This is a genomic window from Neorhizobium sp. S3-V5DH (assembly GCF_004343065.1).
GTDB classification, from domain to species: domain Bacteria; phylum Pseudomonadota; class Alphaproteobacteria; order Rhizobiales; family Rhizobiaceae; genus Neorhizobium; species Neorhizobium huautlense.
This window is the reverse complement of the sequence record NZ_SMCL01000004.1, coordinates 173015-380178: the sequence shown is the minus strand read 5'-3', so window position 1 is coordinate 380178 and position 207164 is coordinate 173015. Positions and strand designations below refer to the sequence as shown.

226 protein-coding genes and 2 tRNA genes (1 of these 228 cut by a window edge) are annotated in these 207164 nt (G+C 61.0%); 94 read left to right on the top strand and 134 right to left on the bottom strand.

Annotated elements, in window-relative coordinates; genetic code table 11:
- Window positions 1-182: 182 nt before the first annotated feature.
- The 6 genes from EDE09_RS09890 to EDE09_RS09865 form a co-directional block, all read right to left on the bottom strand.
- Window positions 183-449 carry a DUF680 domain-containing protein gene (locus EDE09_RS09890; protein WP_105371613.1) on the bottom strand — a complete coding sequence of 89 codons (267 nt, stop codon included), beginning with the start codon at window positions 447-449 and terminating at the stop codon, window positions 183-185.
- 84 nt (window positions 450-533) lie between these two features.
- Window positions 534-794, bottom strand: a complete 261-nt coding sequence (locus EDE09_RS09885) for a hypothetical protein (protein WP_105371612.1) — start codon at window positions 792-794, stop codon at window positions 534-536.
- Between the two features lie 83 nt (window positions 795-877).
- A complete protein-coding gene (locus tag EDE09_RS09880; protein ID WP_105371611.1) occupies window positions 878-1117 on the bottom strand; it encodes a hypothetical protein in 240 nt (79 codons plus the stop codon).
- 81 nt (window positions 1118-1198) lie between these two features.
- Window positions 1199-1423, bottom strand: coding sequence for a hypothetical protein (locus EDE09_RS09875; RefSeq protein WP_105371610.1), 225 nt, complete (start codon window positions 1421-1423; stop codon window positions 1199-1201).
- Window positions 1424-1507: 84 nt separating this feature from the next.
- Window positions 1508-1732 carry a hypothetical protein gene (locus EDE09_RS09870; RefSeq protein ID WP_132410089.1) on the bottom strand — a complete coding sequence of 75 codons (225 nt, stop codon included), beginning with the start codon at window positions 1730-1732 and terminating at the stop codon, window positions 1508-1510.
- Window positions 1733-2277: 545 nt separating this feature from the next.
- Window positions 2278-2619, bottom strand: a complete 342-nt coding sequence (locus EDE09_RS09865; RefSeq protein ID WP_105371608.1) for a DUF2147 domain-containing protein — start codon at window positions 2617-2619, stop codon at window positions 2278-2280.
- A gap of 488 nt (window positions 2620-3107) precedes the next feature.
- Between EDE09_RS09865 and EDE09_RS09860 the strand changes: the two genes are divergently transcribed.
- Window positions 3108-3374, top strand: coding sequence for a sel1 repeat family protein (locus tag EDE09_RS09860; protein ID WP_112803583.1), 267 nt, complete (start codon window positions 3108-3110; stop codon window positions 3372-3374).
- A 216-nt stretch (window positions 3375-3590) separates the two neighbouring features.
- Here the strand turns inward: EDE09_RS09860 and EDE09_RS09855 are convergent, their stop codons facing one another.
- The 3 genes from EDE09_RS09855 to EDE09_RS09840 all read right to left on the bottom strand — a co-directional run bounded on the left by EDE09_RS09855 (window position 3591) and on the right by EDE09_RS09840 (window position 6317).
- Window positions 3591-4700 (bottom strand): pyridoxal phosphate-dependent aminotransferase, encoded by a 1110-nt coding sequence (locus EDE09_RS09855; protein WP_132410087.1) that lies wholly within the window; start codon window positions 4698-4700, stop codon window positions 3591-3593.
- A gap of 78 nt (window positions 4701-4778) precedes the next feature.
- On the bottom strand, window positions 4779-5639 hold the full coding sequence (locus EDE09_RS09850) for a LysR family transcriptional regulator (RefSeq protein WP_132410085.1): 861 nt from the start codon (window positions 5637-5639) through the stop codon (window positions 4779-4781).
- A gap of 324 nt (window positions 5640-5963) precedes the next feature.
- The gene (locus EDE09_RS09840; RefSeq protein WP_105371839.1) at window positions 5964-6317 is read right to left on the bottom strand and encodes a hypothetical protein; all 354 of its coding nucleotides are present in this window, start codon (window positions 6315-6317) and stop codon (window positions 5964-5966) included.
- A 281-nt stretch (window positions 6318-6598) separates the two neighbouring features.
- Here EDE09_RS09840 and EDE09_RS09835 point away from each other — a divergent pair, with 281 nt between their 5' ends.
- The 5 genes from EDE09_RS09835 (at window position 6599) to EDE09_RS09815 (ending at window position 11573) form a co-directional block, all read left to right on the top strand.
- Window positions 6599-7816, top strand: a complete 1218-nt coding sequence (locus EDE09_RS09835; protein ID WP_132410081.1) for an FAD-dependent oxidoreductase — start codon at window positions 6599-6601, stop codon at window positions 7814-7816.
- Between the two features lie 11 nt (window positions 7817-7827).
- Window positions 7828-8628, top strand: a complete 801-nt coding sequence (locus EDE09_RS09830) for an HpcH/HpaI aldolase/citrate lyase family protein (RefSeq protein ID WP_132410079.1) — start codon at window positions 7828-7830, stop codon at window positions 8626-8628.
- Window positions 8629-8798: 170 nt separating this feature from the next.
- Window positions 8799-8889 (top strand) — tRNA-Ser (locus tag EDE09_RS09825).
- 406 nt (window positions 8890-9295) lie between these two features.
- On the top strand, window positions 9296-10372 hold the full coding sequence (locus tag EDE09_RS09820; RefSeq protein WP_132410077.1) for a porin: 1077 nt from the start codon (window positions 9296-9298) through the stop codon (window positions 10370-10372).
- Between the two features lie 175 nt (window positions 10373-10547).
- Window positions 10548-11573 (top strand): porin, encoded by a 1026-nt coding sequence (locus EDE09_RS09815; RefSeq protein WP_132410075.1) that lies wholly within the window; start codon window positions 10548-10550, stop codon window positions 11571-11573.
- A gap of 288 nt (window positions 11574-11861) precedes the next feature.
- Here the strand turns inward: EDE09_RS09815 and EDE09_RS09810 are convergent, their stop codons facing one another.
- Entirely contained in the window at window positions 11862-13901 is a 2040-nt protein-coding gene (locus tag EDE09_RS09810) for a lytic transglycosylase domain-containing protein (protein ID WP_245505107.1), read from the bottom strand.
- A gap of 282 nt (window positions 13902-14183) precedes the next feature.
- Between EDE09_RS09810 and dapA the strand changes: the two genes are divergently transcribed.
- The 5 genes from dapA (at window position 14184) to arr (ending at window position 17564) form a co-directional block, all read left to right on the top strand.
- Window positions 14184-15068, top strand: coding sequence for a 4-hydroxy-tetrahydrodipicolinate synthase (gene dapA, locus EDE09_RS09805; protein WP_132410071.1), 885 nt, complete (start codon window positions 14184-14186; stop codon window positions 15066-15068).
- Window positions 15069-15189: 121 nt separating this feature from the next.
- Window positions 15190-15666, top strand: coding sequence for an SsrA-binding protein SmpB (gene smpB, locus EDE09_RS09800; RefSeq protein WP_105373755.1), 477 nt, complete (start codon window positions 15190-15192; stop codon window positions 15664-15666).
- 73 nt (window positions 15667-15739) lie between these two features.
- Window positions 15740-16012, top strand: a complete 273-nt coding sequence (locus EDE09_RS09795) for a hypothetical protein (RefSeq protein WP_132410069.1) — start codon at window positions 15740-15742, stop codon at window positions 16010-16012.
- 63 nt (window positions 16013-16075) lie between these two features.
- Window positions 16076-17041: a YbhN family protein gene (locus EDE09_RS09790; protein ID WP_132410067.1), complete on the top strand. Its 966-nt coding sequence runs from the start codon at window positions 16076-16078 to the stop codon at window positions 17039-17041.
- Between the two features lie 109 nt (window positions 17042-17150).
- The gene (gene arr / locus EDE09_RS09785) at window positions 17151-17564 is read left to right on the top strand and encodes an NAD(+)--rifampin ADP-ribosyltransferase (protein ID WP_132410065.1); all 414 of its coding nucleotides are present in this window, start codon (window positions 17151-17153) and stop codon (window positions 17562-17564) included.
- A 45-nt stretch (window positions 17565-17609) separates the two neighbouring features.
- Here the strand turns inward: arr and EDE09_RS09780 are convergent, their stop codons facing one another.
- Both EDE09_RS09780 and EDE09_RS09775 read right to left on the bottom strand, forming a co-directional pair.
- Window positions 17610-18677, bottom strand: a complete 1068-nt coding sequence (locus EDE09_RS09780; RefSeq protein ID WP_132410063.1) for a trifunctional transcriptional activator/DNA repair protein Ada/methylated-DNA--[protein]-cysteine S-methyltransferase — start codon at window positions 18675-18677, stop codon at window positions 17610-17612.
- 71 nt (window positions 18678-18748) lie between these two features.
- Window positions 18749-19324, bottom strand: coding sequence for an NYN domain-containing protein (locus EDE09_RS09775; RefSeq protein WP_105373751.1), 576 nt, complete (start codon window positions 19322-19324; stop codon window positions 18749-18751).
- Window positions 19325-19611: 287 nt separating this feature from the next.
- Between EDE09_RS09775 and rpoZ the strand changes: the two genes are divergently transcribed.
- Window positions 19612-20019 carry a DNA-directed RNA polymerase subunit omega gene (gene rpoZ, locus EDE09_RS09770; protein WP_105373750.1) on the top strand — a complete coding sequence of 136 codons (408 nt, stop codon included), beginning with the start codon at window positions 19612-19614 and terminating at the stop codon, window positions 20017-20019.
- A gap of 150 nt (window positions 20020-20169) precedes the next feature.
- Window positions 20170-22383 (top strand): bifunctional (p)ppGpp synthetase/guanosine-3',5'-bis(diphosphate) 3'-pyrophosphohydrolase, encoded by a 2214-nt coding sequence (locus tag EDE09_RS09765; protein WP_105373749.1) that lies wholly within the window; start codon window positions 20170-20172, stop codon window positions 22381-22383.
- Window positions 22384-22405: 22 nt separating this feature from the next.
- On the opposite strand, the gene EDE09_RS09760 is transcribed toward EDE09_RS09765, so the two are convergent.
- Complete coding sequence (locus tag EDE09_RS09760) at window positions 22406-22642, bottom strand: hypothetical protein (protein ID WP_132410061.1); 237 nt, start codon at window positions 22640-22642, stop codon at window positions 22406-22408.
- 255 nt (window positions 22643-22897) lie between these two features.
- Between EDE09_RS09760 and EDE09_RS09755 the strand changes: the two genes are divergently transcribed.
- The 7 genes from EDE09_RS09755 (at window position 22898) to EDE09_RS09725 (ending at window position 27378) form a co-directional block, all read left to right on the top strand.
- Complete coding sequence (locus EDE09_RS09755) at window positions 22898-23053, top strand: DUF3563 family protein (protein ID WP_105373747.1); 156 nt, start codon at window positions 22898-22900, stop codon at window positions 23051-23053.
- Window positions 23054-23272: 219 nt separating this feature from the next.
- The gene (locus tag EDE09_RS09750) at window positions 23273-23833 is read left to right on the top strand and encodes a DUF2062 domain-containing protein (protein ID WP_132410059.1); all 561 of its coding nucleotides are present in this window, start codon (window positions 23273-23275) and stop codon (window positions 23831-23833) included.
- A 30-nt stretch (window positions 23834-23863) separates the two neighbouring features.
- Window positions 23864-24268: a holo-ACP synthase gene (gene acpS / locus EDE09_RS09745; protein WP_105373745.1), complete on the top strand. Its 405-nt coding sequence runs from the start codon at window positions 23864-23866 to the stop codon at window positions 24266-24268.
- A gap of 90 nt (window positions 24269-24358) precedes the next feature.
- On the top strand, window positions 24359-25108 hold the full coding sequence (gene lepB / locus EDE09_RS09740) for a signal peptidase I (RefSeq protein ID WP_105373769.1): 750 nt from the start codon (window positions 24359-24361) through the stop codon (window positions 25106-25108).
- A complete protein-coding gene (gene rnc / locus EDE09_RS09735; protein ID WP_207914828.1) occupies window positions 25108-25821 on the top strand; it encodes a ribonuclease III in 714 nt (237 codons plus the stop codon). The genes lepB and rnc overlap by 1 nt, the downstream gene beginning before the upstream one ends.
- Before the next feature lie 9 nt (window positions 25822-25830).
- Complete coding sequence (gene era, locus EDE09_RS09730; protein ID WP_132410113.1) at window positions 25831-26769, top strand: GTPase Era; 939 nt, start codon at window positions 25831-25833, stop codon at window positions 26767-26769.
- A 96-nt stretch (window positions 26770-26865) separates the two neighbouring features.
- Complete coding sequence (locus tag EDE09_RS09725; RefSeq protein ID WP_132410055.1) at window positions 26866-27378, top strand: PAS domain-containing protein; 513 nt, start codon at window positions 26866-26868, stop codon at window positions 27376-27378.
- A gap of 6 nt (window positions 27379-27384) precedes the next feature.
- On the opposite strand, the gene EDE09_RS09720 is transcribed toward EDE09_RS09725, so the two are convergent.
- The gene (locus EDE09_RS09720; RefSeq protein WP_105373742.1) at window positions 27385-27777 is read right to left on the bottom strand and encodes a hypothetical protein; all 393 of its coding nucleotides are present in this window, start codon (window positions 27775-27777) and stop codon (window positions 27385-27387) included.
- A 187-nt stretch (window positions 27778-27964) separates the two neighbouring features.
- Between EDE09_RS09720 and recO the strand changes: the two genes are divergently transcribed.
- Complete coding sequence (recO, locus tag EDE09_RS09715) at window positions 27965-28717, top strand: DNA repair protein RecO (RefSeq protein ID WP_132410053.1); 753 nt, start codon at window positions 27965-27967, stop codon at window positions 28715-28717.
- Window positions 28718-28723: 6 nt separating this feature from the next.
- On the opposite strand, the gene EDE09_RS09710 is transcribed toward recO, so the two are convergent.
- The 3 genes from EDE09_RS09710 to EDE09_RS09700 form a co-directional block, all read right to left on the bottom strand.
- Complete coding sequence (locus EDE09_RS09710) at window positions 28724-29965, bottom strand: MFS transporter (protein WP_132410051.1); 1242 nt, start codon at window positions 29963-29965, stop codon at window positions 28724-28726.
- A 96-nt stretch (window positions 29966-30061) separates the two neighbouring features.
- A complete protein-coding gene (locus tag EDE09_RS09705; RefSeq protein WP_132410049.1) occupies window positions 30062-30961 on the bottom strand; it encodes a DMT family transporter in 900 nt (299 codons plus the stop codon).
- A gap of 185 nt (window positions 30962-31146) precedes the next feature.
- Window positions 31147-32010: a DMT family transporter gene (locus EDE09_RS09700; protein ID WP_132410047.1), complete on the bottom strand. Its 864-nt coding sequence runs from the start codon at window positions 32008-32010 to the stop codon at window positions 31147-31149.
- An 85-nt stretch (window positions 32011-32095) separates the two neighbouring features.
- Here EDE09_RS09700 and EDE09_RS09695 point away from each other — a divergent pair, with 85 nt between their 5' ends.
- A complete protein-coding gene (locus EDE09_RS09695) occupies window positions 32096-33532 on the top strand; it encodes a PLP-dependent aminotransferase family protein (protein ID WP_132410045.1) in 1437 nt (478 codons plus the stop codon).
- Here the strand turns inward: EDE09_RS09695 and EDE09_RS09690 are convergent.
- Window positions 33529-34131 (bottom strand): TetR/AcrR family transcriptional regulator, encoded by a 603-nt coding sequence (locus EDE09_RS09690; protein WP_132410043.1) that lies wholly within the window; start codon window positions 34129-34131, stop codon window positions 33529-33531. The two genes, EDE09_RS09695 and EDE09_RS09690, sit on opposite strands and share 4 nt — an antisense overlap.
- Before the next feature lie 124 nt (window positions 34132-34255).
- Between EDE09_RS09690 and EDE09_RS09685 the strand changes: the two genes are divergently transcribed.
- Entirely contained in the window at window positions 34256-35479 is a 1224-nt protein-coding gene (locus tag EDE09_RS09685) for an MFS transporter (protein WP_132410041.1), read from the top strand.
- 156 nt (window positions 35480-35635) lie between these two features.
- The gene (locus EDE09_RS09680) at window positions 35636-36082 is read left to right on the top strand and encodes a nuclear transport factor 2 family protein (protein WP_132410039.1); all 447 of its coding nucleotides are present in this window, start codon (window positions 35636-35638) and stop codon (window positions 36080-36082) included.
- A 20-nt stretch (window positions 36083-36102) separates the two neighbouring features.
- Here EDE09_RS09680 and EDE09_RS09675 read toward each other — a convergent pair whose 3' ends face one another.
- Genes EDE09_RS09675 through EDE09_RS09665 form a run of 3 tightly spaced genes read right to left on the bottom strand, consistent with a single transcriptional unit; the run spans window position 36103 to window position 40404 of the window.
- On the bottom strand, window positions 36103-36951 hold the full coding sequence (locus EDE09_RS09675; RefSeq protein ID WP_132410037.1) for an MOSC domain-containing protein: 849 nt from the start codon (window positions 36949-36951) through the stop codon (window positions 36103-36105).
- 10 nt (window positions 36952-36961) lie between these two features.
- Window positions 36962-37615 carry an HD domain-containing protein gene (locus EDE09_RS09670; protein ID WP_165924150.1) on the bottom strand — a complete coding sequence of 218 codons (654 nt, stop codon included), beginning with the start codon at window positions 37613-37615 and terminating at the stop codon, window positions 36962-36964.
- Window positions 37609-40404, bottom strand: a complete 2796-nt coding sequence (locus tag EDE09_RS09665) for a DUF2339 domain-containing protein (protein ID WP_132410033.1) — start codon at window positions 40402-40404, stop codon at window positions 37609-37611. Before EDE09_RS09665 ends, EDE09_RS09670 begins: the two co-directional genes overlap by 7 nt.
- Before the next feature lie 338 nt (window positions 40405-40742).
- On the opposite strand from EDE09_RS09665, the gene EDE09_RS09660 reads away from it, so the two are divergent.
- The 5 genes from EDE09_RS09660 (at window position 40743) to EDE09_RS09640 (ending at window position 44679) form a co-directional block, all read left to right on the top strand.
- The gene (locus tag EDE09_RS09660; protein ID WP_105373767.1) at window positions 40743-41783 is read left to right on the top strand and encodes an ABC transporter substrate-binding protein; all 1041 of its coding nucleotides are present in this window, start codon (window positions 40743-40745) and stop codon (window positions 41781-41783) included.
- A 119-nt stretch (window positions 41784-41902) separates the two neighbouring features.
- Window positions 41903-42658 carry an ABC transporter ATP-binding protein gene (locus EDE09_RS09655; RefSeq protein ID WP_105373766.1) on the top strand — a complete coding sequence of 252 codons (756 nt, stop codon included), beginning with the start codon at window positions 41903-41905 and terminating at the stop codon, window positions 42656-42658.
- Between the two features lie 10 nt (window positions 42659-42668).
- Window positions 42669-43487, top strand: coding sequence for an ABC transporter permease (locus EDE09_RS09650; RefSeq protein ID WP_105373730.1), 819 nt, complete (start codon window positions 42669-42671; stop codon window positions 43485-43487).
- A gap of 113 nt (window positions 43488-43600) precedes the next feature.
- The gene (locus EDE09_RS09645; RefSeq protein WP_207914827.1) at window positions 43601-43990 is read left to right on the top strand and encodes an MbcA/ParS/Xre antitoxin family protein; all 390 of its coding nucleotides are present in this window, start codon (window positions 43601-43603) and stop codon (window positions 43988-43990) included.
- Window positions 43987-44679: an RES family NAD+ phosphorylase gene (locus EDE09_RS09640; protein WP_132410031.1), complete on the top strand. Its 693-nt coding sequence runs from the start codon at window positions 43987-43989 to the stop codon at window positions 44677-44679. The genes EDE09_RS09645 and EDE09_RS09640 overlap by 4 nt, the downstream gene beginning before the upstream one ends.
- 92 nt (window positions 44680-44771) lie before the next feature.
- On the opposite strand, the gene EDE09_RS09635 is transcribed toward EDE09_RS09640, so the two are convergent.
- The 10 genes from EDE09_RS09635 to EDE09_RS09590 all read right to left on the bottom strand — a co-directional run bounded on the left by EDE09_RS09635 (window position 44772) and on the right by EDE09_RS09590 (window position 50535).
- Entirely contained in the window at window positions 44772-45665 is an 894-nt protein-coding gene (locus EDE09_RS09635; RefSeq protein WP_132410029.1) for a mechanosensitive ion channel domain-containing protein, read from the bottom strand.
- Window positions 45666-45773: 108 nt separating this feature from the next.
- Window positions 45774-46310 carry a tyrosine phosphatase family protein gene (locus EDE09_RS09630; RefSeq protein ID WP_132410027.1) on the bottom strand — a complete coding sequence of 179 codons (537 nt, stop codon included), beginning with the start codon at window positions 46308-46310 and terminating at the stop codon, window positions 45774-45776.
- A complete protein-coding gene (locus tag EDE09_RS09625) occupies window positions 46307-46912 on the bottom strand; it encodes an HD family hydrolase (RefSeq protein ID WP_245505106.1) in 606 nt (201 codons plus the stop codon). Before EDE09_RS09625 ends, EDE09_RS09630 begins: the two co-directional genes overlap by 4 nt.
- Window positions 46913-46968: 56 nt before the next feature.
- Window positions 46969-47811 carry a folate-binding protein YgfZ gene (locus tag EDE09_RS09620; RefSeq protein ID WP_132410023.1) on the bottom strand — a complete coding sequence of 281 codons (843 nt, stop codon included), beginning with the start codon at window positions 47809-47811 and terminating at the stop codon, window positions 46969-46971.
- A 73-nt stretch (window positions 47812-47884) separates the two neighbouring features.
- Window positions 47885-48658: a hypothetical protein gene (locus tag EDE09_RS09615; RefSeq protein ID WP_132410021.1), complete on the bottom strand. Its 774-nt coding sequence runs from the start codon at window positions 48656-48658 to the stop codon at window positions 47885-47887.
- A 15-nt stretch (window positions 48659-48673) separates the two neighbouring features.
- On the bottom strand, window positions 48674-48931 hold the full coding sequence (locus EDE09_RS09610; RefSeq protein WP_105373724.1) for a hypothetical protein: 258 nt from the start codon (window positions 48929-48931) through the stop codon (window positions 48674-48676).
- Window positions 48932-49032: 101 nt separating this feature from the next.
- Window positions 49033-49476, bottom strand: coding sequence for a TIGR02301 family protein (locus EDE09_RS09605; RefSeq protein WP_105373763.1), 444 nt, complete (start codon window positions 49474-49476; stop codon window positions 49033-49035).
- Window positions 49477-49506: 30 nt separating this feature from the next.
- Window positions 49507-49926, bottom strand: a complete 420-nt coding sequence (locus EDE09_RS09600; RefSeq protein WP_132410019.1) for an NUDIX hydrolase — start codon at window positions 49924-49926, stop codon at window positions 49507-49509.
- 10 nt (window positions 49927-49936) lie between these two features.
- Window positions 49937-50236 carry an addiction module antidote protein gene (locus EDE09_RS09595; protein ID WP_132410017.1) on the bottom strand — a complete coding sequence of 100 codons (300 nt, stop codon included), beginning with the start codon at window positions 50234-50236 and terminating at the stop codon, window positions 49937-49939.
- Window positions 50237-50238: 2 nt separating this feature from the next.
- Window positions 50239-50535, bottom strand: coding sequence for a type II toxin-antitoxin system RelE/ParE family toxin (locus EDE09_RS09590; RefSeq protein ID WP_132410015.1), 297 nt, complete (start codon window positions 50533-50535; stop codon window positions 50239-50241).
- A 47-nt stretch (window positions 50536-50582) separates the two neighbouring features.
- Between EDE09_RS09590 and EDE09_RS09585 the strand changes: the two genes are divergently transcribed.
- From EDE09_RS09585 to EDE09_RS09575, 3 genes are read left to right on the top strand one after another with little or no spacing between them, the layout of a single operon-like run.
- A complete protein-coding gene (locus tag EDE09_RS09585) occupies window positions 50583-50909 on the top strand; it encodes a YnfA family protein (protein ID WP_105373720.1) in 327 nt (108 codons plus the stop codon).
- A 47-nt stretch (window positions 50910-50956) separates the two neighbouring features.
- Window positions 50957-51724 (top strand): SOS response-associated peptidase, encoded by a 768-nt coding sequence (locus EDE09_RS09580; protein WP_105373719.1) that lies wholly within the window; start codon window positions 50957-50959, stop codon window positions 51722-51724.
- 31 nt (window positions 51725-51755) lie between these two features.
- Entirely contained in the window at window positions 51756-52379 is a 624-nt protein-coding gene (locus tag EDE09_RS09575; protein ID WP_112802309.1) for a LysE/ArgO family amino acid transporter, read from the top strand.
- A 4-nt stretch (window positions 52380-52383) separates the two neighbouring features.
- Here EDE09_RS09575 and EDE09_RS28125 read toward each other — a convergent pair whose 3' ends face one another.
- The 3 genes from EDE09_RS28125 to EDE09_RS09565 all read right to left on the bottom strand — a co-directional run bounded on the left by EDE09_RS28125 (window position 52384) and on the right by EDE09_RS09565 (window position 54252).
- On the bottom strand, window positions 52384-52521 hold the full coding sequence (locus EDE09_RS28125) for a hypothetical protein (RefSeq protein WP_165924147.1): 138 nt from the start codon (window positions 52519-52521) through the stop codon (window positions 52384-52386).
- A gap of 176 nt (window positions 52522-52697) precedes the next feature.
- On the bottom strand, window positions 52698-53534 hold the full coding sequence (pssA, locus tag EDE09_RS09570) for a CDP-diacylglycerol--serine O-phosphatidyltransferase (RefSeq protein ID WP_132410013.1): 837 nt from the start codon (window positions 53532-53534) through the stop codon (window positions 52698-52700).
- Between the two features lie 19 nt (window positions 53535-53553).
- On the bottom strand, window positions 53554-54252 hold the full coding sequence (locus EDE09_RS09565; protein WP_105373762.1) for a phosphatidylserine decarboxylase: 699 nt from the start codon (window positions 54250-54252) through the stop codon (window positions 53554-53556).
- 507 nt (window positions 54253-54759) lie between these two features.
- On the opposite strand from EDE09_RS09565, the gene EDE09_RS09560 reads away from it, so the two are divergent.
- Window positions 54760-54957 (top strand): hypothetical protein, encoded by a 198-nt coding sequence (locus EDE09_RS09560; RefSeq protein WP_105373716.1) that lies wholly within the window; start codon window positions 54760-54762, stop codon window positions 54955-54957.
- A 215-nt stretch (window positions 54958-55172) separates the two neighbouring features.
- On the opposite strand, the gene EDE09_RS09555 is transcribed toward EDE09_RS09560, so the two are convergent.
- Window positions 55173-57062, bottom strand: coding sequence for an ABC transporter ATP-binding protein/permease (locus EDE09_RS09555; RefSeq protein WP_105373715.1), 1890 nt, complete (start codon window positions 57060-57062; stop codon window positions 55173-55175).
- A 183-nt stretch (window positions 57063-57245) separates the two neighbouring features.
- Window positions 57246-57614, bottom strand: a complete 369-nt coding sequence (locus EDE09_RS09550) for a response regulator (RefSeq protein WP_105373714.1) — start codon at window positions 57612-57614, stop codon at window positions 57246-57248.
- Between the two features lie 469 nt (window positions 57615-58083).
- On the opposite strand from EDE09_RS09550, the gene EDE09_RS28935 reads away from it, so the two are divergent.
- Window positions 58084-58521: a helix-turn-helix domain-containing protein gene (locus EDE09_RS28935; RefSeq protein WP_348631311.1), complete on the top strand. Its 438-nt coding sequence runs from the start codon at window positions 58084-58086 to the stop codon at window positions 58519-58521.
- Between the two features lie 115 nt (window positions 58522-58636).
- Here the strand turns inward: EDE09_RS28935 and EDE09_RS09540 are convergent, their stop codons facing one another.
- From EDE09_RS09540 to EDE09_RS09530, 3 genes are all read right to left on the bottom strand, one after another.
- Window positions 58637-59221, bottom strand: a complete 585-nt coding sequence (locus EDE09_RS09540) for a hypothetical protein (protein WP_132410009.1) — start codon at window positions 59219-59221, stop codon at window positions 58637-58639.
- Window positions 59222-59370: 149 nt separating this feature from the next.
- Window positions 59371-59775 (bottom strand): VOC family protein, encoded by a 405-nt coding sequence (locus tag EDE09_RS09535; RefSeq protein WP_105373711.1) that lies wholly within the window; start codon window positions 59773-59775, stop codon window positions 59371-59373.
- Between the two features lie 539 nt (window positions 59776-60314).
- Window positions 60315-62093, bottom strand: a complete 1779-nt coding sequence (locus EDE09_RS09530) for a LysM peptidoglycan-binding domain-containing protein (protein WP_132410007.1) — start codon at window positions 62091-62093, stop codon at window positions 60315-60317.
- Between the two features lie 212 nt (window positions 62094-62305).
- Between EDE09_RS09530 and EDE09_RS09525 the strand changes: the two genes are divergently transcribed.
- Entirely contained in the window at window positions 62306-62911 is a 606-nt protein-coding gene (locus EDE09_RS09525) for a TIGR00730 family Rossman fold protein (RefSeq protein WP_132410005.1), read from the top strand.
- Between the two features lie 31 nt (window positions 62912-62942).
- Here EDE09_RS09525 and EDE09_RS09520 read toward each other — a convergent pair whose 3' ends face one another.
- Together EDE09_RS09520 and rarD are read right to left on the bottom strand one after the other, a co-directional pair.
- Entirely contained in the window at window positions 62943-63272 is a 330-nt protein-coding gene (locus EDE09_RS09520) for a DHCW motif cupin fold protein (RefSeq protein ID WP_132410003.1), read from the bottom strand.
- 17 nt (window positions 63273-63289) lie between these two features.
- On the bottom strand, window positions 63290-64207 hold the full coding sequence (gene rarD / locus EDE09_RS09515; protein WP_112801729.1) for an EamA family transporter RarD: 918 nt from the start codon (window positions 64205-64207) through the stop codon (window positions 63290-63292).
- Between the two features lie 151 nt (window positions 64208-64358).
- On the opposite strand from rarD, the gene EDE09_RS09510 reads away from it, so the two are divergent.
- From EDE09_RS09510 to EDE09_RS09495, 4 genes are all read left to right on the top strand, one after another.
- Window positions 64359-65234 (top strand): methyltransferase domain-containing protein, encoded by an 876-nt coding sequence (locus EDE09_RS09510; protein ID WP_132410001.1) that lies wholly within the window; start codon window positions 64359-64361, stop codon window positions 65232-65234.
- A gap of 202 nt (window positions 65235-65436) precedes the next feature.
- Window positions 65437-65916 carry a hypothetical protein gene (locus tag EDE09_RS09505; protein WP_132409999.1) on the top strand — a complete coding sequence of 160 codons (480 nt, stop codon included), beginning with the start codon at window positions 65437-65439 and terminating at the stop codon, window positions 65914-65916.
- Entirely contained in the window at window positions 65913-66548 is a 636-nt protein-coding gene (locus EDE09_RS09500; protein WP_132409997.1) for an OmpA family protein, read from the top strand. The genes EDE09_RS09505 and EDE09_RS09500 overlap by 4 nt, the downstream gene beginning before the upstream one ends.
- Window position 66549: 1 nt before the next feature.
- Entirely contained in the window at window positions 66550-66783 is a 234-nt protein-coding gene (locus tag EDE09_RS09495) for a hypothetical protein (protein ID WP_132409995.1), read from the top strand.
- A gap of 48 nt (window positions 66784-66831) precedes the next feature.
- Here the strand turns inward: EDE09_RS09495 and EDE09_RS09490 are convergent, their stop codons facing one another.
- The 21 genes from EDE09_RS09490 to EDE09_RS09390 all read right to left on the bottom strand — a co-directional run bounded on the left by EDE09_RS09490 (window position 66832) and on the right by EDE09_RS09390 (window position 85884).
- Window positions 66832-67053 (bottom strand): DUF4287 domain-containing protein, encoded by a 222-nt coding sequence (locus EDE09_RS09490; RefSeq protein ID WP_132409993.1) that lies wholly within the window; start codon window positions 67051-67053, stop codon window positions 66832-66834.
- Window positions 67050-67535 carry a VOC family protein gene (locus EDE09_RS09485; protein WP_132409991.1) on the bottom strand — a complete coding sequence of 162 codons (486 nt, stop codon included), beginning with the start codon at window positions 67533-67535 and terminating at the stop codon, window positions 67050-67052. Before EDE09_RS09485 ends, EDE09_RS09490 begins: the two co-directional genes overlap by 4 nt.
- Window positions 67536-67692: 157 nt before the next feature.
- Window positions 67693-68313 carry a YdeI/OmpD-associated family protein gene (locus EDE09_RS09480; protein ID WP_132410109.1) on the bottom strand — a complete coding sequence of 207 codons (621 nt, stop codon included), beginning with the start codon at window positions 68311-68313 and terminating at the stop codon, window positions 67693-67695.
- A 21-nt stretch (window positions 68314-68334) separates the two neighbouring features.
- The gene (cimA, locus tag EDE09_RS09475; RefSeq protein ID WP_132409989.1) at window positions 68335-69951 is read right to left on the bottom strand and encodes a citramalate synthase; all 1617 of its coding nucleotides are present in this window, start codon (window positions 69949-69951) and stop codon (window positions 68335-68337) included.
- Window positions 69952-70143: 192 nt separating this feature from the next.
- Entirely contained in the window at window positions 70144-71103 is a 960-nt protein-coding gene (gene pip, locus EDE09_RS09470; RefSeq protein WP_132409987.1) for a prolyl aminopeptidase, read from the bottom strand.
- Window positions 71104-71265: 162 nt separating this feature from the next.
- Window positions 71266-71736 (bottom strand): GFA family protein, encoded by a 471-nt coding sequence (locus tag EDE09_RS09465; RefSeq protein ID WP_132409985.1) that lies wholly within the window; start codon window positions 71734-71736, stop codon window positions 71266-71268.
- Entirely contained in the window at window positions 71733-72227 is a 495-nt protein-coding gene (locus EDE09_RS09460) for a GFA family protein (RefSeq protein ID WP_132409983.1), read from the bottom strand. The genes EDE09_RS09465 and EDE09_RS09460 overlap by 4 nt, the downstream gene beginning before the upstream one ends.
- Window positions 72224-72709 (bottom strand): GFA family protein, encoded by a 486-nt coding sequence (locus tag EDE09_RS09455; RefSeq protein ID WP_132409981.1) that lies wholly within the window; start codon window positions 72707-72709, stop codon window positions 72224-72226. Before EDE09_RS09455 ends, EDE09_RS09460 begins: the two co-directional genes overlap by 4 nt.
- Window positions 72706-73104 carry a VOC family protein gene (locus EDE09_RS09450; RefSeq protein WP_132409979.1) on the bottom strand — a complete coding sequence of 133 codons (399 nt, stop codon included), beginning with the start codon at window positions 73102-73104 and terminating at the stop codon, window positions 72706-72708. The genes EDE09_RS09455 and EDE09_RS09450 overlap by 4 nt, the downstream gene beginning before the upstream one ends.
- Window positions 73105-73137: 33 nt before the next feature.
- Window positions 73138-74523, bottom strand: a complete 1386-nt coding sequence (gene cysS, locus EDE09_RS09445; protein WP_132409977.1) for a cysteine--tRNA ligase — start codon at window positions 74521-74523, stop codon at window positions 73138-73140.
- A gap of 211 nt (window positions 74524-74734) precedes the next feature.
- Window positions 74735-75115, bottom strand: coding sequence for a hypothetical protein (locus EDE09_RS09440; protein WP_132409975.1), 381 nt, complete (start codon window positions 75113-75115; stop codon window positions 74735-74737).
- Between the two features lie 143 nt (window positions 75116-75258).
- Window positions 75259-75999 carry an SDR family NAD(P)-dependent oxidoreductase gene (locus EDE09_RS09435; RefSeq protein WP_132409973.1) on the bottom strand — a complete coding sequence of 247 codons (741 nt, stop codon included), beginning with the start codon at window positions 75997-75999 and terminating at the stop codon, window positions 75259-75261.
- A gap of 95 nt (window positions 76000-76094) precedes the next feature.
- Complete coding sequence (gene purF, locus EDE09_RS09430; RefSeq protein ID WP_132409971.1) at window positions 76095-77597, bottom strand: amidophosphoribosyltransferase; 1503 nt, start codon at window positions 77595-77597, stop codon at window positions 76095-76097.
- Window positions 77598-77745: 148 nt separating this feature from the next.
- Entirely contained in the window at window positions 77746-78333 is a 588-nt protein-coding gene (locus EDE09_RS09425) for a CvpA family protein (RefSeq protein ID WP_105373690.1), read from the bottom strand.
- An 86-nt stretch (window positions 78334-78419) separates the two neighbouring features.
- On the bottom strand, window positions 78420-79823 hold the full coding sequence (radA, locus tag EDE09_RS09420) for a DNA repair protein RadA (protein WP_112802239.1): 1404 nt from the start codon (window positions 79821-79823) through the stop codon (window positions 78420-78422).
- A 101-nt stretch (window positions 79824-79924) separates the two neighbouring features.
- Complete coding sequence (gene alr, locus EDE09_RS09415; protein ID WP_132409969.1) at window positions 79925-81088, bottom strand: alanine racemase; 1164 nt, start codon at window positions 81086-81088, stop codon at window positions 79925-79927.
- Window positions 81089-81249: 161 nt separating this feature from the next.
- Window positions 81250-81909 (bottom strand): amino acid ABC transporter permease, encoded by a 660-nt coding sequence (locus EDE09_RS09410; RefSeq protein WP_132409967.1) that lies wholly within the window; start codon window positions 81907-81909, stop codon window positions 81250-81252.
- On the bottom strand, window positions 81906-82577 hold the full coding sequence (locus EDE09_RS09405) for an amino acid ABC transporter permease (RefSeq protein WP_132409965.1): 672 nt from the start codon (window positions 82575-82577) through the stop codon (window positions 81906-81908). Before EDE09_RS09405 ends, EDE09_RS09410 begins: the two co-directional genes overlap by 4 nt.
- Window positions 82578-82647: 70 nt before the next feature.
- Window positions 82648-83445, bottom strand: coding sequence for a transporter substrate-binding domain-containing protein (locus EDE09_RS09400; protein WP_132409963.1), 798 nt, complete (start codon window positions 83443-83445; stop codon window positions 82648-82650).
- Between the two features lie 153 nt (window positions 83446-83598).
- Window positions 83599-85101, bottom strand: a complete 1503-nt coding sequence (locus EDE09_RS09395; RefSeq protein ID WP_105373685.1) for a replicative DNA helicase — start codon at window positions 85099-85101, stop codon at window positions 83599-83601.
- 228 nt (window positions 85102-85329) lie between these two features.
- Complete coding sequence (locus EDE09_RS09390; protein WP_165924146.1) at window positions 85330-85884, bottom strand: class I SAM-dependent methyltransferase; 555 nt, start codon at window positions 85882-85884, stop codon at window positions 85330-85332.
- 402 nt (window positions 85885-86286) lie between these two features.
- Between EDE09_RS09390 and EDE09_RS09385 the strand changes: the two genes are divergently transcribed.
- Window positions 86287-87867, top strand: a complete 1581-nt coding sequence (locus tag EDE09_RS09385; RefSeq protein ID WP_132409959.1) for an alpha/beta hydrolase — start codon at window positions 86287-86289, stop codon at window positions 87865-87867.
- Window positions 87868-87943: 76 nt separating this feature from the next.
- On the opposite strand, the gene EDE09_RS09380 is transcribed toward EDE09_RS09385, so the two are convergent.
- The 8 genes from EDE09_RS09380 to EDE09_RS09345 all read right to left on the bottom strand — a co-directional run bounded on the left by EDE09_RS09380 (window position 87944) and on the right by EDE09_RS09345 (window position 95462).
- Complete coding sequence (locus tag EDE09_RS09380) at window positions 87944-89995, bottom strand: TRAP transporter permease (protein ID WP_132409957.1); 2052 nt, start codon at window positions 89993-89995, stop codon at window positions 87944-87946.
- A gap of 103 nt (window positions 89996-90098) precedes the next feature.
- Window positions 90099-91082 carry a TAXI family TRAP transporter solute-binding subunit gene (locus EDE09_RS09375; protein ID WP_132409955.1) on the bottom strand — a complete coding sequence of 328 codons (984 nt, stop codon included), beginning with the start codon at window positions 91080-91082 and terminating at the stop codon, window positions 90099-90101.
- A gap of 175 nt (window positions 91083-91257) precedes the next feature.
- The gene (gene rplI / locus EDE09_RS09370; RefSeq protein WP_105373680.1) at window positions 91258-91833 is read right to left on the bottom strand and encodes a 50S ribosomal protein L9; all 576 of its coding nucleotides are present in this window, start codon (window positions 91831-91833) and stop codon (window positions 91258-91260) included.
- A gap of 21 nt (window positions 91834-91854) precedes the next feature.
- Complete coding sequence (locus EDE09_RS09365; RefSeq protein ID WP_132409953.1) at window positions 91855-92829, bottom strand: DUF2232 domain-containing protein; 975 nt, start codon at window positions 92827-92829, stop codon at window positions 91855-91857.
- Between the two features lie 162 nt (window positions 92830-92991).
- Window positions 92992-93240, bottom strand: a complete 249-nt coding sequence (rpsR, locus tag EDE09_RS09360) for a 30S ribosomal protein S18 (RefSeq protein ID WP_105373679.1) — start codon at window positions 93238-93240, stop codon at window positions 92992-92994.
- 22 nt (window positions 93241-93262) lie between these two features.
- Window positions 93263-93739 (bottom strand): 30S ribosomal protein S6, encoded by a 477-nt coding sequence (gene rpsF / locus EDE09_RS09355; protein ID WP_105373678.1) that lies wholly within the window; start codon window positions 93737-93739, stop codon window positions 93263-93265.
- A gap of 298 nt (window positions 93740-94037) precedes the next feature.
- Complete coding sequence (locus EDE09_RS28615) at window positions 94038-94181, bottom strand: hypothetical protein (protein WP_245505101.1); 144 nt, start codon at window positions 94179-94181, stop codon at window positions 94038-94040.
- Window positions 94182-94418: 237 nt separating this feature from the next.
- On the bottom strand, window positions 94419-95462 hold the full coding sequence (locus EDE09_RS09345) for an aldo/keto reductase (protein WP_132409949.1): 1044 nt from the start codon (window positions 95460-95462) through the stop codon (window positions 94419-94421).
- Window positions 95463-95623: 161 nt separating this feature from the next.
- Between EDE09_RS09345 and fabD the strand changes: the two genes are divergently transcribed.
- The 8 genes from fabD to EDE09_RS09305 all read left to right on the top strand — a co-directional run bounded on the left by fabD (window position 95624) and on the right by EDE09_RS09305 (window position 102902).
- A complete protein-coding gene (gene fabD / locus EDE09_RS09340) occupies window positions 95624-96568 on the top strand; it encodes an ACP S-malonyltransferase (protein ID WP_132409947.1) in 945 nt (314 codons plus the stop codon).
- 26 nt (window positions 96569-96594) lie between these two features.
- Window positions 96595-97335: a 3-oxoacyl-[acyl-carrier-protein] reductase gene (fabG, locus tag EDE09_RS09335; RefSeq protein ID WP_132409945.1), complete on the top strand. Its 741-nt coding sequence runs from the start codon at window positions 96595-96597 to the stop codon at window positions 97333-97335.
- A gap of 285 nt (window positions 97336-97620) precedes the next feature.
- Complete coding sequence (locus EDE09_RS09330; RefSeq protein WP_003502080.1) at window positions 97621-97857, top strand: acyl carrier protein; 237 nt, start codon at window positions 97621-97623, stop codon at window positions 97855-97857.
- Window positions 97858-97967: 110 nt separating this feature from the next.
- On the top strand, window positions 97968-99230 hold the full coding sequence (gene fabF / locus EDE09_RS09325; protein ID WP_105373673.1) for a beta-ketoacyl-ACP synthase II: 1263 nt from the start codon (window positions 97968-97970) through the stop codon (window positions 99228-99230).
- Window positions 99231-99350: 120 nt separating this feature from the next.
- On the top strand, window positions 99351-100550 hold the full coding sequence (gene mltG, locus EDE09_RS09320) for an endolytic transglycosylase MltG (RefSeq protein ID WP_112801789.1): 1200 nt from the start codon (window positions 99351-99353) through the stop codon (window positions 100548-100550).
- Window positions 100551-100584: 34 nt separating this feature from the next.
- A complete protein-coding gene (locus tag EDE09_RS09315) occupies window positions 100585-101472 on the top strand; it encodes a YicC/YloC family endoribonuclease (protein WP_132409943.1) in 888 nt (295 codons plus the stop codon).
- A 3-nt stretch (window positions 101473-101475) separates the two neighbouring features.
- Window positions 101476-102156, top strand: a complete 681-nt coding sequence (gene gmk, locus EDE09_RS09310; RefSeq protein WP_132409941.1) for a guanylate kinase — start codon at window positions 101476-101478, stop codon at window positions 102154-102156.
- Between the two features lie 110 nt (window positions 102157-102266).
- The gene (locus tag EDE09_RS09305) at window positions 102267-102902 is read left to right on the top strand and encodes a YcxB family protein (RefSeq protein WP_132409939.1); all 636 of its coding nucleotides are present in this window, start codon (window positions 102267-102269) and stop codon (window positions 102900-102902) included.
- 90 nt (window positions 102903-102992) lie between these two features.
- On the opposite strand, the gene EDE09_RS09300 is transcribed toward EDE09_RS09305, so the two are convergent.
- Window positions 102993-103436 (bottom strand): SRPBCC family protein, encoded by a 444-nt coding sequence (locus EDE09_RS09300; protein ID WP_132409937.1) that lies wholly within the window; start codon window positions 103434-103436, stop codon window positions 102993-102995.
- Between the two features lie 293 nt (window positions 103437-103729).
- On the opposite strand from EDE09_RS09300, the gene EDE09_RS09295 reads away from it, so the two are divergent.
- Window positions 103730-104368, top strand: coding sequence for a glutathione S-transferase family protein (locus EDE09_RS09295; protein ID WP_132409935.1), 639 nt, complete (start codon window positions 103730-103732; stop codon window positions 104366-104368).
- 29 nt (window positions 104369-104397) lie between these two features.
- On the opposite strand, the gene rsmA is transcribed toward EDE09_RS09295, so the two are convergent.
- The 7 genes from rsmA to EDE09_RS09260 form a co-directional block, all read right to left on the bottom strand.
- Complete coding sequence (gene rsmA / locus EDE09_RS09290) at window positions 104398-105231, bottom strand: 16S rRNA (adenine(1518)-N(6)/adenine(1519)-N(6))-dimethyltransferase RsmA (protein ID WP_132409933.1); 834 nt, start codon at window positions 105229-105231, stop codon at window positions 104398-104400.
- Window positions 105231-106244 carry a 4-hydroxythreonine-4-phosphate dehydrogenase PdxA gene (pdxA, locus tag EDE09_RS09285; protein ID WP_132409931.1) on the bottom strand — a complete coding sequence of 338 codons (1014 nt, stop codon included), beginning with the start codon at window positions 106242-106244 and terminating at the stop codon, window positions 105231-105233. Before pdxA ends, rsmA begins: the two co-directional genes overlap by 1 nt.
- Before the next feature lie 25 nt (window positions 106245-106269).
- Complete coding sequence (locus EDE09_RS09280) at window positions 106270-107211, bottom strand: SurA N-terminal domain-containing protein (RefSeq protein WP_132409929.1); 942 nt, start codon at window positions 107209-107211, stop codon at window positions 106270-106272.
- 130 nt (window positions 107212-107341) lie between these two features.
- Complete coding sequence (locus tag EDE09_RS09275; protein WP_112801803.1) at window positions 107342-109666, bottom strand: LPS-assembly protein LptD; 2325 nt, start codon at window positions 109664-109666, stop codon at window positions 107342-107344.
- Window positions 109666-110754 carry an LPS export ABC transporter permease LptG gene (lptG, locus tag EDE09_RS09270; RefSeq protein ID WP_112802247.1) on the bottom strand — a complete coding sequence of 363 codons (1089 nt, stop codon included), beginning with the start codon at window positions 110752-110754 and terminating at the stop codon, window positions 109666-109668. The genes EDE09_RS09275 and lptG overlap by 1 nt, the downstream gene beginning before the upstream one ends.
- Window positions 110754-111926 (bottom strand): LPS export ABC transporter permease LptF, encoded by a 1173-nt coding sequence (gene lptF / locus EDE09_RS09265; protein ID WP_132409927.1) that lies wholly within the window; start codon window positions 111924-111926, stop codon window positions 110754-110756. The genes lptG and lptF overlap by 1 nt, the downstream gene beginning before the upstream one ends.
- A 90-nt stretch (window positions 111927-112016) precedes the next feature.
- Window positions 112017-112808 carry a phosphatase PAP2 family protein gene (locus EDE09_RS09260; RefSeq protein ID WP_132409925.1) on the bottom strand — a complete coding sequence of 264 codons (792 nt, stop codon included), beginning with the start codon at window positions 112806-112808 and terminating at the stop codon, window positions 112017-112019.
- A gap of 250 nt (window positions 112809-113058) precedes the next feature.
- On the opposite strand from EDE09_RS09260, the gene EDE09_RS09255 reads away from it, so the two are divergent.
- Together EDE09_RS09255 and EDE09_RS09250 are read left to right on the top strand one after the other, a co-directional pair.
- Window positions 113059-114552, top strand: coding sequence for a leucyl aminopeptidase (locus EDE09_RS09255; RefSeq protein WP_112801808.1), 1494 nt, complete (start codon window positions 113059-113061; stop codon window positions 114550-114552).
- 45 nt (window positions 114553-114597) lie between these two features.
- Entirely contained in the window at window positions 114598-115047 is a 450-nt protein-coding gene (locus EDE09_RS09250) for a DNA polymerase III subunit chi (protein ID WP_132409923.1), read from the top strand.
- A gap of 25 nt (window positions 115048-115072) precedes the next feature.
- Here EDE09_RS09250 and EDE09_RS09245 read toward each other — a convergent pair whose 3' ends face one another.
- The 8 genes from EDE09_RS09245 to EDE09_RS09210 form a co-directional block, all read right to left on the bottom strand.
- Window positions 115073-115663, bottom strand: a complete 591-nt coding sequence (locus EDE09_RS09245) for a TadE/TadG family type IV pilus assembly protein (protein ID WP_165924145.1) — start codon at window positions 115661-115663, stop codon at window positions 115073-115075.
- A gap of 10 nt (window positions 115664-115673) precedes the next feature.
- On the bottom strand, window positions 115674-116183 hold the full coding sequence (locus tag EDE09_RS09240; RefSeq protein WP_132409919.1) for a TadE/TadG family type IV pilus assembly protein: 510 nt from the start codon (window positions 116181-116183) through the stop codon (window positions 115674-115676).
- A 5-nt stretch (window positions 116184-116188) separates the two neighbouring features.
- Entirely contained in the window at window positions 116189-117547 is a 1359-nt protein-coding gene (locus EDE09_RS09235; RefSeq protein ID WP_245505100.1) for a TadE/TadG family type IV pilus assembly protein, read from the bottom strand.
- Between the two features lie 165 nt (window positions 117548-117712).
- Complete coding sequence (locus EDE09_RS09230) at window positions 117713-119770, bottom strand: prolyl oligopeptidase family serine peptidase (protein WP_132409915.1); 2058 nt, start codon at window positions 119768-119770, stop codon at window positions 117713-117715.
- 48 nt (window positions 119771-119818) lie between these two features.
- On the bottom strand, window positions 119819-120211 hold the full coding sequence (locus EDE09_RS09225) for a type II toxin-antitoxin system VapC family toxin (RefSeq protein WP_132409913.1): 393 nt from the start codon (window positions 120209-120211) through the stop codon (window positions 119819-119821).
- Window positions 120211-120468, bottom strand: a complete 258-nt coding sequence (locus EDE09_RS09220; RefSeq protein ID WP_132409911.1) for a type II toxin-antitoxin system VapB family antitoxin — start codon at window positions 120466-120468, stop codon at window positions 120211-120213. Before EDE09_RS09220 ends, EDE09_RS09225 begins: the two co-directional genes overlap by 1 nt.
- A gap of 58 nt (window positions 120469-120526) precedes the next feature.
- Complete coding sequence (locus EDE09_RS09215; RefSeq protein ID WP_105373652.1) at window positions 120527-122410, bottom strand: ABC-F family ATP-binding cassette domain-containing protein; 1884 nt, start codon at window positions 122408-122410, stop codon at window positions 120527-120529.
- Window positions 122411-122488: 78 nt separating this feature from the next.
- Window positions 122489-123517, bottom strand: coding sequence for a GGDEF domain-containing protein (locus tag EDE09_RS09210; protein WP_165924144.1), 1029 nt, complete (start codon window positions 123515-123517; stop codon window positions 122489-122491).
- A 225-nt stretch (window positions 123518-123742) separates the two neighbouring features.
- Between EDE09_RS09210 and EDE09_RS09205 the strand changes: the two genes are divergently transcribed.
- Together EDE09_RS09205 and ndk are read left to right on the top strand one after the other, a co-directional pair.
- Window positions 123743-124432 carry a glutathione S-transferase family protein gene (locus tag EDE09_RS09205; protein ID WP_105375078.1) on the top strand — a complete coding sequence of 230 codons (690 nt, stop codon included), beginning with the start codon at window positions 123743-123745 and terminating at the stop codon, window positions 124430-124432.
- A gap of 80 nt (window positions 124433-124512) precedes the next feature.
- Window positions 124513-124935: a nucleoside-diphosphate kinase gene (gene ndk, locus EDE09_RS09200; RefSeq protein WP_105375079.1), complete on the top strand. Its 423-nt coding sequence runs from the start codon at window positions 124513-124515 to the stop codon at window positions 124933-124935.
- 75 nt (window positions 124936-125010) lie between these two features.
- Here the strand turns inward: ndk and EDE09_RS09195 are convergent, their stop codons facing one another.
- Window positions 125011-125511, bottom strand: a complete 501-nt coding sequence (locus tag EDE09_RS09195) for a hypothetical protein (protein ID WP_105375087.1) — start codon at window positions 125509-125511, stop codon at window positions 125011-125013.
- Window positions 125511-126059, bottom strand: coding sequence for a CGNR zinc finger domain-containing protein (locus EDE09_RS09190; RefSeq protein ID WP_132409907.1), 549 nt, complete (start codon window positions 126057-126059; stop codon window positions 125511-125513). Before EDE09_RS09190 ends, EDE09_RS09195 begins: the two co-directional genes overlap by 1 nt.
- A 65-nt stretch (window positions 126060-126124) precedes the next feature.
- Here EDE09_RS09190 and EDE09_RS09185 point away from each other — a divergent pair, with 65 nt between their 5' ends.
- Together EDE09_RS09185 and EDE09_RS09180 are read left to right on the top strand one after the other, a co-directional pair.
- Window positions 126125-127021, top strand: a complete 897-nt coding sequence (locus EDE09_RS09185) for a branched-chain amino acid ABC transporter permease (RefSeq protein WP_132409905.1) — start codon at window positions 126125-126127, stop codon at window positions 127019-127021.
- A gap of 129 nt (window positions 127022-127150) precedes the next feature.
- Complete coding sequence (locus tag EDE09_RS09180) at window positions 127151-127639, top strand: RICIN domain-containing protein (RefSeq protein ID WP_165924143.1); 489 nt, start codon at window positions 127151-127153, stop codon at window positions 127637-127639.
- 30 nt (window positions 127640-127669) lie between these two features.
- Here EDE09_RS09180 and EDE09_RS09175 read toward each other — a convergent pair whose 3' ends face one another.
- The 4 genes from EDE09_RS09175 to uvrC all read right to left on the bottom strand — a co-directional run bounded on the left by EDE09_RS09175 (window position 127670) and on the right by uvrC (window position 131113).
- Window positions 127670-128131 (bottom strand): molybdenum cofactor biosynthesis protein MoaE, encoded by a 462-nt coding sequence (locus tag EDE09_RS09175; RefSeq protein ID WP_132409901.1) that lies wholly within the window; start codon window positions 128129-128131, stop codon window positions 127670-127672.
- Window positions 128132-128135: 4 nt separating this feature from the next.
- Complete coding sequence (gene moaD / locus EDE09_RS09170; protein WP_105375083.1) at window positions 128136-128393, bottom strand: molybdopterin converting factor subunit 1; 258 nt, start codon at window positions 128391-128393, stop codon at window positions 128136-128138.
- Window positions 128390-128977, bottom strand: a complete 588-nt coding sequence (gene pgsA, locus EDE09_RS09165; protein WP_112801837.1) for a CDP-diacylglycerol--glycerol-3-phosphate 3-phosphatidyltransferase — start codon at window positions 128975-128977, stop codon at window positions 128390-128392. The genes moaD and pgsA overlap by 4 nt, the downstream gene beginning before the upstream one ends.
- A gap of 99 nt (window positions 128978-129076) precedes the next feature.
- A complete protein-coding gene (uvrC, locus tag EDE09_RS09160; RefSeq protein WP_132409899.1) occupies window positions 129077-131113 on the bottom strand; it encodes an excinuclease ABC subunit UvrC in 2037 nt (678 codons plus the stop codon).
- Between the two features lie 669 nt (window positions 131114-131782).
- On the opposite strand from uvrC, the gene EDE09_RS09155 reads away from it, so the two are divergent.
- Entirely contained in the window at window positions 131783-132421 is a 639-nt protein-coding gene (locus EDE09_RS09155) for an outer membrane protein (RefSeq protein ID WP_105375086.1), read from the top strand.
- Between the two features lie 60 nt (window positions 132422-132481).
- Here EDE09_RS09155 and EDE09_RS09150 read toward each other — a convergent pair whose 3' ends face one another.
- A complete protein-coding gene (locus tag EDE09_RS09150; protein ID WP_132410107.1) occupies window positions 132482-133078 on the bottom strand; it encodes a glutathione S-transferase in 597 nt (198 codons plus the stop codon).
- Between the two features lie 19 nt (window positions 133079-133097).
- Window positions 133098-133691: a ribonuclease gene (locus tag EDE09_RS09145; RefSeq protein ID WP_245505105.1), complete on the bottom strand. Its 594-nt coding sequence runs from the start codon at window positions 133689-133691 to the stop codon at window positions 133098-133100.
- A 147-nt stretch (window positions 133692-133838) separates the two neighbouring features.
- Here EDE09_RS09145 and EDE09_RS09140 point away from each other — a divergent pair, with 147 nt between their 5' ends.
- On the top strand, window positions 133839-134804 hold the full coding sequence (locus EDE09_RS09140; RefSeq protein WP_132409895.1) for a lysylphosphatidylglycerol synthase domain-containing protein: 966 nt from the start codon (window positions 133839-133841) through the stop codon (window positions 134802-134804).
- A gap of 6 nt (window positions 134805-134810) precedes the next feature.
- Here the strand turns inward: EDE09_RS09140 and EDE09_RS09135 are convergent, their stop codons facing one another.
- The gene (locus tag EDE09_RS09135; RefSeq protein WP_132409893.1) at window positions 134811-135659 is read right to left on the bottom strand and encodes a 23S rRNA (adenine(2030)-N(6))-methyltransferase RlmJ; all 849 of its coding nucleotides are present in this window, start codon (window positions 135657-135659) and stop codon (window positions 134811-134813) included.
- Between the two features lie 83 nt (window positions 135660-135742).
- On the opposite strand from EDE09_RS09135, the gene EDE09_RS09130 reads away from it, so the two are divergent.
- Both EDE09_RS09130 and EDE09_RS09125 read left to right on the top strand, forming a co-directional pair.
- Window positions 135743-137881, top strand: a complete 2139-nt coding sequence (locus EDE09_RS09130; RefSeq protein ID WP_132409891.1) for a molybdopterin oxidoreductase family protein — start codon at window positions 135743-135745, stop codon at window positions 137879-137881.
- A complete protein-coding gene (locus EDE09_RS09125; RefSeq protein WP_132409889.1) occupies window positions 137878-138471 on the top strand; it encodes an NUDIX domain-containing protein in 594 nt (197 codons plus the stop codon). The genes EDE09_RS09130 and EDE09_RS09125 overlap by 4 nt, the downstream gene beginning before the upstream one ends.
- A 26-nt stretch (window positions 138472-138497) precedes the next feature.
- Here EDE09_RS09125 and purN read toward each other — a convergent pair whose 3' ends face one another.
- Together purN and purM are read right to left on the bottom strand one after the other, a co-directional pair.
- Window positions 138498-139160, bottom strand: coding sequence for a phosphoribosylglycinamide formyltransferase (gene purN, locus EDE09_RS09120; protein ID WP_132409887.1), 663 nt, complete (start codon window positions 139158-139160; stop codon window positions 138498-138500).
- On the bottom strand, window positions 139157-140230 hold the full coding sequence (gene purM / locus EDE09_RS09115; RefSeq protein WP_132409885.1) for a phosphoribosylformylglycinamidine cyclo-ligase: 1074 nt from the start codon (window positions 140228-140230) through the stop codon (window positions 139157-139159). Before purM ends, purN begins: the two co-directional genes overlap by 4 nt.
- A gap of 183 nt (window positions 140231-140413) precedes the next feature.
- Here purM and EDE09_RS09110 point away from each other — a divergent pair, with 183 nt between their 5' ends.
- From EDE09_RS09110 to ppx, 4 genes are all read left to right on the top strand, one after another.
- Entirely contained in the window at window positions 140414-141583 is a 1170-nt protein-coding gene (locus tag EDE09_RS09110; RefSeq protein WP_132409883.1) for an AI-2E family transporter, read from the top strand.
- The gene (hdaA, locus tag EDE09_RS09105) at window positions 141580-142287 is read left to right on the top strand and encodes a DnaA regulatory inactivator HdaA (RefSeq protein ID WP_105372048.1); all 708 of its coding nucleotides are present in this window, start codon (window positions 141580-141582) and stop codon (window positions 142285-142287) included. The genes EDE09_RS09110 and hdaA overlap by 4 nt, the downstream gene beginning before the upstream one ends.
- Window positions 142288-142355: 68 nt before the next feature.
- On the top strand, window positions 142356-144539 hold the full coding sequence (locus EDE09_RS09100) for an RNA degradosome polyphosphate kinase (protein ID WP_245422837.1): 2184 nt from the start codon (window positions 142356-142358) through the stop codon (window positions 144537-144539).
- Between the two features lie 5 nt (window positions 144540-144544).
- Window positions 144545-146065 (top strand): exopolyphosphatase, encoded by a 1521-nt coding sequence (ppx, locus tag EDE09_RS09095; protein WP_132409881.1) that lies wholly within the window; start codon window positions 144545-144547, stop codon window positions 146063-146065.
- A 25-nt stretch (window positions 146066-146090) separates the two neighbouring features.
- Here the strand turns inward: ppx and EDE09_RS09090 are convergent, their stop codons facing one another.
- From EDE09_RS09090 to EDE09_RS09080, 3 genes are all read right to left on the bottom strand, one after another.
- Window positions 146091-146441, bottom strand: a complete 351-nt coding sequence (locus tag EDE09_RS09090; RefSeq protein WP_132409879.1) for an AraC family ligand binding domain-containing protein — start codon at window positions 146439-146441, stop codon at window positions 146091-146093.
- 151 nt (window positions 146442-146592) lie between these two features.
- Window positions 146593-147951: an esterase-like activity of phytase family protein gene (locus EDE09_RS09085; protein WP_132409877.1), complete on the bottom strand. Its 1359-nt coding sequence runs from the start codon at window positions 147949-147951 to the stop codon at window positions 146593-146595.
- A 122-nt stretch (window positions 147952-148073) separates the two neighbouring features.
- Window positions 148074-148862 carry an AraC family transcriptional regulator gene (locus EDE09_RS09080; RefSeq protein WP_165924148.1) on the bottom strand — a complete coding sequence of 263 codons (789 nt, stop codon included), beginning with the start codon at window positions 148860-148862 and terminating at the stop codon, window positions 148074-148076.
- Window positions 148863-148968: 106 nt separating this feature from the next.
- On the opposite strand from EDE09_RS09080, the gene EDE09_RS09075 reads away from it, so the two are divergent.
- Complete coding sequence (locus EDE09_RS09075; protein WP_132409873.1) at window positions 148969-149376, top strand: DUF2000 family protein; 408 nt, start codon at window positions 148969-148971, stop codon at window positions 149374-149376.
- 8 nt (window positions 149377-149384) lie between these two features.
- Here EDE09_RS09075 and EDE09_RS09070 read toward each other — a convergent pair whose 3' ends face one another.
- The 4 genes from EDE09_RS09070 to EDE09_RS09055 form a co-directional block, all read right to left on the bottom strand.
- On the bottom strand, window positions 149385-150389 hold the full coding sequence (locus tag EDE09_RS09070) for a DUF2891 domain-containing protein (protein ID WP_132409871.1): 1005 nt from the start codon (window positions 150387-150389) through the stop codon (window positions 149385-149387).
- A gap of 4 nt (window positions 150390-150393) precedes the next feature.
- Window positions 150394-151539, bottom strand: coding sequence for a ribonuclease D (gene rnd, locus EDE09_RS09065; protein WP_105372076.1), 1146 nt, complete (start codon window positions 151537-151539; stop codon window positions 150394-150396).
- 77 nt (window positions 151540-151616) lie between these two features.
- On the bottom strand, window positions 151617-152855 hold the full coding sequence (locus EDE09_RS09060; protein WP_132410105.1) for an MFS transporter: 1239 nt from the start codon (window positions 152853-152855) through the stop codon (window positions 151617-151619).
- 158 nt (window positions 152856-153013) lie between these two features.
- Window positions 153014-153370, bottom strand: a complete 357-nt coding sequence (locus EDE09_RS09055) for an antibiotic biosynthesis monooxygenase (RefSeq protein ID WP_105372039.1) — start codon at window positions 153368-153370, stop codon at window positions 153014-153016.
- 126 nt (window positions 153371-153496) lie between these two features.
- On the opposite strand from EDE09_RS09055, the gene EDE09_RS09050 reads away from it, so the two are divergent.
- Together EDE09_RS09050 and aspS are read left to right on the top strand one after the other, a co-directional pair.
- Window positions 153497-154429 (top strand): LysR family transcriptional regulator, encoded by a 933-nt coding sequence (locus EDE09_RS09050; protein ID WP_132409869.1) that lies wholly within the window; start codon window positions 153497-153499, stop codon window positions 154427-154429.
- Between the two features lie 105 nt (window positions 154430-154534).
- Window positions 154535-156325, top strand: a complete 1791-nt coding sequence (gene aspS, locus EDE09_RS09045; RefSeq protein WP_132409867.1) for an aspartate--tRNA ligase — start codon at window positions 154535-154537, stop codon at window positions 156323-156325.
- Between the two features lie 72 nt (window positions 156326-156397).
- On the opposite strand, the gene EDE09_RS09040 is transcribed toward aspS, so the two are convergent.
- Genes EDE09_RS09040 through EDE09_RS09030 form a run of 3 tightly spaced genes read right to left on the bottom strand, consistent with a single transcriptional unit; the run spans window position 156398 to window position 160006 of the window.
- A complete protein-coding gene (locus EDE09_RS09040; protein WP_132409865.1) occupies window positions 156398-157543 on the bottom strand; it encodes a serine hydrolase domain-containing protein in 1146 nt (381 codons plus the stop codon).
- A gap of 36 nt (window positions 157544-157579) precedes the next feature.
- Complete coding sequence (locus tag EDE09_RS09035) at window positions 157580-158584, bottom strand: lipid A biosynthesis lauroyl acyltransferase (protein WP_132409863.1); 1005 nt, start codon at window positions 158582-158584, stop codon at window positions 157580-157582.
- Between the two features lie 9 nt (window positions 158585-158593).
- Window positions 158594-160006 (bottom strand): cytochrome P450, encoded by a 1413-nt coding sequence (locus EDE09_RS09030; protein ID WP_132409861.1) that lies wholly within the window; start codon window positions 160004-160006, stop codon window positions 158594-158596.
- A 187-nt stretch (window positions 160007-160193) separates the two neighbouring features.
- Here EDE09_RS09030 and EDE09_RS09025 point away from each other — a divergent pair, with 187 nt between their 5' ends.
- A complete protein-coding gene (locus tag EDE09_RS09025; RefSeq protein WP_112801882.1) occupies window positions 160194-160514 on the top strand; it encodes a DUF1236 domain-containing protein in 321 nt (106 codons plus the stop codon).
- A gap of 72 nt (window positions 160515-160586) precedes the next feature.
- On the opposite strand, the gene EDE09_RS09020 is transcribed toward EDE09_RS09025, so the two are convergent.
- Complete coding sequence (locus EDE09_RS09020) at window positions 160587-161780, bottom strand: hypothetical protein (protein WP_132409859.1); 1194 nt, start codon at window positions 161778-161780, stop codon at window positions 160587-160589.
- Between the two features lie 231 nt (window positions 161781-162011).
- Here EDE09_RS09020 and parC point away from each other — a divergent pair, with 231 nt between their 5' ends.
- The gene (gene parC / locus EDE09_RS09015; protein WP_112801886.1) at window positions 162012-164264 is read left to right on the top strand and encodes a DNA topoisomerase IV subunit A; all 2253 of its coding nucleotides are present in this window, start codon (window positions 162012-162014) and stop codon (window positions 164262-164264) included.
- On the opposite strand, the gene EDE09_RS09010 is transcribed toward parC, so the two are convergent.
- The 6 genes from EDE09_RS09010 to EDE09_RS08985 all read right to left on the bottom strand — a co-directional run bounded on the left by EDE09_RS09010 (window position 164265) and on the right by EDE09_RS08985 (window position 167849).
- Entirely contained in the window at window positions 164265-164654 is a 390-nt protein-coding gene (locus EDE09_RS09010; RefSeq protein WP_245505099.1) for a type II toxin-antitoxin system death-on-curing family toxin, read from the bottom strand.
- Entirely contained in the window at window positions 164651-164872 is a 222-nt protein-coding gene (locus EDE09_RS09005) for an AbrB/MazE/SpoVT family DNA-binding domain-containing protein (protein WP_132409857.1), read from the bottom strand. The genes EDE09_RS09010 and EDE09_RS09005 overlap by 4 nt, the downstream gene beginning before the upstream one ends.
- Before the next feature lie 90 nt (window positions 164873-164962).
- On the bottom strand, window positions 164963-165724 hold the full coding sequence (locus tag EDE09_RS09000; protein ID WP_132409855.1) for an arginyltransferase: 762 nt from the start codon (window positions 165722-165724) through the stop codon (window positions 164963-164965).
- A 127-nt stretch (window positions 165725-165851) separates the two neighbouring features.
- Window positions 165852-166310, bottom strand: coding sequence for an RDD family protein (locus EDE09_RS08995; RefSeq protein WP_105372028.1), 459 nt, complete (start codon window positions 166308-166310; stop codon window positions 165852-165854).
- A gap of 60 nt (window positions 166311-166370) precedes the next feature.
- Window positions 166371-167381, bottom strand: coding sequence for a porphobilinogen synthase (gene hemB / locus EDE09_RS08990; RefSeq protein ID WP_132409853.1), 1011 nt, complete (start codon window positions 167379-167381; stop codon window positions 166371-166373).
- Between the two features lie 87 nt (window positions 167382-167468).
- Entirely contained in the window at window positions 167469-167849 is a 381-nt protein-coding gene (locus EDE09_RS08985; RefSeq protein WP_132409851.1) for a cupin domain-containing protein, read from the bottom strand.
- Window positions 167850-167968: 119 nt separating this feature from the next.
- Between EDE09_RS08985 and EDE09_RS08980 the strand changes: the two genes are divergently transcribed.
- The 7 genes from EDE09_RS08980 to EDE09_RS08950 all read left to right on the top strand — a co-directional run bounded on the left by EDE09_RS08980 (window position 167969) and on the right by EDE09_RS08950 (window position 174508).
- The gene (locus EDE09_RS08980) at window positions 167969-168400 is read left to right on the top strand and encodes a DUF6163 family protein (protein ID WP_105372025.1); all 432 of its coding nucleotides are present in this window, start codon (window positions 167969-167971) and stop codon (window positions 168398-168400) included.
- A gap of 240 nt (window positions 168401-168640) precedes the next feature.
- On the top strand, window positions 168641-169156 hold the full coding sequence (locus EDE09_RS08975; RefSeq protein WP_105372074.1) for a MarR family winged helix-turn-helix transcriptional regulator: 516 nt from the start codon (window positions 168641-168643) through the stop codon (window positions 169154-169156).
- A 343-nt stretch (window positions 169157-169499) separates the two neighbouring features.
- Window positions 169500-170831, top strand: a complete 1332-nt coding sequence (locus tag EDE09_RS08970; RefSeq protein WP_112802254.1) for a L,D-transpeptidase family protein — start codon at window positions 169500-169502, stop codon at window positions 170829-170831.
- Between the two features lie 176 nt (window positions 170832-171007).
- The gene (glyA, locus tag EDE09_RS08965; protein WP_105372024.1) at window positions 171008-172297 is read left to right on the top strand and encodes a serine hydroxymethyltransferase; all 1290 of its coding nucleotides are present in this window, start codon (window positions 171008-171010) and stop codon (window positions 172295-172297) included.
- Window positions 172298-172313: 16 nt separating this feature from the next.
- Window positions 172314-172793 (top strand): transcriptional regulator NrdR, encoded by a 480-nt coding sequence (nrdR, locus tag EDE09_RS08960; protein WP_105372023.1) that lies wholly within the window; start codon window positions 172314-172316, stop codon window positions 172791-172793.
- Window positions 172794-172796: 3 nt separating this feature from the next.
- Complete coding sequence (gene ribD, locus EDE09_RS08955) at window positions 172797-173894, top strand: bifunctional diaminohydroxyphosphoribosylaminopyrimidine deaminase/5-amino-6-(5-phosphoribosylamino)uracil reductase RibD (protein WP_132409849.1); 1098 nt, start codon at window positions 172797-172799, stop codon at window positions 173892-173894.
- Complete coding sequence (locus tag EDE09_RS08950) at window positions 173894-174508, top strand: riboflavin synthase (protein WP_112801898.1); 615 nt, start codon at window positions 173894-173896, stop codon at window positions 174506-174508. The genes ribD and EDE09_RS08950 overlap by 1 nt, the downstream gene beginning before the upstream one ends.
- A gap of 1 nt (window position 174509) precedes the next feature.
- Here EDE09_RS08950 and EDE09_RS08945 read toward each other — a convergent pair whose 3' ends face one another.
- Window positions 174510-175664, bottom strand: coding sequence for an HD domain-containing phosphohydrolase (locus EDE09_RS08945; protein ID WP_207914826.1), 1155 nt, complete (start codon window positions 175662-175664; stop codon window positions 174510-174512).
- Window positions 175665-175758: 94 nt separating this feature from the next.
- Window positions 175759-176271 (bottom strand): GNAT family N-acetyltransferase, encoded by a 513-nt coding sequence (locus EDE09_RS08940; protein ID WP_112802258.1) that lies wholly within the window; start codon window positions 176269-176271, stop codon window positions 175759-175761.
- Window positions 176272-176446: 175 nt separating this feature from the next.
- On the opposite strand from EDE09_RS08940, the gene ribH reads away from it, so the two are divergent.
- From ribH to EDE09_RS08920, 4 genes are all read left to right on the top strand, one after another.
- On the top strand, window positions 176447-176905 hold the full coding sequence (gene ribH, locus EDE09_RS08935) for a 6,7-dimethyl-8-ribityllumazine synthase (RefSeq protein ID WP_112801900.1): 459 nt from the start codon (window positions 176447-176449) through the stop codon (window positions 176903-176905).
- 4 nt (window positions 176906-176909) lie between these two features.
- A complete protein-coding gene (gene nusB / locus EDE09_RS08930) occupies window positions 176910-177389 on the top strand; it encodes a transcription antitermination factor NusB (protein ID WP_132410101.1) in 480 nt (159 codons plus the stop codon).
- A gap of 15 nt (window positions 177390-177404) precedes the next feature.
- Window positions 177405-178628 (top strand): MFS transporter, encoded by a 1224-nt coding sequence (locus EDE09_RS08925; RefSeq protein ID WP_132409847.1) that lies wholly within the window; start codon window positions 177405-177407, stop codon window positions 178626-178628.
- A gap of 216 nt (window positions 178629-178844) precedes the next feature.
- Window positions 178845-180986, top strand: coding sequence for a sodium-translocating pyrophosphatase (locus EDE09_RS08920; protein WP_132409845.1), 2142 nt, complete (start codon window positions 178845-178847; stop codon window positions 180984-180986).
- Between the two features lie 88 nt (window positions 180987-181074).
- Here EDE09_RS08920 and EDE09_RS08915 read toward each other — a convergent pair whose 3' ends face one another.
- A complete protein-coding gene (locus EDE09_RS08915) occupies window positions 181075-181608 on the bottom strand; it encodes an outer membrane protein assembly factor BamE (RefSeq protein WP_105372016.1) in 534 nt (177 codons plus the stop codon).
- A 224-nt stretch (window positions 181609-181832) separates the two neighbouring features.
- On the opposite strand from EDE09_RS08915, the gene EDE09_RS08910 reads away from it, so the two are divergent.
- From EDE09_RS08910 to EDE09_RS08875, 8 genes are all read left to right on the top strand, one after another.
- Window positions 181833-182369 (top strand): ubiquinol-cytochrome C chaperone family protein, encoded by a 537-nt coding sequence (locus EDE09_RS08910; protein ID WP_132409843.1) that lies wholly within the window; start codon window positions 181833-181835, stop codon window positions 182367-182369.
- A gap of 6 nt (window positions 182370-182375) precedes the next feature.
- Window positions 182376-182942, top strand: coding sequence for a DUF177 domain-containing protein (locus tag EDE09_RS08905; RefSeq protein WP_132409841.1), 567 nt, complete (start codon window positions 182376-182378; stop codon window positions 182940-182942).
- Between the two features lie 148 nt (window positions 182943-183090).
- Window positions 183091-184137 carry a phosphate acyltransferase PlsX gene (gene plsX / locus EDE09_RS08900; RefSeq protein ID WP_105372070.1) on the top strand — a complete coding sequence of 349 codons (1047 nt, stop codon included), beginning with the start codon at window positions 183091-183093 and terminating at the stop codon, window positions 184135-184137.
- 19 nt (window positions 184138-184156) lie between these two features.
- The gene (locus tag EDE09_RS08895; RefSeq protein ID WP_132409839.1) at window positions 184157-185128 is read left to right on the top strand and encodes a beta-ketoacyl-ACP synthase III; all 972 of its coding nucleotides are present in this window, start codon (window positions 184157-184159) and stop codon (window positions 185126-185128) included.
- Between the two features lie 119 nt (window positions 185129-185247).
- Window positions 185248-185586, top strand: coding sequence for an integration host factor subunit alpha (locus EDE09_RS08890; RefSeq protein ID WP_105372012.1), 339 nt, complete (start codon window positions 185248-185250; stop codon window positions 185584-185586).
- A 156-nt stretch (window positions 185587-185742) separates the two neighbouring features.
- Window positions 185743-186279: a MerR family transcriptional regulator gene (locus EDE09_RS08885; RefSeq protein WP_105372011.1), complete on the top strand. Its 537-nt coding sequence runs from the start codon at window positions 185743-185745 to the stop codon at window positions 186277-186279.
- A gap of 110 nt (window positions 186280-186389) precedes the next feature.
- On the top strand, window positions 186390-186872 hold the full coding sequence (locus tag EDE09_RS08880) for a BA14K family protein (protein WP_132409837.1): 483 nt from the start codon (window positions 186390-186392) through the stop codon (window positions 186870-186872).
- Between the two features lie 147 nt (window positions 186873-187019).
- Window positions 187020-187096 (top strand) — tRNA-Pro (locus tag EDE09_RS08875).
- Window positions 187097-187189: 93 nt separating this feature from the next.
- Here EDE09_RS08875 and EDE09_RS08870 read toward each other — a convergent pair.
- The 7 genes from EDE09_RS08870 to EDE09_RS08840 all read right to left on the bottom strand — a co-directional run bounded on the left by EDE09_RS08870 (window position 187190) and on the right by EDE09_RS08840 (window position 193061).
- The gene (locus tag EDE09_RS08870) at window positions 187190-187510 is read right to left on the bottom strand and encodes a hypothetical protein (protein ID WP_132409835.1); all 321 of its coding nucleotides are present in this window, start codon (window positions 187508-187510) and stop codon (window positions 187190-187192) included.
- 173 nt (window positions 187511-187683) lie between these two features.
- Window positions 187684-187872: a hypothetical protein gene (locus tag EDE09_RS08865; RefSeq protein ID WP_105372008.1), complete on the bottom strand. Its 189-nt coding sequence runs from the start codon at window positions 187870-187872 to the stop codon at window positions 187684-187686.
- Window positions 187873-188079: 207 nt separating this feature from the next.
- Complete coding sequence (locus tag EDE09_RS08860; RefSeq protein ID WP_105372007.1) at window positions 188080-188376, bottom strand: helix-turn-helix transcriptional regulator; 297 nt, start codon at window positions 188374-188376, stop codon at window positions 188080-188082.
- Between the two features lie 30 nt (window positions 188377-188406).
- On the bottom strand, window positions 188407-189663 hold the full coding sequence (locus EDE09_RS08855; RefSeq protein WP_132410099.1) for an O-antigen ligase family protein: 1257 nt from the start codon (window positions 189661-189663) through the stop codon (window positions 188407-188409).
- 5 nt (window positions 189664-189668) lie between these two features.
- On the bottom strand, window positions 189669-191222 hold the full coding sequence (locus EDE09_RS08850) for an undecaprenyl-phosphate glucose phosphotransferase (protein ID WP_132409833.1): 1554 nt from the start codon (window positions 191220-191222) through the stop codon (window positions 189669-189671).
- An 80-nt stretch (window positions 191223-191302) separates the two neighbouring features.
- Window positions 191303-192463, bottom strand: coding sequence for a glycosyltransferase family 4 protein (locus EDE09_RS08845; protein ID WP_132409831.1), 1161 nt, complete (start codon window positions 192461-192463; stop codon window positions 191303-191305).
- Between the two features lie 7 nt (window positions 192464-192470).
- Window positions 192471-193061, bottom strand: a complete 591-nt coding sequence (locus EDE09_RS08840; protein WP_132409829.1) for a polysaccharide biosynthesis/export family protein — start codon at window positions 193059-193061, stop codon at window positions 192471-192473.
- Window positions 193062-193245: 184 nt separating this feature from the next.
- On the opposite strand from EDE09_RS08840, the gene EDE09_RS08835 reads away from it, so the two are divergent.
- Entirely contained in the window at window positions 193246-195462 is a 2217-nt protein-coding gene (locus EDE09_RS08835) for an exopolysaccharide transport family protein (protein ID WP_132409827.1), read from the top strand.
- 4 nt (window positions 195463-195466) lie between these two features.
- Here EDE09_RS08835 and EDE09_RS08830 read toward each other — a convergent pair whose 3' ends face one another.
- Entirely contained in the window at window positions 195467-196759 is a 1293-nt protein-coding gene (locus tag EDE09_RS08830; RefSeq protein ID WP_245505098.1) for a GNAT family N-acetyltransferase, read from the bottom strand.
- A gap of 64 nt (window positions 196760-196823) precedes the next feature.
- Window positions 196824-197039: a DUF2842 domain-containing protein gene (locus EDE09_RS08825; protein ID WP_132409823.1), complete on the bottom strand. Its 216-nt coding sequence runs from the start codon at window positions 197037-197039 to the stop codon at window positions 196824-196826.
- Window positions 197040-197174: 135 nt separating this feature from the next.
- On the opposite strand from EDE09_RS08825, the gene EDE09_RS08820 reads away from it, so the two are divergent.
- The 4 genes from EDE09_RS08820 (at window position 197175) to EDE09_RS08805 (ending at window position 200018) form a co-directional block, all read left to right on the top strand.
- Window positions 197175-198275, top strand: a complete 1101-nt coding sequence (locus EDE09_RS08820) for a COX15/CtaA family protein (RefSeq protein WP_132409821.1) — start codon at window positions 197175-197177, stop codon at window positions 198273-198275.
- A 101-nt stretch (window positions 198276-198376) separates the two neighbouring features.
- Window positions 198377-199000 carry a TetR/AcrR family transcriptional regulator gene (locus tag EDE09_RS08815; protein WP_132409819.1) on the top strand — a complete coding sequence of 208 codons (624 nt, stop codon included), beginning with the start codon at window positions 198377-198379 and terminating at the stop codon, window positions 198998-199000.
- Complete coding sequence (locus EDE09_RS08810) at window positions 198993-199463, top strand: cupin domain-containing protein (protein WP_132409817.1); 471 nt, start codon at window positions 198993-198995, stop codon at window positions 199461-199463. The genes EDE09_RS08815 and EDE09_RS08810 overlap by 8 nt, the downstream gene beginning before the upstream one ends.
- A 129-nt stretch (window positions 199464-199592) precedes the next feature.
- The gene (locus tag EDE09_RS08805; RefSeq protein WP_132409815.1) at window positions 199593-200018 is read left to right on the top strand and encodes a DoxX family protein; all 426 of its coding nucleotides are present in this window, start codon (window positions 199593-199595) and stop codon (window positions 200016-200018) included.
- Here the strand turns inward: EDE09_RS08805 and EDE09_RS08800 are convergent.
- The 4 genes from EDE09_RS08800 to EDE09_RS08785 form a co-directional block, all read right to left on the bottom strand.
- Window positions 200015-200854 carry an aminoglycoside phosphotransferase family protein gene (locus EDE09_RS08800; protein WP_132409813.1) on the bottom strand — a complete coding sequence of 280 codons (840 nt, stop codon included), beginning with the start codon at window positions 200852-200854 and terminating at the stop codon, window positions 200015-200017. The two genes, EDE09_RS08805 and EDE09_RS08800, sit on opposite strands and share 4 nt — an antisense overlap.
- Window positions 200854-201786: an N-acetyl-gamma-glutamyl-phosphate reductase gene (argC, locus tag EDE09_RS08795; protein WP_132409810.1), complete on the bottom strand. Its 933-nt coding sequence runs from the start codon at window positions 201784-201786 to the stop codon at window positions 200854-200856. Before argC ends, EDE09_RS08800 begins: the two co-directional genes overlap by 1 nt.
- 73 nt (window positions 201787-201859) lie before the next feature.
- Window positions 201860-202810: an agmatinase gene (gene speB, locus EDE09_RS08790; protein ID WP_132409808.1), complete on the bottom strand. Its 951-nt coding sequence runs from the start codon at window positions 202808-202810 to the stop codon at window positions 201860-201862.
- Window positions 202811-202890: 80 nt separating this feature from the next.
- A complete protein-coding gene (locus EDE09_RS08785; RefSeq protein ID WP_132409806.1) occupies window positions 202891-203682 on the bottom strand; it encodes a phenylalanine 4-monooxygenase in 792 nt (263 codons plus the stop codon).
- Between the two features lie 147 nt (window positions 203683-203829).
- Between EDE09_RS08785 and EDE09_RS08780 the strand changes: the two genes are divergently transcribed.
- Window positions 203830-204291, top strand: coding sequence for an Lrp/AsnC family transcriptional regulator (locus EDE09_RS08780; RefSeq protein ID WP_132409804.1), 462 nt, complete (start codon window positions 203830-203832; stop codon window positions 204289-204291).
- 76 nt (window positions 204292-204367) lie between these two features.
- Here the strand turns inward: EDE09_RS08780 and rpsI are convergent, their stop codons facing one another.
- The 3 genes from rpsI to EDE09_RS08765 form a co-directional block, all read right to left on the bottom strand.
- The gene (rpsI, locus tag EDE09_RS08775; protein ID WP_105371992.1) at window positions 204368-204835 is read right to left on the bottom strand and encodes a 30S ribosomal protein S9; all 468 of its coding nucleotides are present in this window, start codon (window positions 204833-204835) and stop codon (window positions 204368-204370) included.
- 2 nt (window positions 204836-204837) lie between these two features.
- Window positions 204838-205302, bottom strand: a complete 465-nt coding sequence (gene rplM, locus EDE09_RS08770) for a 50S ribosomal protein L13 (RefSeq protein ID WP_105371991.1) — start codon at window positions 205300-205302, stop codon at window positions 204838-204840.
- Window positions 205303-205960: 658 nt separating this feature from the next.
- The gene (locus tag EDE09_RS08765; protein ID WP_132409802.1) at window positions 205961-206311 is read right to left on the bottom strand and encodes a hypothetical protein; all 351 of its coding nucleotides are present in this window, start codon (window positions 206309-206311) and stop codon (window positions 205961-205963) included.
- A gap of 87 nt (window positions 206312-206398) precedes the next feature.
- Here EDE09_RS08765 and EDE09_RS08760 point away from each other — a divergent pair, with 87 nt between their 5' ends.
- Complete coding sequence (locus tag EDE09_RS08760; RefSeq protein WP_132409800.1) at window positions 206399-206827, top strand: CoA-binding protein; 429 nt, start codon at window positions 206399-206401, stop codon at window positions 206825-206827.
- A gap of 5 nt (window positions 206828-206832) precedes the next feature.
- Here the strand turns inward: EDE09_RS08760 and EDE09_RS08755 are convergent, their stop codons facing one another.
- Window positions 206833-207164, bottom strand: the 3' portion of a protein-coding gene (locus EDE09_RS08755) for a DUF6455 family protein (protein ID WP_112801943.1). The gene runs 97 nt beyond the window's last position; only the last 332 of its 429 coding nucleotides appear in the window; its start codon lies beyond the right edge, outside the window — the gene reads right to left on this strand; the stop codon is at window positions 206833-206835.

Genomic DNA, 207164 nt, shown 5'->3' with positions numbered 1-207164 from the left:
CCTGACGACCTCAACTGCTCCAACCGCCCGGTGCGGACCCGCATGCCGGGTGGTGTGGGAGGGGCGGAGCCAATAGGCTCCCCCCTATCCCGATTTCATGCCATTCTTTTTTTGATCCCGCACGCCCTGTGATCTTGGGCCTGTAGTCTGTGCGGCGATCGTTCTTGGCTTGCATCCAAAGCTCAGTTCGGGCGGTTCACGCCGTCGTAGTAGTCACCGCTGTCGAGATCGCTGGCGCGATTGTCGCGGCTGCCGCCGTTGCTGAACAGCAGCTGGCCTTCATTGCGGTTGGCCCGGATGCTGCCGGTCCGGGTGGCGTCGACCGAAGCCGAAGCAGCCGGAACGTTCTTCTGCGTGCCCTGGTAGTAATCGCCGTCGGCAAGAGCCGCACCTGCGAAGGAAATCGAAGCGACGAGGGCTGCGGCGAGAGCGGAAGTGATCTTGGTCATTGTATTGGTCCTTTCAGAGTGCCCGTGACGTAGAGTTTGCGACCAGGCCGCGGGCGTGGTTTCGGTATCTTGAATGCGTTGCGGTTAGTTCGGGCGGTTTGCGCCCGTGTAGTAGTCGCCGCTGTCGATGGCCTGCGCGGCGTCGGTCTGGGCGCTCTGGGCGCGGGAGATCGAGCCGGTATAGCCGTAGTGGGCGGAATTCTGCGCGCCGTGAGCGGCCGGATGCTGTTCGCCGGCGGACGGCGGCAAGACGCCTTCATAATAATTGCCCTCAGCGAGAGCGGCGCTTGCAAAAGAAGCCGAAGCGATGAGGGCTGCGGCGAAAGCGGAAGTGATTCTGGTCATTGTATTGGTCCTTTCAGAGTACCCGTGGCGAAAAGTTTGCGACCCGGCCGCGGGTTTGGTTTCGGTATCTTGAATGAGTTGATTTAGTTCGGGCGGTTCGCGCCGGCGTAGTAGTCGCCGCTGTCGACGACCTGTGCGGCGTCGGCCTGGGCGCCCTGGGCGCGGGAGATCGAGCCGGTGTAGCCGTAGCTGCCGGACTGGCTGTGCTGGACGGCTGCGGGCTTCTGGACGCCTTCGTAATAATCGCCTTCAGCGAGAGCGACGCTTGCGAAGGAAGCCGAAGCGATAAGGGCTGCGGCGAGAGCGGAAGTGATCTTGGTCATTGTCTTGGTCCTTTCAGAGTGCCCGTGACGTAAAGTTTGCGACCTGGCCGCGGGCTTGGTTTCGGTATCTTGAATAGTTGTTTAGTTCGGGCGGTTCGCGCCGTCGTAGTAATCGCCGGCTTCGAAGGCAGGCTGGATTTCCTTGCCGGTCTGCTGGCCGTCCCGGGCAACGCTGCCGGTCTGGATATGATCGACGGAAGCGGCCTTGGTTGCGCCTTCGTAGTAATCGCCTTCAGCGAGAGCGGCGCTTGCGAAGGAAGCCGAAGCGATGAGGGCTGCGGCGAAAGCGGAAGTGATCTTGGTCATTGTGGTGGTCCCTTCAGAGTTGCCCTTGGCGAAAGTTTGCGACCTGGCCGCGGGCTTGATTTCGGTATCTTGAATGAGCTGCGCTTAGTTCGGGCGGTTTGCGCCGTCGTAGTAATCGCCGGCTTCGAAGGCAGGCTGAATTTCCTTGCCGGTCTGCTGGCCGTCCCGGGCAACGCTGCCGGTCTGGATATGATCGACGGAAGCGGCTTTGGTTGCGCCTTCATAATAATCGCCCTCAGCGAGAGCGACGCTTGTGAAGGAAGCCGAAGCGATAAGGGCTGCGGCGAAAGTGGAAGTGATGGTCTTCATTGTCTTGTCCTTTAGATCTATTCTCAGTCCGGCCTTGGCTGGGACCGAGCGAATTTCTGTTTGCGATGTTCATATCGGACCGATCGGTTCGATCCGGAAGACCCTTATTTGGGATACTACTGTCAATGAAATGTTGACGATGGAATTTCGCACCTGCGAAATGCTCGCATAGAGGGTATCCAGACAGAGAATTTGCTCTGCCCTGGATGATTAATCGTTTTAATTACAGAATGTTAATGATTTTAAATAGCAAAATCAGATGCATAAATGAAATTTAACGAACCACATCTCATGGCTGTAGAAAGTTTTTAGTTTTGACTTTTCAGCGGCTCAATCCCGCATTTTGTGCCTAATTAAGCGTTTCACAAAACTGTGACCTCGGCTTGTTGCCGCTCCCGGCCCGAAAATGCGACGCCGTTTTCGTGATCACCCTGCCTTTTGATGATGCGTCGCAGCAAAAAATATCGCCAACTCTTGTACCCTAAAACGAATGGCCGCCACGATTGTCGCGGCGGCCATTCGAAATACACCACACCGCCTCTTGTTCAGAGACGCGTCCAGGTCTGCGACTTGCAGAGGATCTTGAGGACGCAGCCCTTCATCTTGAGTGAATTGCCAGAGACCGATCCGGAGCCGCTATAGGTCTTGTCTTCGGCAGGGTCGGTGATCTGACCGCTGTACTCGCCATCCTGACCGGCAAGCCGGCCGATTTGCTTGCCGGCGTGCTTCCCGGTTTTCAAGGTTACGCAGAAGGCGCTCCCGCATTTGCCGATCACCGCCGTCTCGCCGCTTGCCGTCTTCCAGTTGCCTTCGATCGGTTCGGCGGCGAGAGCCGCTGTGGCAGCAAGTGCAAACGCAGTGGCGAGCACCAGTTTTCCCAATGTCATGAATTCTCCTCCTCCTCGGCCGGTCGGGCTTCTCGATCCCGCGGCAACGCTCCTCGACGCCGCGCTCCTCTGCGCAAGCTGCAAAACTTAGCTTACGCTCACGTAAAGGTAAATAGCCTCGTTCGCGGGCCATTTTTGAGGACTTGCGGCATGAATTTTAGATGCCGGCCCACACGTGAAGGGCATTCGTGGTTAGCGCGGGGTTTAAATCAATTTCTCAACATTTCGTAAAAATCCTCGCGGAATCCTTAAAATGCAAGCCATCTGATGCTTAACAAAAAGCCAAGTTTACCAACTATTTGAACTTTGTTTTCCGCAAGTTAAGCATGCTTTTTAGGCGTCTCTTGGAAGGTTTGCGGGATAGTGGGTCCAACAAAACGAGCGGGGCAAACCGCCGGCCGAAAGGATCGAAAAGAGCCGCTTGAAGACGGTGATCCCGATGGAAACAGGGCAGAAGAAGATGACAGGCTTTAACAGGGATCAAACCGATGGCACGCTTTGAAATGCACAATTCCGGAATGGCCACCATGGGTGGCGAAACCCGCGCCGATACTTTTTGCGATATGGGCCTCATGTATGCGACCGGCCGTGGTTGCGAGGTCGATCTTGTCTCCGCTCATAAATGGCTCAACATCGCTGCGATCAAGGGGTCGGAGCGCGCCGCCGAGCTGCGTGCCGATCTTGCTCGGACGATGAGCAAAATGCAGCTTGCCGAAGCCCTTCGCGCTGCCCGCGAATGGATGACGATGCACTGAACGCCGGTTGACCGGCCGGGTGAATACCGGACGAAGATGAAATGAGGACCGGATGGGCCACGCAAGATGGCCGGCGGAAGAACAATGAGGGATGGGGGATTCGGCCCTGAACAGGGAGCCGAAGCTCGAAAATCGAGACCGCGACCGGCAGAAACAAGGCCGGCGCGGCCTTGTTCCATTTTTCCAGGCGCGTATCGAGCGTCGTTGGGCAGGGCCTCAGAGGTTCTGCAGCACCTTCGGCAGCGCCTCTTCAAGAAGCAGCATGTCCGATTCCGGGCCGGTGCTGATGCGGATGCAGCGATTGAGCGGCGCGACGCCCGGCATGCGGATGAAGACCCCATGTTCCATCAGCCCGTCGACAATAGCGCGCGCATGGGCACCGTCGCGCCCGCAGTCGATCGCCACGAAATTCGTCGCGGATGCCAGGGGCATCAGTCCGTTCGCCTCGGCGATGCGGGCTATGCGCTCTCGGGATGCCTTTATCCTACCGATCACGTCGAGCAGGTAATTCTGGTCCTTGAGCGCCGCGATCGCGCCGCTGACGGCGACGCGGTTCATCCCGAAATGGTTACGGATCTTGTCGAAAGCCTGCGCGGTGCCGGGCGTGGAGATCGCGTAGCCCACCCGGGCGCCGGCCATGCCGTAGGCTTTCGAGAAGGTTCGCGTGCGAATGATATTGGGCTGGTCGATCAGATCGGTGATCGCTGGCATTGCGTCGGCCGGCCCGGTTTCGCAATAGGCCTCGTCGAGAATCATCAGGCAGGTTTCAGGCAGCGCCTTTGCAAACTCCACGATATTGCCCGCGTCCCACCAGCTCCCCATCGGATTGTCGGGATTGGCGAAATAGACGAGCGGCGCATTTTCGCGGCGGACCGCCTCCAGCAACCCGTCGAGATTTTCGCGGTCGTTGACGTAGGGAACTGTCATCAGCCGGCCGCCATGGCCGGCCACGTGGAAGTTGAAGGTGGGATAGGCCCCGAATGAGGTGACCACGGGCATGCCGGGTTCGATTACCATGCGGACGATAAGTCCGAGAAGGCCGTCTATTCCTTCGCCGATCGCCAGATTTTCCGCCTTGCAGCCGAGATGGGCCGCCAGCGCCTGTTTCAGTGCGAAATTTTCCGGGTCTGCGTATTTCCATGTTTCGCCGGCCGTGGCGCATATCGCCTCGATAACCGAAGGCGCCGGGCCAAAGCCGTTTTCATTGGCGCCGATGCGGGCTTTCACGACAAGGCCGCGATTGCGCTCGATGGCTTCCGGCCCGACGAAGGGAACGGTGGCGGGCAGTGCGCTGATCAGCGGCGTAAAACGTGAGAATGCGGGCATGAACTAAGTTCCGGTTTTCTAAAGCCGGCACACAATAGGAGCGAATCGGTAAGGCGCAAGCCTGCTGTGACCTAATTGTCACCTCTCGCCGCCAAAAGTTTTCTCCTCCCGTTTGAAAAGCGTGCCGAGCCTCTCGATCACCTGGCGAACTTCTGGCCGGTGCCGGTCGTCGTCATGGGCTACGATCCATATCGTATGGGTGAGTTCGGCAATGATATCGCCCTCCCGTTCCAACCCGGCAACCGAATCGGCGACGAAACATGGGAGAACGCCCTGGCCATTGCCGCTTGCAATGAGGCGTAGCAGCAGCTCCGGCGAGCTGGTCCAGGTGCGGATCTCGGCCTCATGGTGCTGGAAGACCCATTTGTCGGCCGGCGCATGCGAGCTTTCGGTGCCGAGCGATACCCAAGGAAGGTCGGGTTCTCCGGCAAGCGTGCGTGCTCGATAGACCGCATGGCTGACGGCGACGGAGCGGCGGATCGCGATATTGCCGGATTCGGGGCGATACCCGACGATTCCCACATCCGCCTCGCGATAGGTGAAGTCCATGCGCTTGTGGAGCGACTTGCAGCAGAGCCGGAAACGGTCCTCCCTGGATCTGATCTCCGGTGAATGGTCCGCCACAAAGCCGGCAAGCCAGGCATCCGCGCCGATCGAAACGATCGGCATGGCGAAAGCCTGACCCTTCCAATCGGCGATGCTGTCTGCGGTTTTTTGCATCGTGCGAACGTGTTCGAGCAAGGTCTCTCCATCCGGCGCCAGCCGGTAGCCCTGCTGGCTGCGCACGAAGAGCGTCCGGCCGGTGGTACGCTCGAGCGCCAGCATCCGCCGCCCGATCGTCGGCGCGCTGATCCCGGTTCGGGTCGCGGCACCGCTGAGCCCGCCTTCGTTCGCCACATGGAGAAAGAGCTTCAGATCGTCCCAGTCCGCTTCCGTCATGCAAGGCACCCTATGGCGTCACCAGCGATCTTCCCATCGTTCACGGATGAAAGATGGTTTTCGTCGACGCGTCTACAACGAGGGACGGCAAAGCATTAGCTCCGCGTCATCACATTATAGATGGAGATGTCCCTATGCTTCTCAACTGGGTAACGCTTTGGAATAGAGTGAAGCACGAAAATGACAGGCGCCGGCCGCATTCACTGGCCGATCCGCTAGAAGGCGCCGAATGGCAAGGGCTCCTCTGGGCCATACCCGCTCTTTCGCGGCTGACGTCCGGCGCCGGACGGAAACGGGACGATGGCGTCCGCAATGGCGCAAGGGTCAGTGGCTTATCTCGAAGCTCAGCCGCACGACATGGTGGAGGAATTCGGCATCGATCAGCATATTGAAGCCGACGGTTACCTTTTCTTCCTCCCGGCGGATCACGGTGCAGCCGATATCGTCGTGAATGCCGATGATTTCCAGGAAGAAATTGTTCGGTACCTGCAGATGCGGGCTGATTTCCAACTCGGCTCCGTAAAGTGAGATGGTGCGGATCAGGCAACGGATGCTCTTCTTGGTGCTCAGGTGACGGCCGACGAGGATGATCTTGCCGGGCCGGTCGATCGTGAACTTTTCGAAAGCCTGTTCGCGAGAGCCTTTTAGTTTTTTGTCCTGGTCCATCACAAAGGGCATGAAACCCTCCTTCTTCACTCCTGGCATCACAATATTCCTCCTTCGCTGACACATTCTGAAACAGAAAGATTAAATTCGAGCGATTCATCTGAAATAGCGCCGGAATCGGACGCAGACGCCTCTGGACGACGCCTTTTCCCGGTGGAGTGAGCACTCGATAAGCGAAAGCGGGTAATTGCCGATGTCGCGTTGTTGACGGTTCGGTGTCGCGGCGATACCCCTTGCGCTCGGATCGATGCTGCTATTGCAGCACGAAGCATGAGCGGCGTGGGGAGCAAAGCGTGACGGGCAGGTTGGTAATTGTCGGCGCAGGGCAGGCGGGTTTCGCGCTTGCGGCGAAGCTTCGCGCCCTGAAGGATGAACGGCCGATCACGATTGTGGGCCTGGAGAACGTGATTCCCTACCAGCGCCCGCCGCTCTCGAAGAAATACCTCCTGGGCGAAATGGATTTCGAAAGGCTCACCTTCCGGCCCCACACCTGGTATCCGGAAAACAATGTCGAGCTTCTGTTGTCCACCTATGTCGAGGAGATCGACCGCAAGGCAAAGCGCATACGCATGCAGGACGGTGCGTTGCTCGATTACGATACGCTCGCCCTTGCGACCGGCTCGACGCCGCGCACGCTGCCCGCCAGCGTCGGCGGCGATCTCGATGGGGTCTACACGGTGCGCGACAAACGCGATGCCGATCTCCTGGCGGGCGAGATGCGGCCCGGTCGCCGGCTCCTTATTATAGGCGGCGGCTATATCGGCCTCGAGGCAGCGGCGGTCGCCCGTCATCTCGGCCTCGAAGTAACCCTGATCGAAATGGCCGACCGAATCCTCCAGCGCGTCGCAGCAAAGGAAACGGCGGACGTGATGCGTGCCATCCATCAGGCCCACGGGGCTGTTATCCGGGAAAACACCGGGCTCCATCGTCTCGTCGGCGAGAACGGCAAGGTGCGCGCGGCCGAGCTCTCCGACGGCAGTACGATCGAGGTGGATTTCGTCATCGTCGGCATTGGCGTCACGCCGAACGACCAGCTGGCGCAGGATTGCGGCCTCGACGTCGGCAACGGCATTATCGTCGACGAGTTCGCCCGCACCTCCGATCCGTCAGTCTTTGCGATGGGCGACTGCGCCATGCTGCCCTGGAAGGGCAAGCGGATCCGTCTCGAATCGGTACAGAACGCGGTCGATCAGGCGGAGGCCGCGGCGGCCGTCATGGCCGGCGGCAGCACGCCCTATGATGCAAAGCCGTGGTTCTGGTCCGACCAGTATGACGTGAAGCTGCAGATCGCGGGCTTCAACATGGGATATGACGAGACGCTGGTGCGGCCGGGTTCGCGCGAGGGAAGCCTCTCCGTCTGGTATTTCCGCGAGGGACGCTTCATCGCCGTCGACGCGATCAATGACGCCAAGGCCTATGTAACCGGCAAGAAGCTGCTGGAAGCCGGGATCGAGCCCGCAAAAGCGGTTCTGGTCGACCCTGCCGCCGATCTCAAGCAGATGCTCGCCTGAAGGACCTGCCCATGCCCGCTCCGACGAATCGATTCAAGGCGGCTCTGAAGGCTGGGAGCCAGCAAATCGGGTTGTGGCTCAATACCGGCGAGCCGCTGATGGCGGAAATCGCCGGCAAGGCCGGCTTCGACTGGCTGGTGATCGACGGCGAGCATGGGCCGAACGACCTGCGCAGTGTCATGGCGCAGCTGCAGGCCCTTTCCTCGTCCCGGTCGGAGGTGGTCGTGCGTCCGCCGGTCGGCGAAACCTGGATGATCAAGCAGCTCTTGGACATCGGTGCGCGCACGCTCCTGGTTCCGATGGTCGAATCGGCGGAGCAGGCGAGGCAGCTGGTGCGTGCGGTTCGATATCCGCCACACGGCATTCGCGGTGTGGGCGCCGCCGTGGGCCGCGCCTCCGGGTTCAATACGATTCCCGACTATGCAGAGACGGCGGCCGACGAAATCTGCCTCATCGTGCAGGCCGAAACCATGGCGGCGATCAGCGATCTCGAAAACATTCTGGCGGTCGACGGTGTCGACGGCGTTTTCATAGGCCCTGCCGATCTCTCCGCCGACATGGGATATCTGGGTCGCATGGAGGCGCCGCAGGTGCAGGACGTCATCGAGAGCGCGATTCGGGCGATCGTGAAGGCCGGCAAGGCAGCCGGCATTCTCACCTTCAGCGAATCACTCAATCGCCGCTATCTCGATCTCGGCGCCACATTCGTGGCGGTTGGCGCCGATGTGACGGAGTTTTCAGCGGCGCTCGGAGCGCTCGCCGGTCGTTATGGGCGCGGTGCCGGCGCGGCAAAACAGCGTTCCGGCTACTGAGGAGCCCGGGGTAGCGGATGACCGCGCGATTCTCCCGCCATCCCCTTTAAGGCAGCCCGCTCGTCGATATCGCCGCCGCAGCGGCAATGTGGCTGCTCCATGTAAAACTTTGGCCCAGTATCACAAAAGCCTTGCATTCACGGGGGCTTCGACATAGTTAGACCGGCGACGGAGAGGTGGCCGAGTGGTCGAAGGCGCTCCCCTGCTAAGGGAGTATACGTCAAAAGCGTATCGTGGGTTCGAATCCCATCTTCTCCGCCATTCCAGGCCCGGCGCTCCGGAATCATCCCTCCATTCCCCGTATTCGATGACCGCTGCGACTCGTTATCGAGGCTTGTCCGCGGTGTGGTGCGCGGTTCTTGTTCTCCAGGTTTTGAGGTGCGCTAAGTGCCTGCCGGATAAGCTCTTTCTTAACGAAGCGTAAAATTTGAGGCAGCCCGGCGGCGGCTTTGTGTCCTTTCAGCAACAGACTTTACGGAAGCAGGTCCCGGAACCCCGTCCGGCAGCAGTTCCAGATTGCATGGTCATCTTCCTCTTGTATTTTCACATTCGGAAGCGAGGCGGTGGATCGTCCTTCTTCTGGTAATCGACGGGGATGGGGCAGGGAACGCTGTCCTTCAGCAATAAGAACCCAGACCCACACGAAACTTTTGACTGGAGGTCAAACATGAACATCAAGAGCCTTCTTCTCGGCTCCGCTGCTGCCCTCGCAGCAGTCTCCGGCGCTCAGGCTGCCGACGCCATCGTAGCTGCAGAACCGGAGCCCATGGAATACGTCCGCGTTTGCGACGCATTCGGCACCGGCTACTTCTACATCCCGGGCACCGAAACCTGCCTCAAGATTGGCGGTTATGTCCGTTTTGAAATGCAGCTCGGCCAGACTGCTTCTGGCGCCGGCGTTTATCCGGTTGACTTCGCTCTGGGCGATGACGACTACTGGGATGCAACCGGCCGCGCTCAGCTCGACATCACTGCAAAGTCCGACACCGAGCTCGGCACGCTGACGTCTGTTGCTTCGCTCCGTTGGGACTACGGCAACAACAACGTTTGGACGAACAACGACAACGCTGTTTACATCAACGAAGCCTACATCCAGCTCGGCGGCTTCAAGGTTGGTCGTTTCTACAACCCTTGGGATAAGGGTCTGAACGGCGAGCAGGACGCTATCGCTTCCGGCAACACCACCCGCATGAACTCGATCGGTTACTTCTACACCGGCGACACCTTCTCTGCTGGTGTTCAGGTTGACGAACTGTCTCGCGCTGCGGGCCAGGAAGTCGGTGTTGAAGCCATCGTTTCCGCCAAGTTCGGCGCTGTAGCCTTCGACCTCCTCGGTGCATATGACTTCGGTGCTGAAGAAGGTGCAATCCGCGCCCTCGCTTCGGCTGCGGTTGGTCCGGGTACGCTCCAGGCTGCTGTTGTATGGTCGTCTGGTCTCGGTGTACCCCGGGCCGCTTCCTCGACGCTTTACAATGCATACTACGACGAAGGCGAATGGGCTCTGGCCGCATCTTACGCCTTCAAGGTCAATGACAAGCTGACCCTTACTCCTGGTGCAACCTACGTCTGGAATACCGAAACCGACGCAGATGGCGACTGGACGGGCGACGACGCATGGCGCGCTGGTCTGACGGTTGACTACAAGATCGTCGAAGGCTTCTCGGCCAAGACCTCTGTAGACTACAACGAAAACGCAGTCACCGAATACTGGCGCGGTTTCGTACGTCTCGACCGTACGTTCTAATAACGAAAGGACTCCCCCGATCTCTTCGGGGGAGTCTTTTTTTATAATAGTGGCGGCCTTCAGGCCTCCATCTGGGGAGCTAAGCCGGGGAAAGAGGCCGTTTTTCGGCCTTAAGTTGTTTGGTCGCCTGCGGCCAGACTGGATTACATTTGGAAGTTTGACTGGAGGTCAAAGAATGAACATTAAGAGCCTTCTACTCGGTTCGGCAGCGGCTTTGGCGGCTGTATCCGGCGCCCAGGCCGCAGACGCGATTGTTGCAGCAGAACCAGAACCCATGGAATATGTGCGCGTTTGCGATGCTTTCGGCACCGGTTATTTCTACATCCCCGGCACGGAAACCTGCCTCAAGATCGGCGGTTACGTCCGTTTTGAAGTCGGCTTCGGCGAAGACGTATACGACGGCGGCGCTGGTACCGATGACTGGGATTCCTACGCTCGCGCTCAGCTCGACTTCACCGCCAAGAGCGACACCGAACTCGGTACGCTGACTTCGGTCGCGTCTGTCCGCTTTGACTACGGTGATGACACGGTTTGGACGAGCAACGCCAACGATGTCTACATCAACGAAGCCTACATCCAGCTTGGTGGCTTCAAGGTCGGCCGTTACTTCAACTGGTGGGATGCAAACGACCTGCCGGGCGAACTCGATAACCTCGGTTCGAACCGTCTGAACTCGATCGCTTACATCTACACCGGCGAAGCCTTTACCGCCGGCGTTCAGGTCGACGAACTGTCTCTGGTTACCGGTCAGGAAGTCGGCGTAGAAGCTGTGGTTCAGGCTGCTCTCGGCCCGGCCAAGCTCGAAGTTCTCGGTTCTTGGGATTTCGGTGCTGAAGAAGGCGCCGTCCGTGCGATCGGTTCCGTAGCCGTCGGACCGGGCACCTTCTATCTCTCCGGTGTTTATTCCACCGGTGACAACGCCTACTACGGTTCGGAAAACGGCGGCGGCGAAGCAACTGTCGCTGTCGCATACGCCTTCAAGGCCACCGACAAGCTGGAAATCATTCCTGAAGCCCAGTACATCTGGAACACGCAGGTTGCCGGCGATGGCGAATTCTTTGGTGACGACGCTTGGGGTGCCGGCGTAACCGTCAACTACGAGATCGTTGAAAACTTCAACGCCAAGGTTGCTGTCAACTATCAGGAAGTTGGCGACGACGACAGCGTTCAGGGTATCGTTCGCCTGCAGCGCGACTTCTAATCCGACCTTTCGGATGACATTCGGAAGCCCGGCCATTGCGCCGGGCTTTCTGTTTTTGGGCTGTAACGATTGCGAGAAGGGCTGGATCCATTCGCTTCACCTGAAAGCGCCTTCTCAAGCAGCGTAGCGGATTACCTTCCGCATCGGCATACAGCACGCGCGTCGTTTTGGGCGGTAGGCGACGAACCGGCTCCAAACGGAAGCGCAGGCACTATTGCGCCGCGGGACCAAGCGGGGTTTTGAGCGGCGTTAGCCGTCTGCAGCAGGTTTTTCGAGTGGTTTGAAGGCTTACCCTTGTCTGCCAAGCCTCAGGTCCGCCTCGATATCGGCCTTCTGGCCGAGCCGCGTTTTGTAGACCTGGTAGTTCTCCATCACCCGCTGCACGTAGTTACGCGTTTCGGGGAAGGGGATGCGCTCGATCCAGTCCACCACCTCATCGATCGATTTGCCGCGCGGATCGCCATAGCGGGCGATCCATTCCGGCACCCGCTTCGGGCCGGCATTATAGGCGATGAAGGTCAGGATATAGGAGCCGCCGAAGGCGTCGATCTGTTCGCCGAGATAGTGGGCTCCGAGCGTTGCGTTGTAGCCGGGATCGGTGGTGAGCTTCTGGGCGGCATAGGTCAGCCCGTGGCGCTTAGCGACACCCTGGGCCGTGCCCGGAAGGATCTGTAGCAGGCCGCGGGCATTGGCGGGCGAAATGGCAGCCGGGTTGAAAGCGCTTTCCTGACGCGCGATGGAATAGGCGAGTGCCTTGCCCGAACCCTCGATATTGGCCCCCTGAGGGATGACGCCGATCGGATAGGCGAGTGCCGCCACGTCGATGCCGCGGCCGAAAGCGGTCTTGCCGATCTGCAGGGAGAGGGCGTGGTTGTCCTTTGCTTCCGCCCGGGCCGAAAGCATGGCAAGTTCGCCAGGGCTCGTCAGCTCCTCGGCAAGCGCCCGATAAAGCGCCACGGCGCGTTTCTCGTGGCCGGCGGCTTCGAGCCGCGCGATAGCTTTCACCGCCTCGCGGTTCTCGAAACTCTCGCGATTGGCTGCAGTCGGCTGAGGATAGGCAACATTGAGTGTCTTGACGTCGAGCCGGGCCGCTGCAAGCTGTCCGTAGAATGTCCCCGAATAATGGGCAGCCTTTGTGAGGAATTCCTGGGCGCTGCCGGCGCCGCCCTGTTCCGCAGCGCGTCCCAGCCAGTACCAGGCACGCGAGGCGGAGAGCGGCCGGTTCGAGGCGTTGAGGATCTTGCGGAAATGGGTCTCGGCGGCTTTGGGGTCGCCAAGCGCTCTCAGGGCATACCAGCCGGCGTGAAACTCCGCGTCGACAACATCGGTGGGGGAGGTGGCGACATAGTCAGCGGCGATCTTGTAGGCGAGCTTGAAATCGCCCTGGTCGGCAAGTCCGCGGGCAACGATGCGCCGCTCGTTCCACCATTCCGTGGTATCGACGAGTTTCGCCGCATCGCGCGGTGCTTTGTCAAGAAGCTCGGCCGCCTCGTGGTATTTGTCCTGGCGCCGCAGATATTCGACGCGGGCGAAGAGATATCCGGCATCGTCCTTCCAGGATCCGTCGACAGCGGCAAGCAGCGTGCCGGCGTTCCTGGCGTTGCTGACGACGGCGGACCAGGCGGTGTAAAGCGATTGCGCCTTGGAAAGCTCGCTGAAGCGTTTCGCCTGCGCGGTCCGCCCTTTGTACATCAGATGATCCATCCGCGCCTTGTGGTCGGCGGATGAAAGCAGCGTCGGAAATTCGGCAATGATCTTGTCTTCGATCGGCTTGTCGAGCAGCTCCGTGACCCAGATCTGGCGAATGGCACGTGCCGCCTCGCTGGTCCTGCCGGTGGCCGCGAGCGCGCGGGCCAGGATGATCGCGCCTTCCGTGGTCTCCGGCCGGGTCGGGCCGAATGCGGCGAGCACGGCGCTTGCCGGCGGGTTTTCCCGGTAGAGGGCGCGTTCGGAGTGGGCGCGGAGGCCTTTGAGGCCCGGCCAGCTCTTGAGTTCCCGCTGTGCTGCGGCAATTTCTTGCGAGGGAACCCCAGGCGCGCCCGAGGTGGCGATTGCCCAGGTCAGGATATGCCGGTCGAGTGCGCCTTCGGAGAGGCCGTTCCGAACGGCGAGTGCCGTTGCGATATCGTTCTCCGCCAGCGCGTCCAGGCCCTGTTTGAGCACGGTGGCCGGCTGCAGGCGCCCGGTGCGCAGATCGCTGCGGGGAATGGCACCGGTAATGTCGGGCGTCGGCATGGCAGCCGGAACCGGAACGGCTGCCGGGTTCTCGGGCTTCACGAATGAAAGCGGCGCGACGTTTTCGGGAAGCGATGCGGCAAAGCTGGGCATGCCCGCGCCACCAAGCCCCAGAACGGCGCCCAGGGTGGCAACGGTCAGAACGGACTTGTTCATCCGGTAACTCGCGATAAAGATGTCGAACCCCTATTAGCCGCCGAGCAGATTAACGAAACCTTACCATATCCATGAAAATGCGCGATTTCTTATATGAGATTCCGCGTGAAATCCCGCCTGCTCGCGCTTGTCGCCGCTTTCCCGCCGCTTTATGGTGCGCGACCTTATAGTCACGGATTACGGCAGCAGAATGGAAGGCTGCCGATTGGGAGCTTTTGCATGTTCAAGGGATCAATGCCCGCCCTCGTCACCCCCTTCACCACAGAAGGTGCGGTGGATGAGGCAGCCTTTGCCGCCCATGTGGAATGGCAGATCGGTGAAGGCAGCAGCGGTCTGGTGCCGGTCGGCACCACCGGTGAATCGCCCACTTTGTCGCATGACGAACACAAGCGCGTCGTTGAGCTCTGCGTCGAGGTGGCGAAAAAGCGGGTTCCCGTTATCGCCGGCGCAGGCTCCAACAATACCCGGGAAGCGATAGAGCTTGCCGTGCACGCGGAAAAGGCTGGCGCCGACGCGATCCTCGTCGTGACGCCTTACTACAACAAGCCGACCCAGAAGGGGCTGATCGCGCATTTCTCTGCGATTGCCGAAGCGACCAAGCTGCCGATCATCATCTACAACATCCCACCGCGCTCGGTGATCGATATGTCGCCGGAAACCATGGGCGCGCTCGCCAAGGCACACGGGAACATTGTCGGCGTCAAGGATGCGACCGGCAAGATCGAACGGGTCTCCGAGCAGCGCATTACCTGCGGCAGGGATTTCGTCCAGCTTTCCGGTGAGGACGCGACGGCGCTCGGCTTTAACGCCCATGGCGGCGTCGGCTGCATTTCGGTGACGGCCAACGTCGCGCCGCGCCTCTGTGCGGAATTCCAGGCCGCGACGCTTGCCGGCGATTATGCCAAGGCGCTCGAATACCAGGACCGGCTGATGCCGCTGCACAAGGCGATCTTCATGGAACCCGGCCTCTGCGGCGCGAAATACGGTCTGCATAAGACCCGCGGCATGAACCGCTCGGTCCGCTCGCCGCTCGTTTCGACATTGGAGCCGGCAACGGAGGCGGCGATCGACGCGGCCTTGCGCCATGCGGGCCTGCTGAACTGAGGCAAAGCGGTCTCCGCCGCTTCACATTTTGCCTTCCGCGCATTAAATAGAGGCCGAACCCCGCTCATCGCCCATGGGCGGGGATTTGTTTTCAGATAAAGGGCGGATCGGAAGTTCTCCCATGGCACCCAAAGGCAGCCAGCGAACGGTAAACAAGATTGTCGCGGAAAACCGCAAGGCCCGCTTCAACTATGAAATCATCGATACCTATGAGGCTGGTCTGGTTTTGACGGGGACCGAAGTCAAGTCCCTGCGCGACGGCAAGGCCAACATCGCGGAATCCTATGCTTCCGACGAGGGTGAGGAAATCTGGCTGATCAATTCGCACCTGCCGGAATATCTCCAGGCGAACCGCTTCAATCACGAGCCGCGTCGCCGCCGCAAGCTTCTGCTGTCCAAGCGCGAAATCAACCGTCTGCGCGCAGCGATCAATCGCGAAGGCATGACGCTTGTGCCGCTGAAGATCTATTTCAACGAGAAGGGCAGGGCCAAGCTCGAACTCGCGCTCGCCAAGGGCAAGAAGCTGCACGACAAGCGCGAGACGGAGAAGGAACGCGACTGGAACCGGCAGAAGTCGCGGCTTTTGAAGGCCAACTGATCCGTCCCAAGGCATGCCAATCCCGTGAACCTTGCCGTTTCCCATCCGTTGGGGGAGATATGCGAGGGGGATCATGCGTTTTCGAGATGTCATCGACCGGCGGAGAGTCATCGAACTGCGTTACAAGGATGTGACGCGCCGGGTGCGGCCGCATATTCTGGGCTATGTGGGTCACGACGAGCTGGCACTAAGCGGCTGGCAGATCTCCGGTACCGGTTCGGGCTGGCGGCTTTTTCACGTGAACGACATCGAAGAGCTTGCCGCGACGGAGCAGGTCTTTCGCAGCACCGCCCGTGGATATAACCGCGACGACCCTTTGTTCTCGCAGATCATCGACCGGATCTGAGACGGCGCGATAGGAACAAAATCTGGTCCGGCCCGTTGGATTTCATCTGTGAGCGAGCGGGCGATGACACGAAAAAAAATCCTGACCTATATGACCCTGGTGATCGGCTTCGGCCTGGCTGGATATCTGCTCTATCACACCTTCCGCGAATATTCCTTTTCCGACATCACCGAATCCATAGCGGCGATCCCCACATTCAACCTGCTGACCGCTCTCGGTTTTGCCTTCGGCTCCTATCTCTGTCTGACCGGCTTCGACTGGATCGGCGTGCGCTATGTGAAGAACGATCTCGCTTATCCGAAGATCGCGCTCGCCTCCTTCATCAGCCTGTCGATCGGCCAGAGCGTCGGCCTTTCCGGCTTGAGCAGCGGCGCCTTGCGTTACCGTTATTACGCCCATTGGGGCATGGATACCGAGGATGTCGCCAAGATCGTGCTGCTCTCCGGCGTTACGGTCGGCATTGGCATGATGGTCCTCTCCGGCATCGTCATGGTCGTGAATCCGAAAGACGCGGCGGCCGTGCTGCGCATTGGCGAAAGTGCCGTGATCGGGATCGGTACCGCCTGCTTTGCCGCGACCGCCGGTTATCTCGCTCTTGCCGCTTTCGTACGCACGCCGTTAAAAATCCGGTCCTGGACATTCCAGATGCCGACCTGGCAGATCGCGGTCGCCCAGGTGGTGATCGGCACCATCAATTTCGCGCTGGTTTCGGCCTGTCTTCGCGAAGTGATGGCCGCCAGCGCGGATGTAAGCTACCTCAAGGCCGCCACTGCCTTCGTGCTCGCCAATCTGGCGATCATCATTACCCATGCCCCGGGCGGGCTTGGTGTGCTGGAGGCGACGGTAAGGCATGTGATGGGCGACCAAGCGTCCATCGGCTCGCTCGTCGCCTTCCGGGTGATCTACTTCTTCATCCCGTTCTTCATCGGGGTGCCATTGTCCTTGATCGTCGAAGCGGTATTCCGCGCCAGGAAGGCGAGGCGGGCTTCGGCGGAAGGGCTTCAGACGAGCAGGCCGGCGTCGGTTTGATCGCTTCGGCGAACTGCAGTATCCGATATCTCTAACATCATCACATCAGGCCAAATCCGAAGCCGCAAGGCAGAAGCGCCCTTACAACCAGAAAAAGGAACCTGCATAGATGGCAGCCAGCGCCACGATGTTTGTTCGATCTTTCTTCCATGGAACACGGGCGGATTTGAAGCCTGGCGAGCTGATCGTTGTCGGACACCGGTCAAACTTCATCGCCGACCCGCTGTCCTGGGTCTATTTCTCCGGAACTTTGGATGCCGCGATCTGGGGAGCTGAACTTGCGGCCGGCGGCGAGCGGCAACGTATCTACGTCGTGGAGCCAATCGGCCCGATTGTCGATGACCCCAATCTGACGGACAAGAGATTTCCCGGCAATCCGACATTGTCCTATCGATCCCGCGACCGCTTGCGGATTATCGGCGAGGTGACCGGGTGGCAAGGGCACTCGCCTGAACAGATCGAGCAGATGAAGGAGGGGCTCGCCCGCCTGACGGAAGAGGGTGCCAACACGATCATCGACTGATCGTTCTGTTGAAGAGCGGATGCTCTCGACGATATCTTGAGAGTGTCACGCCCGGCTACTCTTGGCCATCATCCGCCGCTCGTGTTCGAGAAGCCAGCGCTTCCGCCACAGTCCACCGCCATAACCTGTGAGGCTGCCGTTGGCGCTCAGAACCCGATGACACGGAATGACGATGGCGAGCTGGTTTGCTCCGTTGGCGCCCGCAACGGCCCGAGTGGAGGAGGGTAGGCCGAGTTCGGCGGCAATCGCACCATAGGTGCGTGACACGCCGACCGGAATGTCGCGGAGTGCTGTCCAGACCTGCCGCTGGAACGGGGAGCCATGGCCGGCAAGCCGTGTCCTGAAACCACGGTCGTCACCTGCGAAATACGCCCCGAGTTCCGCCTCGATCTCATCGATCGGCGGATGCCGCCCCATCACGATGCCGCTGCCAGTGAAGGTTTGAAGCTTCCGGATCTCCGCCGGCAACGCTTTGCGTTCGGAAAATTCGAGAAGGTGGAGGGCATGCTGGTCGGCGATCGCCATCATCGGACCGATCGGCGTCTCGATCCAGTCGGCCCTGAGCAGTGTCTTGTCGCGCAGGTTAGCGGGAGCGGCTCCGAAGAGCTTGGTCACGGCGCTGCGGAAACCGCTGCCGGACTCGTAACCGGCGTCCAGCTGCGCGTCGATGACGCTGGCACCGGATGTCAATGTCTCGGCGGCCTTCCCCATTCGCCTCAGTCGGGCGATCTCCAGAAAACTCATGCCGAACTTTCGCTTGAAGGCGCGCCGTGCGGTGGAAGGGTCGATGCCAAGCGCAGCGACGTCGTCCTCGCCCCAGCGCCGCTCCGGATCGGCATCGAGCGCCTGGATGAGCCGCAGCACCATCGTATCGGCCTCGCCGAGCTTGAGCATCGGGCGGCAGCGGCTGCAGGGGCGGAAACCTGCCTCGAGGCATTGGGCGATCGTATCGTAGAAGGCGGTATTCTCTCGCTTCGGCTTGCGGGCCGGGCAGGTGAGGCGGCAGAAGATGCCGGTTGTCCTCACTGCCGCCCAGGCAAAACCTTCATAGGCTGCGTCGCGTGCAACCAGCGCATCATAGAGAATGTCGTCGTTTGGGCGTTCGAAAAGCATGGCACTTTTCTAACCTGGAACAGAAAAAGGCGCCGCCGAAAAACGGGCGCCTATTCTTTTTTTCGGCTCGCTCAGAGATCGGCGTGTTCAGCCGGCTCCGTCGGGCGGGCCGGGCGTTCGGAGGGGTCGCGGCCGACTTCGGCCTTGAGCGTCATCAGGTCGATGAAATGGTCGGCCTGGCGGCGCAGGTCGTCGGCGATCATCGGCGGCTGCGTCTGCATGGTCGAGACGACCGAGACCTTGCGGCCCCTGCGCTGCAGGGCTTCCACAAGCGTGGTGAAATCGCCGTCGCCGGAAAAGAGCACCAGGTGGTCGACGGTTTCGGACTGTTCCATGGCGTCGATCGCCAGCTCGATGTCCATATTGCCCTTGACCTTCCGGCGCCCCATGGAATCGGTAAATTCCTTCGCAGGCTTGGTGATAACCTTGTAGCCGTTGTAGTCGAGCCAGTCGATCAGCGGTCGGATCGAGGAATATTCCTGGTCTTCGATGAGGGCGGTGTAATAATAGGCCCGGAGGAGATAGCCGCGCTTCTGGAAAGCCTTCAAAAGTTTCCGATAGTCTATATCGAAGCCGAGGCTTTTCGAGGCAGCGTAGAGATTGGCGCCGTCGATAAAGAGAGCAATCTTCTCCCTTGGGTCAAACATATTGTCTCCATCCCCTTTTTTTATAAACCTGCTTGGCAGGCAGAGCTTTGGTCAATATTTGTGTACCAAACCTCCCGAATAATCCACTACATTAAGAACTATTCATATAACTGTCATTTATGGCACGATTCGCAATAATCCAAGCAGCTTGCGGTTGAATCAGGCCGTCGCCCCCAGGAGTCATCGGTGAAGGAAACTAGTGCGTGGTCAGGAAAAACTTGAATTTGCCGTGCAATGGCTGTATCGGGCGTATCAATTCCGAAAATCCATGACCCAAAGGACAGGCAATGGCCCGTGTCACAGTAGAAGATTGCATTGACAAAGTCGATAACCGTTTCGAGCTGGTTCTGCTCGCGAGCCACCGCGCCCGCCAGATTTCCCAGGGCGCTGCGATCACGATCGACCGCGACAATGACAAGAATCCGGTTGTCGCCCTTCGGGAAATCGCCGACGAGACGCTTTCCCCCGACGACCTCAAGGAAGACCTCATCCATTCGTTGCAGAAGCACGTCGAAGTGGACGAGCCGGAGCCCGATCCGGCTTCGCTGATCGCCGCCGGCGGGGTTGCAGTCGCATCCGACCGCGACGAGGACGAGGACGCTCCGGAAACCGTTACTTTCGACCAGATGTCGGAAGAGGAGCTCCTTGCCGGCATCGAAGGCCTGGTGCCGCCGGAAAAGAGCGACGATTACTAAGCGAAACACTCGCTTAGCAAGTTTTCGTTCATTCTCTCGCCCTAATCTGTCTGAATGTTTTAAGATGGCTGCGCTGACCGGACGGTTGGCGCGCCATTTTCTTTTCGGCAGGGCCGGTCGGCCACTTGAGGATCAGGGACTCTTTTCAGGATGATGCGGCAATACGAGCTCGTGGAGCGGGTTCAGAAGTATAAACCCGACGCCAACGAAGCTCTCCTTAACAAGGCCTATGTTTATGCCATGCAGAAGCATGGCCAGCAGAAACGCGCCAGCGGCGATCCTTATATCTCCCATCCGCTTGAAGTCGCCGCCATCCTGACCGACATGCATCTCGACGAGTCGACCATCGCCGTCGCGCTCCTGCACGATACCATCGAGGATACCACCGCCACCCGCGCCGAGATCGACGAATTGTTCGGCGAGGACATCGGGCGGCTGGTCGAAGGGCTCACCAAGCTGAAGCGGCTCGACCTGGTATCGAAGAAGGCGAAACAGGCGGAAAATCTCCGCAAGCTGCTGCTCGCCATCTCCGACGACGTGCGCGTCCTTCTGGTCAAGCTCGCCGACCGGCTGCACAACATGCGCACGCTGGACCATATGAAGGCGGAGCAGAAGGCGCGCATCTCCGAAGAGACGATGGATATCTATGCGCCGCTTGCCGGCCGCATGGGTATGCAGGACATGCGCGACGAGCTGGAGGATCTGTCCTTCCGATATATGAATCCCGAGGCCTACGAGACGGTCACCAAGCGGCTCTCGGATCTTGAGGCGCGCAATGAAGGCCTGATCAAGAAGATCGAGGATGAGCTGCGCGAGCTGCTGATCGCCAACGGGCTCACCAACACCTATGTCAAAGGGCGGCAGAAGAAGCCCTATTCGGTGTTCCGCAAGATGCAGTCGAAGTCGCTCTCCTTCGAGCAGCTTTCCGACGTCTACGGCTTCCGCATCATCGTCGACAATATCCCGTCCTGTTACCGCGCGCTCGGCATCGTCCACACCCGGTGGCGCGTCGTGCCGGGCCGCTTCAAGGATTACATCTCCAATCCGAAGCAGAACGACTACCGCTCCATCCACACCACGATCGTCGGTCCCTCCCGCCAGCGCATCGAGCTGCAGATCCGCACGCAGCTCATGCAGGAAATTGCCGAATACGGCATTGCTGCCCACGCCCTCTATAAGGATGGAAAGGGCGGAGAACTCCTTCCGCGAGAATCCAACGCCTATTCCTGGCTGCGCCACACGATCGAATCGCTTGCCGAAGGCGACAGTCCCGAGGAATTCCTGGAGCATACCAAGCTCGAACTTTTCCAGGACCAGGTCTTCTGTTTTACCCCCAAGGGAAAACTGATCGCCCTGCCGCGCGGTGCCACCCCGATCGATTTTGCCTATGCGGTGCATACCAATATCGGCGACACCACGGTCGGCGCAAAGATCAACGGCCGGATCATGCCGCTCGTGACCCGCCTCAACAACGGCGACGAGGTGGAGATCATTCGCTCGGGCGTGCAGGTGCCGCCGGCCGCCTGGGAAGAGATCGTCGTCACCGGCAAGGCACGCTCGGCCATCCGCCGCGCCACCCGTATGGCCATCCGCAAGCAATATGCGGGTCTTGGGCACCGTATCCTGGAGCGCACCTTCGAGCGCACCGGCAAGGTCTTTTCCCGCGAGGCATTGAAGCCGGCGCTCCACCGGCTGGCGCATAAGGATGTGGAGGATGCGATCGCCGCCGTCGGACGCGGCGAACTCTCCTCGCTCGACGTGCTGCGCGCGGTCTTCCCAGACTACAAGGATGAGCGCGTTACCGTGAAGCCTGCCGATGACGGCTGGTTCAACATGCGCAGCGCCTCCGGCATGATTTTCAAATTGCCGAACCAGAGGGCCGTGGCGCCGGAGGAGATCGAGGCCGGACTGGATCCGCTGCCGATCCGCGGTCTGTCCGGCAATATGGAAGTCCGCTTTGCGCCGAGCGGCGCGGTGCCTGGCGACCGCATCGTCGGCATCATGGAAACGGACAAGGCGATCACCATCTACCCGATCCAGGCTTCGGCCCTGCAGCGATTCGATGACCAGCCGGAGCGCTGGATCGATGTCCGCTGGGACCTGGACGAGGCGAACAAATCGCGGTTTTCCGCCAAGATCGAGGTCAACACGCTGAACGAACCCGGTACACTCGCGACGGTCACCCAGACGATCGCCCGTCTCGATGTCAATATCCGTACGCTGGCAATGGGTAGCAACCGCGCCGCCGATTTTTCCGAGATCAGCATGGAGGTCGAAGTCTGGGACCTGCGTCAGCTCAACCAGCTTCTCTTGCAGCTGAAGGAACTCGACTGCGTCGCAAACTTGAAGCGGGTGTATGACTAAAATTCGCGGCTAAGGCCGACAATCAGGCATAGGCTCCGGAAATCAGCAGAATGGCTCCGACTGCCATCATGGCCACGCCCGGCCAGTTTCTGCTGAGGCTCAGGAAGCCGATGCCTTGGCGCCGGGGTTCCAGGGTCGGCTTCGCGTCGGCCTGACCGGAACGGTGCGGCTCGCTGAGCCGGCGGCGATCCAGGGCACCGCGAAACAGATACAGCAGCCCGGCAACGAACAGGATTGATCCAAGAACGATTGTCAACACCTGAGTCCCACCTCCTTTTGGACCCCGCCCGATCAGTATAGCGCAACGACGCTTATATTGGGAGTGGGCGCTACTTTTAGGGGAGATGTCGAATATCCAATGCACGGCCTCATTTCTGTTGCCCATTTTTCAACCCGATCTAGCATTTCGCCATGCTCCCAGCGCAAGGCTGGCCGGCGTTCGTCGCGTTGGTAATACGTGAGCGCGCATCTTATATTGTTGCAGTGCAATATGAGAGAGAAAGAAGAAACAATCATGTTTGACTCAGTACGCAAATTCGCCCGCGCCTTCCGCGTCCCCACCACCCAGGACCGCGAAGTCGCCTATCTGAACGAAGCCCGCGACCGGATCGATCTCGAATACCGGATGCGCCAGGTCGACCGCGGCATGTTCCGCAAGTCCGGCTTCTAAGAGCCTGCCCGTCCTCCGCGCGGAACTGCCGCGCGGTTTGCAGATTGGCGCATCCGCAGACGATGCGCCCGGCGTTCAGATCGCTCCGGCAGCAATGCCCGATCACGGGCGGCCAACTTTCGCCATCATCTTCGGCTTCGGCTATGGCCGTTGATTGTTCCGAAGATTGCCGCGGCATGAAGGCTTTAGCCCCGTGCCGCCGAACGATGATAATGCCCGATGCCATTCCGCCGCCGCACCCCGCTCGGATTTCGTGACAGACTGCTCCGCGCCGTTCTGCCGCCGAGGGGTTTTCGCCGCAGCCTCGATTATTATCGCCTGAAGGTGATGCGGATCGGGGGATCGCCGCACGCGGTCGCCGCCGGCCTTGCGATCGGCGTGGTGAGCGCATGGACGCCGTTTCTCGGCCTTCACATGCTCCTTGCGATCCCGATCGCCTATCTGCTCGGTGGAAGCGTCATCGCCGCGGCGCTTGGTACGACATTCGCCAATCCGATTACCTGTCCCATCATCTGGCCGCTCACCTGGAAGATTGGGGAAGTCATGCTCGGCAACGAAGCTGCCGGCCATGACCACCTCGATCTCGGCGCGCTTTTCCACCGCCTCGACCTGTCGCAGCTCTGGCGCCCGATCCTGGAGCCGATGTTGATAGGATCGCTGCCGCCGGGGGTGCTTTCGGGGCTTTTCTTCTATGTCGTGACCTATTGGGCTGTGCGCAGCTTCCGCGACCGGCGTAGGCAACGCTTGACGGCGCGGGCCGGAACGCTCAAGTCATTGTAAACGCGACCGAGCGCACGAAGGAAGAATTTCATGATCATCGGCATGGGCAGCGACCTGATTGACATCCGCCGCGTCGAAAAATCGATCGAGCGGTTCGGCGAGCGTTTCACCCACCGCTGTTTTACCGAAATCGAGCGGGCGAAATCCGATCGCCGTCAGAACCGGGCTGCATCCTATGCCAAGCGTTTCGCCGCCAAGGAGGCCTGCTCCAAGGCGCTCGGCACCGGCATGGCCCAGGGTGTGTTCTGGAGAGACATGGGCGTCGTCAATCTTCCGGGGGGCAAGCCGACCATGGTGCTCACCGGCGGCGCATCGGAGCGCCTCGCCGAGATGATGCCGGCGGACCATGAACCCCTCATCCACATCACCATCACCGACGAATACCCTTATGCCCAGGCCTTCGTGGTCATCGAGGCGAGGCCTCTCGCCCGCTGATCGTCCGCCCCGTTGCCCATCAGCCATTGCCGCCGCTCCGTGAAGGGGTTAGAAAGCGGCACTTTGCTGGAAAGAGAAAGAACTTTGAACGTGTCCGAAAAAGCCCAGACCAAGCCGCAGAACAGCCTTTGGGAAAATATCAAGGTCATTATCCAGGCGTTGCTGCTGGCGATGGTGATCCGCACCGTCCTCTTTCAGCCCTTCACCATTCCCTCCGGCTCGATGATGCCGACCTTGCTCGTGGGCGACTATATCTTTGTCAACAAATTCGCCTACGGCTATTCGAAATACTCGCTACCGTTCTCGCCGAACCTGTTTTCGGGCCGCATTTTCGAGTTCAGCGAGCCTGAGCGTGGCGATGTTATCGTCTTCCGCCTCCCGAGCCATCCGGATGTGGATTACATCAAGCGTCTGATCGGCTTGCCGGGCGACAAGGTGCAGGTTACCGACGGCGTGCTTCTGATCAACGGCAAGCCGGTGCCTAAACAGGGTGACGGTACCTTCACCTCCGACTACAGCCTCGATCCGGGCACCGATGTGCCGGTCTTCCGCGAAACCCTCGATACCGGCGTCACCTACGACACGCTTGATCATTCGCCGGTCTCGCGCGGCGATAACACCCAGGAATTCACAGTTCCCGAAGGGCACTATTTCTTCATGGGCGACAACCGTGACAATTCCCTCGACAGCCGCTTCGATGTCGGCATGGTGCCTGCCGAAAATCTGGTCGGCCGCGCTAGCATCATCTTCTTCTCGCTCGGTAACGACACCTCGTTCCGGGAAGTCTGGAAATGGCCGACGAACATGCGCTGGGATCGCCTCTTTAAGGTCGTCCACTGATGAAGGCCAAGGCGCTTTCGGCGGAGGATCGCGGCCAGCTGGAAAAACTGATTGGCCACGAATTCGCCGACAAGCAATGGCTGGACCGGGCGTTCACCCATGCGAGCACTGGTTCGGCCAAGGGCGCGAATTACGAGCGGCTGGAGTTCCTGGGCGATCGGGTGCTTGGCCTCTGCGTCGCAGACCTCCTGTTCAAGACCTTCCGGTCGGCGACCGAAGGCGAGCTTTCGGTGCGGCTCAATCAGCTTGTCAGCGCCGAAAGCTGCGCGCATGTTGCCGATGAACTGGAACTGCACCGTTTCATCCGCACCGGCGCCGATGTGAAGAAGCTCACCGGCAAGCGAATGATGAATGTTCGCGCCGATGTGGTGGAAAGCCTGATTGCCGCGCTCTATCTCGATGGGGGGCTGGAAGCCGCGCGCGGCTTCATCCTCCGGTATTGGGAAAGCCGCGCCGCCCGCGCCGACGGTGCGCGGCGCGACGCCAAGACCGAGTTGCAGGAATGGGCGCATGCCAAATTCGGCCTGACGCCTTCCTATCGCATCGACGACCGATCCGGCCCGGACCACGATCCGCGCTTCACCGTCACGGTGGAGGTGCCGGGAGTGGCGCCGGAAACGGGCGTAGACCGCTCAAAACGCGCTGCCGAACAGGTCGCTGCGACCAGGATGCTCGAACGTGAAGGCGTGTGGCAGAAGCCCGCCGGAGAATGATTGGACAAGATGACCGAAAACGACAACATCCCCGCTGACGAAGAAGAAGTCGGCGCGACCCATTCAGGCTTCGTAGCGCTGATCGGCCCGACCAATGCCGGCAAATCGACGCTGCTGAACCGGCTCGTCGGCGCCAAGGTGTCGATCGTCAGCCACAAGGTGCAGACGACGCGCGCCATCGTGCGCGGCATCGCCATCCACAACAATGCCCAGATCGTTTTCATGGATACGCCCGGCATCTTCAAGCCGCGCCGCCGGCTCGACCGCGCCATGGTGACGTCCGCCTGGGGCGGGGCGAAGGACGCCGACCTGATCCTCCTGCTGATCGACAGCGAGCGCGGCATCCGCGGTGATGCCGAGGCGATCCTGGAAGGCTTGAAGGAGGTCCATCAGCCGAAGATCCTGGTTTTGAATAAGATCGACCGGGTCCGCCACGAGGATCTTTTGAAACTCGCTGCTACCGCCAACGAGGAGGTCGCTTTCGAGCGCACGTTCATGGTGTCTGCCACCACCGGTTCCGGTTGCGACGACCTTATGGATTATCTCGCCGAAACGTTGCCGGAAGGTCCCTGGTATTATCCGGAAGACCAGATCTCTGATCTGCCGATGCGCCAGCTCGCCGCCGAAATCACCCGCGAAAAACTGTTCCTGCGCCTGCATCAGGAGCTTCCCTATGCGTCCCACGTCGAGACCGAGAAATGGGAGGAGCGAAAGGACGGTTCGGTCCGTATCGAACAGGTCATCTATGTGGAGCGCGACAGCCAGAAGAAGATCGCTCTCGGCAAGAACGGCGAGGCTATCAAGGCGATCTCCACCGCCTCCCGCAAGGAGATTTCGGAGATCCTCGAGCAGCCCGTCCACCTCTTCCTGTTCGTCAAGGTCAGGGAAAACTGGGGCGACGATCCGGAGCGTTTCCGCGAGATGGGGCTGGATTTCCCCAAAAATTGAGCGGATTTTCCGCCGCATTCCTGGAACGATTATAAAAAGTTATTGCTAAAGCCCGGACCGCGCGTCACCCTGTCGTAAACAACGAGAGGTCCGTGAATGGCTGACATTGGATTCTTCAACGGCAATGCCGAGATGGACGCTACCTGTCCCATCGGTTTTTATAGTTGGAGCGTCCCGGAGAACAGAGTGTACGGCGATGAAATCATCGCTGATATATTCGGTGTTTCCTACAGCGACCTCGTGGAAGGCGCGCCAATCGAGCTGGTCATCCGGTATATCGACGAGGGTGACAAGCAGCGGGTCGCCAAGGCGATCCATGATGCAATCATCACCGGCCTGCCTTACCAGGCGAAATATGGCCTTACTCATCCCGACGGCCGCAAGATCTCGGTGGCGGCGAACGGCCGCTGCCTGCGGGATGTGCAGGGTGTTCCGTCGATCTACAGCGGCACGGTCAGCGTCCAGTTGTCCCTTGATCCGACGGTGGGTGACCCGTTGGAAAGCCATTGCCGGGCCGCCCTTGGCATCGCCACCAGACGCCGCCATACGCTCGCAGCGCGCTATCTCTCATCTGCGCTCAATGTGATCGGCGGCAAAAAAGAGTTCTGAGGGCGCTTACTTCTTCTGCTGCCGATCCATCAGCACTTTGACCTCCTGGTAACGTCGGCGGTTCTCCTGCTCCTGCTCGTTCGGGCCATAGCATGTGTCGGAAATGCAAAACCGCAGGAGATTGAACGGCGGCTGCGGCTTGTCGAACTCACACTCGATCTCGTTGTTGAAATCGGTCGGCTTGGCATCTTCCCGTGTGGAATAGGTAAGCCTTGCGCCCGGCGGATCGAGTTCCGGGTAGGATTGCACGATGCCGGTCTTGACGTTCGGCACCAGCAGGAAATTCTTGGCGACCATCACGCAAGCCTGTTCCAGCTGCGGCGATTGGGCGGCGGCGGGGGAGGCAAGGAGAGCGGCAGCCGGCAGGGCGGCCAGTGCGACAAGAAGGACGTTTTTCATAAGGGCTCCCGGGCTTTGTGATCTGAAGTGGAAATTTCGCACAGGAATCCAAATGGAGCCCGATTTGTTCCAGGCAAGACGGGACAGGCTACAACTTCCCGGAAGAGCGTAAATTCCAGAAACCGATTCAGTCTGAAGCACTTATCGGGTAGAACTGAATCACATTGGAAGGATGTTAAAGCAGCACATGCAGTGGCAGGACGAAGGCATCATCATTGGCGTCAAGCGCCACGGCGAGACGAGCGTCATCGCCGAATTGATGACGCGCGAGCGCGGGCGGCATATGGGGCTCGTCCGTTCCGGCCGCTCGCGCGCCATGCAGCCAGTCCTGCAGCCGGGAAATCGGGTAGAGGCCGTCTGGCGGGCGCGTCTCGATGAACATCTCGGCGAATTCAAGCTGGAGCCGGTGCGGCTGAGGGCCGCCAAATTGATGGAGACGGCGACCGCCGTTTATGGCGTGCAGGCCATGGGCGCGTTGCTCCGGCTGTTGCCCGAGCGTGATCCGCACCCTCATCTCTTCGAGGCGCTGGACGTCATTCTCGACGCGCTGGACGACCCGGCCGACGCCGGCGAACTCTTCGTGCGCTTTGAACTGGCAGTCCTGAACGATCTCGGCTTCGGCCTCGACCTCACCGAATGCGCCGCGACCGGGATTACCGAGGATCTCGTCTATGTCTCGCCGAAAACCGGCCGTGCCGTCTCCCGCGCAGCAGGCGCTCCCTATGCCGACCGCATGTTGGCTCTGCCCGGCTTTCTGGGCGAGGGCGCAGCGAATGCAGCCGACCGGGAAAGCATGGCGGCGGCCTTCCGCCTTACCGCCTTTTTCCTGCACCGGCATGTCTACGAGCCCCGAGGTCTGACGGAAAACGCCGCCCGCGACGGTTTTGTGCAGGCGGCGTTGAAAGCCTTGTCTCAGGCAGCGGAACGGCAGGCCGGCTGAGCTGTGTTATTCGGCCGGCTGGGCAGCCGGCATCGATCGGTCGACCGCCTTTTCCTGGATCGGCCAGTGGACGACCGCAGCGAAGATGCCGAGCCCGACGCCCAGCCACCAGACGGGGTCATAGGAGCCGAAGCGGTCGTAGAGATAACCGCCCATCCACACGCCGAGGAACGAGCCCACCTGGTGCGACAGGAAAACGATGCCGCCGAGAAGCCCGAGATGGCGTGTGCCGAACATGATGGCGACAAGCCCGTTGGTGGGCGGCACGGTGGAAAGCCACAGCAGTCCCATGACGATTGCAAAGACGATGACGGTCGTCGGCGTCTGCGGCAGAAGCAGGAACGCGGTCACTGCGATCGAGCGGCCGATATAGATGTAAGCGAGGAAATAGGGCTTCGAATAACGCTGGCCGATGAAGCCGGCGCCGAGCGAGCCGATGATGTTGAAAAAGCCGATCAGCGCCATGGCGATCACCGCATAACGCGCGTCGATGCCAATATCCCCGAGATAGGCCGGAAAATGCGCGGTGATGAAGGCAACCTGGAAGCCGCAGACGAAAAAGCCGGCGGTAAGCAGCAGGTAGCTCTGATGGCCGAAGGCTTCCTTCAGGGCCGCGCTCACCGACTGCTGGAACTGACTGTGGGACTGGCTTCCCGAGCTTGCATTGCCCCGCAGCGGGAAGGCGAGCAGCGGCACGATCAGCATCATGACCGACATATAGACCAGGCTATCGGACCAGCCGAAATTGCTGATCAGCGCCTGGCTTAGCGGCGCAAACAGGAACATGCCGGCCGATCCGGCTGCCGTGCCGATGCCGAACGCCATCGATCGCTGCTCGGGGGTCACGTTGCGGGCAAAGGCCGACAGGATGACGCTGAAGGAACCGGCGCCGATCGCCATGCCGACCAGCACACCGCCGCCGATATGCAGCCAGATCGGCGCGCTCGCATTGGCCATGAGAATGAGGCCGGCGGCATAGAGTACGCCGGACATGGCAAGCACGCGCCCCGTGCCGTATTTGTCGGCAAGCGCCCCAAAAAAGGGCTGGCTGAGACCCCAGAAGAGGTTCTGGATCGCCATCGCCAGACCAAAGGTGGAGCGGTCCCAACCGGTATCCTGCAGCATCGGAAGCTGGAAGAAACCCATGGCCGAGCGTGGCCCGAAGGTCAGCATCGCGATCAGCGCGCCGGCGGTGATGATCAGCCAGGGCATCGGCGAGCGCACGGTTTGGGTCGCGGATTGGCTCATAGGGTCCTCCTGCAATGAGGGGCAAATCATACCCCTGCCGGCGGCATTCGAAAAACAACTTTTGCTAAATCGATCCATCACCGCATTTGATGAGGGTCACGGTGTTCCGGGCGGATCGATTGCTGCGGGCTCAGCACGCGCAAGCCGGGCTTCCCGCCAGATGGTGAAGATGCCGGCGGCAATCACGATCGTGCAGCCGGCGATCATGTTGACCGTCATCACCTCGCCGAAAAGGAAGACGCCCATCAGGCAGACGATTACGGTCTGGATATAGGACATCGGCTGTACGACGACGGCATCGAGCAGGTCATAGGCGCGGATCAGGAGATAATGCCCGCTCATGCCGGTGATACAGAGGGCGATCATCCAGAACCAGTCGGCAAGCGTGATTTGCGTCCAGTAGAACGGGCCTACGAACGTAATCGCCAGCGCACCGGCCACGCCGGTGTAGAAGAAGGCAGTGTCTGGCGTGTCCGTGCGGCTCGCGAGCCGTGTCATGATCGAATAGACCGCAAACATCAGCGTGCCGACGATCGGGATGATGATCTTGGTGTCGAATGTCGCCTGCAGCGGGTTGATGATCAACAGGATGCCGATGAAGCCGATGCCGATCGCCGCCCAGCGCCGCCAGCCGACCCGTTCTCCGAGAAACGGCACCGAAAGGCAGGCGACGACCAGCGGCGTGGCTGCGAAAATCGTATGGGTAGGCGCAAGCCCGACCCGCGCAAAGGAGAAGATCGACACCACGATCTGCGTGACAAGCAGCACGCCGCGGGCGATCTGCAGCCAGGGCCGGTTGGCGGTGACGACGCCTTTCAATCCCACGGGCGAGCGGCCCGCGAGGAACAGCGCGAGGCCTGCAAAGGCCCAATAGCGGATCATTGTCACGAAAATCGGCGGATAGGCGGTGCCGAGATGTTTCGAAATGCCGTCCTGCATGGAAAAGATGGTCACGGCCGAAAGAGCGCAGAGAAGGCCGATGGACCGAGGTGTCATGCGGGAGGTCTACTTCTAATCGGGCGGTCGCACCGGCAGGATGAGCCGGGCAGGGCAGGGAAAGGGAATAGCTAGTCCGTTTTCGCCGTTCGCCAAGATGTCAGGCAACCTGCTTTTGCGAATACCTGCCATGCGCTGGGCGGGATGGAAGCCAGGCTAGCCAGCCAAGGCCGCAGCTGTCGTGCCTACCGGGCGAACTTGCGCGCACCGGCGACGCAGAGGATCACGGCGAGCGTCACAGCGAACATCATCCAACTGACGGATTCGTGCAGAAGGGTCGCCGCGAGTGCCAGCCCGAGGAACGGCTGCAGGAGCTGCAACTGGCCGACTGAGGCGATGCCGCCGAGCGCGAGGCCGCGATACCAGAAAACGAAGCCGATCAGCATGCTGAACAGCGAAACATAGGCAAGGCCCGCCAATGCGGGCGCTTCGATGCCGGAAAAGGTGTCAGGCATGGTGGCGACCGCTGCAACGATCATCGGCGGCAGCGACAGGACGAGCGCCCAGGAAATCACCTGCCACCCGCCCAGCCTGCGGGAAAGTCTCGCCCCTTCGGCATAACCGAGGCCGCAGGCGATGATGGCGGCAAGCATCAATGCGTCGCCGACGGGCGACGCCGTCAGCCCCTGCGCCAGCGCGAACCCGGCCACCAGCCCGCTTCCGAGAATCGAAAACAGCCAGAATGCGGGCTTAGGTCTCTCGCCGCCCCGGATGACACCGAAGATGGCCGTTGCGAGCGGCAGCAGGCCGACGAAGACGATCGAATGCGCCGAGGTCACGTGCTGCAGCGCAAGAGCCGTCAGCAGCGGAAACCCGACCACGACGCCAAGGGCGACGACCGCCAGCGATACCACGTCGCTCCGTACAGGCCGCTTCTCCCGAAACAGCATGAGCAGCCCGACCGCCAATATTCCGGCGATTGCGGCCCGCGTGACCGTCAGGAAGACCGGATCGAACTGCATCACTGCCACGCGGGTGGCGGGCAGCGAGCCGCTGAAGATGACCACACCGATAAACCCGTTGATCCATCCGGCTGCTGTACGGTCCATAAGCACTCCATCATTTTCGCAGTCCTTATCGATTAAGGCGAATGGCTTCACCAGCCACAGTCTGATACGGTTTGGAAAAACTGTTATGGTAAAGGATCCAGTACGGATGAACGGCGAGGCAGCGGAAGGCACCCGAGTGTCGATGGTCATGACGACGATCAGGCAGCGCATCGCCGGCCGCAGCCTGACGCCGGGCGCCAAGCTGCCCTCAGTTCGCGGGCTGGCGGGCACACTCAAGGTTTCCACCTCGACGGTGGTCGACGCTTATGAACGCCTCGTCGCCGAAGGGGCGATCCTCTCGAGGCCGGGGTCGGGCTTCTATGTCGCAAATCAGGCTGCGCCATTCTCGCTCTCGGAGGTTGGTCCCAGGCTCGACCGCGCCGTCGATCCGTTCTGGGTCTCCCGGCAATCCCTTGACGCAGGCGAGGGCGGGTTGAAGCCGGGCTGCGGCTGGTTGCCGCCTTCCTGGCTTCCGGAGGAAAGCATCCGCCGGGCATTGCGGGCACTGTCCCGCAGCGAAGGTCCCTCGCTGGCCGACTACGGTTCGCCGCTGGGCTTGCCGCCGCTTCGCCAGTTGATCTCGCGTCGCATGGCCGAACGGGGGATAGAGGCGTCTCCGGATCAAATCATGCTGACTGAATCGGGAACCCAGGCGATCGATCTCCTGTGCCGTTTTCTTATCGAGCCCGGCGATACCGTGCTGGTCGACGATCCCTGCTATTTCAACTTCCATGCCTTGCTGCGGGCCCACCGCGCGAAGATCGTCGGCGTCCCCTACACGGCCTCCGGCCCTGATCTCCAGGTGTTCGCCGAAATCTGCGCCGAGCATCGGCCGCGTCTCTACATCACCAATTCCGCCGTTCACAATCCGACCGGCGCCGTGCTTTCGCCGGTGACGGCCCATCGCGTCCTGAAGCTTGCGGATCAGTTCGATCTTACCGTCATCGAAGACGACATCTTTGCCGATTTCGAGCATGCCGCGGCGCCGCGTCTGGCCGCCTTCGACGGGCTTGACCGGGTCATTCATATCGGCAGTTTTTCGAAAACCCTGTCCGCCTCGGCGCGCTGCGGTTTTGTCGCCGCAAAGCCTGAATGGATCGAGGGCCTGACGGACCTCAAGATCGCCACCACCTTCGGCGGCGGGAGGCTGACGGCGGAACTGGTCCTCAACGTATTGAGCGACGGCAATTATCGCAAACATGTCGAAGCTTTGCGGACGCGTCTGTCTCGGGCGATGGTCGAGGTTTCGGCAAAATTGAAGGGGCTCGGCATCACGCCCTGGATCGAGCCGCAGGCCGGCATGTTTCTCTGGTGCCGGCTGCCGGACGATCTGGATGCCGCACGCGTTGCGCGGGCCGCCCTGGAAAGGAACGTGGTCCTGGCGCCCGGAAACGCTTTCAGCCTGTCACAGGCAGCGACCGGCTTCATGCGCTTCAACGTTTCGCAGATGCTCGACCCGCGCGTCTTCGACGTGCTGGGCCATGCCCTTATGCAAGCCCAAGCTCCAGACGGCCGTACCTAAGCCGGAACCGTTTCCTTCAGCAGCCCGGATACCATCACGAGAAACGCCTCCGTGGCCTTCTTCGAGGCGGCCTCGGGATCCTCCGCTCCGGCAATCCAGAGTGCGGCGCTGAGCGTCGCGCCATTGACGAGCCGTGCGGTCGCCTCCGCATCCACGTGCCGGATCGTGCCTTCGTCGATGAGTTTCTGGACGCTTGCCGTCATGGAGCGGAGACAGGCGTTCTGGTTCGGCCAGTTCGAGGGGTCGCCCAGCACCGCCGGCCCGTCGAGCAGCATGATGCGGCGGATCTCGGGCTCCAGCGCCATCTCGATATAGGCGATGTTTTCATCGACGAACCCCTGCCAGGCGGTCTTTGCTCTGCTGGAAATCGCGCAGAGCCGGTCGGACATTTCCGCGTCGATTTCGGCGATGACCGCCTGCAGCAGGCCCTTCTTGTCGCCGAAATGGTGGTAGAGTGCGCCGCGTGTCAGGCCCGCTTGGCCTGTGAAATCGTCCATCGACGCTTCCGCATAACCTTGCGTGGCAAAGGCGTGGCGCGCTGCGGCGATCAGCTTGGCCCGGGTTTCGGCGATCATTTCCTTGCGCGGCTTGTGGGCCATCGGAACTCCAGAAACTATTCACATACGTCACGTATGTTAATTGACATGCGTGACGTATGTGTCTATCTAACTCTCATACGCGGCGTATGTAAAGGTCATCCCACGATAACTCAAGGAGTCCGTCATGCCCAATCCCTATGGTGAAATATTCCGGAGGCCGGGGACGAAAGCTTTCTCCGCCGCCGGTTTCATCGCCCGCCTGCCGCTGCCGATGACGACGATCGGCGCCGTCGCGATGCTGTCGCAGACCCATGGCGAATATTGGATCGCGGGGGCGGTGTCGGCGACATTCGCGCTCGCCAATGCTTTCATCTCTCCCCAGGTCTCCCGCTGGATAGATGCCAAAGGCCAGTCCGCCGTGCTCGTGCCGACGACGGCCATCACCTTTCTTGCACTTGTCGGCCTTGCCGCTGCGGCCTGGCAGCGCTGGCCGAACTGGACGTTGTTCGCCTTCGCTCTGTTGGCCGGCATGATGCCGAGCATGATGGCGATCGTAAGAGCCCGCTGGACCGAGATCTACCGCGACCAGCCCGAACTCCATACCGCCTTCGCGTTCGAATCCGTGCTCGACGAGGTGGTCTATATCTTCGGTCCGGTGGTCGGTATCGGCCTCAGCGTTTCCCTCTTTCCGGAAGCGGGCGTTCTCGCCTCTGCCGCCTTCCTCGCCATTGGCACGGCCCTCTTTGTCGCACAGAAATCGACCGAGCCGAAGGTCGATCCGCAACGCGAAACCGGCAGCGGCTCGGTCATGCGGCTCCTCTCCATGTGGTTCGTGGTCACGGTCTTTGCCGGCATGGGCACGATCTTCGGTACGGCCGAGGTCGCGGTCGTCGCCTTCGCGGAAGCCATGGGCAATAAGGGTGCCGCAAGTTATATCCTCTCGGCCTATGCCGCCGGTTCGTTTGTCGTCGGCCTCATCATCGGCGCCGTCAAGTTCAAGACGCCGCTCGCCCGCCGCCTGGTTTTCGCGAGCCTGATCGCCGCCGTCACCACCTTGCCCATGCCTTTTGTCGGCAATCTCTGGACGCTGACGCTGGTGATCTTCCTGGCCGGTGCGGCGATCTCACCGACCTTCATCACCGGCATGAGCCTGATCGAGCGCATCGTGCCTTCGTCACAGCTCACCGAAGGCATCACCTATGCCATGACCGGCGTCGGCATCGGCTTTGCGATTGGCTCCTCGCTCGCCGGCTGGACCGTCGATGCCTATGGTGCCTCGAACGGCTTCTGGGTAGCAGTCGCCGGCGGCCTCACCGCACTCGCCACCATGCTCCTCGGTTACGGCCGCCTCAGCAACCCCGCGCGCCAGGTAGCTCCGCCATCTGCCGCATTAAACCCGGCGGAATAGGCTGCCTCCGGGACGCCGGCTATACAATTGCGATACATCCTCTGAACAGGCCCGGATTGGCCGGTTGGTGCCAGAGTCCGCCCGTGGTAGATTTGCCGCGGGCGGACTTTTGCTAAAGCCGGGAGGCCGAATGGCTCCCATCTGCAGGAGAGTGTCATGTCGACAGCTGCAAGCCCAACCGTTGAAGAAGAAGAAATTCGCCGGCGCGTGGACGGTCTGGCGCGAGCGTTGCGCGCCAAGGACATTGGCGCCCTGATGGCGTATTACGCGGCAGACACCGTTGTCTTCGACATCAGACCACCGGCGCAGGTCCAGAGCGCAGATGCCTATCGAAAGAACTTCGAGGCCTGGTTCGCTTCGGTTGAAGGATCGATCGATTACGACATCCACGACTTGCGCATCGCAGCGAATGGCGATGTGGGCTTCTGCCACAGCCTGAGCCACGTCAGGAGCATGCGGACAGGCGGAGACAAGGCGGATTACTGGGTCCGCGTGACATCCGGTTTCCGCAAGATAGCGGGCCAATGGCTGATCGCCCACGAGCATATCTCGATGCCGATTGATCTTGCGACCATGCAGGCGCAACCGAACGTTCAGTCATAAAGGTAGCGGACCCGGCGGCGTCACGCCCGCCGCTTGATCGCCCAGGCGTCCCGCTCCGCCGTTACCGTCGCCACGTCGCCGACCTTGATGCGCCCGATGCCGCGCGGCACGGCATTCCAGCCGAAGAGCGGACCGGGCACACGGCGATCGGCAGACATGCGGATGCGGCCCATAGCGGCCATCGGGCTCGGCGCCTCGCGGGAGCCGGTCTTCTGGTCCTGCGTGGTCATGATGCAGCGGGCGCAGGGTTTGACGAAATCGAAGCGGATGCCGGAAATCTCGATGCCTTCCCAATTGTCTTCCTCGAAGGCCTCGTCATGGTCGAGCACGATATTCGGTCGGAAACGCTCCATGCCGACCGCGCCTTCGCCATGTTTTTCCATGTCGGCATTGAGTGCCGCGAGCGAGCCGGTCGTGGTGACGAGCACCTGATAACCGTCCGCGAAAGTGACGGGCGTATCCGGCCCCGCCCATTCGGCGCTTGCGGTACGCTTCGCGTGATCGTCGAAGAAGACCAGCCGGATGTCGCGACCGAGCCAGCCCGAAAGCGTCTCGTTGACAGCGTCGTCCGCCAGTGCTGCGCTGACAATCGATTTCCACACGGCCACGTTCATGCGACGACCGGCCGGGAGGTGGCTGACACCGATCTCGCCCTTGCCGTCGATCGCCAGGCGGAAGCCGCCGTCTTGCGGCGTCACCTGAAGCTGCGCCAGCGCCTGCAGTTCGCGCTGCGTGATGAAATGGCCGGAAGGATCCGTCACCATCATCCGCCGGTCGCCGGGAATGCCTTCCGCCGCGATCTCCGCTTCGGTAAGCGCAATGCCGCGGCCGCTTTTCAGCGGATAGTAGTTGAGTTGGCTGACGCGCATGATGATATCCTCAGATTTCGTCGACGAAGAGGTCGAGTACCGTTTTCAGCCTCTCATGCCGTTCCTTCGCGAGCACCCGGCCGGTCGCGGTCTGGAACCCATCCGCCAGCTTGAACAGCTTTATTCCGAAATGGTCGATGGCAAAGGCCTTGTCGTCCAGAGGCCGCTCCTTGCCGAGCGGATCGGCGGGATCGTAGAGGCCGGATCCCATGCGGCCGGCGATATAGAAGCAGCGCGCTGCACCCACCATGCCGATCGCATCCATTCGGTCGGCATCCTGCAATATCTTCGCCTCCAGCGTTTCCGGCGCAATGTTTGCCGAAAAGCTGTGGGTGGTGATGGCATGCGCGACGGCGGCGATATCCTCTTCCACCCATCCAAGGCCGGCAAGAATGCCGGCGGCTTTCTCCGCCGCCAGCCGCGAAGCCTGCGATCTCAGGGGCGAATTCTTCTCGACCGCCACGCAATCGTGCAGCAGCACGGCGGCCGCGAGCACTCGCCCGTCGCCGCCTTCTTTCTCGTGGATACGCAAGGCATTGCGGAAGACGCGCAGGATATGGGCGATGTCGTGGCTGCCGTCGTCGCCTTCGGTCGCATGCGGGATCAGGGTTTGGGCAAGCTCCTCGTAGGGCGAGAAGGCTGCGGCAAGCGAAACGGTCACGATGCGGGTTCCTGCGAATCGGTCAGCTCGGGTTCACCGTTCTTTTTCACCAGAATGCGCTGGTAGAAAAGCCCGATGCCGATCAGCACCGCACCGAGCCCGATGAACGAGACTGCCCGCAAGATGCCTTCGAGATTCGACATGTCGATCAGGAACACTTTCACGACCGCGACCAGCACGAGGCCGGCGGAAGCAAGCCGCAGGCTCTTGGCGTCCAGCCTCGATCCCACCGCCAGCAGCGCCACGCCGATCAGCAGCCAGACCACTGAATAGGTATAGGTCTCTCCCTGCAGAAAACCCTTCCAGTCGGCGATGTTCTCTCCCTGCCAGAAACGGCGCACCGAAAGCGTCGCCCAGAGGAAGCCGAGCACCGCGCCGGCGAGCGCCAGCATGACGACATAGGGCTGCGGTCGCCGCCCGCGCGCATACCAGGCGACCAGGCCATAGGCGAGCGCTGGCAGAAGATAGCCGATCAGCAGCAGGTTGAAGAAGGGCCAGGCACCGGTGCTTTCGCCGCTGAAAAAGGGGTTCAGCGCGAAGAGATGCAGCGACAGCACGTTGAGCGTCGCGATCACCCCGGCAATCATGGAACCCCAGCGGAAGACCGGGCTCGGCGATCTGAGATCGAGGGTCAGAAGCACGCCGGAGAAACCAACGGTGACGAGCGTGTAGATCGACTGTTCGCCAAGCGTCGGCACCCGGTCGTCCAGCACGCCGCCGTTCATCGCATGACGTACGAGAACGGCGACCGTCATCAGGCCCGCGAGCGAGGCAAGCGCCTGCATGACGTTGCGGATGCGGAAATCCGCGGAACCTCTCAGCAGCCAGGCAGTCGCGATCGCAAGCAGCGTCGGAATGCCGTAGCCGGGAAGGAGCGCATTGAGGAAGGGCGTCTTGCCGAGGCTGTTGACGCCGATCAGCGTCGGTTCCCAGGCAATGCGGCCGAAGACGATCAGCGTGGCGGCGGCCATCATCCAGGGCAGTGCCGGCCAAGAGCGGAACCGCATCGCCAGCACATAGGCGAAGCCGAGGACCGAAAGCAGGATCGTGGTGACGATGCCGTTGGTCACCGCATGCAGCGCAAGCGCAAAACCTGCGAAGGAACCCGCGACGAGAAGATTTGCAGGCCAGTCGATAGGTAGATCGGTGCGCTCCTCGGTCGTCTTTTCGCTCCTGCGGAACAGCCAGTCCGCGCCGGCAAGCAGCACGAGGCCGAGCGCCAGCCCGTAGACCCCATGCGTCCAGTCGCGTCCGAGATTGCCGAAGTTGAGGAAGCTGATTGTCGCAAGCGTTACCGGCACGGCCGGCATCAGGACGCTCCAGAGGATCGGGAATTCCGGTTCGGCACTACGCAAACGCCTGAGAAAGGCAAAACCGAGAAAGGTGAAGATGGCGCCGAGACCGAGGCTGATGATGATCTCATGCGTGTAGGTCAAAACCGCCACCGGCTGGCCTTCAGTCGGCGGCGGCGGAATGTAATCGAGCAAAAGGAGCGCGGTCAGTGTTATGGCCAATACCGCACCCGCGGCGGAGATCAGGGCCGGCCAGACCGCATAGGCGCGGCTCGCGCCGAGTGCCGCCAGCGCCGCGATCACCGCGGCAGAGGCAAACAGGGGGTCGATGCCGGTCGGAAAATCCGCAAGTAGCATGGCAAGCGCCGGCAGGACGGCCATGATCGAGACGGACAGCGTGATCTGCAGGGGCGGGCGCCCAAGAAGCCCGCTCCAGCCGGACTTCGCTGGCCGGTCCAGCCCATAGCGCGGCCCGGGCCAGAAGAAGCCCGTGCCGGCGATCATTACGATCAGCGCCAATGCCGGCGGCATGGCGTCGAATACGTCGGACCCCACCGCATAGGCGATGGCCCAGAGCCCGATGCCGATATTGGCAAGCGTCGGCACGATCGTCCAGCGCCGGAAGCGCGAGGCGGCATTGACCGCAAACCAGGTCAGGCCGAGGAAGAGGAACAGTGCATTGGCGCTCGGTTCCTCGCTTGCCACCAGTGCCGGCGTGATCAGCGAGGCGAGCAGTCCGAGTCCGGCGAGCGCCTGTCCGTGCAGCAGCGACAGCGCGATCGTCGTGAAGGAGACGAGTGCCAGTAGGATGAAGGCGCTGGTCGGCCCGATGAACTCATAGACGGCATAGGCTGCGAAGATTGCACCGAGCAGCGTCACCCCGCCGGCAGCCGTCAGCGCCCCGGGGATCATCGCATTGCTGAACCGCTCGGAAGCTTGCGGCAGGGCGCGTCGGCGCACAACCTCGCCCGCCGCCATCAGGAAAAGGCCGAACAGGCAGGCGAGGGTGAGCCGCGCAGCAGGGCCGAGCAGGCCGGCCTCGATCGAGTAGCGCACCAGGAAAATGCCGCCGAAGGCGAGCGCCACGCCGCCCACCCAGACCGGCCAGCGGGCGCCGAGATAACTCTCGAGATTTTCTTTGGTTTTCGGCTTGGCGGTGGGTTGAGGGGCGGGGCCGGGTGTAAGCTCTTCCTGTCCGGTGCCGGGCTCGCTTTCTTCGGTGCTTACGGATGCCGCCGCCAGCTCTTCGGCGGTTGCTGCATCCTCGGCAGTTTCGCGCGCCGCGAGTTCGGCAGCCGATGCCGGCTCCTCAGCGACCGTCTCGGTTGCGGCTTCGGCCGAAGCCGCAGTCGCGGCCTCCCGGAGCGGAAGCGCCTGCCGCGCCAGGAGATCGGCCTTGACCGCCTCCAGCTCCTTTTCGAGCCCGGCGATGCGGTTGGATGTTCGCCGATGCAGGCCAAACACCAGGATGACGAGAAACAGCAGCAGGATTTCGGTCATCGGCGGGGCTCACGGACGGAGGAATTGTTCCAGGCTTTATACAATTGCCGGGTGAGGAAAGGGAAGAGCCGCCGTTTTCGTCAAATCGAATGACGAAGCCGCGGAAAGCATTAACCTTTCCAGATCTTCTACGCCGATTTCAGTCGTCCCTTGCTTCACGGGTCCTCGCCCCCTGTGCCGAAAACGGGGGCAGGATGTTGCCGGCAAAATCATCGTCTGCATAAAATATAATCGATACTAAGATATGATAACTTTATGTGCAATTTCAGCTTGCGCGACAGGAGAAGAAAGGTTTGGATGCGGTTATCAAACAAGAAACCTCGAGGGGACGACCTTTCATGATCTCGCGCAGACTGCTTTCCAAACTTTCGGCCGCCGCGGCTGTGGCCTTTGCCGCAGGCTTTGTCGCGTCCGCGGCGCCGGCCCGGGCGGATACGCCCATCAAAGTTACGCTGGACTGGAAGTTCGAGGGTCCCGCTGCCGGCTTCCTGCTCGCCCAGGACAAGGGCTACTTCAAGGCCGAAGGTCTCGATGTCACCATCGACACGGGTAACGGTTCGGTCGAGGCGATTCCGCGCGTCGCCACCGGCGCCTATCAGATCGGTTTCGGCGACATCAATTCGCTGATCAAATTCCTCGATGAGGACCCGTCGCAGAAGATCAAGATGGTCATGATGGTCTACGAGCGTCCGACCTTTGCGGTCGTCGGCCGCAAGTCGCTCGGGGTCACCAACGATCCGAAGTCGCTCGAAGGCAAGAAGCTCGGCGCTCCGCCGCCGGATGGCGCCTTTGCCCAGTGGAAGGCTTTCAAGCAGGTCGCCAAGATCGACGACAGCAAGATCACCATCGAATCGATCGGTTTTCCGGTCCGTGAGCCGATGCTCGCCCAGGGCAAGGTCGATGCCGTCTTCGGCTTCGCCTTCTCGGTCATTCTGAACCTGAAGGCGCAGGGTATCAAGGACGAGGATATCGCCACCATCCTGATGGCGGAAAACGGTCTCAACCTTTACGGCAACGGCATTACGGTCAATGCCGATTTCGCCGCGAAGAACCCGGCGGCCGTGAAAGGCTTCGTGAAGGCTCTGGCCAAGGGTTTTGCCGACGCGGTCGCCAAACCCGAAGAGGGCGTCGCAGCCGTCCTGAAGCGCAACGAGACGCTGAACAAGGATATTGAGCTGCAGCGCCTCAACATGGCGAATTCCATGAACATCAAGACCCCTTATGTTGTCGCCAACGGTTTCGGCGGCATCGATCCGGCAAGGCTCACCGCCTCGATCGAAACGCTGAAGGTCTCCATGGGCCTCAAGGGCAATGTGAAGGCTGACCAAGTGTTCGACGCAAGCTTCCTGCCCCCCAAGGAAGAGCGAATGCTTCCTTGATCATCGATGGAGAACCCGGCTCAAACCCGGGTTCTCTCTCGTCTGGAATTATGAATGATCGCGGAGACACGCCATTGGCGCACCTCGTTTCCCCCTTGGTTTCTATCGAAAACGTCGACATGCGTTATGGCGGCCCCAACGGGACGCTCGCCGTCTCCGGGCTCAACATGAAGGTCGGCAAGGGTGAGTTTGCTGCGGTCGTTGGCCCGTCCGGCTGCGGAAAGTCGACGCTGATGAAGCTCGTCACCGGCTTGCATATCCCGCAAGGCGGCGGCGTGATCGTTGCCGGCAAACAGGTCACGGAGCCGGTATCGATCGTCGGCATGGCTTTCCAGAATCCGACCATGCTGCCCTGGCGCACGACGCTCGACAATATCCTCCTGCCGCTGGAGATCGTCGAAAGGCACCGTCACCGGCTGCGCAGGCATAAGGCGGAATATGTGGAAAAGGCCGAACACCTGCTCGAAACTGTCGGCCTGAAGGGCTTCGGCTCGAAATTTCCCTGGCAGCTTTCCGGCGGCATGCAGCAGCGGGCGAATCTCTGCCGCGCCCTCATCCACGAGCCGGAACTCCTGATGCTCGACGAGCCCTTCGGCGCGCTCGATGCCTTCACCCGCGAGGAGCTCTGGTGCGTCATCCGCGATCTGCATGCAGCGCAGGGCGTCACCATCGTCCTCGTCACGCATGACCTGCGCGAAGCGACCTTCCTGGCCGACCGAATCTTCGTCATGAGCGCGCGTCCCGGCAGGATATTGAAGGAGCATGTCGTGCCCTTCGCCCGTCCGCGCGACCTCGAAGTCATGTATGAAAAGGGCTTCAACGACATGGTGCATGAACTGCACGGCGAGATCGCCAAGGCGAGGGTGGCGGCATGAGGGACGTGAGATGAGCGCCGTGACCGACAACACCACCCCGGTAACGCAGGCAAGGCCGCTTTCGGCCCGAATGAGCTGGGTTACATTGGCGCCCTGGCTTTATACGCTCGGCTTGTTCGTCCTCTGGGAACTGCTGGTCATCGCGCTCGAAATGCCGCCGACCATCCTGCCGGCCCCCTCCCGTGTCTTCCAGGCGATCCTGCAATACTGGTCGCCGATCTGGAAAAACTCGCTGCAGACCCTCTACACGACGACGCTGGGTTTCGCGATCGCGGTCGTGGCGGGGCTTGGCATCGGCCTTTTCATCGGCTGGTCGAAGACGATCTATGCCGGGCTCTATCCGCTGATGATCGGCTTCAACGCCATCCCCAAGGTGGCTCTGGTGCCGATCCTCGTCATCTGGTTCGGCATCGGTACTATCCCGGCGGTCCTCACGGCCTTCCTGATTTCCTTCTTTCCGATCGTCGTCAACGTTGCGACCGGGCTTGCGACCATCGAGCCGGAAACCGAGGACGTGCTGCGCGCGCTCGGCGCGAAGAAGATGGACATCATGCTGAAGGTCGGCATCCCGCGCTCCATGCCCTATTTCTTCGGCTCGCTGAAGATTGCGATCACGCTTGCCTTCGTAGGCTCCGTCGTCTCGGAAACGGTGGCCTCCAACTACGGGCTCGGCAATATGATGAGTTCCGCGCAGAGCCAGTTCAACGTGCCGCTGGTCTTCGCCGGCCTGCTGATGCTGGCCGTGGAGGGCATCGCCATGTACGCCTTCATGGCATGGATCGAGCGGCGCATGACCGGTTGGGCGCATCGCTCCACTATGGCCCAGTAAGCGGCTTTCCAAAACTTCGATCCTCTGTCGTGCTTCCGCTCTTGTCCATGTGACCTTTACATTTGGTTCATTTGGACTATTTTGGTGTGGTGGCAATTAGGAATAAGTCTCCCGTGGAAGTCGCGCCGAAAAAGCATGACGCTGAGCAACTGGCAGCCGTGGCCCTGAAGGCTTTCGGCAATGTGATGAGCGAGTGGGGGGTATCCCTCAGCGAAGCGGCGGGTTTGGCCGATATGTCGGAGAGCACCTGGAAGCGCGCGAGGAAGCCCGGTTATGCTGGCGGGCTGACCAAGGACCAGATGCTGCGGCTCAGCGCGGTCATCGGCATCTATAAGGCCCTTAAGCTCTATTTCAGCGAGCCGGTCGCCACTCGGTGGATGACGCTGCCGAACAACGGCCCACTGTTTGAGGGCGCCCGTCCGGTCGATACGCTGATCGAGGAGGGGTTGCCGCAGTTTCTGAGGGTGCGCAACTATCTCGACGCGCTGCGTGGCGGCGCGTGATTATCACGGCGTTGAAGGACCGGGGGCTGGTTCGGCTGATCCCGGCAACCTATCACAAGCCGCCCAGCCTGCGCGGGCTCGTCGATAGCGACGAGGAGCTGGAAATCCTTGCCGAGATCGAGGGCCTGACGAGCGCCCGCCTGATTGCCGAGCGGGGTCTGAACCTGCATCTTGATCGCCGCGAACTCGCCTGGAAACGCCGCAGGCACGACCTGCAGGTCTATGGCAACAGCCACATCAATGCCGCCTTCACCTATACGCGCAAGGGCGGCAACCGTTTTAACGCTGAAAGCCGCGGCGCCTGGTATTGCAGCTGGGACGTGATGACCTCGATTGCGGAAGTTGCCTACCATAAGACAAGGGAATTGCGTTTCATCGGGATATTTGAGGAGACGGCGCGCTATGTCGAACTTGTGGCCGATTTCATCGGCGAATTTCCCGACATCACCGACGAGGCGTCACACCCGGCCCTTAACCCCGATCCGGCTCTCGGTTATCCGGAAGGGCAGGCGCTGGCTGAAAAACTGCGGCGGGAGGGCTATGACGGCTTGATCTATCCATCGGTGCGCCATCAGGGCGGGCGTTGCCTTGTGGCATTCGAGCCGACCGCGATCCGCAACGTCCGCCCCGGCGCCTCCTGGGACATCGTCTGGCAGGGCACGGAGGATTACAGCGTCAACGCCGTTTGAGGCTGGAGCCAAGGTTCGAAAATTTATCTTTCGAAGATTTTGCGCACCAGGCCCGGCCTCCTCGTAAGGCCAGACCTGGTGCATCCTTTCCTTCAGGACCGCGCTGTCGCCGGTTCGTCCGCACCGTAAGGAGCCGGAGGTCCGCTCGCACCGGCAGTGCCGCGCGAATTTGCCTGAGGGTCTGGAATCTTTTCCGGTCGCTTGTCGAAGGCGAGCTTGATCGCCTTCGACAAGTCGCGGCTGGCATTCCACCAATCGCTGCTTTTTGTCCAGTATCGAAGTGTGACTTTCGTGCCGCCGGCGTCGAATTCCGCAACGAAGGCGGCCGGGGCGGGATCATCCAGCACCCGCTTGTCGTCGCGGGCAATGTGGAGAAGCCGTGCCTGTGCCGCGCCGATGTCCTCGTCTGCGCCGATATGCACCGAAATCTCGTTGCGGCGGGTTCTGCGCCGGCTGTAATTGGTGATCGGCACGTTCCAGAGGGTCGAATTTGGTGCGAGACGATAGATCCCGTCCGCTGTCTTCAGCTCGGTCGCAAAGAGGCCGACCTCAACGACCGTGCCGGTCACGCTGCTGGTCTCGATCGTCTCGCCGACGCGGAAGGGACGAAGCACAAGCAGCATGATGCCGGCGGCGATATTCTGAAGCGTTCCCTGAAGCGCCAACCCGACCGCAAGGCCGATCGCACCGAGCGCTGCGAGGATCGAGGCGGTCTGGACGCCGAACTGCCCGAGCACCATGACAATGACCAGGATCAGGACCACGTAGCGGACGATATTGGAAAAGAACTGGGCAAGGGTGGCGTCGATGCCGTGTATGCGTGACAGCCCGCTGTGAGCCCAGTTGCTGAGCATCCGCGCGGCGATCCAGCCAAGTATGAGAAGCACGACCGCGCCGATCACGGCGAAGGAATACTGCACCGCCAGAGCGCTCAGTTGAGCGAGTGCCGCTCTTGTCGCCACAACGAAATCCGATGTCTGTTCCATCCGGTCGACCGCTCCTTTCTCTGGATGGCCCGTAATTGGCGCAGCAGGCCGGGAGGTCAAGGCAAAAAAGACGGTCGTTTAATTGTACCAATAAGTGATTGAAACAACTTAGTTTTTAAGGTCTAAAGTGACCTGGAGAGGCAATACGAAGGATGCCCGGCCATCCGTTTCGGCCCCGCGGCCGATGCCTTTGACCGCCGCGATCAGACGCCCGTTGCGGCCGAGCATGTGGTCGCCGATCTCGATCAGCCGCGAATTCGGCGTGGCATGCGGTGCCGCTTTTCGCAGCCGGCCGGCAAGTTCGAAATCGTCTTCTTCCGGATGGAGCGCCAATGCCGTTATGACGGCCGCCGCCGGGGAACGGGAGACGCCCATCCAACAGTGGATGAGGATCGGCGCCGATTGGTCCCAGTCCCGCACGAAGGCAATCAGGCGTTCGACATGCGTCTCGCTGGGTGCGATGAGGTCCCCGGTGCCGGCAAAACCGATGTCGTTCATGGCGAGCTTCAGGTGGCGCTCGGCGGCGATCACTCCCGGCCGGTGGAAATCCTGGCGTTCGGCGATGAGGCTCACCATCGCCCCGGCCCGGTGCCTGACGGCCATCTCGGCAATGTTTGCGAGCGGACAGACGACGATTGAGGTCATGGTTCCCTCTTGGTCGTCTCGGTCGCCTGCTTGCCGTGGCCGCGTGCGGCCTCGATGTCATGAAAGCGGTCGAGGAAGCGCCGCTGTGCTTCGAGCGCAGGCATCGGGGCGATCGGCAGCATGTCGCGGGTGATGCCGCGCGGCTGGCCGAAGAATTTCCGCGCTTCGGCGACGGAAAAGCCGGCGAGTTCGGTTGCCTCGAAGAAGGCGGCGATCGTGTCGGCCTTCTTGATCAGCGCCTTCAAATCACGGGATGCATGCGGCGGCAGGCCGAAGCGCAGGTGGATCGCCGCCTCCAGCCGCTGTTCGACAGCCTTGTAGCCGCCGCCGACGACCGATTTGAACGGCGAGATCATGTCGCCGATGACATATTCCGGCGCATCGTGCAGCAGCGTCATCTGCAGCGCATCGGCACTACAGGATGTGTTGCAACGCCGAAGAATCTCCTCCACAACGAGACAATGCTGGGCGACCGAAAAGGCATGGTCGCCACGCGTCTGGCCGTTCCATCGGGCGACGCGGGCAAGGCCGTGGGCGATATCGGAGATCTCGACATCGAGAGGCGAGGGGTCGAGCAGATCGAGCCGCCGTCCCGAGAGCATGCGTTGCCAGGCGCGGGCGCCGGGCGCATCGGTCCCGGCAGATATCGTGGCTGCGGTCACGGCTCGGCCTCTTCGGCCTCGACGGGGAATGAAAGCCCGGTCCATTCCGGCAGTGTGAGCTTCACCGGCACATCGCCGACGATGAAAGGCAGGCCGCGCGCCAGTGCATCGCCGACACGATCGATGCGCACGACGGCAAGCCCCTTGTTGCCGGCGACCGAGCCGAGTGCGCCGACGGTCTTGCCGCCCGCGATGATCTCGATGCCGGAGGCCGGCAGGGCGGCATCACCGGAAACCAGCGCCAGCCGCCGCCTCGCGGTACCGCGGTGCTGCATGCGGGAAACCACTTCCTGGCCGACATAACAGCCCTTGCGGAAGGAGAGCCCGTCCGTCTTGTCGAGCAGGACATCGTGCGGAAAAGCGTCCTGCAACGGATAGTCGTGACCGGAAAGCGCCACGCCGACGTCGGCCCGCAGCGCGTGATAGGTCTCCTCCGGCCCCTCCGCCTGCCTGCCGGGGACGCGGGAGAGCACAATGCCTGCCTTGGCGAAGGCCGCATCCTTCACCGCGCCTTTTTCCGCCTCGTCGCCCCAGAAGACCGTTACGCCCTCCGTCGATTCGGCGGTGAGATCGACCGCAGCGCGCAGCTTGTACATGGTCAGCCGCCGCATCAGGGCTTCACGCTGCGAAGCTTCGGTCTCGATGAGGAAATCGTGGCTTTCGCGCCATACGAGGAAATCGAACAGGATCTTGCCCTGCGGTGTCAGCAGCGCACCGGGCCGCGCCTCGCCAGCCGGCAATCCCTCGATATCTGTGGTGATAAGCCCCTGCAGGAATTCCTGGGCGTCGCGCCCGGAAAGGCGGATCAGGCTTCGCGTCGGAAGAAAGGCGGCGGACATGGCAGGCAATCCGGTTGTCAGGAAAAAGGAGAATTAAGTCTTCCCGCAGGCGGCGACAAGACTTGTCGTTCTCTCAATCCCCGCCGGAGAAGAACTTCCATTTGCCGTCGGGACTGATGCCGATACGGAAGAAGTTGTAGTTGCCGTTTTCCTCCATGCCTGCGAGGTCGCCGGCGGTGACGATGCGCAGGAGATCGACGCGCTCGGGCGGCGTCAAGGAGCCGAGCGCCTTGCCGGTAAAATAGGGCCAGACATAAGCTTCGTCCGGCGTGCCCGCATCGAAACGGGCTGGCCCTGTCGACAGGATGTCGAGAATGATGGCAAGGATTTCCTGCCCGTCGGGATCGCCGGAAAAGCTCTTGAGCGTCTCGATGGGATCGTCGCTTTCGCCATTCATCACCTGCGTCTGTTTGTCGCCGGTGCTGATCAACGGGCGAAGCCTGGCGATATCGCCGGAGGCTGCGGCTTCGACGAGTTGCTCGCGCATATGCTTGACCGGCTGCGGCAGCTTCGACATGTCGATGATGATCTCGGCCGACTGGTCGCCGTTGTTGGCAGGCGTTTCGGCCGCTTTCGTGTCGGGTGTTGTCGCGGGCGCGTCCTCGGCGCCCGTCTGTGGCCGGTCGATGGCAGGACCCGGCGGCGGCAATGTCGTGCCATCCAGTGCCTGGAGAATTTGCTTCTCTTCGCTTTGCCGTGTCGGCGCGCGTTCGTCCTGATCGGGGGAGAGTACGGAAAGTGCCAATGCACTGCCGCCGGTAGCCAGGCTCAGCGCACCCGCAAGCACCGTTGCCGCGCAAAGGCGGATGAGAAGAGGGGAAATGGTCGTTTCCTCTGCAGGGCGCATGGAAACCTCGGCTATCTATTGAATCATTCGCTCGGGAGAAAATTCGCCAGCGAGCATGCGGGTCTTCAGCGATTCGAGCATGGCTTCGGCACCCAGCTCGCCATGGATGCGGATGGTCTCCCGCATGGCAAGCACCAGTGCCGCGTCGGCGATGATTTCCGGTTCGATGCCATCCGCCCGGCCGTCGGCCCAGGCCTCGCTCTGATATTCCAAGGCAGCCTGCATCTTCTCATGCACAATCATGTCGTCGATGTCGTTGCGGCCTGTCTGCATTCTGATGTCCTCGGTGCCCGTTTGATTACTAGCCCGTTAAAAACTTTATCAGTCTTTTATCAAAACGACACGGCCTCCTGCGAAAAGAGGTAAATAATCCTCTAATTTCCGAAGCGTGTCGCAATTTCTGTGGCAAGTGTTGCGCCTTCGTTACGGTATCGTTCCTCCGCCGTCCTGGCCGCATCTGTACAGGAGGTGTGCACTGCGGCAAAGGACCGATAACCGCGGTTGAAGGCGGCTGTCAGTTTCTCGCGCCGTTTGGGTTCGTTCGCCGTGTCGGTATCCAACAGCTGCTGCATGGATGCGCGCCAGTCGGAGGCAGGTACGCCGCACAGCGTCCGCAGATACTGGATGGAGCCGAGAACTTCGGCAAGGCGTGTCAGCTGCACCTCATAGGGCGCCGGCTTTTCTTCTGCGGCCGGCGGCGGCACGGCTGCGGCAGGCGGCTGTTTCGCCGTTGGCTGTTTCGTCGTCTGGGCAGCGAGCGGCGTCGCCGCGGCGGCCGCCACAAGCGTGATCAGGACAAGTCGCGAAATAGAACTCATGAACGGGATCCGGCGCGGCATATTAAAAATCTAATAGCGGGCCTTGATCTCTACCGCCAGCCTTTCGGCGCATTCGAGCACGCTCGGCGGCACAGGAAGGGAGCGGATTTCCTCGATGGTATACCAGCCCGGATCCGCGGCATCGTCGGCTGCGACGACTTCCGTATCGGCATCCGCCTCGACACGGAAGACCGAGAGAAAGAAATGACTGCCGCCTTCCTTTTCGCTCATCAGGTCATAGGTCGCGAAAAGGACGGGATTGCGAGCCGTGACGCCCGTCTCTTCGAAAAACTCCCGTAACGCAGTCTCATCCGGCGTCTCCCCCGGCTCGGCGCGTCCACCCGGAAAGGCGAACAGATCGGCCGACGGCGGGTTCATCCGGCGGATCAGCAGGAACCGCCCACCCCGTTCGAGAATGGCGGAGGATGCGGCTTGCGGAGAGGAGGGCATGGATCTTCTTCTAGCGGGCGGCCGCGTCATGGGGGACGATCGTCAGATCGTATCCGATCGCACGGACAACTTTTACGATAGTCGCGAACTCAGGATTTCCGCCTTCGCTGAGCGCTCGATAGAGATTTTCGCGTGACAAACCGGCATCCTTGGCGACCTGGCTCATTCCCCGGGCACGCGCCACATCGCCGATTGCTGCCGCGATGACGGCTGGGTCGCCATCCTCGAACACGGCTTCCAGAAAAAGCGCTATCCGTTCGTCGCTGTTCAGATGCTCGACAATATCCCACTTCTTGGTCTCGACTGCCATAGTCAGTCCTCCAGGTCCGCCGCCAGTGCCTTCGCCGACAGGATATCGTCAGTCTGGCTGGATTTATCGCCGCCACACAGAAGGATGACCAATTTCTGCCCGCGCCGCGTGAAATAGATTCTGTAACCAGGTCCGTAGTCGATTCGCATCTCGCTGATGCCAGAACCGACCGCCTTCACATCGCCGGGGTTCCCCAGCGACAAACGATAGATGCGGGTATTGATACGGGCTTTCGCGCGCTCGTCCCGCAACCGGGCAAACCAAGTCGAGTAGATTTTGGTTTCCCGGATTTCGATCACGTGGCAATGTAGCGTATAAGCTACAAATCTTCAATCCTGCCATCCTCATGAAAACCTACGCGCTCTACTCCTTCGCCGCCCTTGCCGAGATCGCCGGCTGCTTCGCCTTCTGGGCCTGGTGGCGATTGGAGAAGTCCGTCTGGTGGCTGGCGCCCGGCATGCTTTCGCTCGTCCTTTTTGCCTGGGCGCTGGCGCTGGTGCCGAGCGATGCAGCGGGACGCGCCTATGCCGCCTACGGCAGCATCTATATCCTCGCCTCGATCCTATGGCTGTGGATGGTGGAGGCCCGGGTGCCGGATCGGTGGGATGCGCTCGGTGTCGCCGTCTGCCTTGCCGGCGGCGCCATCATCTTCTTCGGGCCGCGCAGTGCTTGATGGCCGCGCCGCTTGACGCATTTTGAGGCCGATGCCATGACAGGCGCATGTGCGGACGCTACGCCCTGACGGCGACCCCCAGGGATATCTCGGAATTTTTCAGTCTGGTGGATCTCGAGGATTTCCCGGCGCGCTACAACATTGCTCCGACGCAGCCGATCCTCGTGGTGATCGAATCGGAACGCCGCGAGCCAGGCAGCAATCTGCCGACGCGACGGGCGCTCCTCGCCCGCTGGGGACTGATTCCCGGCTGGCTGAAGGACCCGAAGGATTTTCCGCTGCTGATCAACGCGCGGGCGGAAACGGCAATCGGCAAGGCCTCCTTCCGCGCGGCGATGCGCCATCGGCGCGTTCTCATACCGGCGACGGGTTTCTACGAATGGCGCCGGCCGCCGAAGGAGAGCGGCGTCAAGCCGCAGGCCTATTGGATCCGTCCGAAGCACGGCGGCGTCGTGGCCTTTGCCGGCCTGATGGAAACCTGGTCCTCGGCGGACGGTTCGGAAGTGGATACCGCCGCGATCATGACCACCACGGCGAATGCGGCGATCCGCGGCATCCATGATCGCATGCCGGTGGTAATCCAGCCGGAAGATTTCGAACGCTGGCTTGATTGCAAGACGCAGGAGCCGCGCCACGTGGAAGACCTGATGCGGCCGGCGCAGGAGGACTTTTTCGAGGCGCTGCCGGTCTCCGATCTCGTCAACAAGGTCTCGAATATGGGGCCGGACCTGCAGAAGCCGGTGGCCGTCGCCGTCCCGGAAGAGAAGCCGCCGAAAGGCAAAAAGCCAGACACCGATCAAATGTCGCTCTTCTGACCCTTCCTCTTTTTCCAGGCGAGATATTCCCATGAACCTGCTTTCTGCCGGCTTTTCCGGTTTCGCCCTCGGGGGCTCGCTGATCGTCGCGATCGGTGCCCAGAACGCCTTCATCCTGCGCCAGGGGTTGATCCGCAGCCACGTCTTCATCCTCTGCCTGATCTGCGCGCTGTCCGATGCATTGCTGATCGCCGCCGGCGTCGCCGGTCTCGGCACCATTGTTTCGCAATCGCCGGTTTTGATTTCGGTGGTGACGCTCGGCGGCGCGGCCTTCCTCGGCACCTATTCCTTCATGGCCTTCAGGCGCGCGGCAAAGCCGGGTGCCATGGTCGCCGGCGCTCCCGAAAGTCTCGGCCTGAAGGCGGCGGTGATGACCTGCCTTGCCTTCACCTTCCTCAATCCGCATGTCTATCTGGATACGGTCGTGCTGCTCGGCAGCCTGTCTGCAGCCTTCGAAGGCTTCGAACGGATCGCCTACGGCGCCGGTGCGGCGGTCGCCTCGTTCGCCTGGTTCTTCGGGCTGGGTTACGGCGCGCGCTTCCTGGCGCCGCTCTTTGCAAGACCCGCCGCCTGGCGGGTTCTGGATGTCGTCATCGGCGTGGTGATGGGCCTGCTCGCGCTGGGGCTCGTTTTGAGCTTCCTCGGCGGCAAATAGGCGATCAGCCGGCCGGTGTGAGCTTCGGCTTGCGCTTCAGCATCAGGGCTGCGGCAACCACGGCCTTGAGCGCCAGCGGGCGGTAAGGCGGGTTGATATCCTGCTTGGTGTCGGTCTTCTTGACTGGTTTTTCGCTGCTCATGGCTGTCTCCTCTCACACGCGAATCTTTTGTTTTTGCATTTGCGATCGCGCCTCTCCGCATTAAAGCGGGCAGAATCGTGGCTGAACAAGCCGGCACGCTCGCCAGCTTTTCATAAAACCTGCATCTTGCGGGAAACTGTTGCGTGAAAGCTGCAACTTACCAAGTGCGGAGCCTGTCAGACGTTGGCGCTGTCGTCCTCGATGGTGATCGTGCCGTAGCGGCGGTGCCAGGCACGCGCGCTAAAGGGCAGGACGCAGAGATAGGCGATAACCGTGACCGACAGCACCTCCCAGGTATAGCTCATCAGCAGAGCCACATAGAGCACCACGGCGAGCAGGATCGGCAGCATGAGGTCCCGCCGGATGCGGCTCGATTTGCCGGACCAGACCGGCAGGCGGGAGACGAGCAGATAGCCGATCAGGATCGTATAGGCGACGCTCCCGTATACGAAGAGGGGGGAGGAGCCCAAACCCAGGAAACCGAGATAGACCGGCAGCAGCACCAGCATGGCGCCCATCGGCGCCGGCACGCCGACGAAGAATTCCGACTGCCAGGGCGCCTTGATATCACGGTCGGCCATAACGTTGAAACGGGCAAGACGCAGGCCGGCGGCGATCGCATAGAGCAGTCCCGCGATCCAGCCGATCGACTTGGCATTGTGCAGCAGGAAGGCATAGGAAACGAGCGCCGGCGCGACGCCGAAATTGATGATGTCGGCAAGCGAATCCATCTGCACCCCGAATTTCGATGTGGCCTTCAGGAGCCGCGCAATACGCCCGTCGATACCATCAAGGAAGGCGGCAAGCAGCACCATGGCCACCGCAAGCTCGTAGCGCCCCTCGAATGCCAGCCGAATGCCCGTCAGGCCCGCGCAGATGGCCAGCACCGTGATCAGGTTCGGCACCATGAGGCGCAGCGGAATCTCGCGCAGACGAGGCCCGCGGGCCTCGTCGTTCGGCCGGTTCGGCTCATGGGGGGAAGAGGTCGAGGCGTCGGGGGCTGGCGTCTCCATGATGCTGTCTCGTGCTCCTTTATACGCGGCGGCTGATGGTCGGACCCTTGGACGAACCGAATTCGGCAAGCACGGTTTCGCCGCCGAGGGCCAGTTGGCCGACCGAGACCCGTGGCTGGGCGCCGGCAGGCACGAAAACGTCTAGGCGCGACCCGAAGCGGATGAGGCCGAAGCGTTCGCCCGCGTTGACCGGTTCCGTCGGTTTCACCCAGCAGACGATGCGGCGCGCCACGAGACCGGCAATCTGCACGACACCGACCTTGCCGTGGCGGGTTTCGATGACCAGGCCGTTTCGCTCGTTGTCCTCGCTCGCCTTGTCGAGTTCGGCATTGATGAACTGGCCGGGGCGGTATTCGATGCGGGTCACCTGGCCGCGCACCGGCGAGCGGTTGATATGGCAGTCGAAGACATTCATGAACACCGAGATGCGCAGCATCGGCTCCGAGCCAAGCTCGAGCTCGGCCGGCGGCACGACGAAGGCGACATGCGAGATGCGGCCGTCGGCGGGGCTGAGCACGAGGTCGTCATCCTGAGGCACGGCGCGCTCGGGATCGCGGAAGAAATAGGCGCACCAGAGGGTCAGCACGAGGCCGATCCAGAACAGCGGTTCGGCGATCCAGCCGAGGATCAGCGAGGCGATGAAGAAGGCCGCCACGAAGACATAACCTTCCTTGTGGATCGGCACGAGCGTGTTGCGGATGGTGTCGAAGAGATTGATCAACCGTTTTCTCCTGGATGGTCAGCCCGAACTGACTACAGGGAAACCGTTTTTGCGGCAATGCGGTTCCGTCGCTCTGTGGCGAAGACCAGTACGGTCGCGTCGTCGCCATCGCATCGGCCTGAGCGATAGGACCCGCGCTGGTCCGCCCGAGCGCGAGCCCCATCCCCATGCCCCCAACGCAGTACTCACCAACAAAAAGAGGTGGCTCGACCGTTTTTCCCGTCCGAGCCACCAAGCAGTCTGTTGGCAATTGTGAGATAACAACCTCGCCGTCAATCGCGCGTGAAAGGCGCGTGAACGGGACCGCCATTCGTGCTCATTCGTGGTAATTTTCCGCAAAAAAATGCAGGTGGATTGATCGGCGGAGGGAGAACCCGTCGCTGGGCTGAAGGAGAACCTACATCTATCGGACGACCTGCCAGACCGCCCGAAACCCGCTATTGATTGCGTCCGGCGCATTGCGCCGCGTGCCGCAAGAGATGACGCACCTGGACGGGAGGATGTATGACATATCTGCGCATTTGGATCGTAGCCACGGTTGCCTTCATGGCCTGCGCAGCAATCGTCACTGCCGGCTACTACGACATCGAGGGAACGGTTCCGGCAAGCCCGCCGGTCTATGTCGAGATGTGGGCAGGATGGATGGGCTTTATCACGGTGTCCGTCGCAGGCGTGAAGTGGCTGCTCGACTATCGTAAATGAGCCGTTCCTTCTGAAAAAAGGACTAGGCGCGCCGCTCAGGGCCGAACGGCCGGCAACTTCAGGGCTGCGGCGGGACCCAGCCCATCCAGGTCGTGAATGCCAGAAGCGGCGAGCTGTAAAATGTCAGGACGAGGAGATAGGCGAGCGCAATGGCGCCGAACACCGCCATTCTTTTCCAGGAAGATCGCATTGTTTTCCTTTTATCCGTGGAGAGCTTATTCCGCCGCGGGGGCGCCGCGCAGGATGATGCCGAGATCGTCGCTTTCGCGCACTTTCCTGAGCTGCTCTTCGGCCTGCACCGCCTCGCGCTGGCGGTTCCACATTGAGGCATAGAGCCCGTCCTGGGCGAGCAGCCCGGCATGGGTGCCACGCTCGGCGATCAGGCCGTCGCGCAGCACGATGATCTCGTCCGCATTGATGACGGTCGAAAGCCGGTGGGCGATGACCAGCGTCGTGCGGTTCTTCGAAACCGTATCGAGCGCTGACTGAATTTCATGCTCGGTCGTGGTGTCGAGCGCGGAGGTCGCCTCGTCGAGGATCAGGATCGGCGGGGCCTTGAGGATCGTGCGGGCAATCGCCACGCGCTGTTTCTCGCCGCCGGAAAGTTTCAAGCCGCGCTCGCCCACCTTCGTATCGAAACCTTCGGGAAGCGTGCGGATGAAATGGCTGATCTGCGCCACCTCGGCAGCCGTCTGGACCTCCTCTTCGGTCGCGCTCGGGCGACCGTAGCGAATGTTGTAGGCGACCGTGTCGTTGAAGAGGACGGTATCCTGCGGCACCATGCCGATAGCAGCCCGCAGCGAATGCTGAGTGACATCACGGACATCCTGGCCATCGATGGTGATCGTGCCGTCCTGGATATCATAGAAGCGGTAGAGCAGGCGGGAGATGGTCGACTTGCCGGCGCCCGACGGGCCGACGATCGCCACCGTCTTGCCGGCTGGCACGTCGAAGGAAACGCCCTTGAGGATCGGCCGCGCCGGATCATAGGAAAAATGCACGTCCCTGAACGCGATTGCCCCCTGGCGGATATCCAGTTTCTTCGCGTCCGGCCGGTCGACCACTTCCGGCTCCACCTCCAGAAGGTCGAACATCTGCTCGATGTCCGTCAGTCCCTGACGGATTTCGCGATAGACAAAGCCGATGAAATTGAGCGGCACGGAAAGCTGCATCAGCAGCGCGTTGACGAAGACGAAATCGCCGATCGTCTGCTCGCCGCGTTGCACGGCAAGCGCCGACATGACCATCATCACCGTCTGGCCGAGGCCGAAGATCACCCCCTGGCCGAAGTTCAGCCAGCCGAGCGAGGTCCAGACGTCGGTCGCGGCTTTTTCGTAGCGCGCCATCGACGTGTCGAAGCGCCTGGCCTCCATCTCCTCGTTGCCGAAATATTTAACCGTTTCGAAATTGAGGAGCGAATCGATCGCCTTTGTATTGGCGTCCGTATCGCTGTCGTTCATCGAGCGGCGGATGCCTATGCGCCAGTCGCTCGCCTTGATGGTGAACCAGATATAGAGCCAGACGGTCACGGCGGTGACGAGAACGTACCAGAAGCCGTAGCTGACCCAGAAGATGATCGCCGTCAGCAGGAATTCCAGAAGCGTCGGCACGGAGTTGAGGATCGTGAAGCGCACGATCGTTTCGATCCCCTTGGTGCCGCGCTCGATGACGCGCGACAGCCCGCCCGTCTTGCGCTCGAGGTGAAAGCGCAGCGACAGCTGGTGCATATGGACGAAGGTACGGTAGGCGAGCTGGCGCACCGCATGTTGCCCAACCGAGGCAAACAGCGCGTCGCGGAGCTGGTTGAGCCCCACCTGCAGGATGCGGGTAAAATTATAGGCGATGACAAGGATGACGGCGCCGAGCAGGAAGGCCGGCAGGATCCCCGCCATGTCCAGCCTGCCGTTCAGCGCATCCGTTGCCCATTTGAAGAAATAGGGAACGGCGAGCAGCACGAACTTGGCGAGAAAAAGATAGAAGGTCGCCCAGAGCACGCGCGCCTTCAGATCCGCACGGCCCTCCGGCCACATATAGGGCCACAGGTTGACGAGGGTGCCGAGCGGATTGCTGGCATCCGCCGATACGGTCTTTTTCTTGTCCGCCATGAAAGTCTCCGCGAGGGCGCGTCAAAACGCCACCCGGCACATAAGGGTCGGAGGAGAATGTTGCAATGACGGTTTGATGAAACATGCGGCCCTCCGGCTCGCTATTGCGGTACAGGGCCCTTGCGGGGGAGGTGTGTGAACCTCAGCCGTCCGCCAGGCAGAAAGCGGGTGGAGCTTTGTTCCTCAGGCGCAATGAGCCTGCAGCAGGCACAAGCGGATGGCGTGGAGCAATTCGGTCGGGTCGGCCGGCTTGGAAATCCACTGACCGTGGAGAAACACGGCGTGGGCGTCGGACGGCTCGCTGTGGGCGCTGTGGACGACAAAGGGAATATTGCGCCTCACGAGGGTTTCCGCGATTTCAACGCATTCGCCGTCGCGCAGGAAGATGTCCAGGACGGCCGCGTCCGGTGATCTGTCAACCAGCCAGGCCTCCGCATCGCGACACGAAGCCATCATCACTGCCTCGCCCAAACCTGCATCGCGTAGCATTTCCTCAACGTCCCAAGAAACAAGCGGCTGATCTTCCAGCAGTAGGATCGTGGGGCGCTTCATAGCGGCTGATACCTCTTATTATCGCATCGAATATAATTGTCTTCCTATCGCAGGTCCGGCTTAGTCCGGTGTCGTACGGAGCGCTTCATTCGGCCTCATTGTTGATATATGGATCGTCATCGTCTGCTTTGAATAAAAAGGGCGCGGGCGACTAGGAGATGCATTTACTCTTGCCCCAGTGGAGGGCAAGACTATGCCGTCGCCGCAAAATTCCAATTTCAAGAACAGACTTCTTCGATTGCTTCCGGACACGGAGCTTTCACTATTTTCGTCTTCTCTGGAGAGGATCGAGCTCCCCAAGGACTTTCTTCTTGCACCAGCTGGGGGAAGTATCGAACATGTCTACTTTCTCGAAAGCGGGCTTGCCTCGATTGTCTCGGTTTCAGCAGAGGGACAGAAGGCGGAAGCCGGAATGTTGGGGCGAGATGGATTTGCCCCAACGCCGCCCTCTGTGAGCAGCGCGAAAAGTTTGCATGAAGTCCTAATTCAGTCTCCAGGCTGGGGTCACCGTCTCGACATTGCGACCTTTGGGCATGCGCTTGCAAAAAGCCGCCCCTTCGCGGACCTGCTGGCGAAATCGGTACATGTTCTGGCCACTCAAGTAAGCTATACCGCCCTCTCCAATGCGGTGCATCAGGTCGATGAGCGGCTGGCACGATGGCTGCTGATGGCGCAGGATCGTGTCGGCGGGTCGGAACTGGCTATCACCCACGAGTACATCGCGCTGATGCTGGCGGTTAGACGTCCGAGCGTCACCACGGCTCTTCATGTCCTGGAAGGAAACGGGTTCATCCGCTCCGAACGCGGCCTTATCGTCATTAGAAACCGCGAGGCGATGAAGGATTATGCCCGGGACGCCTATGGCAGGCCCGAGGAGGAGTATCGGGAGCTTCTGGGGGAAATGTGAGCGCCGGGCGCAGATCCAGCGCAAGCCTCAAGGACGGCGCCTTCCCAGGAAGGGACCGATCAAGGCTCCCAGCCTGCCAAACATTGGGGAGCGCCTGATCGCAGACCTGGTCTTTTCAACGCACCAAAGGTCGGATGTGCTCGTAGCTGACGATGACTTGGTTGCTGGTGCCTTCGTCATAGATCTTTGCAAGGGTCACATGAAGATCGGGTGAATAAAGGACGCTCAGGTTTTCGGTCGTCCTCCCGTTCTGCTTTGTTTCCTGTTTTACACGAAACACGTCATACTTGCAGCGACCGAGGGCGACCGTTTCCTCTGCTGTAACGGTGAGTTCCAGCACCCAGTCGTCTGCTGATCGCTTCGCGTCAAAGGGCACGAAATTGATAGTATGACGATCACCCTTCTTGAGGGGAAGGATGTTGCTCAGATCCGATAGGGGATATCTGGCATATCTTTCCTTTCGATCCTCAAGGGAAAGATCGAACAGTCCTTCGAACGAATAGACGACCTGCTTGTCCGGTCCACCAAAAGAGGTGATTATTTGGACAAGGGGTCCTTTAGTTTTCCGAAATTCACTCAGCGCTTCAAGGCGCCCGAGTATGAAACCGTTCTTTGCCGTTTTCGACGACGGGCAGTCCGCTGCTTGGGCGATCGTGGGCAATAACGCGGCGGCCAGAAGAGTACGCCTGAAAAGGCTCATCATTGTCCTCATAAGTTGTAAGATTGGCAGACTGATACATACTCACCATTGTCGATGTCCAGTAGTGCCTTTGCGTTATCTGCCGAGCGGACGTCCCGTTCGGGAGATGTAATGCCAAACCCGAGTTGGGCGTCAGCAGCGGTGGAGGTTCACGCTCTCCCGTCCGTAAACTCGATAAGATCCCACAGGTTACCGTAGAGGTCCTTGAAGACTGCCACGATTCCGTAGTCGGCCTCCTTCGGCTCCCGGACAAATTCGATGCCGCCGCCCACCAGATTGTTGTAGTCCCGCCAAAAATCGTCCGTGCGCAGGAACAGGAAAACCCGGCCGCCAGCCTGGTCGCCGATATATTCGCTCTGATGGGCCGTGGAGGCGCGGGCAAGCAGCAGCGACGTGCTGCCGGCTCCTTGCGGCTTGACGACCACCCATCGCTTGTCCTGTTCCGGCTGATAGGTGTCTTCCATCAGGACGAAGCCCAGTTTGTTGACGTAGAAGTCGATCGCCTCGTCATAGTCGCGAACGACAAGGGCGATCAGCGCGAGTGTCTGGTTCATCTTTGGCTCTCCTGCTTGAGCATCCGCCTGGAGCGGTGGGCGGGCGATCGGCAAGCTATTTGAAGCAGGCATAGGCCGCAATCGTCGGGATCCGCGTTGCTGGCAACGTCTTGCTGAGTTGCATCGTTTTGCCCTGTTCCAGCCAGGAAGGTGCAAACACCTTCATCCGCGCCGGACATCTCCGGGGCGGTGGAATGGGGAATGGGGCAGGCGGGGTATTCGGGGTATTGGTATTTTCAGGCTTTCCGCCTGCCCCGGGCGCTTTTTGGAGGATTTCCCAGCCCTCCGTTTTCGCCTTGCACATCCGCCATCGGAAACCGAGTTTCGAACCCGTGGATGCGACCGGTTCCGGAACCCGGTTTCCCATCCGATGACGCTATGATTGTTGCGCAAGTCTCGAAGGCGGGGACGAGGTGGGGAAGAAAAAGCCGTTAAGCGATTGAGACGTGACGAAAGAATTTTGGAGCACAGGAAATTTATCCCCTCCCGGCAGGCCGGAAGAAGGGTGTCTCTTCAACGGTTGGGGCGTAGGCGGCCGGTTACGACCGCTTCGGGCGCAGGCGCTGCCGATGCAGCTCTTCCGAATCGGGGCGGTACTCCTCCGGCACGCCGAAGATCTGGCCTGGCTGGATGATGTCCGGGTTGCCGATCTGATCCTGGTTGGCGAGATAGATCGTCGTGTAGCGGACGCCCTGGCCGTAGAGGCGGCGGGAAATCTGCCACAGCGTGTCGCCGCGGCGGATGATCACGGAATTGCGCTCGCTCTGGGTGAGCGGCGCCTGCTGGATCGTTTTTGCGCCGGCAGTGTCGCCTGTGCCGGCGGCAGCCATTTCGGCGCCGCTCTTGAGCTGGTAGGCAATGACAGGACCGACCGCCTTGCCGACCATGCCGGCGATCTGATTGAGGCCGGCGCCAAAGGTTGCCGCATCTTTCGGCAAGGCGTCGAGCGCCGCCAGTGCCGCTGCGGCGTCCTTGGCGGCGGCGTCAGTGATCGGACGGGCGGCGGCCGATGCGTCTGCCGGCAGCTGATATTCTGCCAGCGACTTCAGCGCAATGCCGGTGGCTGAGCGGGCGGCGGCGACCTCTTCGGCTGTCGGCGTCTTGCCTCCCTCATAGAGACCCTTGAGGAGGTTGAAGGCGCGGGCCGTCTCGCTGCGCAGCTTGTCGAAGGCACCGCCATCGACACCGCTCATCGAGGTCGAGACCGACGAGCCGGCAACTGCGGCAACCTGTTCGCCCGCCGGGCGGTTGAACGGCACTTCGACGCGCAACAGCGCCTGGCCGGCGGCCGAAAGGGATTCGACGCTGATCCGGTGATCGCCGACCGAAAGGTCCGTCAGCCCCTCGATCACGAAGCTGCCGTCCTGGCCGGCCTTCGCATTGCCGACCGGCTTGCCGTCGGCCTCGCCGCGAAGCGACGCTCCCGGTTTCGCGACGCCGGCGATGAAAAGCTTGGCGCCTTCGATCTCGACGGCGGTCACCCGCAGATCGGCGGAAGCGCCGTTGTCGGGGACGGGCGAGGCAGCGCCGACATTCGGTGCCGAGGAGGCAAGGTTCGAGGAGGCTGCAGGCAGGCCAGGCAGCGCTCCGGCGGCATCGGAGACCGCAGCGGCGGGCGCAGACGCGGGAGAGATCGTCGCCGGCAGGCCGGCTCCTGGCTGCGATGCCTGGGGCTGCGACGGAGAGGCCGGGTTCTGCCCCGGCATGGTCATCACCCGGCTTGCCTTGCCCGGTTTGGTCACCATGGCAAGCAGCTCGCCGCTCTTGTCGGCGGGAACGGAAACGGTCGCGGTCTCTTCCGACGTGACGGCGGTGCCGTCCTTGCCGATCGCCTTCAGCACGAGCTGGTGGTCGCCGGGCGGCAGCGGATTGTCGAGCACGACCGCGAAATCGCCGCTCGGGCCGACATCGACTTTGGCAACGACGGCGGCACCATTGGTGATTTCAAGCTTGGAATTCGGCTGGGCGCGGCCCGCGATCACGGTCGAGCCGTCCGGTTCGACGCGCAGCACGTCGAAGGAGGGTGTCGCAGCCGCAGCCTGGGTGGCCGGTTGCGTGGACGAGGCTGCAGCGTCGGGTTTTGTGGAAGAGGATGAGGCAGAAGCCGCCGCCTGATCGCCCGTCTTGGGCGCTTCCGGCGCCTTGGCCGTCTGCTGCGGATCGGTGATTGCTTCCTTAACGGCGTCGCCTGCGGCATTGATCGCTTCGCCGATCGGCTTTGCGTCCTGGCTGATCCTCGGCAATACGAAGAACACCATCAGAAGCGATGCAGCGGCAAGTACGATCAGGGCCAGCAAGCCCGCACGGTTTTTTATCATCAATGTCTCTCCCGACGGGCCTCAAAAGTCCTTCCGGCAGAAGGATCCGGATCAAAGGAACTAGGCCTAGCGTCGCATATTCGGATTAACCCTTTCCTCCTGTCTTCACAAGCTTTTCACGGTATAAACCCTTGCTCTTCCGGGTGTTTCCCGTCAATTTCGACATTCGGGCATGCCTATGCCTCCCTTTGAATGCGTGACGGAGAAAACTTGTGCCGATTCGATCCATCTGCGTCTATTGCGGCTCGCAACCCGGACGTGACCCCGCCTATATCGCGGCGGGCCGCGCGCTCGGGAAATCCATTGCCGCCCACGGGCTTCGGCTGGTTTATGGCGGAGGCACCAAGGGCATCATGGGCGCGGTCGCGGCTGGCGTTCTGTCGAGCGGCGGTCAGGTTACCGGCATCATTCCCGAATTTCTTGTCGATATGGAGGCGACCCGTCATTCGCTGGGTCAGCTCGACGAATTGATCGTGACCGAGGACATGCATGCCCGCAAGCACAAGATGTTCGAGCGCTCCGACGCTTTCGTGACCCTTCCGGGCGGCATCGGCACGCTGGAGGAGATCGTCGAGATCATGACCTGGGCGCAGCTTGGCCGGCACGAAAAACCGATGGTCTTTGCCAATATCGGCGGCTTCTGGGACCCGATGCTGGACCTCATCCATCACATGCGCGAACAGGGCTTCATTCACCGCGCTCATCTCGTGCAGCCGCTCATCATTCCCGATATTGAGGATATCGTCCCGGCGATCCTCGAACATGGTGAGGACCGCGGCCGCCTGAGCGGCGAGGACTCGGTGATTTCGCGTCTGTGAGACGTGCGGGCTCCGGCGCGAGAACCCGGCTTCAGTCGACGATGAAGAGTTTCGCGCCGGTCTCCGTCGAGGAGCGGTGCGGCTCGGCGTCGTCTGCAACCTGATAGCTCATGCCGGGCTTCAGGGTAAAAATGCGGCCGTCGGCTAGTTCGGTGGTCAGTTCGCCTTCAAGGCAGAGCAGGATATGGCCCTTGACGCACCAGTGGTCCGCCAGATAGCCCGGCGTATACTCCACCATCCGCGCCCTGATGCCGCCGAAATGACGTGTCTGCCAGACGGCAAGGCCGGTCTCGCCACTGTGCTCCGTTTTGGGCACGGCGCTCCAGTCGGTGGTGCCGAAGGGAATATCGCTGATCTGCATGGCTCTCTCCGGAGGGGTCAGGCCCTGCTGCCGCGCGTCTGGCGCCGCATCGACCAGGTGTAGATGATAAGTGCCGACCAGATGAGCACGAAGGCGCCGAGCTTCACGAGGCTGAGCGGCTCGTGGAAGACGAAGACGGCGATCAGGAAGATCATCGTCGGCGCGATATATTGCATGATCGCGATCGTTGAGAGGGTCAGGAGCTTGGCGCCGTTGGCATACATGATCAGCGGCACCGCGGTCACCAGTCCGCTTACCAGCAGCAGCAGGCTGTCGGAAAGCCCCGTTTGCATCAGGTGGCCTTGACCGCTGGTTTCGAGATAGATGATGTAAAACAGGCAAGGCAGGCTGAGGATTGCGACTTCCAGGAAGAATCCCTGGTTAGGCCCGACCGGCAGGGTTTTGCGGAAAAAGGCATAGAATCCCCAGCTGACCGTCAATATCAGCGAAACCCAGGGAAGTCCGCCCGCATCGATGGTGAGGATCGCGACTGCCGCCGCCACCAGCCCGATCGCTGCCAGCTGGACAGCGGAAAGCTTTTCCTTCAGCAGCACCGCTGCCAGGAAGATGCTAAAGAGCGGATTGATGAAATAGCCGAGCGCGGTATCGAGCGCGCGGCCGACGCTGATTGCCCAGATATAGGTCATCCAGTTGACGCTGATCAGCGCGGCGGTAAGGCCGGCCATCGCCAGCGTTCTGGGCGAGCGGATCGCGGCCTTAAGGTCGCCCGTCCGACCGAGGGCCAACAGCACGATGCCGGCGACAGGTACAGACCAGATCACACGGTGGGAAAGCACCTCCAGCGCCGGAATGTGGGCGACGGCCTTCATGTAGATCGGCAGGAACCCCCACAGGAAATAGGCTGCCAGCCCGAAAGCGAAGCCGCGCGGCGTATCCTCGTTCTTGACGGGAGCCGGAATGGTATCGGTAGCCATGAGGGTGTTTCCAACATTTTGTTCTGTGATTGCCCGGTCTAAACGAATAGGTTGAGTTGAACCAATTCATTTCGGTGAAGGATCCATGATCTGTCACGATTTTATGGGCTTCAGATCGTATCGTCGCAGTGTCGTAAAAGTGGAGTGTTGAATGGCTTTCGAAGATGCGCCGCTGCACCGCCAGTTTTATGCCAGGCAGATATTAGCGAAGGCGGGAGTTGCCGACAGCGACCGGCTGCTGGCTGCATTTTCCGCCGTCGCGCGGGAAGATTTCGTCGGACCGCCGCCCTGGCTTTATAACGATTTCCGCAACTACAGGCAGCTGGCTTCCAGCGATCCCGTTGTTCTCTATCAGGACGCGCTGATCGGCATCGACGTCAAGCGCGGCGTCAACAACGGCATGCCCTCGCTGCATGCGGGCGCCCTTCACGCGCTTGGAATCAGGGAAGGGGAGACGGTTGCCCATCTCGGCGCCGGGACCGGATATTATACGGCGATCATCGCCGAGCTGGTCGGCCCGACGGGGCGGGTCGTTGCGGTCGAATACGACGAGGCGCTGGCACAAAGCGCGCGGAAAAACCTTGCTCCTTATCCGCAGGTCGAGGTCTTCCAGGGCGATGCGACGCAATGGCCGACGGAGGATGCGGATGTCATCTACGCCAATTTCGCGCTCGACCACCCGCCCGAAGCCTGGATCGACAATCTTGATGTCGGCGGACGGCTGCTGTTTCCACTCGGCGTGCCGGCGATCGAGAACGGCCAGCCGACCGGCTTCACCCGCCGGGCCGGGTTTCTTCTCATCGACCGGCGGCGGGCGACAAGCTTCGGCGCGCGTTTCCTGCAGCCGGTTTCCTTTGTCTGGGCGGAGGGACAGGAACCCCCTCCCGCCGGCCGTCATGAGCGGCTTGCCGAGGCATTCCAGAGCCGACGGGGCTACCGGGTGCGCAGTTTTCGCTGGCAAACACCGCCTGAAGGGGAGGAATGGTATGGCGAAGAGGACTGGGGACTTTCGTTCGAGGAGGTTTGAGGGGGAGGGGCATGTTTTTTGCGCGAGATCGCTCGACGCCACGCCATTCTTGCTGCTGCCACATCGGGCTCTTCACCCACTTATTTGAGAGTTGGGTCCGCCCCTCGCCAGTGCCGACTCTTTACAGCCCGACGTTGAAAACAGGGAGCGACTTAGGTAGCAAGGAAACTCGCGATCGTCTCCGTCACCAGGGGGTATAGCGATGTTTTGGTTTGTGCGGCAGGAGGCGTTTTTGCTGAAAAATCTGGTTTTTATCACGACAATGTTCTTCAACAGTTTTGCGCTAGCGGAAGAGCAGAACGTCTTGCTGTCAGGGGGACAGGTTAGCGTGCCGGTCGGCCTCACCGTACAAGTCAAGGCCCTAACCGTTGGCAGTGATGCAACGAAAGTTCGCCTTCAGGCGAGCTTTGACAGCCACAAGACCAACTTCGTCAACATGAACGATCAGGAGAATGCCTACATATCCTGGGGCGACGGGGAGCAGGACCGCCTGCACATGCGCCAGATCGCAGACAACAAGTGGATGAGGGTCGTCAACGGGACGACGATGGAAGGCGATCTTATTTTTCCCGGTGTCATTCCTGCAGGCGTCACGAAGATAGCACTCGTCTTTAATGCGGGAAATTCAGGTGATGACACAAATGCGCCAGGGGTGACGATCCCGTTGGAACTGAAGAAATGAGGGCAGCTGTCATCCTTGCTCTCCTCATGGCCACTCCGGCCACCGGGTCGGACTACTCGGTAACGATCATCGGCGAGTCCCTGGGGGAGCAGCAATCGGTATTTCGCGAAATGGAGTTTCCGGGGTCGACTTTTGCCGAGAAGATGGAGCCGAGCAGCGGATCGTTTTCATCGGCAGGTTCCTCGTTTGGATTGCAAGATATGAATGAGGAGACCCGGGTGAGGACGGAAGCGGCCCTTTCCGACCTCGGCGCCAGACCGGAGGGCGGTCGCATTGTCGTCGACCTGCCGAGCGATATCCTTTTCGACTTTGACAAGGCCGACATCCGGCCCGACGCGCGTCCGGTTCTTTCAAAGCTGGCCGGAGTTTTGAGCGCGATGAAGGAAAGCCGCGTTTCCATTATCGGCCACACAGATTCCAAAGGAAGCGATGATTATAACGACCGCCTCTCGAACCGCCGGGCCATTTCGGTGAAAAACTGGCTTTCAGAAAGCGGCGTGACGTCAGAAATGACTTCAGAGGGAAAAGGTGAGCGATTTCCTGTCGCGCTCAATAATACGGCGGACGGTATGGATGATCCAAAGGGCCGGCAGTTGAACCGCCGCGTCCAGTTTATCATTGGAGACGAATGACATGGCGCTGACAGTTTGCCCGGAATGCGACGGCAAGGTGTCCGACAAGGCTTTCGCTTGCCCGGCATGCGGCTATCCACTGGGACAGCAAACAGGCGGAAGTGCCTGGCCCGCCGTGCTTGGTGGGGTGGCGGGAACATATATCTCGGCGCAGGCGCTGGTTACGATCATAGTCGGAAGCATCATGTTCATCGCTTTTGCCGCCATCATGATCGTCGCCGTTTTGAGTTCGTAGCCAAGTCGCTTAGATTTAGAACGGGCGCTCCACCTCACGCCCGCTCCGTCACGAAGCGGCCCGCTTGTCTTCGGCAAGCGTATAAGCCACGAGGGCATTTGCATGTCCGTGGCCCATTCCGTGTTCGTTCTTCAGAAAGTCGACAAGCTCCATGTGCTTGGCGGGGTAGCGCTGTCTTACCAACGCTTGCCAGTCACCGATAGAACGGCCGTATTTCTTCTCGATCGATGGAAAATAGGAAGCGGGTCCTTTGATCTTCTCGGCAGTCATGGCGCGCCTTTGCCTTTTCGTGCCGCATCGATCACGGCCACGTCGATTTTCCGCATGGTCATCATCGCGTCGAATGCGCGTTTGGCTTCTTCGCCACCCGCCGCAAGCGCGTCGGTCAGGATACGAGGTGTGATCTGCCAGGATATACCCCATTTGTCCTTGCACCAGCCGCATTCGCTTTCCTGACCCCCATTGCCGACGATTGCGTTCCAGTAGCGGTCCGTTTCCTCCTGATCCTCGGTGCTGATCTGGAACGAGAAGGCTTCGCTGTGCTTGAACATGGGGCCGCCGTTCAATCCGATGCAGGCCACACCTGCCACGGTGAATTCGACGACCAGGACCTCGCCCTCTTCTCCGCTGGGATAGTTGCCGGGCGCGCGGATGACGGCACCGACCTTGCTGTCCGGAAAGGTATCGGCATAGAAACGGGCCGCGTCCTCCGCGTCCTTGTTGTACCACAGGCAAATGGTGTTCTTAGACATCGTGTCGTCCTCCTGGTGGTTGTCCTTCAGGTCTGATCCCGACCTGGTAACAAGATGACGTACCAGCCACCCCCGATCCGACATCGTGATCGAGATCGTCGAAATTTTTTTTACCCGTCTCGCCGCTGCGAGCCGATTGGCACCTGCGAAACTTGCCTTACCGCTCCAATGCGCCTTTCCCCGCCAGAATGTGGTCGCGGAATTTTGCAATGCGTGAAACTCGGGTTTCGGACTTTTTCACCGACTTGAGATTGATCGCATAGCTTTTCTTTCGCCCTGGCGTCAGGCCGTGAAAGGCTTCTGCCAGCTCGGGATCGGAATCCAGCGCCTCGACGAGTTCATCGGGCAGTTCGATTTCGCTTTCCTCCCTCGGCGGTTTGACGCCAGCCTGCGCATAGCCCATCGCCTCCTTCAGATAGGAGAGGATGACCGGCTCCATCTTTGTCACCTGTGCATTGTCCACAAAGCGGATCATGTCCGGATGCTTGGTATTCGGCCCCTGCTTTTCGAGCACGCCTTCGGGGTCCTTCATCAGTGCCGCATGGAAGAAGCTGAGGCGAAAATCGCCGCGGAAGGCGCCGATGATGACGATATTGCGGCCCGCATGCATATAGCAGGGGTGCCCCCATTTGACCGTCTCGACGAGCCCTGAGGCAAGGCAGATCCGGCGAAGCTCGTTCAGTCCGTGAGCCCATTGCCGCGTCGAGCAATCAGCTGTCGCAAAGCGGTCGCAGCGTCCGCATCCTTTCGAGAAGAAGTCCTCGATCTCGGTGATCATTTCCCTTGCCATTGACCGGCCTCACTCAGCGGCGATCTTGCCCGCCAGCTCCCGGTTTTTCATCAGTTTGTAGATCACCGAATCCATCAGCGCCTGGAACGAGGCGTCGATGATGTTTTCGGAGACGCCGACCGTCCACCAGCGCACGCCGCTCGAATCGGTCGATTCAATCAGGACGCGGGTGATCGCCTCGGTGCCGCCGTTGAGGATGCGCACCTTGAAATCGGCGAGCACGAGGTCGTCGATCTCGTGCTGGTATTTGCCGAAATCCTTGCGCAGCGCCTTGTCGAGCGCGTTGACCGGGCCGTCGCCTTCTGCGACCGACATATGCGTCTCGCCGTCGACGGCGATCTTCACGACCGCTTCGGAGACGATCTTGATGCGGCCGTGGCTGTCGAACCGGCGCTCGACCATGACCCGGAAACCTTCGACCGAAAAGAATTCGGGGATCGTGCCGAGCGTGCGGCGGGCGAGAAGCTCGAAACTCGCATCCGCCCCCTCATAGGCATAGCCCGACGCCTCGCGTTCCTTGACGATCGAGATCAGTTGGTCGAGCTTTGGATCCTCCTTGCCGACCTCGATGCCGCGCCGCTTCAGCGCGTTGATGAAGTTCGACTTGCCGCCCTGATCAGACACCATGACCTTGCGGAAGTTGCCCACACTTTCCGGCGTCACGTGCTCATAGGTGCGCGGGTCCTTGAGCAGGGCGGAGGCATGGATGCCGGCCTTGGTGGCGAAGGCCGATGCCCCGACGTAAGGCGCCTGGTGGTGCGGCGAGCGGTTCAGCAGTTCGTCGAAGGCATGGCTGAGATGGGTGAGGCCGGTGAGACGCTCGGCGTCGATCGCCGTCTCGAAGCGAGAGGAATAGGCGTCCTTCAGCGCCAGCGTGCCGATCAGCGTCACGAGATTGGCATTGCCGCAGCGTTCGCCGATGCCGTTCAGCGTCCCCTGGATCTGCCGACAGCCCGCCTCGAGGGCGGCGAGCGAGTTGGCGACCGCCTGTCCGGTGTCGTCATGGGCATGGATGCCGAGCGAGGCGCCGGGGATGCCGGCCGCGATCACCGCCTCGACGATGGCGCGGATCTCGCCCGGCTGCGTGCCGCCATTGGTGTCGCACAACACCACCCAACGGGCGCCGGCGTCATAGGCGGTTCTGGCGCAGGCAACCGCATAGTCCGGATTGGCCTTGTAGCCGTCGAAGAAATGCTCGCAATCGACGAGCGCTTCTTTTCCCGCCTGCTGCGCGGCCTCGACGCTGTCGCGGATCGATTCCAGGTTCTCCTTGTTGGAGCAGCCGAGCGCGACGCGCACGTGGTAGTCCCAACTCTTTGCCACAAAACAGATCGCGTCGCTTTTCGCCTGCAGCAGCACGGCGAGGCCCGGATCGTTGGAGGCGGAAATGCCGGCGCGCTTCGTCATGCCAAAGGCGACGAATTTCGATGTCACGGTCCGTTTCTGGGAAAAGAAGGCGGTGTCGGTCGGATTGGCCCCCGGATAACCGCCCTCGACATAATCGAGGCCGAACTCGTCGAGCAGGTTGGAGATGGCGATCTTGTCCTCGACGGAAAAATCGACGCCGGGCGTCTGCTGCCCGTCGCGGAGCGTGGTGTCGAAGAGATAGATGCGTTCGCGTGTCATGGGTGCTCCTCCTGGAGCAAGGTTATTTCGAGACTGCAGCCGGATTCCGCTGCTCCCTCATCCGCCCTTGGGCACCTTCTCCCCGAGGGGGAAGGTGGAATTGCCGCGAGATCCCAATTCCCTCCTCTCCCCTTGGGAAGAGGGTGGCCGAGCGGAGTGGAGGACGGGTGAGGGGGCTGCATGGCAATGCTGTCAACTCTTCCCCGCAAACCTGTCTGTCGCCCGGATCAGCCGGTCGGTGATGCCCGGCTCCGACATCGCATGGCCAGCACCTTCGATGATGTGGAAATCCGCATCCGTCCAGACTTTCGAGAGCTGCCAGGCGTATTTCAGCGGGCAGGGCATGTCATAGCGGCCGTGGACGATGACGCCGGGAATACCTTTGAGCTTCACCGCGTCGCGCAGCAACTGGCCGTCTTCGAGCCAGCCTGCATTCATGAAATAGTGGTTCTCGATGCGGGCGAAGGCGAGCGCGAAATGGTCGTCGTCATGGCTCGATGCGAGAGACGGGTCGGGCAGAAGCGTGATGGTGGAGCCTTCCCACACGCTCCAGGCCTTGGCGCAGCGGATCTGCTCCGCCTTGTCGGATCCCGTCAGGCGGCGGTGATAGGCGGCCATCATCTCGTGGCGTTCGTTTTCCGGAATGGGGGCGACGAAGGCTTCCCACTTGTCCGGAAACATTTCCGAGACGCCGAACTGATAATACCAATCGAGTTCCGGCCTGGTCAGCGTATAGATGCCGCGTAGCAGAAGTTCGGTGACGCGCTCGGGATGGGTTTCGGCATAGGCGAGCGCCAGCGTCGAGCCCCAGGAGCCGCCGAAGACCTGCCATTTGTCGACGCCGGCCATTTCGCGAAGGCGCTCGATATCGGCGACGAGATGCCAGGTCGTGTTGGCTTCGAGGCTTGCATGCGGCGTGGAGCGGCCGCAGCCGCGCTGGTCGAACAGCAAAACGTCGTAGAGCGCCGGATCGTACATCCGCCGCTGGGCAGGCGTACAGCCGCCGCCCGGTCCGCCATGCAGAATGACGGCGGGCTTGGCGCCCTTGGTGCCGATCCGTTCCCAATAAATGACGTGGCCGTCGCCGACATCGAGCTGTCCGGTCTCGTAGGGTTCGATCTCCGGATAGGGTGTGCGAAAAATGTCCGTCATGAAAAGTCCTTCATTGATCGTTTGCGCTTTGGCGGCAAGCGCGGCTAACCGAGCAAGGCGTAGGCGACGATCGCCGCCGTGACCAGCACCACCACTGCGCCCTTGGCGATCAGCCCGTAAAGAAGCCATTTCGGCATCTTCAGGTTCGGATTGTCGACCATCTCAGAAACCCTTGGACGGCCAGGCGGTCGTGTCGTGGTCGGGATGCTGGAACGAAATGATCTGCTCCTGCTTGGCTGCGTCTTCCGCCGCATCGCGGACCGGCTGGTCAAAGATCGTCGTTACCCAGGGGATGTGCGCCGAATAATTGACCTGGATCTTCGGCGCGAGATCGTCGCGATTGTCGAAGGAGCCGATCGAAAGCTCCAGCCCGCCGGGATAGCGGTAGGTCAGCGGCGTGCCGCAGTTTTCGCAGAAGCCGCGATCGATATTGACCGACGACTGGAAATATTTCGGCTCCCCGCGGGTCCATTCAACGCCGTCCTTGGGTGCGCTGACGAGCGGCCCGAAAAAGCCGCCAAAAGCCTTCTGGCACATGCGGCAATGGCAGATGGAGGCGCGGCCGAGCTCGCCATGGATCCGGAAGCGCACGGCGCCGCACTGGCAGCCGCCTGTTCTCAAAGTCTCTGTCATTGCTTGTTCTCCGCGGGCCGTTCGATAGGCCAGGTTTCGGTATCATGATCAGGATGCTGGTAGGAAACAATGTCGCTCAGGAAGGGAGCCGAGTCGATATCATCAAGGGTGTGGCGCTCGGGCAGCGTATGCAGCCGGTCGACGAAGGGAAGCTTGCCCTCGACGCCGAACTGAATGACCGGCGGCAGCGATGCCGGGTCGTCGAAACTGCCGGCCGAGATGGCGATTCCGTCCGCCGCCTCGTAGGTCATGGGCGTTCCGCAATCTGCACAGAAGCCGCGCCGGACGTGATTGGACGATTGGAAATATTTGAGCGTTCCGCGCGTCCAGGTAAGTCTCGCCTCGCCGATCGCCACCAGTGGCGCATAATAGGCGCCGAAGGCCTTCTGGCACATGCGGCAATGGCAGATCGAGGGTTCGAAAGGCTCGCCTTCGAGCCGGAAGCGGATGGCGCCGCACTGGCAGCCGCCGGTTCTTGCCGCATCGCTCATGGCTTTTCCTCCGGCGGCCAGGCGTCGGTGTCGTGATCCGGATGCTGCCGGGTGCTTTTGGCCACCGCCCTTTCCTGGTCCGGCGTCATGTCCATCTCCGCGTCGTGCTGCAGGTGGTCGAGTTCTCCGAACCAGGACACCTTGCGGGCGAGGTTGGTCTGAAGCTGCGGCTTCACGTTTTGCGGATCGTCGAGCGAACCCAGCGTGATGCTGATATGGTCGCTGCTGCCGTCGTAAAAGAGCGGGGTGCCGCATTTTTCGCAGAAGCCGCGCCGCACGGTTTCGGAGGACTGGAACCAGGCCGGCTCTCCCCGAGTGAAAGCGAAATCCTCCCACTTTACCCCGCCGAGCGGCATGAAATAGTTCCCCGCCGCCTTCTGGCACATGCGGCAATGGCAAAGATGCGGAAAGCCGATCTCGCCCGTCGCGCGATATCTCACCGCGCCGCACTGGCACCCCCCGGTATGGATTTGGTCAGTCATTCCGGACTTCCCTCCGCCGAGTGGCAAACCGCCTCGATATTATTCCCGTCAAGGTCGAAGACGAAGGCGCCGTAATAGTTGGGGTGGTAATGTGGCCTCAGGCCGGGCGGGCCGTTGTCGCGGCCCCCGGCGGCGATTGCGGCCTTGTAGAACGCGTCGACCTCGGCGCGGCTGTTGGCGGTAAAGGCGATATGCTGGTGGTAGCCGGCCGGCGGTGTGCCCTCATGCAGCCAGTAGACCGGCCGCTCGCGGCCATAGCCGCCGACCTTGACGCCGCCCGTATATTCCGTCGGCACCATATACAGCAACGAGGCCCCGAGCGGCGCGAAGGCCGCATCGTAGAACGCCTTGGCGCGGTCGAAATCCGCAACCGTGATGCCCATGTGGTCGATCATAGCGCTTTTTCCTCCTCAAGTGCCGATTTGATCTTACCGCTTCAGTTCCCAGGTCGTCACCCGCTCGCCGGTCGAGGCGTCCTTGCCGTCCTTGAGCTGGATGCCTTTCTCCGACAGTTCATTGCGGATCTTGTCGGCCTCGGCAAAGTTCTTCGCCTTCAACAGTTCGAGCCGCATGGAGACCAGCGCATCGACGGCAGACGCGAGCGCCTCGTCCACTTCCGTCTTCTGCGGCAGCACGCCGAGCAGATTGGCGCTCGCCGCAAAGATCGGCAGAAGGGTCTTGTCGGCATGTGCCTCATGGGCAAGCGCATGCAGCGCCTGGATGGCGGCCACCGTGTTGAGATCGTCGCCGAGCGCCTCGATCACCGTATCGCAAGGCGCGGCACCGCCCGGATCGGCAGCCGGCCAGCGGGCAATCAGCCGCTCCGCCTCTTCCAGCCGCTTCACCGAAAAATCGATCGGCTCGCGGTAGTGCGTCATCAGCATGGCAAGCCTGAGCACGTCGCCCGGCCATTGGCGGCCGCCGAATTTCTCCGTGTGAAGCAGGTCGTAGATGGTGATGAAATTGCCTTCCGACTTCGACATCTTGCGGCCTTCAACCTGCACGAAGCCGTTATGCATCCAGACATTCGCCATCACTTCCGTGCCGTGGGCGCAGCGCGACTGGGCAATCTCGTTTTCATGGTGCGGGAAGATGAGGTCGAGCCCTCCGCCATGAATGTCGAAGACTTCGCCGAGATAGCGCCGGCTCATCGCCGAGCACTCGATATGCCAGCCCGGGCGGCCGCGGCCCCAGGGACTTTCCCAGCCGGGTTCGTTGTCGGAGGAGAGCTTCCAGAGCACGAAATCGCCAGGGTTCTTCTTGTGCGCGTCGACTGCGACGCGGGCGCCGGCCTGCTGTTCGTCGAGCGGGCGCTTGGAGAGCTTTCCGTAATCGCCCATCGACTTCGTATCGAAAAGAACCTCGCCGGCCGCGACATAGGCATGGCCGCGCGCAATCAGCTTCTCGATGATCTCGATCATCTGGGGAATATTGTCGGTAGCGCGGGGCTCGACGGTCGGCTCCAGGCAACCCAGCGCCGCGACATCCTCGTGATACTGCGTCTCGGTCCGTTCCGTGACGGCGCGGATTGCCTCGTTGAGCGGCAGGCCGGGGTGATCACGCAGTGCGCGGGCATTGATCTTGTCGTCCACGTCGGTGATGTTGCGGGCATAGGAAACATGCGCTTCGCCATAGACATGTCGCAGCAGCCGGAAGAGCACGTCGAAGACGATTGCCGGCCGCGCATTGCCGATATGGGCGTAGTCGTAGACGGTCGGGCCGCAGACATACATGCGCACGCTCTTGGGATCGATCGGCGAAAACGCCGTCTTTTCGCGGGTCAGCGTATTGTAGAACTTGAGCGAGGCGCCCATCGAAATCTCCCCAAAACCTTGCATAGAAAGCGGCCGGTGCCGGACCGGGACGTTTGTCTTCAAGGCTTTTCGAGAGACGAAAACGGCCGGGCCAGCGACTGCGCTAGCGAATAATGATCCCGCAAATGGAAATCGCCGTTTTCATGGAAGAGGTTATGGCGCGGGCAGGAACTTTGGTCAAGGCCCTTTGCCCGCGCCATGATCAATGGCGTCAAGCCACCCGGCAGCCGATGCCGTTCCGGGCGACCGTCACGAGAAAGATCAGCATGGAGATGACCGTGAGGATCGATCCGATCGCGGCAAGCGCTTCGCCGCCGGAAGACACCGCCATTGCGATGCCCGGCACGAGACAGAGCACGCCGAGGATTGCAAAAGCCAGATGGACTTTTGCCAGCATGGTATCGGCTGCCTGCGGCGTGACGGTATAGTAGAGCCCGAAAAGGCCCATCGTCGTCCAGCCGACGAGATTGAGATGCGCATGCGCCGGTGCCATCAGATGATCGCCGGAGATCGCCATTTGAATGCCCCAGAACATGCCGGTCGTAACGCAAAGCACGGCCGCGACGAAGAAACAGAAAGCGATGTTTCTCATGTAATTGTCCCCCACGTGATGTCCTGCGTCCCACCGCAGGACTCAGAGGATAACCGAAAATCGGATTTTCCGGGATGGGTGGTGCATTATCTATTTGGGGAGGGTGAGGCATTCCCCGTGTCGCCGCCTGCGACGGTAGTCCCTCATTCCGGGGCCTTGAAATCCACAAACCTGTTCTCGCGCACCACGAAGAGCCGCCCGCTCTCCTTCATCTCGGGGGAAGCGAGGAAAAGCATCTTTTCGGCGACTTCTGAAGGATGCGGCAGCGTCTGCGGGTCTTCGCCGGGCATGGCCTGGGCGCGCATGGCCGTGCGGGTGGCGCCCGGATTGACGAGATTGATCTTGAGCGGCGTGTGTTCGGTTTCGGCAGCCCAGATGCGCCCCATGGTCTCCACGGCTGCCTTGGACATGGCATAGGCGCCCCAGAAGGCGCGGGGATTGCTGGCGACGCCGGACGACAGGATGAGCGCGCGGCCCGCATCCGATTTCGTCAGCAGTGGTTCGACCGAACGGATCAGCCGCCAGGTGGCCGTGACATTGGTCAGCATCACCTTTTCGAAGACCTTCGCCTCGATATGGCCGAGCGGCGAAATGACGCCGAGAATGCCGGCATTGGCCATGAGAATGTCGAGCTTGCCCCAGCGCTCAAAGATCGAGGCGCCGAGCCGGTCGATGGCGCCCATGTCGGTAAGGTCGAAGGGGACCAGCGTGGCGGTGCCGCCGACCGCCTTGATTGCATCGTCGAGCTCTTCGAGCCCGCCGACGGTGCGGGCGGTCGCGATCACATGCGCGCCGGCCTTGGCGAGCGCCAGCGCGGTGAAATAGCCGATGCCGCGCGAGGCGCCGGTGACCAGCGCGATCCTGTTCTTCAAGTCAATGTCCATCTCGTCACCTCACCCTGTCGCGGCATAAAAAAGAAGGTTGCGTTGCCGCAGCCTTCTAGAGCGTTCGGTGCGAAATGCAAACGGGTCCGTTTGTCTCAGCCGTTGCTGGCGAGAACCGAAACCTTGCGTCCCATCGTTTCGCCATCCTTGTCCAGCAGGCGGGTCGGATAGTCGCCGGTAAAATAGTGGTCGGTAAACTGCGGACGCGCGTCGTTCCGGTCCTCGCCGCCGACGGCGCGGTAGAGGCCGTTGATCGACAGGAACTGCAGCGAATCGGCGCCGATATACCGGCACATGGCTTCCAGGCTGTCATACTGGTTGGCAAGCAGCTTTTCCCGGTCCGGCGTGTCGATGCCGTAGAAATCCGGGTAGAAGATCATCGGGCTTGCGACGCGGAAATGCACCTCCTTGGCGCCCGCATCGCGGATCATCTGGACGATCTTCAGCGAAGTCGTGCCGCGCACGATCGAATCGTCGACCAGCACGACTCGCTTGCCTTCGATCATCGCGCGGTTGGCGGAGTGCTTGAGCTTGACGCCGAAGGCGCGGATCTGCTGCGTCGGTTCGATGAAGGTGCGGCCGACATAGTGGTTGCGGATGATGCCGTATTCGAACGGAATGCCGCTTTCCTGAGCGAAGCCGAGGGCTGCAGGCGTGCCGCCATCCGGCACCGGTACGACGACATCGGCGTCGACCGCCGCTTCCTTTGCAAGGTTGATGCCCATGTTCTTGCGCGCGACATAGACGCTGCGGCCGCCGACCACCGAATCCGGCCGGGCGAAATAGACATATTCGAACAGGCAGAGCCGTTCGGATTGGCCGTTGCCGGCCTTGCGGGCATCGATGGTAATCGAGCCGTCAGACTGGATCTCGCAGATGATCACTTCGCCGTTCTCCACGTCGCGGACGAACTTCGCGCCGATGATGTCGAGCGCGCAGGTCTCCGAGCAGAAGATCGGCTTGCCATCAAGCTCGCCCATCACGAGGGGGCGGATGCCGGTGGGATCGCGGGCGGCGATCAGCTTGGTGCGGGTAATCGCCACCATGGAATAGCCGCCTTCCATCTGCCGGATCGCGTCGATGAAACGGTCGGCCGTCGAGGCGTATCGGGAGCGAGCGATGAGATGCAGAACCACTTCCGTATCGGAGGTGGACTGACAGATGGCGCCGCCTGCAATCAGCTGGCGGCGGAGCGTCAGGCCGTTGGTGAAATTGCCGTTATGGGCAATCGCGATGCCGCCGACTTCCAGTTCGGCAAACAGCGGCTGCACGTTGCGCAGGGCCACTTCCCCAGTGGTCGAATAACGGACATGGCCCATGGCGATGTTGCCGGGAAGACGGGCAAGCGTGGCGGGGTCGGTATAGTGGTCGCCGACAAGGCCCATGCGCCGTTCCGAGTGGAACCGCAAGCCGTCGAAGGAGACGATACCGGCGGCCTCCTGGCCGCGATGCTGGAGGGCGTGCAGACCGAGCGCTGTCAGCGTTGCCGCATCCGGATGGCCGAGAATCCCGAAGACGCCGCATTCCTCGCGAAGCGTATCGCCATCCCACTCGTTGACCTTGTTGTCGGCGAACGTCTCAGAAACCGGCTCTCTCATCTGGCCCTTATCCCTTTCGGACGATTTGTCCCTTCGGAAAATGGAAAGGCGGGCCGGAGAAAATTCCCCGAGCCCAGCCTGTTTTGCACTTTATGCGAATGATACCACAAATGGTGACGTTTCGCGCTGCATCAAGCGCAAGATAACGTCAATTATTTGTTGCCGGCGCATCTTCCGCCGGTGGTTGCTCCTGGGCGGGCGCGCCTTCTGTGGGCGCCGCCTCGCGGCCGAGGATGCGGGCGCGGATCTGGGGCTCGATATCGTCGGGGAGCACCGCCTCGAGGCGCGCGACGAGCGTATCGAGGAAAGGCTTCGACTTCGCCTGTGTGACCCATTCCGGCTGCGAGCGCACATCGACGAGCCAGTTCCAGAAGGCGACGGCGACAACGAGAAGAAGGATGCCGCGGGCGGCGCCGAACAGGAAGCCGAGGGTCCGGTCGAGCGCGCCGATACGGCTGTCGATGATGAAATCGGCAATACGCGAGGTGATGAAGGAGATGACGATCAGCGCAAGCAGGAAGATGATGCCGGCGGAGGCGGCGATCGCGATGCGATCATCGGTGGTGTAGTTCTTGGCGTAGGGCAGAAGCAGCGGATAGAGATAATAGGCTGCGGCGACCGAGCCCACCCAGCTTGCGATCGACAGCACTTCCCGCGAAAAGCCGCGAACCATGGCGAGCACGGCGGAAAACAGCGTCACGCCGATGACAATACCGTCGAAAATCGTGATGGGCATATAAGAACTACTCCAGACTTGCCGAATGCGCGACAGCCCCCGCTGTCTCGCAGCCGTCATACAACAGCGGACCTGTTAACGGAAGATCAATCATCTTCCGGTGTTTGGCGCAGCTTCGACGAGGAACCTGCGATCCGAGACACCAGGTCCGGCAGGTCTTCGATGGTGACCCAGCGTCCGTTCGCGCCCTTTGGCACTTCGGCGGACGTGGCCGGCAGCATCGCACCCGCAAACCCGAGTTTTTCCGCCTCCTTGAGCCGCTGGGCGGTCTGCGAAACCGGCCGCACCGCGCCCGAGAGGCTGATTTCGCCGAAATAGACACAATCGGCGGGCAGGGCAAGCCCGGCAAGTGACGAGACGAGCGCCGAAGCGACCGCAAGATCGGCGGCCGGTTCGGAGATGCGATAGCCGCCTGCCACGTTCAGATACACGTCGTGCTGGCCGAGCCTGACGCCGCAATGGGCCTCCAGAACCGCGAGAATCATCGACAACCGCGACGAATCCCAACCGACCACGGCACGCCTGGGGGTTCCGAGCGATGTCTGCGCCACGAGGGCCTGCACCTCCACCAGGACGGGGCGCGTTCCCTCCATGCCGGCAAAAACGGCGGCGCCGGGCGCCTTGGCATTGCGCTCGCCGAGGAAGAGTTCGGACGGGTTCGACACCTCCCGCAGCCCCTTATCGGACATTTCAAAGACGCCGATCTCGTCTGTCGGGCCGAACCGGTTCTTGACCGTGCGCAGGATGCGGTAGTGATGGCCGCGGTCGCCCTCGAAATAGAGGACCGCGTCAACCATGTGTTCGACAACCCGCGGCCCGGCGATCTGGCCTTCCTTGGTGACGTGACCGACGAGGACCATCGCAGCGCCCGTCTGCTTGGCGAAACGGATCATCGCCTGGACGCCGGTGCGCACCTGCGTGACGGTGCCGGGCGCCGAATCGGCCGTATCGCTCCAGAGCGTCTGGATCGAATCGATGATCACGAGATCCGGCCGCTTGCCCTCGGCGATCGTTGCAAGAATGTCTTCGACATTGGTTTCGGCGGCGAGCAGCACGTCGCTGTCGGCGGCTGAGAGCCGCTGGGCGCGCAGCCGCACCTGCGCCACGGCCTCTTCGCCGGACACGTAGATGATCCGGTGGCCGCGGCGGGAAAGGGCGGCCGCCGCCTGCATCAGCAACGTCGACTTGCCGATGCCCGGATCGCCGCCGATCAGGACGGCCGAGCCCCGTACGAAACCGCCGCCGGTCGCTCGGTCGAGTTCGGAAATGCCTGTATGGATGCGGGGAGCTTCCTCAGTCTCGCCGGAAAGCGTAGTGAGTGAGACCGCACGGCCCTTCTTCGGCACCTTGCCGGGACCGCCGCCGATGCCGCCCATCGGATCTTCCTCGACAATCGTGTTCCACTCGCCGCAGCCGTCGCACTTGCCGGCCCAGCGGTTGTGCACCGTGCCGCAGTTCTGGCACACGAATTGGGTTTTGGGTTTTGCCATGAAGTAGCCGCCGCTTTCGATAGTCACGTTTTCCGCGCAGAACAAAAGCGGAACAGATGCTTTTAATCTTGAAATCCCTTCACTGGCAAGAAGATTTGCGGTTATTCGGGATAGATGTACCGCCGCTCGTAACGCAGCCCCAGGCTGGTGAGGAGCTCGTAGCCGATCGTGCCCGCCGCGCGGCCGACGTCGTCGAGCGGCATGTTCGGGCCGAAGAGTTCGACATAGTCACCAGAGCGGATTTCCGCTGCCGGAACGTCCGTCACGTCGAAGATCGTCAGATCCATGGTGATGCGGCCGACGACCGGCACCTTGCGTCCGGCGACGAAGCCGAAGGCGCCGTCCTTGACGTTCTGGCGAAGCGGCACCCCGGAACCGGAAAGCGAACGCAGGTAGCCATCGGCATAACCCGCGGCGACGATGGCGAGCCGGCTGTCGCGCGAAAGCTGATAGGTGCCGCCATAGCTGACCGTCTCGCCCTCTTTCGCGTCACGGATCTGGATGATACGCGCCTCAGCCTTGGCGACCGGTCGCATCGGATTTTTCCCGCCATTCACGGCTTCCCCGCCGTAGAGCGCAATGCCGGGCCGGGTGAGATCGAAATGATAGTCAGAGCCGAGAAAGATCCCGGCGGAGGCTGCAAGACTTGTTTCGATACCTTCGAAAGCGTCGGCAACCCTTCGGAAGGATTCCAGTTGTTTCTGGTTGAGCTCGGAGGAGGGCGTGTCGCCGCTATGGAGGTGCGACAGCACCAGCACTGGCGAAAAGCTCGCCGGCCGCGACACGTCGTCGGTAAAGGCGATCGCGTCCTCGAGCGGAATGCCGAGCCGGTTGAAGCCTGTATCCACCTGAAGCGCGCAAGGATGATCGCCGTGTTCGGCGGTGACCGACATCCAGAAAGCAAGCTGCTCTTCGGAGACGAGCACGGGCACGAGGCCGTTCTCGAAGAACAGCTGCTCCTGGCTGGGCCAGATGCCGGAAAGCACATAGATCCGCGCATCCGGCGCATAGGTGCGGAGCGTCACGCCCTCCTGCACCACCGCCACGAAGAAGTCGCGCGCGCCGGCTTCATAAAGCGCCGTGCCGCAATCCTCGATGCCGAGGCCATAGGCGTCCGCCTTGACCACGGCGGCGGTGCGGGCGGAGCCGGAGCGGCGCGCCATCTCCCTCCAGTTGTCGGCAAGCGCGCCGAGATCGACCGTCAGCCGCACGGGCGCGATCTCGAAGTCGTCTGCTTCGGCGAAGGGATCATCGGGATTGGTCATCGGTCGGTGTTCCATGCGGCGGTGTGTCCTGCTGTGGCTCAAGCCTGAACTATCCGTTCACGTCAAGGTGGAAACGCCGAATGAGGTCTTTTCGCGACCACTTGGGAAGCCAGCGCGTTATTGTTCCTGCAAAGTCACGAAGACCTGTGCGGCTACGGCAGTCAGCGGGTCGCATAGGCGGCCGCAGACCGGCGTTCCAGATGTTTGCTGAATTTCGACAACGGAAAACATACCGCAAAGTAGATGAGCGCCACGAAGCCGTAGACCACGAACGGCTGGAAGGTGGCATTGGTGACGATCGTGCCGGCCTTCGACAGTTCGACAAAACCGATGATAGAGGTGAGCGCGGTTCCCTTGATAACCTGGACAGAAAAGCCGGCCGTCGGCGGTATGGCGATCCGAAGCGCTTGGGGCAGAATGATCAGCCGCATCTGCTGGAAATGGTTGAGGGCGAGGCTCTGTCCTGCCTCCCATTGCCCTTTCGGGATGGATTCGACGCAGCCGCGCCAGATTTCGACGAGGAATGCCGCGGTCCAGCAGATCAGCGCCGCGCCCGCCGCCAGCCAGGCCGGCACGTCGATGCCAAATAAGCCGAGACCGAAAAAGGCCAGGAACAACTGCATCAGCAGCGGGGTGCCCTGGAACAGCTCCACATAACCGCGTGCGAAATACCGACCGACGGGCGACTTTCCGATTCGGAGAAACAGGATCGCTAGACCGAGAATGCCACCGCCGAGGAAGGATATGAGGGACAGCACCAGCGTCCAGCGGGTGGCGAGCAGCAGGTTGCGCAGGATGTCCCAGGTCGTAAAATCGCTCATCGGGCGGCCACTTTCGGAAAGATCCAGCGGCCAACCTGATTGAGCAATTGACGCAGTGCAATGGCAAACAGCAGATAGATCGCGGTGGAAAGCATATAGGCCTCGAAGGCCCTGAACGTGCGCGACTGGATGAAATTGGCCGCGAAGGTCACGTCCTCGGCGGCGATCTGCGAGACGACCGCCGATCCCAGCATGACGATGACGATCTGGGAGGAGAGCGCCGGCCAGATGCGCTGCAGGGCAGGCACCAATATCACGAGGCGGAAGGTTTGCAGGGGCCTCAGCGCCAGCGCCGCGCCGGCCTCGAACTGGCCCTTTGGCGTAGCCTCGATGCCGGCCCGGATGATTTCGCAGCTATAGGCGCCGAGATTGATGATCATCGCGAGGTTTGCTGCCTGCAGTTCCGAGAGCTGAACTCCGACAGACGGCAGGCCGAAGAAGATGAAGAACAGCTGGATCATGAAGGGCGTGTTGCGGATCAGTTCCACATAGGTCGCCACCGGCGGGCGGAGCATCTCCGGCCCCAGTGTCCTGATCCAGGCGCACAAGATCCCGAGAAAGACGCCTGCCACCGCGCCGACCAAAGTCAGTTCGACGGTGACGAAAAGACCCTTCAGGATGACGGGACCGTAGTCCCAGATCCAGCCGAAATCGAAGATATAGTGCATGGCGCCCGCCCGTGTCGGTAGATCGGTCCGCCGCCTAAGCAAACAGGCGGCGGCAGTCCGAGGAAAAAGATCAGAGATCCGCGGGCAGCGAAGTCCCGAGCCACTTTTCGGCGATCTTGTTCAACGAGCCGTCGGTCTTGGCGGCGGCGATGATGCCGTTGACCTTCTCGAGCAGAGCGGGTTCGTTCTTGCCGAGGCCGATATAGCAAGGCGAGTTCTTGATAAGGAATTTCGGTTCCGGACGCTTGGGCGGGTTCCGTTCAAGAATAGCCGCGGCGACAACATTGCCTGTCGCGACGGCTTCTACCTGGCCGGACAGGAAGGCGGAAATCGTGCCGTTGTTGTCTTCGTAGCGCTTGATGGTGGCGCTTGCCGGAGCGACTTTCGTCAATTCGAGATCTTCGATCGCGCCCCGCGTTACGCCGATGGTCTTGCCTGCCAGATCCTCGGTGGACTTAATCTCCAGTCCTGCCGGTGCAAAGACGCCGTTGTAGAACGGTGCGTATGCGGTGGAGAAATCGACGACCTTTTCGCGGTCTGGATTCTTGCCGAGGCTCGAGATCACCAGATCCACTTTGTTGGTCTGCAGATAAGGAATGCGGTTCGCGCTCGTCACCGGCACGAGCTCAACCTTCACGCCGAGTTTTTCGGCTATCAGCGTCGCCATATCGATGTCGTAGCCCTTCGCGGTCATGTCGGCGCCGACGCTGCCGAAAGGCGGGAAATCCTGCGGTACCGCGACGCGCAATTTGCCGCTGGACTTGATAGTCTCCAGCGCATCGGCAAGCGCCGGAAGCGGCCCTGCAAGAGTGGCGGCGATAACGGCGGTTGCCGCCAAGGCGCGTGAGATGAAGGTTCGACGTTGCATGAATGCTCCCCTGTTTGATCTGGAAACAGGAAGAGCAATCCTCATGCCAATTGCATTAGCGACAGCCAAATTGCCGGCAATCGCGGGGAACCCGCAGCTTACGAAAGGAATGCATGGTTCCTGGTGCTTAATAAACAGGCAGGCCGGCCGCCATCAGTGCTCTTCGTACTGCGTGAAGCTCGGGTCCGCGAGGTCCGCGAAACGAGTATATTCCGACTGGAAGGCGAGTTTGACGGTGCCGGTCGGTCCGTGGCGCTGCTTGGCGATGATCACATCAGCCGTGCCCTTCACCTTGTCCATATGCGCTTCCCATTCCGGATATTTCGGATCGGAAATGTCGCGTGGCTCCATGTTCTTCACATAATATTCCTCGCGGAACACGAACAGCACCACGTCGGCGTCCTGCTCGATCGAGCCGGATTCGCGAAGGTCGGAGAGCTGCGGGCGTTTGTCGTCGCGGCTTTCCACCTGGCGCGAAAGCTGCGACAGCGCGATGATCGGCACGTTCAGTTCCTTGCCGAGCGCCTTTAGGCCGGTGGTGATCTGGGTGATTTCTTGGACGCGGTTCTCGCCGGATTTGCCGGAGCCGGTCATCAGCTGGATATAGTCGACCACCAGGCAGTCGAGGCCACGCTGGCGTTTCAGCCGGCGGGCGCGGGCGGAAAGCTGGGCGATCGAGATACCGCCGGTCTGGTCGATGAAGAGCGGCACCTTCTGCATCATCTGGGAGCAGGCGACGAGCTTTTCGAAATCCGCTTCGGTGATATCGCCGCGGCGGATCTTCGACGACGAGACTTCCGTCTGCTCGGAAATGATACGGGTGGCGAGCTGTTCGGCCGACATTTCGAGCGAATAGAAGCCAACGACGCCGCCGTTCCTCGCCTTGAAGGAGCCGTCCGGCTGAACTTCCGGCTCGTAGGCGGCGGCGATATTGTAGGCGATGTTGGTGGCAAGCGAGGTTTTGCCCATGCCAGGGCGTCCCGCAAGCACGATCAAGTCGGAGCGCTGCAGCCCGCCCATCTTGTTGTCGAGCGACATGATTCCGGTCGAGATGCCGGAGAGATGACCGTCGCGCTCGAAGGCTGCTCCTGCCATGTCGATGGCGAGTGCCACGGCATCGTTGAAGGACTGGAAGCCGCCGTCGTAGCGACCGGTTTCGGCAAGCTCGAAGAGGCGGCGTTCGGTATCCTCGATCTGCGTCTGCGGCGGCATGTCGAGCGGCGCGTCATAGGCGATGTTGACCATGTCCTCGCCGATGGTGATCAGCGCGCGGCGCAGCGCCAGATCGTAGATCGCCCGGCCATAGTCCTCGGCGTTGATGATCGACACCGCCTCGGCGGCGAGGCGCGCGAGATACTGGGCGACCGTCAGGTCGCCGACCTTGTCGTCGGCGGGCAGGAAGGTCTTGATCGTCACCGGGTTGGCGGTCTTGCCCATGCGGATGATATCGCCGGCAACCTCGAAGATCCTGCGGTGCAGCGGCTCGTGGAGATGGACCGGCTTCAGGAAGTCCGAGACACGGTAATAGGCGTCGTTATTGACCAGGATCGCTCCGAGCAACGCCTGTTCGGCCTCGATATTGTTCGGTGCTTCCCGGTAGTGGGGCTCCGCGTCCTTGTTGCTGATCGCCGTCAGCTTGCGTGCTACGTCCTGCATGTTACCCAATCAGGTCTTTTTTGAATCGGCGCGATCCTACAGCAGTTTGCGGCGGATGAACGGACCGCCCGAAGATAATTTCCAGAATCCGACGATCTCCACAGTCCCGCTTCGAGTTTGTGGATAACGCGCTGCCAATCGAGCAAGATGATTTGACCGTGACAAAACGGTCATCCGCCTCGCCACGGTCTTTTTAAAATAGGCCTTCCGCAGATTCGCGACAAGGCATCATTGCGTATTGGAAACGGCAATCCCTGCGATATGGCGTCCCAGGAAGCGCATGCGGCCCGCAAAGTCATTTTCGATCAGGGACTCTATACCGAAGCCGCTGCTGGTGATCCTGGACACTGGGTCGCGGACCAGATTGCAGCCGCCGGCAAGAAGCCGCCAGCCTGCATTCATCTTCCTCTGGACATGCGGGAGGATATTTCCCCGCCCCACGGCGTGTTCGAGAAAGATGAGCTTTCCCTGCGGCCGCAACACCCGCCTGATCTCGGCAAGCGCCGTCTCCGTATCGGGAATCGTGCAGAGGACGTAGCTTGCGACGACGGTGTCGATCGAATGCGTTTCCACCGGCAACTGCTCGGCTGATCCTTCAATCAGCCGGACATCCCGCTGCAGGTCACAGGACCTGCAGTGAGCCAATGCCAGCAGTTTCGTATCCGGATCAACGCCGACCAGCGTGCTGATCCTGTCCCTGTCGTAGAGCTCCAGATTGTGGCCCGACCCGATACCGATCTCGAGCACGTCCCCGGCCGCGACCGGTATCATACGCTCGCGCATGGACCTGAACGGTGGAGCCCCGCATGCTTTGGTGACGACGAACCGGCCGACGGGTCCAAATATTCTTTCACACAGACTGCACATCACGGACCTCTTGCTCGTGGTTGTTGACAGCAGTCATGGATGATCGGGATGGAAGCAGAAGCATCCAGGGTGCCGGGATTGCTCCCGGGTATGCAGGGGTCCGGCACAAACGGGACGACCTTCGTAATGACGCTCGGTGTGCAAGAACGGTGACGTTGATCATCGAAGTACCCGCAATGCCGAAGCGGGTGGAAGAATGCGCCTTGGCGTGATTGATATTCATTGGACGAGCCTTTCTTCATATAGTGGTTGCCTTGTCGGACGGAGAGGACCCTAGTTGCCTGGAGTCCCCTGACCGTCCCCTGGCGAGGGGGTGCGATGACGAAAGTTGCGGCAAGTGCCGAGCTGCCGTTGCAATTGCGGCTTCGTCTTTTCGGCTATCCGGATGTCCGCTTTGACGACGCTGCGCTGGCGCTGCGGGAGCGCAGAGTGCTGGCGCTCATCATCTACATCGCTATGGCAAAGGGCCCGGTCTCCCGGGAGGCGGTTTCAGCTCTTCTATGGCCGGAGGCCGACAGCGAAACCTCTCGTGCCCGGCTGCGGCGGCTCATCTACAAGATCCGGCAGGCCGCCGGGATCGATGTCGTGGAGAGCGACCGCGTCAATATCCGCCTATCGGATCGCGTCGCCGTGGATTGCGACGTCGTCGTTTTCGAAGACCTGCTGACACAGCACCGTTTCACGGAGGCGGAGATGGTCTATTCCGCCGATTTCCTGGAGGGGTTCCACCTCGATGATGCGTCTGAGCTGGAGGAATGGATATTCTTCCGTCGCGAAGCTTTAAAGGGGCGGCTGGTGCATGCCCTGGAACGGCTTATCCAGACGGCGTTCGATGAAAGACGCTATCCGGATGCCGTCATATTCGCTCGTCGGCTGGTGGAATGCGATCCGCTCAACGAGGCTGCGCATCGCCAGCTCATTAGAGCGTCCGCCGAGGGCGGCGACCTCGTTTCGGCGCGGCGGCATTATCAGTTTTGCGCCGATCTGCTGAAGCGCAGCCTCGGCATTGCGCCCTCAAAGGAAACACGCGCCCTGCTGGATCTACATGCGGTTGCGGCTCCGCCGTCTGTCGTTCCCGTTTCGCCGGTCCGATACGTGGCGGTCGACGGGCTGCATGTGGCCTATAGAACTGTCGGGGAGGGGCCGCTCGACATCCTGCTGGTCCCCGGCTTCGTCTCCCATGTCGAAAGGGTGTTCGAGGACGAGCATTGCCGCAGATGGATCGAGCGTGTCGCGAAAGCCGGACGCGTGATCCTGTTCGACCGGCGGGGCGTCGGCCTCTCCGACAGGGCCGAGGCCTGCCCGACGCCGGAGGCAGTCGCACGGGACATGGGGGCGGTATTGGACGCGGCCCGGAGCAGAAGGGCGATCATAGTCGGGGCCTCCGAAGGAGGGCCGGGAAGCATCTTCTTTGCCGCTCGCTGCGCCAGTCGCGTTCACCGGCTGATCCTCTGGGGAGCGATGGCCAAGGGCTGCAGAAGCCCCGACTATCCGTTCGCGCTGGAACGGCAGCAGTTCGACCTATGGCTTGCACGGATCACGAAGGAATGGGGCGGGCCGGTGGATCTGTCGATATTTGCGCCGAGCGTCAGGGACGACCCGCTCGTGCAGCGCTGGTGGGCCAGCCTGCTGCGCGCCGCCTCCAGTCCGGGTTCGATGCGGACGGTATTGTCGGCTTTGCGCGACGTCGACGTCCGCGCCCTTCTCCCGGAGATTTCCGTCCCGACGACGGTAATGCATCGGAAGGGAGATAGAGCCGTCAGGGTCGAAGCGGCCGCCTACATGGCCGAGAGAATTCCGGGGGCCCGGCATCTTCTTCAGGAGGGCGACGATCACTGGTTCTGGATTGGGGATCAGGAGCCGCTGATCTGCGAAATCGAAGCCGCAGCGACCTCTTGACATGAATCGCGGCCGGGTTGACCGGGGCAGAACCATCGAAGGGCTGCCCCGGCTTCCGCAAACAAGCGGAGGTTTGCTACAAGGCCGGCTGCAGGCGATGGCCGGCGATCTGGCGAAGTATGACCGGGATGATCAGCGCGACGCCGATCAGTGACGAAATCAATTCGGGTACGACCAGCAATATTGCTGCAATTATCAGCAGCAATCGCTCCCAGGCCACAGTCCGCACCAGCATGAAGCCCGAGAGGGCGGCCCCGAGGCATGTGATGCCGAGCGTGCAGCCGATAAAGGCAATAAGGAAGTTGCTCCAGTTGAAGCCGCTCGTAACGAGCAGCAGGGACGGGGAGAAGACAAAGACGAACGGCACCAGGATTTTGCCGAGTCCCAATCGGAAGGCTGTATTGCCGGTCTTGAAGGGATCGGCGCCGGCCATCCCCGCCGCCGCATAGGCCGCGAGCGCCACGGGCGGGGTGATGTCCGCCAGAACGCCATAATAAAAGACGAAGAAATGCGCCACGATCGGCTCGACGCCGAGAAGCCCAAGCGTCGGCGCGGCAATCGTCGCCATGATGATGTAGTTCGCTGTCGTCGGGATGCCGCAACCCATCAGGATGCAGACGACACCGGTCATGATGAGCGTGAAGAGCAGCGTCAGCGTCTGCGGCCCGAACCAGGCGGCAGGCATCAGCGTGCCGACGAAGGTAGCCATCTGCGCGGCGGTCGAGGTGACGATGTAGGAGATCTTGAAGCCGACGCCGGTCAGCGTCACGACGCCGACGATGATGCCGACAGTGGCTGCAGCGGCACCGACGGCGAGCGCATATTTGGCGCCGTCGCGCAGCCCTTCAAACACTTCCGTCAAGGACATGCGCCGGCGCGGATTGAGCAGGCCGACGGCGACGCAGAGCGTTATGCCCCAGAAGGCGGCGAGATAGGGGGTGTAGCCGGAAAGCAGCACGGCGATCAGTACGACAAGTGGAATGACCGTTGGCCAGTCGCGCTTGAACGCCGCCTTCAGATCGGGAAGCTCCTCGCGAGTCATGCCGCGCAGGCCGTTTCGCTTGGCTTCGAAATGGACCTGGATGAGGACTCCGAAGAAGTGCATGAAGGCAGGCACGATCGCGGCCAGGATGATCGTCGTATAGGGCAGGTTGAGGAACTCGATCATCAGGAAGGCGGCCGCGCCCATGATCGGCGGGGTAATCTGCCCCCCGGTCGAGGAGGCTGCTTCGACCGCAGCGGCGAATGGCCGCTTGTAACCGAGCCGGATCATCGCCGGGATCGTCAGCGATCCGACGGTAACGGTATTTGCGACCGACGAGCCGGAAATCATCCCGAACAGTGCCGAGCCGAAGATCGATACCTTGGCAGGCCCGCCGGCATAACGTCCGGCAACCCAGGCGGCGCAATCGAGAAAGAGCTGTCCCAGCCCGATGCGGGTGGCGAAGACGCCGAACAGCACGAAATGGAAGACATATGTGGCTACAACGCCAAGCGCGATGCCGTAGATACCCTGTGTCGTAAGATAAAGGTGGTTGATCAGCTGCGAGAACGTGGCGCCCGGGTGAACCAGAATGCCCGGCATCGCAGGGCCCCAGATGGAATAGGCCATAAAGAGGATGGCGATGATCGGCAGCGGCCAGCCGACGGAACGGCGTGTCGCCTCCAGTAGCACCAGCACCAGCAGGCCGCCGAGAACGACATCTGTCGTGGTTGGATTGCCGACCCGGAAAGCGAGGTCGTCCAGTGGAATGAAAGGCACATGGAGAACCGCGACGACGGCGCCGATCGCCAGCGCCCAATCAAAGAGCGAAATGCCGAGCGGCCGGACAAGGCTCGACTGCGCCGGCTCGTCATAGCCCTTCCGGGAAAACGGGAATACTAGGAAGATCAGGCCGAGCACGAAGGAGAGGTGGATGCCGCGATGCACGACTTCCGAAAGAAGGCCGAAGCCGGCCGTGTAGTAGTGGAAGATCGAAAGCGCTACCAGCAGCGCACCGACAAGTCTGGCAGTCAATGGCGCGAGCGGCCGGAAACGGATTTCCGAATCGAACTGCTCTTCCAGTTCGCGTGCCTTCGCCTCGTCCAGCTCCATGGGAGCAACCTTGCCCTCGTTGTCCGCGGCCATGTCGTTTTTCCCTTGATATGTTTGTCTTGTTATTGTGTTCCAGACGGAAAGCGGCGGTCTGCCTGATGCCGACCGCCGCCATATTGATCAGCAGATGATCGCCTTACTTGAGGACGCCGGCTTCCTTGTAGAAGCGCTCGGCACCGGGATGCAGCGGAATGCCGAGGCTGGTGACTGCGTTCTGCAGCGTGATCATCTTGCCCTTCGCGTGGCCTGCGTCGAGCGCCTTCCGCGTTGCGTCGTTCCACATCACCTTGGTGATGTTGTAGACGAGGTCATCGGGCTGCTTTGAACTGGTGACCCACTGGGCCGCAACCGATATGGTCGGCGTTTCGGCCACACCCTGATAGGCGGTCGCAGGCACCGTATCCTTCGAGAAGAACTTGTATTCCGAGAGCAGCTTGTCCGCTTCCGGTCCCGTGATCGGCACGAGCGAGATGCCGGAAGAGGTAGCAAGTTCGGAAATGGCGCCGGTCGGGTAGCCGCCGACGAAGAAATAGGCATCCAGGCCGCCGTCACGCAGGCGCTCGCCGGCGGGGCCGGGCTTCAGATGCTCCGCCTTGATGTCCTTTTCGGTGAGACCATAGGCGCCGAGCACGATTCGGGCGTCGACGATCGTTCCGGAGCCGGGCTCGTCGATCGAGACACGCTTGCCCTTGAGATCGGCAACCGACTTGATGCCGGAGTTCTTGGCGGCGACAAGATGGATGGTTTCCGGATAAAGGGTAGCGATCAGGCGGAGGTCTTCCACCTTCCCCTTGCCTTCGTAGAGTCCGGTGCCGCTATGCGCCCAATAGGCGACATCCGACTGGGTGAAGCCCGATTCCATCGAGCCGCCCTGGATGGCATTGATATTGGCGACGGAGCCGTTGGACGCGACCGCGGTCGAAACGAGGCCCTGGACGCCCTTGTCTCCCGCACCGGAAATGGCGTTGGCGATCAGTCCGCCGATCGGATAATAGGTGCCTGCCGTGCCGCCAGTCCCGATGCGAAAAAAGGCCGGCGATTGGGCGACCGCGAAACCGGCGCCTGCCGCTGCGAGGCCGATGACGGCGCCCACTGCGAGTAGCTTCTTTCTGATTGTCATTGGATGCTCCCTTTCCTGTTTCGAGCAACATGGAGAAGGGGTGCGTCGCCTGTCAACCTTCGGTCGACAAATTGTTGCCATAATCCAGGACGGAGCCGCAGCAGCGCGGACGATCGGCTGGAAAAGAAAAAGCCCCCGGCGTGAGCCGAGGGCTGAAACAGCAAAGCGATGACGATTATTCTTCGTCGTTGTCGCGATCGGCTTCCGGATCGAAGAAATCTTCCGGACGCAGAGCGTCTTCGTCGACGCCGTAGATGGCATCAACGGAGGTGAGGCTTTCGCCCTTGGCCTGACGGCCGGCTTCTTCCGGCGAACGGGCAACGTTCACCTCGATCGAAATCTCGACTTCGGCATGCAGGTGCAGCGTCACCTTGTGCAGGCCGATGGTCTTGATCGGGTGGTTGAGGTCGACCTGGTTGCGGCCGACGTTGAAGCCTTCGGCAGCCAGCGTCTCAAGGATGTCGCGGGCGGCAACCGAACCGTAGAGCTGGCCGGTTTCGCCAGCCGAGCGGACGATGATGAAGGACTTGCCGTCGAGCACTTCGGCAACCTTCTGGGCTTCGCCCTTGCGCTCGAGATTGCGGGCTTCGAGCGTAGCGCGTTCGGATTCGAAACGCTTCTTGTTGGCGTCGTTGGCGCGCAATGCCTTGCCCTGCGGCAGCAGGAAGTTACGGGCATAACCGTCACGGACCTTTACGACTTCGCCCATCTGGCCGAGCTTCGGTACGCGTTCAAGCAGAATGACTTGCATGGTTGAGTTCCTTTCGATCAGTCAATTCTTGTTTTCATTGGGATTGGCAGGAGACTTCGCCGGCGTGAGTGCGATCGTCCGCCGCGTGTCGGACAGGCCGAGCAGGAGGATGCCGATCGCCGGCAGGAGAAGCATGGATGAGAGGTAGCAAAGAATGAGCACCGGCACGCGCCAGTCCTTGCCCTGGCTGCGGAAATGGACGGAGGCAAAGCCCGCCATCAGAAAGCCGGCCCCGAACGTGCCGCAGATCACGGCGCCGACCATTGCCGGCACGCCGCCGACGAAGGTCAGCACGATACCGGCGAGGAAGATGAAGATGGCATGCCGGTTCATGCGCAGCGCCGAGGGCATGTCCTCGCGCGGACGCAGCGCCCGGCCCGAACGGGAAACCACGCGAACGGCGAGATAGAATGCCGCAAACAGCAGCATGACCCAGACGCCGCCCTGCACCAGCGGCAGCATCAGCACGATCATCGCCTTGGTCTGCGCCATGGCGGACGGATCTGCCGTGAAGGCAGGCTCCTGGGCTTTGAAAACTTCGATCATGGCCTCGACCATCTGGTCGGTCAGTTCCGGGCCGTAACCGATCGCGATCCCGAGCGCGATGACGGCGATCGTGACGAGGCCGCACAGATGCAGAAGAATGTCCGAAATCGGATACCAGGCCATCAGATGGTCCGGGCCGCCGAGTTCCGATGCCGGCCGTGCCAGGTTGGCGAGATGCGAAAGCCAGCCGGCGGGGATCAGCGTGAAGAACGCCATGGCGAGCGCAAAAAGCGGAGAGACCAGGACGGAACCGAGCACGGCGGCTGTCAGGACGCCGACGACGGCAGCGCGATTGCCCCAACCGAGGCCGGCGATCAGGATGGGAAGCGCGGAAGCGGCATAGAGAAGCGACGCAAAAGACGACTGCGCATTCGCACCCAGCACAAGCAGGGTAGCGGCAATGCCGGCAATGATGCCGATCGGCAGTACGGTTTGAATCTTGTTCGTCACGGTCTCGCTGTCCTGCTCAGTCAAGCAGTTAGGGGATCACGCCTGGATCTGTTTCTCAGGCACTTCATCCCCAACATGGGATTGAGAAAGCTTCCGATCCGCGCCCATCGCGAAAGGGACATGGACCCGCCGACTTTTGATCAGCGGGTCCAGAAGTTCAAACTACGCCAGGACGTAAGGCAACAGGCCGAGGAAGCGGGCGCGCTTGATCGCCTGGGCGAGTTCGCGCTGCTTCTTCTGGGAAACGGCCGTGATGCGGGACGGAACGATCTTGCCCCGCTCGGAAATGTAGCGCTGCAGCAGGCGCACGTCCTTGTAGTCGATCCGCGGCGCATTGGCGCCCGAGAACGGGCAGGTCTTGCGGCGGCGGTGGAACGGGCGGCGAGCCGGAGAGGAGGATACGTCAGCCATTTTTTCTTCTCCTTAAAGCCAATTACGCTTCACGCGGCGGGCGCGGGGCGCGCTCGAAGCCGCCTTCACGCGGACCACGGTCCGGACGGTCGCCGAAATCGCGGCGCGGCGGACGGTCGCCGAATTCGCGGCGCGGGCCACGGTCGTCGCCATCGCGGCGCGGACGATCGTCGCGGTCGCGCTTCTGCATCATCGCGGAGGGACCTTCCTCATGCTTTTCGACGGCAATCGTCATGTAGCGCAGGACGTCTTCGTTGATGCGCATCTGGCGCTCCATCTCGTGCACGGCAGCAGCCGGCGCGTCGATGTCCATCAGAGCGTAATGAGCCTTGCGGTTCTTCTTGATGCGGTAGGTGAGGGACTTGAGGCCCCAGTTTTCTACGCGCCCGACCTTGCCGCCGTTAGCTTCGAGGACGCCCTTGTACTGTTCGACGAGGGCATCAACCTGCTGCGGGGACATATCCTGCCGGGCAAGGAATACGTGTTCGTAAAGAGCCATGTAAGCTTTTGCCTTTTCTTGCGGTTGAACGGACCCGGACCTCGGCGGCTAAGCCTCAACGACTGCTCTTGATGGGCAAGGCCCGGCAAGAAAAGTTGTTTGATCGAGACGGTCGAGAGCGGAGACACGGGAGGCTCGGCCCCTTTGGTCCATGCGGCGTTCCTGTTTGGGAAAACCAGCCCTCCGTTCAGCCACCAGCCAGAAGACCGGGTGTTTCGAACAGCGCGCTTATACGGATTTTTGGCGGGAAGGCAAGGGGAGTGTTGAAAAACCGGCGAGGTCCCGACACTTGTTGCTGTCATTGAGTTCGGATGACCCGGTAGCCGACACTTTCGAGAAGCTGCTCGGCATTCAAAAGCATCGCGGCGGTGACGAGGCCGGAATCCTTGACGGCGGCCTCCAGTCTGAGCTGGTCGAGTGCCAGAAGGTGAAGCCTGCGCACCGGTTGATCGCCTCTTTCCAGCTTCCGCAGCTCGTCCGAGGGCAGATCCAGTTCCGAGGCAAGTTCCTTTTGCGTCAGTTTAAGTTGCTTCCGACGCCGGATGAACTCTCTTCGGTAAACAACGGATTGCATGGCTTCAGCGCATCGCTCCAAGTATGGAGAAGCCCGATTAGCTGCCTTTTTCGGGGCCGGAGCAAGTTGCCCATTGGAGGTAGACGTCCTCCGGCCGGGGCATTGCTATAGCGTCATCGGATACTGCCGATGGATCGCAGCGATCTCCTGCATCACGTCGTCGGATAGCTTGACATCCGCCGAACCGATATCGGTCTTGATCTGCTCCATCGTCGTCGCGCCGATGATGACGGAGGCCGTGAAGGGTCGCGACAGGCAGAAGGCGAGCGCCATCTGGGCGGGGTCGAGGCCATGTTTTCCCGCTATCTCCAGATAGGCTTTTACCGCCGGTTCCTGCATAGGTGTCAGGCGGCCGCCGAGGTCGCCGTTGATCGTCGCGCGGGATCCGGCGGGCCTTGCGCCATTCCGGTATTTGCCGGTCAGCAGGCCAGCGGCAAGCGGGGAATAGGCCAGCAGCCCGACATCCTCGTGGTGGGCGACTTCGGCCAGATCGAGATCGAACTGCCGGTAGAGAAGGTTGTATTCGTTCTGGATCGAGGCGACGCGCGGCAGGCCGTTCTCCTCCGAGAGGCGCAGATATTTCAGCGCGCCCCAGGCGCTTTCGTTCGAAAGGCCGACGGCGCGGACCTTGCCTTCCTTGACCAGCGCGCCAAGGGTTTCCAGGATTTCGGCGATTTCCGCCCGAGCCTTTTCCCGGTCCTGGGCCGAGGCATCAAAGGTCCAGGAGTTGCGGAAGTGGAAGGTGCCGCGATTCGGCCAATGGATCTGGTAAAGGTCGAGATAGTCGGTCTGCAGACGCTTAAGACTGGCATCCACGGCTTCGCGGATGGTTTCGGCGCCAATGTCGCGCCCGCCGCGGATATGCGGGCGGCCGCTTCCGGCAACCTTCGAGGCAAGGACTATATCTTTTCGTTTGCCGCTCTTCTTGAACCACGTGCCGATGATTTCTTCGGTGCGGCCGTAGGTTTCCGGGCTCACGGGCGTCGTCGGATAAAGTTCGGCGGTATCGAAGAAGTTGACGCCCTTGCCGACCGCGTAGTCCATCTGTTCATGGGCTTCGGCTTCGGAGTTCTGCGTACCCCAGGTCATCGTGCCAAGGCAGATTTCCGATACGGAGATATCCGTTCGTCCGAGTCGCTTATATTGCATGGAGTAAAATCCCGTCCTGAAAAGTCGGCGGCACTCTAAGCAGGATTTGATAGAGCGCAAGGGGAGAAGGGGCCGTAAAAGGTCCCGAAAGCCGCCTCGCCCTTGACACTCCGGGCTCAAATGTGAATGGAGAGGCAAAACATACGGGAAGGAAACCACCGATGAGCATCGCATTCACGTTCCCCGGACAGGGCAGCCAGTCCGTCGGCATGGGGAAAGACCTCGCGGAAGCCTATCCCGAAGCCCGCGCCGTCTTCGAAGAGGTCGATGAAGCGCTCGGCCAGAAACTCTCCGATATCATGTGGAACGGCCCGGAAGAAACGCTGACGCTGACGGCCAATGCCCAGCCGGCGCTGATGGCCGTTTCGATTGCCGCCATGCGCGTCATGGAAGCCCGCGGTCTGAAGCTCGCCGACAAGGTCGCCTATGTCGCTGGCCATTCGCTCGGCGAATATTCCGCACTCTGCGCCGCCGGCACCTTCTCGCTTGCCGATACCGCAAAGCTGCTTCGTATTCGCGGCGACGCGATGCAGAGCGCAGTGCCCGTGGGCGCGGGCGCCATGGCCGCGATCATCGGCCTCGAACATGGCGATGTGGAAGTGGTCTGCGCCGAGGCCCGCCAGGATGGCGTCTGCCAGATCGCCAACGACAACGGTGGCGGGCAGCTTGTTATCTCCGGCTCCAAGGCGGCAGTCGAGAAGGCTGCGGCGCTTGCTACCGAAAAGGGCGCCAAGCGGGCCATCATGCTGCCGGTCTCCGCACCCTTCCACAGCGACCTGATGGCGCCTGCGGCGGACGCGATGCGTCACGCGTTGGACAAGGTCGAGAAGAAGAACCCGGTCGTCCCAGTCGTCGCCAATGTGCGCGCTGCTCCGGTCTACGACGCCAATGAGATCGCCACGCTGCTCGTCACCCAGGTGACCGGCCAGGTGCGCTGGCGCGAAACGGTGGAGTGGTTCGGCGCCAATGGCGTCACGACGCTTTACGAGATCGGCTCGGGAAAAGTTCTGACAGGCCTTGCCCGCCGCATCGACAAGAATATTTCCGGCGTTGCCGTCAACGCGCCGGCCGATATCGATGCCGCGCTCGCTGCCATTCTTGGCTGACGAAAGAGACTCTAGAGGATTCGATCATGTTTGATTTGACTGGCCGCAAGGCCTTGGTGACCGGCGCAACCGGCGGGCTTGGCGAAGAGATCGCTCGGCTGCTGCACAAGCAGGGCGCCATCGTCGGCCTGCACGGCACGCGTGTCGAGAAGCTCGAGGCATTGGCCGCCGATCTCGGCGGGGATCGCGTCAAGATCTTTCCTGCCAATCTCTCAGACCGCGACGAAGTGAAGGCGCTCGGCGAAAAGGCCGAAGCCGAACTCGAAGGCGTCGACATCCTCGTTAACAATGCCGGCATCACCAAGGATGGCCTGTTCGTGCGGATGAGCGATGCGGACTGGGATTCGGTGCTCGAAGTCAATCTGACGGCCGTGTTTCGCCTGACCCGCGAACTTACCCATCCGATGATGCGCCGCCGCCATGGCCGTATCATCAACATTTCCTCGGTCGTCGGCGTCACCGGCAATCCCGGCCAGGCGAACTATTGCGCTTCCAAGGCGGGCCTGATCGGCTTTTCGAAATCGCTGGCCCAGGAGATCGCCACCCGCAACGTGACGGTCAACTGCGTCGCCCCCGGCTTCATCGAGAGCGCCATGACCGGCAAGCTGAACGACAAGCAGAAGGATGCGATCCTGGGCGCGATCCCGATGAAGCGGATGGGCGCCGGCGGGGACATCGCTGCTGCGGTTCTTTATCTCGCTTCGAACGAAGCAGGCTACGTCACGGGCCAGACCATTCACGTCAACGGCGGCATGGCGATGATCTAGGCTGCGGTGCAGCGTTGCATGTCCTGTCGCAATCGCCTGTTGGCGGCGGCGAAATGGAACAAATTCTGGCTTTGCGGAACACGGAAACCATGTTAAGCGGGCCATGACTGTGAATAGTCACCCCGAAATGCGGGCCGTCATATTGCGTGAGCGCGGCATGACTGGAACCTGACGAGGGGCGAACGGGTTTGCCGGCATCCGCGTCGAGAGGCGGCGGCTGCAGGTTTTAAACAGGGTACGGATGCTATTCGGGCATTCGGAAAGACAAAGGTCGAGGAAACCGACATGAGCGATATCGCAGAACGCGTGAAGAAAATTGTTATTGACCATCTCGGCGTCGATGCCGACAAAGTTGTCGAGGGCGCAAGCTTTATCGACGATCTCGGCGCGGATTCGCTCGACACCGTCGAACTGGTCATGGCTTTCGAAGAAGAATTCGGCGTCGAGATCCCGGACGACGCGGCCGATTCTATTCTGACCGTCGGCGATGCCGTCAAGTTCATCGAAAAGGCCCAGGCCTGATCGATCCCAAACATCTGGGATAACGCCTGCAAGGCAGATCCCGACGACGGCCCGCTTGCTCGGGCCGTTTCAGCAAATAGAACATGCGAAATTAAGGCGGAACGCTGGCGATGAGACGGGTCGTTATCACCGGTACCGGCATGGTATCTCCCCTTGGATGCGGAACGGAAGCAAGCTGGCAGCGTCTGCTGGCCGGCGAGAACGCAGCCCGGGTCGTGACGGAATTCGAGGTCGAGGACCTGCCTGCCAAGGTTGCCTGCCGCATACCGGTGGGTGACGGATCCAACGGCACCTTCAATGTCGACGACTGGATGGAGCCTAAGGAACAGCGCAAGGTCGATCCGTTCATCATCTATGGCATGGCCGCGGCCGACATGGCGCTGGAGGATGCCGGCTGGCATCCGAAGACCGACGAGGACCAGATTGCCACGGGCGTGCTGATCGGTTCTGGCATCGGCGGCCTCGAAGGCATCGTTGAGGCTGGCTACACGCTGCGCGACAAGGGCCCGCGCCGCATTTCTCCCTTCTTCATTCCCGGCCGCCTGATCAACCTGGTGTCCGGTCAGGTGTCGATCCGCCACAAGCTGCGCGGCCCGAACCATTCCGTCGTCACCGCCTGTTCCACCGGCGCCCATGCGATCGGCGATGCAGCGCGCCTGATCGCGCTCGGCGATGCTGACGTGATGGTCGCGGGTGGCGCCGAATCGCCGATCTGCCGTATTTCGCTTGCGGGCTTTGCCGCCTGCAAGGCGCTTTCCACGCAGCACAACGACGACCCGCAAAAGGCATCGCGCCCCTATGACCGCGACCGTGACGGCTTCGTCATGGGCGAGGGGGCGGGCATCGTCGTGCTGGAAGAGCTGGAGCATGCCAAGGCACGCGGCGCAAAGATCTATGCGGAAGTGGTGGGTTACGGTCTTTCTGGCGACGCCTTCCACATCACCGCGCCTTCGGAAGACGGCGACGGCGCCTATCGCTGCATGTCGGCCGCGCTGAAGCGGGCCGGTCTGGCGGCGTCGGATGTCGATTACATCAATGCCCACGGCACTTCGACCATGGCCGACACGATCGAACTCGGCGCCGTCGAGCGCCTGGTCGGCAACGCGGCATCGAAGATTTCCATGTCCTCGACGAAATCGGCGATCGGCCACCTGCTCGGTGCCGCCGGTGCGGTCGAGGCGATTTTCTCGACGCTGGCGATCCGCGACAATATCGCACCGCCGACACTGAACCTCGACAATCCCGATGTCGAGACCGCGATCGATCTCGTGCCGCACAAGGCACGCAAGCGCGAGATCAACGTGGCGCTCTCCAATTCCTTCGGTTTCGGCGGCACGAACGCCTCCCTGGTGCTCCGCCGTTACGACGCGTAGTTGGTCGTGGCAAATGCCGCTGGACTTTCGAGGCCGGCGCATATCATCTTCTGGACCTGTTTTTTGCCGCATTGCTTGGCCAAACAGCGGGCGAAGTTTTGAGTCTCTTGGGGGGCGCGGTTGAGCGATACGAATCATGTGAGTGACCCTTCTGCCGGCAATGGTAGGGGCCCTATCATTCCGAAGTCGCCGAACGAGGCACTGAAGCCCGAACGTGTGCCCGAACCGCCGCGACGCTCGAAGAAGGCGCGCAGCCAGCTCGTCATCTTCCTGAATTTCGTGATGACGATGGTGGTTCTCGTGTGCATCGCGGGTGTCGCCGGCTTCTATTATATGATCTCGACGTTCCAGGAACCCGGCCCGCTGGAAGCCAACGCGCATTTCATGGTCCGCCCCGGCACGGGCGTTGCCGAGATTGCCAGCAATCTCGAACGCAACGGGATCATCTCCGACGCGCGTGTCTTCCGCTACGTGACCGCCACCTATCTGCGCGACGGTTCGACGCTCAAGGCCGGCGAATACGAGGTCAAGGCCCGCGCCTCCATGAAGGACATCATGGAATTGCTGGAATCGGGCAAGTCGATCCTCTATTCCGTCGTCCTGCCCGAGGGCCTGACGGTACGGCAGATGATGCTGAGGCTCGCCGAAGACCCGGTGCTCGAAGGCGATCTTCCAGCCGAATTGCCGCCGGAGGGCAGCCTGCGTCCGGACACCTATAAGTTCTCGCGCGGCAGCAAGCGCGCCGATATCATCCACCAGATGCGCGTCGCCCAGCAGAAGATGATCGACCAGATCTGGGAACGGCGCGATCCGGACCTGCCGATCAAGACGAAGGAAGAGTTCGTCGTGCTGGCCTCGATCGTCGAGCGGGAGACCGGCAAGGAAGACGAGCGCGCCCATGTGGCTTCGGTTTTCATGAACCGGCTTCAGAAGGGCATGCGCCTGCAATCGGATCCGACGATCGTCTACGGGCTTTTCGGCGGAGATGGAAAGCCGGGCGACCGGCCGATCTTCAAGTCCGACCTCGCCAAGCCGACCCCCTACAATACCTATCAGATCAAGGGTCTGCCGCCGACGCCGATCTCCAATCCCGGACGGGCTGCTCTGGAGGCGGTTGCCAATCCATGGCGCACCAACGACCTCTATTTCGTAGCCGACGGCAGCGGTGGCCACGTGTTTGCCGCGACGCTCGAGGAACACAACGCCAATGTCCGCCGTTGGCGCAGGATAGAAGCTGATCGAGCCCCCGCCAATCCCGAAGTCGTCGTGGACGGCCAGCCGGATGGCGAAGAAGCGGAAAAGCCGCCGAAGAGCAATTGATCCGCTTCCCGCGTCAGTTCACCTGGAGAGTTCGATGACCTTGCAGTCCATGACCGGTTTTGCCCGCAGCGAAGGATCGAGCGGGCGCAACCGCTTTTCGTGGGAGCTACGGTCGGTGAATGGCAAAGGTCTCGACCTCAGGCTGCGCCTGCCGCCGGGCCTCGAGCGGCTGGAGCCGGACGTGCGGAGGCTGATTTCGGAAAAGTTCTCCCGCGGAAACCTGCAGGCGACCCTGAATTTGACGGTGACCGAAACCCAGGTGGAGGCGGTGCTGAACCGCGACGCGCTTGCCGCCGTACTTGCCCTGCGAAAGGAGCTCGGCGATGTCGTCGACCCCGCTCCGCTGCGGCTGGATACGCTGATGGGCATTCGCGGGCTTGTGGAAATCCGGGAGGCCGAGGAGGGCGAGGAGGCGGTCGCCGCCCGCGACGCGGCGATCCTTGGCTGCCTCGGCGAGGCTCTGGACCATCTCCGACGTATGCGCGAAGGAGAAGGGGCGGCTCTTGCTGCGGTCCTGAAGGGGCATGTCGAGCGGATCGCAGAACTTGCAGCGGTCGTTGAGGCCGATCCCTCCCGCTCGACGGAAGAGATCGCCAAGCGGCTGTCCTTCCAGCTCGCAGCACTCCTGCAGGAGGCGCCGACGCTCGATCGCGACCGCTTGCATGCGGAGGCGGCCCTTCTCGCCACCAAGGCCGATCTTCGCGAGGAGATCGACCGGCTGAAGGCCCATGTCGCCGCGGCGAACGAGCTGATCGATAAGGGCGGGCCTGTAGGACGACGCCTCGATTTCCTTGCACAGGAATTTAACCGGGAATCGAATACGATCTGTTCCAAATCCAACGCCGCTGCTGTAACCGCGGCAGGTATCGAATTGAAAGTCGTCATCGACCAGTTCCGCGAACAGGTCCAGAATTTGGAGTAGTTCATGAGCCCGGCCCAATCGTCCAAGGGCAATTCGTCCCCGCCCGTGAAGATCGCCCGCCGCGGGCTGATGCTGGTCCTCTCTTCGCCCTCCGGCGCCGGCAAATCGACGATTGCGCGAAACCTGCTGGACGAAGACCGGAGCCTCGAAATATCCGTCAGCGTCACGACGCGCGCAAAGCGGCCGAGCGAGATCGCCGGCAAGCACTATCACTTCATCAGCGTCCATCAGTTCGAACGGATGCGGGATGCGGGCGACCTGCTTGAATGGGCCGAGGTTCACGGCAATTTCTACGGCACGCCGCGCGAGCCGGTCGAGCAGGCAATGGCGGAAGGCCGCGACATGCTGTTCGACATCGACTGGCAGGGCGCGCTGCAATTGCAGGAGAAGATGAAAGCGGACGTGGTGTCGATCTTCGTACTGCCGCCGTCGATGACGGAACTGCAGTCGCGTCTGCACCGCCGCGCCGAAGATTCCGAAGAGGTCATCCGCACGCGGCTCCTGAATTCCCGCGCCGAGATCGAGCACTGGCGGGAATACGACTACGTGATCGTCAATGACGATCTTGACGAGGCTTTCGGTTATGTCAGCTGCATCGTCAAGGCGGAGCGGATCCGGCGGGACCGCCGATACGGACTGTTCGACTTTGTCGAGGGACTGCTTCAGGAGGAGCCGAAGCTTTAAGGCGAATGGGGTGGTTCGGGCCGGTCATTGCGCCTTGTTGACGTAAAAAAGGGTCGTCGGTACTAAACTCAGGATCGAGTTCCGCGCTCTCAATACGGGAAGGTTGAGCCATGTCCGAGCGTCACCCCAGCTCCGTTCCGAAAATCTGGCCTTCTGCCAATAGACCCGGCTTCCACAAATCCTTCCAGTTGAACCTCGACGACCATCTCGATATCCAGCATGCGACGCGCCAGTTGCTGCCGCTCGGCCCGACCGTGGCAGCAGTGGGAGCCGTTGCACTTTTCGTCGCGCTGATCCTGAATTTCGATAGGTGGCGGGAAGGCGACGTGGTGACGTCGACCATCTATATCGGTGCGTCGGTCGTTGTTTGCGTGCTCCTTGCAGTTCTCCTGCTCAATCCTGCCCGGCAGCTTCTGCGGTTCATGTATCGTCGACGACTGACCAGGTTCGGCGTAATCGGCAAGCCTGTCGAGTCGACCGTGGACAGAAATGGAATTTGCTACACGGTGCTGGGACAGACGGTCACCTGCACGTGGGACTCGCTCTATGCCCTCGAAGAGGACGACGGAACGTTCTATTTCTGGATGTCCAAGATAGTCGCCCATCCGTGGCCGGCGAGAGTGTTCGCCTCGGATGAGGAACGGCAGACTTTTCGCCAGAGCGTGATGGAATGGGCGGGCCGCCCCTTTTCACCGCCCGTTCTGGCCCGCCTCGGAGCCGCCGGCAGACTCAACCTTCCCGATTGAGGATAACGGAGGTCAGGTATCCTCTGCCACCGGATCGCGAAAATCGCCGTCGCGACCCGGTCCTGGCAGCTTTAGCCCCGATCCGATGTGCTATTCCTTGATGTCCGGCTCGACAAGCTTCGCCAGGTTTCGCAGCGACTCCTGCCAGCCGAGATAGCAAGCCTCGGCCGGGATGAGATCCGGCACGCCGGCCTGCACTATGTCGACCTCGGTGCCGACCGAAACCTTCTTCAGCGTCACGGTGACCACCATTTCACCGGGCAGGTTTGCGTCGTCGAATTTGTCCGTGTAGCGCAGCCGTTCGCCTGGGACGAGTTCAAGATATTCGCCGCCAAAGGCGTGGCTTGCGCCCGTCGTGAAGTTCCGGAACGACATTCTGTGGGTGCCGCCGACGGTCGGTTCCAGATGATGCACGGTGCAGACGAAGCCATTGGGCGGAAGCCATTTGGCGACTGCGTCCGCCTCGATGAAGGCGCGATAGACTTTTTCCGGGCTGGTCGCCAGGACGCGGTGCAGGCGTATGGTACTTGGCATGACTGTGATCCTTTGAATGTATGGAATAGACGCTCTAAGGACGAACGCGGCTTTGCCAATCCGACAAAGATCACGCCCATTCTGAGATAAAATTATCCAAGCCTGCCGCTGTACGAACTTTATCGGTGGTTTACCGGTAACTGAAAACTGCGAAGCGGCGGCCACTTCCGTGCCGCTCTGGGGGCACGATATCTCCAAAGCGCAGGGCTTCCCTGGTTCGGATTTTCTGCCGAGCGCATGTCGGAAAGTCGTGGTGCCGCACGTCTTCATCATAGTCCTAAGGAGTTTAGCTGATGAAGATGTATTTCAGCCGCAATCCTAATCCCCGCCTCGCAGTCGCCGTCGCGCGCTATCTAAATGCGGAAGTTGACTTTGAATTCGCCTCGCCGCAGGTTCCGGGTCAAGCCAGTCGCTATCTTTCTCTCAACCCCAACCTGCTGTTGCCGATCCTCGAGCGTCCCGGAAAACCTCTTTGGGAAGCCGACGCGATTGCGTGCTGGTTTTCCCGCCACGCGGGTTCCAATTTCTGGCGCATCGATGACGATGAACCCGAGATGATCCGATGGATCAGCTGGGGGAAGGAGAACTTCGTCAAGGCCTGTGACATGGTGCATTGGGAGCGCGGGACGAAGCAACGATATGGCATCGGCCCCTGCGACCAGGCGATGGTCGAGGAGGGGCTGAGGCAGTTTCATGTGGCCGCCCGAATTCTCGAAGCCGAGCTATCGGCCCGCACATGGCTGGTTGGAAATTCCGTCTCCTTTGCCGATTTTCGTATGGGAACGTTTCTGCCGTTCAACGATGCCGCACGGCTGCCCATCGACGATTATCCGTCGCTCCGTCGCTGGTACGGGCAGCTTGAAGACATCGAGGCCTGGCAAAACCCCTTCGATGGACTGAGCGCACCTGATCTGCCGCCATTGCCGGATTAGGCAGGGGATCGCTCGCCTTGGGCGTTGGCTTAGAGAGAGTTCGCCAACCGTACGAATTCTTCCACCGACAGCGTTTCCGCCCGCCGGGCCGGGTCGATGCCGGCTTTCACCAGCAGCGCCTCGCCGCCGACCGGTTTGAGGCTCTGGCGCAGCATCTTGCGGCGCTGGCCGAATGCGGCCTGCGTTACGCGTTCCAGCTTGCCGACTTCGCAGGGAAGGGGATTTGTGCGGGGTATCAGATGCACCACGGTCGAGGTGACTTTCGGCGGCGGGGTAAAGGCCTGCGGCGGCACGTCGAAGACCATGTGCGCATCGGTCCGCCAGCCGGCGAGGACGCCGAGCCTGCCATAGTGGTCGTCATCTTCATCGGCAACGATGCGCAGGCCGACTTCCTTCTGGAACATCAATGTCAGGCTTTCCCAGAAGGGTGGCCATTGGCCGTTCTCCGGAAGCAGCCAGTTGATCAAAAGCTGGGTGCCGACATTGTACGGCAGATTGGCGATGATCTTGACGGGGCCTTCGGGTGCAAGGGCGGAAAAGTCCGTCTTCAGCGCATCGCCTTCGATCACTTCCAGCCGGCCCGGATAATGCTTGCCGATTTCTGCCAATGCAGGAAGGCAGCGGCTGTCGCGCTCGACGGCGATCACCTTTTTGGCGCCGAGGGAGAGGATCGCGCGGGTGAGCCCGCCAGGTCCGGGGCCGACCTCGAATACGGTCACGCCATCGAGCGGTCCGGCGCTGCGCGCTATCTTCTGGGTGAGGTTGAGGTCGAGCAGAAAGTTCTGCCCAAGCGCTTTCTTCGCATCGAGGCCGTGACGCTGGATCACGTCGCGCAGCGGCGGCAGGCCGTCGAGTGTGGCCATCAGGTAGAAGCCCTCGCGGCAAGGTCGCCGGCAAGCTTGATGGCTTCGACAAGGCTTGTCTCCCGTGCAACGCCCTGACCGGCGATGCCGAAGGCGGTGCCATGGTCGGGAGAGGTGCGGATAAAGGGCAGGCCGAGCGTCACGTTGACGGAGGTATCGAAGCCCAGCGCCTTGGCCGGGATGAGCGCCTGGTCATGATACATGCAGATCGCGACGTCATAGCGGCCGCGGGCCTCGTCGTGGAACATGGTATCGGCCGGCAGCGGCCCGAACACATGCAGGCCTTCGGTGCGCAGCTTGAAGATCACCGGATGGATGATATCCTGGTCTTCCTGTCCGATCGCGCCGTCTTCTCCCGCATGCGGATTGAGGCCGGCGACTGCCAGGCGCGGCTTTGCGATGCCGAAGCGTGTGATGAGATCGTGATGGGCGATCCGGCAGGTTTCTTTGATCAATGCCTCGGTCAGTGCGCCTGGAACATCCTTCAAGGGAATGTGGATGGTGACCGGGATGGCGCGCAGCTTCGGTCCGGCCAGCATCATCACCGGCATCAGCTTCCGGCTCGTCGCCTTTTCGGCGAGGTGGGCGAGGAATTCGGTATGGCCGGGAAAACCGAAGCCTGACTGGTAGAGAATGGACTTGGCGATCGGATTTGTGACCGTGCCGGCCGCCTTGCCTTCGAAGCACAGGGAGACAGCCTGTTCGATCGCGGCGATTGTGCCCTTGGCCGTTGCCACATGCGGTTCACCCGCGGCGACCTCGGCGCCAGCCGGGATCGGCAGGACGGGAAGGGCATCGGCAAAGACAGACAATGCACTGCCCGCGTCGGCTTCGCGGATCGGGATATCGAGATCGAGAAGTGCCGCCCGTGATTTCAAAACGGAGGGATCGCCGAGGAACAGGAAGGGCGGCAGGCCGTGTCGCTCCCGGGAAGCCCAGGCGGCGAGGGTGATGTCGGGGCCGATGCCGGCCGGATCGCCCTGGGTGAGTACAAGCGGACGATCAAGCGGCATGGGCACTCCGGTACCGGCGATTGGATCAGCGATATTCGATCTGCGCCTTGGAGCGCAGTTCGTCGAGGAACTTCTTCTCGTTGGGGTTCTGCCCGGACTTCTGCTCCTTGCCGAGGTCCTCCGCCCGGAAGACCACTTCGGCTGCAAAGTCGTCAGAGACCTGGCGCTGGTTGCAGATTGCGAGGAATTCCACGCCCCGTTCGGTGACCCTGGTTCCCGTGGTGCCGCCCGAGGCCTTCTCGATCAGCGGTTTCCATTCTTCCGGAAGTTCCGGGGCGAGAACGCGTCCGAGGCTGCGGATGGAAACATCGAGATATCCGGCGGCAAATTCCTTCGACTGCTCGCAGCCGGGGAACTTGCCGCGCGCGGCATTTGCTTCCTTCTGGCGCTTGCCGAGAACGGCGTTGCGCTTGGCCGGCGGCACCACGAAGATCACCTGCTGCAGGAAATATTCGGTGGTGACCGGCTTCTGTTTGTTTTCCATCATGCGGGTGACGAGTTCCTGGCTCGACATGCGACCACGGGCGCCGCCGTAACGGGAGTTGACCAGGCGCGGCCAGCTCATCTGCACGGCAATGTAATTCTTGAAATGCTCCACGCCGACGCCAGCCTTTTCGAGGATCTGGCTCATCTGCTGCGGGTTCATCTTGTTGCTGGCGGCAAAACGCTCAAAGGCCTTGTCGACCTCTTCGGTGCTGACCGACATCCTGTTGCGGGCGATTTCCTGGCGTTTGAGGATCTCGTCCACCATTGCCTCGCGCGCCGTCTTCGTATCAGATTTCTGGCGCTGCAGACGCAGGAAGGCTGCCCGACGGGAAACGTCGCTGCTGGTGATGGGAGTCCGGTTGACGACGGCGGCGATACCGCTTGCCGCTTGTGCCTGCTGGAAAACCGGCTGTACGACGATAGAGGCCGCCAGGACGGCCGCCGCCAGCGCCAGTCTGCGCGTTGCGGTCATTGCAAACATGATACCAATTCCTTTCCCGCCCCGACCGGTTGCTTGCCCGGTCGGCCTCGCCTTACTCTTACTATATTTGCGTCCGCTTGCACAATTCTTGCGGCGAAACGATGACGGGGCCGATCAGAACCATCGCGCGTTAATAGCGGTAGTCCTGATCGTATTCCTTCGTCGAGCCGATGTTGATGTCGCCGAGGGTACGGAAGCTCAGGCGCGCGCTGACTGTCCAGTCGTTGGCGGCAGTGCTTTGCGGCTTGTCGGTATAGGCAAGCGTGAAGATCGTGCACTCGTCGGCATAGCTGACGCCGATGCCGCGCTTGATGATCTCCTTCTCCGCCAGATCCCAGGTCGCCGTGCCGGCAAGCGCCCAGTTCTCGTTGATCCGGAAGGTCATCGAGTTCTTCAATACGTCGGTCGCTTCTTCCGAGCCGTATTCCGGCTGCGGATCGACCTGCGTATAGACGAGGGTGCCCTGCACGCGGGGCGTCGTGTAACCGAGGGACGCATCCGTGCGTTTGACGGCAAAGGTCTTCTCGTCGAAGCGCGTATTTACGCCAACCGTGAAGCCCTGCGGAAGATCGACCGCGGCCATCGCGACATAATCCGAACGATCGGTTTCCAGTCCGGAGTTCGCTCCCGCATGCACCAGGTCCTCCGTTGCAAACGAGTTCTGGCCGGATATGTGGAAGGACTGGCCGACGATGCTCCTTACGCCGATGCCGTTGTCGAATGTGCCGGTATAGCGCAGGCCGACATTGGCGCGGGTACCGCCTTCGATCCGGTCGTAGCCGGAGAACTTGTCGCGCTCGAACAGAGACGTAGCATCGAAGACGAAACTCTGCGCGTCCTCGTTCGGCAGTCCGCCGGCCATCTGCTCGTCCGGACGGACGAAGATCTGCGCGATCGGCTCGATGACGTGGCTGCTGTTTTCGGTTGTCAGCAGGATCGGATAACGGGCTTCCAGACCTGCGGTGACCATGTAGCGGCTGTCGCCGCCTTCCGGTTCGAGATCACCGGTGTAGAAGGCAGGCGTGCCGGAGCCGGTATGCCGCAGGCCGTCGCCCCGCGCGGCAAGGATCGGCGTCAGCAATAGCCCATCCATGTTGAAGGTGCGCTTCCACTCGGCTTCCACCGTGAAGCGGCTATAGCTGCCTTCCAGGCCCGGGAAGCGATTGGTGGTGCCTTCCGTGTACCAGTCGTCCTCCCGGCGGGAGAGGTTGGTGAGGTTGGCATTGATGGAAAGCTCGCCCCCAAGGATCGGTTCCGGGGCATAATAGCTGTAGTCGAGCGACGGATAGACGATCGCCTGCTGCTGTTCCAGCGTGTTTCGGGGCGCCTTGTCCTGCACGTTGAAGTAATAACCGTGCAGGTCGAAATAGTTCCGCGTACCTAGGCCGGTCAGGTAGACATCGTTTGTGAACGTGTCGTTATCGACACCTTCCAACTTGTAGGTCTTGGAAAAGTTGTTGTCGCTCTGGGCCATCACGTCCCAGCCGAAGGTCCAGCGCGGGTTGATCTGGAATTCAGCTTTCGAGGCGACCATGAAGCGGTTTTCAGCCTCATAGTCGCTGGTGCCGGAATCGAAAGCGTCCGGATTCGTCTGGTGAATGCCGGCGAACCGGAATGTGTGTTCGCCCGTCTCGAACTTGTTGCGGATCTCGCCCTGCAGCAACAATCCCTGATTGGAATAGTAGGTGGGGGTGATCGTCGCGTCCATGCTCGGCGAGAACACGTGATAATAGGGAACTGCGACGCCGACGCCGAGGTTGTCGCTGGCGCTGAACTGCGGGAAGAGCAGGCCCGACTTGCGCTCTACCGTCTCGTCCGGCACCTCGATCGCAAAGGGAAGCCTGCCGATCGGCAGACCGAACAGCTCGAACTGTGCATTCTCCAGCCGGATCGTGTGGGTCTGGCCGTTGCGGATGACGCGTTCGGCCTTGACCTGCCAGAGCGGCGCCTTGCCGGGCTGCTTGGCGCAGGGCAGGCAGGCCGTGTAGACGGTGTTGTTCAGCACCATCAGGTCACCCGGCTGGCGCTCCGCGCTTTCGGCGGCAAGCCGTGTGTTGTCGGTGGTTTCGACACGAAGCGTATTGAGGAAGCCTTCGCCGAAATCGTCCGTGACATCGAGTTCGTCCGCATAGACGCGGTTTCCGCCTGGCTCGATCAGCTCGATATTGCCGGTCGCCATGACGCGCCCGGTTTTCTGGTCGTACTGAACGCGCTGCGCCACCATCCGATAGCGGTTGTAATAGAGTTGCACGCCACCGGTGGCGGTGACCTGCTGGGCATCCTGGTTATAGACGAGCTCGTTGGCGCGCAGCAGAAGCTTGGCGCCATCCGCAGGAGCGGGCACCAGATTCTGCGCATGCACGGGCATTGCGGATACGCCGAGTACGCATACAGACACACCTGTCAGCAGGGCGGCGGCGAGCCGTCTTATATGTTTGCGGTTACTGACCGCCACTAGCCATCCTCCTGGTGAAGCAGAATCGTCGTCCCAAGCGCCGTCGCGACGATGACTGGAACCCAGACCGCCACGAAGGGAGGAATCGCCCCGCTGCTCCCGAATGCCTTCACAAGCACGGTTACGACATAAAGCACGAAGCCGGAAACTATTCCACCCAGAATCACGGAACGGGACTGGGCGAAGCGACTGAATTTTAATGAAACTGTTGCAGCAATGAGAGTCATGGCGACGAGCAGCAGGGGGAGCGACAGCAGCGAGTGATACTGCGTCTCGAGCGCCTTTGTGGATATGCCGAAAGATTTGCCGACCTCGATTTTTCTGGAAAGATCAAAAAACGCAACGCTTTCCGGCTGCGCCAGGCTTTCCTGGATATATTCCTGTTTCAAGTTGGTGCGAACCTGTGCAGTCTCGCGACGCACCGGAATTTCGCCCGGCCGGTTCTCCAAAACCTCGTTAAGAAGCCAGTAACCATCTTCCAACTTTGCCGTCTTGGCGTCCTGCCGCATGGTGACGCGGCCGTCCTTGTCGAAACGAAAAACGACCACGTCGATCAGGAATGTTCCCTGCTCCTGATAGCTCTTGGCGCCAATGATCGTATCGTCGTCGCCGCTGATCTGGCGGATCCAGGGCACGAAGGCCGAGGCGCGCGCCCGGTTGCTCGCCTCTCGCCAGCTCGCCTCCATGGAGGCCGATTCGCGCTGGCCCCAGGCCGCAAGGGGATTGATCACCAGGAGAACGGCAAGCCCAACCAGGAAGGCGCCGGCGACGAAGGGGGAGACGAATTGCCAGACCGATATGCCTGCCGCCCGCGTCACCACCAGTTCGTAGCGGCGGTTGAGCGCGATCAGCACGGTCATGCCGATGAAGAGACTAAGGGTCGGAATGGTCTGCTGCAGAATGAGCGGCACGCGCATCGCCGTCATCAGCAGGCCGGCCGACACCGTATAACCGACAAAGCCGGACATGCGGCGGCTCGTCTCGCTGAAGTCCGCCAGGAAAATAATGGCGCTGACGCCGAGCAGGAACCAGAGCGCGGTCACGATGTAGCGGCGGAAGAAATACCGCCCGAGCGTCGAAAAGATCATCATGCCACGCCTCCATCCGCTCTGCCGGACGCAAAACGGCGCTGCAGATTGCGTGTCAGGCGCGACATCCCGCGGGAGAGGAATGCGGGCGTCGAAAAATGCCGGTTGGTCGCCAGCATGTAGATCGCGATCAGCGAGAAGAAGAGCGGCACCGCATAGGGAACCGGTGCGTAGAGCGGGTGGCGTTCCACGAGATTGGTGGCCGAGAAGCCGAGCCAGCGGATGGCAAAGGCAAGGAAGAGCGCATAGACCATCGGATGCACGCGCGTCTGCCGATGCGAGCGCGTATTGCCTGCAACCACCAGCGACAGAAGCGCGAAGGTGATCGGGAACAGCCAATCCGACAGGCGCCTGTGCAGTTCGGCGCGGTAGCTGTCGGGCGATTTCTGGTAGAGCGGGTCGTTTGGATCCGGGTTCAGCAGGAAAGCCAGGCTGCGGTCGGTGGAATATTGCGGCAGACCGCCTTCCGATTTGGCCATGGCGGAAAGGTCGAAGGCGTAGGAAACGAATTTGATGATCGAAATTCGGCCATCGGCGGATTTGCGGTGAACCTCTCCGTCCCGCATGGTCAGCGACGTGCCGCTTTCGTCGATCGATCCCTCGCGGGCGTAATAGATGAGGTCGAAATTCGGGTCGCGGTAGTCGACGACGAAAAGTCCCCTCAGCACGCGGCCGGAATGGCGCTCGGAAATCTGGACATAGAGCCCGTTCTCGATGCTGCGGAAGGTTTTCTCCTCGATCACCGAGGAGAGCAGGTCGGCATAGGCGGCGGCGACCATCTGGCGAGCGGCTACCCGCGATGGCGGCTCGACGAAATTCGTGACGAGGAAAGAGAACAGACTGAGCGCAAGCCCCAGCATCAGCACGGGCCGGTAGATGATGCTGCGGGTGGCTCCGGCCGCGTCGATGACCGGCAGCTCCGAATCGTTGTTCATCGCCGTCAGCGTCTGGGTGATGCCGATGACGAGCGCGAACGGCAGCACGACCGGGATGATGGTGGGCAGGATATAGGTGGCAAGCGTCGCGAACGAGCCCATCGACTGGCCCGTATCGGTGACCAGGTTGATGCGTCCAAGCACCTGGATGGTCCAGATGATGGTGAGAACCGGCAAGAGCGTCACCAGAAACATCTGGAAAACCCGGCGCAATATGTAGCGTTCGAGAAGCTTCATTCCTGCCCTGGACTTCCTGCATGCCGCCGCAGCGAGACGGCGGTTGCGCCTATCTAAGCGATCGGCGCGGCGTTTGCGACAGGGGGTGCGTCACAAATTTGTTTGCGAATTCCGTTTTCCTCGCCGCTGTGACATTTCGAAACACGCCGCCACGCCGGCATAGATCACCAGGGATGACAGCCATCCGAGCGTAACGTCCGAAAAATAGTGGCCGCCGAACGAGGTCCTGAGAGCCGGCGAGACGAGCGAGACGGCGATGAGCGGCGGGCCGAGGACCGGGCGCAGCGGCTTCGGCAGCAGCACGATCAGGCAGGCCAGCCAGCCGGCGCCGGCGGCTTCCCCGGAAATGAAGGAGCAATTGCCGACGCAGGCGCCCTGGAAGTCTCCGGCCCGGACGAACGCCTCCCCGCCGCCGAAGAGATCGGTCTCGTAGGGGCGGGGCCGGTTGGAGATCTGTTTCAGGATGAGATTGACCAGCACGTAGGGCCCGATCAGGAAGGCAATCAATGCGATCGAGTAGTCCCGCGTCTTGCGGGGACTGTAGGTCGCTCCGTGATGCTGGAGATTGGCGATCAGCCGGTAGAGGATGTAGATCGCGGTGAGCGACGGCAGATAAAAAAGAATGCGCCGGATCACCACGAAGACGGTTTCGGCGCCATAGGGGAAACTGCCGCAGACCCGACCCTGGTCGACGGCCTGACCGCAGACCGCTTCCTCGAAGAAGGCATGTGCGACGGCGAGGTCGATCTGCGGAAACAGGTAAAAGGTCGCGAGCAGCACCCACCAGAGGATCATCAACGTCAGAAGCCAGCCCGTCGGCCTGGCAAAAAAGCGCCGCGCGGCGATTCGCCGATGGGGGGCGGTGCGGGAGTGGAGGGGCATGCATTCCTATCCGGTTGATCGGGCGGCGCGACCCTAATCCAAGAGACGGACGATTTGAACAGGTATCGGGGCGATATCGTCGGTGTCAGTCGGAGGAACAGAGCCTTTTGGCGCGGGGGCCAGTGCCGAAAGGCGCCTGGGACGGCTCGCATCAAGCACATCACGGCAAAGTTGAGGTCTCCCGACCTTGCGTTCGAGGCCGAAACGGGGATGATCGCGGCTTCCTGTCCGAGAGCCTTCTGGAGTCGCAATGTCCGTGAAATTCGATATCTCCTTCGCCAAGTCCGCCAAGATCGACGGTGGCCTCGTCATCCAGCTGAAGCTTTCCGGCGACGGGCCTGCGGCGGGTGTCGCCGAAGCAGATCCCGCCGGCGTCGGAGCCCGTGCGGCCGAAATCGCGAAGTTTTCCGCCAAGGCCATGACGACGCTCGACATCATCGCGCCGCAAGGTTCGGCTGCTGACCGGCTGGTCGTGCTCGGCCTCGGCAAGGCGGACGCCCTGACGGCTCAGGATTGGCTAAAGGCCGGCGGCGTTGCGGCCGCTTCCGTAAAATCGATGAGCAAGGTGGTCATCTTCCTCGATGTACCGGGTGTCGAGGTCGGCGGCGCCCGGGCGGCGGGCTTTGCGCTCGGCATGCTTTTGCGCGCCTATAGCTTCGATGCCTACAAGACCAAGAAGAACGATGACGACGACAAGGCGCCGAAAACCGTCAAGGTCACGATCGTCACGGCCGATCCCGCCGCTGCAAAGAATGCCTTTGGCGAATCGGAGGCGATCGCCGGCGGCGTCAACCTGGCGCGCGAACTTGTCAATCTGCCGCCGAATGCGCTCGGTCCCCTGGAATTTGCGGAAAGGGCCAAGGAGCTCGAAAACCTCGGTGTCGAGGTGGAAATCCTCACCGAGAAGGAGATGAAGAAGCTCGGCATGGGGGCGCTGCTCGGCGTGGCGCAGGGGTCGGTCAGGCCGCCGCGGCTTGCCGTCATGCACTGGAAGGGCGGCAAGGCAAAGGATGCGCCGGTCGCCTTCGTCGGCAAGGGCGTGGTCTTCGATACGGGCGGCATTTCCATCAAGCCGGGCGCCGGCATGGAGGACATGAAGGGCGACATGGGCGGCGCCGCTGCCGTCACGGGGCTTATGCACACGCTGGCGGCCCGCAAGGCCAGGGTGAACGCGGTTGGCATCATCGGCCTCGTCGAAAACATGCCTGACGGCAATGCGCAGCGCCCGGGCGACATCGTCACCACCATGTCGGGCCAGACGATCGAGATCATCAATACCGACGCGGAAGGCCGCCTCGTGCTCGCCGACGCGCTTTGGTATTGCAAGGACCGGTTCAAGCCGCGTTTCATGATCAACCTTGCGACCCTCACCGGCGCGATCGTGGTGGCGCTCGGTAACCAGCATGCGGGGCTTTTTTCCAACGACGACACGCTGGCCGGCCAGCTTGCTTCGGTCGGCGAGGTAACGGGGGAGAAGCTGTGGCGCATGCCGCTCGGCAAGGAATACGACAAGATGATCGATTCCAAGTTCGCCGACATGAAGAATACCGGCGGACGCAACGCCGGCTCGATCACGGCCGCTCAGCTTCTGAAGCGGTTCGTCGGCGAGACAGCCTGGGCTCATCTCGATATCGCCGGGACGGCGATGAATTCGCCCGCCAACGAAATCAACCAGTCCTGGGGTTCCGGTTATGGCGTAAGGCTTCTGGACGAATTGGTGCGCGCGCATTACGAGGTGGGTTGAGAACCCACATTTGTCGGTTCGACTAAAGATGGGTTCTCAACCGTGATGACCGAGGTCCTGTTCTATCATCTGACGGAATCGAAACTGGAAGACGCGCTGCCGGCGCTGCTCGAAAAGAGCGTCGAACGCGGCTGGAAGGTCGTGGTGCAGACCAATGCGGAGGCGCGTCGGGATTTTCTCGACGCGCATCTGTGGAGCTTCCGCGAGGACAGTTTCCTGCCGCACGGGACCGATGTTTCGCCGATGGCTGACGCGCAGCCCGTGCTTTTGACCGCAGGCAGCGAAAACGGCAATGGGGCAAGCGTGCGGTTTGTGGTCGACGGGGCCGATCCGCCGCCTGTCGAGACATACGAGCGGGTCGTCTTCATGTTCGACGGATATGACGCCGAACAGCTCGAAAATGCCCGTGCCCAGTGGAAAAGGCTGAAGGGCGAGGGCCACACGCTGACCTATTGGCAGCAGTCGGAAGAAGGGCGCTGGGTCAAGAAAGCCTGACCGGTTTGGTTATTTCCCGGTTTGGCTATTTCAGGGAGATCTTGTCGCCCACGCGCGGCCGTGAAATCGCCTTTCCGACAAAGCTGTATTCGGTATTGCCGGTGATGCTCGACAATAGCGATGTAAAAGGCGTGGTCATCGTGTAGTCCACTTTGGCAATCACCAGCTGGACGCCGCTCTCGACGACGTCGTCGGGTATGTCGAATGGCGGCGGCGTGCCGGAAGCCAGCTGGTCTGCCTGATAGGCGCGAGACCAGTTGACGCTTGCATTGCCCGCGGCATCAAAATCGACAATCGCAACCTGGATGTCGAGTTGGGTGCTGTCGAAGGGCGTGAGAATGGCTGCGGTCCCCTCAAGGAGAGTCCGAAGGTCGCTTGCATTCCAGCTTGCTTCCTGCGCGACGATGTCGCTCGAGACTTCCGCGATCTGGTTGATCTTCCGTTGGACCATGAGACCTTCGCCGAGGTCGACGGTGCCGGCAAACATCAGAGCCATCAAAGGCAGAAGCAGCGTGAATTCGATTGCGGATTGCCCACCGCGATCGGCGAGCAGGCTCCATACGCCTTTGCGGCCCGGTCCCTGCTGTTCGTCCTTTTGACCACTTGCCTGTGCCATCGCGCCCGCCTCAGAAGGGTTCGTTTCTGAAAACCGCCGCGGCGGAAAGGACATAGCTGCCGTCGGCAAGCGTGTTGACGTTCGCGCCGATCTTGGCAAGCAGGCTGCTCCAGGGCAGAAATGCCTGGATCATCACGTAGTCCCCCGACGATCCCGGAGAGAAACTTTCCGTGACGGAAAGGACGCCGCCGCTGACGGCGGATGTGAAAGCCATGGAGGAGAAGTCCGACATGGTGGTCGTCGTAATCAGCAGTTCGTCCTCGCAGCCGAAGGCGAGTGCCATGTTGCCGCAGACCGCGCTCCTGAATCTGTCGAGGTCCCAGTTCCCGGAATGGGCGATGCCGACGCGCACATCGCGAGCCGCCATGTGAAGCGCCGAATCGAGCGCGCTGTCGACGAAGAACATCAGCGCCATGTCGAGGATGCAAAACAGGAAGAGCAGGAACGGAAAAATCAGCAGCGCAAACTCGACCGCCGCCACCCCGTCATCGTTGCGTAGAAAGGCTTTTAAACGATTCATGAGGCCTAGCTCGTCAGCCTTACTTTGGAGAGATATTGTTTGAAGAGTGCCGATAGGCCCGCCTCGATCTCCTCCGCGGAGTTTGCCTGCAGGAAGAGGTCGCCGCTCGTCGCGCACTGTTCAAGCGCGGTCGGGATGTAATTGGTGCGGCTTGTGTTGCCTTTTCCGGGCACGATGGTGCCTCCCCAAGTCGAAGCATAACCGCTGCTGGTCATCGTTTTGCCAAGCGTTGCCTCGTAGCCCCAGTCCCAGGGCATCGGCAGGTATTCCGTATAAAGCACGCCGACCGTGGCATTGAGCGCCTTCACCTGATTGCACCATGCGGAATTGATCGGAGAGACGGCTGATTGCAGATAGCTCTTGGAGGTCGGGAAGCGGATGCCGGAATTTCCCTGCAGCACCCAGTTGCGCTCCGACTGAACGCCGTCCGTCAGAAGCAGCACCAGCTTCAGAGGGTTGCTTTCGCTCGATCCGTCCCCCGCCGTCCCCACGAGAGCCTTGAGGGCGGCGAACGAATAATCGAAATAGGTCGCTTCCTCCGAGGTCGCGCTGGTCAGGCCGCTGGTCTTGTCGCTGAGCTTCTTCCGGGCATTGGTGGTTGAAAATGTCGGCGCCAGCACCTGGCTTGCGGTCTGCCCCATCGTGTAGAGCCCGACCTTGATGCGTTCATGGGAGGCGTCCGCGGTATCGATAAGATCGAGCACTTCATCCACAGCGTCGACCGAAACATCGGCCCGCAACTTGATCCCCATCGCGACCGAGAGGTCATAAACGTTCGTATAGTTCTTGCTCTTGTAATTGAAAGGGCCGCCCTCGGGCGTGTGGCAGGCAAACGCACAGCCAGCCTTAGAGGCCCTCAGGCTCGCCTGTCCGGCGCTCGTGGCGGCAAGCAGCATGGATGCGGATTTGTCGAGAACGACATAGACATTGAGATAGGCGCGGCCGGGACCTTCCACTGACGAGGCAACGCCGACGGCAACATCATTTATGCCCGCGACCTTGAGCAGGGTCGTCGCCACCGACGCATGGGCGGTCGCGGTGATCTTGTGGTTGGAGGTATCGATATCGATATCGTCAAGCGTGTAGCCGCCGCTTCCGAGATTGGTCTGGGCGGCAAACCATTCCTTGATCCGCGTCTCGAGCGCCATCTCGTTCAGCGTGCCGACGCTTCTGACGGCGCCCAGCAGGGCGGCGTCGAGGTCGGCCTGCATTTTGGAACGGGTATTATAGGCTCGGACGTAATCGAGGCTCGCGCCGATAGCGGCGATCAGCGGCACCAGCACGATGGCGAACATGATCGCAATATTACCCTGGCGATCGGCAAGCAGGCGGGAAGAAATACGAAACAGGCCCGAACGCAACATGAAGCCGACCATCAATTAACGGAGAGATAACCGGACTATAGCGGCAAAGTGTAATGTAACGATTAATCGCATTGGAACGATGCCGACGGGTAGATTTACCAAAATTAAATGTTGTTTGTACGTTCCTCCTGATGCACGGCGCGCCAATTATCGCGTTTTCGAGCGTCAGGCCGATGAGGTCGATCCCATGATCGTCTGGCGCAGGAAGCTGTAGCCCATGGCGGGGCGTGCCGCCTGTTCGCTGGAATCGCCGGCGCCGCCGTGGCCGCCGGAGCCAAACTCGTGGAAAAGCGGCTTATGACCGCTGTCCTCCAGGCGCTTGGCGAACCGGCGGGCATGCGAGGGATGCACGCGGTCGTCATTGGAGGAACTCTCGATGTAGACGGGCGGGTATTCGATCGTTCCGGCATCCTTCACCTGGTGCAGCGGCGAGTAGGAAAGCATGTAGTGGAGGTCGGCCGGTTCGTCCGGATTGCCATATTCGTCCATCCAGGCCTTGCCGGCAGGAAACACATGGAAGCGCGCCATGTCGATGACCGGGACGCGGGTCCAGACCGCCCCGAAATCTTCCGGATAGCGGGTCAGCATAACTGCCGTCAGCAAGCCGCCATTACTGCCGCCGGTGCAGGCGATCCGCGACGGCTTTGTATAGCCACGCCTGACGAGATCGCGGGCAACCGCGACGAAATCCTCGAATGCCTTGTGCCTGCCGGTGCGCTTGGCGACGCGATGCCATTCCGGCCCGAATTCACCGCCGCCGCGGATGTAAGCCTGGACATAGGCGCCGCCCTGTTCGAGCCAGATGCCATTGGCACCGGAATAATAGGGGGAGAGAGGCGCTTCGAAACCGCCATAGCCGTACATCAGGACCGGCAGCTCGCCCTTCGCCCAGGTTTTCGGAAAGACGATATGATAAGGCACCCGGGTGCCGTCTTCCGATATGGCCTCGAGGAGTTCCGAGCGCATTCCCTCTGTGCCGAAATAGGCAGGAGCCGTCGCGGTCTGCCGAAGCGTCGCCCTGCTGGCGCGGTCCGAAAGGTCGAGGATGTAGCGGGCGGGAGGTTTGAGGAAGCCCTGGCCGATCACCTGCAGCACTTCCTCTCCCTGATGGAGATCGGCATCGAGCGTCCGGAAGGAGACCGACTGCACTTCAGCCGGGAGAGCAAGCTCCTCCGGCGCGGCATCGGCCTTGGTCAGGTCGAGGAGGAAGAATCGCGGCTCCAGGCGGTCGCTGACGATGAAGACGCACCAGGTCTTGAGCAGCGAGAACTGCGAAACGGACTGCCCCTCGCCAGGTGTGAACAGGATACGCTCCGGCTTTTTGAGTGGCTCGTCGCCAAACGGCGTGAAGCGTTGCAGGATCAGGCTCCCAATTGGAAAACGTTCGTCCGTTTTTGCCCGCCAGAGCACGTGATTGTGGTTGATCGAGAAGTCGATCTCGCTCGGCAGGTCGAGGCGGCGCAGATTTCCGTCGCCACCCCTGGCATGGATGCTCTGCTTGCCGATCTCATGGCAGGCCGCAAAGATCTCGATCGGCCGTTCGCCGGCCGCGCTGTTCCAGAACATCGGGTCGATAACGAAGCCGTAGCCGTAGACGTCGCTGTCGGCCGCTTCAAAGAGGACCGGCGCGTCCCGCGGCGTCTGGCCGCGCTTCAGACGCCGGCCCACCCGCGGCCAGCCCGAACGGGTCGCGGAAAAGTCATCGATGGAGCCGAAATAGCAGATCTCGTCGCGGCTGAGCCAACTCGCATGCGAGCGCACCGCGGGCGTGTCGAAACCGCCGTCGACGACCGATTTGGTTTCCGCGTCGAATTCGAGAAGGCGCTGCAGATCGGAGCCTCCGTCGGAAAGCTGCAGGAGAACGCGGGTCGGCTCCCAGGGACAGGTGACCGCTCCGTTATAGATCCAGCGCTTGCCCTCTTTCTGGCAGAAGTGATCGAGATCGAAGACGGGCTCCCAGGCCGCGTCGGCCCGCGCGTCCTGATCGGCCGGCAGGCGCCGCCAGACACCGAGCGGATTGTTCCTGCTGCGGTGGAAGTCGAAGAGCCACTTGCCGCGTCGTGTCGGGATGATCAGCCGGTCGTCGCGCTCGATCATCGCCTTGATCGCGTCGCGATCCTTTTCAAATTCCGCGGTCCAGAGTTTCCGGCGGGACGCCTCGTTTCGGTCGGTGATGAAAGCGAGCGTCTTCTGGTCATCGTCGGTTTCGAGAAAAAGATCCATGGCAAAGCTCTTCAACGTTCAATGGGCTTTTAAAAACGACGGACCAACTCAGGCAAGGTCCGTGAGGGTAAAGTCGTCGCCCACATAGAGCAGACCAGCCCCGGCAGCCCTGGCGCCTGCATAACGGAAGCAATCACCGAAATTTAACTTCGCCGGATGACGGCCCTTGCCGTAGCGGTCGAAGGCGTCGAGGGCTTTCGAGGCAATTTGATTCGTTGCCGGCAGGACCGTGACGTTCAGTTCAGATAACAATGAGCGGACAAGCCGCTCGGATTCCGGAACGGACAGGTTTTCTTTCCCTGACAGCACGACGGCAGCCTCATACACCACGGTGGGCCCTGTCGATCGCGGGCCGTCGGATGCCTCCAGTCGCCGGATCAAATCGTCTGATTTTGGATCGCTAAGCAGGATTTCGAAGATCGCCGACGTATCCAGAAACATCAGATTTCCCACATCTCGTCGAGGAGGGCTTTGTCATCGAAATCCGGATTCGGTTTCCCGAGCCTTTTCACTTCGTCCTGGATTGCCTTCAGCCGCTCGCGAAGCGACGGCTTCTCCGAGGTATCCGACGCTTCGGCCGTTTCCACCACGCGCTGCAGCGCTTGTCGGATCGCATCCGTCTTGGTGGGCGCGTTGAGGATTCTACGCGCCTGCTCGGCCAGTTCGTTGACGCGTTCGTCGCGGACGTAAAGGGGCATCGCGGCACCTCGTGAATATACATCGGAAGGTAGTGTATATTCACGAGGCGGACAAGGTTCAGCCCGCCATCGCCTCTTCGTATTCCGACGACAGCATCAGCCATTCCTCCTCCGCGGCGGCGAGCTTGGCTGCGGCCTCGCCGCGCTCCTTGGCTTTCTGCGCGGCCTTGGCCGGCGCCTTCTCGTAGAGTGCGGGGTCCGCAAGCTCTTTATCAAGAGCCTGAATCTGTTTCTCGAGCTTTCCTGTCAAGGATTCGATTTCGTTGATCTTTTTTCTGAGCGGGGCAAGCGAGGCGCGCTTCTCGGCATTGACCTTGCGTTGATCGGCCTTGGAGGCTGGCTCGTCTGCTGTCTGCGCCTTCTCGTCTTTCTTTCGCCCCGCAGAGATGATCAGGTCGCGGTATTCCTCAAGGTCGCCATCGAAGGTTTTGACGGTGCCTTCGTTGACCAGCCAGAGGCGGTCGACGGTCGCCTCGATCAGATGGCGGTCGTGGGAAATCAGGATGACGGCGCCGTTGTAATCGTTGAGCGCTTCGATCAGCGCCCGGCGGCTGTCGATGTCGAGATGGTTCGTCGGTTCGTCGAGGATCAGCAGGTTCGGCGCGTGGAAGGCCGCAAGGCCCATCAGAAGGCGCGCCTTTTCCCCACCGGAAAGATCCTTGGCGGCCGTGTTCATTTTTTCGGTCGCAAGTCCCATCTGGGCGACACGCGCGCGCACCTGGGCTTCCGCCGCCTGCGGCATCAGCCGGCGAACATGGTCGACGGGCGTTTCGTTGGGGATGAGATCGTCGAGCTGGTGCTGGGCGAAGAAGCCGATCTTGAGACCCGGCGCGAGTTTCATCTCGCCGCTTTCGAGTTCCAGTCGACCGGACACCAGCTTTGCGAAGGTCGACTTGCCGTTGCCGTTCGAGCCGAGCAGGGCGATGCGGTCGTCGTTGTCGATCCTCAGGCTGATATTCTTCAGGATCGGCTTGCCGGGAGCATAACCGACCGCGCCCTTGCTGATTGCCACGATCGGGGAGGCGGGCTGCTTTTCCGGCTCGGGAAAAATGATCGGCTGAACATGGTCTTCCACCACGGCGGCAACGGTGCCCATGCGCTCCAGAGCCTTAACACGGCTTTGGGCCTGTCGGGCTTTCGTAGCCTTGGCGCGGAACCGGTCGATGAAGCTCTGCAGGTGTTTGCGGGCCGCTTCGTTCTTGGCCTTCGCCTTCATCTGCAGCTCGTCTGCCTCGGCCTTCTGCCGTTCGAACTGGTCGTAGCCGCCGCGATAAAAGGTGAGCTTCTTCTGGTCGAGATGGACGATCGAGTTCACGGCATTGTTCAGAAGGTCGCGGTCGTGGCTGATGATGATGACGGTGTGCGGATACCGCCGGACATAATCCTCCAGCCACATCGTGCCTTCAAGGTCGAGATAGTTGGTCGGCTCGTCGAGCAACAGAAGGTCGGGCTCTGCGAAAAGGACGGATGCGAGCGCCACCCGCATGCGCCAGCCGCCGGAGAAGGAGGAGGCAGGGCGGTGCTGGGCCTCGTGGTCGAAGCCGAGGCCGGAAAGAATGCTGGCGGCCCGCGCTTCCGCTGAATGAGCATCGATGTCGACAAGCCGCATCTGGATTTCGGCGATGCGGTGCGGATCGGTTGCGGTCTCGGCTTCCTCGAGAAGCGCGCTGCGCTCCTTGTCGGCAGCAAGCACGATCGAGATCAGCGAGTCCTCCGTGCCCGGCGCTTCCTGCGCCACCTGGCCGATGCGGGCATTCCTTGGAATGGTCACCGAACCGCTTTCGGCCGCAAGCTCGCCGGTGATCACGCGGAAGAGAGTCGATTTGCCGGCGCCGTTGCGGCCGACAAGCCCGGCCTTCGCACCCGCCGGAAGCGTTACGCTGGCATTGTCGAGGAGAAGGCGCCCGGCAATGCGGGCGGAAAGGTCGGTAATCGTGATCATGGCGGCGGTTTTGGCCGAAACTGCCGGTGAAGGCAAGGCGGCCTCAAAGATCTGCCGAAACGAGTTCCGGGCGGGGGCCTACCGGCTGGCCTGATCGGGCATGAATACCGCCGGGCGTCCGTTCGCCTTCGAAGTTTCCAAGGCCGCTGTTGCCTGCAGGCGCAGTTGCTGCGGCGAGAAGGCGTCCCCGGCGAGCGCGACGCCGATCGAGAGCGTCAGCGTTGCCGTCGCTCTGTCGGACACCGCAAAGACGAGGTTGTCGACAATGGAAGCAGAGAGGCGTTCGGCAATCGGATATATGCTGTCGCGACCGACATCCTTGAACAGAAAGGCGAAATCCCCCTTGCCGATGCGGGCGAGGAAGTCGTTCTTCTTGATCGCCTTGCGGAAAATCGAGGCGGCTTTCCTCACGATGCGGTTGGCAGCCGGCTCGCCATAGGTCTGGGCAATGTCCGACAGGTCGTTGATGGTGACCAGGAAGAGCGCGACGTCGCGTTTGTCGGCCTCTGCGCCATAGAGCATCTCCAGGCGCTCGGCGAAGGCGGCGTGGTTCGGCAGCGCGGTCAGGCGATCCCGGAGGGTGATCGCCCGGGCGGCTGCGGTCTTCTGCTCCGAGGTGACCAGGCGATCCACCCCGGCCTTGAGCACTGCTTCGAGTTCCGTTTCCGCGACGACTGCATCCGACAAGGAAACGCTTAAGTATTCGATCTCGGCGAGGATATCCATCGGTCCCGCGTTGCTGTCTTCGCGAAGGCTGCGGGCGACGGCTTCCAGCACGCGCGTAAAACCCTGCTTTTGCGTTACGCCGCTGGTCATCTTCTCCTGCAACTCCCGGAGCAGATTGATCTCGTGGTCGCGCGATCTGGCGGGAGCAAGCGCGACAAAGCCTGGAAGTTGATACCGCAGACCGATTTCATCAAGCAGCGTTTGCGAAGGTGCGAGCGGCAGGGCCAGCACCTCGCGGGAGAGGGCAGTGTCCCCGCCGGACAAAGCCTCGTGAAAGAGTTCGTAGTTGCGCGGCAGGCCGTTGACCTCCAGCTTCGCCATGTGCTGGCTCACCACCTGCAGGGTTCGGTCGCGCACCGCTTTGCTGACTTCGCTCGTCATATCTTGCCCCACGATCCCATCGGGTTGTTCGATACAGGTTCCAGGCATGACGCGTGGCGTTTAACATCTTCTGAAGAACGGTGCTGCCGCTTTTCTCAGGGTTAAGAGAGAATGGACGACGCGGGCGGCGCGCCTATCTCCGTGATGCCATTCATGAATTTTCCTGATTGGATTTCTCCGGAGCTTTACCGTCAATATCCGCCATCTCTGACACAGGAGCCAGATATGACACGAATCCTCTATTCCCTCTGCGGTGCCGACGAGACGCGCCCGTTTTCTCCGCATTGCTGGAAGATCGTGCTGGCGCTTCATCACAAGGGTCTGGAGTTCATCGAGAAGCCGATGCCTTTTACCGAGATACCGAAGGTCGAGAACGGATTTTCGAAGACTGTTCCGATCCTGAGGGACGGTAACGAACTGATCCGCGACAGCTTCGATATCGCGCTTTACCTTGAGGATACCTATCCGGGCCGTCCGACTCTGTTCGGTGGCGAGGGCGGCAAGGCCCTGGCCCGGTTTGTCGAGGGTTTCTCGCAGATGGTGATCCATACGGCGATCACGAAGATCGCGGTGAAGAACATCCACGACATGTTGGGCGAGACCGATCGGGTTTATTTCCGTCAGAGCCGCGAGGCGCGCCTCGGCAAAACGCTGGAGGAGCTTGAAGCCGGCCGCTCCGCCGAGATCGCCGCTTTCGCGGCAAAGCTCGAGCCGATCCGCCATACGCTGAAGTATCAGGAATTCATCGGCGGCGACGGACCGCTCTTTGCGGACTACATCCTCTTTGGCGCCCTGCAGTGGATGCGCATCACCGCCGGCACGGATGTCTTCAAGGACGATGATCCCGTCGGACGCTGGTTCGAGCGCTGCCTGGACCTGCATGAAGGGGCAGGGCGGCGTGTGACAGCGGCGTGAAATTGCCTGAACCCCCTTGTTTCCAATGAAAGGGGCGGGTAAAGACCGCCCACTTTCCGTTCGAGACAAAGGATAGATCAATGGCGATTGAACGCACGTTTTCGATGATCAAGCCGGATGCCACTAAGCGCAACCTGACCGGCGCCATCACCAAGGTGTTTGAAGACAACGGCCTGCGCGTCATCGCTTCCAAGCGCGTTTGGATGAGCAAGCGCGAAGCCGAGGGCTTCTACGCCGTCCATAAGGAGCGCCCGTTCTTTGGCGAGCTCGTCGAAGGCATGACCTCCGGCCCGACCGTCGTTCAGGTTCTCGAAGGCGAAAACGCCATCCTCAAGAACCGCGAAATCATGGGTGCCACCAACCCGGCCAACGCTGACGAAGGCACCATCCGCAAGACCTTCGCGCTGTCGATCGGCGAAAACTCGGTTCACGGCTCCGACGCTCCGGAAACCGCTGCCCAGGAAATCGCCTACTGGTTCTCCGAAACCGAAATCGTCGGCTGATTGCCGCAAGGCAGGTGATCGAGAAATGGGCCGGGGCGAAAGCTCCGGCTTTTTCATGCCCCTCTCATTTAATCTTCAGGCCGGACAATCGGCCACTGGCGAATAGTCAGCGCTGCCATCGGGCTTGAACACGTCGGGGTTCGGATCATAGCCCGGACCGACCACCAGCGGTTTTGCGGGCAGTACGCTTTGATCGACATCCGATGTGACGGTGGTTTCGATCGTCTGGAGCGGTGTGCCGTTGCTGTCGAGAATGCGGATTGTCACCGCATAGGGGCGGTCCTGCCGGACACATTCGATCGGCGGGCTGGCAAGCGAAATCTTGTCCATCCTCGGAAACAGTTTCTCCCGGATGGTCAACGGGTCTCCGCCTCGCGGATTCTCGAACTCTGCCTCGACAGAACCGTCTTCGGGAAGAGTGCCAATTCGTCTCAGCGTCACCAGATAGTTCGCTGTCGCCACGCGGTAGTTGAAGACGAACATCCGTCCGGAAAGCTCGGCAAGCTGCTGCTCGGCTTCGCGCTGACAGGCGGTCAGCAGAAGCGCGGCAAGACTACAGACAATCAGCCGTCTCATCATGGCGCGGCTTCCTTCTTTTTTCGATGATAGTGGCGGCTGGCCTTTGCCCGGTTGCCGCAGACGGTCATGTCGCACCAGGTGCGGCTGCGGTTCTTGCTGCGGTCGACGAACAGCCAGCCGCAATTGCCGCAGATCTTCAGCCGTGTGATTTCTCCATCCGCGAGAAGGCGAAGGGCGGAATGCGCGGTGGCCGCCTCGAGCGAACCTTTGTCCGCACGGCGCAGGACGGCGGCAGTCGCTTCGAGAAGATCGGCTAAAAGACCATATCCGTCATTCTCCAGAATACGGGCGCGAAAATAACGGTCGATGGCCTCCCGCAATGCCAGGAAGGGCAACCGGTTTCGGGATGGCACCGGTGCAAGCTCACCGAACAGGGAGCGTTCGGCCGAAAATACGCCTGTTGCCTTCGCAAAGGCGTCCATCTGCTCCGGCTCGGCGAAACGATCGACACTACGTGCGGGATCGAAACGCAGGATGACGCTGTTGGCAACATCGAGCGCCAGAGCGCCTCCGGCAAAACGGTGCGGGGTCCAAGAAAAGCTCATGTCATCATTATAACTGGCGAAAGCCATTTTACCAGTTATATTAGGCAGAGATTCGGAAAGGATCGATGGCTTATCTGCTGCAGCAACTGGCGAATGCCTTGCCGTTGGCAGCGCTTTATGCGGCGCTTGCCTTCGGCTACTCCATTGCCTTTGCCGTGACCAAGCGTGCGGACATCACCTATGGCGCGATCTTCGCCTTTTCCGGGCATGTCTATTTGATATTTGCCCATTTCGGCTGGAACCAGCTGTGGCTGATCTTTCCCGCAGCACTTGGCCTTGGTGCCGCAGCTGCACTGGCCGGCGGTCTCGGAGCAGGGGTGATCGCCGGCCGGTTCGTCATGCGGCCGCTTGCGAGAATTTCGCCGAACGCGGTAATCGTCGCCTCGCTTGGCGTGCTGATGGTGCTGATGGAGGGGGCAAGGCTTGCGGCAAACACGCGCGAGCTCTGGCTGCCGCCTTTCCTCAACAATCCCCTAGTTTTCTGGCGCGGGGACGGATTTCCGGTCACGCTGACGATGATCCAGCTCATCAATGTCGCGGCAATGCTGATGATGATCACCTCCGGCCATCTTGTGCTCGCCAATACCCGCTGGGGCCGTGTCTGGCGAGCGGTCGCAGACGATCCGCTGGCGGCAGAGCTCTCCGGTACCAATTCCTCGTTGGTCTTCGTCATCTCCTATGTGGCGGCGGCACTCTATGCCTCTGTCTGCGGGGTGCTCGCGACTTCCCATTACGGCACGATGGATTTTGGCGCAGGCCTGCTGTTCGGGCTGAAGGTGGTGCTGATTGCCGCCGCCGGCGGCCATTCCAACCCCTTGCGCTCAGCCGCCGGCGCCGCCGTCATCGGCTTTGCCGAAACGCTCTGGAGCGGTTACGGCCCGATCGTCTGGCGCGACCTGTTCATCGTTTCGGTGCTTGTGGGCGTGTTGGTGATGAGCAGGCGGGAGAGGGCGATCCCCTGAGCGGACGGTTTGCAGCGGCTTCCATGCTTCTTTCGGGGAAAAGCGCTTTTGCGAGTTCCATTCGATCGTCACTTGGCTAATGTCGCCATGCCGCTAAGTCTCCCCACCGACCCTCCAGGACATACGATCATGCTCAGCAAGTCTCTTTGCCTGCTTTTCTCGGCTTCAATCATGCTGCTGCCGGCGACCGTTCGGGCGCAGTCCGTTGAATTGACTACCCAGTTCAGAGGGTCCGGCATGGCGCTCGAGGCTGTGACCGATGGTCCTTTCGCGGGATTGGGGCAGTTGACCTCGCGCGATGGCAATCCGGGCCAGCGGTGGATGATCTCGTCGGAAGGCAACTGGCTGCGATTGCGCAACGAGCGGACCGGCAACGGGATGTGCCTCGACGTGATCAATGGTGGTGACCGCAACCATTTTGTGGAAATGCGGCCTTGCGGCCACTATTCCGGCCAGTTCTGGCATATGCGCGGAGATGGCAACGACATCAGGCTGACGACGCAATTTCTGGGTGATGGAATGTGCCTGGACATCGTCAACGGCGGGATGGCCGACAATCTGGCCCACATGGTCCCTTGCGCCAACTATTCCGGGCAATTGTGGCAGGTGAGGCCTTAAGCCAGCCAACGAGATTGGTTGGCCCGACGGCTATATCCACTTGTCCCGCGCTCTGTCATCCGCATCCTTGGCGGATACCCAGTCGCGGGCCGTGCCGTCTGCCGCATGCTCCTTCTTCCAGAACGGGGCGGAGGTCTTCAGGAAATCCATCATGAAGCCGGCGCCGTCGAAGGCAGCCTGGCGATGCGGCGCTGCCGCGACCACCAGCACGATATTCTCGCCCGGCGTGATTTTTCCGTAGCGGTGGATGGCAGTGAGCCCCAGGAGCGAGAAGCGTTCGATGGCGATCTCGGCGATACGGCGCATTTCGGCCACCGCCATGCCGGGATAATGCTCAAGCTCAAGCGCGGAAAGCATGCCCTGCTCGTCGCGGCAGAGACCGCTGAAGGTAACCATCGCGCCGATGTCCCTGCGGCCGGCAGTCAGGATTTCCACCTCGGATCGGAGGTCGAAGTCCTGGCTCTGCACCTGGATCCGCGGTTCGACTGTCACGGTTTCACCCTCCGGTCATCGGCGGGAAAATGCCGATTTCCCGCGCGCCGGCGATCTTTTCCGAATGCTCGACATGCTCCTGGTCGATCGCCACCCGAATCACCTCCGGATATTGAAGCGCGTTCTCGTATTCCTCGCCCAAGCCCTTCAGATGATTCAGCAAGTCGCGCACGGTGACGACATTTTCCGGAATGGTGATTTCCTCTTCCGGCTTGCCGATCCGTTCGCGCACCCAGGCGAAATAGACGAGTTTGGTGCTCATTCTTCGTCAACCAGATGTTTCAGGCCGGCCTTGAAGTAGTCGTAGCCCGTGTAAAAGGTGAGGATCGCCGCAATCCACAGAAGCGCGATGCCGATTTCGGTAATATAGGGCATGATCTTGTCGCCGGCGGGGCCGGCAAGCAGAAAGGCGATCGCCACCATCTGGATGGTCGTTTTCCACTTGGCGATGCGCGTCACCGGTACCGACACCTTCAGTGCCGCGAGATATTCGCGCAGGCCGGAGACGAGGATTTCGCGGCACAGAATGGTGATCGCCGCCCAGAGCGACCAGCCGGCAATCGTCCCGTCCGCAGCCATCAGGAGCAGCACGGAGGCGACGAGAAGCTTGTCGGCAATCGGGTCCAGCATCCGGCCGATATTGGATGTCTGGTTCCAGATGCGGGCGAGATAGCCGTCGAGATAGTCGGTGAGGGAAGCGATCACGAAGATCGTCAGGCCCGCCCAGCGGGCGAAATCCGAACTTTCGAGCCGGCCCTCCACGAAGAAGCAGAGAACGATGACGGGCACGGCAACGATGCGCGCATAGGTGAGCAGGTTGGGGATGTTGTATGCGCGGGAAGCCATGGACGACCTGTTAGCTCTATTTGTTCCTAGTTGATGCCTGAAGCCGCGCCCGTCAACATGCCTTCGCGGCTTTTTTGAAAAGGATTGCGGCAGAGCCGCTTACCCGGCGCGGTTCTCGTGAAAGTGATTGTAGATCTGTTTCGCCACGGCTTCGGAAATGCCCTCCACTGCCATGAGATCCGTAAGGCCAGCGCGGGACACGGCTTTTGCCGTACCGAAATGCTGCAGCAGCTTACGCTTTCGGCCAGGTCCTATGCCGGAAATCTCGTCCAGGGGATTGCGGACCATTTCCTTCTTACGGCGGGCTCGATGCGAGCCGATCGCGAAGCGGTGCGCCTCGTCGCGCATCCGCTGGATGAAATAAAGCACCGGATCGCGCGGCGGCAGCGAAAAGTCGCTCTTTCCGTCCACGAAGAAACGCTCGCGGCCGGCCTCGCGGTCGACGCCCTTTGCAACACCGATCGCCGTTACGACATCCCGAATGCCGAGTTCGTCGAGAATGGAGCGGACGGCGGTCATCTGCCCCTGTCCGCCGTCGATGAGGATCACATCCGGCCAAGCGGGGAAGGCGGCATCTGCGGCATCTTCGGCTGTGGCCGCCGATCCGCTGCGGTCGGGGAGGCCCTCTTCCTTGATGAGGCGCGAAAACCGGCGCGTCATCACCTCCCGCATCATACCGAAGTCGTCCCCGGGGGTGATGTCGGTCGATTTGATGTTGAACTTGCGGTACTGGTTCTTCACGAAGCCTTCCGGCCCCGCCACCACCATGCCGCCTACCGCATTGGTGCCCATGATGTGGGAGTTGTCGTAGATCTCGACCCGGCGCGGAGTGTAGGGCAGGGCGAAAGTTTCGGCAAAGCCGGCAAGAAGCCGCGCCTGCGAAGCCGTCTCGGCGAGCTTGCGGCCATGCGCCTCGCGGGCATTCGCCAGAACGTGATCGACGAGGTCCCTCTTTTCGCCGCGCTGCGGCACCGAGATCACCACCTTGTGGCCGGCCTTTTCGCAGAAGGCCATCGCGAGCAGTTCCTGTTCCTCCACGGTCTCGGAAAGAAGGATCTGCCGCGGCACCGGTTTGTCGTCGTAGAACTGCGCGAGAAAGGCATTGAGCACTTCCGCGGGAGAAAGCTGCGGGTCGGCCTTTGGGAAATAGGCGCGGTTGCCCCAGTTCTGGCCGGTGCGGAAAAAGAAGACCTGGATGCAGGACAGTCCGCCCTCATGATGGATGGCGAAGACATCCGCCTCCTCGACGCCGGCCGGATTGATGCCCTGGTGGCTCTGGACATGCGACAGCGCGGCGAGCCGGTCGCGATAGACCGCCGCGCGCTCGAAATCGAGATATTCGGAGGCTTCCGCCATCTGGCTGGCAATCGCCGCCTTCACGTTCTGGCTTCTGCCGGAAAGAAAGTCCTTCGCCTCGCTGACGAGCGCGGCATAACCCTCGTCGCTTATCTCGTGGGTGCAGGGGCCGGAGCAACGCTTGATCTGGTAAAGCAGGCAAGGACGGGTGCGGGTTTCGAAGACGCTGTCGGTGCAGGTGCGCAACAGGAAGGCGCGCTGCAGTGAGTTGATCGTGCGGCCGACGGCTGCAGCCGAGGCAAATGGGCCGAAATAATCGCCCTTGCGGGCACGCGCGCCCCGATGTTTGAAGATCGCCGGTGCCCGGTGATCGCCGGTGATCAGAATATAGGGAAAAGACTTGTCGTCACGCAGAAGCACGTTGAAGCGCGGGCGCAGGCGCTTGATCAGGTTCGCCTCGAGCAGCAGTGCCTCGGTTTCCGTCCGCGTCGTGACGAATTCCATATGCGTCGTCTCGCGCACCATGCGGGCGATGCGGTTGGAATGGACGCGGCCCTTGGCATAGTTGCCGACGCGTTTCTTGAGGCTGCGCGCCTTGCCGACATAGAGCACGTCGGCCGCTTCGTTGAACATCCGGTAGACGCCGGGCGCGTTGGGCAGGTGCTTGACGAATTCGGCGATCAGCTCGGCACCCTTCAGGCCGCTCTCGTTCTTGGGCGCTTCGTTCCAGTCGACCGACGCGACGATCCCTTCGACGGGCTCGCTCACCGGAGCGTCGTCGTCATCCTCTTCGGTTTCGTCATAAAGAACGCCGCCATCCGGCAGCTTCGTTCCATTCATTCCAAAGTCTCCGCCAGATGCCGGAACGGAGCCGGTCGCTGGCCATCGCCGATTCGAACCATGAGCCCGTGATCGGCGGCTTGTCAAAGTTTTGCGGGCGGTTGGGCTGACCTCGCATCAGGCCGCAAGGCAGAGATAGTGAATCGCCTCCTGTTTGGAAAGTGAAGAACGCTGTCCGGGCATTTATGGCCGTAGCCACGGGCGCGCCGGAGGGGGCGATTGTTTGAGGCGGAAATTTGGCAACGGACGCCACCAGTGCTGGCGGATTTCGAAAGGAGATGCAGGCGGCCAGCTATTATTGCAGTGCAGAACTGCGATTTTTCCCACCTTTGTCTCCACTGTTCTGAAGACAGAAGTCGAAAATTCACCGTTGGCCGCGTACAGCAGGCGAGGGGAAACATATTGACGAAGGAGTTCTTTGAATTTAAGAAGTAATTAATCGGAGTAAAGACGCGTATATTTAAATTAATGGATAAGTAAGGTTAATGTTATACATGTTGCGCTATAGCAACATCAAATTTTGGCCTTTCACGCGCCACAATCAATTCACATTTCGGCTCTTTCATTTCCTCAATTCGCATCCACATTCGGCCTCAGCGGGCAGGGAACAAAGCCGTCGCAGCATTTGGTCGCGACGGATCCCGGCACAGCAGTAAAAGGAGAAAATGTATGCGTACTCTTATCGCAACTCTGATGGCCTCGGCAGCCAGCTTCATCGCCATCTCCGCGGCCAATGCCGCTGATGCCGTCGACCAGATTCCGCAGGCTCCGGCAGCAGTCGAAGAGCCGGCACCGGTCGCAAATTGGGCAGGTTTCTACCTCGGTGGTTACGGTTCTTATGATTGGGGCCGTTTCGGTGGTGCTGGCGATCGCGATGGCGCATTCGGCGGCGGTGCCTACACCGGCTACAACTGGCAGTCCGGCCAGATCGTTTACGGTGTTGAAGCCGATGTCGGCTACAACGGCGAAAAGAACACCACGATCGAAGGCTACGAAGGCAAGGCCGGCTGGAACGGCTCCGTTCGTGCCCGCGTCGGTTACGACCTGAACCCCTTCCTGATCTACGGTACCGGCGGTGTCGCCCTTCAGGACAACGAACTGAGCGACGCGACCTCTTCGGAAAACAAGACCGCAGTCGGTTACACTGTGGGTGCCGGTGCAGAAGCCATGGTCACCAACAACATCACCGCTCGTGTCGAGTACCGCTATACGGACTTCGGTTCGGACCGTTACAGCCTGGATTCCGGGTCGGTTTCCAAGGGCTACGACGATCACAGTGTCAAGGTCGGTATCGGCGTCAAGTTCTAAGTCCATCGCCTTTACAGGCTTGGGAAGCCCGGACTTTCTCGGTCCGGGCTTTTTTCATGCTCAGCCGGCCGATTTCATCTCGCCATAGTGCGAAAAGCGCTTGCTAAAAACATCCGGCCAGGAAGCCAGTTCCGGACGACCCTCGGCCCACTGTCCATCGAAGCGCAGGTCGAGATAACCGATCAGTGCCGCCAGTGCGAAATGGCCGCCATGCAGTTTCTTGCCCGTCTTCGGCAGGTTCTTTTCCAGATAGTCGAGGCCGCGAACGGTCTTTTCCCACTGCTTGTCGATCCAGGGTTGGTAGATCTTGTCTTCAGGCCGGAGACGGCGCTCGTAGATGATCGCCAGCAGGCAATCCATGATGCCATCGCACAAGGCCTCCAGAACTTCGGCCTCGGTGCGCTTTTCATCCTTCCTCGGGTAGAGCTTTCCGCCCGACAGCCGGTCGAGATAATGCATGATTGCGACGCTGTCATAGATCGGCGGCTCGCCGTCCCGGATCAACACCGGAATCTTGCCGAGCGGATTGTTGTCGATGAGTTCAGCGGGATTGGCGTTGGTGTCGGTCTTCACCTCGGTAATCCGGATGCCGAGATAGCGGGCGGCCATCCGCGTCTTGGCGGCATAGGGGGAGGCCGGCGAGTATAGCAGCTTCATCATTGATCCTCTTCTGAAGTCATTGAGCGGGAGGCAGGGTGATCTGGCTAATCTTGCAGCCGTCGCCGTCCACCTCCGGGCAATCGCGGAAAGACAGGTCCTTGGTCAGGCATATGCGCACCTCTTCCAACCGCTTTCCTTCGCAGCTTGCAGCAATTCCCCGGCGGCTCATACCCGGATTCGCGGCAATGAATCTCTCTTCGATCTGATCGGTCGAGACCGTTAAGGAGGTTTCTCCACGGGAGAGATCGGATGGCAGGCGGATGCGCCCGAAGGCCTCGCGGACCTTGGCGAAATAGTCGCGCTGGTTCAAACCCGTGCAGCTTCCATGTTTTCGCCATTGATGACCGACAAGTCCCATGGACGGCATGATGTCGAACATGGTCTGGCCGAGCGAGCGCGGCACGCGCTCCGGTTCACGCGTTTGGCAGAAATCGGGATAACCTTTTTCATATTGCGGCCAGAGCCCATGGACGATGAAACGGAAACCCTCGTTGCCGCCGCATTGCTGCTCGTTCCGGCCACCATTTTGCAAGGCACAGAAGGTCGGGGACCAGGAGAGCGACAGAACGTAGAAATCGAATTTCCCCGCCTGATCCTGCGCGGGCGCTATTGAAGCGGAGCCAAGAAAACAGGCAAGGAGGCAACCAAAAGCGCGTCGGCGAAGTTGATCGGTCAAAGGTGCCCCCTGAGTGAATTAAGCGACCGAAGCCTTAACGGTATTGATTTAAACAGGGGCGGGAGGAACGGCAATATCGGAATGAAATTCAAGAAGTACTTCTGGCCTGTGGTCGGAGCCATAACCATCGTCGTTTCGGCAAGGTTTCTCTACAAGGAGCTTCGCGGGTTGTCGCTCGACGAGCTGGGAGACAGCTTCGGGGCGATCTCGACGGGAAACTGGGTGCTCTGTGGTTTGTCCACATTGCTGGCCTATGCCGCGCTCGCCGGTTATGACCGGATCGCGCTGATGCATCTCGGGCGCAAGGTGAACTGGTTTTTCATCACCCTCTGTTCCTTCACCACCTATGCGCTCTCCCACAATATCGGCGCATCCGTCGTATCGGGCGCCGTGGTGCGGTATCGCGCCTATTCCGCCAAAGGGCTGACGCCGGCCGAGATCGGCGTGCTGATCGCCGTCTGCTCGTTCACATTCATTCTAGGCACACTCTTTCTCGCCGGCATCGTGCTGATCATCGAGCCCGAGGTTACGGGCCGTTTCGGCGACCTCCTTCCATTGGAGGCAACAGCGGCGACGGGATATGTGCTGCTCGGGCTGGTGGCGCTCTATGTGGCGGCGAGTTTCATGAAGCTCCGGCCGCTTCAGATCGGCTCGCTGAAGATATTTTATCCCGAGCCGCCGGTCGTGCTGCCGCAGCTGCTGATCGCCCCGATCGAGCTCATAGGGGCCGCCGGAATCATCTATTTCGCGCTGCCTGAGGTGGGAAATCCGGGCTTTATGATCGTACTCGGCATCTTCCTGATCTCCTTTTCGGCTGCACTGATTTCCCATGCGCCAGGCGGGCTCGGCGTACTCGAGCTTGTCTTCATTACGGGGCTGCCGGACATGGACCAGGCCGATGTGATTGCTGCCCTGCTGATCTTCCGGCTCTTCTATCTTCTTATCCCGTTTGCTATGGCGCTGGTGGTGGTCCTGTTCTTCGAGCGGTCGCGGTGGCGGATCGAGCATCCGCCGGACCTCGAGCGCGGCAAGCGGGAAAACTCCTGAGGCCGGTTATTCTCCGCGGAGCCAGAAAGCCCGCTGCGAGGCAAAGCGGTCCTGCGCCAGAATGTCCTTCAGCACCGGCAGGAGTGCGTGCAGCTCGTCCTTCAGCGTAAAGGGGGGATTGACGACGACGAGGCCCGAGCCCGAGAGGCCGGTCGCTTCCCGGTCGCTTTTCACCGTGAGTTCGGCGCAGAGCATCTTCGGGATTTCCAGCGCTTGCAGTTTCTCGTGAAAGGCCTTGATCGGCGCACCCTTCTTGATCGGATACCAGAGGCAGTAGGTGCCGCCCGGGAAGCGACGCCAGGCATGGGCGAGACCCTCGGCGAGGCGGGTATATTCTCCCTCCTCCTCGAAGGGCGGATCGACGAGGATAATGCCGCGCTTCTCCTTCGGCGGCAGATGCGCGCCAAGCGCCAGCCAGCCGTCTAGTTCCGTCGCCCGTACCTGGAAGTCTCCTTCGAAGAGATTGTGCAGGCGGTTGAAGTCCTCCGGATGCAGTTCCATCGCAGAAAGCCTGTCCTGCGGTCGGAACAGCATGCGCGCAAGCTTCGGAGAGCCGGGATAAAATTTCAGCCCGCCATTCGGATTCAGGTCCTTGACCGCCGTCAGATAGGGCTCGAGCAGCTCCGATATTTTTGCGGGCAGCTCGGCTTCCATCAGCCGGCCGATGCCGTCGCGCCATTCCCCGGTCTTCTGCGCCTCGTCGGAGGAAAGGTCGTAGAGCCCGACGCCGGCATGGGTATCGAGGACGCGGAATCCCTTGTCCTTCTTCTGGGCGTAGCGGATCAACCGCGCCAGGATGGCGTGCTTGAGGACGTCCGCGAAATTGCCTGCGTGGTAGATATGCCGGTAGTTCATCGTCGCTGCTGTCCCGCGTGAATAATATTGGTGCGCCGCAAATCGCACTTTTTGCGGGGCTCGGCTTGCAATATAGAAAAGCCATGAACGTTGCGACCCCGATCACCGCGAAAACCGCCGCCGAGCCGACCAAGGTCGGCCACACCGTCTGTCCGCACGACTGTCCGTCCGCCTGCGCGCTGGATGTCGATCTCACGCCCGACGGCCGCATCGGCCGCGTGCGCGGCTCCGCCGACAATACCTATACGGCCGGCGTCATCTGCGCCAAGGTCGCCCGTTATTCCGAGCGGATCTACCATCCCGGTCGGCTGATGGTGCCGAAGCGGCGCAAGGGCCGGAAGGGCGAGGGCGACTGGCAGGAGCTTTCCTGGGAAGCGGCGCTGGACGAGATTGCCGACGCCTTCGTCAAGGCGGAAGCCAAGCACGGTTCCGAAGCCGTCTGGCCCTATTTCTATGCCGGCACGATGGGGCAGGTGCAGCGCGATTCGATCGAGCGGTTGCGGCACGCCAAGAAATATTCCGGCTTCTTCGGCACGATCTGCACCAACATGGCCTGGACGGGTTATGTGATGGGGACCGGAGCGCTTCGCGGTCCCGATCCGCGCGAGATGGCGAAGTCCGACTGCGTGGTGATCTGGGGCACCAACGCCGTCTCCACCCAGGTCAACGTGATGACCCACGCGGTGAAGGCGCGCAAGGAACGCGGCGCCAAGATCGTCGTCGTCGACATCTACGACAACCCGACCATGAAGCAGGCCGACATGGCGCTGGTGGTGAGGCCCGGCACCGATGCGGCGCTCGCCTGCGCGGTGATGCACATCGCCTTCCGGGACGGTTATGCCGACCGCGGATACATGGAAAGATACGCGGACGATCCGGCAGGGTTGGCGGCGCATCTCAAATCGAAGACGCCGGAATGGGCCTCGGCGATCACCGGGCTTTCGGTAGACGAGATCGAAACCTTCGCCCGCCTCGTCGGCACGACGAAGAAGACATTCTTCCGGCTGGGCTACGGATTCGCCCGCCAGCGCAACGGCACCGCCGCGATGCATGCGGCGCTGTCGATCGCGACCGTGCTCGGCTCCTGGCAATACGAAGGTGGCGGCGCCTTTCACAACAACGGCGATATTTTTCGGCTCAACAAGTCGGAGCTGATGGGGACCGCCTATGCTGATCCCGATATCCGCCAGCTCGATCAGTCGCAAATCGGCCGGGTACTGACCGGCGACGCCGAAGCCCTGCGATATGGCGGACCGGTGACCGCGCTCCTGATCCAGAACACCAATCCGATGAATGTCGCGCCGGAGCAGCGGCTGGTTCGGCAAGGCTTCATGCGTGACGACCTGTTCGTTGCCGTGCACGAGCAGTTCATGACCGATACTGCGGAGGTCGCCGATATCGTGCTGCCGGCCACCATGTTCCTCGAACATGACGATATCTATCGCGCGGGCGGGCAGAACCATATCCTGCTCGGTCCGAAGCTCGTTGAACCGCCGGAAACCGTGCGCACCAACCTCTTCGTCATCGAGGAGCTCTCAAAGCGGCTCGGTGTCGATCATTATTCCGGTTTCGGCCTCGGTGAACGCGAGCATATCGACCGCCTGCTAAGGGCTAGCGGCTGGTCGGGATACGACGAGCTGAAACGCGATCGCTGGATCGATGCGCAGCCTGATTTCGAGACCGCTCACTATCTGAAGGGTTTCGGATATCCGGACGGAAAATTCCGTTTCAGCCCGGACTGGGCGAACGGTCCGTCACCCAACAAGCCGCCGAAGAACCTCGGGGCTATGGGACCAGTGGCGGAACTGCCGAAATTTCCAGATCAGGTCGACGTGATCGAGTTGGTGGACGAGGCGCATCCCTTCCGGCTCGCGACCTCGCCTTCGCGCAGTTTCCTGAATTCCACATTCGCGGAAACGAGAAGCTCGATCCAGAAGGAGGGGCGGCCGGAAGTCATGATCGAGCCCTCTGACGCAGCGCGACTGGGGATCGTAGACGGCGATATCGTCCGTCTCGGCAATATGCGCGGCGAAATCCGTCTGCATGCTCGGTTGGTGCCCGGCGCGCGCCCAGGCGTGCTGATCGCCGAAGGGCTGTGGCCGAACAAGGCGCATCTCGACGGCGAGGGTATCAACGTTTTGACCGGCGCCGACGCGGTAGCGCCCTATGGCGGAGCGGCTTTCCACGACAACAAGGTCTGGCTTCGCAGGGACGTCGCATGACGGACAGACACGACCGGGTGAAAATCGTCAGCGAAAAGACGCTGTCGGATGGCTGGACGCGGCTTTCAAGCTACGAACTCGACTATACCGACCGCGACGGCGCCACCCATCGGCTGCGCCGTGAGATCTATCACCGCACGCCCGCGGCCTGCATTCTGCTTTATGACCCGAAGCGCGATACGGTCGTGCTGGTGAAGCAATTCCGGCTGCCGGCCTATCTTGCCGGCGAACCCGCCTGGCTGGTCGAGGTGCCCGCCGGCCTTCTCGACGAAGATCATCCGGAGGATGCGATCCGCCGCGAGGCGATGGAGGAGACCGGTTATCGTTTGCGTGAGGTGCGTTTCCTCTTCAAGGCCTTCATGTCGCCTGGCGCGATCATGGAACACATCCATTTCTTCTTCGCGCCGGTCGATATTGCCGACCGTATCAACGGCGGCGGCGGCCTGGCGCAAGAGCACGAGGATATCGAGGTTCTGGAACTGCCGCTCGATGAAGCCCTTGCGATGATCGAAAGCGGCGAGATTTGCGACGGGAAAACGATCATGCTGCTGCAGTGGGCGGCGATCAATCGCGATAAGCTATCGGACTGACTGCCGCCCTGCCGTAACGGTTTGGTCTAGAGTGCTGGGGAGATCAGCCTAGCGTCGTCCTTTTCCGGCACGCCATCGAATACGGCCTTCGCCACCTCCATCCGCACCTTCCCTTCGGCGAGCAGCTTGAGCGACAGCGGGTAGAGCTTGTGCTCGACGGTCAGCACCCGGGCGGCGAGCGTCTCGGCGGTATCGCCGGCAAGCACCGGCACGGCGGCCTGGGCGAGGATAGGGCCTTCATCCATGCCTTCCGTAACGTAATGTACTGTGCAGCCGGCGATCTTCATGCCCGCGTCAATGGCGCGTTGGTGCGTGTTGAGGCCGGCGAAAAGCGGCAGGAGGGCAGGGTGGATGTTGAGGATGCGGCCTTCATAGCGGCTGATGAATTCTCCTGACAGGAGCCGCATGAAGCCGGCAAGGCAGAGGATGTCGGGCCGGATTTCATCCAGCGCCGACAGCATCGCCGCCTCATGGTCCTGTTTGCTCGCAAAGTTCTTGCGTTCGAAGACGAAGGTCTTGATGCCGCGCGCTTCCGCCCTGGCAAGTCCGCCGGCCGAAGCCTTGTCTGAAATGACCGCGACGATTTCGGCAGGAAAGTCCGGTGCGGCGCAGGCATCCGCGAGCGACAGCATGTTGGAGCCGCCGCCGGAAATGAAGACGGCGACGCGTTTGCGCGGCGTGCCGATCATAGGCCGAGTGTGCCCTGGTAGATCACGCCGGCGCCGCCCTCGGGGCGATCGACCATGCGGCCGAGCGGAACGACCACTTCGCCTTCCGCCCGGAGAATGTCGCTGACGGCTTGCGCGTTTTCGGCGGCGACCACGACAATCATGCCGATGCCGCAGTTGAAGGTCCGCAGCATTTCCTTGGGCTCCACGCCTCCCGTCTTGGCCAGCCAGGAGAAGACGGGCGGAACGGGTATGGAATCGAGATCGACTTCGGCCGCAAGTTTCTTCGGCAGCACACGCGGGATGTTTTCCGGGAAACCGCCGCCGGTGATATGTGCGAGCGCCTTCAGCGCTCCGGTCTCGCGGATCGCCCTCAGGAGCGGCTTCACGTAGATGCGGGTGGGCGTGAGCAGCGCTTCACCCAGAGTCATGCCGTCACGGAAGGGGGCAGGTGCATCCCAGGCGAGACCGGAAAGCGCGACGATCTTCCGGACCAGAGAAAAGCCGTTCGAATGGACCCCTGAAGAGGTGAGGCCGAGAATAAGGTCTCCGGCGGCGATGTCTCCGACCGGCAGCAACTGACCGCGTTCGGCCGCACCCACCGCAAAGCCTGCGAGATCGTAATCGCCGTCGGAATACATGCCCGGCATTTCGGCGGTTTCGCCACCGATCAGCGCGCAGCCCGCCTCGCGGCAGCCGGCGGCGATGCCGGTGACGATCGCAGCACCCTGGTCGGGGTCGAGCTTGCCGGTGGCGAAGTAATCGAGAAAGAGCAGAGGTTCTGCGCCCTGCACGACGAGGTCGTTGACGCACATGGCGACGAGGTCGATGCCGACGGTGTCATGGAAATCGGCGTCGATGGCGATCTTCAGCTTCGTCCCGACGCCGTCATTTGCGGCAACCAGGATCGGATCGGTAAAGCCTGCGGCCTTGAGATCGAAGAGGCCGCCGAAGCCGCCGATCTCACCGTCCGCGCCCGGCCGGCGGGTGGAGCGCACAGCCGGTTTGATCTTCTCGACCAAGAGGTTGCCCGCGTCGATATCGACACCGGCATCGCTATAGGTGAGACCGTTTTTGCCCGCCTCGCTCATCGTCCGTCTCCAATGGCCATTTTAGCGGCCCGCCATTGCACGACATGGCGTCGGATGCAAGCGTTGCCAGCGCTTTTGAAGGCTTTTCACAGCGCTCGCTGCACTGCGATCGAACTCTTGACCACGCGGGCGCGGGCATCCTATCCCTGTCTGCGACCGCGGTCACGCTTGAAGGGAGCGGCGATGCCATACCATGTCAACGGTGCAAACCTCAGGCGCCACATTCTTTTCTGGGTCGGCGCGCTGGCGGTCGTCGTCGTTTTTCTCTGGTTCTTCCGCTCCATTCTGCTGCCTTTCGTAGCGGGCATGGCGCTCGCCTATTTTCTCGATCCGGTTGCCGACTGGCTGGAGCGGCGCGGACTGAGCCGGCTGATGGCGACCGTGGTGATCCTCGTCTGTTTCGTGCTGGTCTTCGTGCTGTCGCTGATGCTGGTGATCCCGATCATCATCAACCAGTTCACCGAATTTGCCGCAGCTCTGCCGGGTTATATCTCCCAGCTGCAGCAGATCATCTCCAGCCCCGAAACCTCCTTCCTGCCCTCTTGGGTCGGCAGCCAGATCGAGACGATCAAACAGAACTTCTCCGAAGTGCTGAGCCAGGGCGCCGGTTTTATAGGTTCGCTGCTCGGCCAGATTTGGAATTCCGGCAAGGCGATCGTCGATGTGGTCTCCTTGCTAATCGTCACGCCCGTGGTTGCCTTCTACATCCTGCTCGACTGGGACCGGATGGTGGCGAAGGTCGACAACTGGATTCCGCGCGACCAGGTGCATACCGTGCGCCGGATTGCCCGCGAGATGGATGAATCGGTTGCCGGTTTCATCCGCGGCCAGGGTTCGCTCTGCCTTATCCTCGGTATCTTCTACGCGGTGGGCCTGTCGATCGTCGGCCTCAATTTCGGGCTCCTGATAGGCTTTGTGTCCGGCATGATCAGCTTCATTCCCTATATCGGTTCGCTGATCGGGCTGGTGCTTTCGGTCGGCGTGGCGCTGGTGCAGTTCTGGCCGGATTATCCGTGGATACTGGCGGTTGCCGGCGTCTTCTTCGTCGGCCAGTTTGTCGAGGGCAACATTCTGCAGCCGAAGCTGGTGGGCGAAAGCGTCGGGCTGCATCCCGTCTGGCTGATGTTCGCGCTCTTTGCATTCGGCGCGATGTTCGGCTTCGTGGGTCTTTTGATCGCGGTACCGGCCGCGGCTGTGGTCGGCGTGCTTGTCCGCTTCGCCCTGTCGCGGTATCTTGACAGCGACATCTATTACGGCCGGACGGCCACGCTTCCCTGGCAGGAAGAGCCACCGCCCCATGTGCTGGAGCACAGCGGAAACGACGCCCAGATCGGCGCACCGAAAGACCAATGACACAAGCAAGCGAACGCGAGCGGCGTAAAAGCGAGCAATTGCCGCTGCAATTCACCCATGATGCGGCGAAAGGCCGGGATGACCTCCTGGTTTCCGAGCGCCTGGCGGCGGCCGTTGCGATCGTCGATGAATGGCCGGCCTGGCCATCGCCGGTCGTCGTGCTGGCAGGGCCTGTCGGATCAGGCAAGTCGCACCTTGCCCACATCTGGCGCGAAAAGGCCGGCGCGGTCGACATTCACCCGGTCGTGGGTTCGAATGCCGCCGCACTGGCAGCGGCCGGCCCGGTGCTTTTCGAAGATGCCGAGCGGCGCGGTTTTGACGAGACGGAACTCTTCCACGTGATCAACAGCGTGCGGCAGAACGGCCATAGCCTGCTGATGACGTCCAGGCTCTGGCCGATGTCATGGGGCGTGACACTGCCCGACCTCAAGTCGCGCCTGAAAGCGGCGACCGTCGTGGAGATCGGCGAACCGGACGAGGAACTGCTGGCGCAGGTGATCGTGAAACTTTTTGCCGACCGGCAGCTTTATATCGATGACAAACTCGTGGGCTATATCGTCAACCGCATGGAGCGTTCTCTCGGCGCCGCCCAGGCGATCGTCGAGCGGCTGGACCGTCTGGCACTTGCCCGCGGCACCCGGATCACCCGGTCGATGGCCGCGGAAGTGCTCAACGATTATGGAAATTCAGGCCCTGGCGATTGACTGTGACAGTTCGCTCGTCGAATTATGTTCAGCCCCAAGGGGTTAGCGGAGGTGACCAGATGGATTCGATGACGACGGAAAAGCAGCAGCCCGAGCCGACGGCGGCAGATGCCGTCGATCAATTGCTGTCGAGCCCGGATCGTTTCATCAACCGCGAATTCTCCTGGCTGCAGTTCAACCGGCGCGTTCTCGAAGAAACGCTGAACACGGCGCACCCTCTTCTGGAGCGAGTGCGCTTCCTCTCCATTTCGGCCACCAACCTCGACGAATTCTTCATGGTCCGCGTTGCGGGCCTCGAAGGACAGGTGCGGCAGGGGATAGCCATCCGCAGCCCGGACGGCAAGACGCCCGCCGAACAGCTCGATGCGATCCTGCAGGAGATCGACAACCTGCAGATGGAGCAGCAGGCCTCGCTTGCCGTGCTGCAACAATATCTCGCCAAGGAAGACATTCTTATCGTGCGGCCGGGGGCGCTTGCGCCGGAGGATCGCGCCTGGCTCGCCAATTCCTTCGATGCCGAACTCTTCCCGATCCTGACGCCGCTGTCGATCGATCCGGCCCATCCGTTTCCCTTCATTCCCAATCTCGGCTTTTCCATGGGCCTGCAGCTTCACAGCATGCACGGCAAGGAGCCGATGACAGGGCTCTTGCGCCTGCCGACGACGCTCGACCGTTTCATCCGTCTCCCCGACGACGGCGCCACGATCCGCTACATCACGCTCGAAGACGTGGTCGGCATGTTCACCGACAGGCTGTTTCCCGGCTATGAGGTGAGGGGCGCCGGCACCTTCCGCATCATTCGCGACAGCGATATCGAAGTGGAGGAAGAGGCCGAAGACCTGGTGCGCTTCTTCGAGACGGCGCTGAAACGCCGCCGCCGCGGCAAGGTCATCCGCATTGAGACGGATTCGGAAATGCCTGCTTCGCTGCGCCAGTTTGTGGTTCAGGAATTGGGCGTGCCGGAAAACCGGGTTGCCGTTCTGCCGGGCCTGCTGGCGCTGAATACGCTTTCGGAAATCGCCAAGGCGCCGCGCGACGACCTGAGGTTCGAGCCCTACAATGCCCGATTTCCGGAACGCGTCCGTGAGCATGCCGGGGACTGCCTCGCAGCCATTCGCGAAAAGGACATGGTGGTCCACCATCCTTACGAGTCCTTCGACGTGGTTGTGCAGTTTCTTCTGCAGGCGGCGCGCGATCCTGATGTCCTCGCGATCAAGCAGACGCTCTACCGAACCTCCAACGACAGCCCGATCGTCCGAGCGCTGATCGACGCAGCCGAAATGGGCAAGTCGGTGACGGCGCTGGTGGAGTTGAAGGCCCGTTTCGACGAAGAAGCCAATATTCGCTGGGCGCGCGACCTGGAGCGCGCCGGCGTTCAGGTCGTCTTCGGGTTCATCGAATTGAAGACCCATGCCAAGATGTCGATGGTGGTGCGCCGCGAGGACGGCAAGCTCAGAACCTATTGCCACCTCGGCACCGGCAACTATCACCCGGTGACTGCAAAGATCTACACCGACCTTTCCTTCTTCACCTGCAACCCGAAGATCGCCCATGACATGGCGAACATCTTCAACTTCATCACCGGCTACGGCGAACCGGCGGAAAGCATGAAGCTTGCGGTTTCGCCCTATACGCTTCGCCCACGCATCCTGAAACATATCGAGGAGGAGATCTGCCACGCGCAGGCTGGAAAGCCGGCGGCGATCTGGATGAAGATGAATTCGCTGGTCGATCCGGAAATCATCGACGCCCTTTACAGGGCAAGCCGCGCGGGTGTCGAAGTGGATCTGGTGGTGCGCGGCATCTGCTGCCTGCGTCCGCAGGTGCCAGGGCTCTCCGACAATATCCGCGTCAAGTCGATCGTCGGCCGCTTCCTGGAGCACAGCCGCATCTTCTGCTTCGGCAACGGTTACGGCCTGCCGTCCGACAAGGCGCTCGTCTATATCGGCTCCGCCGACATGATGCCGCGCAACCTCGACCGGCGTGTCGAGACGCTCGTGCCGCTCCTGAATCCGACGGTGCATGAGCAGGTCCTCTCGCAGATCATGCTGGGCAACCTGATTGACAACCAGCAAAGCTACGAGATATTGCCCGACGGCACGTCGCGGCGCATGGAAGTGCGCAAGGGCGAGGAACCTTTTAACGCGCAGCACTATTTTATGACCAATCCGAGCCTGTCCGGGCGCGGTGAAGCTCTGAAATCGAGTGCTCCGAAACTGATTGCCGGCGTGATGTCGGGACGCAAGAAATAGGCAATATGGTAAGATCAGAAGCCCAGGGGCGCCTTCCGGGCATTGCCCCTGTCTCCGTCATCGACATCGGTTCGAACTCGGTCCGTGTCGTCATTTATGAAGGCATGTCGCGCGCGCCGACCATCCTCTTCAACGAGAAGGTGCTTTGCGGGCTGGGCAAAGGCCTAGGGTCGAGCGGCCGCATGGACGACGAAGGCGTGGCGCGGGCGCTGGCGGCATTGAAGCGCTTCCGGGCGCTTTCCGCACAGGCGCAGGCAAGCCAGGTCTATGTGCTCGCCACCGCCGCTGCGCGTGAAGCTTCAAACGGCCCCGATTTCATCCGCGAGGCGGAGGAGATTCTCCGTCAGCCGGTTCAGGTCCTCTCGGGCGAGGAAGAGGCTCGTTACTCCGCGCTCGGGGTCATCAGCGGCTTCCACGACCCCGACGGGATCGCCGGTGATCTCGGCGGCGGCTCGTTGGAACTGATCGACATAAGGGGCCAGGAATTCGGCCGAGGCATCACCCTGCCGCTCGGGGGGCTGCGGTTGTCCGAATCCTCCGGCAATTCGCTCTCCAAGGCCCGCGCGTTTGCCCGTAAGCAGGTCAATACCGCCCGCTTCCTGAAAGAGGGCGCAGGCCGCACCTTCTATGCAGTCGGCGGCACATGGCGAAACATCGCCAAGCTCCACATGGAGATCAGCAAATATCCTCTGCATATGATGCAGGGCTACGAATTGCCCCTCGAAGAGATGCAAAGGTTCCTCGACGAGGTAGTTGCGGCCAAGGATTCCAAGGATCCGGCCTGGCAGGCGGTATCGAAAAGCCGTCGCTCGCTTCTGCCCTTCGGCGCCATCGCCATGCAGGAAGTGCTGAATGTGATGAAGCCGGCGCGGGTGAGCTTTTCGGCCCAGGGCGTCCGCGAAGGTTATCTCTATTCCTTGTTGCCGGACGAGGAGAAGGCGAGCGATCCGCTTCTGGTTGCCGCCGATCAGCTCGCCATCCTGCGCGCCCGATCGCCCGAACACGCCCGCGAGCTTGCCGACTGGACCGGCCGGATGGTGCCGGCTTTCGGAATTACCGAGACCGAAGAGGAAAGCCGCTATCGCCAAGCGGCCTGCCTGCTTGCCGATATCAGCTGGCGGGCTCATCCGGACTATCGCGGCCTGCAGGCATTGAACCTGATTGCCCATTCATCCTTTGTGGGCATCACCCATGCGGGCCGGGCCTATCTGGCGCTTGCCAACTACCATCGCTTCGAGGGCCTGCACGACGACGGCGAGACCGGTCCCCTCGCCACGATTGCAACACCGCGCCTTCTCGACCTTGCCAAACTGCTCGGCGGCCTGCTCAGGGTCGTATACCTGTTTTCCGCGTCCATGCCGGGTCTGGTCCACAACCTGACCTTCCGACCCTCGTCCAACCCGAACCTCGACCTCGAATTCGTCGTGCCGCACGCCTACAGCAATTTTGCCGGCGAGCGGTTGGATGGACGGCTGCAGCAATTGGCAAGGCTGACGGGCAAGCGGCTGGCATTTGTGTTCGAGTAGGCTGGGGCAGGCGCGCCGTCATGGCTTACGCATGTGCCGGCCGCCAATGCGGATAGGTGACATAGGCCGTCACTGCGCCTTCTTCGTGCGACCGGATGGTCACCGCTTCGCCTTTGGGCATGTACACAATCTCGCCGGGTCCCGCCGTGACCGTACCGGCGTCAGTAGAGACCGAAAGGCGTCCTTCCAGAATGATCATGACATCATCCACTGCCATCGTCTCTGTGAGGCTCTGGTTAGGCGCATAGCGTCCATAACCGATGGTGATCGGCCCCCCGTGCCGTTCGTCGACCAGATTGCCGACAAACACGTCTGCCTGCTGTCCGGGGGAGCGTTCCAACGGCGCGTTGTCGATCGTGAGTTTACGGATTTTCATCGTCTCTCTCCATTTTGTGTGCACAGGTAGCGCGGAGCACCGTTGCGCCAAGACGGGTACAAACTTTTGAGAAGGATGTTCGGATGTCCGAGCCCCCGAAAAAAAGAGCGCCCGGCTTCACCGAGCGCCTTCTGCTGTGTTGAAATGGCGTTTATTTCGCGGCCAGGAATTCACCGGCTTCGATGAGGCTGAACTCGTTGTTGTCGGCCTTGTCGACGGCGCGGCCGGCAGAGAAGGGCAGGTTGTTGTCGTTGCCGATGACGAGATGTGTGGCGTCGACGATGTCGACGTTCTCGATCGTCACGAAAGGCATGTCGTAGATACCTTCGATATTGCCTGCCTTCTTCTTTTCCTCGGGATCCTGGATCTTCATCAGGTCGATATAGCCGATCTTGCGGACCGCCCGGCCGACATTGGCATCGCTCATCTCGATCTTGTAGACGCGCTTGTGCTTCGCCGGCGCGTTGAAGCAGGTGGCTTCCGGCTTGGTCGGATCGGCGCAGGCGCGGTCGGCGGCGCCGGACCCGTTGTCGCGCTCGATGACAAGTGCGGTCGTCTCGTCGATCATATTGAAGTCGCCGATCGCTTCGCCGCCCTTGGACAAAGGGTAGAGCCAGGAACGGCCCGTCCACTTCTTGGAGGCGACATCGAACTCGATGACCCGCAGCGCCGTCTGCCCGTCCACCTGTTCTACCTGCCCGTCTTCCTTGTAGATTGCGCCTTCCAGAAGGCCATAGAGCTTGGAGCCGTCTTTCGACATGGCCATCCCCTCATAGCCGCCGGAGCGCTTCAGGTTGAAGGCGCCCATCTTGGCAGCGGGATTGGCTGGCGTCGTGAGGGTGGGATTGTCCGGCGAGGAAACCGGCTTGCCGTCGAGCAGCGTCGGCACGACATCGGTGAGGCGACCCTGCAGATCGACCTTGATCACATAGGGGCCGAATTCATCGCCGAGCCAGAAACCGTCGGCCACCGGCTGGATCGATTCGATATCGAAATCGGCGCCGGTGAGATAACGCGTGTCGGACGCTTCCATGGCGATCGGGAACGGCGCGATCTTGTTCGGGTCAGAGAGGAAGACGTTCTTGAGCACTTCAGTCTTGTTGCCGGTCCAGTCGAACTTCATCTGGTGCAGGAAGAGCATGGCGTCGGAGGAATTGGCTTTCGAGCCGAAGCCGTTGTCGGAGAGCGTCCAGAACGTGCCGTCGGCCATGGTCTTGATCCCGGAAAAACCCTGGATCGGCTGGCCGTCGAGCGGCAGTTTGACGTCGGTGATACGGGCGCCGTCCTTGCCCGGCAACGTGCCGAGGGCTTCGGTGCGCTTGCGGTCGGGCGTGGTGAACTTGCCGGAGGTCTTCAGGAAGGCTGGGGCATCGGCAGGTGCCGCCACGACCGTGTTGGCCGGCAGGACCGCCTGTCCGACGAGTTTGGCCGGATAGGCCTTTTCTTCGGCTGAGGCAGAACCGCCGAAGAGTGTGGCGAGCGCGACGGAAGCGAGAAGGAGTCTGGTCATGGAGCACCCTTTGGGTTGGCGTGATGGCAACCGCTTAAGGAGGGCGCATGACGGGCAGGTGATGGAACTTTGAAGCTTCGATGAAGCTTTGGTGACGGGATTTTTAAACGCTAAAAGGCTCGTTATGTGCTTTGCCGCAGCGCCACCCACCGGCCTGGCGTCATGCCGAACGTCTTCTTGAAATGGCGGGTGAAATGGGCCTGATCGGCAAAGCCGGCATCGGCCGCCGCATCCGCAAGACTGTCGCCTTCCGACAGCCGGAGCTTGGCGCGGTCAAGCTTGCGCATGACGAGATAGCGGTGCGGGCTGGTGCCGAGAAGGCGGCGGAACTGCCGCGCGGTGGTATAGCGGTCGAGGCCGCTGACGGCCTCCAGTTCTTCCGAAGAGACGGCGCGGTCGCAATTCTCCTGCAGATAGTCGCGGCAGCGGAGGATGGCCTCGCGCGCCGTCGACGCGCCCGAGGCGCCACCACGGCTATCGGCGTGACGCCAGAGGCTCTGGGCGAGACGGACGACGATATCGTCCAGCAGCAATTCCTGCGGCTCGGCCTCGAGATCGTCGAGCGCCTCGGCGAGGCATTGGCGGAAATCCGGATCTTCGACCACAGGCGAGGGCACGAAGGGCAGGCTGCTTGCGCCTCCGTTCGCCTCGATCAGCCGCTCGGGCGGCAGATAGAGCATGCGGTAGCGCAAGCCGTCTTCCGTGCCGGCGGCACCGTCATGCACTTCGTCCGGATGCAGCACGATGACATTGCCCGGCATGCTGGCGCGGAGTGCGCCCCGATACTGGAAGGTTTGCACCCCGGAAACCGTGAAACCGAGCGCATAGGTATCGTGCCGGTGGGGAGAAAAACCGTTCCCATGGAAGCGCGCTTCTATCCGTTCGATGCCGAGGGAGGAGGGGGCCTGCACAATACCGTCGGGCTTCTCCAGCGCTCCGCACGAACGTTCAAGACCGCCGGCAGGCGCCGCCGTTATCTCGTTGCCTCTCGCATAACCTTCGACGGAGTTATTCTTCATGTTCGATACCAAGATCGCGATCGTGCTTCGCGATGACCTCGCTCCCTGGCAGGAGCTCAACGTGACCGCATTCCTGACGAGCGGCATCATCGCCCAGCATCCAGCGGTCATCGGCGAAGCATATCGGGATGCGGCAGGCCATGTCTACAATCCGATGAGCATCCAGCCGATCGTCGTTCTGGCGGCGGACCGGGAGACGCTTCGGGCCGTCCACCGCCGCACGCTGGAGCGCGAGGTGACGACCTCTGCCTATATCGAGGAGATGTTTGCGACCGGCCACGATGCTGCCAACCGCGAGGTTTTTGCAAAGTTCGCGCCTGACGACGCGAAGCTGGTGGGTCTGGCGCTGAGAGCGGAGAAAAAGATCGTCGACAAGATCACCAAGGGCGCGAAGATGCACCCTTGAGCAACGGACTAGGCCTCCAGCGCCAGCACGGCAAAGCTCGCCAGCCAATGTTCGCCCATATAGTCGCCGGCGACATGGGGGAGAGCATGGCCGAGATGTTCCGCGGCGGTTCTTTCCATGACGGACCGCCGGGGATCGGCTCCCGGCAGCGCTTTCGCAAGCGAACGCCAGCACCAGGCGCGGGAAAGGTTCAATCCGTCCAGGTGGGCGATCTTACCATCCGAGCGATCCGAAACGGAGGCCGGCGAAAAGAGCGTTGCGGGCTGCTCGGCTTTGATCGCTGGCAGGAAGCCGTCGAACCACCGGATAAAGGCATATTCCGGCATCAGCCGACGCATGCATTCTGCCTCGATCAGTGCGGATGAGAGGAAATCATCGCCGGAGGGCTCGCCCCAGGCCGGGCAGGCTTCGTCTCCGCCGTACCACCGCATTGCGGTCTTCTGGAGTAGATCTCCGAAGGCGGCGTCGCCGACCGCTTCGGCATAGTCGGCTGCGAGCCTGAGGGCGAAGGCGGTGTTGAAATGCGTGCCGACCCGGACCGGATAGGTGGCGATCGGCAGGAATTCGCTAAAGCGTCCGACGAACACGTCGGAGAGCGGTTTCAGGTTATCGAACCAGCGGCGCTCATCGAGCAGATACAATTCGGCGGAAAGCTTGAGCAGCCAGCCCCAGCCATAAGGGCGCTCGAATCCGCGGGCGAGCGGCGCCGCCATATAGGCGCATTCCCTGGCAACATTTTCCGGCACCAGCATCTCGTCAAACAAGGAGCGAATGCTTTCGGCGGCCGGAATTTCGGGAAACTTGCGCAGGATATAGGCCAACATCCAGTAGCCGTGGACACAGGAATGCCAGTCGAGGCTACCGTAAAAGATCGGATGCAGCTGGCTGGGCGTCCTGGCATCTTCTGGGCCGGCAAAGGCATTGGCAGGCTTGTTCGGATACTCCCGCCGCACATGCCCGAGCGCAATCGTCGCAAATTGCTGGGCGGTTTCTGCGGTGAGGGACTGATGCATGGCGCTAGAACTCGACGGCCTCGACCTTCTTGTTGACAAAACGCAGCCCTACGCCGCCATCGATCAGCTTTAGGGCGGTTTCGCCGAAGAGTTCGCGCCGCCAGCCGTGGAGCGCCGCCACCTCCGCCTTTTCGCCCTCGGATGCGATCTTCTCGAGATCGTCGGTATTGGCGATGATCTTGGCAGCCACGCCTTCGCGGTCCGAGATCAGCTTCAGCAGAACCTTGAGGAGTTCCACTGCCGCAGCCGTGCCTTCCGGTACATGCACATGCCTCGGCGCATGCGGCATCTCGGTCTTCGGCAGGGCGAGCGCGGCATTCACCGCTTCAATGATTGCAGCGCCCGAGGCCGAACGCTCCCAACCCTTGGGAATCGTCCTGAGGCGTGACATGGCTTCCGTGTCCTTTGGCTGCTGCTGGGCGATCTCGTAGATCGCATCATCCTTCAAGACGCGCGAGCGCGGCACATTCCGGCTGCGCGCCTCGCGCTCCCGCCAGGCCGCGACGAATTTGAGGACTGCAAGCTCCGCAGGCTTTCTCAGACGGGACTTCAGGCGCAACCATGCATCGTCTGGATGCAGGTCATAGGTCGCGGGCGACTCGAGGATCGCCATCTCTTCCGACAGCCACAAAGCCCGCCCTTCTCGTTCCAGCTCTTCCTTCAGGAACAGATAGACGTCGCGCAGATGGGTGACATCCGCGAGAGCGTATTCGAGCTGCTTTTCCGACAGCGGCCGACGGCTCCAGTCGGTGAAGCGCGAGGACTTGTCGATATGCACACTCTTGATCCGGCTGACGAGCTGATCATAGGAGACCGAGTCGCCGAAGCCGCAGACCATGGCCGCGACCTGGGTGTCGAAGATCGGATGCGGCACCAGGTTTCCGAGATGGTAGACGATTTCGATATCCTGCCTTGCGGCGTGGAAGACCTTCGTAACGGCCGGGTTCGCCATCAGCTCGAAGAACGGCTTGAGGTCAAGCCCCTTGGCGAGCGGATCGACCAGCACTTCGAGCGTGGGGCTTGCCATCTGGATCAGGCAGAGTTCCGGCCAGAAGGTCGTCTCCCTGAGGAACTCGGTATCGATGGTGATGAAGTCCGATTGGGCCAGCTTGATACAGGCTTCTTCGAGTGCGGCGGTCGTTTGGATCATCGTTTCATTCACATGAGGGTGCTCAGCTTTCCTTCTCCTTCCCGCTGCATATGTCAATACAGCAGAAGGCTTGAGCGTTACTCTCGCTCATCTTTATCTGGCGGCCCGGCCAGTTTGTTGAAATAGGCCGACGTCCTCAAGAGCGGCCGGAAGCGCCAGGTCCGCTGCGACGGCGGCACGGAGGGCCGCGCCCGCATCCGCCTCAGTGTGAAGATCATGAAGCCGAGGAAGATGAAGGAGGTATAGGCGAAGAAAGCCTGCGGCCCGTAATATTCGAGAAGAATGGAGGCCAGAAGAGGGCCGACGGTGGCTCCGGCCGACCAGTAGAAGAGCAGGCCTGCCGAAACCAGCGCATGTTCGCCAGGCTTGGCATAGTCGTTGCCATGAGCGGAACAGAGCGAATAGAGCGGCATGGAGAAGGCGCCGAACAGGAATACGGCGATGATATTGGCCGTCTCGCTCGCACCGGCGCCGAAGGAGAGATAGGCGCCGGTGACGATCGAGCCGAAGGTCGTCCAGAGAATGACGCGCCGGCGGTCGAGCTTGTCGGAATAGATGCCGAGCGGATATTGCAGCACGACGCCGCCGATGATGCCGGCGCTCATGAACGTGGCGATCGAGGTGATGCTCATGCCGATCGCTTCCGCATAGATCGGACCGATGTTGCGGAAAGCCGCCATCGACAGGCCGACCGAGACGACGCCGACGACGGCGAGAGGGGAAATGCGCCAGACCGCCTTCAGGTCGAAGGCGACAGCCTCAGGCGGCGCTGGCCCTGATTTATCTGCAAGCGAAATCGGCACCAGCGAGAGCGTCAGCGCAATTGCGATGATGTTGAAGACCACCGAGCCGTCTATGCCGGCTGCCGGGATAATGTATTGAGCGATCGTGACCGAACTCAGGTCGACGAGACGGTAGACCGAGAGGGTTCGAGCCCGGTTGGCGTTCGTGACCTTGGCGTTGATCCAGCTTTCCACCGTCGCGAAGAGACTCGCGACGGCAATGCCGATCACGAAGCGCATCACGAACCAGAATGCCGGGTCGATGATCATCGAGACGCTGAGCGACGCGGATGCGGCGATCGCCGCCATGGCGGCGAAGGTCCGGATATGGCCGATGGCGCGCAAGAGGCGGGTCACATAGATGCAGCCGACCGCAAAACCGACGCTGTAGCCCGCGCCGATCATGCCGATGATGGAGGGGGAAAAGCCCTCGGCGGAGCCGCGCAGCGCGATGTACGTGCCTTGCAGCCCATTGCCACCGATCAGGATGCCTGCGGTGACGAGAAGGGGGATCAGCGGACGGATGTGGCTCATGGGTGCCGGGAAGAGAATCGCTGTCGGAAATGACAATGCGTTTCTATCGCGTCAACGATGTTCAATACAGCTCATAAAACGACCTTGTCCGGCCTCTCGTGCGGGAGTCTGTGGTTGGATGCAGAAGCCCCGCGGACGGGGCTTCTGCCCAAGTGGAGCTAACCCTGTTGGCCAAGCTTGGGCAGGATGAGGTCGTCGACGCCATAGGTGTGGAACTCAAACGTGGAGACTTCGTCGAGCTTGCGGAACTTTTCGCGGAAGACAGGATCGGAGAAGAAATCGTCGACGTTGCCGGCATCGCGGATGGCCTCGATATTCACCACGGTCTTGCCGTCCGTGCTTTTGGCGAGGTTGCTCCAGAGAAATCCTTCCTTCCGTTCCGCGACGTAATGAACGACATCCTGAATGATGCGGAAGGCTTCTTCCTGCTTGCCTGGATGAGCGTGGATGACATTGACGATGAAAGTGGTCGGTTCCGGCGTTGCGCAGAAGCCGGCGGTAAGAAGCGTATCCATCAGTGAAGTCCTTTAAGTCGGGAAGCGGTCTTTTTGCCGCGTCCACTGGATATCCACGTGATGATGAAAGATAAATATTCCGCTATTCGCAACAGTGCGGATGCAAATTCCGCAATCGGAGTGATAATGGATAGATTGGGAACGCTCGACATCTTCGTTCAGGCGGCAGAGGGTGGCAGTTTCGTCGCTGCCGCCAGGCGGCTCGGGATATCGAGTTCCGCTGTGGGCAAGGCGGTGGCGAGGCTGGAGCAGGAGATGGGCGTGCGCCTCTTCCACCGCTCCACGCGAAGCATGACACTGACGGAGGAGGGCAGTTATTTTCTGGATACGTGCCGGCGTATCCTATCCGAACTGGATGTGGCCCAATCGGAGCTGTCGCGGCTGCGTGCAGCCCCCCGGGGTCTACTGCGCGTCAGCCTGCCGCTGGTTGGCATGCTCCTGATGCCGACCATCTCGGCCTTCATGCGCGCCTATCCCGAAATCACCATGGATCTGGACTTCACCGATCGACTGGTCGACGTGATCGAAGAGGGGTTCGACGCGGTCATCCGTACCGGGGAAGTACGGGACACGCGTTTGATGAATCGCAAGCTCGGCTCATTCCGCCATCGGATTGTCGCCTCGCCCGGTTATATCCAGGCATGGGGACGGCCAAAAGTGCCGCTGGACCTTCTGGACCACCGATGTCTGCACCATCGTTACCCGAGTACCGGCAAGCTCGAACCTTGGCCGCTCGCCGTTGAAGACGGAAATTCGCGCTTGGTCCTGCCGGTCGCAGTCACCGCCAGCACACTTGAGCCGATCATCCATCTTGCCGAGCAAGGTTTTGGCATAGCTTGCCTCCCTCCCTTCGTCATCGGACCGCAGCTCGATGACGGGCGCCTCGTCACCCTGCTGGATGACCACATCGTCCAGACAGGAACTTTCCGTGTGCTTTGGCCGACTGGTCGCTTCCTATCGCCAAAAATTCGCGCCTTTGTGGATTTCATGGCCGATAATCTGGTTGTGGACGGCGCCGCCGCCGCGCCGCTGAAGGCAGTCTCCGCTGCCAAGCCTTGACAAATAGGGCTGGCCATGCGCTTTTCCCGCCGATTTTCCTTAAAGCCGGCTGGCCGTGCTTCGCACGCCGATTGCCGCAAAACGCACCAGTCCAGGATATTTGAAATGCACCGTTACCGCAGCCACACCTGTGCCGCCCTTCGGAAGTCCGATGTCGGTTCCACCGTCCGCCTGTCCGGTTGGGTGCATCGCGTGCGAGATCACGGCGGCGTGCTGTTTATCGATCTGCGCGACCACTACGGCATGACCCAGGTGGTTGCCGATCCGGACAGCCCGGCCTTCAAGGTCGCCGAAACCGTGCGCGGCGAATGGGTGATCCGCATCGACGGCCTCGTCAAAGCGCGCTCGGACGACACCGTCAACAAGGGCATGGCGACCGGCGAGATCGAGCTTTACGCGCAGGAGATCGAGGTTCTTGCAGCCGCCAAGGAACTGCCGCTGCCGGTCTTCGGTGAGCCGGATTATCCTGAAGACGTGCGTCTGAAATACCGCTTCCTCGACCTGCGCCGCGACACGCTCCACAAGAACATCGTCAAGCGTACCCAGATCATTTCCGACATCCGCACCCGGATGAATTCGGCGGGCTTCGGCGAATATACGACACCGATCCTGACGGCGTCGTCGCCGGAAGGCGCACGCGACTTCCTTGTGCCCAGCCGCATCCATCCCGGCACCTTCTTCGCACTGCCGCAGGCGCCGCAGCAATACAAGCAGCTGCTGATGGTCGCCGGTTTCGATCGCTACTTCCAGATCGCACCCTGCTTCCGCGACGAAGACCCGCGCGCCGACCGCCTGCCGGGCGAGTTCTACCAGCTCGACCTGGAAATGAGCTTCGTCACCCAGGAGGATGTCTGGGATACCATGGCGCCGATCATGACCGCGGTGTTCGAGCAGTTCGCCGAAGGAAAGCCGGTTACCAAGGAATGGCCGCGCATTCCCTATGACGTCGCGATCCGCAAATACGGGTCCGATAAGCCGGACCTGCGAAACCCGATCGAGATGCAAGCCGTCACCGAACATTTCGCCGGCTCCGGCTTCAAGGTCTTCGCCGGCATGATCGCTTCCAATCCGAAGGTCGAAGTCTGGGCGATCCCGGCCAAGACCGGCGGCAGCCGCGCATTCTGCGACCGCATGAACGCCTGGGCGCAGTCGCTCGGCCAGCCGGGCCTCGGCTACATCTTCTGGAAGGAAGAGGACGGCAAGGTTGGTGGTTCCGGCCCGCTTGCCAAGAACATCGGGGAAGAACGCACCGACGCGATCCGCACCCAGCTTGGCCTTGATGCGGGCGATGCCTGCTTCTTCGTCGCCGGCGAACCGGCGAAGTTCTACAAGTTCGCAGGTGAAGCGCGCACGAAGGCCGGCGAAGATCTGAATCTGGTGGATCGCGACCGGTTCGAGCTGTGCTGGATCATCGACTTCCCATTCTACGAATGGAGCGACGAGGACAAGAAGATCGACTTCGCGCATAACCCGTTCTCGATGCCGCAGGGCGGTCTCGAGGCGCTGCAGACGAAGGATCCGCTGACGCTCAAGGCCTATCAGTACGACGCCGTCTGCAACGGCTTTGAGATCGCCTCGGGCTCGATCCGTAACCAGTCGCCAGAAGCCATGGTCAAGGCTTTCGAACTGGTAGGCCTCAGCCAGGCGGATGTCGAGGAGCGTTTCGGCGGCATGTACCGGGCCTTCCAGTACGGCGCCCCTCCGCATGGCGGCTGCGCTTTCGGCATCGACCGTATCGTCATGCTGCTGCTCGGCGCCAAGAACCTGCGCGAAATCACGCTGTTCCCGATGAACCAGCAGGCTCAGGACCTGCTGATGAACGCGCCGTCGCCGGCGACCCCGAAGCAGCTCATGGAACTTTCGCTTCGCGTCATGCCCCAGGCAAAGAAGGACTGAGCGCCTTAGGCGTTAAATTGAAGAAAAGTCGGCAGCGATGCCGGCTTTTTGATTGGGGCCGCCCTGCATCCCCTAGAAAGACGCGCTGACGGCCTTTTTCAGGTCGAGCGTGAACTGGCCCCACATGCCTTCGAGTGTCGTATTGGTGAGCCCGACGGCGGTGACATTCCTGACGGGATCGATGAACCAGTGGTGGCCGTAGACGCCGCCCCATTGCAGGCTGCCGGGTGAGACCGGCAGGCCTGCGGCTTGGGGGTCAAGGATGACCGCCCATCCGAAGCCGAAACCGAAACCCGGCCGCGTCGGTTCGAGCAGGGCACCGACCTGATTGGTCGTCATCTGGCGGACCGTCGCTTCGGAAAGCAGCGGCGAACCGCCCTTGCGGATCGTCTCCAATATGGTGAGCACGTCGGCGGCGGTGCCTGCCATGCCGCCGCCGCCGGAATGGTAGGAGCCGAGGTTGAAGATGCGGTCGGGCGCAAAGGTCACGAACCCGTCCAGTGCCCATAGCTTTTCCGTATCGCCCATGCGCTTCGGTTCAGGCGTTCCGTCGACATAGGCGGCAGCCAGCCGGCCTCTATCGACGACGGTGAATGCCGTATCGGAGAGGGCAAGCGGCCGCATGACGAGTTCCGCGACCACGTCGCCAAGCCGTTTGCCGGTTTCCTTCTCGATGACGCCGCCGAGGACGTCCATCGAGACGGAATATTGCCAGCCGGTGCCGGGTTCGAAGAGCAGGGGCGCGCTCGCGATGCGGCGCAGGTTTTCGGCAAGCGACAGGCCCGGCTGATCGACGCCGTCGGATACTCCGGCGCGCACATAAGGGCCGTTCTCCGCTGCGAAACAATAGCTGAGGCCGGATGTGTGGGTCAGCAGATGGCGTATCAGGATGACCGGTTCGCGGCCGTCTTCGAGGCGCGGGCGAAAATCCGGCAGCCACTTCGTCACCGGGTCGTCGAGACCGATGCTGCCCTGTTCCACAAGCCGCATGGCCGCGATCGTCACGATCGGCTTGGTGATGGAGGCAAGCCGGAAGATCGTATTCTCCTTGACCGGAATACCGGCCTCGCGGTCGGCAAAACCTGCTGCCCGGCGATAGACGGTCTCGCCGTCCTTTGCGATGAGAACGACGGTTCCAACCAGCCGTTTCGAAGTCAGCGCTGTATCGATCGCTTCATCGATGGCGGCGCAGCGTCTCTCGGAAAAGGAAAGATTCATGACGGAAACCCTTTTGCTGACGACGGGAATTAAGGCTCACGCATCAGTTAAGGCGTTGTCGAGGAAATACCACTGATCGAGATGCGCGCGGATGACAGGTTCGATCGCGTCGTTGAGCAGCTTCACGTCGTCCAGCAGGCGTGAGCCGGGTTTCTCTTCCGCGGGCAATGTGATGGGCGGCAGGAAATGCGCCTCGAAGCGGAACCCTTCGGTCCGGATATTGTACCAGGGGCAGATCCTGGCGCCGGACAACCTTGCCAGGCGGATTGCAACGGCCAGATTGCCTTCCAGATGCGGCTTGCGGCCGAAGAATGGCCCGCGGATCTTTCCCGAAACGCCCTCGTCGCAGAACATCGAGATGACGCCGCCTTCTTTCAGCACCTTGACCGCCGGCCTTATGCCCTGAACGCCGGGCGGCAGGAAGTTCAGACCGCCCTTGCGCCTCACGCGCTCCGAAATCCACGCCTTTGCCCGGCCTTTCGGGGGGATGTAGTTGGCATAGGGGCGGATCCCCTCGTTGTGAAGAATCGTTGGCCCGATCTCCCAATTGCCCAGATGCATCCCAACAATGATCGTCGGGCCGGCACGGACGGAATCGACTAGGCGGTGGAAATCGTGAAGCTTGATCCGGTCCGGATGACGAAGAAGCCGGTTGATCACCGAAAACTCCGTCATGATCCTGCCCTGGGCTTCCTGGTTTAGGCGCAGGATGGTTTCCCGTTCGGCTTCGCTTTTGTCGGGTAGCAGGCGCGCAAGGGTCGCGCGGCCTCGTCTGACGGCGACCTGGTGAAACCTCGGGATCGCGAAGGGCCCGAGCCAGCGGCCGAAATTGGAGCATGCATCCATCGTCAGCAGCTTGAGCCCGAAATGCACGAACAGATCAACCGCATTGCCGAGGTTGTCGTCGATCCAGTAGCGGCGGAATTTCCTTCGCTGGTCTGCGGTTGAGAAAAGATCGGAGATGGGTGGCGCCTGCTCCACCGCAAACCGCCACGCCTTGCGTTTTCTCAGTGACGGTTCGGGATTGTTCCGGTCCGGCATCAGTTCGCCCTACCGCCGATGCAGGGTTACGGGCAGCCCCCCGCGCGGCCGCAGCGTCAGCCGGCAGACCGGCTCCACCTGGTGGTCTTCCGGCACCCGCAGGCGGAACCTCTGCGCCAGGACCGCGAGGCAGAGGATCGCCTCCGTCAGGCCGAACTGGAGGCCCGGGCATATGCGTGGGCCGCTGGCAAATGGAATGTAGCTATAGGGCACCGGGCGTCTTTCGATAAAGCGCTCCGGCTTGAAGAGGTGTGGATCTTCAAAAAGCGAGGGTGTCCGGTGCAGAAGCCACGGCACGATCATGACCAGTGCAGCCGGCTTCACGTCGATATCGCCGACGCGATCGGCCTGTTTGGCCTGCCGCGCGAGGATCGGAACCGGCGGATAGAGCCGCAGCGTTTCTTCGATGACCGCCGTGCACCATTTCAGCTTCGGCACGTCCTCGACCGTTGGCACATTGCCGCCGCAGACCTCGCCGATCTCCGCATGCACCGCCTCTTCCACCCAGGGAGCCTTGGACAGGAGATACCAGGCCCAGGTCAGGGTCGCAGCCGTCGTCTCGTGACCGGCCATGAAGATGGTCGCCGCTTCGTTGCGCAGTGCGACGACATCGAGGTTGAGTTCCGGATTGCGCTTCTGCCGGCGGATCAGCAATTCCACCATGGAATTGTCGTCGCCCTTGCCGGCCAGATGATCCTCGATCACGCGGTCGATGATGCGGTGGATGCGCTTGACCGAGCGGCGGAGCGACGGTGTGCGAAGCTGCGGCAGGCCTTCGTCGAAACCGAGGAAATAGCCGATATTGATGGAATCGATCAGTGCCTGGTAGCTGGTGAAGCCTTCGGTCACCATGTCGGCGCTTTCCTGGCCCAGATCGTTCCCGAACACGCTGCGGGAAATGATTTCGGCGGTCAGCCCGGCCATTTCGTAGAGGACGTTGACCGTGGCGCCGTCGCCAAGGGCGTTCCAGCGCTCGACAAGTTCGAGCGAAGTATCGGTCATGATCGCGCCGAAGGCAGGAACGCGATGTTTGTGGACGATGTCCGAGACGAGCGGGCGTCGCTGCTTCCAGGTCTCGCCATCCGAGATGAACAGGCCGTCGCCCAGGAGATATTCCAGCGCGCGGCGCATCTGTGGCGATTTGCGCTCGAAATTGTCATGACGTGTCGCGACCACGTATTTGATCGCTTCCGGAGAGTTCACCACCATGACCTGGCGCCCGAGAAGCTTGATCTCGGAGTTGCGTTCGGAATAGTCGTTCTGCCGCCAGATCGACAGGAAATCACGCCGGGCAGTCAGAAGCCGCTGCAATTGATTGCCGGGCTGGCCGTTGTAATAGGAGGCTCGCGCCGGCTCCAGCCGCTTTTGGGGCGTGTTGAGCGTCTCGATCGTCCGGGTTTCCGCAGCAAGCCACGACAGCATCAGTTAGGGGCCTTTCGTCAAATCGACGGTCACGGATATCCCGCAGCGCCGCCTCAGCGGTTTTCGCCTGCACCTCATTCCGGGTCAAGGCATCAGACGGGTATTCATCTGACGTGATGGGAAGATTGCGGAACCATCTCACGGTGCTTGTGTTGTTAGGGCAGCAAGAGAACAGGGAGAAAAGAACATGCGCAAGATTTTGCTGGCTGCATCCGCGGCTTTGATTGGCCTTTCCGGTGCTGCCTACGCCCAGACGACCGTTATCACCCAGGATCCGGTGACAACCAACTCCACGGTCGTCCTGCCGGGCGAAGTCCGCACCTATGTCATGGAGCAGAGCGTTCCTTCGGTGGCCTATGAAGGCACGATTGCCGTCGGCACACCCTTGCCGGAAACCGTCGAGGTTCACACCGTCGAAGGTCATTCCGACTATGCCTACACGGTCGTCAACGACCGCCGCGTTATCGTGAACCCGCAGACCCGGACCGTGATCCAGGTTCTGGAATGAGTTTCAGATCAGAGACATCCTTTAACGGAAAACCCGGCGAGCGGTCGCCGGGTTTTTTGCTGTTTGCGAATATCAGTCGTTCGCCGTGACCTTGACGCCAAGCACTTGCGGCAAGGTGTTCGGCGCACCCATGGCGGCGCCCATGATCATCGGGAAAGGCACGCCCTCCGCCGGCTCGGCGGTGACGGTGAAGCTGCCGGGCTTGTCGAGATAGGTATTGACGGCAGCGCTCAGCATGTTCTGCAGTTCCGGGACGTTGTATTGCGCGAGCATGAGCGGCGTCATGCCCTTGAGCATCTGCGCCATCTGCTCGCCCGTCGTGCCCTGTTGCTTGCCCGCATAGTCGAGCGCGCGCTTGGTAATACCCGCGTCTTCGAAACGGACTTCCATGCTGTTGAAAGTCAGCCGCTGCATGAGACCGAGCATGGCAAGGCCGGCCGCCTGCTGGGCTTCTTCCTTGTTGGCGTTCGCTTCCATGGCCTTTGTCGTTTCGTTCAAGGATTTGATGAAATCCAGCGTATAGCCGGAGAAGCTCATGGCAAGATTCAGGCGGCCGATATTGGCGAAGTCGAACGCATACTCCTCGAGTTCAAGAGTGCCCGGTTCAAGTTCCCAGCTGCCCACCATGCTGATGCTGCCATCGAGCGCCTTTATGCCGAGCTGCTGGAGCGCGTCCTTCGCCTTGGCGTCCTCGACCAGGCTCAGGTCACCCTTGATGTCCTTGACCTTAAGGTCAAAATTGACCGCGGAGTCGTCGTCCGCAACCTCGGAAGTCATGACCATTTCACCGACCGAAAAGGCTTGCTTTCCATCGAACGTCGCCGTCGTCGCACCGACATGAGCCTCATTGTAGAGCAGCACGGCGTCGATCGTGTTACCGGTCGGATCCGCCGGAACTGAAAGGCCGCTGATCGACAGGCCAGACGCCTTGAAGCCGAGACCGTCCTGCGCGATGTCGACATCGTCGAAAGTCACCGTCTCCACGAGATAGCTGCCGTTGTCTTCCTCCACCCCCTTTAGGACGATGGTGCCTAGCGGAAAAGCGCTTTCCTTGGCGGCGGCCACCGTGAATTTGGCATTGGTCAGCGTGACGTCTGAACCGGTTGTCACGACCTTTTCGGCGGAAAGGCCCGTACCGCCTTGGACAGAGAGGGCGTTGTTGATCTTGGCCACAACATCGTTGCCATCCAGGGCGAGGGCCTGCCCGGAGAAAGACACGAAGGCTGCACCAGCGAGAAGAAGCCGGGCTTTGTTGTAGTATTTCATAATATTCCTCCTGGGGCAGGGCGCCCGCAATTTGCGGATGTCGAAGTTGAGGGCGGCAGTTATAGGCGACGGCATTAAAAGGTCCATTGCTTTGTTCCACATTCCTCTGGGCAAAATTGCGGCTTCCCCGGGAGGGTAAACAAAAGATAAAGCTGCTTCCGACGGCTGTTCTCCACAGGCGCTTTGTCGGTGATTCTTGCCGTGAATCAGGCTTTCCGCTAGTCAAGGGGAATGGGACAAATAGTAAATCCGCCCGGTGACGGCGGCGACCACATTCTTCCGGTGGACCTCAAGGCAGCGCTCGAAGAGCGTTATCTCGCCTATGCGCTTTCCACCATCATGCATCGTGCCCTGCCGGACGTGCGCGACGGGTTGAAGCCGGTGCATCGGCGCATCATCCACGCCATGAGCGAGATGGGCATCCGACCGAACTCCGCTTTCAAGAAATGCGCGCGTATCGTCGGCGACGTCATCGGTAAGTTCCACCCGCACGGCGACCAGTCGGTCTATGACGCGCTCGTGCGCCTTGCCCAGGATTTCTCCCAGCGTTATCCGCTGGTCGACGGGCAGGGCAATTTCGGCAACATCGACGGCGATAACGCCGCCGCCTACCGGTATACCGAAGCCCGAATGACCGATGTGGCGGCTTTGCTGCTCGAGGGTATCGAGCAGGACGCTGTCGATTTCCGGCCGACCTACAACGAGGAAGATGACGAACCGGTTGTCCTGCCGGGTGCTTTTCCCAATCTTCTGGCGAACGGCACGTCGGGGATCGCCGTCGGTATGGCGACATCGATCCCGCCGCACAACGCTCATGAGCTCTGCGATGCGGCTTTGCATCTGATCAAGCATCCCGACGCAACGGTCGAAAAGCTGGTCGAGTTCGTGCCCGGCCCCGATCTGCCGACCGGCGGCATCATCATCGACAGTCGTGAATCGATCATCGAGGCCTACAAGACCGGTCGCGGTGGCTTCCGCGTGCGCGCCAAATGGGAGACGGAGGATCTCGGCCGCGGCGGATACCAGATCATCGTCACCGAAATTCCGTTCCAGGTGCAGAAGTCGCGGCTGATCGAAAAGATCGCCGAGCTGCTGATCGCCCGCAAGCTGCCGCTGCTTGAGGACGTTCGCGATGAATCGGCGGAAGACGTCCGGATCGTGCTGGTGCCGAAGAGCCGGACGGTCGACGCGACGTTGCTTATGGAATCGCTCTTCAGGCTGACCGAGCTGGAGAATCGTTTCCCGCTCAACATGAACGTGCTTTCCATGGGCCGAGTGCCGAAGGTCATGGCGCTCAACGAAGTGCTGACCGAATGGCTGGCCCATCGCAAGGACGTGCTGGTCCGCCGTTCCCGCTTCCGGCTGGCGGCCATCGATCGGCGCCTGGAAATTCTCGGCGGCCTGCTGGTCGCCTATCTCAATATTGATGAAGTGATCCGCATTATCCGGGAGGAGGACGATCCGAAGCCGGTGATGATGGCCCGCTGGTCGCTCAGCGACGTGCAGGTCGAGGCGATCCTCAATATGCGGCTGCGCGCCTTGCGCAAGCTCGAAGAGTTCGAGATCCGGACCGAACACGACAACCTCTCCAAGGAGAAGGCAGACATCGAGGCGCTGCTCGCCTCAGACGACAAGCAGTGGCAGACCGTGGCCTGGGAAATCCAGGAGGTGAAGAAGAAATATGCCAAGGCGACCGAGCTCGGCCGCCGCCGCACCCAGTTCGCTGAGGCGCCGGAAGCCGATGTCGACGCGATCCAGCAGGCGATGATCGAGAAAGAGCCGGTCACCGTCGTCGTCTCCCAGAAGGGTTGGATCCGCGCATTGAAGGGGCATATGTCGGATACGTCGAGTCTGACCTTCAAGGAAGGAGACGGGCCGAAGCTCGCCTTCCCGGCGCAGACGACTGACAAGCTTCTGCTCGTCACGACAGGCGGAAAGGCCTATACGCTCGGCGCCGACAAGCTGCCCGGCGGACGCGGCCATGGCGAACCGGTCCGCATCATGGTCGACATGGAGAATGACCAGGACATCCTGACCGCCTTCGTGCATGATCCATCGCGCAAGCTGATCCTGGCTTCGACCGCCGGCAACGGCTTCGTGGTGGCGGAAAGCGAGATGATCGCCAATACCCGCAAGGGCAAGCAGATCATGAACGTCGCCATGCCGGACGAGGCGAAGCTGGCCGTGCCGGTTTCCGGAGACCACGTCGCTGTCGTCGGCGAAAACCGCAAGATGCTGGTCTTCCCGCTTGCCCAGCTGCCGGAGATGACCCGCGGCAAGGGCGTGCGACTGCAGCGCTACAAGGACGGCGGCATTTCCGACATCAAGTGTTTTGCAATGGCGGAAGGTCTTTCCTGGGAAGACAGCGCCGGCCGCTCGTTTACCCGCAACAAGGAAGAGCTCCTGGAATGGATGGGCGATCGCGCCACCGCCGGCCGCGCCGTGCCGAAGGGCTTTCCGAGAAGCGGCAAATTCGCGGGGTAGTCAGGGATAGGGAACGGTGTGATCGCGCAGAAAACGCGTCGCACCTTCCTCGTAGATCTCGCCGGCTGCCACGGCGAGGACGAACTCGATAACATCGGCCTGACTTGCTTCGATGAGGTAACCGTTGATGAGCAAGAAGGTAAAGGCGGCCAGATAAGCGGTTCTCTTGTTGTCGTCGGAGAATGGATGGTTGCGGGCGAAACCGTAAAGATACGACGCCCCTAGGAGAAGAGGTCGTCTTCTCCATAAGCGTGTTTGTGAAGAGGCCGGGCAAGTGCCGCTTCCAGGGCGTTCTCGTCCTTGAGTTCGGGCAGGCCGCCGTGCTCCGCCCAGTTGTTCCTGATGGATTGTTTCAATGGCCTGCCGCGAAAGCCATTTGACAGCTTTCACTTGGCAAGTTCTTTCAAGGCGACGCGATATTTCTGCATGCCAAGCCTAGCGGCCTTCAATTGCTCAGATAGATCAGCATGCTCTGAAACGAGTTCGATGTTGGCGCCGTTTTCCCGAACTTCCAGGCTGTCTCCGGCCTTCAGTCCCATACGATCCAGAACCTCCTTGGGAATGATGATACCCTCGGAATTTCCTATTCTGCGGATAGTCACGTTCATGGCTCGGACTCCTGCTCGTTGCAACGGCGTTATAACATGCCGCAAGCTCGCGGACAGCCAATGTTCCGCTGGTCTCCCAACTGACCGAATTCAGGTTTCGGTCGAGGAATCGAAAATCTCCCAGCCCCTTGGGGTGAGATGCTCCTGTGGCTGGAAGCGGGTCTTGTAGCCCATTTTCGCTGAGCCTTTGACCCAGTATCCGAGATAGACATGGGGAAGCCCGAGCGACCGCGTGCGCTCGATGTGGTCGAGGATCATGAAGGTTCCGAGCGAGCGTTTTTCGTGCTCGGGATTGAAGAACGAATAGACCATCGACAGCCCGTCGCTCATTATGTCGGTGAGCGCCACCGCCATCAACTCGCCCTTCGGCTGCTCGCTGATGCCGGAGCCAGGCTCGCGTTTGCGGTATTCGATAATGCGCGTGTTCACATGCGTGTCTTCGACCATGATCGCATAGTCGAGCGCGGACATGTCGGACATGCCGCCCCGCTGATGCCGGTCGTCCAGATAGCGGCGGAAGAGCGAAAACTGTTCCGTGGAGGGCTGAGCCGGATAGACGGTCGAGACGAGGTCGTTGTTCGTGGCAAGCACCCGCCGCATCGAGCGGTTCGGCTCGAAATCATTGGCGAGGATGCGGACGGAAATGCAGGCGCGGCAGGATTCGCAGGCGGGACGGTAGGCGATGTTCTGCGATCGTCGGAAGCCGCCTTGCGTCAGAAGATCGTTCATCTCCGCCGCCCGCGGGCCTACCAGGTGGGTGAAGACCTTGCGCTCCATTTCACCCGGTAGATACGGACAAACTGCCGGAGCCGTCAGATAAAACTGCGGTGAGGGCGTCGCCTGGGTGTTCATCGAGTCGCGGTTGTCCCGTCTTTATTGACGTAAATGTCATAGCATGGCGCATAAAAGTAAAACGTCAACCATATGCCGCCTCCGGCAGCATAACCCGGTTGATAAACCTTTCGCCATTGACCGATGTTTAAGCCGTTCGGATGACGACGGTGCCGAGCAGCAGGTCGTGAACGAGGCGTGAGCGTTCGATGAAGAGGCCCGCCAGGAGAATCAGCGGCGTCAGCACCGAATTGATGATCCAGAAGATTACGGTGTGAGCAACCGCCGTCAGGAAGTCGATCCGTCGTCCGTCGAGGCGCGTCATGGCAAGGCCCATCGCACGCATGCCGGGCGAGGCCTGGCTGGGCCCGCCGAGCGTCAGGCCGAAATAGAGCAGCGCCACGATCACGAAGAGGGCCGGGTAGAGCATGAAGCCGAGGCCGAGCGTGATGATGCCGAGGAAGAAAACGACAACCGCGGCCGGGATGCAGAGCAGCAGCACGATGAGGTAATCGATGATGAAGGCGAAGACCCGGCGGGAGAGCACGCCGCTATAGGCGCGCCAGTCATCCGGTGCGGCATAGGTCGGATTTGGGTCGAGGCTCATCGGTGTCGGGCTCCTGTTGGTCAGGATGAATATGGGGGGCCCGATCGGCCGCCACAAGGCTCACCCCTTCGCCAGTTTCTTTGCGACGTCCATGGCGAAATAGGTGAGGATGCCGTCGCAGCCGGCGCGTTTGAAGCATAGCAGCGTCTCCATCATGATACGGTCGCCGTCGATCCAACCGTTCATCGCGGCTGCCTTGATCTGCGTGTATTCGCCGGAAACCTGGTAGGCGAAGACGGGAAGCCCGAAGGCTTCCTTGATGCGCCAGCAGATGTCGAGATAGGCGATGCCCGGCTTCACCATCAGCATGTCGGCGCCTTCCTCCACGTCAAGGGCTGCGTCGCGAACCGCCTCGGTGCCGTTGGCAGGCGAGATGTAGTAGCTGTTCTTGTCGCCCTTCAGGAGACCGCTCGTGTTGATCGCCTCGCGATAGGGTCCGTAGAAACCGGAGGAGAATTTTGTCGCATAGGACATGATGCCGACATTCTGGTGGCCGGCGGCATCGAGCCCGCGGCGGATTGCGCCAATGCGGCCGTCCATCATTTCCGACGGCGCAATGATGTCGGCACCGGCATCCGCCTGCATAACCGCCGCCCTGACGATCTGGTCGACCGTCTCGTCGTTGACGATGACGCCGTCGCGCAGGATGCCGTCGTGGCCATGGCTGGTGAAGGGGTCCAGCGCAACGTCCGTGATGACGCCGATATTCGGAACGGCTTTTTTGATGGCCGCAGTCGTCTGGTTGATCAGGTTGTTGGCGACGAGGCTGTTGGAGCCGGTTTCGTCGCGCAACTCCATCTCGATATCCGGGAAGGTGGCAATCGCGGGAATGCCGAGATCGGCGGCCTCTTTCACCGCTTCGACCGCCTTGTCGATGCTCATGCGGCTGACGCCCGGCATGGCGGCGATCGGATCGACAATGCCGCTGCCGGGGACGATGAAGATCGGCCAGATCAGATCGTCGACCGTCAGCCGGTTTTCCTGAACCAGCCTGCGCGTCCAGTCGGCCTTGCGGTTGCGCCGCATGCGGCGGTGGCCGGTGATCTCGTCGACGAGATGCGTCTTGTCCATGGCTGATCTCCGTAATTGTGCGGTTGGGCCGCTCCATAACACGAGGTTCCGTGTTTATGAATGGGCGGGATCGCCGCAGCGCCGTGATCAGATCCAGAGATCGTTCTGAGCAGTCCGGTCGCCGCCCTCATGGCCGGTATTCAGGGTGCCGCGTGGTTCGATCAGCATCATCTGCACCTCGTTTTCCGCAAACGGCTTGTGCTCCACGCCCTTGGGAACGACGAACATCTCTCCCGCACCGATCGTGACGGAGCCGTCGCGGAAGTCGATGCGCAGAACGCCTTCCAGAACGATGAACGTTTCGTCGGTCTCCGGGTGGTCGTGCCAGATGAAGTCGCCTGAGATGCGCACCAGCTTGAATTGGTAATCGTTCATTTCGGCAACGACGCGGGGCTGCCAGAAGTCTTTAATTCGTCCGAGCTTTTCGGCCAGGTTGATCGACGTCCGGGAAAGGTTGTTGTTGCTCATGTCGGCTCCTTCAGTGGGTAGCGATATCTAACAGCCGGTTCGAATGTGCTCTTGAACGTTCGTGCAGTCCGCGACACAGATACTGGCAGGGGAGGTGACACCCCGATAAGGTGGAGCGTATGGAACCTGATTCACCGATGGCGCCGAAGCGTACGCTCACTGAAATCCTTTATGTGGTCTTCCTGCGGATGATTGCGGTCGCCTGCTTCTGGTTCGGGCTGCAATACTGGGCCATGCTCGTCGGCTATTCGCTGCATGGCGCGGCCCGCTTCGATCTGCTGACCCTTCCCTGGAAGGTGGCAGCCTCTTCGCTTGCCGTGCTTTTCCCGGTCGCCTCGCTCGGTCTCTGGCTGACGGTCTCCTGGGGACCGGTGCTCTGGGCGCTCGCCGCTGGTTCGCAAGTCCTGATGTATATGGTCTGGCCGGACATCTTCGGACACAACCGGCTCGTGCCCCTGATGCATGGGCTGATTGCTGCGCTTTATGTCGTTTTCCGCCTCTCTTTATGGATCGAAGCGCGCCGCAAAGCCGAGCGGGTAAGGATTGAGTAACCCTGAAATTAAAGCTTTGGCGGCCGGTTTTGACGGAAAAAATCACGCTAAACCATTGAAAAATAACAGGCGATGGAGGCGGCGCCAAAGTGCTGCAAAGGGCGGCGGGAATTCGAACGATGGCGTTAAGCTTTTGTTAGGTCTATGTTTTAAGTCGAATTTTATGCGTATTGGATAGTGTCTGTCTCAAGGCGGGAAGAAAACAAACACCGCCAAACAAAACAGAGTGAGGCAGTCATGATGAACACGAAACTGAAGCCGCAGGCGGCACCGGCAGTAGCAGATACGCATGAAGAAACCATCCGCTCCCTGTATATGGAGTCGCTGCACCTGGTGGAACGTCTCCACCGCCGTCTTCTCGATGTGATCAAGGACGAGTTCGACCGCCAGGGCCGAGACGATGTCAACGCGGTGCAGGCTCTCCTGCTGTTCAACATCGGCAATTCCGAACTGACCGCCGGCGAACTGCGCTCCCGCGGTTACTACCTCGGCTCGAACGTCTCCTACAATGTGAAGAAGCTGGTCGATCTCGGCTTCATCAACCACCAGCGTTCGCGCATCGACCGCCGCTCGGTCCGCATCAGCCTGACGCCGGACGGCCAGGAGATCGCAGAAACCGTCGCCAAGCTCTACGAGCGCCATATCGGCTCCATCGAAAAGGTCGGCGGCATCGGCGAAGGCGAGTTCGGCCAGATGAACAAGCTCCTGCAGCGTCTCGACCGCTTCTGGAACGACCAGATCCTCTATCGCCTGTAATCGGCAAAACCCCGTCTGCCGCCTTATCCACGAGGCGGCGGCCGCCCAGAAGACCTCCATCAGCGATCGGAACCGGATGCGTCCCTGCGTATCCGGCTCTCGCGTTTTCATCTTGAAAAGAGGAAATTCACGGACCAACACGGCTTTGTGACGCAGGGATACCTGACACCAATTCGCCATATTGCTATGGGACCGGCTGAATGGAATGGGCCGGCGGACATTTCTCTCTTCACGACACCGCGATGACGATGAGGCCTTTGCCGGCAGCGCTTTATTTTTGCGCGTTTGTTAACCATATCCCTGTAGGCGTCGTGATGATGCTCGGGACCAGATGGGTAGGATGATGTCGAAGAAGATTGGATCTGAAGCTCTTTCCCGCCGCGCGTTGCTGCGTTCGGCCGTTTCCGCTGGTGCTGCCGCGCTCGCCGCACCGGCTTTCGCCCAGTCGGCAGTCGACGATCTGATCAATGCGCCGCGCCGCGGCACCTGGGACGACCAGTTCGATGCGAAGGCTGCGTCGCGCACCGCCGTCAACGTCGTCTCCAACAATCCGGTTCTGGGGCCAAGCGGGCCGGCCAATATCCAGCAAGCGATCATGGACTACCAGCAGATCGTCTCGGGCGGCGGCTGGCCGGAAGTCAATCCCGCCGGCCAGCGGTTGAGGCTCGGCGTGGTGGATCCGAGCGTGCAGGTGCTGCGCCAGCGCCTTGCGATTTCCGGCGATCTGCCGCGCGAGGCGGGGATGTCGTCTTCCTTCGATTCCTATGTCGATGGAGCGGTAAAACGCTTCCAGGCGCGTCACGGCCTTCCTGCCGATGGCGTGCTTGGCGAATTCACGGTAAAGGCCATGAATATCCCGGCGGATGTGCGTCTGCGCCAGCTGGAAACCAACTTGGTTCGGCTGCAGTCCATGTCGGGTGATCTCGGTCCCCGCTATGTGATGGTCAATATTCCCGCCGCCTATATCGAGGCCGTGGAAAACGACCGCGTGGCGCTGCGCAACAGCGCAGTCGTCGGCCGCATCGACCGACCGACACACGCCATCAACTCAAAGATCTACGAGGTCATCCTCAATCCGTATTGGACCGCGCCGCGCTCGATCGTCGAAAAAGACATCGTGCCGCTGATGCGCAAGGACCCGACCTATCTGGCGCGCAACAACATTCGCCTGATCGACGGCAAGGGCAACGAAGTTGCCCCGGAGACGGTCGACTGGTTCGCGCCCAAGGCGCCGAACCTGATGTTCCGGCAGGACCCCGGCAAGATCAATGCCATGGCCTCGACGAAGATCAACTTCCACAATCCGAACAACGAATACATGCACGACACGCCCCAGCAGGGCCTGTTCAACAAGCTGATGCGTTTCGAATCATCCGGCTGCGTGCGGGTGCAGAACGTTCGGGATCTCATCACCTGGCTGCTGCGCGATACGACCGGCTGGTCGCGTCAGGAGATCGAACGCGTGATCTCGACCCGCCAGAACACCCCGATCAAGCTTACCCAGGAAGTGCCGGTCTATATCGTTTACATCACGGCGTGGTCGGCGAGGGACCGTGTCGTCCAGTTCCGCGACGACATCTACGAGCGCGACGGCAATCAGGAACTGGCGCTTCAGACCACGACCGGTATCGAAAAACCCGCGGGCTCCATCGAGGACGACATGTTGCCGCAATAAGCGCGCGAGGATTTGCCGTCTGGAAAGCCGCATCGTCAAAGGGTGCGGCTTTTTCGTTTCCATACGGCTCCGCCCGCGTCTTCCGGCCGGCAAATGTCGTTCCCCGTATTGCTCTCAGGAAGGCGGAACGCTAAGACGCGACAATCGCATGCACACCCCTTTGAGGAGCCTCGCCCATGTCGAACACCGATGCTTTCTTCTCTCGCCCGCTTGCCGACTCGGACCCGGAGATTTTTGGCGCGATCGAGAAGGAGCTGGGTCGCCAGCGCCACGAGATCGAGCTGATCGCTTCGGAGAACATCGTCTCTCGCGCCGTGCTCGAAGCGCAGGGCTCGATCATGACCAACAAGTATGCGGAAGGCTATCCGGGCAAGCGCTATTACGGCGGCTGCCAGTTCGTGGACATCGCCGAAGAACTCGCAATCGAACGCGCCAAGAAGCTGTTCGGCGTCAACTTCGTCAACGTCCAGCCGAACTCCGGTTCGCAGATGAACCAGGCCGTCTTTCTGGCGCTGCTGCAGCCGGGCGACACCTTCATGGGCCTTGATCTCAATTCGGGCGGTCACCTGACGCACGGTTCGCCGGTCAATATGTCCGGCAAGTGGTTCAACGTCGTTTCCTACGGCGTACGCGAAGGCGACAACCTGCTCGACATGGACGAGGTGCAGAGGAAGGCCGAAGAGCACAAGCCGAAGCTCATCATCGCCGGCGGCACCGCCTATTCGCGCATCTGGGACTGGAAGCGCTTTCGTGAGATTGCCGATTCGGTCGGCGCCTATCTCATGGTCGACATGGCTCATATCGCGGGCCTCGTTGCCGGTGGCCAGCATCCGTCGCCGTTCCCGCACTGCCATGTGGCCACGACGACGACGCACAAGTCGCTCCGCGGCCCGCGCGGCGGCGTCATCCTCACCAATGACGAGGAGCTGGCCAAGAAGTTCAATTCGGCCGTCTTCCCCGGCCTCCAGGGGGGTCCGCTGATGCACATCATTGCCGCCAAGGCCGTTGCCTTCGGCGAAGCGCTGAAGCCGGAGTTCCAGGATTATGCCGCCCAGATCGTCAAGAATGCCAAGACGCTTGCCGAGACACTGAAGGCTGGCGGCCTCGACATCGTGTCCGGCGGCACAGACAACCACCTGATGCTGGTCGACCTGCGCAAGAAGAACGCCACCGGCAAGCGGGCGGAGGCAGCGCTCGGCCGCGGCTACATCACCTGCAACAAGAACGGCATTCCTTTCGATCCGGAAAAGCCCTTCGTTACGTCAGGTATCCGCCTAGGCACCCCGGCCGGCACGACCCGCGGTTTCAAGGAAGCGGAATTCAAGGAGATCGGCAATCTCATCGTCGAGGTCCTCGACGGGCTGAAGATCGCCAATTCCGACGAGGGCAACGCGGCTGTAGAGGCTGGTGTTCGGGAGAAGGTGGTAGCGCTTACCGACCGGTTCCCGATGTACCCCTATATGTGATCCTTAAGGAGAGGCGATGCGCTGCCCCTATTGCGGTTCGGAAGACACGCAGGTCAAGGATTCGCGTCCGGCGGAGGATTTTACCTCCATCCGCCGGCGGCGCATCTGCCCGGATTGCGGCGGCCGTTTCACCACGTTCGAACGGGTGCAGCTTCGTGAGTTGATGGTCACGAAGAAGACCGGCCGGAAGGTGCCGTTCGACCGTAATAAGCTGGTGCGGTCCTTCCAGATCGCGCTACGCAAGCGTCCGGTGGACAATGACCGGATCGAGAGGGCGGTATCGGGCATCGTGCGTCGCCTGGAAAGTTCCGGCGAAAGCGAGATTTCGTCCGAAGAGATCGGCCTGCAGGTCCTGGAGGCGCTGAAGAGTCTCGATGACGTGGCCTTCGTCCGCTACGCCTCCGTCTACCGGGATTTTTCCCATGCGGAAGATTTCGAGAAGGTGATCGAAGAGATCAACGCCAAGATCGCCCGCGATCCCGGCCTGGAGCCATGAGGAATGACCGCCTCTGACGACCGGCGGTTCATGGCAGAGGCGTTGCGCCTTTCGCGACAGAATACGGGGCTGACGGGCACCAACCCCTCTGTCGGCTGCGTGGTCGTCAAGAACGGCGAAGTGGTCGGCAAGGCGGTGACGGCACCCGGCGGTCGTCCGCATGCGGAAACGCAGGCTCTCGACATGGCCGGTGAGAGAGCACGCGGATCGACGGTCTATGTGACGCTGGAACCCTGTTCGCATTTTGGCAGGACGCCCCCTTGCGCCAACGCGCTGGTTGAAGCCGGCGTCGCGCGTGTCGTGGTCTGCCTGACCGATCCGGACCCGCGGGTTTCGGGCAGAGGGCTCGCCATCCTTCGCGATGCGGGCATTGCGGTCGAGTCCGGGCTGATGGAGGACGAGGGGCGGCGGGCACATGCCAGCTACCTCATGCGCCAGACGAAGGGTCGCCCACATGTGACTCTGAAGCTTGCAGTTTCCGCCGATGGGATGCTTGGGCGGCGCGGCGAGGAAGTGGCGATTACAGGGCCTGAGGCGAGGGCCGAGGTACATCGGTTGCGAGCCAGGTCGGACGCGGTCCTCGTCGGCATTGGCACCGTGCTCTCGGACGACCCTGAACTGACCGTGCGTCTGCCGGGGCTAGAGACCAGGTCTCCGATCCGCATCGTGCTGGATCGCCAACTGCAGCTGCCGCTCGAGTCCAAACTTGTAAAAACGGCGAGAGACGTGCCGGTCATCGTCGTTGCTTTACCTCCATCCGGTGCGGAGGCAGCGCGCGGATCTGCGCCCTCGATGAAGCGCGAACGATTGATCAAGGCCGGCGCCGAGATCATGGACGCGAGTGATCTCGACATCCTGCTCGCCGTTTTCGCCGCCAGAGGCATCTCTTCGCTCTTGATCGAAGGCGGGGCTGTTATCGCAAAAGCCTTCCTCGATGCCGGTCTTGTTGATCGCATCCTGCTGTTTCAGGGGATGGGCACGGTCGGAGAGGGCGGCCTTGAATCACCGCTGACGCCACCCGATATGCCGGCTGGATTTGCTCTGATCCGAGAGGATAACTTCGGCCCCGACCGTTGTTTCGATTACGAAAGAGGTTTTTGATGTTTACCGGTATTGTCACCGATGTCGGCACGGTTGCCGCAACGACGCCGATGGACGAGGGCATCAAGCTTCGTATCGCGACGAACTACGATCCGAAGACCATCGACATGGGAGCCTCGATCGCCCATGGCGGCGTCTGCCTCACGGTCACCAACCTGCCGGCGGATGGCAGCAACGAACGCTGGTTCGAGGTCGAAGCGTGGGAAGAGGCGCTGCGGCTGACGACGATCGGCAGCTGGAAGGAAGGCACCCGCGTCAATCTCGAGCGGGCTCTGAAGATCGGCGACGAACTCGGCGGTCACATTGTCTCCGGGCATGTTGATGGCACTGCTGAAATCCTGTCGGTCGAGCCTGAGGGCGAGGCGGTCCGTATCCGGTTGCGCGCTCCCGAACATCTTGCCCGTTTCGTCGCACCAAAGGGATCCGTCGGACTTGACGGTACCTCGCTTACCGTCAATGCGGTGGATGGGACGGATTTCGACGTGCTGCTGATCCGTCACACGCTTGCGGTCACCACCTGGGGCGACCGCAAGGCCGGTGATCTGGTCAATTTCGAGGTCGATACCATGGCGCGTTATGCAGCACGCCTTGCGGAGTTTCCGGCGAGGGCCTGAGTTATTCCTTGTCGGTGAACTGCCCATGGATCTCCTTGAACCGCGGAGCGATCTTCGCGAAGACCTCGACCAGACCGGGATCAAAATGTGTTCCGGCGTCCCTGACGATGATGTCGACGGCTTCGTCATGCGACATGGCGGGTTTGTATATCCGCTCGGAAACCAGGGCGTCATAGGCGTCGGCGATCGCCATGATCCGGCCGCCGATCGGGATATCCTCCCCCTGGAGTCCTCGGGGATAGCCTGTTCCATTCCACTTTTCATGGTGGGTATGGGCGATTTCCCTGGCGACGCTTAGGAAGGGCGTGGCCGATCCCATATAGCGTTCCGCGGTGGCTATGGCCGCCCGGCCGAGCTCGGCATGGCTCTTCATGACCTCGTATTCCTTCGCATCGAGCTTGCCCGGTTTCAGGAGGACACTGTCGGGAATGCCGACCTTACCAATATCGTGCAGCGGCGCCGACTTATGGAGCAGGTCGATCGCCTCGTCGCTCAGCTCCTCGGCATATACTCCCTGTTCCTTCAGAGCTTCGGCGAGCGCACGCACATAGTGCTGGGTGCGGCGAATGTGATTGCCGGTTTCATAGTCACGCGTTTCGGCAAGCGAAGCCATGGCCAGGATCAACGCATCGCGGGCGCGTGCAGCTTCCTCCTTTGCGGCAGCAAGAGCGTTGATCAGCGCAACATTGGTCATCGCGACGGCGGCGCTATTGGCTATCTGCTGCAAAAGGCGGACGGCCTCTTCCGAGGGGCGCTCCGCCTTGGCCCAATAGGCTTCAATTGCGCCCACCGGATCTTCCTTCCGTACCGGAACCACAACCAGACTTTTAACGAAGGTGCCCTGATAGGCAGCGTGTGGGATCCTGTCGTCCCGAGCGATATCTTCGATGACGACCAGTTCGCCATGTTTCATGGCCCAGCCGGAAATGCAGCTTTCCGATGGAAGGCGTCGGTCCCTCCAGAGCGGCGCGACTGCGTCGTCATCGGCATAGTAGCACCTGTCGTTTTCCCGAAGGACGAAGCTCACGCCATCGGCACCGATCAAGTCGCGGGCGGACTGACGCAGTACTGCCATGATCCCGTCGATGCCGCGCGCCATGGACATCTGCAAGATCAGGTCGTCCACGCGGTTGACTGGAAAAGGATTCTGATTCACGAGGCCGTCCATCTTCCCGCTTGTCTGGTTCATTATATATTAAAACTGACTAATAGAAGAAAAGTGCCAGAATTGGCACCATGGAAGCGTCGGTTCAGTGACGCGACATTACCACGATTGGTCCGTGATAGTCGGCCCTTGCGATTTCCCGGAAACCAAGCTTGGCGGCAACCCGAAGCGATGCGCCGTTCTCGGGGCTGATGATGCAGGTCATCTCCATATCCGGAAAGTGTGCCGCACCCCACTCGACCATGGCGCCGGCAGCTTCAGTTGCGTAGCCAAGGCCATGTACGGAAGGAATGAGCGCCCATCCGGTCTCCAATGTCCCCTCAATCGTCGGCTGAAAGTCTCGGCGCATGTCCTGAAAACCGGCCTCGCCGAGGAAGCGGCCGGTGCCTTTTTCCTCGATTGCCAGAAAGCCGAATCCCAACAGATGCCACATGCCGGTGACCCGCAACATTCGCCCCCAGCTGTTTTCGCGTGTCGAGGGGACGCCGGTGATGAAGCGAACCACGTCGGGATCAGCCCAGAAAGCGGCATAGGCTTCGAATTCGTCGAGCCGATGCGGGCGAAGGATCAGTCGTTCGGTTTCGATGGTCGGAATCATTGTCGCAAACTCCGGTGGATCAAAAGCGGCCGCTTCCACAACGCCGCCGAAGGAGATATTCCTGATTCGCATCCCTGCGATCAGCTAAATTCGCTTGCCATTCTGTCCGTCGCGTGTTTTGACCGCGGCCTGCCGAAGCCAGATCTGAACCGGCCCGATATCATGAAGGTGAACCATGTCGCGTGAAACCGCTCCACACATCCTGATCGTCGAGGCACGTTTCTACGATGACATGGCCGATGCGCTCCTCGACGGCGCGACCCATGCCCTCAAAGAAGCCGGTGCGACCTATGACGTTGTCACCGTGCCCGGCGCGCTCGAAATTCCGCCCGCAATCGCCATGGCGCTCGATGCGGCGGAAGAGGGCGGTACGGAGTACCATGGCTTCGTCGCGCTCGGCATGGTCATTCGCGGCGAGACCTATCATTTCGACATCGTTGCAAACGAGTCTTCTCGGGCTCTCATGGATCTTGCGGTTTCGGAATCGCTGGCGATCGGCAACGGCATTCTGACGGTCGAGAACGACGACCAGGCCTGGGCGCGTGCGCGCCGGGCGGACAAGGACAAGGGCGGCTTTGCCGCGCGTGCGGCGCTGAGCATGATCGCGCTGCGCGAAAAGCTGAATGGCGGTTGAATTTATGGCGAAGGAAGACGAACATCCGGTGAAGCCGGCCAACCAGCGGGGCGCGGCCCGTCTCGCGGCCGTGCAGGCGCTTTACCAGATGGATATCGGCGGCACGGGCGTTCTCGAAGTCGTGGCCGAATATGAGGCGCACCGGCTCGGCCAGGAACTGGACGGCGACACGTATCTCAAGGCCGACCCGTCCTGGTTCCGCTCGATCGTCGCAGGCGTCGTCCGCGACCAGGTGAAGATCGATCCGCTGATCCGTTCGTCGCTCCAGGTGGACTGGCCGCTCTCCCGCCTCGATTCGACGCTGCGCGCCATTCTGCGCGCGGGCACCTTCGAGATCCTCGAGCGCAAAGACGTGCCGGTCGCGGTCATCGTGACAGAGTATGTCGAGATCGCGCGTGCCTTCTTCGCGGAGGAAGAACCGCGGATCGTCAATGCGGTTCTCGACCGCATCGCCAAGCAGGTGCGGGGCGACACCAAGAAATAAGCGAAGGATAGCGGCATGGACGGCGTGGTGGACGGACTTCAGACACAGTTGCGCACGGCCCGTCGCAGTGTCGCCTTGCTTGCCGCGGCCCAGGCTATCCTGGGATCGGCGCCGCCGGTGGTCTTTTCGCTGGGCGGCTTGGTCGGTTACCAGCTACTGAGCGACGACAAGTCGCTGGCGACGGCTCCTCTCACCGGTTTCAATATCGGCATGGCAGTCGGTGCCGTCGCCATTGCCGTTGCGTCCCGTTTTTTGGGCCGCAAACAGAGTTTCATGCTCGGAGCTGTTCTCGGCGCGGTTGGCGCCGGCATTGGCGCGGTCGCGCTGTTTCAATCGAACTTCTGGCTTTTTGCGCTCGGGATGCTGCTGATGGGCCTTTGTGGCGGCGCCACGCAGAAGATCCGCTTTGCCGCCGCAGATGCTTCGCCCTCCTTCTACAAGCCGAAGGCAATTTCCTGGATTCTCGCAGCCGGGATCGTTTCGGCCATCCTCGGCCCGCAGCTGGCCATCTGGACCAAGGACCTGGCGGCGCCGGTGCTTTTTGCCGGTGCCTTCATCGCGATCATACCCCTGTTTCTCATTGCGGTTCTGATGCTCCTGCCGCTCAGACTGCCGGCAATGACCTCCAACTCGACGGCAACCATGCCGGCTCGCCCGCTGTCTGAAATTGTCACTAGCCAACGATTCCTGACCGGCATGATCTGCGGCATCAGCAGCTATGCGCTGATGACATTCATGATGACGGGAGCGCCGCTGGCGATGGTCATCGGTTGCGGCTTCCCGACCGAGATGGCGACGCTTGGTATCCAGTGGCATGTGCTTGCCATGTTCGCTCCAAGTTTCTTCACCGGCATGCTGATTTCCCGCTTCGGCGTGGAAAAGATTGTGGCTGCCGGCTTCGTCATACTGATGGGCTGTGCGGTCATCGCGCATATGGGCATTGAGCTCTGGAATTTCTGGGGAGCCTTGGTGCTGCTCGGCATCGGCTGGAATTTCGGTTTCATCGGATCGACGGCAATCGTCGCTTCGAGCTATCGGCCCCATGAGGCCGATAAGGTGCAGGGGTTCCATGACATCATCCTCTTCACCGCGGTCGCTCTCTCCTCCTTCTCGTCCGGCAAGATATTCACGGCCTATGGGTGGTCGTTCATGAACCTGATCATCTGGCCAGTTGCGATTGTCTGCCTGGTTCTCGTGCTGGCCTTGATGCTGAAATCCACTTCCGCAAAATCCGCCTAGAGACTTGCCCTCTCGGGGCTTGACGCCAATTCAACTCCACCGCAATCTCGCCTCCGCGTGATCGGCCCTGGATTCTTGGGAGGGGATTCGGTCGTTTGCGCGAGAATGCGCGTGGAGTACAGCGACGGTCCAGAATGTCCCGGGGACAGGGTGGTACGTTGTGGGGTGCATGGCCGGTGGAATGTTCCGCTTGGGCTTAGGGAGAGGAAGAAGCGAATGTCCGTAATTTTAGGTGTGATCGTTTGCGGCCTGCTATCGATCATTTATGCCGCCTGGGCGACGCGTTCAGTTCTGGCTGCCGATCAGGGCAATCAGCGCATGCAGGAAATCGCCGGCTATATCCGTGAAGGCGCACAGGCCTATCTGACGCGCCAATACATGACGATCGCCATGGTCGGCGTTGTCGTCACCATTCTCGCCTGGTTGCTTCTGTCCGGCACCGCCGCGCTCGGCTTCATTATCGGTGCCGTGCTTTCAGGCGCCGCGGGCTTCATCGGCATGCATGTCTCGGTTCGCGCCAACGTCCGCACCGCTCAGGCCTCCTCGCAAAGCTTGGCCGCCGGTCTCGACATCGCCTTCAAATCAGGCGCCATCACCGGCATGCTGGTTGCGGGTCTCGCTCTCCTCGGCGTTTCCATCTACTACTGGGTGCTGACCGCAGGCTTGGGGCACCCGAGCGGCTCGCGCGAAGTCATCGATGCCCTCGTGGCGCTCGGCTTTGGCGCTTCGCTGATCTCTATTTTTGCCCGTCTCGGCGGCGGTATCTTCACCAAGGGAGCCGATGTCGGCGGCGACCTGGTCGGCAAGGTCGAAGCGGGCATTCCAGAGGACGATCCGCGCAACCCCGCGACGATTGCCGACAATGTCGGCGACAATGTCGGCGATTGCGCCGGCATGGCGGCCGACCTTTTCGAAACCTATGCCGTTTCCGTCGTCGCCACCATGGTCCTCGCTGCAATCTTCTTTGCCGGCGCACCGGTGCTGGAAACCGCGATGATCTATCCGCTGGCCATCTGCGGCGCCTGCATCGTCACCTCGATCATCGGCACCTTCTTCGTTAAGCTTGGCGCCAATGGCTCCATCATGGGCGCTCTTTACAAGGGCTTGATCGTCACCGGCCTTCTGTCGATCCTGGGGCTTGGCGCCGCCACCTCACTGACCATCGGCTGGGGCTCGATCGGTACCGTGGCCGGCCGGGAAATCACCGGCACAAACCTCTTCATCTGCGGCCTTCTCGGCCTCGTGGTGACGGCACTGATCGTGGTCATCACCGAATATTATACGGGTACGAACAAGCGCCCGGTCAATTCCATCGCCCAGGCGTCGGTAACCGGTCACGGCACCAACGTCATTCAGGGGCTCGCCGTCTCGCTCGAATCGACCGCCTTGCCTGCGATCGTCATCGTCGGCGGCATCATTGCGACCTATCAGCTTGCCGGCCTGTTCGGGACCGGGATCGCGGTTACCGCCATGCTCGGCCTCGCCGGAATGATCGTCGCGCTCGACGCCTTCGGCCCCGTCACCGACAATGCCGGCGGCATTGCCGAAATGTCCCATCTGCCGCCGGAAGTGCGCAAGTCTACCGATGCGCTCGACGCGGTCGGCAACACGACCAAGGCGGTCACCAAGGGCTATGCCATCGGCTCGGCTGGCCTTGGCGCCCTGGTGCTTTTCGCGGCCTATTCCAACGACCTAAAATATTTCGTCGCCAACAGCGCCCAGTATCCCTATTTCAACGGCGTCGGCGAGATCAATTTCGATCTTTCAAACCCGTATGTCGTTGCGGGCCTGATCTTCGGCGGTCTTATCCCCTATCTCTTCGGCGGCATCGCGATGACTGCCGTCGGGCGCGCTGCCGGCTCCATCGTTGAGGAAGTGCGCATGCAGTTCCGCAACAAGCCGGGCATCATGCAGGGAACGGAGCGTCCGGATTATGGCAGGGCCGTCGATATCCTGACCAAGGCAGCGATCCGCGAGATGATCATTCCGTCGCTGCTGCCGGTCCTCGCGCCGATCGTCGTCTATTTCGGCGTGCTGCTCATCTCCGGCGGCGACAAGGCATCAGCCTTTGCAGCACTTGGCGCCTCGCTGCTCGGGGTGATCGTCAACGGCCTTTTCGTGGCGATCTCGATGACATCAGGCGGTGGTGCCTGGGACAATGCCAAGAAGAGCTTCGAAGATGGTTTCGTGGACAAGGACGGCACTCGGCACCTCAAAGGGTCGGAGGCGCACAAGGCATCCGTCACCGGCGACACCGTGGGCGATCCCTACAAGGATACAGCCGGTCCTGCCGTCAATCCGGCCATCAAGATCACCAACATCGTAGCTCTTCTGCTGCTTGCGGTTCTTGCCGGCTGAGAGCCCGCCTGACAAAAAACGTGTCTCACAAACAAAAGGCCCGCGGGCGCGTCTCCCGCGGGCCTTTTCTATAGATAAGACCGGCGCTCTAGCGGTTGCCGAGCCCGCCCGCGCCGAGGAGGTTGCGCGCTGCTGCCGCACCTGCGCCTGCAGCGCCAGCGCCGCCGGAAAGAAGCTGCTGCAGGAAGGTCAGATCGCGGCCGCCTGTCGGCGTCGTCCGGGAAATGGTGTCGAACACCTTGCCGTCCTGCATCGTGTAATTGGCCTTGCGGGCCACCGTGCCGTTCTTGTCGAAATAAATCGCCAGCACGGTCTGATCGACCAGCCGGGGCTTCATGAACGCCACGGCGCGTTCACGCTTCTGGGAGATGTAATAGAAGACTTCGGTATCGAAGGTCGCCGTCGTCGACGGCGTACCCATGGTCAGCAGCACCTGTTCGCGGCTCGACCCCTCAGGAATGAGGTTCAGCGACTGCTGGTCGATGACGTAGCCGTTGTACATGGTATCGCCAAGCTGCATCGATGTGCAGCCGGACACGGTCATGGATGCGACGACAATCGCCGTCGCGGTCTTACTCAAGAATGTCATCTCGTACCCGAAAACCCGCTTGTTCAACCGCATCCCCCAAAACTCGACCCGTCCCTGCTGTTCATACCATTGTGGCTATTCGGGGACATCAGGCTGATCCTTGCCGTTATGCGGGGCGAAAGGATCACGACCCCGTTCGCTGACCGGCGGAACGGCATTGCAATTCGTGCCTGCTTCGGTAAACCAGCTTTCGTTTCCATGCAACATGGCCGACCGTCAGCCGGAGATCTTCGTGGAGGCAAATAACGGGAATTCAGATGATTTTCAGGCTTTTCAAGAAGAAGAACCACAACCGCGCGATCGTTGATCGGCAATATGCCGCTTTGACCTCGGCTGCGCGCATTCCTTTCTTCTACAGTGACCTCGACGTGCCCGACACTGTCATGGGCCGTTTCGAGATGCTGTCGATCGTGATGATCCTGTTCTTCCGCCGCACCGCAAGGTCCGAAGCAAGCGGACAAGAGCTTGCCCAGGAAATTGTCGACGCCTTTTTCCAGGATATCGACCACTCCATCCGCGAACTCGGAATCGGAGACCAGGGTGTGCCCAAGCGCATGAAGAGGCTTGCGGGCATGTTTTATGGAAGGCTCGAGAGCTATGCTGCCGCTCTCGAGGCAGGCGACACCGAAAAGCTTGCGGATGCGCTTCGGCGCAATATCTATCCGGAAACGGCAGATGCACCCGCAATGCTTGGGCTAGCAGGATGGATGATCGCGACGGAAGCAGCACTTGCCGGCGTATCCGAAGATGAGATTTCCCGCGGGCAGGCGGTTCTGCCTTTGCCGGGGAAGTGAGGTTCAATGAAGAACATCCATGACGGGGGCGGAAAGCCTCCCTTTTCCTATCCTGTGAAGGTAGGGCATATATCGGCCAATCCGGTGACCGTGCATCTGGAGGCGAATGAACGGGAATGTGCCGACCTGGCGACGCTTTGGCAGGTCGTGTCCGTAAAATCGTTGATAGCGGACCTGCAGATTACGCGCTGGAAAAAGGACGGTGTTCGGCTGAAGGGGCGGGTTACGGCAGATATCGTGCAGTCCTGCGTCGTGACGCTCGATCCGGTCGAATCGAAGATCGATGAGGATTTCGAGCAGATATTCGTGCCGGAGGGTTCCAAGCTTGCCCGGATCGTTACGAACGAGGCAGCCGAGATGGTACTGGATCCGGAAGGGCCAGACCTCCCGGAAACATTTGCCGGCGACACCATAGACGCCGGCGTGGCCGTTGCCGAATTTGCGGCCCTTGCTATCGATCCTTATCCGCGCAAGGCCGGTGTCGAATTTGCCACCCATTTGGAAGGCGACGGAGACGGGACGTCGGGCCGCCCGAATCCCTTTGCTGCCCTGAAAGACTGGAAAAAGGACTGACGGCTGTTGTAAGCAGCGACAAAAACTATATTTTGGCCACGAATTCGCCGGCAGCGCCGCGCAGGAGCAAGGCCACAGAAGTCGCTAGAACCGGCGCATGACCTGTAATTGGATCATGTGCCCGGCGAAGGATAAGGATCAGGAACGCGTGGTCAGAATTTCTCTTGACGCCATGGGTGGCGATTTTGGGCCCGAGGTCGTCATTCCCGGCGCCGCCAAGGCGCTGGATCGCCATCCGGATGTGACGTTCCTCATCTATGGGCTGAAGGCCGAATGTGAGCCGTGGCTGGCCAAATACCCGAAGCTGCGCGATAAATCGGTCTTTCATGAGTGCGAACTTGCCGTCAGCATGGAGGAGAAACCGAGCCAGGCGTTGCGCCGTGGCCGTTATGTCTCGACCATGTGGCGTTCGATCGAGGCGGTGAAGCTCGGCGAGGCCGATGTCGCGGTTTCCGCCGGCAATACCGGTGCGCTGATGGCCATGGCAAAATTCTGTCTGCGCACCATGGCCAATATCGAGCGCCCGGCGATCGCCGGCATCTGGCCGACGTTGAAGGGCGAAAGCATCGTCTTGGATATCGGCGCGACGATCGGTGCCGATTCGCAGCAGCTCCTCGATTTCGCCCTGATGGGCGGTGCCATGGCCCGCGCGCTCTTTGAGGTGGACCGGCCGACCGTCGGCCTTCTCAATGTCGGCGTTGAGGAGGTGAAAGGCCAGGAAGAGGTGAGGGAGGCCGGACGGCTGATCCGCGAAGCCAATCTGCCCACCATCGCTTATCACGGCTTCGTGGAGGGCGATGACATCGGCAAGGGTACCGTGGACGTGGTGGTGACCGAGGGCTTCACCGGCAACATCGCCTTGAAGACGGCGGAGGGAACGGCGCGGCAGATCGCGACGCTTCTCCGTGAAGCCATGTCGCGGACCATCTTTGCCAAGATCGGCTATCTGCTCGCCAAAAGCGCGTTCGACCGGCTGCGCGAGAAAATGGACCCGAACAGGGTCAATGGCGGGGTTTTCCTTGGTTTGAACGGCATCGTCATCAAGAGCCATGGGGGCACCAATGCCGACGGTTTCGCTGCCGCGATCGATGTCGGCTACGACATGGCGCGTAACGACCTGAACGCCAAGATTGTACAGGATTTGAAGGTTTATCATGCCCGCCGCCAGCCGCCTGCTGGCCCCGAAGCAGCATGACGACAGGATGTGAAAGAGAATGATCCGTTCAGTGGTTCGCGGTTACGGGGCAGCTCTGCCGAAGCGGGTAGTGCCTAACAAAGAGCTGGAAAGCATCGTCGAAACATCCGATGAATGGATCGTCCAGCGCACCGGCATCCGCCAACGTTACATCGCAGGCGAGGGGGAGACGACGGCGTCGCTTGGTGAGCAAGCCGCTCGCGCCGCGCTCGCCAATGCCGGGTTGACCCCGGACGATATCGATCTGGTATTGGTCGCCACCTCGACGCCTGACAACACCTTTCCGGCGACCGCGGTGAACATCCAAAATCGCCTCGGCATGACACATGGTTATGCCTTCGATATGCAGGCTGTCTGCTCCGGCTTCGTTTATGCAGTGGCGACTGCAGACATGCATATTCGCGGCGGCATGGCCAAGCGTGTGCTGGTGATTGGCGCGGAGACCTTTTCCCGGATTCTCGACTGGAAAGACCGCACCACCTGCGTTCTCTTCGGCGACGGCGCTGGCGCGCTTGTGCTGGAGGGGCAGGAGAGCGAGGGGACGATCGCCGACCGAGGCGTTTTGACCGCGCATCTCCGTTCTGACGGCACCCATAAGGAAAAGCTCTATGTCGACGGTGGGCCGTCCACCACCGGAACCGTCGGCCATCTGCGGATGGAGGGCCGCGAGGTCTTCAAGCACGCAGTCGGGATGATCACCGACGTGATCGAAGCCGCCTTCGCTGCAACGGGCACGACCGCGGAAGATTTGGACTGGCTGGTGCCGCACCAGGCCAACCGGCGCATTATCGACGGTTCGGCCAAGAAGCTCGGAATCCCGCCCGAAAAGGTCGTTGTGACGGTCGACTTGCATGGCAACACGTCGGCGGCTTCGATTCCGCTGGCGCTTTCGGTGGCCGCAGGCGACGGACGGATCAAACAGGGCGACCTGGTCATGCTCGAGGCCATGGGCGGCGGCTTCACCTGGGGTGCGCTCCTTCTTCGCTGGTGAGGCGTAATTTGAGCGGAAACGCAAATATGTCATTGCGCACAGGTGCTTGACCCTCGCGCTCAAGCAAAATACTCTCTATCGGCTTTGACAAGATCAATTTCGAAAATTGGGCGGGGATCATGGCCGGCAAGACAGTAACACGCGCGGATCTGGCAGAGTCGGTATTCCGCAAGGTCGGGCTATCCCGAACGGAGTCGGCCGAACTTGTCGAAACCGTCATCGATGAGATTTGCAACGCCATCGTGCGCGGCGAAATGGTCAAGCTTTCGTCGTTTGCCACGTTCCAGGTCCGGGCGAAGAACGAGCGTATTGGTCGCAATCCGAAGACCGGCGAGGAAGTGCCGATCTCTCCGCGCCGTGTCATGACCTTCAAGGCGTCGAACGTCCTGAAGCAACGCATTCTCAAGGCTCACACGGCGCGCAAGGCCAAGCAGAAACCGCCAAGCCCCGTTGCCTGATGCGAGCCGCCCCGGCTGCAATCACTCCAATCCTGTGAACATGCTTGAATCTTTCAGCGCAAACCGTTGAGATATGTTCGATTCGTCGCATAATCCCATATGCGTGAAAGGCCGCCGCCCTCCGCGGTGTCGGCAGGCTGCTGTTGGAGACTGATCTTGGATAAGAGCCCGGATGCCTTTCGTACGATCAGCGAGGTCGCCGATGATCTCGACCTGCCTCAGCATGTGCTGCGCTTCTGGGAGACGCGTTTTCCGCAGATAAGACCAATGAAGCGCGGGGGCGGACGCCGCTATTATCGTCCGGAAGACGTTGATCTGCTAAAGGGTATCCGACACCTTCTCTACGACCATGGTTATACGATCAAGGGCGTCCAGAAGCTCCTGAAGACCAACGGCAACAAGTTTGTCGCCGCAATCGCTTCGGGCGATCTTGCCACCATGGAAGCAATCATGGCGGCAAACAGCGAGAAGCATGTCGAGCCGAAGATCAGCGCCTCGGAAGAGGATCAGGTCGTCGGACGGCCCAAGGTAAAGCCAAGCGGACGTTTCTTCGGTTTCGGCTCCTCCCATGAGGATGATCTGCCCGAGGTGTCGATCGGCAAGTCGAGTGTCGGCAAGGAAGATAGGGCGCTGCTCCAGGAGGCGCTGTTCGACCTTCTGGAATGCAAGCGGTTGCTTGACCAGGTCCGATAAGCGGTTCTCAATTTTTCTCGACCGGGGAACGTTACCTCAAATTTACCATTCACCCTTTGTTCATACGAAAAGGAGGATCATTTCCTCCACAGGATCAAAGGAGGTGAATTATGAGGAAGAAACTTGCCGTCGTCGCACTGTCCTTGATTACAGCCTTGAGCGGCATTGCGCCGGCCCAGGCCTTTCCAACGGTCGGCGCGCCGAAAATCGAAGCCCCGCAGGCGATCCAAACCGTCCAGTGGAGCGAGAACGCTTTGAGCCCCCGCCTGGAGAGCCGCCGCTATTGGCGGTACCGGGACGGCGGTCCGCGGCGCTATTATCGTGATCGCTACTATCGGGATAGCTACTACCGGGATCGCTATTATCGCCGCCACCGCGATTCTAATGTCGGTGCGATCATCGGTGGTCTTGCCGCCGGCGCCATCATCGGCGGAGCTTTGGCGCAGCCGCGTTACGTCACACCCCGGCGGTATGTCGGAGGCAATGCCCACGTGAACTGGTGCTACTCTCGCTACCGATCCTACAGGGCCTACGACAATACCTACCAGCCTTACGGCGGCCCGCGCCGTCAGTGCTATTCGCCATATTCGTGATCTCGACAAGGGTCCGCCCTGCCGGATCGGCAGGGCGGGTCATGCCGGTCTTTCCTGCAGGTTGAACAGATTTGTTTTTGGCGGATTTTTCTCTTGCGCCGACAGTGGCATGTCAGTAAGGAAGGCATGCTTCGTTCAGAAGCTGGTCGGGGCGTAGCGCAGCCCGGTAGCGCACTTGACTGGGGGTCAAGGGGTCGCTGGTTCAAGTCCAGTCGCCCCGACCATTTACCTCTCCCCCATTGCCTGATTGAAGCGGACTTACCACGGAAAAAGCCCCGCCGAAGCAGGGCTTTCGTATCTCCATTTTTGCTGGCCGATTAAATCTCCGGGCATCCCGGTCGATTGGCGAAGCGGATGCGATCCCGACCGTTGCGGGTCATGCCCTCCACTGTCACGCTTCGGTCGGTCACGCGGATAACTTCCGGACGACGGAAGCCTTCGTCGCGGGCTGCGGCCCGTGCTTCGCCGGGGCTGCAGCCGCGGCGATATTCGCGGTCTCTGTCCCGAATAACCGGCCGGACGCCGTCCGGTCCGAGACGAAGCTCGAGATCCTGCGCGGAAACGGACGTAGGGAGGGCGCCAAGGGCGCCAAACGAAAGGGCTGCGATCAGCCCCGTACTCGACAACATTTTCATCATCTTGTTCCTCCTTGCGCACTGCGGCGCGAACTGGTCACGCTTGGCGAACGACGGGAGGAGGGTAAAGGTTCCGCTGGATGGAAAAGTATGGGGCGAAAGATCGAACTACATCTGCTCGGGTTTCAGGCGTCGAGCCGAGCCGGTTCAAGTGATGGGAAGAACAGTCGGAAAGCCTATCTGAAGCGCGGCGCCCGGCTTGCATTCATCAGCAGTTCTTGCTGAGAGGCGAAAGGCCCAAGTAGTTTCAAAAGGCGGGCTTCCTCTTCTCGGTCCAGTCGGTAGCGCTTGGCGAATTCTGCGACGCTCCAGACTTTCTTGAGGCCCCGGTCCTCGATCTCATCCGTTTTGAGATACGTTGTCATCAGCTTCCCCTTAATTATTAGAACGTCAACTCACATGGTGAATTTTTGTTCCTGGGAATTTTGCGCTTTTATCGTTAAAAATTGTAACCGGTCGAAACGGCAATTTTTGCGATATTAGCTTCGCGTTGCGGCTCGTTTTTTACCGGGGAAAGGTGAGATGCCGGGACCGCAATTGCCCAACCGACGTATCGTCGTTGTAGGGCGGCTTCAGTCGTCGTTTGCCGCGTTCAGGTTCTGCGGCCGGATGCCTTCGTCGTGGGACTTCTGGCGCAGCCTGACTCCGGGACCGGCGCCGGCATCGTCGCCTTCACCGGCACCGAGAAAGAGAATGCCTCTTGATTCGAAGATGGTGCGCAGGCGCTCGGTGACATCGGAGCCTGCGAAGACCTGGGCCGCCTCTGCTTCCTCGATCACGGATTTTGAAAGACCGGAAGCGGCGGCAAGTTCCTCCACCGTTATCCCCGTCATGGCGCGTGCAGCACGCAGTTGAGAAGCTGTCAGCATGGGAACAATTTGGCGCGTCGGGAGCCCAAGTCAAGTGCTCGCGGGGCGTAGGGACGATCCTATGCGACGAAACCGATGTTCGAGTGCCGCGCAGCCCCAGACGATACCGAGCAGCAGGTAGAAGTGCCGCCAGTGGTCGGTGTCGATGACGTTGCCGATGATCGCATGGCCGAGGATCATGACCCAGGCGATCATCAGATAAGGCTGCCAGGGACGTTCGCGCAGCATATAGCGGAAGCCGAACCAGAGCGTCGACCAGATCATGACCTGATAGGTGACGGCACCGAGCCAGCCGTAGGTGGTGAGCGTCTTCAGCCAGATATTGTGTTCGTCTTCGCCGAACATCTTTCCGAACGCCATCGGCCCGAGCCCGAGCGGCCGTTCCATGGCCATCAGGAAGCCGATCTTGTGACGCTCGAAGCGCCCGAGACGCGCACCGTCATATTCCTGAACCAGTTTTGCCCGGTTCATGAAGAGGTCGTAGACCTGTTCGAACTGAAGCGCAATTGCCAGCGTGAGGGCGAGAAAGACGACTGCGCCCACAGCAATGGCCAGGATCTTCAATCGGAAGGCCGCTGTGCGTTCCTTCAGCAGCATAACGATGACGAGCGCGGCGCCGGCAAAGAGAAGCAGCCCCCAGGCTGCCCGCGAAAAGGAAAGAAAGATCCCGAGGGCCAGGATTAGAATTCCGAGGATCAGGAGCGGCGCCTGAATGAGCCGGCCGGTCAGCATCCGATAGAGAAGATAGAGCAGCGGCGCGACGAGATAGGGGCCGAAGACGTTCGGATCCTGGAAGGCGCCCATGGCGCGATTGTAGCGGGTGAAGACATGCGCGCCTGGAAACGCATTGAAATAGCCGAGGATACCGAGCAGCGAGGTGATGATCGCGGCGGTCACCCAGGCCTTGAAGATAAGGTTCAGCCGCCGGTGGTCGCTTTCGATGACGGCGGCATAAAAGACCGAACTGAGCGCCAGAAAGATCGAGACCGCGAAATACATCGGCGCCGCGCTCATGTCCTTCATGACGAACATGGAAGTGAGGCCGCTCAAGTTGAATGTCAGCAGCAGGACGAGGAGCGGCGCGACGGTGCGTGAAATCTTCAGACCGATCAGAAACCAGATACCGATCTGGATCACCATGATCAGTTCATAAGGAGCGGGTTCGGAAATCACGAAACCTGAGAGAAAGACGCCGAACGCAATCAGGCCGGTGCCCGCAAGCCTCAGTGCAGCCAACCGGCTGTCAAAATGACCCGGATGACCGTGGGCCGGATGATCGGCGGCGATGGCGCTCAATAGGCGTTGTCCGTGTTAAGCAGCCGGACCGGCGTCAGGAATAGGATCTTCAGGTCGAAGAGCAGCGACCAGTTCTCGATGTAATCGAGGTCGTAGGCCGTGCGGGCACGGATCTTCTCGTCGCTGTCAAGCTCGCCGCGCAGTCCGTTGATCTGCGCCCACCCGGTGACGCCCGGTTTGACGCGGTGGCGGGCAAAATAGCTCTCGACTACGTCCACATATTTGCGCTCGCCGGTTTGGGCACTCACCGCGTGCGGGCGCGGCCCGACGAGGGAGAGTTCGCCGCGCAGGACGTTGAAGAGCTGCGGCAGTTCGTCGATCGAGGATTTCCGAAGGAAACGCCCGACTGGCGTCACGCGAGGGTCGGCCTTGGTGACCGCCCTGATCGCACTCTGATCACTCATATTGGTGTACATCGAGCGGAACTTCAGGACCTGGATCACCTCGTTGTTGAAGCCGTGGCGCTTCTGCCGAAAGAGGATAGGGCCCTTGGAGGTTGCCTTCACGGCAATTGCCGCGATCAGCATGACGGGCCAGAGCAGGCTGATCGCGACCAGCGAAAACAGGATGTCGAAGACCCGCTTGGCAACCGAATCCCAATCGCGGATCGGCTTGTCGAAGATGTCGAACATCGGCACCGCCCCCACATGGGAATAGGAGCGGGGACGGAAGCGCAGGCGGTTTGCATGGGCGGCAAGCCGGATGTCGACCGGCAGGACCCAGAGCTTGCGCAAAAGCTGGAGGATGCGTTGCTCGGCGGTCGCGGGTAGCGCGATGATCAGCATGTCGATACGTGCAAGACGGGCGAATTCGACCAGTTCCGCGAAGGTGCCGAGCTTCGGATAACCGGCCACGACAGTTGGAGAGCGCTCGCTGTTTCGGTCATCGAAGATTCCGCAGATGCGGATATCGTTGTCTGGCTGCTGTTCCAGCTGGCGCACGAGCTGCTTTGCCGGCTCGCCGCCGCCAACGATGACGGCACGCCGCTCCATGACGCCGTTGCGCGCCCAGTTGCGGATGGCGAAGGCGGTGAGATGCCGCTCCAGAAGCAGGAAACCGGCGCCGGTTGCGAACCAGACAAGAAGAGCCGCAACGGAATAGGGCTCCGTTTCCGCCACGTGAAGGGCAGCCGCCGTCAGCGTAAAGCCGATCGTCCAGCCGACGAAAACACGCCTGGCCGTGCGGCTGGCGCCGCGCAGTGACGGGATCTGATAGGCATCCGCAAGCTGCAGCAACAGAACGGTGACGGTCGCGCCGGTGGCGATCAGGGCGAAGCGGGCGAGGAAGCCGCTGGCATCGGTGGGAGCCATTAACGCTCCGACGAGCAGGCCGATCGCGAGCATTGCCGCCAGCTCGAACAGGCGGAACTGGCCAATGAGCATGGCCGGAGAGGTGCTGTCGTTGCGAAACTGCTCTGCAATCTGCCGGGCGAGCGGATTGAGGACGATTGCTTCCTCCGCGGCGCGCGTTTTTTCGCTGGAACGGATTTCCGAAACCTTCCTTCGAAGGTTATCGACGTCGAACTGTTCGGACTTGCTCGGCTTGTTCATGGCCCAATCCTTTTCGCCTCCGGTCCAAGGAAGACGGAGGCACTGAAAAAGGACCTAGCAAAAAGAGGTGAAGGAAGCCTTTAGCGCCGGTCTGCCAAAGCGTCCGAGCCCAGCAGATTATGGTACAGGCCGAGCATCTCCCGGGCCATGACGGAGGCGGAAAAGACTGCCTTGAAGGCGTTCGGCTTTGGCATGACGTGCTCCCGCCAATCGGGCGTGGTGACCGCCTCTCTCATGACGCGGGCGAGATCCTCCGCGTCTCCGGGTTGGGCGAGCGCGGCATTTGCGTCTCCCAGTACTTCCGGAATTCCGCCGACGCGCGAGGCAATCACGGCTTTGCCGGCCGCCAAGGCCTCCAGCACGATATAGGGCATCGCCTCGGCGCGCGAGGGCACAACAACGATCTTCGCCAGGGCGAAAGCTTCGCGAGCCGGCATGGCCGGCCGCATCAGGATGCGCCGTCCAAGCCCCCGCTCGGCCATCATCGCCGCGTAACGGTCCTGGTCGGGTCCGTCGCCGACCATGAGAGCAGACAGGGGGCGTCCGACAGCCCGTTCCGTGCGGGCGAAGGCATCGATGAAGACATCCGGTCCCTTCAGGTCGCGAAGCATGCCGATATAGAGGAAATTCGGGGCGGCCGGGTCCGTTTCGACCGATTCGAATTCAGCGTCCCTGATGCCGTTGTAGATCACCCGTGATATTTTGCGCGGCTTGCCGACTTTCCTCTCGTAGGTCCGCCTTTCGTAGTCACAGACGAAGACAAGCGCGTCTCCAAAATGCTCCTGGAAACGTTCCAGCCGCAGCACCACCTGACCGGACAGTGTGTTCCGGTCGAAATGCAGGCTGCCGCCATGCGGCGAATAGAGGCGGGCTACGCGATACCTGTTTACCCGCAGTGCTGAGCCGATCAGCCGGGCAATGGCGCCGCCTTTGGCACCATGTCCATGCAGTATATCCGGCTGCAAGCTCCTGATGTGCTTGTAACTCTTGTAGATGGCCACGAGATCCGACGGAACGATCGCGCGACGCATCGGAATGCGGATCAGGCCGAGCGAAAGCTGCGGCCTTATGCTGTCGAAGAGGCGGTCCTCATGCGCACCGCCGGTCGAGCTGTCGCAGAGTATGCCGACCTCGTGGCCGAGTGCCCGGTGTTCTTCGACGAGATCGCGCACATGGCGGAAGATCCCGCCGACGGGAGACCGGAAACAATGGAGTATCCGCAGGGGAGCGCTCTCCGTCATTGGTTCGTCAGAAGAGCCGCTCGCGGACGTAGATCGTATCGCCAGCCAGCACCGGAGCGGCAATCGTCGTTCGGCCGGTAATCACCTGTCCATTGATCTTGCGGGTGACATCCACATCCCGCTGGTTGCCGCGCGAGGTGAAACCTCCGGCGATCGCAACAGCGTTCTGGGCCGTCATGCCGGGCACATATGAATATTGCCCCGGCCGCCCCACTTCGCCCATCACGAAAACCGGACGATACCGGTCAACCTCGATCGTGACATCGGGGTCGCGCAGATAACCCTGCTTCAGGCGGGACGCGATTGCGCCCTCCAGCGCAGGCAGTGTCTGGCCGCGGGCCGCGACCTGGCCGATCAGCGGGAAGGCCACATAGCCGGCCTGGTCGACAGTATAGGTATTCGATAGGCCCGGCTGCTCGAAGACGCTGATCCGCAGCCGGTCGCCGCTGTCGAGCCGATACGGCTGGATCGTCGCCTGTTGAAAGCTCTTCGGCGCCGGCGCATGGTTCGTGCAGCCGGCCAATGCCGTCGCAGCCACGCCAAGTGCGAGCACAAGCACGTGCTTGGCCGTCACGTGTTTGAATGGGGCGAAGGACATTTTCGCGTTCCGGGCTCCGGCTGTTCATACCATTGCGTCCGTTATCGGTCTGTTAGGGTTAATGTCCGGTAAAGAACGCCGCAATTTAACGGCCGTTAATGAGCAACGGTCGCCCGGAACACTATTAACCCTCGCGTTACCATGATCCTTTACCATCCGCCCAAACCGGTAGTTGGAGCGTATCATGTCAGGCGTAAACGGCAGCAATCAGGACGTGGATATCGATCTCGGTCGGATTATCGCGGCCGTATGGGAACGCAAAGCCAGGATCATCGGCGCCACCGTCATAGCCGCTGCCGTCGCTCTTGTCGGGGCGAGCCTGATGAAGCCGAGCTACAGAGGCGAGACGCGGCTTCTCATCGAATCCCGTTCGCCAAACCTGTCGGGAGGAGAGGGCGCGCCGCAGGCGAACGATCCGGTTCTCGACTCGCTGAACGTCACCAGCCAGGCGCAGCTCCTGCAGTCGAGCGATCTCATCAAGCGCGTGGTCCGCGAGCTGAAGCTGGCCCAGTTGAAGGAATTCGACCCGGCGGCCCAGTCCCTGTTGCCCGATCCCCTGGTTCTGATCGGCCTCAAACAGGATCCGATGACGCTCGACGCCGAGGACCGGGTCATCCAGGAATTTCGCGAAAAGCTGCAGGTCTATCCCGTCGAAAATTCCCGCGTGATCGCGATCGAGTTTTCCTCGCATGATCAGAGGCTCGCAGCCGACATTCCCAACAGGATGGCGGAGGTCTATCTCGAGATTCAGAGCGGTGCCAAGCTCGATACCCATTCCGAGACCGCAAGGTGGCTCGAACCGGAAATCGTCCGGCTGACCGGCAAGGTTCAGGAGGCGGAGAAGAAAGTCGCGGACTACCGCTCCTCCAACGGCCTTTTCCAGACGACCGAAACCAATAGCTTCTCCACCCAGCAGCTCAACGACATTTCAACCGAGCTCGCCCGTGTGCGGGCCGAGCGGGCCAATGCCGAAGCGCGGGCTGAAAACGTTCGCGCGGCGCTGAAAGCGGGGCGGGCATCCGATACGCTGACCGACGTCGTCGGATCGCAGGTCATCCAGCGCCTGAAGGAAGCTGAAGCCAATCTGCAGGCCCAGATATCCGACCAATCCACCCAATTGCTGGAGGGCCATCCGCGGCTGAAAGGCCTGCGCGCCCAGCTGGGTGGCATTCGCCAGCAGATCGACAGTGAAACCAAGAAGATACTTGCCAGTCTTGAAAACGATGCGGAGGTGGCGCGGCTGCGTGAGCGTCAGTTGATGACACAGCTGAACGGCCTCAAGGCAGATTCGGCCAAGTCCGGAGAGGAGGAGGTCGGGCTGCGGGCACTTGAGCGTGAGGCCACTGCCCAGCGCCAGCTTCTCGAAACCTATCTCGCCCGTTTCCGCGAGGCGACATCGCGTCTCGACAGCAATGCGAGCCCGGCCGACGCGCGCATCGTGTCCCCCGCTGTGGAGCCGCCCGAACCCTATTTTCCGAAAGTCATTCCGATCGTCACCGTGGTGTCGCTCGCGACGTTCATTTTCGGATGCCTGATCGTCATGATCATCGAGCTCTTCAGCGGCCGCGCGCTTCGCCCTTCCGGTGTGGGCGATGTCGAGTTCGACCGCGAGGCGAAAGCCTTGCCGGCACCGGTTCCTGCAGCCGTCGTTCCCGCCGATTCCTCCTTGCCGGTGCATCAGATGCAGGCCGAAGCCGCGCGTTTCGACGTGCGCGAGGCCGCGGCCAAGGCACGCGCCAAGGTCTCGGAAAGCTTTGTCTCTCCGACGGCGGAGGAGCGGGTGGAGCAGGTCGAAGCCAAGGACGAAGGCTTCACGATCGGTTCGGTTGCCCGCTATCTTGAACGTTACGATGTTCCGGTGGCGATCGCCATTTCACCGGGCGGTGACGAAGGTTCGACGGCAACCGTGATGCTGGCCCGCGAGATTGCCGAACATGGGCGGACCGTGGCGCTGATCGACATGACCGGTTCCGCCTGCCCGACGCGCCTGATGGCTGAAAATCCGAAATTAGCAGGCATTACCGATCTGCTCTGCGGCGAGACCGCGTTCGGCGACGCGATCCACCGGGATCGTCTCTCCGATGCCCACATCATACCACATGGCGCTTCCGATCCGGGCAAGGCCATGCGCGGCGCCGATCGGTTGACGATGATCATCGATGCGCTGGCCGACGCCTATGATCTGGTGCTGGTCGAATGCGGGCCTGCCGAGATTTCCGGCATTTCGCGTCTGGCGCGCGATGAGACTGCGGATATCATTCTCTCGGTTCCGGGCTTCAAGGACGACGAGGTGGCGAAACTCGTCACTGATTTCGAGATGGCCGGCTATCGGCACCTGTTGGTCATGAGCGAAGCGGGGGACCTGCATTCGCCGCGGCGCGGTCGCCGCCGCGCGGCCTGATCGGTCATTCCGCTTCCGAGGCTGGCGCTGGCCCTTTCGGGCTGTGGCCGACTCGCCAGCGCTGAACCAGGGAGTAGAGGTGGGGATTGCGTTTGATCATCGCCTTGCCCCTGGTCAATCCCATCATCAGCGGACGCAGCAGCGATCCCTTCCAAGTCAGTGGCAGCAGGATGTCGTGCTGGACGGTTTCCTGCGTGCACCAGTTTCGCTTGTAGGGCTGATCACCGACGCCGAAATCGAAGACTGCGGCGCCCTCGCGGCAGGATTGCTCGATGGTCAGCCAGAACAGCAGTTCGCCAGGGCTGGCTTCGGGGCAGATGCTTTCGTCGATGGAACTGAACAGGCAGATGACGTGGTCGCCCTTGCGGGAGAGACCGGCGATAGCGGCGACATGGCCTTGATGTTCGCCGCGCAAACGGATGGCGGAGAGACTGAGCGGAGTGTCGAGACCTGCGGCTGGCACGTCCAGCAGCCGGTGAAAGAACCGACGGACATCTTCCGGCTGGAACACATCCGGCAGCCCGAACTGCGCAAGCCGCTCGCTCTTTTGATGGAAGAAGAGATCCAGGAGCGCATGCTTTTCGGCGCTGCTTTCAGGGCAGATGTGATCATACCCGCCGATTGCCTCGAGCTTGCGGCTTGAGGAGCGGAATTTCTTGCGACGGCTTTTGGCGTTGAGCTGCGCAATGGTCGCCTCGAAATCGCCAAGCAACGGAAGCTGGAAGGAGCGGTTCTGGTTTTCGGTCGTTGCCAGTCCGCGAAGCGGATGCCGGGTACCGCGCCAGGCAAGCGGGATATTGTCGAGGACGATCAGATCGGCCTTGTCCTTTAACGCCGTCCGCACGGCGTGAACAAAGTTCTGAAGCTCCTCCGTGTCGGGCTCGGCGAGATTGGCGAAGAGGCCGGAATTGAGGTTGTTGAACCGGTCCCCAGGAAAGCGCGCGATCTTCACGCCTTTTTCTGCGACGATTTCGAGCGGCAGGATGAGATGCGTCCGATTTTCGGCCACACCCTGAAGGATGGCGAGCTCGCTCTTGTGTGCCTGCGTCCAGGCAAGACACCAATCGAACCCTTGGTGCAGGGAGTTCTTTTCCTGCGTCTCCAGACGGCGCCACTCGGCTTCGATCGGCTGCGGATTGTCGAGGACGTGCAGTGACAGATCGGCAAACCGCACCATGTCGTCCGCAGCCGGGCCTCCAGGCATTGGAACGATCTGTTCTTTGTATTGGGTTCCCCGCTGCTGCATGGCTTCGCCCGCTGATGCCGTTTTGCCGGCACGATAGGGAGGAGGAGCCAAAAGTCCGTTTATCCTTGGTCCGGTGTGCGGACAAACCGCAGCGGCTGGTTAACCGCCCGTAAATTCAGCTCCTGGGAGGTCTGGGACCTGCCATCCACTTGATGATCAGCATGGCCGGAAGGATCCAGAGCAGGCCGGAGAACAGGAAATAGAGAAAATGCACCCACCATGGCGAGGTGGCGAGCATGAAGGTGGCGACGGTCGTGGCAGCCAACGCATAAATGACCACCAGAAAGATGATGAGAAAAGTACCGATGAAACTTCTCAAACGCGGGACCAAGACGTTTTCTCCTATCCGCGACGGCATGCCGCAAAGTGTCGGGGCTTGTTTTGCATGGGGCGATGAGGCAAAGCAACGCCAAAGAACAAAAGGCGTCTGAAGACGTCTTTTCGCCACGAGCGACGGGAGTATCCCATGTCCGCGACGAACGCAGTCATCATCGATGTCGTGAAACAGACGAAGCGCCTCGAGCGCGACCGCAAGGCGGTGCGCATCTGGTTGGGGGTCGTTATCTTCACGCTTTTCTGTCTGGTCCTGGTCGGGGGAGCGACCCGGCTCACCGATTCCGGTCTCTCGATCACCGAATGGAAGCCGATCCATGGGGTGATACCGCCGCTCTCGGCGGAGGAGTGGGAGGAGGAGTTCCGCCTTTATCAGCGCATTCCGCAATACCAGCAGGTCAACAGGGACATGACGGTTGACGAATTCAAGTCGATCTTCTGGTGGGAATGGGCACACCGCTTCCTAGCCCGCTCCATCGGCGTGGTCTTTGCCGCTCCGCTTCTCTTCTTCTGGCTAACGGGCCGCATTGAAAAGCGGTTGCGCTGGCCGCTGGTGGGCGTCCTGGCACTCGGCGGTTTTCAGGGCTTTATCGGCTGGTGGATGGTCTCCTCCGGCCTCAGCAAACTCGTCAGCGTCTCGCAATACCGGCTCGCCACGCATCTGACGATTGCCTGTCTGATCTTCGCCGCCTGTGTCTGGATTATGCGTGGCCTGTCGCCTCATAGCCATGACGCGCCACCGACTGGAAAGTCCGTCTGGGCAGCGGGTGGCATCGCTCTCCTCGTTCTCTTTCAGATCTATCTCGGCGCCCTGGTGGCAGGTCTCGATGCCGGCCTTAGTTACACGACTTGGCCGATGATGGACGGCGCGCTGGTGCCGGGCGACCTGTTTATTCAAGAGCCCTGGTGGATCAACCTCTTCGAAAATCCCAAGACGGTGCAGTTCGCGCATCGATGCGGCGCCTATCTGCTGTTTGCCGTCACACTCGTTCACATGATCGTTTCGCTCTCCGAGGCGCCGGGCAGCACCCATGCCCGCCGTTCAATCCTGCTCTTCGTGCTGGTCGGCATCCAGGCGCTGATCGGGATTTCAACCTTGGTGATGCAGGTTCCCATGCATCTGGCGCTTACCCATCAGGCCATGGCCATGATCGTTCTCGGATTTGCCATAGCCCACTGGCGCGGTTTCATCGGAGAATATCCTCCCGAAACGGCGGTCGTTACCCGCAGCTGATCTCCCATCATCAAAGGCCTCTCCGAGGCGGGCGGATCTAGTTCCGTCCGCCTTTTTTTGTTGGGTTGACGGCTCTCGATATTCATGTCATTATAGGTGACATGAATACACTAAAAGTGACAAAGTACGAAAGTCCGCTACGGACGGAACAGGCACAGCAAACGCGAGAGCGCATCCTGGCCGGCGTCAGGGCAATACTGGAAAGCGATCCGGACAGCGCTCTCGGATTCGACGAACTGGCGGAGGTGAGTGGCGTCAATCGCCGGACCATCTTTCGTCATTTCCCGACCAAAGAGGATCTGCTCTCGGCCTTCTGGCAGAGCACCAATGCCTCGCTCGGCGTGCGCTTCTGGCCAGAGAGCGAGCGCGATCTCGTCGATCTGCCGCCGGCACTCTTCACTTCGCTGGATGGCATCGAAGGCATCGTGCGCGCCTCCCATGCGAGCGGCCCGGGCCGACAGATGCGGCTGCAGGCCAACGACGAGCGGCAGGCAGCCTTCAAAAGAAGTCTCTCGGACGTGTCGAGCCTTCTCCAACCCGAACGGGCGCGACAGCTGGAGGCGACGGTCCAGCTGCTTTTCAGTGCTACGGCCTGGCAAACCATGAAGGACTATTGGGGGCTATCCGGCGAAGAGGCGGGAAGAGCGGCTGCATGGGCGATCGGCGCTCTGCTCGATGCGGCAAGACGGGAAGGGCGCATATCGAAGGACGAAAGAGATGAATGACAATTTTTCCGCAAGGGTCCATCCGGCCGCGAGCGCCGGCGTCTTCTGGGTCATGGGCGACCAGGTGATGAAGCGAGGCAAATTGGAAGGCACCGGGTTCAACGTCATCGACGTGCTGGTGCCGCCGGGAAGCGGCACGCCGCCGCATATGCACGCCTCTCCGGAAATCTTCCGCATTCTGGAGGGTACTTTGACCATATGGAGTATGGTGGAGGGAGGGCCAGCCGAAGTCGAAGCTGTGGCCGGCGATGTCGTCACCATTCCTGCCCATGCGCCGCATGCCTATCGTAATTCCTCTTCCGAGCCGGCGATAATGATGGCCATCGTTGATGACGGGATGATGGGTTTCTTCGAAGCCGCCGCCAGCCATGAACCGCCGGCAGGCCCGCCAACGCCGGAGGTAATCGAGCGGACCATGGCGTTGACCGAAACCCACGGCATTCACATCCTGCAGGCAGCCTGAAGCTGGGACGGGGCATCACCCAATGGCCCCGTTTTGGGTAATTGTCTCAACCCGACTGTCGGCAAATCTTCTGACCACCCGTCCTTGGAGCATAGCCGCACGGCTGCACCAAGGAGAGAGGGCAGGACAATGGCAAGGACAATCGCGGTTCTCGTTGCAAGGCTGATTTTCAGCGGCCTGTTCGTCATGGCGACGAGCTTCAAATTCTTCGATATGCCGTCGACGGCGGGCTATATCGCCGGCGCCGGTCTTCCGTTTCCGCTCGTCCTCGCATGGTCCGCTGCGGTCTTCGAAGCGGGATTGGCTTTTGCTTTCCTGACCGGGGCCTTCTTTTCGGAGGCGGCGCTGCTTGCGGGCATCTATGTCATCTTTCTGGCATTCGCCTTTCACGGGCCGAGCCATTGGGAAGGCAATCAGGCGGAATTCGGTTTCTTCGTCGACCATTTCACGTTTCGCGCCGGTATGCTGTTCGCTGCCGTACACGGACCGGGTGAGAGGCTCGCGCTCAACCTTGGTCTGAAACAGACATTCGGACCGGCAAGGCGGATCGCCTAGGCCTGCCGCAATACGCTGCGAATCGCTGCAGCGACGGCAAGCTCGTCTTCGCAATCTTTGGCGTTGTCGTCTTCGTAATGCCAGGCGGCGGAAAGGCAGCCATAGGCAAAGCCATAACGGAGGATGGTGCGGACATCGCGCCTCAGCGTTCCTGAGAACACCTCCGCCATCGAGGCGATGCGTTCCTCGTTTCGTGTCAGGTCGAACCGGTCGAGCGGATTGGAAAACATGTTGGCGACATCGAGCGCCGCATCGCCGATCAGGCCGGCCGGATCGATGATCAGCCAGCCGCGTGGCCCAAGCATAATGTTCTCGTGGTGCAGGTCGCCGTGCAGCGGTTTGATGTCCTGCTGATTGCCGATCAGGTCTTCCGCCATAGCGGCCGCCTCGACGAAGGGGCTGGCAACACCAAGGTGGCGGTCGGCTTCTGCCTTGTTGAACAGGCTCGCGAAGTAACGGGACAGCGGCTGCAGGCTAGCGGGTGGCGGTGTGTCCGATGGGCGGTGGTATTCCGTCAGCACCTCGCTCGCGATCCGGGTGGCGTCGCGGTCGCTGTGAGCGACAAGATGATCGCGGAGCGTCGCCCCGCCGGCATGTTCCATCAACAGGATGTTGCCGGAGCGCCCGATCAGTCGAACGCAGCCGACACCATCGCGCCACGCAAGAAAATCGGCGCCGCGAAGATTGTCTTCCAATGCTCTGGGTTTAAGGACTTTGACGATATCGAGTTCGCCGCCGGCACGCGTCACTTCGTAGACGGTGCCGACGATCGTATCGGCGATTTGGCGGGCGCCTTCGATCCGCCATTCCAAGGGGAAGGGAATGCTGCCGGTCATCAGGCCGACAGCATCAGATCCATGTTCTGAACGGCCGCACCCGAAGCGCCCTTGCCGAGATTGTCGAGCAGTGCGACGAGGTTGGCATGCGCACTGCCCTGCGTGCCGAACACGAAGAGCTTCATCGTGTCCTTGCCGACCAGTTCTTCCGCATCGACGCGAGGAAGCGCCTTGCTCTCTTCGAGCGGGACGACCGTAACGATGTCCTGCCCGGCATAGTGCTCGAGAAGCGCTCTGTGGATGCCCTCAACCGTCGCATCACCCTTCAAGTCTTCCAGGAAGAGCGGTACCTGCACGATCATGCCTTGCGCAAAGCGGCCGACGGACGGCGAGAACAGCGGCGGGCGATCGAGCAGGCCGTGAACCTTCATCTCCGGCACGTGCTTGTGTTTGAGCGGCAGGCCATAGAGAAAGTTATTGGCCCTGATGGCCTCCGGATGGTCAGGATTCTCCATCTGTGCGATCATCTGCTTTCCGCCGCCGGTATAACCGGAGATGGCGTTGACCGTTACCGGATAACCGTCCGGCAGGATGCCGGCAGCGCGCAACGGCCGGATGAGACCGATGGCGCCGGTAGGATAGCAGCCCGGATTGCTAACCAAACGGGCGGATTTGATCCGGTCGGCCTGAGCCTGATCCATCTCGGCAAAACCATAGGCCCAGGACGGATCGACACGGAAAGCCGTCGAGGTGTCGATCACCCGCACCTTGTTGTTGCCGGAAAGCATGGAGACGGCCTCGCGGGAGGCGTCGTCCGGCAGGCAGAGGATGGCGATGTCGGCGCTGTTCAGGAGATCCTCGCGCATCGCGGCATTGCGCCGCTCGGCTTCCGGGATCGACAGCAGTTCGACGTCGCGGCGGCCGGCCATGCGGGTGCGGATCTGCAGTCCCGTGGTGCCGTGTTCGCCATCGATGAAGATTTTCGCTGCCATTGTCTTTATCCTGTGATGTCAGTGCCTTGGCTTGACGGCCGGATTCAGTTTACCAGCCGCTTGATTCAGAAGTTTAACGCAGTGCCTGCCGCTCCGCGCGAAGCCCGAGCATATACATCGCAACGGTCGCTCCGGCAATGGCGGTGATATCGGCATGATCATAGGCGGGCGCGACTTCAACCACATCCGCGCCACGGATATCGAGGCCGCCGAGCTGGCGCAGAACCGAGAGGATCTTGGCGCTCGAGGGACCGCCGGCTACGGGCGTTCCGGTGCCTGGCGCAAAAGCAGGGTCGAGACAATCAATATCGAAGGTGAGATAGGCCGGTTTTCCGCCGGTATGGTCGAGAATCGTCGCGGCGATTTCGGCTGCACTCATTTCCTCGATCTCATGGCCATAGAGGAGGCGGATGCCGAAATTTTCCGGGGCATGGGTGCGGATGCCGATCTGGATCGAGCGCGTGGCATCGATAATGCCGTCGCGCACTGCCCGCGCTACGAACGAACCGTGGTCGATACGACGGTCGTCGTCGAGCCACGTATCCTGGTGAGCATCGAATTGGACAAGGGCAAGAGGGCCGTGCCTGGCCACATGCGCCTTGAGCAGCGGCCAGGTGATGTAATGGTCGCCTCCGAGCGTCAGCAGGAAAGCACCGCCGTCGAGGATCACATTCGCTTGGGCCTCAATTGCCGCCGGCGTCTTCTGATGGTTCCCGTAGTCGAGCAGGCAGTCGCCATAGTCAATCACCGCCATTTCCGAAAAGAGATCGCGGGAGAACGGATACTGGGGGTCGTTGTCGAAGATCGCGGAGGCCCGGCGGATCGCCTGCGGTCCAAAGCGTGCGCCCGGCCGATTGGAGGTCGCCGCATCAAAGGGAATGCCCCACACCACCGCATCGACACCCGCCAGATCTTTCGTGAAGCGTCGTCGCATGAAGGACAGCGCGCCGGCAAAGGTGGGATCGGTCGCAGCAGAGGTAAGGCTGGTTGCCGTGAAGGCGTGATCGATCGACTTTTCCGCCATTGCGTCCCTCCATCATTTGTGGGGGACGTTGGCCGATGAGGGCCGACAAGGCAAGCCACCTTCCGATAAAAGTGGCATGCTTAGGAGGCCTTGGCCTCGAAGGCGGGCGGAAAATCGCCAAGGGCCTTGGCGTCTCTGATGCGAGCGCCGATATCCTCCTCAATGATTGCTTCCAGCTGCGCGAAGCTGTCGATGACGTAATAGATCGGCTGGACGATATCGATTCGATAGGGCGTTCTAAGCACCGTCATCAGGTCGAAGGGGCGGAATTCGCTTTCGTTTCCTTCCATCGCGGCGCGCGTCTCGTTGGGAGAAGAGACGATACCGGCGCCGAAGCAGCGGCGTCCCTGCGGCGTGTCGATGAGACCGAATTCGACAGTGAACCAGAATATCCGGAACAAGTGCCAGGAATATTCCTTGCCGAGCCCGACGGCTTTCTCACCGAAGCGGCGAACGAAATTGGCATAGCTCTGGTTCGTCAGCAGAGGACAGTGGCCGAAGACCTCATGGAAGATATCCGGCTCTTCGATGTAGTCGATGTGCTCCCGGCGGCGGATGAAGGTCGCCAGCGGAAACTTGCCCTGGGATAGCAATTCATAAAAGCGCGACGGCGGGATAAGTGCCGGCACGCCTTCCACGCCGAAGCCGGTGGTTTCGTTGAGGCGTCGGTTGATATCGTGAAGCTGGGGAACCTTGTCAGGCTTCAGGCCGAGCAGCTTTACGCCGTCCAGATATTCCTTACAGGCCTTGTCGGCCAGCAGCGTCATCTGGCGTTGGTAGAGTTCGCTCCAGATGCCATCTTCTTCAGTCGTATAATGATAGGTGCCGTCCGCATCCGGCAGCTTCGCCGTATAGGTGCTTTCCTTGGGCATGAGCGCCTCCCGATTTCGGTCCCGCAGCCGGGCTCCTCCAGCCTCGGTCTGCTGTCACCACCATATCCCGAAAAACACGGATAAACATTTCAGCTTTTCCGGTTTATGATGCAAGAATGGGAAAAAATCCCAAAATTAGGTGGCGGAATGAAAGAAACTTTGAAGGTCGCCCGCAAGCTCCTTCAGCTCGTGCAGGCAGGAGGCGGTTCTTCGCTTGCCGAGTTGGCGGAGAAAGCCGGGATGTCGCAAAGCACCGCGTGGCGTAAGATCCAGGAACTGGAGGCAGATGGTGTGATCAGAAAGCGGGTTGCCCTTCTTGATCCTGCCAAGCTCGATCTCAAGCTTTGCATCATCGCCCATGTGACTCTGGAGGATCACCACGAGGAGGCCATCGAAGCTTTTGCGAACGTCGTGCGCGATCGGCCGGAGATCATGGAATGTTATGCGCTGTCTGGAACGTTCGACTACATGTTGAAGATCAGGGCAGCCGATGTCGAAGCCTATGAAGCCTTCATGACCCGCCATCTGATGCGCAATCCGCATGTGCGCAACGTGGTTTCCAGCTTCGTCCTGCGCGAACCGAAGTCGACGAGCGAACTGCCGATCTGAAGAGATGTCAAAAGCCCCAAATGAAAAAAGGCGGAACCGAAGCCCCGCCTTTTGAAAGTGCAAGATCCAGAGACGATTAACGCTTGGAGAACTGGAAGGAACGGCGAGCCTTGGCTTTACCGTACTTCTTACGCTCGACAACGCGGCTGTCGCGGGTCAGGAAGCCACCCTTCTTGAGAACCGAACGCAGGCCCGGCTCGAAATAGGTGAGAGCCTTGGAAAGGCCGTGGCGCACAGCGCCAGCCTGACCGGAGAGGCCGCCGCCGGTGACGGTCGCAATGATGTCAAACTGGCCGGTGCGGGCAGCTGCAACGATCGGCTGCTGCAGGATCATCTGCAGGACCGGACGGGCGAAATAAGCCGAGAAGTCCTTGCCGTTGACGATGATCTTGCCGGAACCAGCCTTGACCCAAACGCGGGCGACTGCGTTCTTGCGCTTGCCGGTCGCGTAGGAACGGCCAAGATTGTCGACCTTGCGGACGTGAACCGGAGCCTGGCTTTCGGCCGCCGGAGCGAGATCCTTCAGAGAGGAGAGATCGGCCATGATCAGGCGCTCCTTACATTCTTCTTGTTCAGCGAGGCCACGTCGAGAGCGACCGGCTGCTGGGCTTCGTGGGGATGGTTGGACCCGGCGTAAACGCGCAGGTTCTTCATCTGGCGACGACCGAGGGGGCCGCGGGGAATCATGCGCTCAACGGCCTTTTCGATGACGCGCTCCGGGAAGCGGCCTTCGATGATCTGGCGCGCAGTGCGCTCCTTGATGCCACCCGGGTAACCGGTGTGCCAGTAATAGGTCTTGTCGGAATATTTCTTGCCGGTGAGGGCAACCTTTTCCGCATTGATGACGATGACGTTGTCGCCGTCATCGACGTGAGGGGTGTAAGTGGCCTTGTGCTTGCCGCGCAGGCGGTTTGCTACGATGGTGGCGAGGCGACCGACTACGAGGCCTTCGGCATCGATGATCACCCACTTCTTCTCCACCTCGGCGGGCTTCTGAACGAAGGTTGACATGGTTTTCTCTTTCGTCTGGACCCGTGATATCCGATATCGGATACAGGGCGTTTCTTGTTGCTTGGTTCGACGGCAGAACCGCCAAAAAGAATGCGGGCCACAGGGGTCCGCAATCTGTGGCGGCTTATACCGGTGAGATAAGGATGCGTCAAGGCAACCGATCTTGACTTAGAAAAAATAATCCCAAACATTTCAATGGTTTATACATGAGGTACGCATTTACCACACTTAATTTTCGCATGCAGGCCTCTTTGCGGCAGATGGTGTAGGAACTGCTTTTGCAGGCTACTCTAGGTCAGATGTGGGTTTTTGCTGAGAGATGCCGTTGCGGCAACGGAGCATCTGCGGCTGGAACGAAGAACCTTCCGCCTAATGCTGCATACAACCTGTGGGCACAGATCGTCGAGGCGCCGCGGAAACCGATAGCAGGCTATCGGCAAAAGAGGTGAACATCGATTTTTCCTGTCAACGCCTTGTGATAAGTATTATTTTTGCGCATCAAGAAAATGTCGGCCGAAAAATCAATGGCTATGATTTTTCACGGGTGATGAATAGTAGGTGCACCTAATTCAACTATAAGATGCTTCTAATATGCTTCGTACGGAAGCGGAAAATTGCGAGAACATCTATTGAACACGGCCTGTCTACCATCCTACGGTCAGAATCGGGTGCATCCCGGCTGCAGCGGAAAGCAGTCTTCGGGATCGGGGCGCCTTTTGCAGGCGCGCACGGGGCAGCGAGGAGTGTCCATCGTCGGGACGGTGACGCGATCTGCATATTCGTGGCCATCGCAGAAGCCGCTGTCTGCAACATAGCGGTCGTAAAGGGTCATCCCGCGTACGTTTCGGGAAGGATAACGCAGGATGACCGCGCCCTCCCGGTCGATCGCACGTTGCACTGCGGCGCAGGACATGCCTGCCGAATTATAGCGTGAGATAGAAAAGGCGGGTTCGGCCGACGCAACGGCGACGGCGCAGGCGATCGCAAGGCTTGCGAGAAATTTTTTCATGACCTGCATCCCATTTACAGAGATAGAGCCATACATAGAGCGAAGCGACCGCGCCGCCAGAGGCGTTTCATCACCGGAGCTGCCGTCATGAATCACGACCATTATGATAACGGATATATTGCCGAAATCCTCAAGAACACCAGGACGATCGCTCTTCTGGGGGCTTCGCCAAATCCGGACCGGCCAAGCAATCGTGTTATGGGGTTCCTGCTTGGCAAGGGATACACGGTATATCCGGTCAATCCCGGTCAGGCAGGCAAGCACATTCTCGGTCAGACGGTGTACAAGACCCTTGGCGACGTGCCGCAACCGGTCGACCTGGTCGACGTCTTCCGCGCCGCCGAGTATCTGGATGGCGTCGTCGACGAGGCCATCGCCCTTGAAGTGAGGCCCAATGTCATCTGGGGCCAGCTCAGCGTACGGGACGACAGGGCGGCGGCAAAGGCGGAAGCGGCCGGCATTAAGGTCGTAATGGACCGATGCCCGGCGATTGAATATCCACGGCTTGTCGCCTGACGGTATCAGTCCGCCAACAGTTCCGGCCGGGCGCGCATCTCGTTGAGATGGTCGGCATTGCCGCAAAAGCTCGCGAAATCGATGGCGGCAGTTCCGTCGGCCAGTTCCCTGCGACAGCGGCCCTTTTCTCCGCAGTTCGAGCAGTTGATGTGCATTTCCCGGAATTCCAGGGGTTCCAGGAGCCTTACCTCTTCCGGATCGATATTCAGGACCCGCATGAGGGTCAGCATTTCGTCTGCCGCATGAGGTCCGCGACGGATCAGAGAAACGAATTCGTCCTTCGACAGCGCGTTGTCGCGGGCGAGCACTTCGACCATCTCGTTATCAAGGCTTGCGA

Bases quoted from the DNA above. Each gene is read 5' to 3' on its own strand.
- EDE09_RS09500 (WP_132409997.1), top strand. From the start codon at position 65,913: ATGAGGGCAGCTGTCATCCTTGCTCTCCTCATGGCCACTCCGGCCACC.
- EDE09_RS09305 (WP_132409939.1), top strand. From the start codon at position 102,267: ATGTCCGAGCGTCACCCCAGCTCCGTTCCGAAAATCTGGCCTTCTGCC.
- EDE09_RS09560 (WP_105373716.1), top strand. From the start codon at position 54,760: ATGACATATCTGCGCATTTGGATCGTAGCCACGGTTGCCTTCATGGCC.
- EDE09_RS09180 (WP_165924143.1), top strand. From the start codon at position 127,151: ATGCTCAGCAAGTCTCTTTGCCTGCTTTTCTCGGCTTCAATCATGCTG.
- EDE09_RS09375 (WP_132409955.1), bottom strand. From the start codon at position 91,082: ATGACAATCAGAAAGAAGCTACTCGCAGTGGGCGCCGTCATCGGCCTC.
- EDE09_RS08910 (WP_132409843.1), top strand. From the start codon at position 181,833: ATGATTTTCAGGCTTTTCAAGAAGAAGAACCACAACCGCGCGATCGTT.
- EDE09_RS09655 (WP_105373766.1), top strand. From the start codon at position 41,903: ATGCGTTATGGCGGCCCCAACGGGACGCTCGCCGTCTCCGGGCTCAAC.
- EDE09_RS08870 (WP_132409835.1), bottom strand. From the start codon at position 187,510: ATGATGAAAATGTTGTCGAGTACGGGGCTGATCGCAGCCCTTTCGTTT.
- era (WP_132410113.1), top strand. From the start codon at position 25,831: ATGACCGAAAACGACAACATCCCCGCTGACGAAGAAGAAGTCGGCGCG.
- EDE09_RS09450 (WP_132409979.1), bottom strand. From the start codon at position 73,104: ATGATCGACCACATGGGCATCACGGTTGCGGATTTCGACCGCGCCAAG.
- EDE09_RS09535 (WP_105373711.1), bottom strand. From the start codon at position 59,775: ATGAACCAGACACTCGCGCTGATCGCCCTTGTCGTTCGCGACTATGAC.
- EDE09_RS08840 (WP_132409829.1), bottom strand. From the start codon at position 193,061: ATGTCCTTCGCCCCATTCAAACACGTGACGGCCAAGCACGTGCTTGTG.
- lptG (WP_112802247.1), bottom strand. From the start codon at position 110,754: ATGATCTTTTCGACGCTCGGGCGGTATTTCTTCCGCCGCTACATCGTG.
- EDE09_RS08815 (WP_132409819.1), top strand. From the start codon at position 198,377: ATGAATACACTAAAAGTGACAAAGTACGAAAGTCCGCTACGGACGGAA.
- EDE09_RS09345 (WP_132409949.1), bottom strand. From the start codon at position 95,462: ATGCAATATAAGCGACTCGGACGAACGGATATCTCCGTATCGGAAATC.
- EDE09_RS09220 (WP_132409911.1), bottom strand. From the start codon at position 120,468: ATGCCCCTTTACGTCCGCGACGAACGCGTCAACGAACTGGCCGAGCAG.
- moaD (WP_105375083.1), bottom strand. From the start codon at position 128,393: ATGAGCACCAAACTCGTCTATTTCGCCTGGGTGCGCGAACGGATCGGC.
- EDE09_RS09410 (WP_132409967.1), bottom strand. From the start codon at position 81,909: ATGAGCGATTTTACGACCTGGGACATCCTGCGCAACCTGCTGCTCGCC.
- lptF (WP_132409927.1), bottom strand. From the start codon at position 111,926: ATGAAGCTTCTCGAACGCTACATATTGCGCCGGGTTTTCCAGATGTTT.
- EDE09_RS09555 (WP_105373715.1), bottom strand. From the start codon at position 57,062: ATGGCGGACAAGAAAAAGACCGTATCGGCGGATGCCAGCAATCCGCTC.
- EDE09_RS09280 (WP_132409929.1), bottom strand. From the start codon at position 107,211: ATGTTTGCAATGACCGCAACGCGCAGACTGGCGCTGGCGGCGGCCGTC.
- EDE09_RS09615 (WP_132410021.1), bottom strand. From the start codon at position 48,658: ATGCGCCCTGCAGAGGAAACGACCATTTCCCCTCTTCTCATCCGCCTT.
- EDE09_RS09885 (WP_105371612.1), bottom strand. From the start codon at position 794: ATGACCAGAATCACTTCCGCTTTCGCCGCAGCCCTCATCGCTTCGGCT.
- EDE09_RS09400 (WP_132409963.1), bottom strand. From the start codon at position 83,445: ATGCAACGTCGAACCTTCATCTCACGCGCCTTGGCGGCAACCGCCGTT.
- EDE09_RS08865 (WP_105372008.1), bottom strand. From the start codon at position 187,872: ATGACAACGTATCTCAAAACGGATGAGATCGAGGACCGGGGCCTCAAG.
- EDE09_RS08995 (WP_105372028.1), bottom strand. From the start codon at position 166,310: ATGAGCCTCGACCCAAATCCGACCTATGCCGCACCGGATGACTGGCGC.
- purN (WP_132409887.1), bottom strand. From the start codon at position 139,160: ATGATCGGCACGCCGCGCAAACGCGTCGCCGTCTTCATTTCCGGCGGC.
- EDE09_RS09780 (WP_132410063.1), bottom strand. From the start codon at position 18,677: ATGCTTTTCGAACGCCCAAACGACGACATTCTCTATGATGCGCTGGTT.
- EDE09_RS09680 (WP_132410039.1), top strand. From the start codon at position 35,636: ATGTCGACAGCTGCAAGCCCAACCGTTGAAGAAGAAGAAATTCGCCGG.
- smpB (WP_105373755.1), top strand. From the start codon at position 15,190: ATGGCACCCAAAGGCAGCCAGCGAACGGTAAACAAGATTGTCGCGGAA.
- EDE09_RS09865 (WP_105371608.1), bottom strand. From the start codon at position 2,619: ATGACATTGGGAAAACTGGTGCTCGCCACTGCGTTTGCACTTGCTGCC.
- EDE09_RS09245 (WP_165924145.1), bottom strand. From the start codon at position 115,663: ATGGCACAGGCAAGTGGTCAAAAGGACGAACAGCAGGGACCGGGCCGC.
- EDE09_RS09480 (WP_132410109.1), bottom strand. From the start codon at position 68,313: ATGATCACCGAGATCGAGGACTTCTTCTCGAAAGGATGCGGACGCTGC.
- acpS (WP_105373745.1), top strand. From the start codon at position 23,864: ATGATCATCGGCATGGGCAGCGACCTGATTGACATCCGCCGCGTCGAA.
- ribD (WP_132409849.1), top strand. From the start codon at position 172,797: ATGACCGCCTCTGACGACCGGCGGTTCATGGCAGAGGCGTTGCGCCTT.
- EDE09_RS09435 (WP_132409973.1), bottom strand. From the start codon at position 75,999: ATGGACATTGACTTGAAGAACAGGATCGCGCTGGTCACCGGCGCCTCG.
- EDE09_RS09660 (WP_105373767.1), top strand. From the start codon at position 40,743: ATGATCTCGCGCAGACTGCTTTCCAAACTTTCGGCCGCCGCGGCTGTG.
- EDE09_RS09620 (WP_132410023.1), bottom strand. From the start codon at position 47,811: ATGTCCGCCGCCTTTCTTCCGACGCGAAGCCTGATCCGCCTTTCCGGG.
- EDE09_RS09205 (WP_105375078.1), top strand. From the start codon at position 123,743: ATGACACGAATCCTCTATTCCCTCTGCGGTGCCGACGAGACGCGCCCG.
- EDE09_RS09465 (WP_132409985.1), bottom strand. From the start codon at position 71,736: ATGACAGAGACTTTGAGAACAGGCGGCTGCCAGTGCGGCGCCGTGCGC.
- EDE09_RS09150 (WP_132410107.1), bottom strand. From the start codon at position 133,078: ATGAAGCTGCTATACTCGCCGGCCTCCCCCTATGCCGCCAAGACGCGG.
- EDE09_RS09840 (WP_105371839.1), bottom strand. From the start codon at position 6,317: ATGCCCTTTGTGATGGACCAGGACAAAAAACTAAAAGGCTCTCGCGAA.
- EDE09_RS08835 (WP_132409827.1), top strand. From the start codon at position 193,246: ATGTCAGGCGTAAACGGCAGCAATCAGGACGTGGATATCGATCTCGGT.
- EDE09_RS08940 (WP_112802258.1), bottom strand. From the start codon at position 176,271: ATGATTCCGACCATCGAAACCGAACGACTGATCCTTCGCCCGCATCGG.
- EDE09_RS09610 (WP_105373724.1), bottom strand. From the start codon at position 48,931: ATGCAGACAGGCCGCAACGACATCGACGACATGATTGTGCATGAGAAG.
- EDE09_RS08925 (WP_132409847.1), top strand. From the start codon at position 177,405: ATGGACGGCGTGGTGGACGGACTTCAGACACAGTTGCGCACGGCCCGT.
- EDE09_RS09505 (WP_132409999.1), top strand. From the start codon at position 65,437: ATGTTTTGGTTTGTGCGGCAGGAGGCGTTTTTGCTGAAAAATCTGGTT.
- EDE09_RS08765 (WP_132409802.1), bottom strand. From the start codon at position 206,311: ATGAAAAAATTTCTCGCAAGCCTTGCGATCGCCTGCGCCGTCGCCGTT.
- EDE09_RS09690 (WP_132410043.1), bottom strand. From the start codon at position 34,131: ATGGCCCACAAGCCGCGCAAGGAAATGATCGCCGAAACCCGGGCCAAG.
- EDE09_RS09405 (WP_132409965.1), bottom strand. From the start codon at position 82,577: ATGCACTATATCTTCGATTTCGGCTGGATCTGGGACTACGGTCCCGTC.
- EDE09_RS09195 (WP_105375087.1), bottom strand. From the start codon at position 125,511: ATGAGACGGCTGATTGTCTGTAGTCTTGCCGCGCTTCTGCTGACCGCC.
- EDE09_RS09750 (WP_132410059.1), top strand. From the start codon at position 23,273: ATGCCATTCCGCCGCCGCACCCCGCTCGGATTTCGTGACAGACTGCTC.
- EDE09_RS09880 (WP_105371611.1), bottom strand. From the start codon at position 1,117: ATGACCAAGATCACTTCCGCTCTCGCCGCAGCCCTTATCGCTTCGGCT.
- EDE09_RS09060 (WP_132410105.1), bottom strand. From the start codon at position 152,855: ATGAGCCACATCCGTCCGCTGATCCCCCTTCTCGTCACCGCAGGCATC.
- EDE09_RS09005 (WP_132409857.1), bottom strand. From the start codon at position 164,872: ATGAACGTGACTATCCGCAGAATAGGAAATTCCGAGGGTATCATCATT.
- cimA (WP_132409989.1), bottom strand. From the start codon at position 69,951: ATGACACGCGAACGCATCTATCTCTTCGACACCACGCTCCGCGACGGG.
- EDE09_RS09225 (WP_132409913.1), bottom strand. From the start codon at position 120,211: ATGTTTCTGGATACGTCGGCGATCTTCGAAATCCTGCTTAGCGATCCA.
- EDE09_RS09810 (WP_245505107.1), bottom strand. From the start codon at position 13,901: ATGCCCAGCTTTGCCGCATCGCTTCCCGAAAACGTCGCGCCGCTTTCA.
- EDE09_RS09250 (WP_132409923.1), top strand. From the start codon at position 114,598: ATGACCGAGGTCCTGTTCTATCATCTGACGGAATCGAAACTGGAAGAC.
- EDE09_RS08970 (WP_112802254.1), top strand. From the start codon at position 169,500: ATGTCGAAGAAGATTGGATCTGAAGCTCTTTCCCGCCGCGCGTTGCTG.
- dapA (WP_132410071.1), top strand. From the start codon at position 14,184: ATGTTCAAGGGATCAATGCCCGCCCTCGTCACCCCCTTCACCACAGAA.
- EDE09_RS09390 (WP_165924146.1), bottom strand. From the start codon at position 85,884: ATGCGCGAGCGTATGATACCGGTCGCGGCCGGGGACGTGCTCGAGATC.
- speB (WP_132409808.1), bottom strand. From the start codon at position 202,810: ATGGCGGAAAAGTCGATCGATCACGCCTTCACGGCAACCAGCCTTACC.
- nusB (WP_132410101.1), top strand. From the start codon at position 176,910: ATGGCGAAGGAAGACGAACATCCGGTGAAGCCGGCCAACCAGCGGGGC.
- cysS (WP_132409977.1), bottom strand. From the start codon at position 74,523: ATGGGCGCCTCGCTCAAGTTCTACAATACGCTGACCCGCGAAAAGACG.
- purM (WP_132409885.1), bottom strand. From the start codon at position 140,230: ATGAGCGAGGCGGGCAAAAACGGTCTCACCTATAGCGATGCCGGTGTC.
- EDE09_RS09485 (WP_132409991.1), bottom strand. From the start codon at position 67,535: ATGTCTAAGAACACCATTTGCCTGTGGTACAACAAGGACGCGGAGGAC.
- EDE09_RS09510 (WP_132410001.1), top strand. From the start codon at position 64,359: ATGGCTTTCGAAGATGCGCCGCTGCACCGCCAGTTTTATGCCAGGCAG.
- EDE09_RS09755 (WP_105373747.1), top strand. From the start codon at position 22,898: ATGTTTGACTCAGTACGCAAATTCGCCCGCGCCTTCCGCGTCCCCACC.
- EDE09_RS09710 (WP_132410051.1), bottom strand. From the start codon at position 29,965: ATGAGCCAATCCGCGACCCAAACCGTGCGCTCGCCGATGCCCTGGCTG.
- EDE09_RS09490 (WP_132409993.1), bottom strand. From the start codon at position 67,053: ATGACTGCCGAGAAGATCAAAGGACCCGCTTCCTATTTTCCATCGATC.
- EDE09_RS09085 (WP_132409877.1), bottom strand. From the start codon at position 147,951: ATGACCAGACTCCTTCTCGCTTCCGTCGCGCTCGCCACACTCTTCGGC.
- EDE09_RS08905 (WP_132409841.1), top strand. From the start codon at position 182,376: ATGAAGAACATCCATGACGGGGGCGGAAAGCCTCCCTTTTCCTATCCT.
- ribH (WP_112801900.1), top strand. From the start codon at position 176,447: ATGTCGCGTGAAACCGCTCCACACATCCTGATCGTCGAGGCACGTTTC.
- rnc (WP_207914828.1), top strand. From the start codon at position 25,108: ATGAAGGCCAAGGCGCTTTCGGCGGAGGATCGCGGCCAGCTGGAAAAA.
- EDE09_RS09255 (WP_112801808.1), top strand. From the start codon at position 113,059: ATGTCCGTGAAATTCGATATCTCCTTCGCCAAGTCCGCCAAGATCGAC.
- purF (WP_132409971.1), bottom strand. From the start codon at position 77,597: ATGAGAGAGCCGGTTTCTGAGACGTTCGCCGACAACAAGGTCAACGAG.
- EDE09_RS09860 (WP_112803583.1), top strand. From the start codon at position 3,108: ATGGCACGCTTTGAAATGCACAATTCCGGAATGGCCACCATGGGTGGC.
- EDE09_RS09585 (WP_105373720.1), top strand. From the start codon at position 50,583: ATGAAAACCTACGCGCTCTACTCCTTCGCCGCCCTTGCCGAGATCGCC.
- rplM (WP_105371991.1), bottom strand. From the start codon at position 205,302: ATGTCAACCTTCGTTCAGAAGCCCGCCGAGGTGGAGAAGAAGTGGGTG.
- EDE09_RS09125 (WP_132409889.1), top strand. From the start codon at position 137,878: ATGACGGACAGACACGACCGGGTGAAAATCGTCAGCGAAAAGACGCTG.
- EDE09_RS08895 (WP_132409839.1), top strand. From the start codon at position 184,157: ATGATCCGTTCAGTGGTTCGCGGTTACGGGGCAGCTCTGCCGAAGCGG.
- EDE09_RS28125 (WP_165924147.1), bottom strand. From the start codon at position 52,521: ATGAGCAGCGAAAAACCAGTCAAGAAGACCGACACCAAGCAGGATATC.
- EDE09_RS09330 (WP_003502080.1), top strand. From the start codon at position 97,621: ATGAGCGATATCGCAGAACGCGTGAAGAAAATTGTTATTGACCATCTC.
- EDE09_RS09130 (WP_132409891.1), top strand. From the start codon at position 135,743: ATGAACGTTGCGACCCCGATCACCGCGAAAACCGCCGCCGAGCCGACC.
- rpsF (WP_105373678.1), bottom strand. From the start codon at position 93,739: ATGGCTCTTTACGAACACGTATTCCTTGCCCGGCAGGATATGTCCCCG.
- EDE09_RS09380 (WP_132409957.1), bottom strand. From the start codon at position 89,995: ATGGCCGCGGACAACGAGGGCAAGGTTGCTCCCATGGAGCTGGACGAG.
- EDE09_RS09395 (WP_105373685.1), bottom strand. From the start codon at position 85,101: ATGCAGGACGTAGCACGCAAGCTGACGGCGATCAGCAACAAGGACGCG.
- pssA (WP_132410013.1), bottom strand. From the start codon at position 53,534: ATGGAGACGCCAGCCCCCGACGCCTCGACCTCTTCCCCCCATGAGCCG.
- EDE09_RS09190 (WP_132409907.1), bottom strand. From the start codon at position 126,059: ATGAGCTTTTCTTGGACCCCGCACCGTTTTGCCGGAGGCGCTCTGGCG.
- ndk (WP_105375079.1), top strand. From the start codon at position 124,513: ATGGCGATTGAACGCACGTTTTCGATGATCAAGCCGGATGCCACTAAG.
- EDE09_RS08950 (WP_112801898.1), top strand. From the start codon at position 173,894: ATGTTTACCGGTATTGTCACCGATGTCGGCACGGTTGCCGCAACGACG.
- EDE09_RS09870 (WP_132410089.1), bottom strand. From the start codon at position 1,732: ATGAAGACCATCACTTCCACTTTCGCCGCAGCCCTTATCGCTTCGGCT.
- EDE09_RS09300 (WP_132409937.1), bottom strand. From the start codon at position 103,436: ATGCCAAGTACCATACGCCTGCACCGCGTCCTGGCGACCAGCCCGGAA.
- EDE09_RS09385 (WP_132409959.1), top strand. From the start codon at position 86,287: ATGACGAAAGTTGCGGCAAGTGCCGAGCTGCCGTTGCAATTGCGGCTT.
- recO (WP_132410053.1), top strand. From the start codon at position 27,965: ATGCAGTGGCAGGACGAAGGCATCATCATTGGCGTCAAGCGCCACGGC.
- EDE09_RS09035 (WP_132409863.1), bottom strand. From the start codon at position 158,584: ATGCCGGACCGGAACAATCCCGAACCGTCACTGAGAAAACGCAAGGCG.
- EDE09_RS09775 (WP_105373751.1), bottom strand. From the start codon at position 19,324: ATGTTTGACCCAAGGGAGAAGATTGCTCTCTTTATCGACGGCGCCAAT.
- EDE09_RS09295 (WP_132409935.1), top strand. From the start codon at position 103,730: ATGAAGATGTATTTCAGCCGCAATCCTAATCCCCGCCTCGCAGTCGCC.
- EDE09_RS08850 (WP_132409833.1), bottom strand. From the start codon at position 191,222: ATGAACAAGCCGAGCAAGTCCGAACAGTTCGACGTCGATAACCTTCGA.
- rsmA (WP_132409933.1), bottom strand. From the start codon at position 105,231: ATGGCCACACTCGACGGCCTGCCGCCGCTGCGCGACGTGATCCAGCGT.
- EDE09_RS09595 (WP_132410017.1), bottom strand. From the start codon at position 50,236: ATGGCAGTCGAGACCAAGAAGTGGGATATTGTCGAGCATCTGAACAGC.
- EDE09_RS09790 (WP_132410067.1), top strand. From the start codon at position 16,076: ATGACACGAAAAAAAATCCTGACCTATATGACCCTGGTGATCGGCTTC.
- rpsR (WP_105373679.1), bottom strand. From the start codon at position 93,240: ATGGCTGACGTATCCTCCTCTCCGGCTCGCCGCCCGTTCCACCGCCGC.
- rnd (WP_105372076.1), bottom strand. From the start codon at position 151,539: ATGATCCAAACGACCGCCGCACTCGAAGAAGCCTGTATCAAGCTGGCC.
- EDE09_RS09055 (WP_105372039.1), bottom strand. From the start codon at position 153,370: ATGGATACGCTTCTTACCGCCGGCTTCTGCGCAACGCCGGAACCGACC.
- EDE09_RS09040 (WP_132409865.1), bottom strand. From the start codon at position 157,543: ATGAATCTTTCCTTTTCCGAGAGACGCTGCGCCGCCATCGATGAAGCG.
- EDE09_RS09850 (WP_132410085.1), bottom strand. From the start codon at position 5,639: ATGACGGAAGCGGACTGGGACGATCTGAAGCTCTTTCTCCATGTGGCG.
- EDE09_RS09050 (WP_132409869.1), top strand. From the start codon at position 153,497: ATGGATAGATTGGGAACGCTCGACATCTTCGTTCAGGCGGCAGAGGGT.
- EDE09_RS09575 (WP_112802309.1), top strand. From the start codon at position 51,756: ATGAACCTGCTTTCTGCCGGCTTTTCCGGTTTCGCCCTCGGGGGCTCG.
- EDE09_RS09315 (WP_132409943.1), top strand. From the start codon at position 100,585: ATGACCTTGCAGTCCATGACCGGTTTTGCCCGCAGCGAAGGATCGAGC.
- EDE09_RS09665 (WP_132410033.1), bottom strand. From the start codon at position 40,404: ATGACCGAAATCCTGCTGCTGTTTCTCGTCATCCTGGTGTTTGGCCTG.
- EDE09_RS09440 (WP_132409975.1), bottom strand. From the start codon at position 75,115: ATGAGAAACATCGCTTTCTGTTTCTTCGTCGCGGCCGTGCTTTGCGTT.
- EDE09_RS09675 (WP_132410037.1), bottom strand. From the start codon at position 36,951: ATGCGCGTCAGCCAACTCAACTACTATCCGCTGAAAAGCGGCCGCGGC.
- EDE09_RS08860 (WP_105372007.1), bottom strand. From the start codon at position 188,376: ATGCTGACAGCTTCTCAACTGCGTGCTGCACGCGCCATGACGGGGATA.
- EDE09_RS09460 (WP_132409983.1), bottom strand. From the start codon at position 72,227: ATGAGCGATGCGGCAAGAACCGGCGGCTGCCAGTGCGGCGCCATCCGC.
- ppx (WP_132409881.1), top strand. From the start codon at position 144,545: ATGGTAAGATCAGAAGCCCAGGGGCGCCTTCCGGGCATTGCCCCTGTC.
- EDE09_RS09425 (WP_105373690.1), bottom strand. From the start codon at position 78,333: ATGCCCATCACGATTTTCGACGGTATTGTCATCGGCGTGACGCTGTTT.
- EDE09_RS08880 (WP_132409837.1), top strand. From the start codon at position 186,390: ATGAGGAAGAAACTTGCCGTCGTCGCACTGTCCTTGATTACAGCCTTG.
- EDE09_RS09075 (WP_132409873.1), top strand. From the start codon at position 148,969: ATGTTCGATACCAAGATCGCGATCGTGCTTCGCGATGACCTCGCTCCC.
- EDE09_RS09215 (WP_105373652.1), bottom strand. From the start codon at position 122,410: ATGATCACGATTACCGACCTTTCCGCCCGCATTGCCGGGCGCCTTCTC.
- EDE09_RS08805 (WP_132409815.1), top strand. From the start codon at position 199,593: ATGGCAAGGACAATCGCGGTTCTCGTTGCAAGGCTGATTTTCAGCGGC.
- EDE09_RS09685 (WP_132410041.1), top strand. From the start codon at position 34,256: ATGCCCAATCCCTATGGTGAAATATTCCGGAGGCCGGGGACGAAAGCT.
- EDE09_RS08785 (WP_132409806.1), bottom strand. From the start codon at position 203,682: ATGCCCAAGGAAAGCACCTATACGGCGAAGCTGCCGGATGCGGACGGC.
- aspS (WP_132409867.1), top strand. From the start codon at position 154,535: ATGCACCGTTACCGCAGCCACACCTGTGCCGCCCTTCGGAAGTCCGAT.
- EDE09_RS09235 (WP_245505100.1), bottom strand. From the start codon at position 117,547: ATGTTGCGTTCGGGCCTGTTTCGTATTTCTTCCCGCCTGCTTGCCGAT.
- arr (WP_132410065.1), top strand. From the start codon at position 17,151: ATGGCAGCCAGCGCCACGATGTTTGTTCGATCTTTCTTCCATGGAACA.
- hemB (WP_132409853.1), bottom strand. From the start codon at position 167,381: ATGGACAAGACGCATCTCGTCGACGAGATCACCGGCCACCGCCGCATG.
- EDE09_RS08845 (WP_132409831.1), bottom strand. From the start codon at position 192,463: ATGACGGAGAGCGCTCCCCTGCGGATACTCCATTGTTTCCGGTCTCCC.
- EDE09_RS09605 (WP_105373763.1), bottom strand. From the start codon at position 49,476: ATGAGTTCTATTTCGCGACTTGTCCTGATCACGCTTGTGGCGGCCGCC.
- EDE09_RS09815 (WP_132410075.1), top strand. From the start codon at position 10,548: ATGAACATTAAGAGCCTTCTACTCGGTTCGGCAGCGGCTTTGGCGGCT.
- EDE09_RS09875 (WP_105371610.1), bottom strand. From the start codon at position 1,423: ATGACCAAGATCACTTCCGCTTTCGCCGCAGCCCTCATCGCTTCGGCT.
- EDE09_RS09855 (WP_132410087.1), bottom strand. From the start codon at position 4,700: ATGCCCGCATTCTCACGTTTTACGCCGCTGATCAGCGCACTGCCCGCC.
- EDE09_RS09030 (WP_132409861.1), bottom strand. From the start codon at position 160,006: ATGCTGTCGTGGCTTGCTGCGGAAACCCGGACGATCGAGACGCTCAAC.
- glyA (WP_105372024.1), top strand. From the start codon at position 171,008: ATGTCGAACACCGATGCTTTCTTCTCTCGCCCGCTTGCCGACTCGGAC.
- EDE09_RS08780 (WP_132409804.1), top strand. From the start codon at position 203,830: ATGAAAGAAACTTTGAAGGTCGCCCGCAAGCTCCTTCAGCTCGTGCAG.
- rarD (WP_112801729.1), bottom strand. From the start codon at position 64,207: ATGGCTACCGATACCATTCCGGCTCCCGTCAAGAACGAGGATACGCCG.
- EDE09_RS09630 (WP_132410027.1), bottom strand. From the start codon at position 46,310: ATGACCTCAATCGTCGTCTGTCCGCTCGCAAACATTGCCGAGATGGCC.
- EDE09_RS09600 (WP_132410019.1), bottom strand. From the start codon at position 49,926: ATGCCCTCCTCTCCGCAAGCCGCATCCTCCGCCATTCTCGAACGGGGT.
- fabF (WP_105373673.1), top strand. From the start codon at position 97,968: ATGAGACGGGTCGTTATCACCGGTACCGGCATGGTATCTCCCCTTGGA.
- EDE09_RS09090 (WP_132409879.1), bottom strand. From the start codon at position 146,441: ATGAAAATCCGTAAACTCACGATCGACAACGCGCCGTTGGAACGCTCC.
- EDE09_RS08915 (WP_105372016.1), bottom strand. From the start codon at position 181,608: ATGCGGTTGAACAAGCGGGTTTTCGGGTACGAGATGACATTCTTGAGT.
- fabD (WP_132409947.1), top strand. From the start codon at position 95,624: ATGAGCATCGCATTCACGTTCCCCGGACAGGGCAGCCAGTCCGTCGGC.
- EDE09_RS09725 (WP_132410055.1), top strand. From the start codon at position 26,866: ATGGCTGACATTGGATTCTTCAACGGCAATGCCGAGATGGACGCTACC.
- EDE09_RS09580 (WP_105373719.1), top strand. From the start codon at position 50,957: ATGTGCGGACGCTACGCCCTGACGGCGACCCCCAGGGATATCTCGGAA.
- EDE09_RS09260 (WP_132409925.1), bottom strand. From the start codon at position 112,808: ATGCCCCTCCACTCCCGCACCGCCCCCCATCGGCGAATCGCCGCGCGG.
- pdxA (WP_132409931.1), bottom strand. From the start codon at position 106,244: ATGCCGCTTGATCGTCCGCTTGTACTCACCCAGGGCGATCCGGCCGGC.
- EDE09_RS09495 (WP_132409995.1), top strand. From the start codon at position 66,550: ATGGCGCTGACAGTTTGCCCGGAATGCGACGGCAAGGTGTCCGACAAG.
- EDE09_RS09520 (WP_132410003.1), bottom strand. From the start codon at position 63,272: ATGCAGATCAGCGATATTCCCTTCGGCACCACCGACTGGAGCGCCGTG.
- EDE09_RS08800 (WP_132409813.1), bottom strand. From the start codon at position 200,854: ATGACCGGCAGCATTCCCTTCCCCTTGGAATGGCGGATCGAAGGCGCC.
- EDE09_RS08980 (WP_105372025.1), top strand. From the start codon at position 167,969: ATGGAACCTGATTCACCGATGGCGCCGAAGCGTACGCTCACTGAAATC.
- EDE09_RS09625 (WP_245505106.1), bottom strand. From the start codon at position 46,912: ATGCTCTCGGGACGGCGGCTCGATCTGCTCGACCCCTCGCCTCTCGAT.
- EDE09_RS09110 (WP_132409883.1), top strand. From the start codon at position 140,414: ATGCCATACCATGTCAACGGTGCAAACCTCAGGCGCCACATTCTTTTC.
- EDE09_RS09135 (WP_132409893.1), bottom strand. From the start codon at position 135,659: ATGAACTACCGGCATATCTACCACGCAGGCAATTTCGCGGACGTCCTC.
- EDE09_RS09185 (WP_132409905.1), top strand. From the start codon at position 126,125: ATGGCTTATCTGCTGCAGCAACTGGCGAATGCCTTGCCGTTGGCAGCG.
- fabG (WP_132409945.1), top strand. From the start codon at position 96,595: ATGTTTGATTTGACTGGCCGCAAGGCCTTGGTGACCGGCGCAACCGGC.
- EDE09_RS09070 (WP_132409871.1), bottom strand. From the start codon at position 150,389: ATGCATCAGTCCCTCACCGCAGAAACCGCCCAGCAATTTGCGACGATT.
- EDE09_RS09140 (WP_132409895.1), top strand. From the start codon at position 133,839: ATGAAATTCAAGAAGTACTTCTGGCCTGTGGTCGGAGCCATAACCATC.
- gmk (WP_132409941.1), top strand. From the start codon at position 101,476: ATGAGCCCGGCCCAATCGTCCAAGGGCAATTCGTCCCCGCCCGTGAAG.
- rpsI (WP_105371992.1), bottom strand. From the start codon at position 204,835: ATGGCCGATCTCTCCTCTCTGAAGGATCTCGCTCCGGCGGCCGAAAGC.
- nrdR (WP_105372023.1), top strand. From the start codon at position 172,314: ATGCGCTGCCCCTATTGCGGTTCGGAAGACACGCAGGTCAAGGATTCG.
- EDE09_RS09020 (WP_132409859.1), bottom strand. From the start codon at position 161,780: ATGAAATACTACAACAAAGCCCGGCTTCTTCTCGCTGGTGCAGCCTTC.
- uvrC (WP_132409899.1), bottom strand. From the start codon at position 131,113: ATGAATGGAACGAAGCTGCCGGATGGCGGCGTTCTTTATGACGAAACC.
- EDE09_RS08920 (WP_132409845.1), top strand. From the start codon at position 178,845: ATGTCCGTAATTTTAGGTGTGATCGTTTGCGGCCTGCTATCGATCATT.
- parC (WP_112801886.1), top strand. From the start codon at position 162,012: ATGGGACAAATAGTAAATCCGCCCGGTGACGGCGGCGACCACATTCTT.
- EDE09_RS09765 (WP_105373749.1), top strand. From the start codon at position 20,170: ATGATGCGGCAATACGAGCTCGTGGAGCGGGTTCAGAAGTATAAACCC.
- EDE09_RS09550 (WP_105373714.1), bottom strand. From the start codon at position 57,614: ATGAAGCGCCCCACGATCCTACTGCTGGAAGATCAGCCGCTTGTTTCT.
- EDE09_RS09650 (WP_105373730.1), top strand. From the start codon at position 42,669: ATGAGCGCCGTGACCGACAACACCACCCCGGTAACGCAGGCAAGGCCG.
- argC (WP_132409810.1), bottom strand. From the start codon at position 201,786: ATGGCAGCGAAAATCTTCATCGATGGCGAACACGGCACCACGGGACTG.
- EDE09_RS08820 (WP_132409821.1), top strand. From the start codon at position 197,175: ATGTCCGCGACGAACGCAGTCATCATCGATGTCGTGAAACAGACGAAG.
- EDE09_RS09700 (WP_132410047.1), bottom strand. From the start codon at position 32,010: ATGGACCGTACAGCAGCCGGATGGATCAACGGGTTTATCGGTGTGGTC.
- alr (WP_132409969.1), bottom strand. From the start codon at position 81,088: ATGACCAATCCCGATGATCCCTTCGCCGAAGCAGACGACTTCGAGATC.
- EDE09_RS09000 (WP_132409855.1), bottom strand. From the start codon at position 165,724: ATGAACACCCAGGCGACGCCCTCACCGCAGTTTTATCTGACGGCTCCG.
- hdaA (WP_105372048.1), top strand. From the start codon at position 141,580: ATGACACAAGCAAGCGAACGCGAGCGGCGTAAAAGCGAGCAATTGCCG.
- EDE09_RS08985 (WP_132409851.1), bottom strand. From the start codon at position 167,849: ATGAGCAACAACAACCTTTCCCGGACGTCGATCAACCTGGCCGAAAAG.
- EDE09_RS09100 (WP_245422837.1), top strand. From the start codon at position 142,356: ATGACGACGGAAAAGCAGCAGCCCGAGCCGACGGCGGCAGATGCCGTC.
- rpoZ (WP_105373750.1), top strand. From the start codon at position 19,612: ATGGCCCGTGTCACAGTAGAAGATTGCATTGACAAAGTCGATAACCGT.
- EDE09_RS09795 (WP_132410069.1), top strand. From the start codon at position 15,740: ATGCGTTTTCGAGATGTCATCGACCGGCGGAGAGTCATCGAACTGCGT.
- EDE09_RS09455 (WP_132409981.1), bottom strand. From the start codon at position 72,709: ATGACTGACCAAATCCATACCGGGGGGTGCCAGTGCGGCGCGGTGAGA.
- EDE09_RS09240 (WP_132409919.1), bottom strand. From the start codon at position 116,183: ATGAATCGTTTAAAAGCCTTTCTACGCAACGATGACGGGGTGGCGGCG.
- EDE09_RS08975 (WP_105372074.1), top strand. From the start codon at position 168,641: ATGAACACGAAACTGAAGCCGCAGGCGGCACCGGCAGTAGCAGATACG.
- EDE09_RS09635 (WP_132410029.1), bottom strand. From the start codon at position 45,665: ATGGAACAGACATCGGATTTCGTTGTGGCGACAAGAGCGGCACTCGCT.
- EDE09_RS09540 (WP_132410009.1), bottom strand. From the start codon at position 59,221: ATGAGCCTTTTCAGGCGTACTCTTCTGGCCGCCGCGTTATTGCCCACG.
- EDE09_RS09530 (WP_132410007.1), bottom strand. From the start codon at position 62,093: ATGATAAAAAACCGTGCGGGCTTGCTGGCCCTGATCGTACTTGCCGCT.
- rplI (WP_105373680.1), bottom strand. From the start codon at position 91,833: ATGCAAGTCATTCTGCTTGAACGCGTACCGAAGCTCGGCCAGATGGGC.
- EDE09_RS09890 (WP_105371613.1), bottom strand. From the start codon at position 449: ATGACCAAGATCACTTCCGCTCTCGCCGCAGCCCTCGTCGCTTCGATT.
- EDE09_RS09230 (WP_132409915.1), bottom strand. From the start codon at position 119,770: ATGGATCTTTTTCTCGAAACCGACGATGACCAGAAGACGCTCGCTTTC.
- radA (WP_112802239.1), bottom strand. From the start codon at position 79,823: ATGGCAAAACCCAAAACCCAATTCGTGTGCCAGAACTGCGGCACGGTG.
- pgsA (WP_112801837.1), bottom strand. From the start codon at position 128,977: ATGGCTTCCCGCGCATACAACATCCCCAACCTGCTCACCTATGCGCGC.
- EDE09_RS09705 (WP_132410049.1), bottom strand. From the start codon at position 30,961: ATGACACCTCGGTCCATCGGCCTTCTCTGCGCTCTTTCGGCCGTGACC.
- EDE09_RS08810 (WP_132409817.1), top strand. From the start codon at position 198,993: ATGAATGACAATTTTTCCGCAAGGGTCCATCCGGCCGCGAGCGCCGGC.
- EDE09_RS09025 (WP_112801882.1), top strand. From the start codon at position 160,194: ATGCGCAAGATTTTGCTGGCTGCATCCGCGGCTTTGATTGGCCTTTCC.
- EDE09_RS08760 (WP_132409800.1), top strand. From the start codon at position 206,399: ATGAATCACGACCATTATGATAACGGATATATTGCCGAAATCCTCAAG.
- EDE09_RS09820 (WP_132410077.1), top strand. From the start codon at position 9,296: ATGAACATCAAGAGCCTTCTTCTCGGCTCCGCTGCTGCCCTCGCAGCA.
- EDE09_RS09720 (WP_105373742.1), bottom strand. From the start codon at position 27,777: ATGAAAAACGTCCTTCTTGTCGCACTGGCCGCCCTGCCGGCTGCCGCT.
- EDE09_RS09210 (WP_165924144.1), bottom strand. From the start codon at position 123,517: ATGACGAGCGAAGTCAGCAAAGCGGTGCGCGACCGAACCCTGCAGGTG.
- EDE09_RS09695 (WP_132410045.1), top strand. From the start codon at position 32,096: ATGGTAAAGGATCCAGTACGGATGAACGGCGAGGCAGCGGAAGGCACC.
- EDE09_RS08890 (WP_105372012.1), top strand. From the start codon at position 185,248: ATGGCCGGCAAGACAGTAACACGCGCGGATCTGGCAGAGTCGGTATTC.
- EDE09_RS09830 (WP_132410079.1), top strand. From the start codon at position 7,828: ATGCCCGCTCCGACGAATCGATTCAAGGCGGCTCTGAAGGCTGGGAGC.
- EDE09_RS09155 (WP_105375086.1), top strand. From the start codon at position 131,783: ATGCGTACTCTTATCGCAACTCTGATGGCCTCGGCAGCCAGCTTCATC.
- pip (WP_132409987.1), bottom strand. From the start codon at position 71,103: ATGACGGACATTTTTCGCACACCCTATCCGGAGATCGAACCCTACGAG.